Here is a 176210-nt window from a genome sequence, read left to right as displayed (position 1 = left end):
CGTGCCCGTCGACGAGCTGCTCGACGAGCCCGAAACCAGGGCGCCGTCCTCCAGAATGCGCGCTGACAGCTGCGGCGCCGCCTCCGCACCCGTCGCAACACCCAGCGCCAGAACGGCCGCCGTCGCCAGAAGTAACTTGCGCATCAATTTGGTCCTTCGCTGACAGAAAAGTGCGAGGCGCCACTCGCGGCCGCCCCCGAACCGCTAACCGCAACGACCGTGCCAAACGGTATTGCGCTTCAAAATCAGCATCTTGTGCTATTCTCAGAGCGTTCCGATCCGACTTTGTAAAGAAGGCCGACATGCCCCCTCAGGATCCCGCGCGGCGGGACAGGGCGTCGGCGCGCCCCACCAACTCGGCCTGCGACCCAGCGATCGCCGTCAGCAGCGCGCGACGCTCGGCCGGAGTGGGTGCCGCCGCATCGCCGGCCTTGGGCCGCAGAGCGATGGCCACCACCACGGGTAAGCCGCCCTGACCGCCCAAGCTGTTGAGCGCCTGCGTGGCGCGCGACCGGAGGCCGTCTCCGGCCAAGTGTCCGTCGAGCCAGGCCGCCGCCGCCACGGTCTCGTTGCCCGCTGGTGGCTGGCGCGCGTCCCATGTCGCCGGGCCTGCCTCGATGCGAAAGGCCAGGGCCTCGTCCTCGTTGCCCAGCAGGCGCCGCCGCGCCGCGGCCACTCCGGCCCAGGTGGTGCGGGCGGGGAACACGAGAAGCCGTGCCGAGGCGGTGAGCGCGCCGCAGTCCAGGGCACCGTCCGCCATTGCCGTGCAGCCGGCCGTGGGTTCCAGGCGCGGCGTGGCTGCCAGGGGAGCAACACCCGCGGCATCGTTCAGGCCGGCGGCAAGCGCCGGAGCAGCCCCGGCGAACAGACCCACCAGCACCGCGGCGAGCGCGAGACGCGCCGCCCCGACAGGCTCGCGCAGCGGGGCCGGCCGGGTTCCTGGCTCGGGCGGCATGTCCTCGCGGAAAGGCAGCCCCACCAGGATCAGCAGGATGATCACCACCGAGAAGAAGCCCCAGCCATAGACCACGTGATCCGCCGCGGCCGCCTCGGCCGAACCGAGATGCTGCGCGAGCACCACGATCCCGAGGGCGCGGATCCCGTTGGCCACAACGGGAACGACGAGCGCCGCCAGCAGAACCGCGAAGCGCCGTCCGGGACTGCGGAACAGGGTGAACGCATAGAGCGCCCCGAAGGCGAGGGCGGCGACCAGGAAACGGAGCCCGGCGCAGGCCTCGGCGACCAGGAAGGTTCCCGCCGGGGTCTCGATGATCAGGCTGTCCACATAGTGCGGGATGCCGAGGACCCGGAGCCCGAGTTCCACGAAATGGGCCGTGACGGATTGCAGCAGCGGAACCAGGAACTCCCCGAAGGGAACAAGGAAGATCAGGTAGAGAAGCGGTGCCGCCATGGCGCGGCACAGGCGCCAGCCAAGCAGCGCCAGGGCCATGGCCCAGAACAGGCCGATTGCCGCCAGCTGTCGGCCTTCCATGATCCCCATGCGCTCGGCCAGCAGCCAGGCCACGGCCGGTGGAAGGATCAGAAGCGCCAGAATGGGGGAGGGCATAGGCCCGAGACGCGCCAGGCGGTCCCTGCGCGTCCAGGCGAGCCACACCGCCATCGGCAGAACGAGCCAGCAGTGATTATAGGCGGTGGAGCTTTCCCAGGTGCGGACCGCCGCCAGGATCTCCTCGCGGAACAGGAAGCCGAACAGCGCGAGCGCGGCGACGGACACGGCCAGCGTCGCCCCCCAGCGGGCCTGCCGCGGCGGCGCCTGCACCTGGATGCGGTTTCCCAGGGCGTTCATGCCGCAGCGGCCTCCCGGCCGCCCTCCATCATCGGATCCAGGCGCCGGAGGGTCGCCGACCAGTCATAGGCGCCGAGCACCGCGGCACGGGCGGTGTCACCGAGGCCCGGATGGGCGCCATCCAGCACCTCCGCCACGCAGCGGGCGGTTTCGGCCGGGCCATCGGCCACCAGCAGATCCTGGCCCGGCCGGGCACGCACGCCCTCGAAGGCCTGGGGCGAGGCGACGACGGGGCGTGCCATGGCCATGGCTTCAAGCACCTTGTTCTGAATTCCGCGGGCAATGCGGAGCGGCGCGACCGCGACCGCCGCATGGGCGAGATAGGGACGGACATCCGGCACGCGCCCGGTGACGTGCACGCCCGGCAGCGCCGCCAGGGCCGTGACGGCCGGAGCGGGGCTGGCGCCGACGATGTGGAACTCGGGCGCCGGGCTGCGCTGGCGCAGGATCGGCATGACCTCCCGCGCGAACCAGGTCACGGCCTCCACGTTCGGGCGGTAGTCCATGGTCCCCGTGAAAACCAGGGCCGGGGCGGCGCCGAAGGGCCGCTCCTGAGGGATGGCGGGATCGAAGCGGCGCAGATCCACGCCGTTCTCCAGCCAGTCCGCGCGCGCTGCCGCCTCGGGCGCGAGTTCCACGAAGCGGTCGCGCTCGGCGCGGGAAACAAAGAGGCTGAGGTCGAAGGCGGCCGCCGCGCGGCGCTCGAAGGCCAGTAGCGTGCGCGCCTCCCGCGCCCAGACCGGTCCCATCGGCAGGCCAGCCCCGGCGGCATAGGCGCGCCACTTCTCGGAATCGACATCCACCATGTCCAGGATCTTGCGCGGGGCAGGGCGGGAGGATGCCGGGCCCATGGCATAGGGCGCCATGGCCGAGGAATAAACGAAGACCCCGCCGTAGCGCCCGGCCGCGAGGCCCTCCCGCGCCCAGGCGCTCAGCCCGGGTTCATGGAACCAGCCGAGCGTGAGCGGCAGGCCCGGGCGAAGCGCGGTCACGGCCCGCATGGCCTGGGTCCGGCGCCCCACCCCGCGCCACTCCACCGCCGCGCAGCGGGCGCGCAGCACGCCGAGGTGGTCGAGGTCGGCCGGGTCGTCCACCAGGCAGCCCAGCTCCACGTCCCAGCTTTCTGCCAGGTGATCCAGGATGTGCCAGGCCCGGATCTTCTCGCCTTTCTCGGGCGGGTAGGGGATGCGGTGGCAGAGGAAGAGCAGGCGACGGGACATCGGCGGGCTCATCCCAGCCCGCGCGTGAGCGGCGGACCGAGAATATTGGCCACCGGCAACGGCAGCCGCTTCCAGACGGAGATCATGGTGGCGTAGCGCGGGTTCTTCGGGTTGTTCTCCGGCAACTTGGCGCCGGGGCGCAGGCGGTAGGCATAATGCAGCGGCGTCGGCTCGAAGCCCCAGTTCTTCTTAAAGGAGAAGGCGCCCGTTTCTGACTTGCTGCGCCCGAAGTCGAAGAGCCGTGCCCCGCGCTTGGAACCCGCGCGGCGGATCACCTCCCAGTACATGAAGTCGTTGGCCGCGACGCCGCGGGCCGCCGCGGTGCCGCCGCCGTAATAGGGCAGCACCTCCTCGCGGAAGTGGAAGTTCAGCACGGAGGCGACCGGCTTGCCCTCGTGCAACACGGTGGTCACGTCGTGTTCGCCGGGGAAGGCCTCGGCTAGCGCCTTGAAGTACCGGCGCGGAAACACGGGGCTGCCGAGATTGCGGACGCTCTCGGCATACACGCGGTGCAGCGTGTCGATGTCGCCGTTGGAGATCGATGTCAGGCCGTTCTGGATGCCCTTGCGGACCATCGCGCGCTGCTTGCGCGGAATCGCCTTCATGTCGGCCTCTGCGTCGCCCGTGATGGGCTTGCGGAAGGTCCAGTAGAGCGGCGGCCGCATCCCCCAGCCGCGTTCCGCCGGATCCGGCACCGGAAGGTGCAGGTGGCGGAACTCCAGGCAGGCCGCGCCGGTGGAGCGGTGCAGGTCGATGGCGTGGGCTTCCAGCGCCGCCGCCGCCTCGGGCGTGGCGGCGAGCGGGCCGCCGTAGACGCAGAAGGGGGTGGAGGCGAGCAGGTCCCCGAACAGTGCCGTCTTCATGCGGGCAAGCGGCAGCACGCCCACGATGGCGCCGTCCTGCTCCGCCAGGGCAAAGTGCGTCTTGTGGCGAAAAGCGCGCTCGATCACGCCCTGCCAGGGGGAAAGATGGAAGAAGCTGCCATGGGGATGGGCACGCACGAACGCATCCCAGGCGCCCACTGCCGCTGCATCCAGCGGCCGCACGCGAATTGCCACTGGCTCAGGCCCCCACGGGTTCGGGCAGGCCCGCCAGGCCGAAGACCTCGTCCATGCGGCCCCAGGAGAAGTCACGCAGCAACTGGTTCAGCCGCGCCTCCATCACGCCCAGGCCGACGCGATGGCGGAAGCGTGACAGGCGCCGCGCGCTCGGCACGTCCGGCTGGTCAGGATCGACCTCCCAGGGGTGGAAGTAGAAAACGCCCGGCCTCCCCTCCGCCTTGTTCACCCGGCGCAGCCCGGCACGGAACAGGGGATAAGGCACCAGCCGGAACCAGCCGCCGCCGGAACAGGGCAGGTTGCGGCCCATGGCGCGCACGGTGGTCATCGGAACCTCCGTGACCCCATCCCTGTCCGGACGATGCGGAACACGGGGCGCGTCCGGTGCGCCGTAGAGGTCGTGCCGGATCGGGAAAACCGAGGAGGAATAGGTATAGCCCTCCTCCGCCAGGACGCGGTGCGCCCAGGGGGTGGATACCGGGCCGATCGAGAAGGTGGGCGCGCGGTATCCGACCACCGGCACGCCCGCCACGTCCTCCAGCAGGCGCTTGGCGCGGCGAATATCCTGGCGGAAGCCGTTCTCGCCCAGGCGGTTCACCAGGTCGTGGCCCCAGCCATGGCTCGCCAGTTCATGCCCCGCCGCGGCGATGCGCCGCACCAGCGCGGGCTGCCGCTCCGCCACCCATCCCAGGGTGAAGAAGGTGGCGCGCACCCCGGCACGGTCGAAGGCCGCGAGAATGCGGTCCGTGTTCGCTTCCACCCTTGGGGCGAAGCCGTCCCAGGAGGCGCGTGGAATCACGCCGTCGAAGGCCTGGACCTGGAACCAGTCCTCCACGTCCACGCTCATGGCGTTCTGCACGGGCGTGCTGCCGGGCGGATTGCTCACGCCTTCCCCCGGGGCATGTTGAACAGGTCGGCCAGACGGCCGAGAACGCGGTCGTGGCGCGCGAGCATGCCCTCGACCGAGCCGAGGCGCCGGGCGATCTCCGCCGCGTCGCCATCGCCAAAGCTTTGAACGCCCACCGCACCGCGCGCGCCGGTGCCGAGATCGTCCTCCAGCTCCTGCGCCGTCGATTCCACGAGGCCGCTGGTGAAGGTCCAGGTCTCCTCCAGCGCGCCGGCCAGCAGCACGCGGGAGCACAGGCGGTTGATGCGGCGGGGGATGCCGGCGCTGTGTCGATGCACGCTGTCCAGCGCCTCCGGCTCCCAGTTCGGGCGGCCATCCCAGCCCACCGCGCGCAGGCGGTGCTCCACATAGGCGTGGGTTTCCTCCGGCGAGAGACCCGTCAGGTGGTAGGAGGCCAGGATGCGCTGGCGGAGCTGGTCCAGGTCGGGGCTGGACAGCGTGCGGCGAAGCTGTGGTTGTCCCAGCAGGATGATCTGCAACAGTGGCTGCCCCTGCTCCCCCGTCAGGTTCGAAAGCATGCGCAGCTCCTCCAGCGCGGCGAAGGGAAGCGCCTGCGCCTCGTCCACGATGAGCACGTGACGCTGCGGGCCGGTCTGCAAGGCCGTGCCGACGGCGCGCAGCACGTTGGCCTTGCTGCCCTCCATCGGCGCGCCGAACGCATCGGCGGCGAGCGCGAGCAGGTCATCCGCCGCCACCTGCGTGGTGGCGATCCGCGCCACGGCGAAGCCACTGGGATCGAGCCGCGCGCAGAGCCGCTCGACCAGCGTCGTCTTGCCGGCGCCGACCTCTCCCGTGACCACCACGAAACCCTCGCCCTGCGACAGGCCGAACAGAAGATGGCGCTCCGCCCGGCTGTGGCCCGAACTCGGGAAGAAGAGCCGCGCGTTCGGCGTCATCTGGAAAGGCGCTTCGCGGAACCCGTAGTATTCGTTGTACATCCGTGTCGTCCCTAGAAGTCCTGCCGCAGCGAGACGAGGACGAGATTCTGGATACTGGCGCCGCCGTTGCTGAAGCGGTCGCCACTGTCGCGGCGGCTGATGGCGTACTGCACGCTGCCCGATAGCTGGGGCGTGAAGCGGCGCACGAGCGAGGCGCTGGCCGTCGCGTTGTTCCCCGAACCGAAACCGGACGAGGAGTAGGTGCCGTACTGAACGTAGCCGATCGCCGTCATCTCCTGCGTGAGCTGGTGCGACCAGGCGAGGCTGCCCGACGTCGCCTTCTGCGAGAAAACGGTGCTTTCCGGCGTGCTGGCCACCGGAAGCTGCTCCTCGCGGAACACCGAGAGCGTGACGACATCCCGCGTGAAGCTGCGGCTGATGGCCGCCGCCGCGCGCTTGACCCGCAGCAGCCCGCCCTGCGTCGCGAGGAACGGGTTGCCGGAGAAGCTGGAGCTGTCCGCGCCGGGAGAGAAGACGTTGCCGCGGCTCAGCGGATAGCCCGATTCGTCCAGCGAGGCGGAGGAAAGCAGGTCGTTTCCGCGCCGGGTGCTGGTGGTCAGCCGGTCCTGGTAGGTCGCGACGAGCCGGGTGCGCGGGCCGATCGAGACCTGCGCCTCCAGGGCGGCGGAGTTGTAGCCGTCGCGCCGGCCATAGCGGGCGATCACCAGGCTGTCCTCGTTCGGGCGGAGCCTTGCGCCCACCGACCAGATCGGGCCGCTGATCTCGACCCGCGGCGTGCCCGCATACTTCTGGTTCTCGTAGCCGCCCTCGACGAAGCCCGCGATGTTGCGGGTGATCGCGTAAAGCGCCTGCACCGAGGTCTCGCTGCGGTGCGCACCGTCGAGCACGCCCGTGCCTTCATAGGTGGTACCGCTGGCGCGGCCCTCCAGCGCGACGCGGCCCAGGTTCTCCCCGCTCCGCAACACCCCGAAGAGCTGGTTCGAGTTGTAGCTCTGCGAGGTGAAGAAGCGCTGCTGCGTGCCCGGGACGAAGGCATCGTTGCCGGAGGTGGAGCCGTGCCCATAGGCGTAGCCGACGATGGCCGTCGCCCAGCCGCCGAAGCGCTGCACGTAGTAGGGCGAGGCCTGGACGTTGAAGGTCTGCACGTTGTTGCGGCGGTCAACGACCGTCGTGCCCTCGGGCGTGAAGCCGCCCGTTGCCGTGCGGGTATCCGCCGAGCCGCTCAGCGAAAGATAGAAGGAGCCCGGAAGCAGGGTGGCGAGCGCCGAACCCGCGAAGCGGTGGTCCAGCCGGTCCTGCCCCGACGTGTTCGCGTAATGCGCGAAGGTCGGCAGATAGGCCAGGCTGCCCCGGAGCCGCTCGGTGTCCGCCGCCGCGTAGATGCTGGGCGTGATGGTGGTGATGAATTCATCACGCTTGTTGTTGCGCGTGTTGAACAGGTTGTCGGTGTAGAGCTGCTGCAGGCCGACGCTGGGGCGGACCGTATAGGCCTGCCCGGGCGCGAGACCGAGTCCCGCCGGAGGGCCGAGCGGCGCCCCGAGCCCGCCCGGCTGCACCGGGGATCCGACGAAGAGCCCCGCCTCGTCCGGGGCGAGCCCCGATCCGAGACGCCCGACGGGCGAGGCGCCGAAGAAGGTGTCGGCCGCCCCACGCGGCGAGAAGGGGTCGAAGGTGGTGGGCCGGTCCGGACGGGTCAGATCCGTGACGTCGGGCACCGTGGTCTCGCCGGAGGTCGCCTCACCCGGCCGCTCGGCACCCGTATCGGAAGCCAGCCCCGACCCGGTGGTCTCCTGCGCCGCCGCGGAGCCCGCGAAGGCGCATGCGAGTGCCAGCACCGCCGCCCGCATGGGGGGCGGCGCGCTCGGACGGGGGCGGCTCACTGCGCGTCAGCGCCATAGGCGCCCGCATAGGTTCCGAAGGTGTCGCTTTCCGAGAATCGCGCCTTGTTCAGCACGAGCTGGAGAACAGGGCAGGCTTCCACAAGATCCAGAGCCGCCTCCACCTCGCTGCGCTGGGTGCGCTCCGCCTCCACCACCACCAGCACCTGGCCGGCGACCCCGGCCAGGGTGCCGGCATCGCTGGTGGACAGGGCAGGGGGCGTATCCAGCACGATCACATGACCCGGAAGGGCGGCTGAAACCTGCCGCACGGCGGCAGTCAGCGCGGTGCCCGGCGGCACGCCAGGGCCCTTGGCCGGCGCCGCGCCATAGGGCAGCAGCGATAGGCGCGGCACCGCCGTCGGAACCACCATGTTGCGCGCGTTCCGGCCACCCTCGGCCGCGAGCAGGCGCAGACCGGGGCGATCGGCAAGTCCGAGAAGGTGACTGAGAGAATCCACTTTGCCATCCGCATCCACGAGGACGACGGGATGAGACCCGCCGGCAGCAAGGCTAGCGGCAATGTTCAGCGACAGGAACGTCTTGCCTTCTCCCGGGCGCGCGCTGGTCACCAGCACGACGCGGGATCGCGCATCGGCCGGCGGCGCGGACAGCATGGTGCGCAGCACCTGATGCTGCACCACGCTCACCTCCTCCGAGGCGCGGCTGCGGCCCTTCCCGGGCGTGGCAACGAGGCCCGCCGCAAGCAAGGCATCCAGCGGCACCGTCGTGACCGCCGGCATATCCGGCGCCGGCGCGCGCGCCGCCGGGGCGTCCAGCACGGCGGCACCGGTACCGGCAGCCGCGCTGTCGGAAACAACCGAGGACGCCGGGATGGCCGACGGGCCAGCCGGCTGGGCAGACCGCGCCTCGGCCCGCGCAGCCGGAGGCTCGGCCACAGGAGCGACCGGCGGGATCGCCGGAGCGCCCCGGGCCGGCACGGCCAGGGCATCGAGCCCGCCCATGGCTTCAACCGCGCGGTCGATCAGATGGCTGCGCGACGTGGGAGACTGGGGGGTGCTCATGCGAAGGCCCGGGCAATGAATTCAGGGGCATGGGCGAGAATGGAGGGACCCGCAATCGCCGCGGCGAACGCGACCAGAAGCACCGCGCAGGCAGCGCCGAAGGCCGCCGTGGAAAGCACCCTTGGCGCGAGCCGCGGTTGCTGGGCGGAAATTCGCCCGAGCACCGGCACGTCGAGACGGCGGAGGTCGTGCACCGTGTAGAAGCCGCTGTCGAGCTGGGACAGCAGCAGCGCAAGCACCACCCCGGCACCCAGGCCGGCCACGAGCACGCCGGCCAGCAACAGCGGACGGTTCGGCGAGACCGGCAGGTTCGGAACCGTCGGCGGGTCCACCACCTCGAGCTTCACGCGGTCGGAGCCCGTGCGGGCCGCGTCGGCCAGCGAGATGGACTCCCGGCGGGCCAGCAGTTCCTCGTAGTTGCGGCGCAGGACGTTGTAGTCGCGGTCCAGATTGGTGAACTGCGCCTGCACCTCGGGCTGCTCGCGGGCCTTGGCGTCCAGCCGCTCCAGCTCGGAATTCGCGTCCTGCATCTGGCGCTCGAGCGAGGCGACCTGCGAATCGGCGTCCACCATGCGGATCTGGAGCTGCTCGTGCAGCGGGTTGGCGCGCATCACCGCGCGTCCACCGCCACCACCGCCGCCCGCCCGGGCCGCGGCCAGGGCCTGCTGAGCCGCGCGGACATCGGGGTGCGCGTCGGTCATGCGAAGGCGCATCTCGCGCAGCTCGCGCTCCAGCTCGGCCGCACGGCCGTTGCCACCGCCCTCCGTGCCGGCCGCGATCATGGCCGGCTGGGCGGTAAGCTGCTGGCGCGTCAGCTCACGCCGCGTGCGGGCGTCCTGCAGGTCGCCCTGCACCTGACGGACCCGGGCACGGGCTGATTCCAGGCGAGAAAGGCCGCCGTTCGGGTCCGGAAGAATGTCGACGTTGCGGGACTGGAACTCCGCGCGGCGCCGCTCGGCCTCGCGCAGGCGCACCTCGTAGGAGGCGATCTGCTGCAGCAGGAAGCCCTGTGCGTTCTCGATGCCCTGGCGGTCCGTTCCGGCCGCCAGTTCGATGAAGAGGTTGAGCGCGGCCTGGACCACGTCCTTGGCCATGCGCGGGTCGGTGTCCCGGTATTCCAGGGTGAACAGGTTCCGCGTCTGCGGGGCCAGCCGGATGTCCTTCGCCAGCGCAGCCAGCAGCCCCTCACGGGAGGCAGCGCTGGTGACGCGTTTGTCGAGATCCGTACGGGCGACGATCTGCTCCAGGTTCGGCCGGCTGAGCAGCGTCCGCTGAAGCAATTCGACCTCGCGGCCCGCGGTGCTGTCGATCGCGATGCCGCGCAGCAGCGTGCTCAGCACCGCGTCCGCGTCCGCATAGACGCGGGCCGTGGAGCGGTACTGGTCGGGGATGGCGCCCACCCCCGCCCAGCCGATGGCGAAGATGAGCCAGGACAACGCCAGGGCTTTCCACCGGTGGCGCCAGGCGGCCGCGACGTGCCGCCTGATCTGGGAGGAGATGTTCATGCCCGATGTCCGATCAGAACCAGCCGGTCGGGATGACCAGGGTATCACCCGGGCGCAGAGGAACGTTCTGGGCGACATCGCCCTCGTTCAGCAGGTCGCGCAGGCGGACGGGAATGGTCTGCCGCGGAGCGTTGGGCCGGCCATCGGCAACGCGGATGATGCGCGCGCTGTTCCCGGCCGCGAAACGCGTCAGGCCGCGGGACGCGATCATGGCGTCGAGCACCGTCATGCCCTCGCGGAAGGGCAGGGCCAGGGGCTGGGCCGCCTCGCCGATCACGCGGATCTGGCGGTCGGCCGGCCCCACGAAGGAGCGCACCATCACCGACACCACGGGCTCCCGGATGTACTGCTTCATCCGTCCCTCGATCTCCCGGCTCAGCTGGCTCGGGGTGCGGCCGGCGGCCTGCACGTCCTGGACCAGCGGGAGGGAGAAGCGGCCGTCCGGCCGCACGGGCAGGTCGGCCGCGCTCAGCTCGGGGGCGCGGTAGACGAACACGCTGAGAACGTCTCCCGGGCCGATGACGTAGTCGGGCGCGGCGACCGACGCCTCCTGCACCGGGGCGCTCGAGGGGCCGGAGCAGGCCTGCAGAAGGCCGGCCAGCAGCAGCGCGGCCAGCGCCGCGCGCGGGGCAGGGCGCCTGGTTGGGGATCCCGCCGGGTTTCGGCGGGCGAATCCGGCGCGGCTCGGGTGGAGGCACCTTTGCATCATGTTCAGCGCTCCATCCTTCATTGTGTCGTTCAAGCTCGGCTCCCGGTGTGGCATCGGAACGATCCGCGTTCCCATCGGACCGCAAACGTAACCCATGGGCATGTGACGGCGTCCCTAGACGAAAACGGCCTGGGCCTGAGCATCACATATTAGGGATACTGTTGCAGGAGTGGTTTTAGAAGACTTCGTTTGATTCGGTGAAATATCCTTTTCCCACACCCTCGATCACATTTGTTTGAGTGGCGCCGGGTCCGGCGTTAGCCGCGAAAGGACGTTACACCTTCGAAGAAGTTTGCGGTGGTCAAAATGGTGAATGACAGATTGTTGAGAGGCTTAGCACTTGCTCCAGGGGGCGAGATGCCATCTTTGTGCGCGACATCGAAGCCACTGTTCGCTGCCGTGATCCACGGCACGGCGCCACCGAGGATCGTCCGCTCGGCTCTCAAGAGGGAAAACCTCCTTTGAGCGAAGCGGCATCTATGCGTGGCGATACGCCATGTCGAGTGGGTTTCGAGGGGGAGCGGATCAGGATGACCAGCCTTTTCGGCCATAGCGTTCGATCCGAAGGCTTGGCCCTCTACATGGCCGAGGCAATCGTATGCTTCGCCGTTATTTACGCGTTGTCCGCCTCTATTGGCGGGCCGGGCTCGCCGGATGCTTTCCAGGCGGCCGGGCTTGCGGCAATTCTTGCCTTCTCCACTGGCCTGGCCGCTGCGGCGACGGGCATGCACGACCCGACCGGATGGCGGAAGGCGCGGGGCCTGCTGACGGGCACGCTGCTTACGGCCGTTCTGCTTGCCCCGCTTGCCTGGGTGGCGGTGGAGTTCCTTCGGGTTGATCTTGGTGGCTGGGCAAACAACCCCGCTGTTGCGGTGGTGATGCTTTCGGCTGCCGGCACCGGGGTGGTGCTGACGACGCGGATTCTGTTCCTGGGCGTGGCCAGGACCGGGTTGTTCACCCAGCCGATCGCGGTGCTCGACGGGCCTCGCGCTTCGCTGGTGACGCTTCCCCCCTGCGGGCCCCACCGCCTCGGAAGAGCCGTTTCGCGTTGCGCTCCGGCTTGGGGGCTCGGCCGATCTCACCGCAGCCGGCGCTGAGCAGACGCTGGGCCTGGCCGCGCAGGAGCTGACGGCGCGGGGCATCCGCTGGGTGGTCTCCCCCGAGCCCGAGACCGTTCCCCCGGTTCTTCGGGAGAGCTGGGCGGGATCGGGGATCCGCCTCGTCGGCGAGGTGGAGTTCCTTGAGCGCTTGTCCGGTCGGGTGGATCTGGACGCGCTGGAGCCGAGCTGGCTGGAGACGGCGCGCGGCGCTCACATGACGCGCGGTGAGGCGCTTGTTTCCCGGTCCTTCGATGTGGTCGTCTCGCTCGGGCTGTTGCTGCTCACCCTGCCGCTCACGGCGCTTGCGGCGCTGGCCATCCGGCTCGACAGCCCCGGACCGGTCTTCTACCGGCAGGCGCGGGTCGGGAAGCGCGGCAAGATCATCCACCTGACCAAGCTGCGCAGCATGCGCACGGATGCCGAGGCCGGTGGTGCGCCGCAATGGGCGACGCGGCGGGATCCGCGGGTGACGCGGGTCGGCCGCTTCTTGCGGCTGACGCGCATCGACGAGATCCCGCAGGTGCTGAACGTGCTCAAGGGCGACATGGCGTTCATCGGGCCGCGCCCGGAACGGCCCGCCTTCGTGGAGCAGCTCTCCCAGGTCATTCCGCACTACGCCGACCGCGCGGTGGTCAAGCCGGGGATCACGGGCTGGGCGCAGGTCAACTTCCCCTACGGCGCCTCGGTGGAGGATGCCCGCCAGAAGCTGACCTATGATCTCTATTACGTGCGCCGCCGCAGCCTCTTCCTCGACCTGCTGATCCTGGTGGCAACGGTGCGCGTGATCCTGTTCCAGGAGGGGTCGCGGTGAGGCCCCTGGCCGGGAACACGACAAGGCCATGAGCGGGGTCGGCACGACCCTGCTCGTGTCGTGGCCGCTCCACGCTGCATGTGCCGGGTTCTGCGCCCTTATCGCTGTTCTGGTCGCCGCAACCGGTCGCCGTGGTTTCACGACCTGGCTGATCAGCGGAAGCACCATGGCGCTCGCCGTCTGGTCAGGTGCCGTGGCGCTCTGGCCGCAGGATGCCCCGATGGACGGGCTGCCTGGGTTGCTGGAGCTGGCGCGGGCGCTGTTCTGGTGCGCCTTGCTCCTTCACCTGCAGGAGCGCGAATCGGCGGAGGCCGGACGGTGGCGGCGCCGGTCCTGGCTGATCGGGGCAGCCTTTCTGGCCCTGGTCGCCTGGGCACCTCCCATGTCCGGCGTGGCGTTCGCCCCTTCCGCGAGCGGCGTCCTGGCCAACCCCTCCATCGTGGCACGTCTGGGCCTGGCCGTCCTTGTGGTGTTGCTGGCGGAGAACGTCTACCGCGGTGCCGGCGAGGCTGCCCGCTGGCACGTCAACCTGCCCTGCATCGCCATCGGCGGCCTCGGCGTGTTCGACATGGTTCTGTATGTGGAGGCGATCCTCGCCCGCCGTTTCTCGCCGATTCTGATCGACGCGCGCGCCGCGCTGACCATTCTCGCAGCAGGGCTGCTCCTGGTGACGGCGCTGCGGGACCGCCGCTGGCGGCGCGGCCCGCCGGTCTCGCGCCAGGCGGTGTTCCATGGCGCCACCCTCATCGTCAGCGGCACCTTCCTCTTCGGCGTCGGCGCCGCCGGCGAGATGATGGAGCAGCTGGGCGGCAGCTGGGGCCGCACGGCGCAGGCCAGCGTGGTCGCGGGCGGGGTCATGGCGTTGGTCGTCGCCTTGGCGTCCCGCTCCGCCCGTTCCCGCATCCGGCGGTTTCTGGTTGACCCCTTCTTCCGTGCCCGTTACGATTACAGGCGGGAATGGATGCGCTGCATCACTGCCCTGTCCGGGCCCGATGGCGAGGCGCCGGCCTCTTTGCGCGCCGTGCGCGCGATCGCGGATGCCGTGGATAGCCCGGCGGGCGTCCTGCTGCTCCGCGATGCCCCGGGAGAGGCCCATGCTGGCGGCCTGCGCTGGGCTGGCTCCTGGAATGCCCCCTCGGTCGCTGCGCCGGAGCTGGGGCCGTTGCTGGAGGCACTCGGGGCTGGCGAACGTGTTCTCGTGCTGTCCGGCGCAACGCCGGGCGCGGATGCGCTGCGGGAGGCATATGGCTCGCTCTGGCTCGCGGTGCCTCTGCTGCACCACCGGGACGGCGTGCTCGGCACCGTGCTCCTCGCCCCGCCCCGGGCTGCCTTCCCCCTGGATACCGAGGTCTTCGAACTGCTGCGCGCGCTGGGACGTGAGGTGGCCATGTTTCTGGCCGAGCGGCAGGCCGCGGAACGTCTCGCCGACGGACGGCGCCTGGCCAGCTACGCCGCGCGGTTCGCCTTCGTGGCCCATGACGTGAAAACCGTATCCGGCGGCCTCAAGCTTCTTCTCGGCAATGCCGAGGACAACATCAGCGATCCGGAGTTCCAGCGGGACATGCTGATCACCGTGCGTGCCGCGACCGCGCGCATCGACACCCTCATCGCCCGCCTGCGCGAACCCGCCGACGCGCTGAGCGTGGCCGAGCGTTCCGATCCGGCGGGCAGCGTGCCGGACCTGCCCGACCGGCTTCGCGCCATCGCGCGCAGCCGCGGCCCGCAGGTTGCCGTCGAATGCGACGCGATCGGCTCGGCGGCCATGCGGCCCGACGCGTTCGAAGCCGCGGTCGGGCATCTGCTCGACAACGCGATCGAGGCCTCGCCCCCAGGCGCGGCCGTCCGGCTTCACCTTCACCACCAGGGAGACGCGCTGCTGCTCGATATCGTGGACCAGGGAGCGGGCATGACGGCCGACTTCATCCGGGACGAGCTGTTCCGGCCGCTCCGCACGGCGCGGGCCGATGGCAACGGCATCGGTGCATGGCAGGCGCGTGAGCTTCTCCGCGAGGCCGGCGGCGAGTTGGAGGTGCAGAGCCGCAAGGGCCACGGCACGACCATGCGGCTCCGCCTGCCCCTCGCCACCCGGGCCACGGCCAGGCAGCAGGCGGCCTTCGCATGAGCAAGCCGACGCTGCTGATCGTCGAGGACGATCCCGGCCTTCTCGCCCAGTATCGCTGGGCCTTTCCGGGCTGCCGCGTTGTGCTCGCCTCCGACCGGCGGCAGGCGGAGGTCGTGGCGCGGCGGGAGCACCCTTCCGCCGCCCTGCTCGATCTCGGCCTGCCACCGGACCCGGAGGGCGTGTCCGAAGGGTTCGCGACCCTGGACGCGCTGCGCCGGACCTGTCCGGGCCTGCCGGTCGTGGTGGCCAGCGGGCGGGACGAGCGCGCGAACATGCTGCGTGCCATCGCGGCCGGCGCCTACGACTTCTGCGAGAAGCCGGTGGACCTCGACGTGCTGCGCACGGTGGTGGACCGGGCGCTGCGCCTGCGCGCGCTGGAGGAGGAGAACCGCCAGCTCGCCGCCGCACCGCGGCCCAGCCCAATCTCCGCCATCATCACCGCCGACGACAACATGCTGCGCGTTTGCCGCACGGTGGAGCGACTGGCGGGCGTTTCCGTGCCGGTGCTGCTGCTCGGCGAGAGCGGCACCGGCAAGGAGGCCCTGGCGCGGGCCCTGCACGAGCTCGGCCCGCGCGCCAAGCGCCCCTTCGCCGCGCTGAACTGCGCGGCCATCCCCGAGGCGCTGCTGGAAAGCGAGCTGTTCGGCCACGAGCGCGGCGCCTTCACCGGCGCGGTGCGGCAGGTGACCGGCAAGATCGAGGCGGCGAACGGCGGCACCCTGTTCCTGGACGAGGTGGGCGACCTGCCGATGTCGCTCCAGGCCAAGCTGCTGCGCTTCCTTCAGGACCAGGTGGTGGAGCGCGTGGGCGGCCGCACCCAGCTCCGGGTGGACGTGCGCGTGGTCTCCGCCACCAACCAGCCGCTGGAAACGCTGGCGGCGAACGGCGGCTTCCGTGGCGACCTGCTTTACCGGCTCAACGGCGTCACGGTGCGGATTCCGCCCCTGCGCGAACGGGGTGGCGACGCGCTTCTGCTCGCCCGCTGGTTCTTCGCGCGCCACGCGCAGGAGTTCGACCGCCGCCTGCGCGGCTTCGACGCCTCGGCGGCGGATGCCATCGCCGCCCATGCCTGGCCCGGCAACGTGCGCGAGCTGGAAAACCGCGTGCGCCGCGCCGTGCTGATGTCCGAGGGACCGCAGGTCAGCGCGGCCGACCTCGAGCTGGAGCCTGCGGCGCCCTCCGACCAGCCGCTCGACCTGCGCACCGCCCGCGCCGCGGCGGAACGGGCCGCGATCGCGCGCGCACTGGCGCTGAGCGACGGCGGGGTGGCCGCGGCCGCCCGGCTGCTCGGCATCAGTCGGCCAACGCTTTACGGCCTGCTCGACGAGCACGGGCTGACCGCGCGCCCGGGCGCGCGCGGGGCCGCCCAGGGCGCCGACGGCGCCGGCGAAGCCGCCACGCCAGAATCGGCGGGCATTCACGACAATCCTTCCGGAGACCTTGTATGATCCGCCCGACGGCGTTCCCCCGCCCCCTGGCCTTTGCTCTGCTTGCCGGGATCTCGGCGGCCGCCATCGCCCCGGCCTCGGCCCAGCCGATGGAGAGGGCCCGGGCGGCCCAGGCCCGCGGCGACCTTCGAACGGCGCAGATCGAGATGCGCAACGCGGTGCGGGACGAGCCGCGCTCCGTTGCCGCCCGCATGGCCCTGGTTCAGGCCAGCCTGGACCTCGGCGATGGCACCACGGCCGAGAAGGAAGCCAGGGCAGCGCTGGAGATCGGCGCGGATCCGGCCATGGCGACCGCCGCGATCCTGCGCGCCTACCTCATGCAGGGCCGGCACGCCGATCTTCTGCGAGACTTTCCGCCCCAGCCGGGCAACCCGGCGCTGGGCACGCAGATCGCGTCCGGCCGGGCGCTGGCCCAACTCTCGCTGAACCGGCAGGACGATGCGGCGGCCTCGGTGGCCGAGGCGCTCAGCCTCGGGCCCAACACGTCGGAGGCGCATATCGCGGCGGCCGCCCTCGCGCTGTCCAAGGGTGATCGCCAGGGCGCGGAAGCGGAATCCGACAAGGCGATCGCGATCGACCCCAATTCGGTCGAGGCCCTCCTCCGGAAGGGAACGCTGCAGGTCGCGCGCGGCGCTCAGCGCGAGGGCATCGAGACCATCGGGCGCGTGCTCGCGGTTTCGCCGGGCAACGTGCCGGCCCGTTTGGCGAGGGCCGAGGCGCTGATGCAGCTGGGCGACAATGCGGCCGCGCGGCGCGATGTGGATGCGGCCCTGACCACCCAGCCCGGCAGCGTGGCGGGTGGCTACCTGCGCGCGACCCTGCACGCGCGGGCTTCCGAATGGCAACTCGCGGACGAGAACCTGGTCCGCCTCAGCTCCTTTCTCGGCAACTTCCCCGACGGGTACCTGCTGCTGGCTGTCGTGAAGCGCGGCCTTAACCAGACGGCGCAGGCCGAGGACGCCGCTCGGCGTCACGTGGCGCGGCGGCCGGAGGACCCGCGTGGCGTGAGGCTGCTGGCCGCCATGGAGATGGAGGCCAACAAGCCCGACGCGGCGGCAGGCACGCTGAGCCGCTACGTCGGCCGGCTGGGGCCGCAGGGCACGGCGGATGCGGAGACCTACGACCTTCTCGGCCGCGCCCAGGCCGCGGCCCGGCGCCCGCGCGAGGCCGCCGAGGCCCTGGGCCGGGCCGCGGCGCTGGCGCCGCAGGATACGGGCATCCTGAACCGTCTCGCCGCCGCGCGCCTCGGCGCAGGGGATGCGCGGGGCGCCATCGAGGCGGCGGAGAAATCCCTCGCCCTTCAGCCGGAACAGCCCCCGGTGCGGGAGCTGCTCGCCACCGCCTCCATGCTGCGGGGCGACATGAGCACGGCGACGGCCCAGCTGGAGCGGCTGGGCGAGGCCGGGCGCCACGGCGAGGCGGCGGGGGTGACGGAGGGCACGATCAAGCTGACCAAGCTGGACCTGCCCGGCGCCCGCGCCTCCTTCGAGGGCGTGCTGCGCGACCATCCGAATTCCATTGGCGCGCGGCTCGGCCTTTCGCGCGTCGCCGCCGCCAGCGGCAAGCCGGAGGAAGCGGAGGCGCTGCTGGCCGAGGTGCTGAAGCGCGAGCCGGCGAATGCCGACGCGCTGGCGCGGCTGGGTGCCGCCGCGCAGCCCAACTCTCCCCGCGCTGCGCCGGCCCGCGCCCTGCTGGAGCAGGCGCAGGCGGCCGCGCCGGGCGAGTTGCCACTGGCGCTGATGCTGGCCGAGATCATGGTGCGCTCCGGCGAAGCGCCCAAGGCGGTTGCGCTGCTCGACGCGCCGGCGCTGCGCGCGGGCGCCCGCAGCCGCGGCCCGCTGCTTTCCATGGCACGCACGGAAGCGCTCGCCGCCGCCGGCCGCTGGGACGACGCGCGCGAGGCCGCCCGCACGGCGCTTTCGGAGGACCCCGCCTCGGTCGAGGCACGGATCCGCTTTGCCTCCCTGACACTTCGCGCGGCGGACCAGCGCGGCGCCGAATCGATCATCCAGGAAGGACTGCGCTCCACGCCCGCGGATGCCCGTCTGCAACAGGCCTATGTGGGCCTTGTGAAGCAGGCGCGCGGACTGGATGCCGCCCTGGCGGCCGCGGACAGGCTGGCAAGCCAGCCCGCCTCCCTTCCCGCCGCGGCCGCTCTTCGCGGCGACCTTCTGGCCGGGGAGAACCGCCTGGAGGATGCCGCGCGTGCCTATGGGGCGGCACAGGCCAAGACGCCGCATTCCGTGCTCGTGCAGCGGCAGGCGGCCTCCCTGCGGAACGCCGGGAAGGTCACCGAGGCCGCGGCGGTGCTCCGGACCTGGCTCGCGAAGGAGCCCGGCGATATCGCCGTCATGTCCGCGCTTGCCTCCATCGACATCGTCCAGGGCCGCTACGCCGAGGCGGAGGCTGGCCTTTCGAAGGTGGTGGAACGCGCGCCGAACGATGCCCTGGCGCTGAACAACCTCGCCTGGCTGATCGACCGGCGCGGCGCCACGCCGGCGGCACGGGAGTTTGCCGAACGTGCCTTCGCCCTGTCGCAGAACGTGGACACCGCCGACACGCTCGGCTGGATCCTGACGCGTGCGGGCGACACGGCCACGGGCCTGCCGCTGCTGCGCCAGTCCGTCGCAGCGCGCGAGGCGGCGGGGCGGCCCGATCCCGGGGCGTCCTGGCGCCTGGCCTTCGCACTCCGCCAGGCGGGGCAGCGTGAGGAGGCACTCCGCGTGCTCACGCCCACCCTGGCGACGCCCGCGGCCTTCGACGGCCGCCAGGATGCGGAACGCCTCATGTCCGATCTGAAGGCCGGCCGGTGAGCCGTCGCCTGCCAGCCCCTTGCCCTACGGAGCGCGCCGCCCATGCGTGACGCGGTTTTCCTCGCGACCATGCTGCTGCTGCTGCCGCTCGCGGTGGCACGACCCTTTGTCGGCATTCTGCTGTGGTCCTGGATCTCCTTCATGAACCCCCACCGGCTCGTCTATGGGGCGGCGGGCTCGATGCCCTGGGCGATGATGGTTTTCGCGGCCACCCTGCTCGGTTGCGTGCTGGCTGGGGAGCCGAAGCGTTTTGCCTTCAATGCCGTCACCGGGCTGATCATCGCGCTGATGATCGCCTTCTCCGTCACCACCATGATGGCGCTGGGGTCGCCGGGCGCGGCCTACGCGAAGTGGGAGCACGTGGAGAAGGTGCTGCTCGGCCTGCTGCTCACAGCCTCGCTGCTGACGGAACGGCGGCGGGTGCACGCGCTGGTCTGGGTGATGGTGATCTCGATCGGCTACTACGGCGTGCGCGGGGGCATCTTCTCGATCCTCACGGGCGGGTCCTACCGGGTCTGGGGCCCGGAGCAGACCATGATCAACGACAACAACCACCTGGCCGCCGCGCTGCTGGTGACCCTGCCGCTGATGAACTACCTGCGCCAGCAGTCGCGCAACGCGCCGGTGCGGATCGGCCTTGCCGCGGCCATGTGCCTGACCCTGCTTGCCACCGTCTCCAGCTATTCCCGCGGCGCCCTTCTGGGCCTGGGCGCGGCGACCGCGGTGTTGTGGTGGCGCAGCAGCCGGAAGGTTGTGACGGGCGCCGTGCTGGCGGTCTGCCTGGCCGGTGCGCTCGCCTTTATGCCGGCGCAGTGGACGGAGCGCATGCAGTCCATCGGTTCCTACGACGCGGATGCCTCCGCTTCCGAACGGCTGGTGCTCTGGGGCATTTCGCTGAAGCTGGCACTCGACCGGCCGCTGGTCGGCGCGGGCTTCACGGGGCCCTACACGCGGTCCGTGGTGGATACCGTCGCGCCGGGCGGGCCGGCGCGGGCCGTTCACAGCATCTGGTTCGAGCTGCTCGGCGAGAACGGGTTCCCGACCTTCGCCCTCTGGCTGATGCTGACCCTGGCCGGCGTCTACTACTGCTTCCGCCTCGTCGCGATCTCGCGCAACCGTCCGGAGCTCGCCTGGGCCTATGATTTCGGGCGAATGGCCCAGGTGTCGATCGTGGCATTCCTGGTCAGCGGCACCTTTCTTTCGCTCTCCTACTGGGACTTCTACTGGACGCTGCTGGTGGTGATCGCCGGCGCGCACTCGATCGCCAAGCGCGAGCTGGTGGTCGAGGCCAGCGCCGGCGCGCGGGGGTGGCGCCAGCACGCATTTGCCCGGGCCAACCCGGGCCTGGCTGCGCCACCGGAACCGGAGCCGGGGATGGCCGTGGCGACGGGCAGCGCGGCCGCTCCGCCGCTCGCGCGGCCCCTGGCCAAGCGGCCTGCGGCCGCAGTTTGACCAGCAATGGATATCCGGTGAACGGGATGCGCGACCATGGATGGATTGTACTTTCTGTGCATGCTGATCGGCATCGCCTGGCTCGCGGCCTGGACCGTCAGGCCGGAGCCGCATCGTCGGGACAAGCTGGGCTGGCTCTTCGACATGGCGGGCGAGCCCGATGAGCCAGGATCTGCTGCGGGATCCCGCGCCGCACGGGGGAGCCGTTCCCCGTTCGGCTCCTGGCGGGACCGCGCCGCCAGGACGGCCGCTGCGCCTGCTGACCTTCAGCACGCTCTACCCAAGCGCGGCGCGGCCCAGCCACGGCGTCTTCGTCGAGAACAGGCTGCGGCACCTCGTCGCCGGCGGTGAGGCGGAGGCGACGGTTCTCGCCCCCGTTCCCTGGTTCCCCTCCCGCTCGCCCCGCTTCGGCGACTGGGCGCGCCACGCCGCCGCGCCACGGGCCGAGGAGCGGCACGGACTCGCGGTGCACCACCCGCGCTACGCCGTGATCCCGCGGTTCGGCATGTCGGTGGCGCCCTTCCTCCTCTACCGCGCGGCCGCCAGGGCGCTGTCCCGACTGGTCTCGGAGGGGCTTTCCTTTGACGCGATCGATGCGCACTACCTTTACCCTGACGGCGTGGCGGCGGTCTGGCTTGGCCGGCGCTTCGGAAAGCCGGTGGTGATCACCGCCCGCGGCTCCGACACCAGCCTGCTGCCGCGTCACGCCATTCCGCGCCGACTCATCCAGCAGGTCGCGATCAAGGGCTCCGATGCGCTGATCGCCGTCAGCGCGGGGCTTGCGGAAGGCCTGCACGAGCTGGGCGCTCCGCCGGAGAAGGTGACGGTGCTGCGCAACGGCGTGGACCTGCGCGCCTTCCAGCCGCAGGACCGCGCGGCGGCGCGTGCGGAACTGGGGCTTGGGGAAGGGCGCGTGCTGCTCTCGGTCGGCCTGCTGATCGAGCGCAAGGGCCATCACCACATCATCCCCGCGTTGCGCGACCTGCCCGGCCACACGCTGCTGATCGCGGGGGAGGGACCGGACCGCGCCGCGCTGCTGGCGCTCGCGGCCGAGTGCGGCGTGGCGGAGCGGGTGCGGATGGTGGGGCCGCAGCCGCATGGCCGCCTGCCGACCTTCTACAGCGCGGCGGACGCGCTGGTGCTGGCCTCATCCCGCGAGGGCTGGGCCAATGTGCTGCTGGAATCCATGGCTTGCGGCACACCCGTCGTGGCGAGCCCGGCCTGGGGCAGCCGGGAGGCGGTGTCATCGCCCGCGGCCGGGCTCGTGATCGACACCGTCACGCCGGACGCGATCGCCGAGGGCGTGCGCAGGCTGCTTTCCGCCCCGCCCTCGCGCGAGGCGACGCGCGCCTACGCCGAACGCTTCGGCTGGGACGAGACCACTGCCGGGCAGCTCTCCCTGTTCCGGCGCGTGCTGGCGCGGGGCGTGCCGGGGCGGGCCGGGGCATGAGCGCGCGCCGCATCACCGCCGTTGTTCCTGCCTGGAACCGCGCGGCGCTCCTTCCCGAAACACTCGACCGCATCCTCGGCCAGGAGCGGGCGCCCGACGAGGTCATCGTCGTGGACGATGGCTCCACCGACAGCACCCCGGACCTTCTCGCACGCTACGCCGCGCGCGGGGTGCAGGCCGTCCGGACGGCCAATGCGGGCGACCTCGCGGCGCGCAACGTCGGCCTGCGGGAGGCCAGCGGCACGCTGGTCGCTTTCTGCGACAGCGACGACCTCTGGCACCCCGGCTTCCTGGCCGCGATGGAGGCGCTGTGGGACACGGAACCGGGCCTTCGTGCCGCATACGGCAACTTCCGCATCGTGCGCGAGGGAAGCTGGAGCGAGGCCACGAAGTTCGACGATGCCCCAGCCGGTTTCTGGGAGGGCATGCGCCCCATGCGTGAAGGGGCCATGGTCTTCGACCGCCCGATGGCCGAGCGGCTGGTGCGCTTCCAGCCCTTCTTTCCCTCCGCACTCGTGGTGGACCGGGACTTCCTGCGCGGCGCCGGTGGCTGGGACGAAGGCGTATCCGGCCTCGTCGGGCGCGACTTCGCCACCGCCCTCCGCATCGCCGAGCACGCCCCGCTCGGGATCCTCTGGACCCCGCTGGTGGGCATCCGCAAGCACGGCAGCAACGATTCGGGCGACGTGCTGGCGATGAACCTGGGCGATGCCGAGGTGCTGGACCACGTGCTCCGGACGCGCCCGCCCTTCGCGGCCCATGCCGATGCCTTCCGCGCCAGCGCGGCCGAGCGCCGTCGCGCGGCGCTGGACACCGCCTTCGCCCGTGGGCGCTTCGAGGAGGTGCGCGCCATCGCGCGGCTTATTCCAGCTGGCGCCCTGCCACCCCTGTCGCGTGCCAAGCGCGCGGTCGCCGGGCTGCCGGAGCCGGCGCGTGCGGTGGTCGCGCGCCTCGTGATGGCCGCGGGAACGCTGAAGGGGCGGCTGGCCGCCGCGCGCCGCTAGTCCGGACCGGCGCTCAGCGCCGTCCGGTCCCGGGCGCCGGGGCGGGAGGCATCGGCCCGCCGCTTAGGCCGCGCCCGGTTGATCCAGGCCTCGTGCAGCACGCCACGCCAGAAGTTCAGGTCCCACGCCGCGCGGAAGCGCTCGCGGGCGTTGCCGCGCAGGCGGGCCACCGCCCAGCGGCCGGCGGCCTCGCCCACTTCGCGCAGGATGTGCCGGGGCACGCCGAGGATGGCGACCCGCTCCGGCTCCGGCTCCCAGTAGCCCCGTCCGGCGCGGAAGGCCCGGCCCAGGATCCAGCTGCGCTTCATCTGGAAGGGGCGGATCATGTGCCGCACACGGGCGCGGGCGACGTGCCGGCACCGGGCGCCCTGGGCGGCAAGCTCCTTCGTGAAGGTGGTCTCCGAACCCATCCGATAGGCCATGGTGCCGTCGGGGCCCACCTCCTCATCGAAGCGATGGCCGCCTTCCAGCAGCGCCGAGCGCACCATCATGTTCGGGCCCCAGATCCATTGCGGGTCGCAGGGGCCGTCCTCGCGCTCCACCGTCAGCGAGTAAACAAGCCCGAGGGGCACGAGATCCGTGATCCAGCGAGCGGGCGGACGCGGCCAGCACGGATCGATCCGGCCACCGAAAACACCCGTGTCCGGGAAGTCCGCAGCGGCCTGGCGAAGCTGCAGGAGCCAATCCGGGTCGGGCAGGACGTCGTCATCCGTGAAGACGACGAGGTCGCCCTCCGCCTCCTCGAGCGCCAGATTGAGCGCGGCGTTCTTGCCGGGCCGCGCCTGATGCAGGGCGGTGAGGGGGAGGCGTTGCTGGAAGCCGCGCACCACGGCGGAGGTCCGGTCGGTGCTGCCGTTGTCCACGACCACGAGCTTCCATCCGCCCTCCGGCGGATGGAGGGCGGCGAAGGCGTCCAGCGTTTCCTTCAACCAGCCCGCGCCGTTGCGCGACGCCATGATGACGGTCAGCATGGCACCGCCGGTCGCAGGGAACGGCCCCTGCTCATGCGAGGCCGGGCGTGACCACGGCGTTGCAGTAGCGCCGTGCCGTCTCGTTGCGCCGGCTCGGGTCGCGCGTCATCGCGGCGCGCAGGAAGGTGAGGAGCTGCGGCACCTCGCGCGGATCCATGGACCAAGCGAGCAGCGCACAACGGACGCCGTTGAGCGGCACGCCGTTCGCGAGGCTGTTCACCGCCATGCCCTTGTACTGGCGCACCACGGCCCAGCGCAGCTGCTTGCGATACGGGCGCAGCCGCCGGTCGGAATAGGCGGTTTCCTGGGCCTTGGAGAAGGCGCGGGTCAGGCGCTCCCGCCGGGTCATCATGCTCGCGTGCTGGCGGCGCAGGATGTAGAGCGGCTTCTCGGTGCCCACGATCCGGCGCGCGGCGGCGAGCCGCACCATCAGAAGCCAGTCTTCCCCGTAGAGCAGTGTCTCGTCGAACAGCCCGACCTCCTCCAGCGCCTCCTTTGGCGCGAGAAGGCAGCCAAGGTGCCGCCATCCGGCGATCAGGCCGGGCGCGGCCTGGTCAGGCTCCCAGGCATACCAGTCATCGCGGAGCAGCTGCCCTTCCTCCGAAAGCGGCAGCGGGGAGGCGGTCACGCGCAACTCCCCCGGAAGAAGCTCCTCGAAGGCACCGAGGATGCAATCCCCCGGCCCGGCGGGTGCCGAGAGGCGAACGGCCAGGCTTCCCTCGGGCCAGAGGTCGTCCGCATCGATGAACCCGATCAGCGATCCCCGTGCCGCGCGAATGCCGGCGTTGCGCGTTCCCGCCGGGCCGAGGTTTCGCGGGTTCCGGATGAAGCGGACCCGGGGGTCCGCCGCGATCGCCTCCAGCGCCTCCAGGGTGGCGGGGGCCGTGGTGCCATCATCGACCAGCAGGAGCTCAAGCTCCACCGCCTCCTGCCCCTGCCCCTGCACGGCCTGTGCCCCGCCGGTCTGACTCAGAACGGACGCCGCGGCCGCGCGCAGCATCGATGCGTCGGTGTTGAAGACGGGGCAGATGACACTTACGAGGGGCATACGGCAATCCGGTTCGCTGTGGGGCACCAGGCCTCACCTGTGTGCGTTGCAACAACGCGCGAGCAGGTCAAAAGGCGAAGCTCTTCCTTGCCGCACCGTGGGCGTAAGCACCGGGCCGGCCACGATCCGCCGCGGCCAGGCGCCACCGTCGGTTCACCCGCAGGCCACACCGGAACGGCTTGGCCGCGGCAGGCTTGGAAAGAGCGGATGGGGTCATAGGCCAGGAGGGCGGCCCTGTGTGTCACAGCTGTGTTAACTCGCTGTAATCCGATGCGCCCAGCGCGTGCGGTTTCCGGTCTTCCATCCCGGGAGGAACCCTGGCGCCCAGTCCAAGTTAACGGACTGGGCAATGGTGACAGGCCGATAGCCGGAGGGGAGGGGAGGATGGCAAAGGGCCGCGTGCCGCGCTGGGCGATCTGGACGGGGGTTCCGCTTCTCCTGCTCCTTTTGCTGGTGGTGTTCTGGTCGTGGGATTGGTTCATCCCCCTCGCGGAACGCCGCGCATCGGCCGCTCTCGGGCGTCCCGTGCGGATCGAGCACCTGCATGTCCGCCTGGGCCGCATCACGGAGGTCGCGGCCGAGGGGCTGCGTATCGGAAACCCGGAGGGCTTCCAGGAGGATCCCCCCTTCGCCACGACGGAGCGCGCCTCGCTGAGCCTGGACGTCATGGCTTACTGGCACGACCGCTCCATCGTCATTCCTGCCATCGAGTTGACGCGCCCGGTGGTGGAGGCGATCGCGCGCGAGGACGGACAGACGAACTACGCCTTTGATCTGGGCCAGCCCGCCGGCGACGCGCCACAGCCGGCGGAGGCGAGACCCGGGCCACGCATCGGGTTGCTGCGCATCGTCGAGGGCCGCGCGCATGTGGTCGACCCCCGGCTGAAGGCGGACTTCAACCTCGCCGTCGCCACCCGCGCCGAGGACACGCCTGATCCCCGCATCGTGGTGGATGCCCAAGGGACCTATGCGGGCCAGCCGATCACCGGCACCGCAACGGGCGGCGCCGTGCTGGCGCTGCGGGAAGCGGACCGGCCCTGGCCCGTGGAGATGCAGCTCGAGAACGGGCCGACCCGCGTGAACCTGCGCGGCACCCTGAGCAACCCGCTGGAGCTGCAGGGTGCCGATGTGCGGCTCGATCTGCAGGGACCGGACATGGGGCTGCTCCAGCCCCTCACGGGCGTGCCCATCCCCAAGACGCCGCCTTTCCGGCTCGGCGGGCAGCTCGACTACGTGGATGGCCGCGTACGCTTCCGCGACTTCACCGGGCGGCTCGGCAGCAGCGACCTGTCGGGCACCATCGCCGTGACGACGGCGGGTTCCAAGCCCAGCGTGGAGGCGGAGCTGCATTCGAACCGCGTGGACCTCGCCGATATCGGCGGCTTCATCGGAGAGGAACCGGGCCGCGCCTCCACGCCCGGGCAGACCGCGCAGCAGCGCCGCGAGCAGGCGCGCAACCAGGCGCGCGCGCGCGTGCTGCCGGACGATCCCATCAACTTCCCCAAGCTCGACGCGGCCAACGTCCACATGACCTACCGGGCGGACCGCATCACCGGGCGCAACATGCCGTTCGACACGCTGCGCACCGAGATGGAGCTGAAGGACGGCGCCATCACGCTCCGCCCCGTGGCGCTCGGCGTCGGCACCGGGCAGATCCAGGGCAACATCTCCTTCACGCCCGAGGAGGGCGGCCGCCTGCGGGCGCGGGCGGACATTCAGTTCCAGCGCCTCGACCTGTCGCGGCTGATGCGCGCCACCAATGCCTTCGAGGGGGCTGGCCGGATCAGCGGGCGCGGGCGGATCGAGGGCGCGGGCAAGTCCTTCGCCGATATTCTCGGCCGCGGCACGGGCGAGATCACCCTGGGCATGAGCGGCGGCAACCTTTCGGCGCTGCTGGTCGACCTCTCGGGGCTGAGGCTCGGGAACGCCATCCTCTCCTCGCTTGGCGTGCCCGGGCGGACGGTTGTGCAATGCTTCGTCGGCAACTTCGCCCTTCAGCGCGGCGTGCTCGGCCTCCGCACCGTGATCCTGGATACCGAGGACGTGATCGTGAACGCCACCGGCAGCGTGAACCTCGCCGCGGAGCGCATGGAGGTGCGGCTGCGGAGCGAGTCGAAGCGCTTCACCATCGGGGCCGTGCCGACCTCCATCCTGATCGATGGCAGCTTCCGCGACCCCGATGTGGGGCCCGACATGACGGAACTGGCGGCACGCGGCGGCGTCATCGGCGGGCTTGCCGCGCTGGTCGCCCCGGTGGCGGGCCTGCTGCCCACCATCCAGTTCGGGGTGGGCGAGGACAACCGGTGCGAGTCACTGGTGCGCGGGCGAAGGGGGGGCGAACGGCCGGCGCGGTGACCGGGCGCGAGGCACGGATCAACGCCGCGGGCTGACCCGTGCCCAGATCGCCGGCCCCGCATCCTCCACCGCCGAGACGATCTCCGACCCGCGCCCGGGCAGCGCGGCGAGGAAGTCCCGCCGCACCACAAGCACCGCGTCCACGACCGGCACGGTGACCGATCCGCCCTGCACGAAGCGCCGTCCCTCGGCATTCACGGCGACGCGGGTATCGAGCAGGTTCTCGTAGCTGCCGCTGCGCGCGGTGATCTGCTCGAAGCGGTAGATCGGCTGGCCGTCCGCCAGGCGCATGCCGCGCAGCTCCGGAACGGTGACGCTGACCAGGCGCATGGCCCGCCGCCCGTCGGGCGTGTTGGCCGACATCCGGTTCGCCCCCTGCATGTCGCCGCTGTTCAGCCCGCTGATCCAGAGCATGCAGGTGTCGCGGCTGTCCTTCACGCGGTTCACGGCCACGAGGTTCACCGGGTCGTTCACCCGCTGCACCGCCGCCAGCGCGGGTGCCGCACGGATCAGGGCCCGCCAGGTCTCCGCCGTGCCGCTTCCATCGCCGCCGACGATCAGGCGCGTGCGGCCGTCAAAGGCGCCGGCATTTGTCCAGCCGGAGGCGAGCGGGCAGAGGATATGCGCGTACTCGCCGTAAACCCGCTTGAAGGGATCGAGCCCCGCGACCTGCTGCGGGTGCTCAATGGCGCGCAGTGCCAAAACATCGGCCTGGGAGAAGCCCATCTCGCACTCCCCATCGGCCAGCCGGCGCAGGTTGTCGCCCGAGCCGGCGGTGGTGATCACCTCCAGTTCACCGAGCGCGCCCGCGTGGGCGGCGATCTCCCGCGCGGCGAAGGTGTAGTTGCCGGTGGGGCTGCCCGCGCAGATCCGCGCGCGGGGCCGGGCCGGCGCACGAACCGGCGCGGCGGCGGCTGCGGGAAGGGGGGCGGGAGGGCGCGGTTGGTCGTCGGCCGAGGCATCGGCGACGGGCAGGATGGCCAGGTCCGCGGATGGGAGCGGCGCGGAAGGAGGGCCAGCAACAACCATCGCCTCCTCGCCTCCGGGGGAACGCGGGAGAGGCTCGTCCGGCAGCTCGTCCGGCGGGGCCTGGGCCGGGACCAGGGGCGGCACCCCGGCCGGGATGCCCATATCCTCCGCCAGCGTGATCTCCGGCTCAGGCGCCATGGCCAGGTCAGTGGAAAAGGGGAGTGGCGAGGCGGGCGCGGGTTCTGGCAGCGGCATCAGCCCCGGCAGGGAAAGCGCCTCCGGAAGAAAGGCCGGTGCGGGAGGATCATCCAGCGACGGGAAAGCGGCTCCGCCACCCAGGAACTCCAGCAGTGCGCGCTGCATGGGCCCGGCCGGAGCCGCTTCCGACCCGCGCGGCTCGTGCGGCCATGACACCAGGGTCGGGGCGCCGCCGGGCTCCGGCGCCACGATGCCGGCTGCCGTCGCGGCCGGAGCAAAGCCGGCGACCGGCGCTTCGGCGCGCTCCGGCGGCTGGAAAGGGGAGGGCGAGGCGGCCGCAGGGGATGGGTCCAGCTGCGTGATGCTTCCCAGCATCTGGAACTGCCGCCAGGCGACGGTGGCCGAGGCCGCGAACACCGCGACCGCGGCGGCGCAGGCGAGAAGCAGCACGCGAGGGCGGATCGGAGAGGCTTCGTCTTCCATGGGCTCTTTCCGGGAACGCACGCATTCCTAACCCTCATCACGAGGCCGCGAAAAGAGATTTCGATGATCGGGCGCTAAAAAAAGAAGGCCTCGTCTGGATTTCGGATGGGTGAGCCGCGGGCAGCCGGGGGTCGAGAAGGGTCAGCCGTCCTCCCCGCCGATGATGCCCCGTGCGCGCAGGGAAGAGATGCGCTCCTCCGGATGGCGCAGTCGACCAGCCGCGGGTTGGCCACCATCAGCGCCTCGGCCCCGAGGCCCAGCCGGTCCATCACGCCCGGGCGGAAGTTCTCGATCAGCACGTCCGATGCGCAGGCGAGGCCGCGCAGGATCTCCGCGCCCTCGGGCTGCCTGATGTCCACGACCAGGCTGCGCTTGCCGCGATCGAGGCCCGGGAAGTAATGGCTCTCACCCGCGAGGAAGGGTGCGAAGCCGCGCGTCTCGTCGCCCTTTTCCGGGGGCTCCAGCACGCGCAGCCCCGCCAGTGGATCCTTCCAGGCAGGCCCCGCCTCCGCACCGGCGGCGCGCTGCGGCATCAGGTGGTCCATGCGCGCCATCCTCCGGTCGGGTGTTACTGCGGTGCCAGTCCCAGGCTTCGGACGATCGGGCGATCGCGCCGCATCGGCGCGGCGAGGTCCTCCGGGGGTCCTCCCATCGGGTCGGCGCCGTCATGCACCAGCATCGCCTTGATCGCGGGATCGCCCAGCGCCGTGATGGCGGCGCGGTTCAGCGCCTGCACCACGGCCGCCGGTGTCGCGCGGGGTGCGTACAGGGCGTTCCAGGCCTCCAGCGTCGCGTCCACCCCAGCCTCCTTCAGCGTGGGCATGTTTGACAGCGCCTCGATGCGGTTCGCCGTGGAAACGGCGATGGGCACCACCTGCTCCTGCCGGTTGGGGCCGAGCATGGCGGTGACGGTGTCGATCGAGGCATGCACGTCCCCGCGCAGCATGCCGGTGAGCGCCTGGCCCCTGCCGGTATAGGGAACGGGCAGCAGGTCGGCGCTGCGTCTCTCCCGGATCATCTGCAGCACCGCGCGGGCGGTGGTGCTGGGCAGGCCCACCGCGACCTTCCCGGGCTGCTCGCCCGCCGCCGCGACCAGGTCCGCCACCGAGCGGAACGGCCCGTTGCGCGCCGTGCCCGGCGCCATGCCGAAGCGCAGGATGCCCGCCACCGGCTCGAAATCCCGGACGGGATCGAAGCCGAGGAAGGCGTACATGAACTCGTTTCCGGCATGCGTGCCGTTGGTGCCCCAGAGAAGGGTGTAGCCGTCGGGTTCCGCCCGCGCCGCCGCGGCCGTGGCAGCTTCTGTCCTTCGATCCCGACACCAAGCGCCATGCCCTGGCGAGCGGCCTGGTGGCCCTGGCCCGGGGCATGCTGCGCAAGGATCCGTTCAGCAACCTCGCCCAGCCCGTGCTGGACCGGCTGGCGCGCGAGTACGGCGCGGCGGCGATCGGGGTGGAGGCGACCGGGCTGGACCACATCGTGGCGGTCGCCATCGCGAGGCCGGGGCATGCCCTGCGCCTGAGGTGGATGTGGGAAGCCGCTTTCCCGCACTGATCAGCGCCACGGGCCGCTGCATCGCGGCCTTCGGCGGGCACCCCTCGAAGGAGGTGGAGCGCCGCCTCCACACGCTGCGCCGGGAAGACCCGCCGAGCCTTCCGCAGTGGCGGGCCGACGTGCAGGCCACGAAGGAGAGCGGCTCCGCGGTGGACGACGGCCGCTACATCGCGGGCGTGACGGTGATCGCCGCGCCCGTGATGCCGAGAGGCCGCGTTTCCCACGCGCTGGTCGTGGTGGGCGTCAGCGAACAGCTCCGCCGCATCGGCCTGACAGGGATCGGCACGGCCTTGCGCGGTGAGGCCGCCCGGTTGTCGGAGCGCCTGGAAGAAGGCTGAGGCGGCCTCAGGCCAGCGACACCAGCTCCGCCCCATCCTCCACGAGGTCACCGGGCGCGCAGAGCACGGCCGAGACGATGCCATCCGCAGGGGCGGTGATCCGCATCTGCACCTTCATCGCCTCCAGTACCAGCAGCACCGTACCCCGCGTGACGGCCTGTTCCGGGCGCACCATCACGTCGAGCACCTTGCCCGGCATGGGCGCGAGGATGCGCCCGGCGGCCGCGCCCGCGCCCTCCACCGGCGCGCGCGGGTCCAGGTGGCGCAGCCCATGCGCGGCGCCGTCGATGAACACGGTGATGCGATCGCCACGGCGCAGCGCGCGGGCACGGAGGATGTCCCCGCCCAGGCGCAGCGACACCATGCCGTCCGCCGCCTCGGAGGCGGAAACCTCCATGGGGCCATCCGGCAGGTCCAGCCGGAAGCCGTCGGCACGGAGATGGGCGCGCAGGGTGTGGATGGCCTCGCTATCCTCCAGCACGAAGTCCTGGAAGCCGTCGCCGTTCAGGCGCCAGGCGGTCGGGGCGTTCCAGGGGGAGAAGGGATCGGCCCCGGCCAACGCCACCGGCGGAGACAGGTCCAGCAGGAGCCGCGCGACCGCGGCTGCCAGGGCGGACCGTGGCGCCGGGCCGGGCAACGCCAGCAGGGTGTCCGCGTGGCGGGCGATGAAACCGGTGTCCAGCTCGCCGCGCCGGAAATCCGTGTTGGCGGCGATCGCGCGGAGCAGCGCGAGGTTGGTGGCGGGCCCCGCGACCTCCGTGCCGGCCAGCGCGCGCGAGAGCCGGGCCAGCGCCGCCACGCGGTCCGGCCCGTGGACGATCAGCTTCGCGATCATCGGGTCGTAGTGGATGGTGACCGCATCGCCCTGCCGGATGCCCGTGTCGATCCGCGCGCCGGGCATCTTCTCGGGAAAGCGCAGATGGTCCACGCGCCCGGTGGAGGGCGCGAAATCCCGCGCCGGATCCTCCGCGTAGACCCGCACCTCGATGGCATGGCCGTCGATGCGGAGGGCGTCCTGCGAGAGGGGCAGGGGCTCTCCGGCCGCCACGCGCAACTGCCACTCCACCAGGTCCTGCCCGGTGATCGCCTCCGTCACCGGGTGCTCCACCTGAAGGCGGGTGTTCATCTCCATGAAGGCGAAGGTGTCGCCCTCGGCGATGAACTCGACCGTGCCGGCGCCCACATAGCCGATGGCACGCGCGGCATCGCAGGCAGCGCGGCCCATGGCCTCGCGCCGGGCGGGGTCCATGCCGGGGGCGGGGGCTTCCTCCACCACCTTCTGGTGGCGGCGCTGGATCGAGCAGTCGCGCTCGAACAGGTGCACGGTGTTGCCCTGGCTGTCGGCGAAGACCTGGATCTCGATGTGCCGGGGCCGGGTGAGGTAGCGCTCCAGCAGCACGTGGTCGTCGCCGAAGGCCGAGCGCGCCTCGCCCTTGGCCAGCGCCAGACCTTCCTCCAGCCCTGCCGCGGATTCCACGATCTTCATGCCCTTGCCGCCACCGCCGGCGCTGGCCTTGATCAGCAGGGGGTAGCCGATGCGCTCCGCCGCCGCGCGCAGCGTCGCCGCGGACTGGTCGTCGCCGTGGTAGCCGGGCACGAGCGGCACGCCCGCGCGCTCCATCAGTGCCTTGGCGGCCGATTTCGAGCCCATGGCGCGAATGGCGGAAGCGGGCGGGCCGATGAAGACGATCCCGGCCGCGGCGCAGGCCTCGGCGAATTCCGCGTTCTCCGAAAGGAAGCCGTAGCCGGGATGGATGGCCTCCGCGCCCGAAGCCTTCGCCGCCGCGATGATGGCGTCGATGCGCAGGTAGCTTTCCCGCGCCGGCGCCGGGCCGATCCGGCGGGACTCATCGGCCAGGGCCACGTGCATCGCCTCCGCATCGGCGTCCGAATGCACGGCGACGGTGCGGATGCCCATGCGGCGGGCGGTGCGGATGACGCGGACGGCGATCTCGCCACGGTTGGCGATCAGGATGGTGCTGAACATGCGCGTCACATCCGGAACAGGCCAAAGCCCGGCTTGCGGTCCGACCAGGACTCCACCGGCGCGTTCAGGGAGGCCGAGATGGCCAAGGCCAGCACCGTGCGGGTGTCGGCCGGGTCGATGATCCCGTCGTCCCAGAGCCGCGCCGTGGCGTAGTAGGGATGGCCCTGCGTCTCGTACTGCTCGCGCAGCGGCGCCTTGAAGCGCTCCTCCTCCTCGGCCGGCCAGGTGCCGCCCCTGGCCTCGATGGCGTCGCGGCGCAGCGTGGAAAGAACCGAGGCCGCCTGCTCGCCCCCCATCACGCCGATGCGGGCATTGGGCCACATGAACAGAAAGCGGGGCGAATAGGCGCGGCCGCACATGCCGTAGTTGCCGGCGCCGAAGGAGCCTCCGATCACCACCGTGAACTTCGGCACCGTCGCGGTGGCCACCGCCGTCACCATCTTGGCGCCATCCTTGGCGATGCCGCCGCTCTCGTATTTCCGGCCGACCATGAAGCCCGTGATGTTCTGCAGGAACACCAGCGGAATGCCGCGCTGGCAGCACAGCTCGATGAAGTGCGCTCCCTTCTGCGCGCTTTCCGAAAACAGCACGCCGTTGTTGGCGACGATCCCCACGGGATAGCCGTGCAGCCGCGCGAAGCCCGTCACCAGCGTCGGACCGTAGAGCGGCTTGAACTCGTCGAACTCCGAGGCGTCCACCAGCCGCGCGATCACCTCCCGCACGTCGTAGGGCTCCCGGAGGTCGGCCGGGATCAGCCCGTGGATGCCGGCCGGATCGTGGACCGGCGGGCGGGGCGGCGCGATGTCGAGCGAAGCGGGCTTGCGCGTGTTCAACCCGGCCACGATCCGCCTGGCGATGCCGAGCGCGTGGGCATCGTTCTCGGCCATGTGGTCGGTCACGCCCGAGATACGCGAATGCACCTCCGCGCCGCCGAGGTCCTCGGCCGAGACCACCTCGCCGGTCGCGGCCTTCACGAGCGGTGGGCCGGCGAGGAAAATGGTGCCCTGGTTGCGCACGATGACGCTCTGGTCCGACATGGCCGGCACATAGGCGCCGCCCGCCGTGCAGCTTCCCATCACAACCGCGATCTGCGGGATGCCGCGGGCGGACATGTTCGCCTGGTTGAAGAAGATGCGGCCGAAGTGGTCGCGGTCGGGGAAGACCTCGTCCTGGTTCGGCAGGTTGGCGCCGCCGGAATCCACGAGGTAGATGCAGGGCAGGCGGTTCTGCTCGGCGATCTCCTGCGCGCGCAGGTGCTTCTTCACCGTCAGCGGGAAATAGGTGCCGCCCTTCACCGTTGCGTCGTTCGCCACGACCATGCACTCGCGGCCCGCCACGCGCCCGATGCCGGTGATGAGTCCGGCCGAGGGCACCTCGTCCTTGTAGAAGCCATGCGCGGCGAGCTGCCCGACCTCCAGGAACGGCGAGGCAGGGTCGATCAGCGAGCGCACGCGGTCGCGCGGCAGCAGCTTTCCGCGCGACAGGTGCTTCTCGCGCGCGGCCTCCCCGCCGCCCTGCCGCACGCGGTCGGCCTGCGCGCGAAGATCCTCCACCAGGGCGCGCATCCGCGCCGCGTTCTCCGCGTATTCCGGCGAGCGCGCATCGACCGCCGTGGGAAGGGCCGGCATCAGGCGGTCTCGGCGAAGAGTTCGCGCCCGATCAGCATGCGCCGGATCTCGCTCGTGCCCGCGCCGATCTCATAGAGCTTCGCGTCGCGAAGCAGGCGGCCGGTGGGATAGTCGTTGATGTACCCGTTGCCGCCGAGTGCCTGGATCGCCTCCAGCGCCATCCAGGTGGCCTTCTCCGCGGCGTAAAGGATGGCGCCCGCCGCGTCCTTGCGCGTGGTCTGCCCACGGTCGCAGGCCTTGGCGACGGTGTAGACATAGGACTTGGCCGCCGACATCACCGTGTACATGTCGGCGATCTTGCCCTGCATGAGCTGGAACTCGCCGATCGGCTTGCCGAACTGCCTGCGGTCATGGACATAGGGCAGGACGATATCGAGGCAGCTCTGCATGATGCCCAGTGGCCCGGCCGCCAGCACCGCGCGCTCGTAGTCCAGCCCGCTCATCAGCACGTTCACGCCGCGGCCTTCGCTGCCCAGCACGTTCTCGGCCGGCACCTCGCAATCCTCGAAGACCAGCTCGCAGGTGTTGGAGCCGCGCATGCCCAGCTTGTCGAGCTTCTGCGCGGTGGAGAACCCCTTGAACCCCTTCTCGATCAGGAAGGCGGTGATGCCGCGCGGCCCCGCATCCGGGTCGGTCTTGGCATAAACCACCAGCACGTTCGCATCCGGCCCGTTGGTGATCCAGAACTTGCCGCCGTTGAGGATATAGCGGTCACCCCGCCGCTCCGCCCGCGTGCGCATCCCCACCACGTCCGAACCCGCGCCCGGCTCGCTCATCGCCAGCGCGCCCACATGCTCCCCGGTGATGAGCCGGGGCAGGTAGCGCGCCTTCTGCTCCGCGTTTCCGTTGCGGGCGATCTGGTTCACGCAAAGGTTTGAATGCGCGCCATAGGACAGCCCGACGCTCGCGGAGGCACGGCTCAGCTCCTCCATCGCCACGCAGTGCTCAAGGTAGCCCATGGCGGCGCCACCGTATTCCTCGGGCGCCGTGATGCCGAGCAGGCCGAGATCGCCGAACTTGCGCCAAAGCTCGGCCGGGAACTCGTTGCTCCGGTCGATCTCGGCGGCGCGCGGCGCGATCTCGTCGGCGGCAAAGGCCGCGACCTGGTCGCGAAGCGCGTCGGCCGTCTCGCCGAGATCGTAGTCGAGGCCCCTGAAGCCGCTGCCCAGGCTGTTGCTCATGCCGTTTCCTCTGCCCCGCTCAAGAGGCGGGCTCCGGGCACGGTATGGGTCAGGGCCGCTGCCGGCAAGTCTCCCCGCGCGCGGCCATCAGCAGGCGCTCGGGCGTCGCCGGCAGGTCCAGCCGGTCCACCCCCGCCGCGTCCCGCAGCGCGTTCCACACGGCGGTCGCCAGCATCAGCGGCGGCTCTCCCACGGCTTTGGAGCGGAACACGGTGTCGGCCCGCGCCGGCGCTCCCTCCAGCAGCCGCACGTTCATCACAGGCGGCACGTCGCGCGAGCCCGGGATCTTGTAGGTGGAGGGGCCGAGGGTGCGCAGCCGGCCCTCGCCGTCCCACCACAGCTCCTCGCAGGTCAGGTAGCCCAGGCCCTGCACGAAGGCGCCCTCGATCTGCCCGCGATCCACCGAGGGGTTCAGCGAACGCCCGCAATCCTGCACGAGATCCGCCCGGACCATCCGCTGCTCCCCCGTCAGGAGGTCCAGTTCCACCTCCGCGATGGCGGCGCCATAGGAGAAGTAGAAATAGGGTTCGCCCTTCAGCGCCGCCGGATCCCAGTGAATGCCCGGCGTCCGGTAGAACCCCGTGGAGGAAAGCGAGACGCGCGCCTGCACGCAGCGATGCGCCAGCTCTCCGAAGCCCATGCGGTGGTTGCCGGCAAAAACCTCGTCCTCCTTGAAAAGCACCTCCTCCGGCCGCACGCCCCATTCCGCCGCGGCCAGCTCGGCCATGCGCGTGCGGATGGCCGTGGCCGCGATCTGCGCCGCCCAGCCGTTGAGGTCCGACCCCGTGCTGGCCGCGGTGGGGGCGGTGTTGGGCACCTCCGCCGTGCTGGTCGCGGTGATCCGCACGCGCTCCACCGGCACGCCGAACACGCCGGCCACCACCTGGGCGATCTTGATGAACAGTCCCTGGCCCATCTCCGTGCCGCCATGGTTCAGCCGGATGGAGCCGTCCTCGTACACGTGCACCAGCGCGCCCGCCTGGTTCATGGACATCACGCCGAAGGAGATGCCGAAGGCCAGCACGAAGCTGCCGAGGCCGCGCCTCACCACCCCCTGCCGCGCGTTGAAGGCGTCCACCTCCGCCCGCCGCCGCGCCCAGTCCGCGCCGTCCCGGCACTCCGCCCAGACGCGACGGATCAGGTCGCCCTCCAGCGCCTGGCCATAGGGCGTGACGGCATCGTTCCCGCCGCCGGCCAAGTTGCGCTCGCGCACGGCCTCCTGGGTGGTGCCGAGGTGGCGGGCGATGCGGTGGGTCACATCCTCCATCAGCAGCACGCCCTGAGGCCCGCCGAAGCCGCGGAAGGCGGTGTTGCTCACCGTGTTGGTCTTGCAGGCCACCCCCGTGATCTTCACCGCCGGCACGTCCAGGCAGTTCAGCGCGTGCGTGACCGAGCGGAACACCACCCCGGCCGAAAGGTCCACGCTGTGCCCGCCATCCGCGGCCAGGGTGGCCTCCAGCGCCAGGATGCGGCCGGCCTCGTCGAAGCCTGCCTCCCAGCGGAACAGCATGGGGTGGCGCTTGCCGGTGGCGGCGATGTCCTGCTTGCGCCCCAGCCGCAGCTTCACCGGCCGTCCGGTGCGCCGCGCCGCCATGGCCGCGCAGGCCGCCACCCAGGACGCGTTGCTTTCCTTCCCCCCGAAGCCGCCGCCCAGCCGCCGCACCTGCACCGAGATCCGGTTGTGGTCGCAGCCGAGGATGCGGGCCGAGATGTGCTGCACCTCCGTCGGGTGCTGGGTGGAGGAATGGATGACGAGGTCGCCGTCCTCCCCCGGCACCGCCAGCGCGATCTGCCCCTCCAGGTAGAAGTGCTCCTGCCCGCCCGCGTGGAAGGTGCCGGACAGGCGCCGCGGCGCCCGCTCGATGGCGGCCGGCGCGTCGCCGCGCGTCATCACGGTCGGCGGCATCAGGAAGGCACCCGAATCCAGCGCCTCCGCGACCGAGAGAACGGGCCGCAACGGCTCGATCGCCGGCTTCACCGCCGCCGCGCCCGCCAGGGCGGCGTCGCGCGTCTCGGCCACCACCAAGGCCAGCGGCTGGCCCCAGTATTCGACCAGCCCCTCGGCCAGCATGTGCTCGGGGGCACGCTTGGCCTGAGCGATGTCGTTGCGGCCGGGAATGTCGGAGGGACCGAGCGCCGCCACCACGCCCGGCACCGCCATGGCGGGAGACAGGTCGATCGGCGCGAGCCGGCCATGGGCCACCGGCGAGAGGACGAGGGCGGCGTGCAGCAGGCCCGCCGGCATGGGCAGGTCGTCGGCGAAGCGGGCCTCGCCCGTGGTGTGCTTCAGGGCGCTGTCCTGGCGCAGGGCCGCGCCGGGCCCGGTGTGACGGGGCAGGGCGTCCATCACGCGGCCTCCGCCTGGCGGTGCCAGAGCCGCCGCAGCAGGTTCCCCGCGGCCAGGCGGCGGTATTCCGCACTGGCGCGGAGATCGGTGAGCGGGGCGATGGCGGCCTCCAGCGCGGAGGCGGCCTGCTCCACCGTTTCCCGCGCCCAGGGGCGGCCGGCCAGCGCCGCTTCGGCCGCGGCGCAGCGCTCCGCCCGCGGCCCGGTTCCGCCGAGCGCGATGCGAGCCGTCGAGACGCGCCCCCCCGCAACGGAGATCACCGCCGAAAGCCCCACGGTGGTGATGTCCTGGTCCGGCCGCTTGGAAAGCTTCTCCGCCGCAAACAGCGCACCGGCTGGCGGGCGGGGGATCAGCACGTCCAGGATCACCTCCCCCGGTGCCAGCGCGTTGCTGCGGTACCCCGTGAGGAAGTCCTCCACCAGCATGCCGCGCGTGCCCCCGGGCCCCGCGATGCGGAGCGATGCGCCCAGGGCCAGCAGCGGCGGCAGCGCGTCCCCGATCGGGGAGGACGTGCCGAGATTGCCGCCCAACGTGCCCATGCCGCGGATCTGGCGCGAGCCGAGCCGGCGCAGCAGCGCCGCCAGGGGCGCGTAGGCGTGGTCTGCCTCGCAGGCCGCGAGCAGGCGGCGGTAGCTCGTGGCAGCGCCCACGCGCAGGCCCTCGGCGCTCGCCTCCAGCCCGTTCAGCCCGGGCACGTCGGAGAGGCAGATCACCAGCGGCGGCGCCTCCCGCGCCTCGGAAACGCGCAGGCCGAGGTCGGTGCCGCCCGAAAGCAGCCAGGCGTCGGGGTGGGCGGCGCGCAGCGCCAGCAGCGCCTCCAGCGTCTGCGGGCGGTGGAAAACCTGCCCCGGTGCTTCCAGGCGGGTGCTGGCGAGAACGGGTGCCGCGGGCGGCGCCGCCCCGTCGTCGCGCAACCCGGCGAAAGCCTCCACGATGGGCCGGTAGCCCGTGCAGCGGCAGAGGTTGCCCGCCAGCGCGTCATGCACGTCGCCGCCCTCCCGCGCATGGGCCCAGGCCGTCATGACGATACCCGGCGTGCAGAAGCCGCACTGCGTGGCATCCGCCTCGGCCAGCGCGCGCTGGATGGGGTGGGGCGCGGCGGGGCCGCCCAGCCCCTCCACGGTGCGCACCGCCCGGCCATGCACCTGACCCAGCAGCGCCAGGCAGGCATTCACCGGCACGCGCGCCCCGTCCGCTTCCTCGATCACCACGGTGCAGGCGCCGCAGTCGCCCTCGGCGCAGCCCTCCTTGGTGCCGCACAACCCGGCGGGGCCGCGCAGCCAGTCGAGCAGCGTCATGGTGGGCGAGATCCCCGATGGCAGGATGCGGGGAGAGCCGTTCAAGGTGAAGGCGATGGGTCCGGCGGTCATGGCCGGAAGGTTAGCAAGCCCCGGGCCGCACAACAGCCCGGCGGTGCCTCACGCCACCGGCAGGCGGGCCAGGGCTGCCGTCAGGTCCTCGGGAGCATAGGGCTTGGCCAGAACGGGAATGCCCGCCAGCCGCTGCGGAAGCCCCGCCGCGCCATAGCCGGAGGCCACCACGAAAGGCACTTCGAGACGGATCAGCGCATCGGCGACGGGTTCAGAGGTCTCGCCCGCCAGATTGAGGTCGAGCACCGCAAGGTCGGGGCGGTCCCGCTCCAGCATCGCCAGGGCCTCCGCAACCGTCGCCACCGGGCCGAGCACGACGACGCCCGCATCGGCCAGCGTGTCCTCCACCAGCATGGCGACCAGTGTCTCGTCTTCCACCACCAGGACACGTCGTCCGGTCAGGCTCGCCATGCAGACTGTCTCCGTTGATCCTGGTGCGGCGTGCGATCCGCGCGCAAGGCGCGTCGCACGCGGTTGGGGGTGGCGTCCGGACGCCACCCTGTCAAGACCGGCCGGGTTTCCGCCCTACCGAGTCACGAAAGGTTCAGGGCGGCTCATCGCCGGAGGCTCAGTCGGCGTACTGCCCGGCCGCCTGGATGATCGGGCGCCACTTGGCGATATCCGCCTGCCAGTAGGCCCGGTGGGCCGCCGGCGTCGCGCGCTCCTGACTCACCGGCGTGGTGCCGAGCTCGGCGAAGCGCGCCACCAGCCGCTCCTCCCGCAGCGCCACCTGCAGCGAGCGCGAGAGCCGGTTGACGATGGCGGCATCGGTGCCGCGCGGGGCATAGAGGCCGTGCCACACGGAAACCTCGAAGCCCGGAAGCCCGGCCTCCGCGGCGGTGGGCAGGTCCGGCAGGGCGGCGTTGCGCTCGGAGGTGGTCACGGCATAGGCGCGCACGGCGCCCGAGCGGATCTGCTGGGTGGTGTTGGTGGTCTGGTCGCACATCAGGTCCACCGTGCCGCCGATCAGGTCGGTCATGGCAGGGCCGGTGCCGCGATACGGGATGGTGGTGACCTGCGCCTGCACCGCCGATTGCAGCAGCAAACCGCACAGGTGCGACGCCGCGCCCACGCCGGCATTGGCCAGGTTGATGCTCAGCTTCTGCTCGCGCATCACGCGCACCATGTCCGCGAGGTTCGCGGCCGGGAAGTCCTTCTTGGCGATGATGGTCATCGGCACCTCGGTGACGAGGCCCACCGGCTCGAAGCCGTTCACGGGGTCATAGGCCAGGCGCCGGTACAGCGACGGCGTGGTGCCCATGCCGATGTGGTGCAGCAGCAGCGTATGCCCGTCCGGCCGGGCCTGGGCGACGCGCTGCGCGCCCAGCGTGCCGCCGGCGCCACCCACGTTCTCCACCACCACGGGCTGGCCGAGGTCGCGCGCCATGACCTCCGCCACCAGCCGCGTGACCACGTCCGTCGGGCCGCCGGCCGCGAAGGGCACGATCACCGTGATGGGGCGGTTCGGGTAGGCCGGCTGGGCGGCCGCGATCCCCGGGAGGAGCGCGGGCGCGGCCAGGGCAGCGGCAAGCGCAAGGGCGCGGCGGCGCGTCATCTGGGTCATGGACGTGGCATTCCCTTTATCGTTGCGAGGTCGTGGCGCGCCGGGCGGTCGCAGAAAAGCGGCCGCCCTGTCAAGCACAGGCTGGGCTTCAGCTATCCATCTTGAGGGCGGCGATGAAGGCGCTCTGCGGGATCTCGACCTTGCCGAACTGCCGCATCCGCTTCTTGCCCTCCTTCTGCTTGTCGAGAAGCTTGCGCTTGCGGGAGATGTCGCCGCCGTAGCACTTGGCGGTCACGTCCTTGGACATGGCGCCGATCGTCTCGCGCGCAATGACCCGCCCGCCGATCGCGGCCTGGATGGGGATCTTGAAGAGCTGGCGGGGGATCAGGTCCTTCAGCTTCTCGCAGATGGACCGCCCGCGGCGCTCCGCCTGGGAACGGTGCGCCATGAAGGAGAGCGCATCCACCGGCTCGTTGTTCACGAGGATGCCGATCTTCACGAGGTCGCCCTCCTCGTATCCGTCCATCTGGTAGTCGAAGGAGGCGTAGCCGCGGGAGATCGACTTCAGGCGGTCATAGAAGTCGAACACCACCTCGTTCAGCGGCAGGCGGTAGACGGCCATGGCGCGGCTGCCGACATAGGTCAGCTCCACCTGCTGGCCGCGCCGCTCGCTGCACAGGGTGAGGATGTTGCCCAGGTACTCGTCGGGCACGAAGATCGTGGCCTTGATCCAGGGCTCCTGGATGCTCTCGATCTGCACGACATCGGGCATGTCGGCGGGATTGTGCAGCTCGCGCTCCGTCCCGTTGTTCATGCGCAGCTTGTAGACGACGCTCGGCGCCGTCGCGATCAGGTCCAGGTCGAACTCGCGCGACAGGCGCTCCTGGATGATCTCGAGGTGCAGCAGGCCGAGGAAGCCGCACCGATACCCGAAGCCCAGCGCCGCCGAGCTTTCCGCCTCGAAGTGGAAGGAGGCGTCGTTCAGCCGCAGCTTCGCCAGGCTGTCGCGCAGCTTCTCGAAGTCGTCGGCGTCCACCGGGTAAAGGCCACACCACACCACGGGGATGGAGGGCTTGAAGCCAGGCAGCGCCTCCTCCGCCGGGCGGCGGTCCTCGGTGATGGTGTCGCCCACGTTGGTGTCGGCCACGGTCTTGATGGCGGCGTTGATGTAGCCCATCTCGCCCGGCCCCAGGGACTCGACCTGCTGCATCTTCGGCCGGAACACGCCGACCTGCTCGATGACGTGGGTGGAGCCCGCGGCCATCATGCGGATCTTCTGGCCCTTGCGCAGGCGGCCTTCCTTGACCCGCACCAGGATGACGACGCCGAGATAGGGGTCGTACCAGCTGTCCACCAGCAGCGCCTTGGTCGGCGCCTCCGCGTCGCCCTTGGGCGGGGGCAGGCGGGTGACGATCGCCTCCAGCACGCCCTCGATGTTCAGCCCGGTCTTGGCGGAGATCATCACGGCATCATCCGCCGGCAGGCCGATCACGTCCTCGATCTGCTGCTTCACCCGGTCGGGCTCGGCGGCCGGCAGGTCCACCTTGTTCAGGATCGGGACGATCTCGTGCCCGGCGTCCAGCGCCTGGTACACGTTCGCCAAAGTCTGCGCCTCCACGCCCTGGGAGGCGTCCACCACCAGGAGGCTGCCCTCGCAGGCGGCGAGGCTGCGGGACACCTCATAGGCGAAGTCCACGTGGCCCGGCGTGTCCATCAGGTTCAGGACATAGTCCCGGCCATCCTGCGCACGGTAATCCAGGCGCACGGTCTGCGCCTTGATGGTGATGCCGCGCTCCTTCTCGATGTCCATGTTGTCGAGCACCTGCTCCGTCATCTCGCGGGCGGTGAGGCCCCCGGTGGTCTGGATCAGGCGGTCGGCGAGCGTGGATTTCCCGTGGTCGATATGGGCGATGATCGAGAAGTTGCGGATACGGTCGAGGGGCGTGTCGGTCATGCGGTTCCGGGCCGTGGGCGGGCAGGTCCCGGCCATTCTGGGGGCGTCTCAGCCCATCAAATAGGGCAGGGCGGCCCCGGGGCCAAGCACGATGGCAGCCGGCCCCTCAGCTCCCCTCGTCGGGGATGTTGAGGATATGCCCGCAGGCCTTGCAGTGCACCGCGTCCGGCTCGTGCCGCTGCAGCCCGCATTGGGGGCAAGGGAAGCGGACCTTGGTGGCCCGGAACAGGGACTGGGCCAGCCGGAGGAACAAAGTCACTCCGCAAAACATGATGACGACGCTGAGCAGCCGCCCCGTGCGGCCGGGCAGGGTGATGTCCCCGAAGCCCGTGGTCGTCAGGGCCGTGATGGTGAAGTAAAGGGCGTCGGCATAGTCGCCGATCTGCGGGTTGCTCCGGTACTGGGTTTCATAGACCAGGCCGGTCATGATGAAGATGAAGACCAGGAGGTCGGTCGCCGCCACGACCGAGTCTTCGTTCTGCTTGAAGGTCGGCAGGTCGCGCCGCAGCCGGTTCAGCAGCCTCGGCGAGCGGAGCAGCCGCAGGACGCGCAGCGCCCTGAGGAAGCCGGCGGCCGCGCCAAGCGAGGGGATCAGGAAGCAGACGATCGCCACCGCGTCTGCGATCGTCGCCGGGTGGGCCAGCTCCCGCCAGGGTCGTGGGCTGGCGCGCAGGCGCAGGCCGAATTCGGCCAGCAGCACCAGGCCCAGCAGCGTGTCCGCCACCTCCACCGCCGTGGTCCGCTCGATGAAGGAGGTGGCGATGATGAAGACGAGCGTGACCGCGTCGAGGGCGAGGAGCCCGTAGCGGTAGCGAACGGCGCGCGGGGTGTCGCGGAAATACAGCTCGCGGGCCAGCTGGCGGTCCGCCGGCAGGCCGGTCGCCGCACGCCCCCGGAGGCCGCCCGCGGGAACCTTCACCGGCGCCCGAGCATGTGGAATTCCACGTTCGGCCGCAGGTCCGTCGCATTGGCCAGGCGGTTGGACATGGAGAAGAAGGCGGCGATGGCCCCGATGTCCCAGGCCTCGTCCTCGGTGAAGCCGGCCTCGGCCAGGGCGGCGTGGTCCGCTTCCCCCACCAGGTGGGACTGGGTGCCGACCTTCAGCGCATAGTCCAGCATGGCCCGGTGCCGGGGCGGCAGCCCGGCCTTGCGGTAGTTGGTGGCCACGAGGTCGGCGATCAGCGGGTCCTTGGCCCGGACGCGCAGGATCGCGCCATGCGCCACCACGCAGTACTGGCAGGAATGGGCGGCGGACACCGCCACCACGATCATCTCCCGCTCCGCCGCCGTCAGGCCCTCGCGCTTCTCCATGAGGGCGTCGTGATAGGCCAGAAAGGCGCGGAACTCCTCGGGCCGCCGGGCCAGCAGCAGGAAGACGTTGGGCACGAAGCCCGCCTTCTCCTGCACGGCCAGGATGCGCTCGCAGATGTCCTCGGGCAGCGAACCCAGCTCGGGCACGGGGTAGCGGAAGGGGCGGGGGGCGTCTTGCGCCATGGCTCGGGTCCTCCTGGGCGCCGCGTGGGGCGCCCGGGAAGCCTTAGCACGGCCGCGGTCAGCCCCGCAGGGTGGCCCCGGTCGCCTTGGTCACGGCCGCGACCACCTTGGCGATCACGCCCTCGATCTCCGCATCGGTCAGCGTCCGGTCCCGCGGCTGGAGCACGGCCTCCATGGCGAGCGAGACCTTGCCCTCCGGCAGCCGGTCCCCGGCATAGCGGTCGAAGAGGGACACCTCGGCGACCAGGTGCCGGTCGGCGCCCCGCGCGGCGCGCAGCAGGTTCTCCGCCGGCACCGAGGCGTCCACCAGGAAGGCGAGGTCGCGGCGCACCGGCTGGAAGGCCGGCAGGTCCGGCGCCGCCTTCTTGCGGCGCTTCGGCTCGGGGACCGAATCGAGCAGCACCTCGAAGGCAATCGCCGGCCCGTCGATGCCCAGCGCGGAGAGAACGCGCGGGTGCAGCTCCCCGAAGCGCGCGAGCGGCAGCTTCGGCCCGCTGCGCAGCACGCCGGAGCGGCCGGGGTGGTAATGGGCGGGCGCATCGGTGGTGACGCTCAGCGCGGCCGGCGCCACGCCGAGGGCGAGCAGCACCGCCAGCGCGTCCCCCTTTGCGTCCAGCGCGTCCATGGCCCGGGAGGGATCGAGCGGGTGGCGCGCCGTGCGGCCGAGCCGCAGGCCCGCCGCCGTGGCGAGCTGCCCCTCCGGCGCAGGGGAGACGTAGGAGGCGCCGATCTCGAAGAGGGAAACGTCCGGAATGCCCCGCGCCGCGTTCCGCCCCGCCGCGAGAAGAAGACTCGCCACGGGGGTCGGCCGCATCTGGTCGAGGTCGGCCGCGATGGGGTTCTCCACCCGCAGCGATTCCGGCACCTCCCCGAACAGGGCGGCGGTGGCGCGCGCGGTGAAGCCGTAGGTCACGGCCTCCGCGAGCCCACGCGAGGCCAGCACGCGCCGGGCCAGCGCCGCGCGCGACTGGCGCGGCGTGAGCGCGGGGAGGGGCAGGGGGCTGTCCACCGGCAGGGAAACGGCGGGAATGGCGTCCAGCCCTTCCAGCCGCAGCACTTCCTCCAGCAGGTCGCACTCGGCCTCGATCTCGTCCGCGCCCTCGGCGGCGGCGGCGGCGCGGGCCGGCTCCAGCCCCGGCTCCTGCGCCAGCTCCGAGCCGCCCGCGCGATAGGCCGAGCGGGAGGAGGCCACGTCGTTCCGCCAGGAGGGAACGGCGACGGTGACGCTGCGGTCCGGCTGCCAGTCCCGGACGGCGAAGCCCAGCGCCTCCAGCGACTGGATCGCGCGCAGGGCGCCGATGGAGGACCCGCCGAGCCCCCCGATCCGCTCGAAGCGCAGCGTCGCCTCGCGCTCCCAGGCGGGCTCGGCGCCCGCCTCGGTGATGCCGCTCGCCTCGCCGCCGCAGAGGTCGATGACCATGCGCGTCGCCGCCTCCAGCATCGCGCGCTGGGCGGCGGGGTCGAGGCCGCGCTCGTTGCGGGCGCGGGCATCGCTGTGCACCTGGTGGCGCCGCCCGGTGAGGGCGATCCGCACGGGATCGAAGAGCGCGCACTCGATGAAGACCTCGCGCGTGGTCTCGTCGCAGCCCGTGGATTCGCCGCCGACGATGGCCGCGAGGCTTTCCACCCCGGCCTCGTCGGCGATCACGATGTCCTCGGGCGTCGGGCGATAGGTCTTGCCGTTCAGCGCCAGGTACTCGTCGCCCTCGCGCCCCAGCCGCATGGTCAGCGTCCGGCCCCGCACCTTCGCCACGTCGAAGACGTGCAGCGGGCGGCCGAGGTCGAAGGTGAAGAAGTTGGTGACGTCCACCAGCGCGTTGATCGGCCTGAGCCCGATCGCCGTGAGCCGGTCCTGCATCCACTGCGGGGAGGGGCCGTTCGTCACGCCCCGGACCGCGCGGCCCAGCACCTGGATGCAGGCGCGGGGATCGTCGATCACCCATTCCAGCGGCGTGGGGTAGGCGGGCGCGACCTGCTCGGGGTTCCAGGGCCTGAGCGTGCCGATCCCGGCCGCCGCCAGGTCGCGCGCGACGCCGCGCACCGCCAGCGCGTCGCCACGGTTGGGCGTCACGCTGATCTCGATCACGGGATCGCCCATCTTCGCCCACTCGGCGTAGGAGGCGCCCACGGGCGCGTCCTCCGGCAGGTCCACGATGCCGCTGTGGTCATCCCCCAGCCCCATCTCGCGGGAGGAGAGCAGCATGGCCTCGCTCTTCACGCCGCGGATCTCGCCGGCCTTCAGCGTGATGCCCGTGCCCGGCACGAAGGCGCCGGGAAGGGCGGCGACCGCCTTCATCCCCGTGCGCGCGTTCGGCGCGCCGCAGACCACGGAGCGGATGGTGCCGTCGCCGATGTCCACCTTCAGCGCGCGCAGCCGGTCGGCGTTCGGGTGCTGCACCGCCTCAACCACATAGGCGATGCGGAAGGGGGCGAGCGCCGCCGCGCGGTCCTCCACGCCCTCGACCTCGAGCCCGATGGTGTTGAGCGTTGCCAGGATGCGTTCCAGCGGCGCGTCGGTGTCGAGGTGGTCGCGCAGCCAGGAGAGGGTGAACTTCATGTCTCAGGCCGCCCCTCTCAGGATGCGTCGTGCAGGGTGAAGGGGGAGAGCGGGCTGGCCGCGTAGTGGCGCAGCCAGCGGAGATCGGCCTCGTAAAAGGGCCGGAGGTCGGGGATGCCGTGCTTGAGCATGGTGATCCGCTCGATCCCCATGCCGAAGGCGAAGCCCTGCCACACCCGCGGGTCGATGCCGGCATTGGCGAGCACCTTCGGATGGACCATGCCGGAGCCGAGGATTTCCAGCCAGTCGCCGCCCTGGCCGAGCTCCCCGGTCTTGCGGCTCCAGCCGATATCCACCTCCATCGAGGGCTCGGTGAAGGGGAAGTAGCTGGCGCGGAAGCGCACGGGCAGGTCGGCGATGCCGAAGAAGGCCCGCAGGAAATCGACCAGCGTGCCCTTCAGGTGCCCCATGTGGATGTCGCGGCCGATCACCAGCCCCTCCACCTGATGGAACATGGGCGAATGCGTCGCGTCGTGGTCCGCCCGCCAGGTGCGGCCGGGCACGATCACGCGGATCGGCGGCTCCTGCGAAAGCATGGTGCGGATCTGCACGGGGCTCGTGTGGGTGCGCAGCACCGGGCGCCGGCCGCCCTCGGGTGCCGTGAGATAGAAGGTGTCGTGGTCCTGCCGCGCCGGGTGGTGCTCGGGAATGTTGAGGGCGGAGAAGTTGTGCCAGTCGCCCTCGATGTCCGGCCCTTCCGCCACCGCGAAGCCCATGGCGCCGAAGAGGGCGATCAGCTCCTCCATGGTGCGGGAGATCGGGTGGATGCTGCCCGCCTCAGGGCTCGTGGGCGCGGCGAGGCGCGGCGGCAGGGACACGTCGAGGCGCTCCGCCGCGAGCCGCGCGTCCAGCGCGAAGGCCTCCAGCGTCACGCGGCGGTGCTCGAGCGCGCGCTCGATCTCGCCCTTCAGGACGTTCACCTCGGCGCCGCGTGCCCGGCGCTCATCCGGGGGCAGGGCGCCCAGGCCCTTGAGCAACGCCGTCACCTGCCCGCTCTTGCCCAGCGCGGCCACGCGCACGGCGTCGAGCGCCCGCAGGTCCTCCGCACCGGCCATCGCGGCCTCGATGTCGGCGCGCAGCATGTCGAGGTCGTCAGCCATTCCCGAACCTGATCCTTGTCTCGGCACGGATCGGCCGCGCCGGCGGGGGCCCCATATGCCAAGGGCCGCGCCGCCGGGGAATATCCCGGCCGGAGCGGCCCCGGCGTTCGTCGGAAGGCCCCGTGGGGCCCTCGCTTCCCTTACTCGGCGGCCTGAGCCTGAGCCGGCAGGGCGGCCTTGGCCTTCTCCACCAGAGAGGCGAAGGACGCGGGATCGTCATAGGCGATGGCGGCCATCACCTTGCGGTCCAGCTCGATCCCCGCGCCCTTCAGGCCGGCGATGAAGCGGGAATAAACGATCCCGTTCTCGCGGCAGGCGGCGTTGATGCGCTGGATCCAGAGCCCACGGAACTCGCGCTTTTTGTTGCGGCGGTCGCGGTAGGCATACTGCAGCGCCTTCTCGACGCGCTCGAGCGCGGGGCGGAAGGCGGTGGAGGACCGGCCGACATAGCCCTTGGCGAGCTTGAGGACCTTCTTGTGACGGGCGTGGGCGGTTACGCCGCGCTTAACACGAGCCATTCTTCGATCTCCTCTCGCTTACCGCGGCAGGCCGTAGGGCAGCCAGGTCATGACGGTCTTCGCGTCCTGGTCGCGCAGCACCTGGTTGCCGCGGTTCTGGCGCTTCACCTTCTGCGAGCGGGCGGAGAGGTTGTGGCGCTTCTTGCCCGGGCCGGCGAGAACCTTGCCGGTGGCCGTGATCTTGAAGCGCTTCTTGGCCGAAGACGTCGTCTTCATCTTGGGCATTTGGTCCTCCTCATGGTCGGGGGATGGACGGCCCCACCTTGCGCCGTCCCCTTGCGGGAACAGGCCGCACCATGCGGCGGGGGCCGGATCCACGGCCGGGCAGCCCAGAGAAAGCCCGGGGCGCGTGGAGCGGCGCGTATAGGGGAAGGGCTGGCCAGGGGCAAGGGCCACGGCGCCGGGCGCCTCCGGGTTGTTCCGGTCCTGGCGCCGTGGCGCGGCCCGCGCGATGATGGGCGGCGATGATCGCCATCCTCTCCGACATCCATGCCAACCGCGAGGCCCTCTCGGCCTGCCTCAACCACGCCGACACCGCCGGCGCGACGCGCTTTGTCTTCCTGGGCGACATCGTCGGCTACGGCGCCGACCCCGCCTGGTGCCTCCGCACGGTGATGGACCGCATCGCCCACGGCGCCGTCGCCATCCTGGGCAACCACGACCAGGCGGTGTTCCAGCGCGGCGCGCGCATGAACGGCCGGGCCGGTGCCGCCATGGAGTGGACCCGCAGCCAGCTCAGCCCGGATGCCGGTGAGTTCCTGAAGACGCTGCCCCTGGAATACGCCGACGAGGACCGCCTCTTCGTCCATGCCGATGCCTCCTCTCCCGGTGAATGGCGCTACGTCACCGGCCCCCTGGAAGCGCGCCGCAGCTTCGAGGGCACGCCCGCGCGCGTGACCATCTGCGGGCACGTCCACGTCCCCCGCCTCTTCGGCCTCACCGCGGCCGAGAAGTGCTCGGCCTTCATCCCGACCCCCGGCATGCCCGTGCCCCTCTCCCGGCCGCGCCGGTGGCTGGCGGTCGTCGGCGCCGTCGGCCAGCCGCGGGACGGCAACCCCGCCGCCGGTTACGCGCTGCTGGACCCGGAGACCACGGAGATGCGCTGGATGCGCGTGCCCTACGACGTGGAGGCCGCGGCCGCGAAGATCCGCCGCGCCGGGCTGCCCGAAAGCCTCGCCACGCGCCTTTTCACGGGAAGCTGAGCCCCGGTGCCCCTCCGCCGCCCCCGTTCCGGCGACACCGTCGACGGCTTCGCCCTGGGCCGCGCCCTGCACGAGGGCGGGATGTCCTCCATCTTCGAGGTGACCCACCCCGAGCATCCCTTTCCCCTCCTGATGAAGCTCCCCCACCTCGAGGGAGGGGACGCCGCGCAGATCGTTTCCTTCGAGATGGAGCAGATGATCCTGCCCCGCCTCACCGGCCCGCACGTCCCGCGCTTCGTCGCGGCGGCCGGCTTCGACGTGCAGCCCTACCTCGCGATGGAGCGCATTCCCGGCCCCTCGCTCCTTCTCCGCCTGCGCGAACTGCCGCTGCCCGTGCAGGAGGTGGCGACGATCGGGGCGAAGGTCGCCGTGGCGCTCGCCGCGCTGCACCGCCAGCGCGTTTCCCACCTGGACGTGAAGCCCGCGAACATCCTGTTCCGCCCCACGCCGGACGGTCTGCGTGGCGACGCCGTGCTGGTGGATTTCGGCCTGTCCCACCACGGCCGCCTGCCGGACCTGATCGAGGAGGAGTTCCGCATTCCCTACGGCACGGCGCCCTACATGGCGCCCGAGCAGGCGCTCGGCCAGCGCAGCGAGCCGCGCAGCGATCTCTTCGCGCTGGGCGTGCTGCTCTACCAGTTCACCACGGGCCAGTTGCCCTTCGGCGACCCGCAGCACCTCAGCGCGGTGCGCAAGCGCCTGTGGCGCGACCCCGTGCCGCCCCGCCGCCTCCGCCCGGACTGCCCGCCCTGGCTGCAGGAGGTGATCCTCCGCTGCCTGGAGGTGGACCCGGCCCGACGCCAGCCCAGCGCCGCCCAACTCGCCTTCGACCTCCGCAACCCCGAGGCCGTGCGGCTGACGCCCCGCGCGGAGAAGCGGCGGCGCGACGGGTGGCTGAAGGTCCTGGAGCGCCGCGTCAACACCGACCGCTCGCCGCGCCAGGGCCGCGCCGCCGCCACGGCCCATGCCGCGCCGATCGTGGCGGTGGCGGTGGACCTCCGCGAGCAGACCCTCCCGCTGGCGGAAGCGCTCCGCGCCAGCGTCGGCAACGTGCTGCACACCCTGCCGGGTGCCCGGGTCGCTTGCCTGAACGTCCTGCTCGACCGCTACGTCGCCGGGGACTCCCCGCATGACCAGAAGGGGCGTTCCACCCGCGTCCAGCGCCTGGTGGAGCTCCGGCACTGGGCCGAGCCGCTGGGAATCGAGGAAGGGCGCATCACCTTCCACATCCTGGAGGGTTCCAGCGCGGCAGCCCCCCTGCTGGAATACGCCGAGGCGAACGGGGTGGACCACATCGTGATGGGCGCGCGGGCGAACTCGATGCTGCGGACCGTGCTCGGCTCCGTTTCCGGCGAGGTGGCGGCCCGGGCGCCGTGCAGCGTGACCGTGGTGCGCGCGCGCGAGGTGGCCCCGTGATGCGTGGCATGAGGAAGACGGCATGACGCAGGACGCCGTGACGGGCCTGACCCGATGGGACGGGCGCTACCTGGGCCTGGCCGCGCATATCCGGCAATGGTCCAAGGACCCGCGCGGCCGGGTGGGCGCGGTGATGGTCGCGCCCGAGCTGAACCGCATCGTCGCCACCGGCTTCAACGGCTTCCCCTCCCGCGTGGAGGACGACGTGGACCGGCTCTCGGACAAGCCCACCAAGCTCGAGATGATGGTCCATGCCGAGCAGTCCGCTCTTCTGTTCGCGGGGCGGGAGGCGCGGGGCTGCACGCTCTACGTCGTGGGCAAGCCGGTCTGCAACCACTGCGCCGTGCTCTCCATCCAGGCGGGCATCCGCCGCGTGGTGGCGGCCGCGCCGCGCAACGGCACCCGCTCCGAATGGGACCGCCGCGGGCACATCTCCGCGCGCCTCTTCGTCGAGGCCGGGCTGCGCTTCGACGCCGTTCCGGGCGACGTCCTGGCGGAGCTGATGCCGGGCGAGGCAGGCGCCGCGGCGACGCTGGACCCGACGCCGACCCCGGCGGGCTAGCGGCCCCGCTTCCGGCGGGGCCCGCGCGCGCCTATATCGGCACCGCGATGATCATTCCCTTCCGCAAGATGCACGGCCTCGGCAACGATTTCGTCGTGCTGGACGCCCGTGGCGCCGCCCTGCCCATCAGCCCCGCCCGCGCCGCCGCCATCGCGGACCGCCGCACCGGGATCGGCTGCGACCAGTTCATCGTGATGGAGCCGGGCGGTGCGGGCGCCGACCTCTTCATGCGCATCCGCAACCCCGACGGCAGCGAGGCCGGGGCCTGCGGCAACGCCACCCGCTGCGTCGCCTCCCTGGCCATGGACGAGAGCGGGCTGGACGGCGCGACCGTCCGCACCGTCGCGGGCGACCTTCCCTCGGAGCGCCTGCCCGATGGTACCGTTCGCGTGGACATGGGTGCCCCCGCGCTCGGCTGGCAGGCCGTGCCGCTCGCGCGCGAGGCGGACACGCTGCACCTGCCCCTGGCCGCCGCGGGCGTTTCCGACCCGGCCGCCTGCTCCATGGGCAACCCCCACGCCACCTTCTTCGTGCCCGACCTCGCCGCGCTGGACATCGCGCGGATCGGCCCGCTGCTGGAGCACGATCCGCTGTTCCCCGATCGGGCCAATATCGGCTTCGTCCAGGTCCTGGCGCCCGACCATCTCCGGCTGGTGGTCTGGGAACGCGGGGCGGGGCTGACGCTCGCCTGCGGTTCCGGTGCCTGCGCGGCGCTGGTGAACGCGGCCCGCCGCGGCCTCTCGGCGCGCGAGGCCACCGTGTCGCTGCCCGGCGGCGACCTGCGCATCGCCTGGCGGGATGACGGCCATGTGCTGATGGCCGGCGCCGTCGCCACGGCGTTCACGGGCATGGTCGACCTGGACGCCTTCCCGGCGTGAGGAACCCGGCCAAGGAGGAGACCGCATGGCGCTGAAGGATCTTTGGGGCCGGTTCGTCAACCTGGTCACCGAACCGGAGCGGCCCCCGCCTGCCGTGGAGCCGGACGCGCCGGCCATCCCGCCTCCGGCGGAGGAGCCGCCGGAGCCCGTCCGGGAACCCGACCCGCCGGACCAGGTGCCCGAGCCCGACCCGTCCGTGGGCGACCCGCCGGCCTCGCCCCCGCCCATCCAGGCCGCGCTGCCCGGCCATGTCCTTCCCCCGGTGCCGGGCACGCCGGGCTTCACCCCGCCCGGCCCCGCGCCGCTGCCGGCCGAGGAGGGCGACTTTCCGCGCGCTCCGCGGCCTGCCATGCCCGGGATCCCCGAGGAACCCGAGATCGGGGTGCCCGCGGTGGAGGAGGAGGCCGACGACCTCGCCTCTCCCGCCGACCTGCCGGATGAGGCCGCGGCTCCCTCGGGCGGCTTCTTCGCGCGCCTCAAGGCCGGCCTGTCCCGCTCCACCGCGCGCCTCACCGAGAACCTGACGGGCCTTTTCCGCAAGCGCCGTCTGGACGATGCCGCGCTGGAGGAGCTGGAGGAAACCCTCATCTCCGCCGATCTCGGCCTGCCCGCCGCCCAGCGCATCGTGGCCGGCTTCCGCCGGACCCGCTTCGGCAAGGAGGTGGGCGAGGACGAGGTGAAGGCCGCCCTGGCCGAGGAGATCGCTGCCATCCTGGCGCCCGTCGCCGAGCCCTTCCGGCCCGACTGGAACAGGCGCCCCTATGTTGTCCTGGTGGTCGGCGTGAACGGCACGGGCAAGACCACCACCATCGCCAAGCTGGCCCAGAACTTCCGCGCGGACGGCCGCCGCGTGATGATGGCCGCGGGCGACACCTTCCGTGCCGCGGCCGTGGAGCAGCTCCAGATCTGGGGCGAACGGACCGGCAGCACCGTCGTCGCGCCCGCGAAGGAAGGCGCCGATGCCGCCGGCCTGGCCCATGACTCCCTGCAGCGCGCGCGCGCCGAGGGGGCGGACATCCTGCTGATCGACACCGCCGGGCGCCTGCACAACAAGGCCGGGCTGATGGAGGAGCTGCGCAAGATCGTCCGCGTGCTGCGCAAGCTGGACGCGGAGGTGCCCCATGCCGTGCTGCTGGTGCTGGATGCCACCACGGGCCAGAATGCCGTGCAGCAGTGCAAGGTGTTCCGCGAGATGGTGGATGTGACGGGGCTGGTGGTGACCAAGCTCGACGGATCGGCGAAGGGTGGCGTGGTGGTGGCTCTGGCCGAGGAATTCGGCCTGCCCGTCCATGCCGTGGGCGTGGGCGAAACCGCCGCCGACCTCCGCCCCTTCGAGGCGCGCGACTACGCCCGCTCCCTGGTGGGCCTGTCCTGATGCCCGAGGTGCGCTGGGAGCGCCTGACCGCGCCCGAGATCAACGAATGGGCCGCGCGCGACGCCGTGGTCATGCTGCCCGTCGCCGCGCTGGAGCAGCACGGCCCGCACCTGCCGGTCTGGACCGACAGCCTGATCGGCCACGCCGCCTGCATCCGCGCCGCCGAGCTGGTGGCGGAGGACGCGCCGACCCTGGTGCTGCCGCCGATGTGGCAGGGCATCAGCGAGCACCACCTGCCCTTCGGCGGGACCATCAGCCTCGACTTCCGCACCATGCAGGCGGTGATCGCCTGCGTGGCGCGGTCCATCCGGGCCTGCGGCTTCCGCAAGCTGTTCCTGTCCAACTCGCATGGCGGCAACATCGAGCCCCTGCAGGTGATCGCGCGCGAGCTGGGCGCGGAGATGGGCATGCCCGTGGTCGCCGCCACCGTGCACCAGGCGGCCGCCGCGGCCATCGCGGGCATCCTCGAAACGCAGTCCGCCACGCAGCATGCCTGCGAGGCCGAAACCAGCCTCTGGCTCGCCCTCGATCCCGACCAGGTGCGGCGGGACAAGGTGGAGGGGGCGCTCTCCAACGGCGGCCCCTCCGTCGGCGGCAGCGCCTTCCAGCGCTTCTGGTCCTTCGCCGAGCGCGCCCCGGGCACGGGCGTGCGCGGCGATCCGCGCGCCGCGACGGCCGAGAAGGGCGAGCGCATCCTGGACGCCATCGCCGAGGCCCTGGCGCGCGGCCTGCGCGACCCCGCGCTCTGGGCGACGCCGGACGATGTCTGGACCCCCGGGCGCGCGCAGCGGCCCGCCGCTCAGTAGGAGAAGGGGATCTCCAGCCGCGCACCGGCGGCGGGATCGCGGTAGAGGCGGTCCTGGCGCTCGGTGTAGCTGCTGTTGCCCCCGGACTGGCGGCGGCTGTCCGGCAGGCTGCGCGGCTCGATCAGGTCCGGCCGCAGGCGGGTCACCTGCCGCTCAGCCGGGGGCCGCGGCCCCTCGATCGAGCGGTTCGGCATGGGCGCGATCTCCGCCTGCGGAACGGGCGGAGGCGCGGGTGGCGGTGCCTCGGCCACGGGCGGGGCGGGCTGGCGGCGAACCGCGCGGCGGCGGGGCGGGCGCCGGCGTGCCGGCTGGGTGCCGGCAGACGGCATGGCCCGCGCCGGTGCCTCCCCAGCCTGCGCCAGAAGGAGGGGGGACGCCTCGGCGGGGGCGGCGCCGAACAGGAAGGCGGACAGGGCGAGGCCGACGATCATCCGGCACCTCCGACCATGGCGGCCCCGGGCAGCGGGCGTGTTCCGCGCGCGTCCTCGGCCGGGTTGAACACTGGAGGCCCGGGATGCCCGGCGCCCTCATGCCAAGACTGCAACGCCCAGCGAACGGTGGGGAAGGCGATTTCCGCCCAGGGAATCTCGTTCCAGGAAAAAACCTGCACATCGAGGCTTTCCGGTCCCGGTGAGAAGCCCGGCTCCGCCAGATGGGCGCGGAACATGACCTGCACCTGCCCCAGGCGGGCGATGGAGTAGATGGCGAGCACGCCTTCCAGCGCAATGCGCGCCTGAGCTTCCTCCCACGCCTCGCGCCGGGCGCCTTCCTCCACCGTCTCGTGCATCTCGAGATAGCCGGCCGGCAGGGTCCAGAAGCCCGAGCGCGGCTCGATCGCGCGGCGGCAAAGCAGCACGCCACCATCGACGGCGACCACGGAGCCTACCACGACCTTGGGGTTCTCATAGGCAACGAAGCCGCAGTCGCGGCAGGTCAGGCGCTCGCGATCGTCGCCATCATGCCTGATCTTCTCGAACTGTCCGGCCATGCGGGGAAACATGACGTCCGCCCCCGGGTGCCACAACCCCTTTCCATCCGATCGAACAGGCCGGGACGGCCGTTCAGACGCGGAGGTCGAGCAGCGAGCCGCGCGGCAGCGGGGTGGTGGGCTTGGGCGGCACTGCCTCGAGCAGTCGCTGGGCGGGCGCCGCCTGCGCGGCACCTTCGGTGCTGCGGGCCGCATTCGCGCGCACCGGGCGGACATCCCCGACTCCAGCGGCTCGCGACACGTCCTGCGTGAAGGCGGCCAGGGAATTGGTGCTGATCATGCGAAGGATCGTGCCCGAAAGGCGTAAATCCCGGGTTAAGCGGCGCGGGGGCAACGAAGCACGGGGGGCGATGCGCATGCCGCAGTTTCGCCTGGCCCCCCGTTAACACTCCAGCAACTTCCGGCTGTATTCCGCCCGCCGTTCAGTCCACCCGCACGGGCGGCAGCCTCTGCCGCTCCAGAAATTCGAGGCGGGCGAGAAGGTCGTCTTCCCGGCAGATCGTCAGGGCGCGCAACCCCGTGCCCACCGGTGCCTCCAGCTCCAGTTCGAGCCGGCGCGCCCCTTCCGCCAGCACCACGGGAAGGGCGGTGGCGAAGTCGCCTTCCGGCGGGCTGGCGAGGGTTCCGCTCCCCCCCGCCGCCGAGTCCACCCGCAGCGCGAAGGCGACCGGCGTGCCTCCGCTGCCGCGCAACTCCAGCTGCAAGCGCATGGGTCCGGAGACGCCCGGCGGCAGCGGCAGGCGCAGGCGCGCGACCGGCCTCGCCATGGGGGTGCCCCAATCCTCCGGCATGCCCCAGCCCGCCCCGTCACGGATGACTTCGGACAAGGCCATGGTCATGTCCGGCCGCGTCGAATCGGTCCGGCGGAAGGGGATGCGGAGGCCGGGCGGCAGCGCGATCCGCTCACCCGGCGGCGGCACCGCGGCGGTGGCGAACTCCTCCAGCCGCTCCACGACCTCGGCCAGCAGGTCGTCCCAGCTGCGGGGCGCACCCAGCACCGACACGGCGCGCTCGGCCTCCGCGAGGGCACCGGGCTCGAACAGCAGCCGCTCCACCGCAGCCGCCATGCTGTGGTCGCTCTGCGGCTCCACGAAGACCGCGGCGCCCGCCCCCGATTCCACCAGGGCCGAATGGCGCGGCACCACCGGCACCTTGCCCCAGGCCACGCTCTCCGTGACGGGAAGCCCCCAGCCCTCGTGGTGCGAGTTGTAGAGCGTGAACAGGCAGTCCCTGTACAACGCGGCCAGCGCGCCGTCGGAGATGCCGTGCAGCAGCACCACCTGGCGCGACAGCTCCGGGCTTCCCGCCAGCAGGTTCATCGCGGCCTCCGCGTGCCAGCCGGCGGCGCCGACGCAGACCAGCCGCGGAATGCGCGCCGCGCCGTGCCGCCGCAACAGGGCGAGCCAGGCGCGGAACACCGTCAGGTGGTCCTTGCGGCTCTCGATCGTCGCCACGAACAGAACATAGGGCTCCGGCGGCCTCGGTGCGCGCGTTCCCTCCAGCGCGGCCGGATCGGGCTGCATGGAACCGCGCGGGTCGGCGTCCAGCCGCACCACCGCCATGGGCAGGTTCAGCCCGGGCAGCAGTTCATCGAGGAACCTCCGCCCGTCGGCACGCGTCGCCTCCGAGTTGCACAGGATGCCATGGGCGTGCACCCCCATGGCCGCGAACCAACGGGCATAGTCCTGAACCAGCACCCGGACGCAGTGCTCGGGCATGACCAGCGGCACGCAGTCGTGCAGGAACGGGACATAGCGCACCCCGCGCGCCCGCTGCGCCGCGCGCAGGGCGCGGACATAGCCGGGGATGCCCCAGGAATTGCCGAGGTTCACGAGCATCTCGCCCTCGGTGAAGGCGTGGGGCGCGACGCCGGGGGCCGTGACCGGCACGGCGTCGCGGGCGGCGATCCAGTCGGGATCGGCCTGATCCGCGCCGGCGGCCGCCACGTCCAGCAGGCGCGAAAGGTCCTCGGCCGGCACCGCGCGCCAGCCGCCACGGCCCTGCTCGAAGGCAAGGAAGCGCGGATCCTCCCCGCCGCGCCGCGGGGCACCGGATCGCAGGGCGGCCGAGAGGGCACTGGCCTGAACGCGCTGGATGCCCGTCAGGGTCCGGCGACCCTGGAAATGGATCAGGAGGTCGCTGACGTCGAAGGCGATCGCACCGAGCGGCGGCCCGGGCATCGCGGCCGGGGCCGCCGGCGCGCTGGCCGCCTCGGCCAGCGGCGCCGGTGGCATTTCCCCGGCAGGGGGATCGTCGCCCGGATGGTCCGCGGCCGCCGTTTCCGCGCCGGGGCCGGGCGGTTCCGGTGGGCCGGCCCCGCCGGCGCTCATCTGGTCCAGCGCGTGCCGCGCCTCCTCGCCGGCCGGCGCGCCGGGCCCTGCCGCAAGCGCCAGCCCATAGGCCCGCCGCGCCTCCTCGGGCCGCCCGAGCAGCCGCAGCGCGTGGCCGCGGTGCAGCTCGGCCGAGGGCTCCCCCGGTGCCGCCGCGACGGCCGCCGTATAGGCCGCGAGCGCCGCGCCCGTCCGGCGCGCGGCCCGCAGCGCATGACCCTGAAGAAGAAGGTCCTCCCAACCGGAGGGCGAGAGGGCGGCCGCCTCGCCGTAGAGCCGGGCCGCCTCCTCGGGCATGCCCCCCCGCCACGCCCGGGCGGCCTCCTCCCTCAAGGAGCCGGGGGAGGGGGTCGTGTCATGCCGGTCGTCCATCCCGGCAATGGGTAGCGGGCGCGCGGCGCATCCGGAAGGGGTTCCGCAACCCTGTCCCCTCAGGGATCGAGGCGGCGGCCGCTGTCGGCGTCGAACACGTGCAGCTGCGCGGGCGGCAGGCGCACGGGAAGCCGGTCGCCCGTGAAGGCGCCGGGCATGCGGGCCGTGACCGCCATGCCGCCGGGCGCGCGCCCATGCACAACCGTCTCCGAACCGAGGGGCTCGATCAGCTCCACCGACAGCTGGATGGAACCGGGGCCGTCGCCGGGCTCCACATGCTCCGGCCGCAGCCCGAGGGTGATCGGCATGCCCGCCGTCCCCTTGCGAGGACCATCCGCGAAGGGGATCAGCGTGCCGTCCGCGAGGCGGGCGGACCCGTTGCCCTGGTCGAGCGAGGCCGGGATGAAGTTCATGGAGGGGCTGCCGATGAAGCCCGCCACATAGATGTCGGCGGGGCGGGAGAAGATCTCCATCGGTGGTGCCACCTGCGCCGGCCGGCCCGCGTTCATCACCACCAGCCGGTCGCCCAGCGTCATCGCCTCCACCTGGTCATGCGTCACGAACAGCGACGTGACGCCCAGGCGGCGCTGCAGGCGGCGGATCTCGGCGCGCATCTGCACCCGCAGCTTGGCGTCGAGGTTGGAGAGCGGCTCGTCGAACAGGAACAGCGCGGGCTCGCGCACGATCGCCCGGCCCATCGCCACGCGCTGGCGCTGCCCGCCCGAAAGCTGCTTCGGCTTTCTCTCCAGCAACGGCCCGATCCCCAGGATCTCGGCCGCGGCGGCCACCCTGCGCTGGATCTCCGCCTTGGCCATGCCGCGGATCTTCAGGCCATAGGCCATGTTCCCGAACACCGTCATGTGCGGGTAGAGCGCATAGTTCTGGAACACCATGGCGATGTCGCGGTCGGCCGGCTCCAGCCCCGTCACGTCGCGCCCGTTGATGACCACCTGTCCGGAGGTCGGCGTCTCCAGCCCCGCCACGATGCGCAGCAGGGTGGACTTGCCGCAGCCGGAGGCGCCGACGATCACGACCAGCTCGCCGTCGGCCACCTCCAGGTCGATGCCATGCAGCACGGATGTGGCGGCAAAGGACTTCTTGACGTCGCGGAGGGACAGGGTGGCCATCGGGTTATTTCTCGGTCTCGGTCAGGCCGCGCACGAACCAGCGCTGCATCAGCGCCACCACGAGCACGGGGGGCAGCAGGGCCAGCACGGCGGTCGCCATGATGGTGTTCCATTCGTTCTGCGAGTCGCCGCGCCCGATCATCTTGGAAAGGCCCACCACGATCGTCTCCATGGAGCGGTCGTTGATGATCAGCAGCGGCCAGAGATACTGGTTCCAGCCGTAGATGAAGAGGATGACGAAGAGCGCCGCGATGTTGGTCAGCGACAACGGAAGCACGACATCCTTCAGGAAGCGCAGCGGCCCGGCGCCGTCGATCTTGGCGGCCTCCACGAACTCGTCGGGAATGGTGAGAAAGAACTGGCGGAACAGCAGCGTCGCCGTGGCCGAGGCAATCAGGGGGATCACCAGCCCCGGCCAGGTGTTGCCGAGGTTGAGGTCCACGATCACCTGGAAGGTCGGGATGATCCGCACCTCCACCGGCAGCATCAGCGTGATGAAGATCGCCCAGAAGGCCAGCACCCGCCCGGGGAAGGCGAAGAACACCACGGCGTAGGCGGACAGGATGGAGATGGCGATCTTTCCGATCGCGATGGCCACCGCCATGATCAGGCTGTTGCGCAGCATGACCGAGGCAGGTGTCGTGTGGGTGCGCCCGCCGCCCTCGTTCCAGGCGGTGGCGTAGTTCTCGGCGGCGTGGATGCCGGGCAGGAGCGGCACGTCGCCCCGCCCGATGGTGTTGGCATCATGCGTGGAGCCGACCAGGGTCATCCAGATCGGGAAGGCGACGATCAGCACGCCCAGCAGCAGCGCCCCATGGGCGATAAGGCGCGAGACGACCCGCCGCCGCCGCGTCGCGCGCAGCAGCGCGTCGTTGCGGATCGGCTCGGCCAGCGGCGCCGCCGGGGGGATCGCCGGGGCAGGGGCGGCGGTGCCCTCCATCAGTAGTGCACCTTCTTCTCGACGGCGCGGAACTGCACCGCCGTCAGCGCGATCACCAGAACCATCAGGATGACGCTCTGCGCCGAGGACAGGCCGAGGTTCAGGTTCTGCACCCCGTCCACATAGACCTTGTAGATCAGCGTCTCCGTCGCCTGCCCCGGCCCGCCGCTGGTGAGGGCGTGGATGATGCCGAAGGTCTCGAAGAAGGCGTAGGTCAGGTTCACCACCAGCAGGAAGAAGGTGGTGGGCGAGAGCAGGGGGAAGATGATCGACCAGAAGCGGCGGGTAGGCCGGGCCCCGTCGATCGCGGCCGCCTCCAGCACGCTGGCCGGTATGGATTGCAGGCCGGCCAGGAAGAAGATGAAGTTGTAGGCGACCTGCTTCCAGGCCGCCGCGATCACGATCAGGATCATCGCGTCACGCCCGTTCAGCCGGTAGTCCCAGCCGATGCCGACAGCGTTCAGCCATCGCCCGATCAGCCCCACCTGCGGCTGGAACAGGAACAGCCACAGCACCGCCGCCACCGCTGGCGCCACCGCATAGGGCCAGATCAGCAGGCTCCGGTAGATCGTCACCCCCCGCAGCGACTTGTCGGCCTGCACCGCCAGGAAAAGCGCGAGGCCCAGTGCGAGGCCGGCCACGCAGCCGGAGAAGACCAGGCTGTTCAGGGCGGCGTTCAGCCAGTTGGGGTCGGACAGCACATCCTGGAAATTTTCCAGCCCCACGAATTCGGAGGAAAGCCCGAAGGCATCCTCGCGCAGCAGGGACTGGTAGATCGCCCGCCCCGCCGGCCAGAAGAAGAACATGACCGTGATGGCAAGCTGCGGCGCCAGCAGGGCCAGGGGAAGCAGCCTGCCCTGGAAGATCACCTTTCTCTGCATCGCGCCCTTTCTCGCGCCATCCGGCGCGGGCTTGTCGGCTGTCGCGGCCGGTGGAGGTGGCCGATGGGGCGGCCAGCCGGAAAGCTCGGACGAGCCCTTCCCGCATCGCGTGTTCCCTCCCCGTCGCGCCTGGACGGGGGCTAGATGACCCGCATTGCGCGCAGACTACAATCACGTGAGGCAATTGTGGAAGGGCGGTCACCCCGATGTGGAGGGACGGGCATCAATCTCTCCTTCACTCTTCGGCGGCACTCTGTTGCGATGGACCCCGCGGCGCCCCCCGTTCTGCTCGGCATCGGCCTCCGTAAGGCCCCCGGGCTGCTGGCGGTGCGGGTCGGACGGGTGACAGGCCTGCTGGCGGGGCAGGGCGGTGCGGGCCGGCTGCCGCCTTCCGCGCTGCGCCTTCCCGAGCCCCTGCCGTTCGGCGGCCCTGCGGATCTGCGGGCCTGGCTCGTCGCGCGGGAAGCCAGGCTGGCCGCGGCCCTCCGGGCCATCGCGGGGTGCCGGGAGGTGGCTCTGGCGATGGAGGAGGACGCCCCGCGCCACGCCGACTGGCTCCGCGCCGGGGACCGGGGCCTCGCCTGCGGCGGCCTCGCCGGGCTCGCCCGCGCGGCCCGCCGCCACTTCATCGGGCAGCGCGTCGAAGCCATCCTGGCGAGCGAGGCCCGGGCCGCCGTGCTGCCGGAACCCGGGGCATCCCGGCCCTGCTGGTCCGTCGCCGTTCCGGCCGGCGCGGTGCGGAAACTCCGCGCCGCGCTCGAGATGGAAGCGCAGCGGCTCCGCGGCACCGGCCTGGCCCTGCACCTGAACCCGCCGGGGGAGAGCACGGTCCTGGCGCGGGCCATCTTCCAGGATGCCTAGCGGCGCTCCCTTGCCGAGGCACCGCCGATCACGCTTCATGCGCCGGTGCGAAGCAGCGAACCGAATGGGGTGTCAGCGCCCGGACACGGCCGCCGCCGGGTGGTGGGCGCGCTCGGCGCCGCGCAGACCCTGGCCTGGGCCTGCTCCTACTACCTGCCAGCGATCGTGGCGGCGCCCATGGCCGATGACTTCGGCCTGCCTCCCAGCGCCATCTTCGGGGCATTCTCCGCCTCCCTCCTGCTGACCGCGCTGCTCGGCCCCTGGGTGGGGCGGGTGATCGACCACAACGGGGGGCGGGGGGTGCTGGCCTGCTCCAACCTGGCCCTCGCGGCCGGCCTCGCGGTGCTCGCCGTCTCGCCGGCCGGCTGGCCGCTGGTGCTCTTCCTCGGCTGGGGGCTGATGGGGCTCGGCATGGCGCTCGGCCTCTACGATGCGGCCTTCGCCACGCTCGCGGGCCTGTATGGAAAGGACGCGCGCGGGCCGATCTCCGGGGTGGCCATGATGGCGGGCTTCGCCAGCACCATCGGCTGGCCGCTGACCGCGTGGCTGAGCGCGGAATTCGGCTGGCGCGGCGCCTGCCTGATCTGGGCGCTGCTTCAGCTCGGCCTGGCGCTGCCGCTGCACCTCCTGCTTGTGCCCGCCTCGCCCCCGCCGGCACCGGTTTCGCCGAGCACGGAGGAACCCGAGGGCGCCGCCGGCTGGGGCCAGCTCGCCCTTCTCGCCCTGGCCCTGACCGGCTCTGGCTTCAACATCGCCGCCATGGCGGCGCACCTGCCGGGGCTGCTCGGCCGGAGCGGCGCCTCGCCGGAAGCGGCCCTGGCGGCCGCGAGCCTTGTGGGGCCGATGCAGGTGCTCGCCCGCGTTCTGGATGTTTCCCTGCTGCGCCGGCTGCACCCGCTGGCCACCGCGCGGCTGGCCACGGCCGGGCACCCCCTCGCGGCGCTGGCGCTGGCGGCGGGGCTGGGCCCGGCGGCCTTTGCGCTGGTGCACGGCGCGGGCAATGGGCTGCTCACCATCGTGCGCGGCACCCTGCCGCTCGCGCTGTTCGGGGCGCGGGGCTATGGGGCGCGGCAGGGGATCATCCTGGCCCCGATGCGCCTCATCCAGGCCCTGGCGCCGCTCGCCTTCGGCCTGGCGCTGGAGCGCATGGGGCTGGGCGCCCTCTGGATCTTCGGTGGGGTCGGGCTCATCTCGCTGGCCGCGCTGATGGCGCTTCGGCGCCCGGCCTAGCGGCGGGCCACCCCTTGGCAGGGGCGCGCGGATGGGCTTCCTGCCACCACCAACCCAAACCACGAGGGACCGCCATGCCCGAGGCCTTCATCTGCGACGCCGCCCGCACCGCGATCGGGCGCTATGCCGGCGGCCTGTCCGCCGTGCGCCCCGACGACCTCGGCGCCGTGCCGCTCAAGGCTTTGATGGCGCGCAACGAGGGCGTGGACTGGGCCGCGCTGGACGACATCGTCTATGGCTGCGCCAACCAGGCCGGCGAGGACAACCGCAACGTCGCCCGCATGGCGCTGCTTCTGGCGGGGCTGCCGGACACGATCGGCGGCAGCACGGTCAACCGGCTCTGCGGCTCGGGCATGGATGCGGTCGGCATCGCCGCCCGCGCCATCAAGGCCGGCGAGGCCTCCTTCATGATCGCGGGCGGGGTGGAGAGCATGACCCGCGCGCCCTTCGTGCAGGGCAAGAGCGCCGAGGCCTTCGGCCGCCAAGCGGAGATCTACGACACCACCATCGGCTGGCGCTTCGTGAACCCGCTGATGAAGAAGGCGCACGGCGTGGATTCGATGCCCGAGACGGCCGAGAACGTGGCGCAGGACTTCCAGGTCGGCCGCGCCGACCAGGACGCCTTCGCGCTGCGCAGCCAGCAGCGCGCCGGCGCCGCCCAGAAGGCCGGCCGCTTCGCGGAGGAGATCGTTCCCGTCACCATCCCGCGCCGCAAGGGCGACCCGGTGGTCTTCGCCGCCGACGAGCACCTGCGGCCCGACACCACCGCGGAGGCCCTGGCGAAGCTGCCGGCGCCCTTCCGCAAGGAGGGTGGCTCCGTGACCGCCGGCAATGCCTCCGGCGTGAACGACGGCGCCTGCTCCATCATCCTCGCGGACGAGGCGATGGCGCGCCGGCAGGGGCTGACGCCACGTGCCCGTGTGGTGGCCAGCGCCACCGCCGGCGTGCCGCCCCGCATCATGGGCTTCGGCCCCGCGCCGGCCACCCGCAAGGTGCTGGAGAAGGCGGGCCTGAAGCTGTCCGACATGGACGTGATCGAGCTGAACGAGGCCTTCGCCGCCCAGGCCCTGGCCGTGACGCGCGATCTCGGCCTGCCGGATGACGCGGAGCACGTGAACCCGAACGGCGGCGCGATCGCCCTCGGTCATCCCCTGGGCATGAGCGGCGCGCGCCTGGTGCAGACGGCCGTGCACGAGCTGCACCGGCGCGGCGGGCGCTATGCGCTCTGCACCATGTGCATCGGCGTGGGCCAGGGAATCGCGATGGTGATCGAGCGGGTCTGAACCGGCCCGGTTCTGCGGAAGCCCGCGGCGCCGGCGGTCACCGCGGCGCGGTGCTTCGCGGCAGGGGGGAGCCGGGTGCGCCGGGCTCCGCCGGACCGTCCCTGCCCGCGGAGGCGGATGCCGGCGGGACCGGCTCCAGGTCCCGACGCAGCATCGCCCCCATGATGCCGGGCAGCCCGGGGCGGGCAGGGACGACCGGCCATGGACGGCCTGTGCGGGAAGGGGGCGTGGCTCGGCGGCAGGCGCCGGGGTCGCTGGGGGCAGTGCCGGCACGCGCCCCCCGGGAACCGCTTCCACGGGCCCCGCCGATAGCCGGATCCCCTCGATTTCCCCCCGCGCCATCGCCACCGGCGCGCAGGCCGATCACAAGGCTTCCCCGTCCTCCGAGCCGCGCGGAAGCAGGCAGGGAGAGCACGGCCGTCCCGTCAGGGGTTCCCGCCAGCCGGTCCAGGCCGCCCCCGGCGCGGGCCGGTCCAGGGCATCCGCGCCGAAGGGGCTTTCCTCCGGCGGGCGGATCCAGGCCGCCACGGCCGCGTCCTCACCACCGGCGGCTTCCAGCGTGATCCGCATCCGGTTGATCCTGGCCAGGTGGATCTGTGCCAGCAGCACGGCCGCACGCTGCCCGGCTGGCGCGCGCAGCAGAAGGCGGGGCGCCTCGTCGCTGACCGCCACCGGGTCGAGCCGGCCGGCCAGCACCCGCGCCACCGTCCGGGCCGCCTGCGGCAGGAACAGGTCCGTGCCGGGCGCGAGCCAGGGGAGGCCGACTTCCTCTGGCGTCCAGAAGGACGGATTGACCATGGCTCCACCGGGCGGCGCGGCCCAGGCGCGCAGGGCGGGCCCCACCAGGCCTCCGCCTGCGCCGGGCCGTGTTTCGCGCGAAAGCGGTGGCAGCCCCGGCCCCTCCGGCACGATTTCCAGCAGCCCGGTCTCGGCGAGCGGGCCGGGCAGGTCCAAGGCAAGCCACCCCGGCGCCAGGGCAGGGGCGGGAACCACCCAGGCGCCCAGCACCGCCGGCCGGCGGCGGAAAGCAGGCGCAGGCGCAGCACGCCCTCGTCCGTCCCGGCACCGGTCACGTGCAAACGGATGGCGGCGAGGCCGGGCAAGGCGATGGGGAGCGGATGGCACCCGCCGCCCGCCAGCGCCTCGGCCAGCAGCGCGAGAAGGCCCGGCAGGGCTTCCCGGCGCCTGTCCCCGAGAAGATGGCCCGACCACCAGCGAGACAGTCCGGCGACCACGGCGCCGCCCACGCCCGGCACGGCACGGCCATGTGGCGGCCCGCCATTGCCGCCGCGTCCCACGAGCTGGCCAGGCGCCATGCCTCCAGCCTCGCCACGGCCGGGCAGCCGGGATCGAGGCAGGCCGTCATGGCTCCGGCCATGTCCCGGGGATTGCCCGGCATCACGAGCAAGGCGAAGAGGCCGGCGCCCTCGCCGAGCGCCTGGAGCGCCCGCGTGCCGGCGGCCACGGACACGTGGAGGAAGACGGCCTCCAGGAAGCGATTCGGCAGGTTCCCGAGCCACGACGGCAGGATCAGCAGGTCCGACCCCGCCAAGGCCGCCACTCTGCCTGGGCCCGGTGGCGGCAGGCGGAGCGGATGGTCGCCGGGCGCGGCGGCAAGGATCGTCGCCGCCAGCACGCCCGTGCCCCCGCAGGCGATCACCCCCCCCCCCGCTGCGCCGGGCGAATTCCAGGGCCAGGCCCGGCAGGCGGTCCGCCCCGCCCGCGGTGTCCAGCCCGTCCTCGAACAGGGCGACCGGCACGTCCGGGCCCACCCCGATCGCGGCGCGCAGCGCGGCCCATGCCGCTGCCCTGTTGCCGAAGTGGGACGATCCGCGCCGTTCAGGATCACGCTGACCCGTCCGGCGGGAAGGCCGAACAGGCGCTCCGCCCGCCTGGCCGTGGCCCCGGAACCGGCGGACCATTCCGCCCGCATGGCGCGCGCAGCGTCCAGGACCCCGGGCTCCAGCCCCACCGGCGGTTCCGCTTCAGCCAGCGCGGCCTGCACCATGACCAGTGCGGGAATGCGCGCCTCGGACAGGGCCTGCATGGCGCCCGCGCCGTGCCGGAGCAGCGGCGGAGACAGCGGCAGCAGCACCGCATCGGGCGCCGCGGCCGAGAAGGCTGCCCGCGCGGCCAATGCCTCCGCCCGCCTTTCCGCGTCACCCTGGCCGGGGCGGGGATAGCCTGGCCAACGCGGGGCGCCGGTTCTCGCCAGGCCGCGAAGAAACAGGCTTCAGCGGCGCCACGGCGGTTTCGAGACCCGACCGCCGGGCCGCATCGGCCGAGCGAAGGGCGTGCCGACGGGCTTCGTCCTCGCTTTGATCGGGCAGCAGAACCAGAAGGCGACGCGCCCGCATGGTTCAGGTCCCCACCCCGCCCTATCTTATGTGATTGGACCGTCTCGACCCTATGGGCGAAGGCGTCCAGCCCCCGTGCCGCGCGTTGCTGCCCGGGCACACGGATCTTCGGGGATGAGGCATGGGACGGTACTTGGTCACCGGCGGCGCGGGTTACGTGGGAAGCCATATCGCGCTGGCGCTGCTGGACCGGGGCGACGAGGTGGTGGTGCTGGATGACCTGCGCCAGGGCCACCGCGCCGCCGTGCAGCCCGGAGCGGAGCTGGTGGTGGCCGATCTCGCCGATCGTCACCGCGTGCAGGAGGTGCTCGCCGGTGGGCGCTTCGACGGGGTGCTGCACTTCGCCGCGCTTTCCCTGGTCGGGGAAAGCATGAGGGAACCGCTGCGCTACATCGCCGAGAATGTCGGGAACACCCTGTGGCTGGCCGACGCCGCCGTGCGGGCCGGTGTGAAGCGCTTCGTGCTTTCCTCCACGGCAGCCCTGTTCGGCGTGCCCACCCGTATCCCGATCGACGAGGAGGAAACGCTCGCGCCTGTTTCCGCCTATGGCGAGTCGAAGCTGATGGCCGAGCGCGGGCTGGATTGGGCGGACCGCATCCATGGGCTCCGCTCCGCTTCCCTCCGCTACTTCAACGCGGCCGGTGCGGATCCGGGCGGGCGCCTCGGGGAGGACCATGATCCCGAGACCCACCTGATTCCCAACGCGATCAACGCAGCCCTCGCCCTCGGGCCGCCGCTCACGGTCTTCGGCACGGATTACGACACCCCGGATGGCACCGCGATCCGCGACTATGTCCATGTCGCCGACCTCGCCGACGCGCATCTGCGGGTGCTGGACCGGCTGAGCGAGCGCGGCTCCTGCCGCTACAATGTCGGCAGCGGCACGGGGGCCTCGGTCCTGGAGGTGATCGCGGCCGTGGAGCGCGCGACCGGCCGGCCCGTTCCCCACGTCCTGGGCCCGCGGCGCGCTGGGGATCCGCCGGTGCTGGTGGCCTCCAACGCCATGCTGCGCAAGGAAACGGGCTGGGTGCCCCGGCTGGGGGCGCTTGACGACATCGTCGGCACCGCCGCCGCCTGGCGCATGAAGCACCCGCGCGGCTTCCGCGACCTGGTCGGCGTGGCGGCATAAGGCCGCCTCGCAGCCCCGTCTGAACGCGCACAGCTTTCCGGCGCGGCTGGCAGACGCTCGATCCCCGGGCGGGGGCCGGCCGCTGGTGCAGCCCGGCGCGCGGGTGCGGCGCCCGAGGGCCGTGTTCCCAAGCATCCCGGAAGTGCATAGCCTCGCGCAATGAGCTTCCGGCACGCTGCGCCTTCGAACCCGGCCCGGCCCCTACGCGCCCGTCGTGCCGTCGCCGCCACGCTGTGCTGCGCTATCGCCCTTGGCCCAACAGGCCCGGGCACGGCGCTGGCCCAGGCCGTGCAGGCCTGCCCGGCACTCCCCGCACGCGAAGCGATGCCGCGCGAAGCCCGCCCGGAATACATGGATGAAGCATACTGGAGGGCACGGGTCGTAGAGCTGAGTCGGATCGCGGGGCGCGACATGTCCTACGCGGACATGATCTTCTTCGGGGACTCGATCGTCCACGGCTGGCACCTGCCGGTCTGGGAACAGTATTACGGCCGGCGCGGAGGCGTGAACTTCGGGGTGGGCGGCGACTTCGTCCAGGGCCTCCTCTGGCGTCTGAGGCAGGGCGGGCAGTGGCCGGACTCGCTGCGGCCGAAGCTCGCCGTCATCATGATCGGCACCAACAACTCAACCTACGCCGCCCCGCCGGCGGACACCGCGCTCGGTATCGCCGAAATCGTGCGCCTGATCCGCCAGCGCGCTCCGGCCACCCGTATCCTCCTGGTGGGCATATTGCCGCGCGGCCTCGACGCTTCGGATCCCGGCCGGCGCCTGAACCAGCGGGTGAACGAGTTGATCATGCGATGTGCCGACAACCGGTGGGTGTTCTACACCGATGTCGGCCCGGCCCTTCTCGACCGTCAGGGGCATCTTTCCCCCCGGATCGCGGCCGACGGGGTGCATCCGACGGCCGAGGGCTACAGCCGGCTGGCGGCCGCCCTCGAACCGGTGCTCGGCGGCTTGCTGGCCCGCTAGCTGCCAGCGCCGGTGCCGGCGGGCGGCCCACCCCACCAGGCACCCTCATCACGTCTGAGTTAACCGTTGCCTGATCGCGAGATTGTGTTAATTTTCGTCGGCTCGTGCCACTCCGGAGACCGGCAGGTGTCAGCTTCGACCCGTGCGGCACGGCCAGCACGCCCCAACGCCTTCAAACACGCGGCGGCGCGGGTGCGAACGGCCAGCGGTCACTGGCCCTCCCGGTCGCCCGATGGACGATCGTGCCCCGGTCTCCACAGCCCGTGCCGCACGCCCTTGTCCCGGTCCAACGCTGCCGGGCGCTCCGGCGCCTGTTGATCATGTGACTGCGCTCGATGACGGAGACCCCTCGATGAGCTTGACCCGTGCTTCGCGGAGCGTCCTTGCCTCCCGCCGAAGCCTTCTCGGAGCCGCTGTGGGCGGATTCGCCGCGACCACGGCGGGCGCCCAGACCGTTGGCGCGGCGGTCGTCGGCAAGGACGGCTGGCTGTTCCCGCTCTGGGACAAGGTCGGGCCCCTGAACACGCCGGAGGTCCGGCAGACGACGCAGATCATGGGTCAGGCAATCGGCATCCTCCGCTCCGCCGGGATCGCGACCACGGTCGCGCTGATCCCTTCCAAGTCGCGGACCTACCGCCAGTTCCTCCCCGACGGCATGCGCGTCGCCCCGGATACGGACCGGCGCTACGCCGCCGCCATCGCGGACTACCGGGCAGCGGGTGCGATCACGCCGGATATCGACACGCCTTTCCGCACGCGGGCCAGCGGTCCTGACCCGATCTTCTTCAAGTCGGACACGCATTGGATGCCGGTCGGGGCCGAGATCGCGGCGACCGAAACCGCGAAGGCCGTTGCTCAGGCCAATGTGCTGCCGCCCAGCAACCGCCCGGGCCTGCAGCTTGGCCAGCCCGTGGCCAAGACCCAGCCGCGCGGCGACCTCGTGCGCAACCTCCCCGAAGCGCAGCGCGCCTCCTATGCGCCGGAACGCTACCAGATCAGGGAGCAGGTCGCCGGCTCCTCCGCGCTGCTCGCCGACGACGCGGCGGACGTGGCGATGGTCGGGAACAGCTACTCCCAGCCGCTCTACGGCTTTTCCTCCCTGCTCTCGAACCAGCTGAACCGGCCGGTTTCTTTATTCTGGAAACCGAACAACTTCGGTCCCTACAACATCCTGCTCAGCTATCTCACGAGCGAGGGCTTCAAGCAGCAGAAGCCGAAGATGATCGTCTGGGTTCAGCTGGAGTGGGATATCCCGGCGCTTCCGACCGGCAGCGGCTGGGGGCAGAACGCGATGCCCGCCGAAAAATTCCTGGGCGACGTCCGGCGCGCGGTGGGAGCTTGAGAGGCTTGGCCGCCGCACAGCTGCTGGCCGCAGCCCTCGGCTTGGCCGTGCTCCCGGCACAGGCCCAGAACACGACGGGTCAGGCATCCGTCTATGATCCCCAGCCGCCTGCGGACTCCGCCTATGTGCGCTTCGTCAATGGGCTGGGAGAGGACGTGGCGCTCCGCCCCGCCTTCCTTCCGGCACGGCGTCTCGGCACCCGGACGGAGGAGCGGGTCACCGCCTATGCCGTTGCCGAGCGGGTGGCGGGCCGCGACCTGGTGGTGGAAGCGGCGGGACAGGGCGGAACGGCGCGCATTGTCCTCCGGGCCGCCGCGGGCAGCTTCAACACCGTGCTGATCCACCGAACGGCGGATGGCGCCATCACCGGCACGTCCGTCACTGATCAGGCGGACTTCAACCGGGCCCGCTCACGCCTCGGCTTCTACAATCTCGCGAAGGGCTGCGAGGCCGCGGCGCTGCAACTGATGCCGGCAGGGCCCGTGGTGTTCGACCAGGTTGCCTTCGGCACCGCAAAGAGCCGCAGCGTGAATCCCGTGACCGCGGAACTGAAAGCCAGCTGCGGCGAGACCGGCGCAGCCCCCGGCTTCGCGCTCGAGGGAACCGAAGCCGGCGGCATGTACAGCATCTGGATCATGCGGCCGGACGGGCAGGCGCTCACCGCCTTCGTCACGCGGGACACCACGGCCCCCTGGCGCCGCTGACCCGCCGGGAAACGGCGCGCCCGTGTTGGCCCTGGCCAGCCCGGCGCGCCCGCCGGGCCCGGTGAACCCGCGCCGGCACGCGGCATGTTTCCGGCCCGCCGCTCGGAGGTGACCGTGCTGACGCGGGCGCTCCCCGGAAGCACGGCGGAACCGCTTCCGGAGCCGTGAGGAAGGTCCGCGTGCCAGGGCCGGACGTGCCGCCCGCTTCCCCCGGCGGCGTTCAAGCTTCAGCGGCGGAGGCTGTCGCCAGCCGGATCGACGGCGGTGAGTTGTTCGGCACGGAGCCGGGCAGCCGTTTCCAGCGCACGGCGCGCGCGAAGCTGGTCGCCCTTCGCCCGTGCGATGCGCGCTTCCACGAGGGACATCTGCAACTCCTCCGCCCGCCGTGTCCGGCCTTCGGCAAGGAGTTCTTCGGCGCGCCGGTAGGCACCCCGCGCCACGGCCGCTTCCGCCGCAACGGAACGCGCGGCCACGTTGTCCGGCTCACGTCGGAGAACCGCCTCTGCGATCTGCGACGCCTCGTCGGCACGGCCGGAGTTCGCGTGGATGCGGGCAAGCGACAGCTGAACCTGGGCGTCCTCCGGGGCGCGGCTCAGCGCTGGTGACAGGCGGGCGAGGGCCGCCTGCCGGTCCCCGGTCTCGGCCAGCCGGTCGGCAGCGGCAACGGCGGAGTTGTTGCGCACGGTGCTGGCGAGTCGCCGCGCCTCCGCGCCCAGGCGCGGGTCACCCTCCGCCCTTGCCGCGAGCGCTTCCGCATCGTTGACGCGCCCGGCCTCCAGAAGCGCGCTGGCGAGCAGCACGCGGGCGGCGGGCGGGGCCGTCAGCATGCTGGCCTCGGCAGCACGCGCGGCGGCATCGACGTTGCCGGGTTGCCGGAGCCGCCCGAAAGCCCGGATCACCGCCGCCTGCGTCTGCCCGCTCGGGTCGGGCTCGGCCGCAAGGGCGAGCATTCCCCGCGCCGCCTCCGAGCGCGCATCGCCGCGCGCCGCGCGCTCCAGGCCGCGCAGCTGCAGCAGCACCTCGTTCTGCCTGAGAATGCGCCGTGCCTCTTCCGGGCGGTCGGGCGGAGCGATGGACCCCAGCCAGCGCAGGCTGTCGGCCATGCGGCCGTCGGCGTTGGCGAGCAGGCCCGCGGCGAAGAGCGAATCGGCCGTGTTGCGCGCAGCGAGCGATGCCTCGATCCGGCGCCCCTCCTCCTGCTGCCCACGGTTCTTGAGCAGCCGCGCCAGGTCGAAGGATGCCCAGACGTTGCCGGGGTCCGCCGCCACGGCGCCGCGAAGAAGGGCGATCCTCGCATCAGCATCGCCGGTCTGCGCCTCGTCGCGAAGCGCCGCGGACCGCATCCGCAGGGAGTCGGCCGAAGGACGGAAGCCGGTGTCCAGAGCGAAGCGGTCGGCTTCGGCGAAGCGGCGCTGTCGCTGGAGCGCCTCGAAGAGCCCGCCTTGCGCCTCGCGGAAGCGGGGATCGACGGCAAGGGCGGCGCGAAACCGTGCCTCGGCGGCCGGAAAGTCGCGCCCACGCAGGGCGAGGATGCCAAGAACGGTTTCGCCCTGCACCTTCTCGGCCCCCGCGCCGCCGGCGGCCTGCCTCGCATAGCCAGCGGCATGGTCGAGTTTGCCGCGGTTCAGCGCCTGCCAGGCCAGAACCGAACGCGGCACGGGCGCCGCCGGGCCGCGTCCGCCCGCGCCCGCGCGCGCCGGCGCGACGTGACCAGACAGGTCGCCGAGCCGTTCCTCGAACTCCTGCTTCCGGTCGGGGGAAAGCTCGATCGCGCGCGCCAGCAGCGTCCTGGCTTCCGGCAGCCGGTTCTGGATCTTGCGGATCACCGCGAGGCCCGAAACGGCCTCCGCATCGGCGGGATCGCCGGCGAGCGCCGAGTTGAACCCGTTCTCGGCAGCCGTGATCTGGCGCTCGGAAAGGGACTGCCACGCCGTGATGCGGTCGATCACCCAACTCGGAACAACCGCTGCGCGCGCCTCGGCGAGCTTGGCGTCGATTTCCGGATCGGTCCGGTTGGACGCGAGATAGCTCTCGATCCCGGCAACGGTGTCGCTGTCCGTACCCTGCCAGAGCAGCGCCTGCCGCCAGGCCGCCCGCGCGGCGGCCCCGATGCCCGGCGCATCGGCCAGCTGCTTCAGCCGCTGAATGCCGTCGCTCCGGTACAGCTCGTTGTAGGTCAGCATCTGCGCGTGGGCGAACTGCAGCGGCCGGTTCTCGGGCGCGTTCGCAAGGAGCCGCTCCAGCCCCTGGCGAGCCGCCTCGAAGCCTTCCTCCGAGGTGCCGGCCAGCGTCTGGTAATACTCCGCGGCGAAGATCGTCGGCACTTCGCCGTTGGGGAACAGTTCGTTGTAGCGTTGCATGGCCGCCGGGCGCTGGCCTGCCTGGGCCAGGCGCCGCGCCTCACGGAGCACGTTCTGATCCACCGTGACCGCGCGCAGCGCGAGGCTCGCCCTCAGAGCCGCCGGGCTGTTCGGAGCGATCTGGATGACGCGGCCGACATAGGCCTCTGCGATTGCCCGGTCGCCGTTCTGCGCGGCCACCTCGGTCGCCGCCGCGAGAACGTCGGGATTGCCGGGCTCGACCTGCAGAAGCCGGTCGAGCGCCTGCTGCGCCAGTTCGGGCCGGCCCTGTGCCGTCCAGTAGTTCGCCTGGTCCATCAGGATGGCCACGCCCCGGTTCGGTCTCGGGCCCGATCCGGTCTCGGCGTGATGCAAGGGCTGGCCGGGAAGGGGCTGCCCTTGGGCCTGCGCCGGCATGCCGCTCAGTGCGGCGACCAGCACGATCGCCGCTGCGGGGATGGCCGGCGCAGCGCGCGGAAAGGGGCCTGGCCTCACCGGGTTTTCCGCCGCCAGATCGCTCTTCCCCTTCAGCCCGGCCTGTAACCTGTGAGCCCACATTCCCGAACCCCCTGAGCGGCGAACAATCCCACCCGCTTGTTGCAGCACAGTTAAAGGCCGGACCGGCCGGACCTCGGCGGCGGCCGGCTGGACAGGCATCGGGCGTGCCTCGGCTGAAGCCAGGACGGCGCCCCGGAGGTGATCCGTTGTCACCGGCGCGCCTCCCACTGGCGGAGGAATTCCTGCTCCGCCGGGGTCAGCGGCTGGGCCACCACCCGTTCCGGAATTTCCCAGATGACGAGCTTCGGCGGGGCCTGCCGGAAGGTTTCCCCGCTGAAATAGGTCGCGGCGCTGCCGGCGAAGCCGCCGCCGGCGGTTGCCGCATTCACCACCGCGCTGCGCATCGCCGCTTGCAGCGCGCCATGGAAGTTCGCGTTGACGGAATAGGATGACCCGACCAGTGCCACCTCGGGCGACGGCGCCTCGTCCAGCAGCCCGCCGCCGTCCGAGGCGTCCTCCGCCTTTTCCGTGCGCTCGGCGTGCTGCCGGTCGGGACGGGGGCGCAGCGCATCCGGCACGCGGTCGAGGCTGGTGATCCGCAGCAGGTCGCCGGGCCCGTCCGTCTCCTGCGGGGCCGCGGCGGTCCGCCAATCCTCCCCGCGGGCGAGGGGAATCGCTTCGGTCGCCGCGGCGATGGCCTCGGCCGCGGCCCGGGCGCCCTCCTGGTTCCAATGCGTGTCGGTGCGCCAGTAGGCCCCGCCACGGGCCTCCACCGCCAGGAGGGCTGGCAGAAGGACCACGGGTTCCACCCCTTGCCCGCGCAGCGCGGCCACGAAGGCGTCGTGGCGGGCTTCCGCCTGGGCCGAGCGTGGCGCGCCGCAGAGCTTCGCCGCCTCCACCCGCGCCTTGTCAGGCACGATCGCGACCGCGAGGGCGATGTTGCGCGCGCCGAGTGCGTCGCGCAGGCGGCGCACGCCTTCCGCCCTCGCGCCCATCGCCAGATCGGCCTCGGGCCAGGGTCGAAGCTCCTCGGCGAGGAACAGCGTTTCCGCGCAGCCCACGCGAACGGCAGGTCCGCCCGAATGGAAAAGATTGTACCGGAACACTCCGCCGGCGGCGCGCAGCAAGGGGTCCGCCGGAAGCTCGTGCGCCATGACGTGGTTCACCGCCCCCGTCATCCTGCCGGACAGGAAGGCCTCGAGGTTCAGGGCCGGGCGCAGGCGTTGCTGGCCTTGCGGGCTGGCGATGGCCGCCACGCCCTGCCAGGCGCCGAGCGCCAGCAGCGCCGCCGCGGCGGCGCCCTGCAGCACGGCGGCCCGGTGTGCGTTCTTCCAGGGCGCGTCGCTCATGCCGTCCTCAGAACTGGAAGTAGAGAAAGGGGACGGCCGCGCGGCTGTAGAGCAGCACCACGCCGAGCAGGAAGCCGCAAAGGGGCGCCACCATCCAGGCGGCGCGCCAGGTCCCGCCCACCAAGCCGCCTCCCATCGCCTCGGGCGGCCGCAGGAAGGGCAGGCGGGAGCCGAGCAGGGGCAGGTAGACGATCACAACGGCGATCAGCATGGTCCACCACTGGTCGGGCGTGACCTGCCATGCCAGCGCGTCGCTCAGGGCCACGCCGTTCAGCCCGAGCATGCCGCCATACATCGTGCCGGCATTGCCGATGTCGTGGGCACGGAACACCACCCAGCCGACAATGGCGGCCAGCATGGTCAGCGCATTGCCCAGCGCGAAGCCCATGGGCCGCGCGCCCGCGCCCTGCCAGAGCCGGTGCGCCGCGAGCAGCCCGCCATGCCAGGCACCCCAGGCGATGAAGGTCCAGTTGGCTCCGTGCCAGAGGCCGCCGATCGCCATGGTCAGGAACAGGTTCAGATAGGTGCGGAAGGCGCCGCGCCGGTTCCCGCCGAGCGAGATGTAGAGGTAGTCACGCAGGAAGCGCGACAGCGTCATGTGCCAGCGCTGCCAGAAGGCCTGGATGGAGCCGGCGAGATAGGGATGGTTGAAGTTCTCGGGGAAGTGGAACCCGATCATCAGCGCGAGCCCGATCGCCATGGCGGAATAGCCGGCGAAGTCGAAGTAAAGCTGGAGCGTGTAGGCAATGGCGCCGGTCCAGGAATCCGCCAGCGTGGGCGCGGGCAGGGCAAAGGCGGCGTCGGCCACTAGCGCCACGGTGTCCGCCAGGCACACCTTCATCGCGAAGCCGATCATGAAGCGCCGCGCCCCCAGCCCGAACTGCGCCAGGCTGTGGGGGCGGGAGACCAGCTCGTCCTTGATCTCGGCGTAGCGGACGATGGGGCCGGCGATGAGCTGGCTGAAGATGGCCTTGTAGGTGGCGTAGTCCACCAGCCTCCTGGTCACCGGAACCGTGCCGCGCCAGATATCCGTCAGGTAGGAGACGGACTGCAGCACGTAAAAGGACAGGCCGATCGGCAGGACGATCTCGACCCAGGCAACGGGCGCAAGGCCCATGGAAGCCCGGATGTCGTTGAAGGCGCCCACCCCGAAATTCGCGTACTTGAAGTAGGCGAGCACGCCGAGGTTCCCGGCGAGGCCCAGCACCAGCAGCCATGTGCCGAGGCGTGTCCTCGGACCGGCTTGGTCCATGAACTTCACCGTGTAGAAGGTGAACACCGTGCAGAAGACCAGCAGCGCCAGGAAATCCACCCGCCACCAGGCGTAGAAGGCCCAGGACAGGACAAGGATCGGCCAGTTCCGGTACTGGAACGGGGTCACGAAGTAAGCGGCGAAGAAGACGGGCAGAAAGAGGCAGAGGAACTCGAAGGACGCGAAAATCATCGGGCGGCACGGCCTCCTGCGGGCCCGCCGGGACGTTGCGAAAGCGCCATCGTGATCCCCCTCGGCCAGCCCATCCCGCCGGAAGGGCATCCGGACCCTCCGACCGGATGGCCGCACCGGATTAGGTCACGCCATCGTGTTCACGCAATGGTGATGTTCGACGTTCGTTGCGCGGACGGCGAGAAATCTCAGGGTGTTGCCGCTGCGACAGGGTCCGCCGGGTCGCGAAGCAGGCCCGTTCCGCCATCCGAAAGGCCGAGGTCGGTCGGATGGGGACCGGGGTTGCAGGCGAGCGAAATGCCGGTGACCCCCCGGAACACCCGGTAGGGCGGGCTCCAGTCCATGACGCGGTCCGCCGCGGCGCGGAGGCGCGCGAAGGCGGCGGCGGTCTCGGCAGGCGGTGTTTCCGCCAGCAGCCCGGCGAGCGGCAGGGGAAGCACCGAAGCCGCGACGCCGCCCTCCGCCACGGCCATGCCGCCGCCGCAACTGATCAGCGCGTTCGCCGCGGCGGCCATGTCGTGCCCGTCGCGGCCGATCACCAGAAGGTTGTGGTTGTCGTGGCTGATGGTGGTCGCGATCGCGCCGCGCGGCTCGCCCCAGCCATTGGCGAGGCAGACCACGGGCAACGGGCACCGCCGTCCGTGCCGGTGCAGGACGGCGATCAGCGCGTGCCCCTCCGGCACCGCGGCGACACCCCCTGACACATCCACCTCGGCCTCCGCCCAGTGGACCACCCGCGCCCCGCCCACCACCGGCAGGCGCACCCGGCCGTCGCTCACCCCGCGCGGCCGCAGCGCGAAGGCCTCGGGCGCCTGCGGCGGAACCCGGACGGTGTTGCGCAGGCCCTCCGTGCCGGCGGGGCGCGGCGGCGGCGTGAGCATCGCCCCGTCGCGCGCCACCAGCCGGCCACCGGCATAGACCCGCTCCACCACCATGCCCGGCAGGTCCGACAGCACGGCGATCTCGGCGAGCCGTCCGGGGCCGAGCAGGCCGATATCGTCGCGCTTCAGCCGCAGGGCCGCGTTGAGGGTGGCCATCCGGATGGCATGAACCGGGGGCAGCCCGTGGCCCACCAGCCGTGCCAGGGTGTCGCGCAGCCCGCCCGTCGCCATCAGCTCGTCGGGGAAGATGTCGTCGGTGCAGGCGACCAGCGTGGGCGGCAGGCCCGGCAGCGCGTTGATGGCGGCCACCATCCCGGGCAGCACGGCGTCATGGCTACCCCGCAGTTCCACCGTCAGCCCGGCACGGAGCTTCTGGAGAAAGTCTTCGGGCCCCATGATCTCGTGGTCCGAGGTGACACCCGCGGCGGCATAGGCCTGGAGCGCGGCGCCGGTCAGGTCGCGCGCGTGGCCGTTGACGTTCTTCCCCGAGGCCATGCCGGCGGCGACGATCCCCTCCATGCGCGGGCTGCCCGAGAGCACGCCGGCCATGTCCATCACCTCGGCCACGCCGGACACCTCCGGCCAGGACAGCATTTCCGCCATCTCCGCCGGCCCGATCTCCGCCCCTGCCAGCTCCAGCCCGGGCGCGGAGGGCACGCAGGAGGGCGCGGCCACCAGCACCCGCAGGTCCAGCCCGCGGGACTGTTCCACCGCCCAGCGCACGCCCGGCACGCCCAGCACGTTCGCCAGCTCGTGCGGGTCCCAGACCGCCGTGGTGGTGCCATGGGACACCACCACGGACGCGTAGTCGGCGGGTGCCATGAAGGAGGATTCAAAGTGCAGATGGCTGTCCACGAAGCCCGGCGTCACGAAGCGGCCGGACAGGTCGTGCGTCTCCACCGCATCGGTTCGCGCGCCCGGGGGGTGGACCGACGCGATGAGCCCGCCGGTGATGCCGATATCGGCCGGGCGAAGCTCTCCCAGCGCCGTGTCCACGACAGTGCCGCCGGTCAGCAGGAGGTCGAAGGGCGCGTCGCCCCGGGCGGCGGCGACGGCGGCGCGGCGGACCTGGGCGGTGATCACGGCGCGTGGCCCGCGGACTGGGCCAGCGTCATCTCGTCGCTCCGTGCCTCGTAAAGAAGGCCACGCCGCATCGCCCATGTATTGACCTGAAAATACAGTGGGATAATGGCCATTTCCTCGTGTATCGCTCGATGTGTCGCCTCCCGCGTCAGCCGGGCCCGGTCCCCGTCATCCATGGTCTGCCGTGCCTTTTGGATCAGCGCGTCGATCGCGGAGTTGCTGAACCGGCCGCGGTTGGCGGTTCCTAGGCCCAGCGAGGTGTTCCAGCTATGCACCTGCGTTTCCAGCATTCCCAGAACCTCCGGGTTCGGCGAGAACCCCGCGAGGTTCACGCTGTACTTCAGCTGCGCCGCCTCGCTCAGCCACGTCCCGCGGGGCTTCGTCTCCACCGTCGCGGTGATGCCGAGGCGGGTCCACATCTGCGCGAGCGCCTGCACCACCTGCTCGTCGTTCACGAAGCGGTCATTGGGGCCGTTCACCTGTAGGGCGAAACCCTGGGCCAGCCCGGCTTCGGCCAGCAGGCGCCGGGCGGCCTCGAGGTCCAGCCGTTCGGCGCCCAGCTCCGGCGAGGTGCCGAAGTAGCCGGGCGGGCCGAGGTCGCCCGCCGGGAGGGCCTGGCCCCGCAGCACGCGCTCCGCCAGCGCCTGCCGGTTGATCGCGAGCGACAGCGCCCGGCGGACCCGGGCGTCGCGCAAGGGATTGGGGATCGGCGACCCGTCCCGGCCACGGACAAAAGGGCTCTGCTCCCGATCGCTGTCCAGCGTCAGGAAGATCAGCCGGTTGGAAGGGCTCTCGCTGGTCGCGAAGCGGGCATCGGCCTTGAAGCGCTCGAACTGCTCGGGCGGGACGATCTCGATCAGGTCCACGTCCCCCGCCGCCAGCGCCGCCACGCGGGAGGCGGCGGCCGCGATCGGGCGGAACTCCACCCTGGCAAAGGCGGGGGCGACACCGTGGAAGCCGGGGTTGCGCTCCGCGACATAGGGGCTGCCGGGCTGCCAGGAGACGTGGCGGAAGGGCCCGGTGCCGATCATCGCGCGCCCCGCATTGTAGTCGGCCGTGGTCGCGCCCTCGCCGTGCTTGCGGGAGACCACCATCACGAGCGCGAGGTTGTTCGCCAGCAGCGGGGTTGGGACCCGCGTTCGGATCCGCACCACTCCTTGCCCGGCATCCTCCACCGCCGTGACCACGCGCGTGGCGTAGCCGAAGGAGGAGGGCGAGTTCGGCACGCTGCCGGCCCGCTGTATGGAGAAGGCCACGTCCTCCGCCAGCACGGGCGCCCCGTCGTGAAAGCGCGCGCGGGGGTCGATGGTGAATTCCCAGGTCAGGTCGTCCACCACGCGCCAGGCACTGGCGATCGATGGCCGCAGCACCTGCCGCGCGTCCTGCTGCACCAGCGGCTCGAACACATGGCGGGCGAAGGCGATGTTGGTGATCAGGCTGGCGTAGTGGGGGTCCAGGCTGGTGGGCCCGGATTCGACACCGATGCGCAGCGTATCCTGCGCCCGGGCCACGCCCGGCAGGACCAGGGCGGCGGCGAGAAGGGCGACGCGCAGGCGCATGGGGCCTCCATCCGTGACGTTTGTTTCATGCCCGGGGCAACGGGTGGCCGGGCCGCGGGCAAGCTGGCATGGTCGCGCCACCCCCCGCAAACGGAGCAGAAGCGCCGCCCATGCCGATGGCCCAGGAGCTGGGACCGCTCGCCGGTTCCGTCACGGCGCGGCGGCGTGACCGCCGCCGGCGCTCCCCGGGGGGCGAGCGGGCGCCAGTCACCGCCCGGGTCCCCTGGGCATGAACGCGTCGGCACCGGCGCAGCGGCGCGCCGCCATCATCGACTGCGATCCCGGCACCGACGACGCGCTGGCGCTCTGGCTGGCCCTCGCCTCGCCGGAGATCGATCTGCGTCTCGTCACCGTCGTCGGCGGCAATGCCGGGCTCGGGCGGACGTTGCGCAACGCCTCCGCCGTGGTCGGGCTGGCGGGTGCCGTGGTGCCGGTGGTGCCCGGCGCCGACCGCCCGCTGCGCGGCCGCTTCGCCGGGGAGCGCGCGGTGCACGGCGACGACGGCCTGGGCGGCGTGATGTTGCCGGACGGGCCGCCGCCGGTGCGGGCGCTGGCGGCGGACGCGATCCGCGCGATGCTCCGCGCCTCCGCCCCGGCCGCCACCACGCTGGTCGGAATCGGGCCCGTGACCAACCTGGCCCTGGCCCTGGCCACCGAGCCGGACCTCGCAGGGCGGGTGCGGGAGATCGTGCTGATGGGCGGCGCCTGGGGGGAGGGGAACTGGACGCCCTCGGCGGAGTTCAACGCGGCCAGCGACCCGGAGGCGCTGGACATCCTGCTCAACCTCGGCGTGCCCGCGACGCTGGTCACGCTGGAGCTCACGATGCAGGCGCTGGTGACGCCCGCGAGGGTGGCGGCGATGCGGCGGCTCGGCGGCGGCGCCTGCCTGCGCGCGGCCTGCGACATCCTCTCGGCCGTTCCTCCGTCCCGGCGGCTGGGCGGGGAGGGGCACCCGCTGCACGATCCCTGCGCCATCGCCTGGCTGGTGGCGCCCGACCTGTTCCACGCGGAGAAGGCGGCCGTGCAGGTCGATTGCGCCCCGGGCCCCGCGCGGGGCCGGACCCATCTGGACCGCTGGGGCCGCACGGGAGAGCCCGCACGCGTGACCCTGCCCTGGACGCTGGACGCGGACGGCTTCTTCGCCTTGCTCGGCGAACGCCTGGCCCGCCTGCCCTGATCGCGCCGGCGGGCGTGCCTGGAAGCGCCCCGGTGCCCGTGCTAGCGCCACGCCCGCCCTGAGGAGGATCACAATGACCGAGATCATCGCCCATCGCGGCGGCGCCATCCTCTGGCCGGAGAACAGCCTGGCCGCCTTCCGCAACGCCATCGCGGCGGGGGCGGATGCGGTGGAATGCGATGTCCACCATTCCGCCGACGGCGAGGTCATGGTGATGCACGACCCCACGCTGGAGCGCACCACCAACGGCCGGGGCGCGCTGGGCGAGCGCACGGCCGCGGAGCTGGCGAAGCTCCGCCTGATCGGTGCGGGGGGGGAGGCGGTGCCGCGCCTGGAAGACCTGCTCTCCCTCGTGGCGACGGGGCGCGGCGGCATCCAGATCGAGGTGAAGGCGGACTGGCGCGGCCGGCTGGACACCCCGCTTCTCGGGCACGTGCTGGCGGCGCTGGACCGGCACGGGCTGCGCCCGCGCACGGAGGTCATCGTCTTCGAGGCGGAGGTCGCCGCAGCCGCGGTGGCGGCCGGGGGCCTGCGCAGCGTCGCCTGGCTCTTCAGCCCCGCCATGATCCGCCACATCGGCCTGGACGGCATCCTCGCGGTGCTCCGCCGCACCGGCGCCGGCATGGTGGAGACGCATGAGAGCGCGATGGACGCCGAACTCCTCAGCGCCTTCCGCGGGGCGGGGCTGCGGGTCGGCGCCTGGGGCGCGAACCACGCTCCCGCCCTCCGGCGCATGCTCGACCTTGGCCTGGACGCCGTGGCGACAGACGACCCGGTGCTCGCGATCTCGTTGCGGGATCGCTAGGAGGCAGCCCCCACTACCCCCTTGCCGCCGCCGCGCCCGCCCCTCATGCTTGCCTTAACGATAAGTCATGAGGGAGCGTACGGGTGGGCGATGGCGTGCCGATCCTGCAGGCGGAATCCGTGTCCCTGCGCTTTGGCGGCATCAGGGCGCTGACCGACGTTTCGTTTTCGGTGAAACGCGGCGAGATCTTCTCCATCATCGGCCCGAACGGCGCGGGCAAGACCTCCATGGTGAACTGCGTCTCCGGCCGCTACCGCCCGACCGAGGGGCGGATCCTGTTCGACGGCGCGGACGTGACGCGGCTCCGCCCCAACAAGCGCGCGGCGCTCGGCCTGGGCCGCACCTTCCAGAACCTGGCGCTGTTCGGGCACATGAGCGTGCTCGACAACATAATGGTCGGCCGCCACCACCTTCTGAAGTCCGGCTTCCTCTCGGGCATGGCCTACTGGTTCGGCGGCGCCCAGCGCGAGGAGCTGGCGCACCGGCGCGAGGTGGAGGAGATCATCGACTTCCTCCAGATCCAGCATATCCGCAAGGCGCAGGCCGGCACCCTTTCCTATGGCTTGAGGAAGCGCGTGGAACTCGCGCGCGCCGTCGCGCTGCGCCCCAAGCTGATCCTGCTCGACGAGCCCATGGCCGGCATGAACCTCGAGGAAAAGGAGGACATGGCCCGCACCATCCTCGACCTCAACGAGGAATGGGGCATGACCATCCTGATGATCGAGCACGACATGGGCGTGGTCATGGACATCTCGAACCGCGTCATGGTGCTCGACTTCGGCCGCAAGCTGACCGAGGGCGCGCCCGCCGAGGTGATGGCCCATCCGGAGGTGCGCCGCGCCTATCTCGGCGAGGCCGAGGCGGCGCCGGCGGAGGCGATCCCGGCGTGAGCGGGGCGGAGGATTGCTTCCCGCGCCTTCTGCGGCGCAACGCCCGCGCGCACGGGCACGAGGTCGCCCTGCGCGAGAAGGACCTGGGCATCTGGCGCTCCTTCACCTGGGGCGAGTACGAGGCGCGGACGCGCGCGATTGCCCTCGGGTTGCACGAGCTCGGCGTCGGGGCGGCGGACGTGGTCGCCCTGATCGGCGACAACCGCCCGGACTGGGTGATGGGCGAGGTCGCCGCCCACGCGCTCGGCGCCCGCTCGCTCGGCCTCTACCGCGACGGGCTGGAGGAGGAGGTCGCCTATCTCCTCTCCTTCGCCGGCGCCACCGTCGCCATCGCCGAGGACGAGGAGCAGGTGGACAAGCTGCTCAACGTCGCCGACGAGGTGCCGACGCTGCGCCACGTCGTCTATTCCGACCCCCGCGGCATGCGGAAGTACTCGGACCCGCGCCTGCTTTCCATGGCCGATCTCGTCGCGCGCGGGGAGGCCGCCCATGCCGCCGATCCTGGGGCCTGGGACCGGATGGTGGATGCGGTGGACGCCGACCGCGTGGCCGTGCTCTGCACGACCTCCGGCACCACCGCCCGGCCCAAGCTCGCCATGCTGAGCGGCCGCGCACTGGTGCGCCATGCCGAAACCTACCTGACCGCCGATCCCAAGGGCCCCGCGGACGAGTACGTCTCCGTCCTGCCACTGCCCTGGATCATGGAGCAGATGTACGTCTTCGGCTTCGGCCTCGTCGCGCGCATGCGCGTCTCCTTCGTGGAGGAGCCCGAAACGATGATGGCGGACTTCCGCGAGATCGGCCCCAGCTTCGTGCTTTTCGCCCCCCGCGTGTGGGAAACGCTGGCCGCGGACGTGCGGGCGCGGGTGATGGACGCCTCGCCGCTGAAGCGCCGGGCCTTCGACTGGGGCATGAAGCTCGGCCTGGCCGCACAGGCGAAGGGCCGGCGCTCCAGGCTCGCGGACCTGCTGCTGTTCCGCGCCCTGCGCGACCGCATGGGCTTCACCCGCCTGACCTCGGCGGCCACCGGCGGCGCGGCGCTGGGCCCCGACACATTCCGCTTCTTCCAGGCCATGGGCGTGCCGCTGCGCCAGCTCTACGGCCAGACGGAAAGCCTCGGCGCCTACACCATCCACCGCCCGGGCGAGGTGGATTTCGACACGGTCGGCACGGCCTTCGAGGGCGTCGAGCTTCGCGTGCACGAGCCGGACGCGAACGGCGTCGGCGAGATCCTGACGCGCCACGGGAACATGTTCCAGGGCTACCACGGGGTGGAGGGCATCCCGGACATGCGGGACGGCTGGCTGCACACGGGCGATGCCGGCTACTTCGACAAGGCCGGCCACCTCGTGGTGATCGACCGCATCAAGGACATCGCGACCACCGCGCAGGGCGACCGCTTCTCCCCCCAGTTCATCGAGAACAAGCTGAAGTTCAGCCCCTATGTCGCCGAGGCCGTGGTGCTGGGCGACGGGCGGCCGCACCTGGCCGCCCTTCTCTGCATCCGCTTCCCCATCGTCTCCAAATGGGCGGAGCGCAACCGCATCTCCTTCACCACCTACACCGACCTGTCGTCCCGCCCCCAGGTGCTGAAGCTGCTGCGGGCCGAGGTGGAGAAGGTGAACGCCACCCTCCCGCCCGCGCAGCGCATCCGCGACTTCGTCCTCCTCTACAAGGAACTGGACGCCGACGACGACGAGCTGACCCGCACGCGCAAGGTCCGCCGCGGCGTGATCAATCAGAAATACGGCACCATCATCGACGCCATCTACGCCGGAGAGGAGAGCATCCCGGTGGACACGACCATCACCTTCCAGGACGGCACCAAGCAGCGCATCCGCACCGTGCTGGCCGTCGCCTCCAGCCAGCGCGCGCGGGAGACGGCCTGACCATGGACGGGACGCTCCTCTTCCAGCTTGCCCTCAACGGGCTGATCGTAGGCGCGCTCTACGGCGTGGTCGCGATGTCCTTCGTGCTGATCTACAAGGCCAGCCAGGTTGTGAACTTCGCGCAGGGCGAGTTCCTGCTCGTCGGCGCCTGGATGTGCTGGTGGTTCCTGACGGAGTGGCAACTGCCCTTCGTCATCGGCTTCCTCTTCACCCTGGTCTTCATGACCCTGTTCGGGATCATCCTCCAGGTGGTGGTGCTGCGCCCGCTGATCGGAGAGCCCGTGATCAGCGTGATCATGGCCACCATCGGCATGGGTATCTTCTTCCAGGCGCTGATGAAGTGGATCTTCGGCGTCTTCGCCAAGCCATTCCCGCCCGTCTTCACCGCGGAGCGCGTGTCGGTGCTCGGGCTGGAGGTGCAGACAGCCTATCTGCTCTCGCTGGGCATCTCGCTGGCCATCATGGCGGGGTTCGGCTGGTTCTTCCGCTATTCCCGCCACGGGCTGGCCATGCGCGCCACCGCCTTCGACCAGCAGGTGGCGCAGTCCCTCGGCATCTCCGTCCCCCGGGTCTTCGCCATGTCCTGGGCGATCTCGGCGGTGGTATCGGCGGTCGCCGGTGTCACCGTCGGCATGGTGAACGGCGTCTCCTCCGCGCTGTCCTTCTACGGGATCAAGGTGTTTCCCGCGGTGATCCTCGGGGGGCTCGATTCCATCCTCGGCGCGGTGCTCGGCGGGCTCATCGTCGGCGTGCTGGAAAACCTCGCGCAATACGTGGACAGCCAGTGGCTCAACTGGGGCAACATGTACCAGGTGGCGCCCTTCTACGCGCTGCTGCTCATCCTGCTGATCAAGCCCTACGGCCTGTTCGGCACCAAGAACATCGAGCGGATCTGACGGCATGACGGTCATGACGCCGGCCGGCGACTTCCGCACCAGCTACCGCGCGGACACCACGATCTTCCCCACGCTCGGCAGCCGCGCGGCTCTGTGGGCAGGCCTCGCGGTGCTCTGCTTCGCGCCACTGGTGCTGGATCGCTACTTCCTCAGCCTGCTGATCAACGTGGGCACGCTCGGCATCGCGGCGCTCGGCCTGAACATCCTCGTCGGCTTCACCGGGCAGATCAGCATCGGCCACGCCGCCTTCTTCGGCTTCGGCGCCTTCTCCTCCGCCTGGCTGCACGACACCTTCGGCCTCCCCGTGCTGCTCTGCATCCCCATCGCGGGCGTGATGACGGCGCTGATTGGCCTCGTTTTCGGCGCCCCGGCCGCCCGGCTGAAGGGCCTCTACCTCGCCATCGCGACGTTGGCCGCCCAGTTCATCCTGGAGGATTTCTTCGCCCGCGCCCGCTGGTTCACCGGCGGCGTCGCGGGGCGGCTGACGGAAAGCCCGGCCATCGGCGGCTTCGCGCTCGATCGGGAGGAGACCTACTTCTACCTGGTCCTCGCCTTCGTCATCGTGATGTTCGTCGCCGCCGCCAACCTGATGCGCACGCGGGACGGGCGGGCGCTTGTCGCCGTGCGGGACCACTACCTTTCCGCGGAGATCATGGGCATCAACCTCGCCTATTACCGCACCCTCTCCTTCGGCATCGCCAGCTTCTACGCGGGCATCGGCGGCGCGCTCTACGCGCACCACCTGCAATTCGTCAGCGTCGAGGCCTTCAACATCCTCTTCTCCATCCAGTTCCTGGGCATGGTGATCATCGGGGGACTGGGCTCCATCATGGGCAGCCTGATGGGCGCCGCCTTCATGGTGGCCCTGCCGGAGGTGGTGCAGTCCGCCGCCGACGCCGTCGCGGGCGGTGCGATCGACCGGGCGCTGAAGATCGGCGGCAACATCTCCTTCCTGCGCGAGATGGCGATCGGCGCCGCCATCATCCTCTTCCTCATCTTCGAGCCGGACGGGCTGGCGCGGCGATGGAAGCTGATCAAGGCCTACTGGAAGCTCTACCCTTACTCCCACTGACAACGAGCCGCGGAACCGCGGCCACAGGAGACGACGTCATGAAGGCAGCACTCGCCGTCGCGGCAACACTGGCCCTGGCCACCCCGGCCCTGGCCCAGCAGCGCATCCCCGTCGGCCACCTGATGGACAATTCGGGCGCCACCTCCGATGTCGGCGTGCCCTATGGGCAGGGCGTCGCGGACACGCTCGCCTGGGTGAACCAGACGCGCCAGGGGGTCGCGGGGCGGCAGCTCAACGTGCTTGGCTTCGACTATGGCTACCAGGCGCCGCGCGCCGTCAGCCAGTACCAGTCCTGGACTGGGCGCGAGCGCGTCGTCGCCATCCAGGGCTGGGGCACGGCGGACACGGAGGCGCTCGTCCGCTTCGTCAACCGAGACCGCATCCCCTTCATCTCCGGCTCCTACTCCGCGGCGCTCACCGACGCCGGCGGCAAGTCCGGGCGCGCCGGCGTCGAGGCCTCGCCCTACAACTTCTTCTTCGGCCCATCCTACTCGGATGCGCTGCGCGGCATGCTCCGTTGGGCCGCCGACGACTGGAAGGCCAAGGGTGGCCAGGGCCGTCCGAAATACGTCCACATGGGCGGCAACCACCCCTATCCGAACTCGCCGAAGGAAGCGGGCGAGGCGATGGCGCGCGACCTCGGCTTCGAGGTGCTGCCGGCCATCCAGTTCGCGCTCACGCCCGGCGACTACACCTCGCAATGCCTCACCCTGAAGCAGCAGGGCGCGAACTACGCCTATCTCGGCAACACCGCGGGCTCCAACATCTCCGTGCTGCGCGCCTGCCAGACAGCGGGCGTGCAGGTCCAGTTCATGGGCAATGTCTGGGGCATGGACGAGAACGCCATGAAGGCCGCCGGCGCCGCCGCCAACGGCGTGGTCTTTCCCGTCCGCACCCAGGTCGTCACCGGCCAGGATGCGCCGGGCATGGAGACCATCCGGGCCATCAGCCGCATCTCCGATCCCGCCGGCACCGCCTACCGCCCCGTCCACTACCTTGCCGGCGCCTGCGCCGCGATGCTGATGGTGGAGGCCATGGACACCGCCGCCGCCAATGGCGGCCAGATCACCGGCGAGCGCATCCAGCGCGGCTTCTACGAGCGCACGAACTGGGTGCCCAAGGGATTCGAGGGCGTCTGCACCCCCTCCACCTTCACCAACGAGGACCATCGCGGCACCATGCGGGTGGCGATCTACCGCGCGGTCGTCGGTGGCGACACCTCCCAGGGCAGCGTCGCGGATCTGATCCGCGCCGGCACCATGCGCCTCGAGCCCGTGACCACGGTCGAGCTCGAGCGCAAGCGCGAACTGCTGGGCTGGTGATGCTCGACGCCTCGCAGCACCCGATGCCCACGGCGGCGGCGCAGCCCGCGCCGCCGCTGCTGGAGGTTTCCAACATCGAGGTCGTCTACAGCGACGTCATCCTGGTGCTGCGCGGCCTTTCCCTCGCCGTCCCGCAGGGGCGGATCGTGGCGCTCCTCGGCGCCAACGGCGCGGGCAAGTCCACCACGCTCAAGGCCATCAGCGGCCTCCTCAAGACCGAGGAAGGAGAGGTCACCCGCGGCGAGGTGCGCTTCGGCGGCGTGCGGATCGACGGCATCGATCCGCACGAGATCGTCCGCCGCGGCATCTTCCAGGTCATGGAGGGCCGCCGCATCGTGGCCGACATGACCTGCCTCGAGAACCTCCGCCTCGGCGCCTACACGCGGCGCGACAACGAGGTGAAGCGCGACATCGACATGGTCTACGGCTTCTTCCCGCGCCTGAAGGAGCGCACCGGCCTCGCCGGCTATCTCTCGGGGGGCGAGCAGCAGATGCTCGCCATCGGCCGCGCGCTCATGGCCCGCCCGAAGCTCATCCTCATGGACGAGCCCTCGATGGGCCTCTCGCCGCTTCTGGTGAAGGAGGTCTTCGGCATCATTCGCCGGATCAACCAGGAGCTGGGCGTGACCATCCTTCTGGTGGAGCAGAACGCCCGCATGGCGCTCTCCGTCGCCGATTACGGCTACGTCATGGAGCAGGGCAAGGTGGTGCTGGACGGAACCGCGGCGTCGCTGGCGGAGAACGAGGACGTGAAGGAGTTCTACCTCGGCGGGCACGGCGCCGAGCGGAAGTCCTTCCGCAACCTCAAATCCTACAAGCGCCGGAAGCGCTGGCTGTGAGCGCCCCTCTCGATACGCTGGAAACCCGCGCGCCGGAGGAGCGCGAGGCGGCCCTGATGGCGCGGCTTCCCGGCTTCCTCGGGCGTGCCGCAGCGGGTTCCGCCCATGCCGCGCGCGTGCTGGCCGGCGCCGCGCCGGCCGCGATCCGCTCCCGCGCGGCCCTCGCGCAGCTGCCGCTGACGCGCAAGTCCGACCTCATCGCCGCCCAGGCCGATGCGCCGCCCTTCGCGGGGCTGAACGGCGTGCCCGTGGCCTCGCTCGCCCGCATCTTCGTCTCGCCCGGGCCGATCCACGAGCCGCAGGGACAGGGCGTGGACACCTTCCGCTTCGCCCGCGCGCTGCACGCGACCGGCCTTCGCGCCGGCGACATCATGCAGAACTGCTTTGCCTACCACTTCACCCCCGCCGGCTTCATGCTGGAGGGAGGCGCCCGCGCGCTGGGCTGCCCGGTGATCCCCGCCGGCACCGGCAACACCGAGGCCCAGGCCCGCGCCATGGCGCATCTGCGCCCGCGGGCCTATGCCGGCACGCCGGACTTCCTGAGGACCATCCTCGAGCGCGCCGACGAACTCGGCCTCGACGTGTCCTCTCTCCGCCTCGGCCACGTCTCGGGCGGCCCCTTCCTGCCGGCGCTGCGCCGCTTCTATGGGGATCGCGGCCTCACCGTGCTGCAATCCTACGCCACCGCCGAATGCGGCGTGATCGCCTACGAGAGCGAGGCGCGCGAGGGGCTGATCCTAGACGAGGAGGTGATCGTCGAGATCGTCCGCCCCGGCACGGGCGACCCGGTGGCCCCCGGCGAAGTCGGCGAGGTCGTCGTCACCGTCTTCGACGACGCCTATCCCCTGATCCGCTTCGCCACCGGCGACCTCTCCGCCTTTTTGCCGGGCACGAGCCCCTGCGGCCGCACCAACGCGCGCATTCGCGGCTGGATGGGCCGCGCCGACCAGGCGGCCAAGGTCCGGGGCCTTTTCGTGCGGCCGGAGATGGTCGCGGAGATCGCGCGCCAGTGCCCGGTTCCCGGCCGCATGCGCCTCGTTCTCTCCGAGGAGGAGGGACGCGACCGGATGGAGCTGCGCGCCGAGGCACCGGAGGACGACGCCCTGCACCGGCGCCTGTCGGATGCCCTTCAGGCCGTCACGCGCCTGCGGGGGGAGGTGGCCCTGGTTCCACCGGGCAGCCTGCCGAACGATGGCCGCGTGGTGGACGACACCCGCCCGCTCCCGGACTGAGCGCTTACCCGGCTGCCGGCTTGCGCAACCGGTAGCCCAGCGCCTCCGCCATGTGCCCGCGCGTCACGGCGGGCGTGCCCTCCAGGTCGGCGATGCTGCGCGCCACGCGCAGGGCGCGGATCAGCCCGCGGTTGGAAAGGCCCAGCCGCTCCGCCGCGCCCTCGGCGAAGGCGAGGGCCGCGTCCTCGAAGCCCTCGCGGATGGCCTCGACCGGCGCCTCGGAGTTGGTCGTGAAGCCCATGCCCTCGTAGCGCCGCCGCTGCGCCGCCCGTGCCGCGTCCACGCGGGCGGCCACGGTCACGCTCGTCTCGCCCGCCGGGGCCCGCGCCAGTTCCCGCGGCGCGATCGGCTGCACCTCGATGGTGAGGTCGATCCGGTCCAGCAGCGGGCCGGAAAGCTTGCCCTGGTAGGTTTCGCCGCAGCGCGGCGCCTGCCCGCATTCCCGCCCGGCATGGCCGAGATAGCCGCAGCGGCAGGGATTCATCGCCGCGACCAGCTGCACCCGCGCGGGATAGGACACATGCGCCGCGGCCCGGCTGACCGTGACCCGCCCGCTCTCCAGCGGCTGGCGCAGCGCTTCCAGCGCGGGGCGCGGGAATTCGGGCAGCTCGTCCAGGAACAGCACGCCGCGATGCGCGAGGCTCACCTCGCCCGGCCGCGCGCGTGGCCCGCCGCCGGTCAGCGCGGCCTGGGAGGCGGAGTGGTGCGGGTCCCGGAAGGGCGGGCGGGCGCTGATCCGCCCGGCCTCCAACCCGCCCGCGACCGACCGCACCAGACTCACCTCCAGCGCCTCCGCCGGCGTGAGGTCGGGAAGCAGTCCGGGCAGCCGCGCCGCCAGCATGGATTTGCCCGAGCCAGGCGGCCCGATCATGAGCAGGTTGTGAGACCCAGCCGCCGCGATCTCGATGGCGCGCTTGGCGCTTTCCTGCCCGCGCACCTCCGACAGGCAGGCCCCGCGCGCCTCGCGCGGCATGGGGGCAGGTGGGGGCGCTGGCGAGAGAGCCTGCCGGCCCTGGAAATGCGCGATCAGGCTCCGCAGGTCCGGCGCGGCCAGCGCTTCCGTCGCCCCCGCCCAGCTCGCCTCCGCGCCCTGCGAGGCCGGGCAGACGAGCCCGAGTTCCCGCTCCGAGCAGGCGAGGGCCGCCGGCAAAACCCCGGCCACCGGCCCGATCGTCCCGTCGAGCGCCAACTCCCCCATGGCGGCGAAATGCGCGACCTCGTCCACCGGGATCACCCCCATGGCCGCCAGCAGGCCGAGCGCGATCGGAAGGTCGAAATGGCTGCCCTCCTTCACGAGGTCGGCCGGCGCCAGGTTCACCAGGATGCGCTTGGGCGGCAGGGAAAGGCCGAGCACCGACAGCACGGCACGCACCCGCTCCCGGCTCTCGCCCACCGCCTTGTTGGGCAGGCCGACCACGGTGAAGGCGGGCAGTCCGGCGGCCACCTGCACCTGCACCTCGACGGGAACCGCCTCGACCCCGTGGAAGGAGAAGGTGGTGACGCGCGCGAGGCTCAACCCCAGGTCCCAAGGAAGCGCGCCAGCAGGCCGCCGATCACCTCCGTGTTGTAGCCGCCCTCCTGGATGATGGCGGCGGGCAGGCGCATTCCGGCGATGGCCGCGCCCGCCCGGGCGAAGCCGTCCTCCGTCACGCGCAGCGCCGCCAGGGGCTCGTGCTCGGAGGCATCGAAGCCCAGCGACACCACGAGCGCCTCGGCCCCGAAGGCCTGCACGCGGGCGATCCCGGCGGCGACGGCGTCCAGCCAGGGGCCGTCGCCCGTGCCCATGGGCTGGGGCAGGTTCAGGTTGAACCCGGCGCCGTCGCCCGCGCCCGTCTCGGAGGCATGACCGACGAACCAGGGGTAGTAGCCGTCGGGATCGGCATGCACCGAGACGGTCAGCACATCCGGGCGGGACCAGAAGATGCCCTGCGTGCCATTGCCGTGATGGCTGTCGATGTCCAGCACGGCCACGCGCGCCGCCCCGGCGTCCCGCAGGGCCTGCGCGGCCAGCGCCGCGTTGTTGATGTAGCAATGCCCGCCCGCGCGCGCCGCGTAGGCGTGATGCCCCGGCGGCCGGCAGAGCGCATAGGCCGTTCCGCCCCGCGCGGCGACCTCGGACGCGGCCAGGGCGCAGCCCGCCGCGGCGGCCGCGGCCTCATGCGTGCGCGGGCCGACCGGGCAGGCCGTGTCCGCCGTGTACCACCCGGCCCGCCCCACGGCCCTGGTTGATGGCCGGGCGCCTTGCGCCAGCATCTCCGGGGAAGGATGGATGTTCGCCACCACCTCCGCCCCGGCGCCCGGCATGGCCGCCCATTCGGCGGGCGCGTCGCGCAGCCAGTCCAGGTAGTCCGGCGCATGGACGCGTTCCAGCGCCGCGCGGCCGGGCAGGGGCGGAACCTCCGCCGCGATGCCGAGCGTCCGCAGCCCGTCCCGCAGGGCCGCCGCCCGCGCGGGCACCTCGAAGTTCGGGCGCAGCACGCCGCGCATGAGAAAGAAGGCCGGCGCATGCGCCGATTCCAGCGGATGGTCGAAGGCTTGCATGGCCCGGGACCCTATGGGCGCACCGGAAGCTTGTCCACGCGCCTCGACACCGTGCGCGAAGCGCGTAGCCTGCCGCCCCGCCACACTGCCAGGACCATTCATGCCCGATCTCGACCCCGGTGCCCGAAGCGCCATTCTGGACGCCGTCAAGGCTCTGGAAGGGGAGGCGGTGGACCGCCTCGCCGCCCTGGTCCGCTGCGACTCCACGCTCGGGCGGGAGGCCGGCGCGCTGGACCTCATGGCCGCGAACTTTGAATCCCTCGGCCTCGCCGCCCGCCGCATCCCGACCGTGCCGGAGGCGCTGCGCGACCACCCGGGCTTCTCACCCCCGCTGATCTCCTATGACGGTCGGGACAACGTGGCGGCCATCCACACCCCGCGCGAGGTGCGCGGCCGAAGCCTGGCGCTGCAGGGCCACGTGGACGTGGTGCCCGAGGGCGCGGCCGACCTCTGGATCACCCCGCCCTTCGAGCCCTCCGTGCGCGATGGCCGTATGTACGGCCGCGGCGCCGGGGACATGAAGGCGGGGATCGTCTCCTACCTCACGGCCTTCCAGGCCCTGCGCCTCGCAGGCCTGCAGCCCGCCGCCCCCGTGCAGATGCAGGCCGTGATCGAGGAGGAGTGCACCGGCAACGGCGCGCTGGCCACCATGCTGGCCATGCCCCGCACCGACGCGGTGGTGATCCCCGAGCCAGGCCCCTCCATGGCCGCCATGTACTCGGCGGAGGTGGGCGTGGTCTGGGCCTGGGTCACCGTCACCGGCCGCCCGACGCATGTGCGCGACATGCACGCGGGCATCAACGCCATCGAGGCCGCCATGGGCATCGCGCGCCGCTTCAAGGACTACGAGAACGAGCGCAACCGCGCCGAGAACGTCCACGCCGCCTTCCGGGGCGTGAACCACCCGGTGAACGTCAACCTCGGGACCATCGAGGGCGGCGAGTGGAACAGCAGCGTGCCCACCCGCGCCCGCATCGGGCTCCGCGTCGGCGTCATGCTCGGCTACAGCGCGGCCCAGACCAAGGCGGACATCGAGCGCATCGTGGCCGAGGCCGCCGCCGACCCGGCGCTGCGCGGCACCAAGGTCGCGCTCGAGTTCAAGGGCTTCATGGCCGATGCCTGCGCCTTTGACATGGAAAGCGAGATCTGCCGCCTCGCCCGCCGCTCCTACGCCGAGGTGACGGGCAGCGAGCTGCGCGACTACCCCGCCACCGGCCTGACCGATGGCCGCTTCTTCACCCTCTACCAGAACACGCCCGTCGCCTGCTTCGGCCCGGACGCGCAGGAGATCCACGGCATCGACGAGAGCGTGTCCCTCGCCTCCATGCACGGCATCACCCGCAGCATCGCGCTGCTGATGGCCGAGTGGTGCGGGGTGGAGCGCGCGGCATGACCAACATCCCCTTCTCCGGCGCGCGCCTCTGGGACTCGCTGATGGAGATGGCGCGGATCGGTGCCACGCCGAAGGGCGGCTGCAACCGCCAGACGCTGACCGAACTGGACGGGCAGGGAAGGGCGCTCCTGGCGCGCTGGGGCAGGGAGGCCGGCCTGACCCTCACCACCGACCGGCTGGGCAACATGGCGCTGCGCCGCCCCGGCCGCGATCCCGCCCGCCGGCCCGTCGCCATCGGCAGCCATCTCGACACGCAGCCCACGGGCGGCAAGTTCGACGGCGTGCTCGGCGTGCTCGCGGGGCTCGAGGTGATGCGCGCCCTGCACGAGGCGGGGGCCGAGACGGAGGCGCCGCTGCTTCTGATCAACTGGACCAACGAGGAGGGCGCCCGCTTCTCGCCGCCCATGATGGGCAGCGGCGCCGCCATGGGCGCCTTCTCCGAGGCCGAGGTGCTCGACATGCGCGACCCCGACGGCATCCGCTTCGGCGACGCGCTTTCCGCCATCGGTTGGGCGGGCGATGCCGAGCCCGCCGCGCTGCGGAACCTCGAAGCCTATTTCGAGCTGCACATCGAGCAGGGCCCGGTCCTGGAGCGGGAGGGCCTGGATGTCGGCGTCGTCACCCACGCACTCGCCCAACAGTGGTTCGACGTGACCGTCACCGGCGAGGAATCCCATGCCGGCGGCGCCATGTCCCACCGGCGGGACGCGCTGGTGGCCGCGGCCAGCCTCGTGCAGGCCGTGGAGCGCATCGCGCGGGAGGCGGGCGGCGATGGCCGGGGCACGGTCGGGCGCATCGCGGTCGAGCCCTCCAGCCGCAACGTCGTCCCCTCCCGCGCCACGTTCAGCGTCGATTTCCGCAACGGCGACGAGGCCACGCTGGACCGCATGGCGGCCGCCCTGCGCGAGAGCGCCGGGGCCGTCGCGGCGGAGCGCGGCGTGGGCGTGGAGGTCACCCCCTTCTGGGCCTTCCCGCAGACGCCCTTCGACCCCGCCCTCGCCCAGCGCCTGCGCGACGCCGCTGCGGCGCGGGACATCCCCTTCCGCGACATGCCCACCGGCATCGGCCACGACGCCGTCTATGTTGCCCGCGAGGTGCCCAGCGTCATGATCTTCACGCCCTGCCTCGGCGGCATCAGCCACAACGAGGCCGAAAGCATCACCCCTGCCCAGGCCGAGGCCGGAATGCTCGTGCTGGCCGATGCCGTGATCGCCACGGCCGGTCTGGCGGGGGCCGCCTGATGCGCATCGCCATCGGCGGCTTCCTTCACGAGAGCCACTCCTTCGCCCCGGTTCCCACGGGCTGGCAGGACTTCGCCGAGCCCGGCGGCTGGCCCGTCCCCATGCGCCCGGCCACCCTGCTGGACGGGCTGCGCGCAACCGGCGTCCCGGCCGCCGGCGCCATCGCCGCGGCCGAGCGCAGCGGATTGCAGGTCGCCCCCCTCTCCTGGGCCTTCGCGAACCCCGCAGGCCCCGTGACCGCGGAGGCCTTCGAGCGCGTGGCCGCCTGGATCGTCGCCGACCTGTCGGACGCCATGGCGGCAGGCCCGCTCGACGGCATCTACCTCGACCTGCACGGCGCCATGGTCGCCGATGCCTTCCCGGACGCCGAGGGCGAGCTGCTCCGCCGCGTGCGCGCGGTGGCCGGGCCGGACATGCCGGTGGTGTGCAGCCTGGATCCGCACTGCAACCTGACGGCGGAAATGGTCGAGCGCTCCGACGCCGTCTCGCCCTTCCGCACCTATCCGCACGTGGACATGAAGCAGGCCGGCGCCCGCGCGCTGCGACTGCTGGTGGAGCGCGCCCGCCGCGGGCGGCCCTTCGCCCGTGCCTTCCGCCAGGTGGACTTCCTGCTGCCCATCACCAGCCAGTGCACGCTGGTGCCCCCGATGAGCGAGGTTTTCGCCGAGCGGGAGCGGATCGCCACCCGCCACGGCGTGTCGGAACTCGCCTTCTGCTTCGGCTTTCCTTATGCGGACTTCCCGGGCTGCGGCATGGCCGTCGCCGCCTATGCCGCCGACCAGGCCGCGGCCGACGCCGCTGCCGACGAGTTCCTGGCCCTTCTGCACCGGCGCGAGCGCGACTTCGCCGGGGAGATCCTGCCCGCCGACCGCGCGGTGGCCGAGGCGATGAAGGGCTCGGCCTCCCGCCCCGTGGTGCTCGCCGACACGCAGGACAATCCCGGCGGCGGGGGGCATGGCGACACAACCGGCCTGCTCGCCGAGCTGGTGCGGCAGAAAGCCATCAAGGCCGTGCTCGGTTCCATCAACGACGCCGAAAGCGCGCAGGCCTGCCACAAGGCGGGAGAAGGAGCGACGCTCTCGCTGAAGCTCGGCGGCAAGAGCGACGGCACCCCGCTCGACGCCACCGCGCGGGTGCTGCGCCTGTCCAACGGCCGCTTCACCTGCACGGGCGCGATGGCCGGCGGCAACCCCGCCGATCTCGGACCCTCGGCGCTGATCAGCATCGGCGGCGTGCGCGTGATCGTCACCAGCCGCAAGATGCAGGCCTACGACCTCGCGCTGTTCCGCCACCTCGGCGTGGAGCCGGCGGAGGAAAAGATCGTGGCCGTGAAGTCCAGCGTGCATTTCCGCGCCGATTTCGGCCCGATCGCCGAGCGCGTGCTGGTGGTGGCCGCTCCCGGCCCGGTGGTCGCGGACCCGGCCACGCTGCCCTTCCGCAACCTTCGCCCGGGGTTGCGCCTTCGCCCCGGAGCGAACGCCACGACGGGATAGACACGATGTTCAGCCACGTGATGGTCGGCGCCCGCGACGTGGAGGCGATGGCGCGCTTCTACGACGCCGTGCTGCTCCCGCTCGGCCTGGAGCGAGGGCCGGATTCGGTGGCCGGCCCGAGGGGCGTCTGCTGGCGCGCGCCCGGACAGCGCCACCCCACCTTCGACGTGCAGGAGCCCTTCGACGGCAACCCGCCCTCGCCGGGAAATGGCTGCATGGTCGCCTTCATGGCGCCGGACCGCGCGGCGGTGGACGCCGCACACGCCGCCGCACTGGCCCATGGCGGCTCGGACGCGGGCGCTCCGGCGCTTCGCGCCCGCTACGCCCCCGATTATTACGGCGCCTATATGCACGATCCCGAGGGCAACAAGCTCCACGTCGTCCATCGCGGCCCATGACCCCCCGCGTTTCGCGCATGGCCGCGCTCCCGCCCGGCTTTCCCGTGCTGCGTGACGCCGCGCTGGGGGAGGGCTGGAAAATGCTCCGCGTGCTGGAGGAGGACATGGCCAGCGGCGCGATGCGCTTCGCCGCGCCGGGCGAGGGGCTTTTCGTGGCCTGGCGCGGCGGGGCCCTGGCCGGGATCGCCGGGCTGACGGTCGATCCCTACGCCGAGACCGACACCGTGGCACGGGTCCGGCGCCTCTATGTCGCGCCGCCGCAGCGTCATCATGGCGTGGGGCGCGCGCTGCTCGAGGCCATGGCCGCCTCGGCGGCGGAGGGTGGCTTCCGAGCGGTGCGCGTGCGCGCGCCGGCCGCGGCCGGGCGCTTCTACGAAGCCTGCGGCTTCCTGCCGGCCCTGCTCCGTTCCGCCACCCATATGCGGCCGCTCTGAGAGCAGTAGGCGGTCAGAGGCGGGTGGCGGTGTCCTCGAGCCGGCGCGCGGCCTCCCGGGCGGCCTGCACGTCGAGCGCCGTTGCCGTAACCGCGCGGTCCCAGCCATGCACGCTGGCCTGCAGCTTCGCGGTGCTGTCGCGCAGAACGTAGAGGTTCTCGCGGAGGTCGTTCAGCGCGGCGCGCTGCTCGTTCTGCGCGGCGGCGAGCAGCCGGAGGGCGGCCTGGAGACGCTCCTGCGGACTGCGCGAAAGGGTGAGAATATCGGCCATGCTCTTGCTCCCCGGCGAATTACGAAAGCCTTAACGTTTCGCCGGGAACAAGACACTTCTAATTATCGTTAACGTGTTTCAATTTTTTGCACATGAACGGCAGCGGGCCGCGGGGTTTCCCCCGCGGCTCTTTCGATCGCCGGAGCCGGAGGGTTCTACTTGCCCTCCAGCCGGGCCACCGCCTGTCCGGCGGAGGACTGCGCGGAAACCGCGCCCGGCACCACCTGCGCCACGGCGGCCGGCACGGCCGCCACCAGCGCCATCGAGACCGCGGCCAGGTAGGGAACGGACTGCACCAGCAGGATCACGGTCCAAAGGATCGCCTCCCAGGTGCCGCCGCGATGCGCCAGCGTGATGCCGGCGGCGGCGAGCCACAGAAGAAGCATGATCATGCCCTCCTGGCGGGCCGTCATCAGGCCCTGGAGCAGCGCGGGCGCGTTCTCCATCTTCGGGGTGCGGGCGAAGTGGGCCCGCCGCTTGAAAAAGCCCTGCCACACCGCCTTGCCGATGGTGTGCGTCAGCGCCAGCCCGCCCAGCGCCGCCCCCAGCCGGTCCCACGGACCGCAGGCGACGCGGGCGCGGTACAGGGTCCAGATCTGTGCCAGCTTGAACGTGAACAGGCCGAGGCTCGGGATCATGAAGAGGGTGATCGGGAACTCGTCCGACAGGCCGACCGAGACCAGCGCCGTCCGGAGCCCTTCGGTCGCAAGGTCCAGCCCGAAGAAGTCGATCGTGGGATAAAGCCGCGTCAGCGGGATCAGCACCAGCCCCACCGACCAAAGCAGCCCGCCCAGCACGAAGGCCAGCCCCAGCGCGTCGCCCAGCCACGGCATCCAGCCCATCACGAAATGGAAGCGCTGTCCCTGCGTCAGGCTGCGGTTGAGGGGGTTGAGCAGAGCCCGCCAGTGGCCCTTCACGATCTGCACGGCGCCGAAGGCCCAGCGGTGACGCTGCTTGCGATAGGCCGAGAAGTCGTCGGGCATGACGCCACGGCCCATGGAGTCCGGGCAGTACACGGCTTCCCAGCCCTGGCGCATCAGCCTGAGGCCGAGCTCGCTGTCCTCGCAGATGCACCACTCCGCCCAGGCCTTGCCGCCCACGGCCGCGTCCTCGAGCGCGGACTTGCGGATCAGCGTCATGGTGCCGTGCTGGATGATGGCGTTTCGCTCGTTGCGCGTGACCATGCCGGCCCGGAAGAAGCCCGCGTATTCCCAGAACATCAGCCGCTTGAACAACCCGCCCTGGCTGTCCCGGTAGTCCTGTGGGGATTGCGTGAAGCCGACCTCGGCGCGGCGGAAGAAGGGCACCATGCGGCGCAGCCAGTCCGGCCGCACCGTGTAGTCGCTGTCCAGCACGCCGATCACGGCGGCGTCCGGCGCGGTCTCGCGCAGCGCGAAGTTCAGCGCGCCCGCCTTGAAGCCGGGCCAGCGGCCCAGGTGGAAGAAGCGGAACCGCTCGCCCAGCCGCGCGCAGTGCTCGGCCACCGGCTCCCACAGCGCGGGGTCGGTGGTGTTGTTGTCGATCACCAGCACCTCGAACTCCGGGTAGTCGAGCGCGGCGAGGGCATCGAGCGTTTCCCGGACCATCTGCGGCGGCTCGTTGCAGATGGGCAGGTGGATGGAGACCTTGGGCAGCGGCGTGCCGTCGGCGGCAGGAACCGCCGGCCACTGGCGCTTGCTCACGCGCCCCCAGACCGTCTCGGCCAGCTCGAAGCCGTCGGAGAGCAGGATGGCCAGCAGCAGCACCTGCCCGGCCACCAGCACGCTCCAGACCACGCCGGCGGTGGTGGACATGTAGGTTTCGCTCATGGCCAGCACCACGCCGGTGCCCAGCGCCACGAAGCCCTGGGACAGCACGGCCAGCATCAGCTTGCCCTGCCAGCGGATGTCGGGCCGGCGCGAAAGAAAGAAGAAGGCGGCGAGGAAGGCGGCGAAGCTCGCGCCCATGGCCCAGCCCAGCCAGCGCGGCGTTTCCTGCACGGGCCCGGTCAGCGGCCACTTCTGGGCGCGGTCCAGGTCGTACATGCCCCAGTGCCCGGCCGCGCGCCCCTCGAAGGAGACCTTCCACGGCTGGTCGAAGGCTTCCATGACGAAGTATTCGAGGCCGCGCTGCTCGGCGATGTTGAAGAAGCTCCGCATGAACAGCGCCTGGTTCACGCGGCTGGCGCGGGCCGCGCCCTGCGCCACGCCATCGGAGGGCCAGCCGACCTCGCCGATCACCACGCGCTTGCCGGGGAAGCGCGCCTGCACGGCGTCGTACTTCTCCATGATGAAGCGCAGCGCGTCGTCCACCGGCAGGCCCTCCCAGTAAGGCAGCAGGTGGATGGTGATGTAGTCCACGGCGTCGCCGATCTCGGGATGGTCCATCCAGACGTGCCAGGGCTCGGCCGTGGAGACGGGCTGGCGCACCTGGCGGCGGACCTGCTCGATGTAGCCGACCATCTGCGCGGGCGTCACGTCGCCGCGCAGCACGGCCTCGTTGCCGACCAGCACGCGCTCGACGTTGCGGCTCTCGCGCGCGACCTGCACGAGGCGGCGAAGCTCCGCCGCATTGCGGTCCAGGCGCCGGTCCAGCCAGGAGCCGAGCGTCACCTTCAGGTCGAGGCCGGTGGACCAGGCGATCTCGGGAATGCGCTCCATGCCCCCATGGGCGGCATAGGTGCGGATGTGCCGGGTGAGCGGCGCGACGCGCCGGATATCGCCCTCGATCTGTTCCGGGGTCGGCCAGTTGGTGCCTTCGGCACTCTGCCCGCGCTGGTAGGGCGCGAAGGCGAGGCCGTTCACCTGGCCACGGAAGTCGGGCATGGCCACCGGCCGGTTCAGCGTCCACCACGCGCCGAGATGGCCAAAGGCCACCAGCGCCAGCACCAACAGCGTCGCGCGGTGCCGGGAAAGCCAGCCGACGCGCGGAGGGGGGACGCTGGAGAGCGGCTGGGGGTTGCGGGGCAGGCGCGGGACAACGAGCGCGTTCATCGCGTGCAGGGCTCCGGCGCAACGCCCCCGGTCCATCGCCCGGCCGATCCGGACTGGCATGAAGAGGGAGGCATCTGCGCTCTCCTGCATTGACGGTGGAGGCTGAGGCGCGCGTCCGGCCCAATCAGGGCAATATTGCGGCGCAGCGGAGTAGCGTTGCACGCTGCAAAACATAGGCGGGGGGCAACTCGCCACCCCGCATCGGTGCTATGCCGGCAAGCCCGTAAGACCCCCACCATTCCGCCACAGGCGAAGGAATCCATCCCCCACCATGTCGGCGCTTCTCGAAATCGGCATCATCATCCTGCTGGTGCTGCTGAACGGCGTCTTCTCCATGAGCGAGCTGGCGATCGTATCCGCGCGCCGCGCCCGCCTCACGGCGCTGGAGCGAACGGGATCCCCGGGCGCCACGGTCGCCATGGAGCTGGCCGACGACCCCCAGCGGTTCCTGCCCACGGTGCAGGTCGGCATCACCCTGATCGGCGTGGTCGCCGGCACCTTCGGCGGTGCGCGGCTCTCGGCCACCCTCGGTCCGGTGCTTGACCGCATCCCCGGCGTCGCCCCCTACGGCACCGAGGCGGCGCTGGTGGTGGTGGTGATGCTGATCACCTACCTCTCCCTCATCCTCGGGGAGCTGGTGCCCAAGCAGCTCGCGCTGCGCCACCCCGAGCGCATCGCGGCACTGGTCGCCCGGCCCATGTCCAAGCTGTCCCGCGTCTCGGCGCCGGTGGTCTGGGTGCTGTCCTCCTCGTCGAACCTCGTTCTGCGCCTGCTGGGTGCCAACCACGCGATCGAGCAGTCCGTGACCGAAGAGGAGGTCAAGGCGGTGGTGGCCGAGGGCGCCCAGGCCGGTGCCCTCGAGACCGAGGAGCGCCACATGATCGAGCGCGTCCTGCGCCTGGCCGACAAGCCGATCCGTGCTCTCATGACGCCGCGCCCCGAGATCGTCTGGCTGGACCGCGGCGCGACGCCCGACGAAGTGTCGGAGAAGCTGAAGGGCGAGACGGTGAACCGCTTCATCGTGGCGGACGGTCGGGTGGACAACGTCGTGGGCGTGGTGGCCGCCAAGGACCTGCTGGACCAAGTGCTTTCGGGCCAGCCGCTTTCCGTGGCCTCCGCGCTCCGCCGCCCCATGGTGCTGCCGGATAACCTTTCCGCGCTCGACGCGCTGGAGCGCATCCGCCAGGACCCGCTGGGCCTCGCCCTGGTCATGGACGAGTACGGCTCCTTCGAGGGCGTGGTGACCGCCTCCGACCTGCTGGAGGCCATCGTCGGCGAGCTGGGCCAGCCGGCCAACCTGCCCTCCGCCGGCCCCGCGGTGGAGCGGCACGACGGGAGCCTCCTGCTGGACGGCATGATGCCCAGCGACGAGCTGCGCGCACGCCTGGACCTTCCGGTGCTGCCCCAGCCCGGCACCTACCACACCGTGGCCGGGCTGATGCTGGCCCTGCTGCGCCGGGTGCCGAAGGAGGGCGACCGGATCGTCTTCGCTGGCTGGCGGTTCGAGATCGTGGACATGGACGGGCGCCGCGTGGACAAGATTCTGGTCGCCAAGGACGACGCCATTTCCGCCTGAGGCGGCCTTAAGCCATGATGCGCGCCTCGCCGGAGACGCGCACCGAGGCCCCTGTTTCCTCGGGGATGGTGGCGTGGAGGCGCGACGGCATGCCCATGGCGTCCCCCTGGTGGATGGTGATCCCGCCCCCGTGCGGCCAGCCGGTGTCGCGCAGGTGGCCGCCGAGCGCGGCGGCGGCCGCGCCGGTCGCCGGATCCTCCGCCACGCCGCCCGCCGCGAAGGCGTTGCGGGCGTGAAAGAGGCTCGGGCCCGCCGCGTGCAGCAGCGCCACGGTGACCAGCCCGGCCCTTCCCATCATGGCGGCACCGGCCGCGAGGTCGTAGCGCATGCCGTCCAGCGCCGCCCGCTCGCGAAAGGCCAGCAGGAGGTGCCGCGCCCCCGCCTCGGCGACGGCGGGCGGGATGCGCGGGTCCAGCGCGCCGGGGGGCAGGCCGAACAGGGCGAGGGCCTCCGCGACCAGCGCGGCCGGTGCCGGCGCGCTGCGGGTCGGGGGGGATTGCAGCGCCGCCCGCAGGCCGTTCTCCCGCCAGCCCTCCACCGTGATCCCGCCCTGGTTCAGGCGCAGCCCGAAGCGCCCGTCCCCGAGGGCCAGGGCCAGCGCGGCGCCGAGCGCGATGGTGGCATGGCCGCAGAAGGGCACCTCGATCGCCGGCGCGAAGTAGCGCACGCGCCACTCCCCGTCCTCCGGCGCCGCGAAGGCGGTTTCCGAGTAGCCGACCTCCGCGGCCACCGCCTGCATCGTCGCGGGGTCGGGCAGGCGCTCGCCGATCACGACGCCGGCGGGGTTGCCCCCCGCGCCGCCGCTCGAGAAGGCCGCGATCCGCTGGATCCTCACGCGGCCAGGGCCCTCAGGCGCGCCCGGTGGGCCTGCATCGCGGCCAGGGCCAGCCCGCCGCAGATCCCCAGGTGCTCCACCGCGACGTGCATGTGCGGCACCGCCTCCGCCGGCGGCATGGACCAGAAGGCATGCACCAGCGGGATGGTCAGCAGGGTGAACACCGCCAGAGCCCCGGCCCCCAGCCAGGCATGGGGCCCGTGGATGACCAGCGCCGAGCCCAGAAGCTGGGTGATGATGGTGGCGACCGCGAAGCCGGGCGGGGGATGCAGGCCGAACATGGCCATCTCCGCCTGCGCGCCGCCAAAATCGATCAGCTTCGCCAGCCCGCTGGCCCAGAAGGGCAGGGTGAGCAGGACCCGCATGGCGACGCCGAAGGCACGGCTGTCGAGGATGGCGGCGATCGGCCGTGGCGTTGCGTGCATCCTGTGCCCTTCCCCCTGGCCGCGACCCCCGCGCCGTGTCCCCGAGCATGCTTCGCCCGGCGCCGTTTCGCCAGCGCCTCGATTCCGGCGGTGGTTCAGGCGCCGCCGGCGGCCGCCGTCTTGATGATCGGCGCCACGAACTGGGGCTCGGTGTCCCAGGGGAACAGGATCCAGGTGTCCTGGCTGACCTCGGTGATGAAGCTGTCCACCAGGGGCCGCCCGGCGGGCTTGGCGTAGATCGTGGCGAAATGGGCCCGCGGCAGGATGGCGCGCACCACCTTGGCCGTGGTGCCGGTGTCCACGAGGTCGTCCAGCACCAGCCAGCCCGTGCCGTCCCCCGCGGCCGCCGGGGGCTTCACCACGCGCGGCTGGCCCATCTCCTCCTCGTCGTAGGTGACGACGGAGACGCTCTCGATCAGGCGGCAGTCCAGCTCCCGCGCGACGATGGCGGCCGGGATCAGCCCGCCGCGGGTGATGGCGACGATGCCGTTGAAGCCGCCCTCCACCGGCCCCTTGCCCACCAGGCGCCAGGCGAGCGCCTTGGCATCGCGGTGGAGCTGGTCCCAGGTCACGGTGTAGTAGCGGGGCATTCTCGCAATCTTTCAGCAGCGGCTTGGCAGAAGGAGCTTGGCAGGAACCGCCCGGCGGGCAAGCCGGGGGCGGAAAGCCCGGGTCAGAACATCCGGGCGCCGTTGGGAACCGGCTGGTCGGGGCGCAGCAGCACCACCGCGCCGGCCTCGTCGGGCGCGCCGAGCACCAGCACCTCGCTCATGAAGCCGGCGATCCGGCGCGGCGCGAAGTTCACCACGGCCATCACCTGCCGCCCGATCAGCGTTTCCGGCGCGTAGTGCACCGTGACCTGGGCCGAGGAGCGCCGGATGCCGATGCCCTCGCCGAAATCCACCCAGAGCTGGATGGAGGGCTTGCGCGCCTCCGGGAAGGGCTTGGCATCCACCACCGTGCCGGCGCGGATGTCGATGCGGTCGAACTCGTCGAGGGCGGCGGGCGTCTCCATTCGCCGCGCATAGCGGAGGGCCCCGCTTCCTGGAAGGGGCGGGCTGGAAGAGGGGGCGCCGATCCGCTCTAAGCTGGATGGGCGCCGCCCCTGCGGGCCCGGCCGGCGCGCCCGCGGATGGCCCGCGCCACGGAGCGCATACGGACCGCATGCCCGAAGCCCCTCGCGACCGCCTGCGCGCGCTGCCGAAGTCCATCGCCACCGTCTGCCTGTCAGGCAGCCTGCCGGACAAGCTGGAGGCCGCGGCCTCCGCCGGGTTTCAGGGGGTGGAGATCTTCGAGCAGGACCTGCTGACCCATGACGGCCCGCCCGAGGGCATCCGCGAGATGGCGGCGGACCTCAACCTCGCCATCACCATCTTCCAGCCCTTCCGCGACTTCGAGGCGATGCCCGAGCCGCAGCGCCGCCGCAACATGGACCGGGCCGAGCGCAAGTTCGACGTGATGCAGGCGCTGGGCACCGATCTCGTGCTGGTTTGCAGCAACACCCAGCCCTCGGCCCTGGACGACCCGGAGCGGGCCGCCGCCGACCTGCGCGAGATGGCGGAGCGCGCCGCCGCCCGCGGCCTCCGGGTCGGCTACGAGGCCCTCGCCTGGGGGCGCCACGTGAACCGCTGGCGCCAGGCCTGGGACATCGTGCAGCGCGCCGATCACCCCGCGCTGGGCTTGATCCTGGACAGCTTCCACACCCTTTCCCTCGGCGACACGCTGGACGGGCTGTCGGCCGAGGTCCCGGGCGAGCGCATCGCCTTCGTGCAGCTCGCCGACGCCCCGCGCCTGACCATGGACGTGCTCGGCTGGTCACGGCATTTCCGGAACTTCCCGGGGCAGGGGGAGCTGGACGTGCCCGCCTTCACGCGCGAGGTCCTGGCGGCCGGCTATCGCGGCCCCCTCTCGCTGGAGGTGTTCAACGACGAGTTCCGCGCGGCCCCGGCCCGCCGCATCGCGCGCGACGGGCACCGCTCCCTGATCTGGCTGGATTCGGTGATTGCCGCCCCCTCCGTTCCCGCCGCGCCGCTGCCGCCCCCGCCCGCCCTTGGCGGCGTGGAGTTCCTGGAATTCGCGGTGGACGAGGCCCGGGGGCGCGATCTCGCGACCTTTGTTGCCACCCTGGGCTTCCGCCTGGCCGGGCGGCACCGTTCCAAGGCGGTGGAGCTCTGGCGCCAGGGCGGCGTGAACCTCGTGCTGAACGCCGAGCCCGACAGCGCCGCCGCCGGACATTTCGAGCTGCACGGCGCCTCCGTCTGCGCGACCGCCCTGCGCGTGGACAACGCCGCCCGCGCCCTGTCCCGCGCCGAGGCCCTGCTCTGCTCCATCTGGCGCGAGCGCGTGGGGGAGGGGGAGCGCGCCATCCCCGCCGTGCGCGCGCCCGACGGCACGCTGATCTACCTCGTGGAGCCCGGCGCCCGCTCCATATGGGAAAGCGACTTCCACCTCCTGGTGCCGGAGGAACCGGCCGCCCCGGGAGCCCTGGCGCAGGTGGACCACGTGGCCCATGCCCTGACCGGCGGCCAGATGGACGGCTTCGTCCTGTTCCACCGCTCGGTCTTCGGCCTGGAGCCCGGCGCGCCGCTCGACCTGCCGGACCCCCAGGGCCTGGTGCGCAGCCGCGCCATGGCCGACCCCGCCGGGCGGGTGCGAATGCCGCTGAACGTCTCGGAAAGCCGCCAGACGGCGACGGGCCGCTTCGTCTCGGCCATGGCCGGGGCGGGGGTGCACCACGTCGCCTTCTCCACGCCCGACGTGGCGGCCTTCGCGGCCGGGCGCACGGCGCCGATGCTGGAGATCCCCGCCAACTACTACGAGGACCTCGGCGCCCGCTTCGGCCTGGAGGACGAGGCGCTGGCCGCGCTGGAGCGGGGCCACCTCCTCTATGACGGCGACGGCCAGGGCGGCGCCTTCCTTCATGCCTTCACCGTTTCCTTCGAGGATCGCTTCTTCTTCGAGGTGCTGGAGCGGCGCGGCGGCTATGACGGCTACGGCGCCGCCAATGCCGGGGTGCGCATGGCCGCCCAGGCCCGCGCCCGGCCCTGGATGCCCGGCTGAGCCAAGGGGAGCCGGGGGCTTGCGGTGGCGGGCCACCCTGCGCAGGCTCCCCCGATGACCGCCGCCCCGCTGCCCAGCACCCCCAGCTTCCGCCTCGACGGCCAGCGCGCCCTGGTGACCGGCGCCTCCGGCGGCATCGGCCGGGCCGCCGCCGTGGCCCTGGCCGAAGCCGGGGCCGAGGTGGTGCTGGCCGCCCGCCGGATCGAGGCGCTGCGGGAGGCCGCCGAGGCGCTTTCCGCCGTGGGCCACAAGGCCCACGCGCTTGCCCTGGACGTGACAAACCGCGATGCCGTGCGGGCGGCCGTGGAGGCCGAAGGGCCATTCCGCATCCTGGTGAACAACGCCGGCACCAACATCCGCGAGCCCTTCACGGAGGTGTCGGACGAGTCCTTTGACGCCCTGGTCGACCTCAACACGCGCGCCGCCTTCGCCGTGGGCCAGGCGGTGGCGCGCGGCATGGTGGCGGCCGGGCAGGGGGGCGCCATCGTCAACGTTTCCTCGGTGAACGGGCACATCGCCGGGATGAACCGCAGCGTCTACACCGGCACCAAGCATGCGCTGGAAGGCTTCACCAAGGCCTGGGCGGTGGAACTGGCCCAGCACGGCATCCGGGTGAACGCGATCTGCCCGGGCTTCGTGGAAACGCCGCTCACCGAGGGTATCCTCTCGGATACAGCCTTTCGCGCACGGGAATCCCGGCGTATCCCCCTCGGGCGCATCCTGACCGTCGAGGACGTGATGGGCGCGATCATCTTTCTCGCCTCCCCGGCCGCGGCCGGCATCACGGGGGCGAGCCTGCTAATCGACGGGGGGCTTTGTTCCATCTGATGCGCGACCTTCACCTTCCCGGGCGCAGCCCGGCCATGGCCCTCAACGCGATGGCGGCGACTTCCATGCCCGTCGCCACCCTCGCGGCCCTCGACACCATGCGGGCGGGCGGCAACGCGATCGACGCCGCGATCGCCGCCTGCGCCGTGCTGGGCGTGGTGGAGCCGCAATCCACGGGGATCGGCGGCGACTGCTTCTGCCTCTACGCCCCGGCCTCGGGCGGGGTGATCGCCATCAACGGCTCCGGCCGTGCGCCGGCGGGGGCCACGCCCGAGCGGCTGCGGGCCGATGGCCTGACCGCCATGGTCAACACTTCCGCCCACTCGGTCACCGTGCCCGGCGCCGTGTCCGCCTGGGAGGCGCTGAACAAGGCTCACGGCAAGCTCGGCCTCGACCAGATCCTCCAGCCCGCGATCGGCTATGCCGAGCAGGGCTTCGCCGTCTCCTCCCGCGTTTCGGCGGACTGGGAGGACAGCGTGGGCAAGCTTTCGAAGAACCCGGCCTCCGCCCGCCGCTTCCTCAAGGACGGGCAGGCCTTCGCCTTCGGCGACCGCTTCGTGCAGCCCGAGCTCGGCAAGACGCTGCGCGCCATCGGCCGCGACGGCGCCCGCGCCTTCTACACCGGCCCCATCGCGGCCGACATGGTGAAGACCCTTCGCGAGGCCGGCGGCAGCCACACGGAGGAGGACTTCGCCGAGGGGCAGAACGCCGCCAACTTCGTGGACCCGATTTCCCGCAAGTGGCAGGGCATGGAGGTCTTCCAGTGCCCGCCCAACGGCTCGGGCCTCCTGGTGCTCATGCTGCTGGGCATCCTCGAGGGCTTCCCCGACCCCGGTGGCCCGCTGACCGCGACGCGCATCCACCGCCACCTGGAAGCGGCGCGCCTGGTCTACCGCGACCGCGACGCCTTCCTCGCCGATCCCTCCCAGGTCGAGGTGCCGCTCGCGAAGCTGCTGTCGGACGGCTACCTCGACAAGCTCCGCGGCATGATCAGCGACGACAAGGCGATGGTGGACCTGCCGCCCGCCGGCGACGTGGACTGGCAGAAGCACAAGGACACCGTCTACCTCACCGTGGTGGACAAGGACGGCAACGCCTGCTCCTTCATCAACTCCCTGTTCGAGGGCTTCGGCTCGGGCATCCTGGCCGAGGGCTCTGGCGTCATGCTCCAGAACCGTGGCTTCGGCTTCCGCCTCCAGGAAGGCCACCCGAACTGCATCGCGCCCCGCAAGCGCCCGATGCACACGATCATCCCGGGCATGGTGATGAAGAACGGCCAGGCCATCATGCCCTACGGCGTGATGGGCGGGCACTTCCAGCCGATGGGGCAGAGCTGGTTCCTCGCGAACCACTTCCAGTTCGGCATGGACGTGCAGGAGGCGCTGGACCTGACCCGCGTCTTCCCGAGCGTCGGTGCCAGCCACCGCGACGTGGAGATCGAGACCGGCCTGCCCGAGGGGCTGAAGGCGGAGCTCGCGGCGCTGGGGCACCAGCCCAAGCTCATCAAGAAGCCGCATGGCGGCGGGCAGGCGATCCTGATCGACCGGGAGCGCGGCGTGCTGATCGGCGGCTCCGACCCGCGCAAGGACGGCTGCGCGATGGGCTACTGACGCCCGAACGGGCCGCGCCCCGGCGCGGCCCGCCCCTGCCTGATGACCTGCCGACGGGATGTGCCGATGACCGAGCCCTGCGACCTTTCCGCCCTTGAAGCCCGCAGGCTGATCGGGACCAGGCAGCTTTCCCCCGTGGAGCTGCTCGACTCCTGCCTCGCCCGCATCGCCCTGGTGAACCCGGCCATCAACGCCGTGGTCGCCATGGACGAGCCGCGCGCCCGCGCCGATGCCCGGGCGGCCGAGGCGGCGGTGATGCGGGGCGATACGCTCGGCCTGCTGCATGGCCTGCCCATCGGCATCAAGGACCTGGAGGAAACGGAAGGGCTGGTCACCACCTTCGGCAGCCCCCTGTTCAAGGACCACGTGCCGAAGGCCGATCTCCGCTCGGTCGCGCGCATCCGCGCCGCGGGCGCCATCATCACGGCCAAGACCAACACGCCCGAATTCGGCGCCGGCGCCAACACGCGCAACGCCGTCTATGGCGCGACGGGCAACCCGCACGACCCCAAGCGCTCCGCGGCCGGCTCCTCGGGTGGATCAGGCGCGGCGCTGGCGGCGGGCATGTTCGCGATCTGCTCGGGCTCCGACACGGGCGGCTCTCTCCGCAACCCCGCGGCCTTCAACGGCATCGTCGGCTTCCGCCCCAGCCCGGGCCTGGTTTCCAGCGAGCGCCGCCTGCTGGGCTGGCAGAACCTGCCGGTGCTCGGCCCCATGGCCCGCAACGTGCCCGACGCCGCCCTGCTGCTGGCGGCCATGGCCGGCGACGACGCGCGCGACCCGCTCTCCTACACGCTGCCCGGCCACCCCGTGCGCGGCGCGGCCGAGATGTGGACGCCGCTGCGCCCCCTCGACCTTTCCGCGCTGCGCGTGGCCGCCACCGAGGATTTCGGCCTCGCCCTGGTCGAGAACACCGTGCGCGAGGCCTTCCGCGCCCGCGTCGCGGCGCTCGCCCCGCTCTTCGCGCGCATGGAAGCGGCGACCCCCGACTGCACCGGCGCGGACGAGGCCTTCGAGGTTCTGCGCGCGCTCAACTTCGTCGCCGCCCACGCGAAGAAGGTGGCGGAAACGCCGGACATGGTCGGCCCCAACGTGCGGGCGAACGTGGCGGAAGGGCTGGGCTACTCGGCCGCCGACGTCGCCCATGCCGGCATTCTCCAGACCCAGCTCTACCAGCGCTGGCAGGACTTCTTCGAGGCGGGCACCGACCTGATCGTCACCCCCGCCATCACCATCTCGCCGCGGCCGTGGTCCGAGCTGTTCCCCGCGGAGATCGACGGGCAGAAGACCCGCACCTACTTCCACTGGCTGGCCATGGCCTACATCGTGACGCTGACCGGCCACCCCGCCATCTCGATCCCGCTGGGCCGGGATGCCAAGGGCATGCCCTTCGGCCTGCAGATCGTGGGGCCGAGGGGCGGCGACGCCCTGGTGCTGCGGGCCGCCGCCGCGATCGAGGCGGCCGTCGCGGGCGACACCACCATGGCGCGCCCGGTGCCGGACATCGCGGCGCTGGCGAAGGCGCCGCCGATCTCCGCCATGCCGGGCTTCCTGGGCTTCGACTGAGCCGCGCGGCCGCCTACCAGCGGCGGTAACCGTAGCCGTAGCGCGGGTAGTAGCCGTAGCCGTAACCGTAATAGGGCCGGGGGTAGTAGGGCGCCGGCGCGTAATAGGTCGGGCCGGACGCGATGGCCGCCCCGGCCGCCGCGCCAACGCCGGCGCCCACCAGCGCCGCCCCCGCCACGTTCGGCTCGCCATAAGGGGCATAGTAGCAGCCGCCCAGCGACAGCCCCGCCACCGCCAGCAACGCGAACCGCGCCTTCATCACCAACCCCTCCCGTTTCCGTAGCCTTGCGCATAGGGCCGCCCATAGCCGCGCCCAAGGCCACCATAGGAACCGTAACCACGCCGGTCGGGTTGCCGGGCGTGGTGCCCGTTGTCGCTCGCCGAAGCCGCGAGCAACCCGGCTGCCAGCCCGACGCCCGCGCCCAGCGCCAGCGTGCTGCCCCAGTCCGTGGAGCCGTCGGGGTTCTGGCAGCCCGCCGTGGCCAGGGCGGCGCCGAGGGCGAGGGCGGGAAGAAAGCGGACCTTCATCTGATGGGACCTCCGATGGTCCCTAACATGGGCCGCGCGCGTGGCACCCTCGCGGCATCGCCGCGGCAGGGCGCGGCGGCACGATGGTCTTTTCGTGGCGCCCGCCCCGGCGCCCGGACTCAGCCCCGAGGGCCGGAAAAGGCGTTGAAGGTCTGGAGGGTGTAGGTGTCCTTCACCCCCGCCACGCCCTGCACACGCTCCACCACGAACAAGCCGATATCCTGCTCGGGCTCCAGGTAGAACTTGCCGAGAAGGTCGTACTGCCCGCTGGTCGAGTGCATCTCCGACAGCTCGGGAATGCTGTCCGCCATTTCCCGCGCCACGCGGTAGGCGGCCCCCATCTCGCACTTGATCATCACGAAGATCGCCTTCATGCGCGCACAACTCCGGTTTCGCCGCCAGGATGCCCCCGCGCGCGCCCTGTTCCAAGCAGCACGGCCGAGGCACGGAACCTGCATCGCGGTTCCCGCCGTCAGGCACGCACATGTCCCGACTGCGGAAGACCGTGGCGCGCATCCCCGGCGGGGTGCGGCCGGTCCGGCGGGGGAAAGCCGCCGCAAGTCCGCATCGCCATCGCCGCCCGCACCCCCACGCGGCATTCCCGTGCCCCCGGCCCTCCCGCCCGGGGCGCCGCAGGAGTGTCCCGTCATGCCCCACCCAACCCGCCGCTCCCTGCTGGCCGCATCGCTCGCCGGCCCCATGGTGCTGGGCGCCGCCGCGACGCGCGCCCAGCCCGCCACTCCCATCCGCTTCATCCTGGACTGGAAGGCGCAGGGCCCCCACGCCTGGTACTACATCGCCCAGAGCCGCGGCTTCTTCCGCGAGGCGGGGCTGGAGGTGACGATCGACCAGGGCGAAGGCTCGGCGGCGGCCGTCACCCGCGTCATGTCCGGCGCCTACGATGCCGGCTTCGGCGACATCAACGCGGTGATCCAGAACGCCGCCCAGCGCCCCGGCGAGCAGCCGGTCATGGTCTACCTCGTCTACAACCGTGCCCCCTACGCCATCATCGCCCGCGCCGACGGCCCGGTGCGGACGCTCAAGGACCTGGAGGGGCGGCAGCTCGGCGCGCCCGCGGGTTCGGCCACCGCCCGCATGTTCCCGGCGCTCGCCGCGCGGAACGGCGTCGATCCCGCCCGCGTGCAGATCGCGGCCATCGCGCCGAACCTGGTGGAGCAGATGCTGGTGCAGGGGCAGGTGGATGCGATCGCCCAGTTCTCGGGCACCAGCTACATGAACTTCGTCGGCATGGGCCGGAACCCCGAGCGGGACTTCCGCTGGTTCTTCTACAGCGACATGGGCCTCGACCAGTATTCCAACGGCGTCATGGTCAGCCAGGCCCTGCTGCGGAACAGGCCGGAGGCGGTGCGCGGCCTGGTGTCCGCCATCAACCGCGCGATCCTTGAGGTCGCCGCCGACCCGGATGCCGGGGTCGCCGAGTTGAAGCGGGTGGAGCCGCTGACGGAGCCCGCCATCGAGCGCCAGCGCATGCTCTACATGCTGCGTGCCCAGATGGTGACGCCCGAGACCCAGGCGCTTGGCCTCGGCGACCTCGACGACAAGCGCCTGGAGGGCGCCATCGGCACGGTTGTGCAGACCTATGCCCTGCCGCGCAGCCCCGGCGTCCGGGAGGTCTTCCGGCGCGACTTCCTGCCCCCGCGCGAGGCGCGGGTGCTGGCGGTGGCGGGCTGAACGCGCCATGCCCGGGATGAACGAGCACGAGCGCATGATGGCCATGGCCATCGAGCAGGCGCGCCACGGCGCCTCCCTCGGCGAGCAGCCCTTCGGCGCCCTGGTGGCGCGGGAGGGGGAGGTGGTGGCCAAGACCTGGAGCAGGAAGGTCGGCCTCTGCGACGCCACCGCCCATTCCGAGACTCTGGCGGTGGGCATGGCCTGCCGCGCCCTCGGCCGGCGAGAGCTGCCCGACTGCACCTTCTACGCCACCTGCGAGCCCTGCCCGATGTGCCTGGGCGCCATCCTGAACGGCGGCTTCACGCGGCTGGTGATGGGGGCGCGCAACGCGGACGTGAAGCGCTTGGCCAGAAAGGCCTTCAACTTCAACGGTTACACCGTCGAAAGCTTCGCCGCCACCGTGGGATGGGACCTCGAGGTGATCGAGGGCGTGCTGACCGAGGAATGCGTCTCCCTCTACACCTCGTCGGCGGTGGAGCTGACGCGCTAGTGGCCCGGCGGGGGCGTTGGCGGCGTCCCGCTCCGGACGTAGTCTCCGCCCCCTTCGGCCCGCAGCGGGCCCCAGCGTGGGAAAACGACCGATGGACGATGGCGCGGCGGCACGGCAGGGAATCACACAAGCGAGGACGGGCGGGCAGCTCCTGGCCGATGCGCTGGTGGCCCAGGGCGTGACCCACGCCTTCTCGGTGCCGGGCGAGTCCTTCCTCGACCTGCTGGACGGCCTCTACGAGGTGCGCGAGCGCGTGGAACTGGTCACCTGCCGCTTCGAGGCCGGAGCCGTCCACATGGCCGAGGCCCATGGCAAGCTCACCGGCCGCCCGGGCGTCGCCATCGTCACCCGCGGCCCCGGCGCCTGCCACGCGAGCATCGGCGTGCACGTGGCCATGCAGGACAGCACGCCGCTGGTGCTGATCGTCGGCCAGATCCCCTTCAGCGAGACCGACCGAGACACCTTCCAGGAGGTGGACTACCGCCGGATGTTCTCCCCGCTGGCCAAGTGGGTGACGCAGATCGACGACGCCGCCCGCATCCCCGAGCTGATGGCCCGCGCCTTCGACGTGGCGCGCAGCGGCCGCCCCGGCCCCGTGGTGGTCGCCATCTCCGAGGAAATGCAGAAGGCGGTGGTGGAGGTGCCGGATGTCGGCCCCGCGCCGACCCTGCCGGCCTCGCCCGCGCCCGGCGCCATCCCCCGCCTGCTCTCCCTGCTGGACGGCGCGGAGCGGCCCGTGGTTGTGCTCGGCGGCACCGGCTGGTCGGCCGAGGGCAAGGCGGCCGTGCGCGACTTCTGCCTCGCTCATGACCTGCCCGTGGCCGTCGGCTTCCGCCGCCTCGGGCTGTTCGACGGCACCTCGCCCAACTTCGCCGGCGACCTCGGCGTGGGCTCCGATCCCGGCCTCGTCGCGCGCGTGAAGGAGTCCGACCTCGTCATCGCCATCGGCAGCCGCCTCGGGGAGGCGACCAGCCAGGGCTACACCTTGTTTCCCGCGGGGCAGACCAGCCCGATCGTGCAGGTCCACCCCGATCCCGCCGAGATCGGCCGCGTCTTCCGCCCGCTGCTCGGCATCACCGCCGACCTCAACGCCTTCGCCCTCGCGCTGCGGGACGCCGCGCCGGGCAAGCCGCGCCCCTGGGGCGAGTGGACCAGGAAGCTCCGCGCCGGGCGCGAGGCGAGCGTCGCCGCGCCCGACTACGAGGGGCCGCTGAACCTGGCCCGCGCGCTCCAGGCGCTGGAGGCCGAGCTTCCGCCGGACACCATCTTCACCACCGACGCCGGCAACTTCGCCACCTGGCCGCAGCGCTTCATGACGCTCCGGGAGGACCAGGAGTTCCTCGGCCCGACCAACGGCGCCATGGGCTATTCCGTGCCGGCGGCCCTCGGCGCCGCCATCACCTATCGCGGCCGCTGCGTGCTGGGCTTCGTGGGCGACGGCGGCTTCCTGATGACGGGGCAGGAGATCGCGACGGCCTTCCAGTCGGGCGTCGCCCCCATCATCATGGTCGTGAACAACGGCCAGTACGGCACCATCCGCATGTACCAGGAGCGCCACTATCCCGGCCGCGTCTCCGGCACGCAGCTCACCAATCCCGACTTCGCGAAGTTCATCGAGGCCTTCGGCGGGCACGGCGAGGTCGTCACCGCCACCGACGAGCTGGTCCCCGCCTTCCGCCGCGCGCGGGAAAGCGGGAAGCCCGCCGTGATCGAGGTGCGGATGAGCCCGGAGCAGATCACCAACCGCCAGACGGTGGCCCAGATCCGGGCCGCCGCCGCGAAGCACTAGGACCGGCGCACGTTCCAGAAGGTGGCGAAGCCGTCCAGCACGCCCGTGATGCCCGTGCGCCAGGCGGTGGGCTGGAGATACTGGCCGAGGGGATAGTAGGGCACCTCCCGCATCCCCTCGGCCTGGATGTCCCGGCAGATCGCCTTCTGCGCGGCCTCGTCGGGCGCCTCGAACCAGGCCGCCCGCAACGCCTCGATCCGCGGGATGGTGGCCCAGCCGGCATAGCCGGCCTCCCCCGCCCCGCGCAGCGCGATGTGGACGGCGGGGTTCAGCCAGTCCATGCCCGCCCAGTTCGTGATGAAGGCGCTCCACCCGCCATCCGCCACCGGCCCGCGGCGGTTGCGCCGCTGGAGCATGGCGTTGAACTCCACCGAATAAACCTCGACGTTCATGCCGGCCTGCTTGAGCGAATCCGCGGCCACCGCCCCCATCACGGATGAGCCCGAGGAGGTGGAGGGGATCATCAGCAGCACGGGCTCGCCGCGATACCCCGCATCGCGCAGCGCGGCGCGCACCCTGCCCATGTCGCGCGCGCCGTTCAGCGGCGCGAGGCCCTCCGCGCTCGCCATCGGCGTGCCGTTGCAGAAGAAGCCGAGCGGCAGGGTGTAGAGGCTGGTTTCCCCCGCGCCCACCAGCGCCTGCATGGTGGCCTCCTGGTCGATCGCGCCCCAGAGCGCGCGCCGGATGGCCGGGTTGTTGAAGGGTGCCTGCAGGTGGTTCACCTGCATCATCCCCACGAAGCCCGTGGGGTCTTTCACCTCCACCCTGATGTTGCGGTTCCGCCGCATCAGCGGGAGCTGGTCGTGATAGGCGTATTCCTGCCAGTCCGCCTCGCCGGCGATCAGTGCCGAGGTGGCGGTGGAGGGATCGGGCATCACGCGCCATTCCACCCGGTCGAAATGCACGACCTTCGGACCGGAGGTCCAGGTCAGGGCACCGTCGCGCCGCGGCACGTAGCCCTCGAACTTCGTGTAAACGCTCAGCGATCCCGGCACGCGCTCATCGGCCTTGAACCGGAAGGGGCCGCTGCCGACCAGCTCCGTCACCTGCCGGAAGGGATCGGTGTTGGCCAGCCGCTCCGGCATCATGGCGCAGACGGGAACCGAGGCCTTTCCCAGCGCGAAGGGCAGGAGGGGGAAGGGCCGCTTCAGCCGGAAGCGGATGGTGCGGTCGTCGGGGGCGGAAAGCTCGTCCGTCGCCTCCATGAGCAGGCCGCCGAAGGGGTCGCGCCTGGCCCAGCGCCGGATGCTGGCGACGCAGTCCCGCGCCAGCACGCGCTCCCCGTCATGGAAGCGCAGGCCCTCGCGGAGCGTCAGGTTCCACAGCCTGCCGTCGGCCTCCACGCTATGGCCGTCCACCATCTGCGGCGTCGCCCGGAAGCCGGCATCCATGCCGTAGAGCGTGTCGAACACCATGTAGCCGTGGTTGCGCGTGGCATAGGCGGTGGTGGTGACGGGATCCAGCGTCACCACGTCCTGCTGCGGGGTGAAGCGCAGCGTGGTGCTGGCCTGTGCCCGCGCGACGAAGGGCAGGACCAGGCCCGCGGCAGCGGTTTTCATCAGGCTGCGACGCTGCATCGGCAATCTCCTTCTCGGATCGGCCGGTGACGCGATGTTTCCCGCCCGAAGATCACCACGCCCCGTCCGGGAAGGCCAGCGCGGATCAGCCCCCCGCGCGCGCCAGGATGCGCACGGCCCGCATGCGAACGGGCGCGTCGATCATCATCCCGTCCACCTTCTCCGCGCCGTCGCCGCCGGTGGCGAGCACGCGCCGCGCCCAGGTCACCTCGTCCTCCCCGGGGGCGAAGCCGCGCAGCGCCGGCGCCACCTGGCGCGGATGGATCAGCAGCTTGCCGCCAAAGCCGAGCCCGGCCGCGTGCCGGGCATCGTCCTCCACCAGCGCATCGTCCCCGATCGTGGCCGTGACGCCATCCAGCGGCGCCGGCAGCCCGGCCAGTCGCGAGGCCAAAACGAGCTCCAGCCGCGCCATCAGCAGGGCATCACGCGTATGGGCGCAGCCGAGGTCGGCGGCGAAATCCATGGAGCCGAAGGCGAGGCACCCCGCGGCCCGTGCCAGCTCCCGCGCCGCCGCCAGGCCGCGGGCGGATTCGATCAGTGCCACGGCCAGGCCGTCCTCGGGCAGCAACGCGCGGATCGTCGCCATTCCCGCCGGATCCTCCGCCTTGGGCAGGACGATGCCGCCGACGCCCGCGCCGGACAGGGCCGCGAGATCCTCCGCGTGCCAGGGCGTGCCGCTGGCGTTCACGCGCACGAGGACGCGGATGCCCGGCAGGCAGGCGCCGGCGGCGGCGCGGCGGGCCGCCTCCTTTTCCTCCGGCGGAACCGCGTCCTCCAGGTCGATGATCACCGCGTCCGCGCCGGAGGCAGCGGCCTTCGCGAAGCGATCCGGCCGATGGCCGGGGACGAAAAGCGGGGCGACGGGGGCGCCGTTCATGTTGCGAACTCCTGCCGGATCCGATTCGTGTGCTCGCCCAGCGCGGGCACGGGGCCGAGCGCCCGCGGGCCGTCGTCGAACAGCGCCGCCGGCGCGGCCGCCTCCACGGGCCCGCCCGGCGTGTCCAGTGCCACCCGGCGGAGCGCCGGGTGGTGGGCGAAGGCCGCGAGGTCGTTGACGAAGCCGAAGGCGGTGCGCGCCGCGCGCAGGCTGGCCGCCGCTTCATCCCGCGACAGGGCCGCGAAGGCCTGGGCGACATGCGCGTCCACCATGGGGCGGTTCGCCACGCGCTCGACGTTGCTGCGGAAGCCCTCGCGCTGCGGCAGGTCCGGCTGGCCCAGGAAGTGCCCGCAGAACTCCGCCCATTCGCGCTCGTTCTGGATGGAGATCAGCACCTGCGACCCGTCCGCCGTCGCGAAGGCGCCGTAGGGGCAGATGGAGGGATGGGCGAGCCCAACCCGGGCCGGCGCCCGCCCGGTGCCCTCGAAGTAGAGCAGCGGCACGTTCATCCAGTCCGCCATGCCGTCGAAGAGGGAGACGGCGATGCCCTTGCCACGGCCGGTGATGCCGCGCTCGATCAGCGCCTCCAGCACGGCGGCATGGGCGTTCATGCCGCAGGCGATGTCGCAGACGGACACGCCGACGCGCCCCGGCCCCTCGGGGCGCCCGGTGACGGAGCACAGCCCGCTCTCGGCCTGCACGAGAAGGTCGTAGGCCTTCATGTCCGCATAGTCGCCGCTCTCGCCATAGCCTGATATGTCAACCGTGATCAGACGGTCATGCGCCGCGCGCAGCTCGGCGCTGCCGAAGCCGGCGCGCGCCGCCGCGCCGGGCGCGAGGTTCTGGATGAACACATCCGCCCGCGCCACCATGCGCCGGAGCAGGGCGAGGTCGTCGGCCGCCTTGATGTCGAGGACCACGCTTTCCTTGCCGCGGTTCAGCCACACGAAATAGGAGGACAGGCCCTTCGCGGCCGCGTCGTATCCCCTGGCGAAGTCGCCCTCGGCGCGCTCGATCTTGATCACCCGCGCGCCGGCATCGGCCAGGCGCCCCGCGCAATAGGGCGCGGCCACCGCCTGCTCCATGGAAACAACCAGCAGCCCCGCCAGCGGCTTCGATCCGGCCATGGTCCCGCCCTCCGTCAGAAGCTGCGCGGCATGCCCAGGATGTGCTCGGCGACGTAGCTCAGGATCAGGTTCGTGCTGATCGGCGCCACCTGGTAGAGGCGCGTTTCCCGGAACTTCCGCTCCACGTCGTATTCATGCGCGAAGCCGTAACCGCCATGGAACTGCAGGCAGGCATTCGCCGCCTCCCAGGAGGCCTTGGCCGCCAGGTACTTGGCCATGTTCGCCTGCGCGCCGCAGGGCTGGTTCGCGTCGAACAGCCGGCAGGCCTCGAAGCGCATGAGGTTCGCGGCCTCGATCTCGATGTAGCTCTCGGCGATCGGGAACTGCACGCCCTGGTTCTGGCCGATGGGGCGGCCGAAGACCACGCGCTCCTTCACGTAGGGCACGACCTTGTCGATGAACCAGTAGCCGTCGCCGATGCATTCCGCCGCGATCAGCGTGCGCTCGGCGTTGAGGCCATCGAGGATGTAGCGGAAGCCACGGCCTTCCTCGCCGATCAGGTTCTCGGCGGGAATCTCCAGGTTGTCGAAGAAGATCTCGTTGGTCTCGTGGTTCACCATGTTGTCGATGGGCCGGACGGTCATGCCGTTGCCGATGGCGTCGCGCAGGTCCACGAGGAAGATCGACATCCCCTCGGACTTCTTCTTCACCTCCGCGAGCGGCGTGGTGCGCGCGAGCAGGATCATCAGCTCGGAATGCTGGACGCGCGAGATCCAGACCTTCTGCCCGTTCACCACGTAGCGGTCGCCCTGGCGGACGGCCGTGGTGCGGAGCTTGGTGGTGTCGGTGCCCGTGGTCGGCTCGGTCACGCCCATGGATTGCAGGCGCAGCTCGCCCGTGGCGATGCGCGGCAGATAGCGGCGCTTCTGCTCCTCCGAGCCGTGCCGGAGCAGGGTGCCCATGTTGTACATCTGCCCGTGGCAGGCGCCCGAGTTCCCGCCCGAGCGGTTGATCTCCTCCATGATGATGGAGGCTTCCGTCAGCCCGAGGCCGGAGCCGCCGTATTCCTCGGGGATCAGGGCCGCGAGCCAGCCGGCCTTGGTCAGGGCATCGACGAAGGCCTCGGGATAGCCGCGCTCGGCGTCGATCTTGCGGTGGTACTCGGCGGGGAAATCGGCGCAGAGGGCGCGGACGGCCTCGCGAAGCTCTCCGTACTCGTCCGTCGCTGCCTGCATGGCCGTTCCTCCCGTTTCCGCACCGGCCTCAACGGCCGGTGCGGCGAAAGGTCATGCCGCCTCGCGCGGCCGCCGGGAAGGGGGCTCAGCCGCCCAGCGGCAGGCGCTCGGCCAGAAGGAAGGGCTCGCCCGGGGCGGCCTGCGTGAAGAGGCAGATGTCCGAGACCCGGCGCGGGCGGGCGGCGGCCTCGCCCAGGAAGGCCAGGGCGGCGGGGCGCAGCACCGCGTCCTGCTCGGGCGTGAGGCGCCGCGTCAGGGTCACGTGGAAGCGCCATTCGGCGAACACGTGGGGGTAGCCCCAGAGCCGCAGGTTCTCCTGCTCGGCCGGGGAAAGGCGCTCGGGGCGGCGGCGGATGATCTCGGCCATGTCGGGCGCCCGGCGGTGCCCGTCCATCCCGGAGACGCAGGCATCCGCCAGGGCGTGCAGGGCGGGGCAGGGGGCGGCCTCGCGCAGGGCCAGGAAGCCGCCCAGGGAGGCCAGCTCCAGCGGCGGAAGGTCGAAGGGGGCGATGCGGGCCGCCAGCGATGCCGCATCGGCCCGCATGGCGGCGTAGCTGCGGGTCATGTGGAAGGGAGGCTTGAGCGTGGCGTGGAGCCCGTAGCGGCGGGGGTCCTCCGTCAGCGCCTGCAGGTCCAGGTCCGCCGCGGGCGGCTGGGGCAGCCGCGCTCCCGTTTCGGCATCACGCCCCAGCCAGCGGCTGCCCAGGGCGTGCAGGGGGTCATCCAGCGCCGGGGCCCAGTAGAGCGCCACGCGGGCGAGGGTGCCGACCCCCATCATGCGATTCGCGCCCCGCCGCGCCACACGGCCTGCACCACCGGCGTGCCGCCGAACTCCCGCAGCCGCACCAGGTCCGCGCGCAACCCTGCCGCGATCCGCCCGCGGTCATCGAGTCCGAGGGCGCGGGCCGGGTTGGATGTCACCGTTGCCACCGCGGCGGACAGGTCCATGCCGGTGGCGTCCGCCAGCCTCCAGGCGGCCTCGATCATGGCGGGCGGCACGTAGTCGGAGGCAATGATGTCCACCAGGCCTTCCCGCGCGAGGTCGGCGGCGGAGACGTTGCCGGAATGGCTGCCCCCCCGCACCAGATTGGGCGCCCCGGCGATGATGGCCATGCCGTGGGCGCGGGCGGCGCGGGCGGCGGCGGGGTTCACGGGGAACTCGCTGATGCCGATGCCGTCCGCGGCGTTGCGGGCCACCACCTCGGCATCCCAGTCGTCATGCGTGGCCAGGGGCACGTTCCGCCCCTCGAACAGGGAAAGCAGGGCGCGGCGGTTGGGCTCGGCCCATTCGGCGCGCTGCGCCGTCAGCTCCGCGATCCGCCGGTCCACCGCCGCGGGGCTCGCGCCGCCCTTCACGCGCATGGCCCGGTAGCGGTCGGGATCGGCGTACTGGCCGACGCCGGGGGTGTGGTCCATCAGGCTGACCATGCGGAGCATGGGATGGTCGTGGTAGTCTGCGAGCATGGGCAGCATGTCCGTCGCGGGCAGCTCGCAGCGCAGGTGCAGCCGGTGATCGGACTTCAGGGCCCCCGCCTCGGTCAGGGCCTGCAGGTCGCGCGCGCCATCGCGCGCGGTCTGCAGGCGGCTCTCGTCGAAGCCGAGGTCGCCCAGGCAGAGGGCGTCCAGCACCGTGGTCACGCCCGCGACGGCCACCTGCGAATCATGCGCCAGGAAGGCCGAGGCCGAGGGCCAGCGGGCCATGCTGCGGGGCAGGACCTGGCGTTCCAGGTTGTCGGTGTGCACGTCCACCACGCCGGGGATCAGGTGGTCGCCGCCGAGGTCTTCCGCGCCGGGCGCGGCGCTGCGGCCGGGCGAGACCTCCGCGATCAGGCCGCCGTGCAGCAGGACAGTGCCAAGGAGAACGCCGTCCGGCAGCACAAGCCGGGCGTTGGTCAGAATGGTCTCGTCGGTCATGCGTCCCCTTCTGCCCGAGCCGCGCGGCAGGGCAACCCCATCCCGGCGCTTGTCACCGGGCTTTCATCACGCTTGCCGAAGCGGCATTCCCGGAAAGGGACCGGGAAACGAAAAAGGGGACGCACCCTGCGGCGCGTCCCCCTTCAAGTGGCTCCCCGAGTTGGACTCGAACCAACGACCTAGCGATTAACAGTCGCGTGCTCTACCAGCTGAGCTATCGGGGATCAGGCCCGCGATCGGTTGCGGGGCGCGCCGGATACCGCGCCTCCGCCGATCCCGCAAGGGGGGTCGTGGGAGGCGGTGGAGGCCCGAGCGGGAATCGAACCCACATTCACGGATTTGCAGTCCGTTGCATCACCATTCTGCCATCGGGCCGGCACGCCCGGCCGATATCGCCTTCCCGGGGCGGCGGGTCAACCCGGCCCGGCGCGCGTCCGGCGAGGAGGCTGCCGCGGCGCGTCCTTCCAAGCGGGGGCGGCCCCGCCTATAAACCGCCCAGTTCAATGAAGATGGGGCAGCGGGCGGCATGGATTACGCCGAGGCGCGCAGGCGCATGGTCGACGGGCAGGTGAAGCCCAACCGGGTGACGGACCCGCGGATCCTGCTGGCGATGCTGGAGGTCCCGCGGGAGCTCTTCGTGCCGCCGGCGCTCCGCGTCCGGGCCCTCGCGGACGAGGACCTGGCGCTCGGCCGGGGGCGCGTCCTGCTCCAGCCCATGACGATCGGGCGCATGATCCAGCTCGCCGCGCCCCGCCCGGGCGAGCGGGTGCTGGTGTTGTCCGCCGGCACCGGCTACGGCGCGGCGCTGCTGGCCCATATGGGTGTGCAGGTGATCGCGCTGGAGGACGACGCGGTGCTGGCCGACCTGGGCGGCGCGGCCATCGCGGCCTCCAACCTTCCCCCGGGCGCCCTGCGCCGGGAGACCGGGCTGCCGCCGGCGGGCTTCCCGGCGGGAGCTCCCTTTGACCTCATCCTGGTGGAGGGCGCGGTGCCGGCCGTGCCGCCCGCCCTGGTGCAGCAGCTCGCCGAGGGCGGGCGCCTGGTCGCGATCCGCCAGCCGCCGGGCGAGGTGGGGGCCGCCATCCTGGGCCGCCGCGTCGGCGCTGCCTTCAGCGTGGTGGAGGCCTTCGACGTGCAGGGCACCCTGCTGCCCGCTTTCACCCCCAGGGCCGGATTCGTTCTGGCCTGAGGAAGCGGCCGGGCAGGGTCGCTTGCCGCCCCTTGCCCGCCATGAACCATTCGGAAATGCGCTGCCGCAAGTGTGGCCTGCAATCCTGGCCGTGATGCGGCAGCGCGGGCTAGCATGACCGGAACCACGACCATCCAGCCCGCCGCGCCCCGTCCAGGGGCCGCGGCGCGGTTGAACAGGGATAGCAGCCGATGACCCCCAGTCACCTTCCGCGCCCCGGAGCCGGGAAGACCTCCCTTCGTGCCGCGCTGCGCACCGCCGGGTTGCTCTCTGGCACGGCGTTCTGCCTGGCGGCTACTTTCGTCGCTCCGGCCACCGCCCAGACGTTGCAGGAAGCCCTCGCCCAGACCTACGCCAACAACCCCACCCTCGCGACCGCCCGCGCCCAGCTCCGCGTGGTGGACGAGAACGTGCCGCAGGCCCTGGCGGGCTGGCGTCCGAGCGTCAGCATCACGGGCAGCGCGGGCTATGCCGTGGCCAATGCCCGCCAGCGCGCCAACCTGGCCAATGGCCAGCGCATCGGCGTCACCAGCGACCAGGAGCGCGGCATCGGCAGCGTCGCCGCCACCGTCAGCCAGCCGCTTTATCGCGGCGGGCGCACCGTGGCCACGACCCGCCGTGCCGAAAACCAGGTCCTCGCGCAGCGCGCCCGCCTGCTGGCGACGGAGCAGCAGGTGCTGCAGGACACCGTCACCGCCTATGTGAACGTGATCCGCTTCCAGGAGGAGGTGCGCCTCAACCTGAACAACGCCCAGGTGCTGCAGCGCCAGCTGGACGCCACCAACGAGCGCTTCCGCGTGGGCGAGATCACCCGCACCGACGTGGCGCAGGCGGAGTCGCGCCTGGCCGGCGCGCGGGCGTCCCGCGCCGATGCGGAAGGGCAGCTCCAGAACTCCCGCGCCACCTTCCTGCGCACCATCGGCGTGGCGCCGACGCGCCTGACCGCGCCGCAGCCGCTGACCCCGGCCGCGCGCAACAACCAGGACGCCGCCCAGGTGGCCGCGCTGAACAACCCTGCCGTCGTGGCCGCGCTGTTCGACGAGGCGGCGGGGCGCGACGCCATCGACATCCAGCTCTCGACGCTGCTGCCGCAGGCGAGCCTGCAGGCCCAGGCCTTTCGCAACGACAACCAGACCGTGGCCGGAACGCGCGGGATCGGCGAAAGCGTGACAGCCACCCTGACCGTCCCGATCTACCAGGGCGGGGCCGAGTATTCGGCGGTGCGCCAGGCGCGCCAGGATGCCAGCCGCCTGCGCCAGGTGGTGGACGACCAGCGCCGCGCGGCGTCGGCCCAGGCCTCCACGGCCTGGGAGACCCTGGGCAGCGCGCGCGCCACCGTGGAAAGCGTGCGCGCCCAGATCCGCGCCGCCGAGATCGCGCTGGACGGCGTGCAGCGCGAGGCCGTGGTCGGCAGCCGCACCACGCTCGACGTGCTGAACGCCGAGCAGGAGCTGCTCAACGCCCGCGTCTCGCTGGTCCGCGCTCTGGCCAACGTGGTGACGGCCAGCCATTCGCTGGCCCAGGCCGTCGGGCGGCTGACGGCGCGGGACCTTGCGCTGCCCGTCGCGCTCTACGACCAGGAAGCCTATTACCGGGCCGTGCGTGACCGCTGGGCGGGGCTGGGCGACTATTCCGTGCCCCAGGCCGTGCGCCAGTAGCACGCGTTCCGATCTCATTCGCCCCAGAAGGGAGCCCCGCATGTCCGGCGCCGCCACCGCCCCCGGTCAGGACCCGTCGATGGAGGACATCCTCGCTTCCATCCGCAAGATCCTGAACGAGGAGGAGGCCGCCGCGCCGCCTCCCGAGCCGGCGGTGGCCGCCGCGCCCGACGCGATGCCCGCGCCTGTTCTTTCCGTGAGCCTGCAAGACGCGGCCGCCGAGCCGCTTGACCTGACGGAGGAGATGCTGGTCCTGCCCCCGAGCGAGACGCCCCGCGCGGCCGAGCCCATGCCGCGCGAGCCGGCCGGCATCATGGTGGCCGGCGGCCAGTCCGCCCCGGCTGCACCCACCCTGCCTCCGTCCTCCGCCCCGCCGCCGGTCCATCCGGCGCCGGCGGCCGCGGTGGCGGGCAGCCCCGTGCAAACCGGCCGGGAGCCGGCGGCGCCGGTGGCGCAGCCCGAGCCGCCAGCTCCGGTGCCGCAGGCGGCCGAGGGCATCCTGGCCCCTGCCACCGCGGCGGCGGCCTCGGCCATCCTGGGCCAGCTCGCCCGCGCGGTGGCCGCGGAGCGCAGCGCCCCCGTCCACCGCGGCGGGCCCTCCATCGAGGACGTGGTGCGCGAGGAAGTGCGCCCCATGCTGAAGGACTGGCTGGACACGCACCTGCCGGGGCTGGTGGAGCGTCTCGTGCGGGCCGAGATCGAGCGGGTGATCAGCAGGTCGCTCGGCTAGGAGCACCTCCGCCGCGGGGCAGGGGGCACGCGCACGGGCCTTGACGGCGGCCCGCGCGCCGCGCCAAGCCTCCGGCCATGCTCGACAAGACCCTCTCGCCCGCCGGCTACGAGCCGCGCCTCTACGAAGGCTGGGAAGGCTCCGGCGCCTTCGCGGCCGAGCCGGCCTCCGCCGCCAGGCCCTTCACCATCATGATCCCGCCGCCCAACGTCACGGGCAGCCTGCATGTGGGCCACGCGCTGGACGTCACCATCCAGGACACGCTGGTGCGCTTCCGGCGGATGCAGGGGCGGGACGCCCTCTGGCAGCCCGGCACCGACCACGCGGGCATCGCGACGCAAATGGTGGTGGAGCGCCTCCTGGCCGCCGAGGGGCTGGACCGCCGCCAGATGGGGCGCGAGGCCTTCCTTGAGCGCGTGTGGAAGTGGAAGAACGAGAGCGGCGGCGCGATCACGCGCCAGCTGCGGCGCATGGGCGCGAGCCTCGACTGGTCGCGCGAGCGCTTCACCATGGACGAGGGGCTTTCCGTCGCGGTGCGGGAGGTCTTCGTGACGCTGCACCGCCAGGGCCTGATCTACCGGGACCGCCGGCTGGTGAACTGGGACGTGAAGTTCCAGACCGCGATCTCCGACCTTGAGGTCGAGAGCCGGGAGGTGAAGGGCAGCCTCTGGCACCTGCGCTACCCCGTGGAGGGCGAGCCCGGACGCTTCCTGGTGGTGGCGACGACCCGCCCGGAAACCATGCTGGGCGACACCGCGGTGGCCGTGAATCCCGATGACGGGCGCTTCCGGGACCTGGTTGGCAAGTTCCTGGTGCTGCCGATCATCGGGCGGCGCATTCCCGTGGTGGCCGATGCCTATTCGGACCCGGAGAAGGGCTCGGGCGCGGTGAAGATCACCCCCGCGCACGACTTCAACGATTTCGAGGTGGCGCGACGCCATGGGCTGCCCGCGCCGACGGTGCTGGACCCCGAGGGGCGGGTGACGCTCGGCGAAATCGAGGCGGACCTGCGGGCGGTGCCGGGCGTGGCCGACCCGGGCACGGCCCGGTTGCTCGCCGGCCAGGACCGCTTCGAGGCACGCCGCGCCATCATCGCGGAGCTGGAGCGGCTGGAGCTGATCGAGGCGATCGAGGCCCACACCCACGCGGTGCCGCATGGCGACCGCTCGGGCGTGCCGATCGAGCCGCGGCTGACCTGGCAGTGGTACGCCGACGCCGCGACGCTGGCCAAGCCCGCCATCGAGGCGGTGGAGAGCGGCCGCACGCAGTTCGTGCCGAAGCAGTGGGAGAACACCTTCTTCGCCTGGATGCGTGACATCCAGCCCTGGTGCGTGTCGCGCCAGCTCTGGTGGGGCCACCAGATCCCCGCCTGGTACGGGCCGGACGGGCATGTCTTCGTGGAGCGCACGGAGGAGGAGGCCCTGGCGGCCGCCCGCGCGCATTACGGCAGCGACCAGCCGCTGAACCGCGATCCGGACGTGCTGGACACCTGGTTCTCCTCCGGGCTCTGGCCCTTCTCCACCCTGGGCTGGCCGGAGAAGACGCCGGAGCTGGCCCGCTACTATCCGGGCGACGTGCTGGTGACGGGCTTCGACATCATCTTCTTCTGGGTGGCCCGGATGATGATGCTGGGCATCCACTTCATGGGTGACGTGCCCTTCAAGGTGGTGAACATCCACGGCCTGGTGCGCGACGAGCGCGGCCAGAAGATGTCCAAGTCCAAGGGCAACGTCATGGACCCGCTGGAGCTGGCGGATGCCTATGGGGCGGATGCCCTGCGCTTCACCCTGGCCTCCTTCGCGGGGCCTGGGCGGGACGTGCGGCTGGGGCGGCAGAAGGTGGAGAGCAACCGGGCCTTCGTCACCAAGCTGTGGAACGCCGCCCGGTTCTGCGAGATGAACGGCATCGCGCCCGATGCTTCCTACGATCCCGCGGAGGCGGCCACGCCGCTCGCCCGCTGGATCATCGACGCGGCGAACGCGGCGGTGGCGGAGGCGACGGCGGCGCTGGAGGCCTATCGCCTCGACGACTACGCCGCGGCGCTCTACCGCTTCACCTGGGGCAGCTTCTGCGACTGGTTCCTGGAGCTGGCCAAGCCCGCCCTGATGGGGCCGGACGGCGCGGAGAAGGAGGCGGCGAAGGGGGCTGCGCAGCATGTTCTGGGCGTGATCCTGCGGCTCGCCCATCCCGTGATGCCCTTCGTGACCGAGGAGCTGTGGGACCGCTTCGGCTACGGCCCCGAGGGCAGCCTGATCCGCACGCCCTGGCCTGAGGCCGTGGCCGTTCCCGGCGCCGCCGAGGCGCGGGCGGAGCTGGACTGGCTGGTTTCCTTTATCACGGAGGTCCGCGTGGTGCGGGCCGAGGTGAACGTGCCGCCATCCGTCACCGTGCCGCTGCTGGTGCAGGGCGCGACCGCGGAGACGCTGGCCCGCGCCGCGCGCTGGATCGACCCGATCCGTCGCCTCGCGCGCGCCACGGAGGTGCGCGTGCTGGAGGGCGCCGCGCCCGAGGGCGTGGCGCAGGCCGTGGTGGGGGAGGCAACGGTGATGCTGCCCCTGGCCGGCGTGGTGGACCTGGCGGCCGAGCGCGCGCGCCTGGCCAAGGACCACGCCAAGGCGGAGGCGGAGGCCCGCAAGATCGCGCAGAAGCTGGCCAACCCCGATTTCACCACCCGCGCCAGGGAGGAGGTGGTGGAGGAAACGCGCGAGCGCCTCCGCACCGCCGAGGCCGAGGCGGCGCGGCTGGCTGCGGCGATCTCGCGAATCGCGGCCTGAGCGCCAGGGCGTAAGGAACAGGGAGTGAGGAACAGGCCGTGAGGTTCTTCGACTTCGTCGCGCTCACCGTGCTGGCGGTGGTGCCGATCCTCTGGTGCCGCTCCCGCCTGCCGCAGATCGACCGTGACCCGCCGATCAGCGAGCAGGCGGCGGTGCGGCTCGGCGCGCTGTTCAGCGCCGTGCTCTGCGCCATCTACATCATGCGCTACGTGGTCTACCGCTGACGGTGCCGGAGGCCGGCAGCCGCTGCGCCCGCCCGGGGGTGATGCCGTGATCGTCTTCCTCGACTTCGAGGCGAGCAGCCTCGGCAAGCGCGGCTTTCCGATCGAGGTCGGCTGGGTGATGGAGGACGGGACGGGGGAGGGGCACCTGATCCGTCCCGCCCCCGGCTGGGAGGAATGGGACGCATCGGCCGAACGCATCCACGGTATCTCCCTCGAACGGCTGGAGCGCGAGGGCGAGGCGCATGACGGCGTCGCGCGGCGGATGGTGGAGGTGCTGTCCGGCCACGCGCTCCATGCCTCCGCGCCTTCCTGGGATGGGCAATGGCTGAGCCGCCTTCTCCGGGCCGCCGGCCTGCCGCGACACGCGCTGCGCCTGCGGGATACGGACGACGCGCAGGCGGAGGTCGCCCTGTCCGAGCTGGAGCGCGCGGGCGTGCCGGGCGGGGCGCGCGAGGCGCTGGCCAAGGCCGTGCTCGAGACTGTCCGGGGCGAGGAGGAGGCGAAGGGGCCGCCGGCCCACCGGGCGCTGGACGACGCGCGGCGCGAGCTTCGCCTCTGGCAGGAGGTCCGGCGCAGGGCGGCCGAGGCGGCGCGGGGTGGTGGATGACCGCCTGAAGCAAGGCGCGGCGCCCGGCCCGGCCGGGGCCGCGTTGATCGGGGCGGTTTGTTGCGCGATATACGGCCCCACAAGAAGGAAATGCCGATGCCGGACAACACCTGGGACAAGTCGCGCCTCCCCAGCCGCCACGTGACGGTCGGCCCGGAGCGGGCGCCCCACCGCTCCTACTACTACGCGATGGGCCTGACCGAGGAGGAGATCGCCCAGCCGCTGGTGGGCGTCGCCACCTGCTGGAACGAGGCCGCGCCCTGCAACATCGCGCTGTCCCGGCAGGCGCAGAGCGTGAAGGTCGGCGTGAAGCACGCCCTCGGCACGCCCCGCGAGTTCACGACCATCACGGTCACCGACGGCATCGCCATGGGCCACCAGGGCATGAAGTCCTCGCTGGCGTCCCGCGACGCGATCGCGGACACGGTGGAGCTGACCATGCGCGGCCATTGCTACGACGCGATGGTGGGGCTGGCCGGCTGCGACAAGTCGCTGCCGGGCATGATGATGGCGATGCTGCGGCTGAACGTGCCGAGCGTGTTCATGTATGGCGGCTCCATCCTTCCGGGCAAGTTCCAGGGCCGGGACGTGACGGTGGTGGACGTGTTCGAGGCGGTGGGACAGCACGCGGCCGGCAACATGTCGGACGAGGACCTGCACGCCCTCGAATGCGTCGCCTGCCCGAGCGCGGGTGCCTGCGGCGGCCAGTTCACGGCGAACACCATGGCGACGGTGTCCGAGGCGATCGGCCTCGCGCTGCCCGGCTCCGCCGGCGCACCCGCGCCCTACGAGGACCGCGACAAGTGGGCGGTCGAGTCCGGCAAGGCCGTGATGGAGCTGCTGCGCAAGAACATCCGCCCGCGCGACATCGTCACCAGGGAAAGCCTCTACAACGCGGCGCTGATCGTCGGCGCGACCGGCGGCTCCACGAATGCCGCCCTGCACCTGCCGGCCATGGCGCACGAGGCGGGAATCCCCTTCACGCTGCACGACGTGGCGGAGATCATGCGCAAGGCGCCCTATATCGGCGACCTCAAGCCCGGCGGCCGCTACGTGGCCTATGACGTCTACAAGGTCGGCGGGATCCCCGTGATCGTGAAGGCGCTGCTCGATGCCGGGCTGCTGCACGGCGACTGCCTGACCGTCACCGGCAAGTCGCTGGCCGAAAACCACCGGGAGGTGATCTTCCCGCGCGACCAGGACGTGATCCGCCCGGTTTCCGACCCGATCTCGCCCACCGGCGGCGTGGTGGGGCTGAAGGGCAACCTCGCTCCGGACGGTGCCATCGTGAAGGTGGCGGGCATGAAGGAGCTTCGCTTCGAGGGCACGGCGCTGTGCTTCGACTGCGAGGAGGACGCCTTCGCCGCCGTGGACGCCCGCGCCTACAAGCCCGGCGACGTGATCGTCATCCGCTACGAGGGGCCCAAGGGTGGTCCCGGCATGCGGGAGATGCTGTCCACCACCGCCGCCCTCTACGGGCAGGGGATGGGCGGCGAGGTCGCGCTGATCACCGATGGCCGGTTCTCCGGCGCCACCCGCGGCTTCTGCATCGGGCATGTCGGGCCCGAGGCGGCCGTCGGCGGCCCCATCGCCCTGCTGAAGGATGGCGACCGCATCATCATCGACGCGGACAAGGGCACCATCGACGTGGACCTGCCCGAGGCGGAGCTGGCAGCGCGCCGCGCCGCCTGGTCGCCGCGCGGGACGGATTACAATGCGGGGGCGCTCTGGAAATACGCCCAGCTCGTCGGCCCCGCGCATCTGGGCGCGGTGACGCATCCGGGCGGGGCGGCGGAGACGCACGTCTACGCCGACATCTGAGGGAAGAGGGACAGCCATGATCCGCGCGCGGGATGCGGCGGATCATGGCCGTGCCACGTTACCTCCGATGAACCAGACCCTGCCGCTCGCATTGACCATGGGCGATCCCGCCGGCATCGGCGGGGAGCTGACACTCGCGGCCTGGGCGCGGCTGCGCGCGGAGGGACCGGCTTTCGTCGCGCTGGACGATCCCCGGCGGCTGGCGGCGCTGGCCGCCGGGCTGGGATGGGACGTGCCGGTGGCCGAGGTCGCCGGGCCCGAGGAAGCGGCGGCCATCTTCCCCGGGCGGCTGCCGGTGATGACGGTGCGCCTGCCCGTGCCGGTGTCGCCGGGCAAGCCGGATCCCGCGAATGCGCCGGCCGTGCTCGGATCCATTGAGCGCGCGGTGGCGCTCGCGCGCGAAGGGCGGGTGGGCGGGGTCGTCACCAACCCCATCAGCAAGGCGACGCTTTACCGCACCGGCTTCGCCTTTCCGGGGCACACCGAGTTCCTGGGCGCGCTCACCGGCACCGCCGAGCCGCCGGTGATGCTGCTCGCCTCCCCGATGCTGCGGGTGGTGCCGGTGACCATCCATGTCTCGCTGCGCCGGGCGCTGGACACGCTGACCACGGCGGAGATCATCCGCACCGGACTGGCGCTGGACCGGGGCCTGCGGGAGGGTTTCGGCATCGCGGCGCCCCGGATCGCGGTGGCGGGGCTGAACCCCCATGCCGGGGAGGAGGGCGCCATGGGCGACGAGGAGCCGCGCCTGGTGGTGCCGGCCATCGAGGCCCTGCGTGCCCGCGGCGTGGACGCCTTCGGGCCCCTGCCGCCCGACACCATGTTCACCGCCCGCGCCCGCACCACCTATGACGCCGCCCTCTGCCTCTACCACGACCAGGCGCTGATCCCGATCAAGACGCTGGACATGGATGGCGGGGTGAACGTGACGCTCGGGCTGCCGATCGTGCGGACCTCGCCCGACCACGGCACCGCCTTCGGCATCGCCGGCCAGGGCGTTGCCGATCCGTCCAGCCTGATCGCCGCCCTCCGCCTCGCGGCCGAGATGGCCGTGCGGCGCAACCCGGAGCCTGCCGCATGACCCCGATCCGGCTCGGCGTGAACGTCGATCACGTCGCCACCCTCCGCAATGCCCGGGGAGGCGCGCATCCGGACCCCCTGGCCGCGGCCCGGCTGGCGCTCGCGCATGGCGCCGACAGCATCACGATCCATCTGCGCGAGGACCGCCGCCACATCCGCGACGCCGATTGCCGGGCGATGCGGGATGCGCTGTCCGCGCCGATCAACCTGGAAATGGCCGCCACCGCGGAGATGCAGGCCATCGCGCTGGGGCTGCGCCCTCATGCCTGCTGCATCGTCCCCGAGCGCCGCGCCGAGGTGACCACCGAGGGCGGGCTGGACGCTGCCGGGGGCGCGGAGGCGCTCGCGCCCATCGTGGCCGCGCTGGGCGGCGCGGGCATCCGCGTGTCCCTTTTCCTTGATCCCGATCCGGCCCAGGTGGAAGCGGCCGCCCGGCTCGGGGCGCGCGCGGTGGAGCTTCACACGGGCCGCTTCTGCGACACCCCGCCTGGTGCCGCGCGGGACCGGGAGCTGGCGCGGCTGAGGGAGGCCGCCCGGCAGGTCGCGTCGCTGGGGCTGGAATGCCATGCCGGGCATGGCCTGGACTTCGTGACAGCCCCCATCCTGGCCGCGATCCCGGAGGTGGCGGAGCTGAACATCGGTCACTTCCTGATGGGCCAGGCGCTGTTCGAGGGCCTGCCCGCCGTTGTGTCGCGCATGCGGCAGGTGATGCTGGCGGCGCGGGCGTGATCGGCCTTCCCGCCGCCATCGCCGCGAACGGCTATGTTTCCCTGGCGGGAGGCGAGGCGCGTACCGCCTTCGACATCACGGGCAAGGCCCTGGCCGGGGCGGAATGGGACCGCTTCGCCGCGAGCTGGGACGACCTCCGTCCCGATGCCTTCATGGCCGATGGCGGACGCTACCGCCTGCGGCGCCACGCGACCTTCGCCGCGGAAGCAGGCGGCGCCATCACCCGCGCGGCGCACCGGCCGCATTTCCAGGCCGTGGCGCACAACCCCCTGAACGGCGGCGTCGAGCGCTGGTTCGAGCCGGTGGAGCCCGCCGTGGGGGAGGGGCTGGCCCTGTCCGCCCTGCTGGCCGGGGCGCGGTCGGTGTTCGACCAGCTTTCCCCCGAAACGGCCTGGCACATCGAGGCGCACCAGTTCCGCATCGAGGCCCGCCCGGAGGAGGCAGGACAGCCCACCCCCGAGGGCATGCACCGCGACGGCGTGGATTACGTCCTGGTCATGCTGGTGGGGCGGGACAACGTGGAGGGCGGCGTGACCGGCATCGAGATCGACGGGCGGGAGGAGGCGAGCTTCACCCTCTCGAACGCCGCCGATGCCGTGCTGCTGGACGACCGCCGGGTGAAGCATGGGGTTACGCCCATCCGCCCCATCGACCCCGCGCGCCCCGGCCACCGGGACGTGCTGGTGCTGACCTTCGCAGCCCGCCCGGCCTAGTCCCGGATATCGAAGAGAACCGGCGCGTGGTCGGAGGGGGTTTCCTCCGAGCGCGCGACCACGTCCACCGTCGCGCCCTCCAGGCGCTCCGCGAGGTCGGCGCTCAGCAGGGCGTGGTCGATGCGCAGGCCTCGGTTCGACTCGAAGGCGGGACCGTAGTCCCAGTAGGTCCAGGGCGCGTCGGCCGGGTGCAGGGCGCGCATGGCCTCGGTCATGCCCAGGTGGGTGATGGCGCGGAAGGCGGCACGGGTTTCCGGGCGGACCAGGGCGTCGGTGGGGGGCAGGGCACCTGGGGACATGTCCTCGTCCGTGGGGCAGACGTTGAAGTCGCCGAGCACCGCATAAGGGGTGAAGCCGTCCAGCCGGGCGGCCACGCGGGCGCGCAGGTGCTCCATCCAGCGCAGCTTGTAGGCATAGCCTTCCGCGCCGCCGGAATTGCCGTTGGGCAGGTAGATGCCGGCCAGGTGGGCACCGGCGGCCCGCACCTCCACGAAGCGGGCATGGGTGTCGTCCTCCATGCCGGGCAGGGCTTCGTCCACCACCTCGAAGGGGATGCGCGACACCACGGCGACGCCGTTCCGCCCGCCGGTCTGGCCGACGGCGTGGCAGCGGTAGCCGAGGTCGGCCACCTCCATGGCCGGGAACTCCTCCGTCCGGCACTTCAGCTCCTGAAGGAAGACGATATCGGGCGCGTGGCGCTCCAGCAGGCGCCGGAGATGCGGCATCCGCTTGCGCGCGGAGTTCACGTTGAAGGTGCAGAGGCGCATGGGGGTCAGCCGACCGAGAAGGACACCCCGCAGCCGCAGCCCGAGACCGCCACGGGGTTCCGGACCTTGAAGTGGGCGCCGATCAGTTCCTCCGCCCAGTCGAGCTGGGCGCCCTGGAGCAGGTCGAGGGAGACGGGATCCACGAAGACGCGGCCCTCCACCACGAAGTCGTCGGGCTCGGGCGCGTCGGCCAGGTCGAACTTGTACTGGAAGCCGGAGCAGCCGCCGGCCTCCACCGCCAGGCGGAGCCCGGCTTCCGGGCGGCCCTGCGTGGCCGCGATCTCCGCCACCTGCGCCAGGGCGGAGGGCGTCGCGGAGAAGGGGGCGGGGAGGGGGCTGCCATCGGGCATGGGGAAACCTCGGGCTGGTTCGGGTGCGGCCGGCGGTGCGGGCCGCGGTTGCCCCCAAGATAGTGCGGCGCCCCCGCTTCTCCAAAGGGCAGCAGCCTTGCCGCTGCGGCGGGCCGGGTGCTACGGCCCGCCCACGCCATGGATGATCCCTCCGCCCCCGCCGACGCCCGAGGCCCGGCCGCTGAAAGCCCGGTGCGCGCCATGGCGCGCGCCCAGCACGGGCTGGCGCCCTGGGCGGTGCAGCCGGAGGCTTCCCGCGGGCGGCTTTACCCCGAGGATGCCGGCAGCGGGCGGTCCCCCTATCAGCGGGACCGGGACCGGATCATCCATTCCACCGCTTTCCGCCGCCTCCAGTACAAGACCCAGGTCTTCGTCTTCCACGAGGGCGATGCCTTCCGCACGCGGCTGACCCACTCGATCGAGGTGGCGCAGATCGCCCGTTCCATCGCCCGCCAGCTCCGGCTCGACGAGGACCTGGCGGAGGCGCTGGCGCTGGCGCACGACCTCGGCCACCCGCCCTTCGGACATGCCGGGGAGGAGGCGCTGAACGGCGTGATGCGGAGCTGGGGCGGCTATGACCACAACGCCCAGTCGCTGAAGGCGGTGACGCTGCTGGAGCACCGGTACGCCGGCTTCGACGGGCTGAACCTGACCTGGGAGACGCTGGAGGGCCTGGCCAAGCACAACGGGCCGCTGCGCCGCCCGCCGCCCTACATCGCCGAGTATTCCGCGGTCCATGACCTGGAGCTGCACTGCCACGCCAGCGCCGAGGCCCAGGCCGCCGCCATCGCCGACGACATCGCCTACAACAACCACGACCTGGATGACGGCCTGCGCGCCGGGCTCTTCACGCTGGAGGAGGCCTGCGCCCTGCCGCTGGTGGCGGCCGCGCGGGACCTGGCGATGCGCAGCATCCCGCCCGACGCACCGGCCGAGCGCGTTTCGGCCGAGATCATCCGCCGCGTGATCAACCTGATGATCAACGACGTGGTGGACGAGGCGCGCCGCCGCATCGCGCTGCTGAACCCACGCGACGTCACGGACATCCGCGCGGCCCCCCAGCCCGTCGTTTTCTTCTCCGAGCGCATGCGGGCGCTGAACCAGGAAACGCGCACCTTCCTGTTCGACCGCATGTACCGCCACTGGCGCGTGAACCGCACGGCGCTGAAGTCCAAGCGCGCGCTACAGGTGATGTTCTCCCTTCTGCACGGGCAGCCCGACATGCTGCCCCCGGCCTGGGCGAAGCGGGCGGGCGAGGCGGGTTCGCCCGACGCCGCCCGCACCGTCTGCGACTGGTTGGCGGGCATGACCGACAAGTTCGCCCTCGAAGAGCACCGTCGCCTGACGGACCCCAACATTCCCGGCTGATTGCACCCCATGACCTCCGACATCTTCCGCACGATCCGCGACGCGGTCGTGTTCGAACTCCGCGCGCTGCTGCCCGACCTGCCGGAGGAGCTTCTCGCCCGCGTGCTGGTGGAGCCGCCGCGCGACGCCTCGCACGGGGACATGGCGACCAACGCCGCGCTGGTCGTGGCCAAGGCCGCGCGCCAGGCGCCGCAGAAGGTGGCGCAGGGCCTGTCGGAGCGGCTGCTGGCGCATCCCGGCATCGCCGCCGCCGCGCCGGCGGGCCCCGGTTTCGTGAACCTGCGCCTCGAGGAGGGAATGCTCCGCGACCAGCTTCCCGTCATGCTCCGCGCCGGCATCGCCTATGGCGACGGCGGCACGGGCGGCGGGCGCAAGGTGGACGTGGAATATGTCTCGGCCAATCCGACGGGGCCGATGCATGTGGGCCATTGCCGCGGCGCGGTGGTGGGGGATGCCCTGGCCAACCTGCTGCTCAAGGCCGGCTGGGCGGTGACAAAGGAATACTACATCAACGATGCCGGGGCGCAGGTGCAGGCGCTCGCCTGGGCAGCCTACTGGCGTTATCTCCAGGCGCTGGGCACCGCGCTGTCCGAGGAGGAGTTCGCCCAGTCCATCCCGGGCGGGCTGCAGTACCGCGGCGAATACCTGGTGCCGGTGGGCGAGGCGCTGCGCGCGCGGTTCGGCGACAGCCTGGCGCCGGGCGCCACCCCGGCCGATCCCTCGCTCTGGCTCGACACGGTGCGCGCCTTCACCGTGGACGCCATGATGGCGGAGATCCGCTCGGACCTCGCGGCGCTCGGGGTCACGCACGACGTCTTCATCAGCGAGGCGGCGCTGGTGGCGAGCGGGGCGGCCGACGCGGCCATCGCGGACCTCGCCGCCCGCGGGCTGGTTTATGAGGGCGTGCTGGCACCGCCCAAGGGCAAGCTGCCGGACGACTGGGAGGCGCGCGAGCAGACGCTGTTCCGCTCCACCGAGTTCGGCGACGACGTGGACCGCCCGCTGCGCAAGAGCGACGGCACCAACACCTATTTCGCCAACGACATCGGCAACCACGCCGACAAGATCCGCCGCGGCTTCGACGAGCTGGTGCAGGTCTGGGGCGCGGACCACGGCGGCTACGTGCCGCGCATGAAGGCGGCGGTGGCGGCCCTCACGGCGGATCGCCCGGTGCCGCTGGACGTGGTGCTGTGCCAAATCGTGAAGGTGGTGAAGGGCGGGCAGCCCGTGCGCATGTCCAAGCGCGCCGGCACCTACGTGACCCTGGCCGACCTGATCGAGGAGGTCGGGCGCGACGCCGTGCGCTTCACCATGCTGACGCGCAAGTCCGACGCCCAGATGGAGTTCGACCTGGACGCCGTGGTGCAGCAGTCGCGCGACAATCCGGTGTTCTACGTGCAGTACGCCCATGCCCGCTGCCGGAGCGTCCTGCGGCAGGCCGGGGAGCCGGACGCGGAGTCGCTTGCCTCCGCCCCGCTCGAGTCCCTCGCCGATCCCGCTGAAATGGCGCTGATCCGCCGGCTGACGGCCTGGCCGCGCACCGTGGAAGCGGCGGCGCTGGCGCGGGAACCACACCGGATCGCGTTCTTTCTCCATGACTTGGCCGCCGACTTTCATCTACTCTGGAACCGGGGGCGCGAGGATGCCACGCTGCGATTCATCCGGGATGGGGAACCGGATGCGACGCGGGCGCGGCTTGCACTTGTGGCGGCGACGGCCGCGGTGATTCGCTCGGGCCTCGCGGTGATGGGGGTGACACCCGTCGAGGAGATGCGGTGAGCGATTTGACGGTTCCAAGCTATCGGGTCCGCCCGCAGCGGGTGGGCTTCCAGATTCCCTGGCGCGTGGTGGCCATCGCGGGCGCCGTGCTCGGCGCGGGCGCCGTGGGGGGCGCGGTTGTCTGGGGCGTCTCGCGCGCCGTGAACAGCACGGTGCCGACCATCGAGGCCGACACCCGCCCGATCCGGGTGAAGCCCAGCGATCCCGGCGGCATGCGGGTCGCGAATCAGGACGAGCGGATCTTCGAGAGCCAGCGGCGGGGCCAGGGCGGCGGCGCCGTGCAGCCGCGGCTTTCGCCGGAGCCGGAGCGGCCGGATGTTGCCGCGCTCCGCCAGGCGGCCGCCCGCCAGCCGCCAGCGCCTCCCGTTTCCAGCGCGCCGGCCGCGGCCGGCCCCGCCGCGCCGGTGGCCGAGCCCGTCCGCCCGCCGTTGCTCAACCCGAGCCTCGGCCCGCAGGCGGCCGCGCGCATCGCCGATCCCTCCGCCGCCGCGCTGGCCCCGCAGCCGCCGGCCGCCATACTGGCGCCGGAGCCGGTTCCGGCCCAGCCCGCCGCGCCATCCGCGCCGCCGGGGGCGCCGGCCGCCGCGACGCCGCAGGGCGAGCAGGTTCCTGCCATCACGCCGCCGCCCTTGCCGGCCAATGCCGCGGCGCTCCGCACCGGCCGCACCGTGGTCCAGCTCGGCGCTGTCGCCAGCGAGGAAGCGGCGCGCGCGGAATGGGCGCGCCTGCAGGGCCGCCTGCCGGAGCTTGCCGGGCGCCAGCCGCAGATCACCCGGGTGGACCGGGGCGACCTGCCGCCGCTCTGGCGCATCCGCGCCACCAACATGCCGGATGTCGCGGTCGCCCGCGCCCTCTGTGCCACCGCCAAGACCAGGAACATCCCCTGCGCCGTGATCGGCGGATGAGCGTGCGCGCCGCCATCACCGGCCTTTCCGGCCTCGCCCTGACGGCCGGCGAGGCGGCGGTGCTCCGCGCCACGCCGCCCGCGGGCATCATCCTGTTCCGCCGCAACGTGGAGAGCCCCGCGCAGCTGCGCGCCCTGACCTCGGCCATCCGTGAGGAACTGGGGGAGGACGCCCCGATCCTGGTGGACCAGGAGGGCGGGCGCGTGGCGCGGCTCCGGCCGCCGGAATGGCCGCTCTTTCCGCCCGCCTGCGTCTTCGAGGGGGGCAGCGAGGCCGCCGCCGCTGCCAATGCCGCGCTGCTGGGCGCCCAATGCACCGCGACAGGGCTGGACGTGGTCTGCGCCCCGGTGCTGGACCTGCGGCTGCCCGGCGCGCACGACGTGATCGGCGACCGCGCCTTCTCCGCCGATCCGGCGGAGGTCGCGCGGCTTGGCCAGGCCTGGATCGAGGGGCTGATGGCCGCCGGCTGCATTCCCGTGATCAAGCACATCCCCGGGCACGGTCGCGCCACGGCCGACAGCCATCTTTCCCTGCCCAGGGTGGAGGCCGATGCCGCGACCCTGGCCGCGGACATCGCGCCCTTCGCGGCGGTTTGCGCACGGGACGCCGGGCGGCACCTCTGGGCCATGACCGCGCACATCACCTATGCCGCGCTGGACCCGGACCGGCCCGCGACCCTTTCCCCCCACCTTATCCGCCGCACGATCCGCGGCGAGATCGGCTTCGACGGCGTGCTGGTTTCGGACGACCTGACCATGGGCGCGCTGGCCGGGCTTTCGAACAGCCTGGCCGCCGATTCGCTGGCGGCGGGCTGCGACCTCGTGCTGCACTGCAACGGGGTGCTGGAGGATACCGCGGCCTTGCTGCGGGAATGTCCGGCGCTGGGGGATGCCGCCGCCCGCCGCATGGCCACGGCCCGCGCCCTGGTCCAGGCCAGCCGCCCGGCAGCCGTCGCGGCCCGCGCGGCGAGCCCGGTGGCCCTTGCCCCCCACGCGCTGACCGACGCCTGACGCCGCGATGGACTGGCTTCCCGATTTCGCGGCCGCGGCGCTCGCGGCCATCTTCGCGATCACCCTGCACGAGGCCGCCCACGGCTATGCGGCCCGCGCGCTGGGCGACGACACGGCGGCGCGGATGGGCCGCCTTTCGCTGAACCCGCTGCGCCATGTCGATCCCGTGGGCACGCTGATGGTGCCGGGGCTTCTGCTGATCTCCCAGCTTCTGGTTTCGGGCCGGGTGGACGTGATGTTCGGCTGGGCCAAGCCCGTGCCGGTGGACATCATGCGCCTGCGCAACCCGCGTTTCGGCATGGTGCTGGTGGCCGCCGCCGGGCCGGCCATCAACATCTGCCTCGCCGTGCTGGCCGCCGTGCTGCTGCACCCGCTGCAGGGGCCGGGGCGGGACAACCTGCTGGACTGGCTCGAATCCTTCCTGGTCCTTTCCCTGATCGGCAACCTCGTGCTGGCGGCCTTCAACCTCCTGCCGATCCCGCCGCTGGATGGCGGCCGGATCGTCGGCGGGCTGCTGCCGCCCGCCATCGGCATTCCTTTCCTGCGGCTGGAGCGGGTGGGGCTGTTCATCGTGCTGGGCCTGCTGTTCCTGCTTCCCATGGCGCTTCCGGGCACTGACCCGCTCCGCTGGCTGGTGCGGGCCGTGGTGCTGCCCACCGCGCAGGTCATCCTGAACCTCACCGGCCATGGGGCATGAGCGAGCCCGGCCCCGCCCTGCACCTGACGCTGGAGGGGTTCGAGGGGCCGCTGGACCTGCTGCTGGACCTCGCGCGGGCGCAGAAGGTGGACATCGCCCGCATCTCCATCCTTTCGCTGGTGGACCAGTACATCGCGGTGATCGAGGGCGCGCGCCGGGTGCGGCTGGAGATCGCGGCGGACTGGCTGGTGATGGCGGCCTGGCTCGCCTGGCTGAAGTCCCGCCTCCTGCTTCCGGACGACCCCGAGGCGGAGGAGGATGCCGAGGCGCTGGCCGAAGCCCTGGCGGACCGGCTGCGGGAGCTGGAGCGCATGCGCGAGGCCGCCGCCTGGCTGGCGGCGCGACCCTTCCTCGGGCGGGACGTGATGGCGCGGGGGCGGCCGGAAACGCTGGTTCTGGAGGACCGCTCGGCGCTGGCGGCCGACCTGCCGGGCCTGCTGCGCGCCTATACGGATGTGCTTCGCCGGGCCGCGGCCCGCAGGCCCTACCGCCCCCGCCCGCGCCGGGTCTGGACCGTGCAGGACGCGCTGGAACGCCTGCGCAGCCTGGTCGGCACCGTGCCCGGCTGGGCGGAGCTCTCGGGCTTTCTGCCGGAATCCGAGATGGACCCGGTCGAGCGCCGCGCCGCCCTGGCCAGCACCCTCGTCGCGGGGCTGGAGATGGCCAAGATCGGGGCGGCGGAGCTGCACCAGGATGCCCCCTTCAGCCCGATCCTGCTGCGCCCTCCGCGCGGCACCGGGATGGCCAAGGACCGCGAAGCCGATGCCGCCTGATCCCGACATGCCCGACGGGGAGAGGCCCGGCCCCGGGATCACCGGCGAACCCTCCGCAGCGGAGCCCCTGCCGGCCCCGGCCGGGGGGGACGCGGGTTTGGACGCCGAGTCGCCTGCGGAGGGCGGCGCCGCGCCCCTGCCGCCATCTTCCGAAGCCCTGCGCATCGCGGAGGCCCTGGTCTTCGCCTCCGCCACCCCCGTCACCGCCGCCCGGCTCCAGCCCCTGCTGCCCGCCGGGCAGGGGGCCGTGGAGACGCTTTCCGCGCTGGCCGGGGCCTATGAGGGACGGGGGGTGAACCTCGTCCCGGTTGCCGGCGGCTATGCCTTCCGCACCGCCCCCGACCTCGCGCCCACGCTCACCCGGGTGGTGGAGGTGCCGCGCCGCCTGCCGCGCGTGGCCATGGAGGCGCTGGCCATCATCGCCTGGCACCAGCCCGTCACCCGTGCGGAAATCGAGGAGATCCGGGGCACGGCGCTCTCCCAGGCGACGCTTGAAACCCTTCTGGAGAACGGGCTGGTGGCACCGCGCGGCCGGAAGGAGGCACCGGGGCGCCCCACCCTCTGGGCCACCACCCCACGCTTCCTGGAGCAGTTCGGCCTTTCGGGCCTGCGCGACCTGCCGCGCCGCGAGGAGCTTCTGCCCGAGCCGGGCCTTCCCCTCGCGGCGCCCGCGGCGGGCAGCGCGTAGCCGCGGCTTCCATCGCGCGCCGCCCCGCACCATCTTCGGTGCGCCCCATTTGTCGTGCGGGCGAGTTCTGCTAACGGAAGCGGCCCCGCGAGGGACCGGTGCGCGCCGCAGGCGCGGGCCGGCCGCCCGGCACGGGTGATCGGAGAAACATGTTCGACCTCGCCTGGTCCGAGATCGCGTTGATCGCCGTCGTTGCGGTGGTGGTGATCGGCCCCAAGGACCTTCCGGACGCCGTCCGCGGCGTCGCCCGCGGTATCCAGAAGCTGCGCCGCATGGCCGGCGAGTTCCAGGGACACCTGGACGAGGTGGTGCGCGAGGCGAAGCTGGAGGACGTGCGCGACCAGATCCGCGACATCCGCAACTTCGACCTGAAGTCCACCATCGAGAAGGCCGTGGACGAGGACGGGACGCTGACGCGCACCATGCGCGAGGACCCCTTCCGTGCGCCCCCGCCGCCCACCTCCGACGCGGCGCCCGCCGCCGGCACCGAGGCCGCGCTGCCTGACGGCGCCCCGCCGGGTGACGCGACCACCCCGGCCGGGGAGGTGGAGGTGGCCTCCGTGCCCGAGCCGGTGCCGCCCGCCGCGGAGGCGCCCGCCTGGCGGCCGGACCCCGTGCCGGTGGCGACCGCCGAGGCCGTGCCGCCCCCCGCCGCCCCACCCGTGACCACGCCGGCGGCTGAAGCCCCGGCGCGGCCCGCGCCCCACACAGCCTGACGAAGAAGCCCCAGCACCAGTGTCCCGCGACCCCGACGACACGATCGACGACAAGCCCATGCCGTTGATCGACCACCTGCTGGAGCTGCGCACGCGCCTCCTGTGGTCGATCGGCGCCTTCGGGATCGCCTTCGCGCTCTGCTACTACTTCTCGACGGCCATCTACGGCTTCCTCGCGCGCCCGCTGGCCGAGATCCTGATGCAGCAGGGCGGCGGCGAGCGGCGGATGATCTTCACCGCGCTGTATGAAGCCTTCTTCACCTACCTGAAGGTGGCCTTCTTCGGAGCGGTGTTCTTCTCCTTCCCGATGTGGGCGACCCAGCTCTGGCTGTTCATCGCGCCCGGGCTCTACAAGTCCGAGAAGAAGGTGATCACGCCGTTTCTGGTGGCCTCCCCCGTGCTGTTCGTGATGGGGGCGGCGCTGGCCTATTATTTCATCTTCCCGCTCGCCTGGAAGTTCTTCATCTCCTTCGAGACGCCGACCGGCGGCGGCGGGCTGCCCGTGCAGCTCGAGGCCAAGGTGTCGGAATACCTCTCGCTCGTCATGCACATGATCCTGGCCTTCGGCGTCGCCTTCCAGATGCCCGTGGCGATCACGCTGATGGCGCGCGTGGGCATCGTGAGCGTGGAGCAGCTCCGGCGCGGCCGGCGCTACGCGATCGTCGGGATGTTCGTGGCGGCCGCGATCCTCACGCCCCCCGACATCATCAGCCAGGTCGGGCTCGCGGTGCCGCTGCTCGCGCTCTACGAGCTGTCCATCCTGGCCGCCGTCTGGATGACGCCGAAACCCAAACCCCCGACGACCTGAGGCCAGCTCATGCACGACATCCGGGCCGTTCGCGCCGATCCGGCCGCGTTCGACGCCGCGCTGGCGCGCCGGGGCCTTCCCCCGGTCTCGGCCGAGCTCCTGGCGCTGGACAGCACCCGCCGCGCCGCCCAGACCACGGCGCAGGAGGCCCAGGCCCGCCGCAACGCCCTGGCGCGGGAGATCGGCCAGGGCAAGAAGGCCGGCGCCGACACCGCGGCGCTGGAAGGCGAGGCGACGGCGCTGCGCGCCCGGATGGAGAGCCTGGACGCCGAGGCCGCCTCCGCCGAGGCGGCGCAGACCCGCATCCTCGAAGCCCTGCCCAACCTGCTGGACCAGGATGTGCCGGAGGGCCGGGACGAGGCGGCCAATGTGGTTCTCCGGCAGCATGGCGACATCCCGAACCTGCCCTTCGCCCCCAGGCAGCATTTCGAGCTGGGCGAGGCGCTGGGGGGCATGGACTTCGCCACCGCCGTGAAGCTGTCCGGCAGCCGCTTCACCGTGCTGCGCGGCCCGCTCGCGCGGCTGGAGCGCGCGATCGGCCAATGGATGCTGAACCTCCAGGTGGACGAGCACGGCTACACCGAGACGGCCGTGCCGCTGCTGGTGAACGACGCTTCCATGCACGGCACCGGCCAGTTGCCGAAATTCGCCGAGGACCTGTTCCAGACCACCGACCACCGCTGGCTGATCCCGACCGCCGAGGTGCCGCTGACCAACACGGTCCGGGGCGAGATCGTGCCGGAGGCAGCACTTCCCATCCGCCTGGCCGCCCTGTCGCCCTGCTTCCGCTCCGAGGCCGGCTCGGCCGGGCGGGACACGCGGGGCATGATCCGGCAGCACCAGTTCTCCAAGGTGGAGATGGTTTCGATCACCGCGCCCGACCAATCGGCCGAGGAGCACGAGCGGATGACCGGCTGTGCCGAGCGGGTGTTGACCGAGCTCGGGCTGACTTGGCGGCGGGTCCTGCTCTGTGCCGGGGATACCGGCTTTGGCGCCTCCAAGACCTATGACCTGGAGGTGTGGCTGCCGGGGCAGGGGGCCTGGCGGGAGATTTCCTCCTGTTCCAACTGCCGGGACTTCCAGGCACGGCGCATGAACGCCCGCATGAAGCCGCGGGAGGGAAAGGGGAACCAGTTCCTTCACACCCTCAACGGCTCGGGCGTGGCGGTGGGGCGGGCGCTGGTGGCGGTGCTGGAGACGCACCAGCGGGAGGACGGCTCGATCGCGATTCCGACGGTTCTCAGGCCGTTCATGGGTGGGCTGGAGGCGATCCCGGCGGCCTCGTGAAGCGCACCCATTGCGCCCGGGGCGATGCGCCCATAGGTTCGCGCGGTCTCACGGGGTGTGGCGCAGCCTGGTAGCGCGCCTGTTTTGGGTACAGGAGGCCGTGGGTTCGAATCCCGCCGCCCCGAATTTGAGACCTTTCGCCGGAGTTCCGCTGATGAGTGATCCCCGATGAGCATCGCCCGAATCCACTCGCCCGCCCGCAACGCCATGCAGTCCGGCCAGGGACGCACCGACGAGTGGATCTTCGAATGGGCCCCGTCCGAGCCCAAGCGGATCGACCCGCTGACGGGCTGGTACGGCTCGGGCGACACCAACCGGCAGGTGCAGCTGCGCTTCGACACGCTGGAGCAGGCCGAGGCCTACGCGAAGTCCAAGGGCATTCCCTACGAGGTGGAGCGCCGCCGCCAGGTGCCGGCGCTGCGGCCCAAGTCCTATGCCGACAACTTCCGCACGGACCGCCTGGTGAACTGGACCCACTGAGGCGGCCCTGCTTTCGCACCCTTAGCTCAACTGGATAGAGCAACCGGCTTCTACCCGGTTGGTTGGGGGTTCAAGTCCCTCAGGGTGCGCCAGTTTCCCCGGCCTCAGCGACCAGCCGGGGCCCGCAGCCAGGTGGAGGTGACGTGGGCGCAGGGTTTCTCCTCGCCCTCCGCGCGCATCCAGACCTCGGCGTAGAGGCTGGTTCGGCCCTGGCGGACGATGCGGACCTCCGCCACCACGCCGCGGTTTCCGGCCGGGCGCAGGAACGCGACCTGGAGCTGGGCCGTGCGCGTGTCGTCCGCGCCGCCGGTGGCCACCAGCAGCGGAACCCAGATGGCCACGTCGGCCAGCGTCATCAGCGCGGGGCCCGAGGCGGTGCCGCCCGGGCGCAGGGACAGCGCGGATGGCGGCAGCCGGACCTCGGCGGAGGTGGCGTCCGCCCGCAGCACCTCGATCCCGAGCGCGCCCGCCAGCGGCACCCCTTCCCGAACCCGCGCCGTCAGTTCCGCAAGCAGCACGCCCTGTCCTCCCCTGGTCCGCCGGTTTCGGCGGGGATAGAACCATCGCGCCGCAAGGAAGGGGAGCCGCCCGCATGAAGACCCGCGCCGCCGTCGCCTGGGAGGCCAACAAGCCGCTGACGGTCGAGACCGTGGACCTGGAGGGCCCCAAGCCCGGCGAGGTGCTGGTGGAGATCATGGCGACGGGCGTCTGCCACACCGACGCCTACACGCTTTCGGGCCTGGACAGCGAAGGCAAGTTCCCCTGCATCCTCGGGCACGAGGGCGCGGGCGTCGTGCGCGAGGTCGGCGCGGGCGTGACCGCGGTGAAGCCCGGCGACCACGTGATCCCGCTCTACACGCCCGAATGCCGGCAGTGCAAAACCTGCCTCTCCCAGCGCAGCAACCTCTGCACGGCCATCCGCTCCACCCAGGGGCAGGGGATCATGCCGGATGGGACGAGCCGCTTCTCCTGCGAGAACCCCAACAAGCCCCTCTGGCACTACATGGGCTGCTCCACCTTCTCGAACTTCACGGTGCTGCCCGAGATCGCGGTGGCCAAGGTCCGGGAGGACGCGCCCTTCGACAAGATCTGCTACATCGGCTGCGGCGTGACCACCGGCCTCGGCGCCGTGGTCTACACGGCCAAGGTCTGGGCGGGCGCCAACGTGGTGGTCTTCGGCCTGGGCGGCATCGGGCTGAACGTGATCCAGGGCGCGCGCATGGTGGGCGCCGACCGGATCATCGGCGTCGACCTGAACCCGGGCAAGGTCGAGATGGCCCGGAAGTTCGGCATGACCCATTTCGTGAATCCGGACGAGGTCGGGCGCGACAAGGTGGTGCAGGCAATCCAGGACCTGACCGACGGCGGGGCGGACTTCTCCTTCGAATGCGTGGGCAGCACGGCCACGATGCGCCAGGCGCTGGAATGCACCCATCGCGGCTGGGGAACCTCCATCATCATCGGCGTGGCGCCGAGCGGGCAGGAGATCTCCACCCGTCCCTTCCAGCTCGTCACCGGGCGCAACTGGCGGGGCTCGGCCTTCGGCGGCGCGCGCGGGCGCACCGACGTGCCGAAGATCGTGGACTGGTACATGGACGGGAAGATCGACATCGACAGCCTGATCACCCACACCATGCCGCTCGACGAGATCAACCACGCCTTCGACCTGATGCACGAGGGCAAGTCGATCCGCTCCGTCGTGACCTTCTGATCAGCCGCCGGGGATCATCCCCGGTGGCAGGGCGGCCGCGTGGTCGAAGACGGCGCCGGCGGTGGTGATCCAGACCGCCTCCCGCCGGGCCGCCACATGGGCGAGCGCCCGGCGCAGGGCCCGCATGCGGTAGGGCTGGCCGATGATGTAGGGGTGCAGCGCGATCCCCATCACCTGCGCCACCCCGTCCCGCACCTGGCGCAGCCGTTCCTCGAAATCCTCGACGATCATCTCGGCGAACTGCGCCGCGCCGTCCTTGCGGGCGATGATGGCAGGGATGTCGTTCACCTCCTGGGGGTAGGGGATGGCCATCAGCGGGCCGTGCCGGGTCGCATGCCAGACGGGCTGGTCGTCGCTGCACCAGTTCAGGGTGTAGCGGTAGCCGGCCTCGGCCAGCAGGTCCGGCGTGGCCCGGCTTTCCGCGATCCAGGGCGAAAGCCAGCCGCGCGGCGGGGTGCCCTCCTGGCGGGCGATGGCGGCGGAGGATTCGGCGATCAGGCGACGCTCCTCCGCCTCGGGCAGGGTGGACTGGCGCTCGGAGTTGGTGCGGCCGTGGCCGGCGACCTCGTCGCCGCGGGCGCGGTGCGCGGCCATGAGTTCGGGCGCGTGGTCGTACATCGCCGAGTTCGCCAGCACGGTCGCGGGCAGGGACAGCTCGTCCAGCGTCTCGAGCAGCCGCCAGGCGCCCACGCGGTTGCCGTAGTCGCGCCAGGCATGGTTCAGCACGTCCGGCTGCGGCCCGCCCCCGCTGTTGGCCCCGGGCGCCAGCTCCGCCCCCAATCCTTCCCCGAAGGCGAAGTGCTCGAGGTTGACGCCGAGATAGACCGCCAGCCGCGCCCCGCCCGGCCAGTTCCATCGCGGGCGGCCCCGCCAGGGGTGGTAGCCGTGGCGGCCGTGGGTGGGGAGCATGGGGAACCTCGAAACGGAACGGGACTCGGCGCGGCCCGGATGGGGGCGGGACAGCTATGCCGCATTCCGCCGCGCGCGGGATTGTCCTAGAACCGGGCGATCATGTCCCGACGTGCTGGCCGAGATCCCGCCCGTGCCCTCCTTTCCGCCGCCGCGCGGGAAGGGCGCGCGGCCCTGTTGGTGCCGATCCTGCTCGGCCTGGCCGCCGCGGCGGCCGGGATCGCGCAGGCCTGGCTTGTGGCCGGGCTTCTCACGGCCCTGCTCGGCTACGGCCCGGCCGCGGGCGGCGCGCTGGTGGGCGCGGCCGCGCTCGCCCTGCTGCAGGTGGCGCTGGTCGTCGCGCAGGAGACGGCGTCCGCCCGAGCCGGGGAGGCGGCGCGCTCCACCCTCCGCCGCCGCCTCTTCTCCCGCCTGCTGGCCGAAACCCCTTCGAGCCGCCCGGCGGGCGAGGGTGCGGCGCTGGCGGTGGACCGCGTGGAGGCGATGGACGGCTACTTCGCCCGCTGGATCCCCGCGGCCGCCCTCGCGGTGGTGGCGCCGCTCATGGTCGCCTTCGCGGCCGGCGCGGCGGATGCGCTCAGTGGCATGATCCTGATCGCGGCCGGGCTGCTGGTGCCCGTTGGCATGGCCCTGTCCGGCATCGGCGCGGCGGTGGCCAGCCGCCGGCAGTTCGACGCCCTTCAGCGCCTCTCGGGCCGCTTCCTGGACCGGATGCGCGGCCTGCCCACCCTGGTTCTGTTCCGGCGGCAGGAGGATGAGGCGCGGGCGCTGGACGTGGCGGCGCAGGAGCTGCGGGTGCGCACCATGCGGGTTCTGCGCCTTGCCTTCCTGTCCACCGGCGTGCTGGAGCTGATCGCCGCGGCGGTGCTAGGCTGTCTGGCCTGGCGCCACGGCATCCTGGCCGCCGAGGGGCACCCCGCGCCCGAGGCGGCGCTGTTCTGCCTGCTGCTGGTGCCCGCCTTCTTCGCCCCTTTGCGCGCCTTCTCCACCGCCTATCACGAGCGTGTCTCGGCCCAGGGCGCCGCGGCGGCGCTTTCACCCATCCTGGACGCCCCCGTGCCCGCCGGCCTGCTGTTGGAGGAGGTGCCGCCCAGCGTCACGCTGGTGGTGGAGCACCTGTCCCACCAGCCCGACCCGGCGCGCCCGCTGGCGGTCGAGGACGTCTCCTTCCGCGTCACGCCGGGTGAGGCGCTGGTGCTTTCCGGCCCCAGCGGTTCCGGCAAGTCCACGATCCTGAAGCTGCTCGCCGGCTTCTCGCGCCCGGATGCCGGGCGGATCGCGCTGAACGGCCGCGACGCCCTGGCCCTGGCGCCGGCCGAGCTGCGGCGGCTGGTGGCCTACCTGCCCCAGCGCCCGGTGCTTCTCCGCGCCTCCATTCGCGAGAACATCCGGCTCGCACGGCCGGATGCCGAGGACGCCGCCGTCGAGGCCGCCGCCCGCGCCGCCCAGGTCAGCGCCTTCACGGCCGAGCTGCCGGACGGGCTGGACACGGTGGTGGGGGAGGGCGGGCACGGGCTCTCGGGTGGGCAGCGCCTTCGCGTGGCGCTCGCCCGGGCCTTCCTGCGGGACGCGCCGCTGGTTCTGCTGGACGAGCCCACCGCGCATCTGGACCCCGCGACGGAAGCCCAGGTGATCGAGAGCCTCCGCCGGCTCTGCACGGGGCGGACCGCCGTGATCGCCAGCCACTCCGCGGCGCTGCGCGCCCGCTTCCCCAAGGTGCTGGAGATGAGCGAGGGGCGGGTGGTCGCCCAGCGCCGGGCGGTGGCGACGTGACCGCCGCGCGCGACCTGCTGCGGATCCTCGGCCTGTGGCGCCCGCGGGGGCTGTGGCTGTTCTTCGGCGCGGCCACGGCCTGCGCCTCGGCGCTGGCGGGGGTGGCGTTGCTGGCGCTGGCGGGCGGCGGCGTGGCGCAGGGGCTGGCCACCGGCACGCTGGCGGCCGGGGCGGGGTTGCTCGTGTTCCTCCGCCCGCTGATCTTTCTCCGTCCCTTCCTGCGCTGGGCCGAGCGCATGACGACCCATGCCGCCACCTTCCGCGCCCTGGCGGATACCCGCACCTGGTTCTTCCGCCGCCTGTCGCAGCGCCTTTCCGCGGGCCCCGGCATGACCCGCTCGGGCGACCTGCTGGGCCGGCTGGTCACGGATGTGGAGGCGCTGGACGGGCTCTATCTCCGCGCTCTCGTGCCCATGGCGGCGGCCGCCGCCGTGGTGCTGGCCGTGGCGGTGATCCTGGGCGGGCTTTCGCCGGTGCTGACCGCCATCGTGGCCCTGCCGCTGGCGCTGGCGCTGCTGCTGCCGCTTGCGATCGCCCCCTTCGCCGCCCGCGCGGCCTCGCGCACCGCCGCTGCCACCGGCGCGCTGCGGGCCGAGGCGGTGGAGCCCCTGACGGCCATGGAGGACATCCTGGCGGCCAATGCCGAAGGCCGCGCCATGGACCGGGTGCAGGCCGCGGCCGAGGGGATGGACCGGGAGCGCCGCCGGCTGACCCGGGCCGGCTCCCTCGGCGGCGCGGCCGGCACGGTGCTGACCCAGGGCGCGCTGCTCGGCGCCCTGGCCTGGGGCGTGTCCGGCGGGGGCGCGGCGGCCTCGGTGGTGGTTGCCCTGTTCCTGGTGCTGGCGGCGGCGGACGCGCTGGGCGCCCTGCCGCGCGCGGGTGCCGCCCTTGCCCTGGCCGCCGCCGGGGCGCGGCGCCTGCTCGAGGCCGCGGACCATCCGGTTCCCGTGCCCGACCCGCCTGCCTCGGCCGTGCCGGTGGGGCACGCGCTGTCGGTGCGCGGCGTGGCCTTTGCGTGGGACGACGAGCGCGGCCCGGTGTTCGAGGACCTTTCGCTCGAGGTGCCCGAGGGGGCGCGGATCGCGCTTCTCGGGCCTTCCGGCATCGGGAAGTCCACGCTGGCCGCCCTGTTGCTCAAGCTCGCGGCACCGTCGGCCGGGCGCATCACCCTGGGCGGCGCGGATTACGACACGCTGTCGGCCGATGTCGTGCGCGCCCATATCGCCTGCCTGACCCAGGACGCGACGCTGTTCGACGACAGCATCGCCGCGAACCTCCGCCTCGCGGCCCCGGGGGCGCCCGATGCGGCCCTTTGGGACGCGCTGGAGCGCGCCCGCATCGCCGACCTCGTCCGCGCCCTGCCGGAAGGGCTGGACACCCGCTGCGGGGAGGCCGGCGCGCGCTTCTCCGGCGGGCAGGCCCGGCGTATCGCGCTGGCGCGGACGCTGCTCTCTCCGGCCTCGGTCATCATCCTCGACGAGCCCACGGCCGGACTGGACGCTGCGACCGAGCGCAGCTTTCTCGAAACGCTCGACACGGCGCTGGGCGGGCGCAGTGCCATCCTGATCACCCACCGCCTGACAGGGGTGGAGCGGCCGACGCGCATCCTCCGCCTGGCGGGCGGGCGGGCGCTGCCGGCCATGTCCTGAAGTTCATGCCCTGAGCTTCCTTGTTCCGCGGCCGTGCCCTGTCGGGCGCGGCCCTGCTGCCCCATCTGCACCGGACCCCATGCACCCGACCGAACATCACGCCGCTCCCGCCGTGGCCCGGCGCCCAACGCCTGCGGGGCGCGGCGCATGAGCGCCGACCCGCGCGAGGTGCTGCACGACGTCTTCGGCTTCCCGGATTTCCGAGGCCGCCAGGCCGAGATCGTGGAGCACGTCACGGGCGGCGGCTCCGGCCTCGTGCTGATGCCGACGGGCGGCGGCAAGTCCCTCTGCTACCAGGTGCCGGCGCTGTGCCGGCCGGGCCTCGGCGTGGTGGTCTCGCCGCTGATCGCGCTGATGGAGGATCAGGTGGCGGCGCTGCGCCAGCAGGGCGTCGCCGCCGCCGCGCTGCATTCGGGGCTGGACGAGGAGGAGCGCGGGCGGGTTTCGCGCGACCTCGCGAACGGCAAGCTGAAGCTTCTCTACGTCTCGCCCGAGCGCCTGGCGCTGGAGGGCACGGCGGAACGTCTCGCGCGGCGCGACCTCGCGCTGTTCGCGGTGGACGAGGCGCACTGCATCTCCGCCTGGGGCCACAACTTCCGCCCCGAATACCGCGCGCTGACCATGCTGGCCGAGCGCTTCCCCGACGTTCCCCGCGTGGCGCTGACGGCGACGGCCGATGCCCGCACCGTGGACGACATCCGCGAGCGCCTCTCGCTGACGGACGCGCCGGTGTTCCGGGGCTCCTTCGACCGCCCGAACATCCGGATCGAGGTCGCGGCGCGCGACAACCCCACGGCCCAGATCGCCGCCTTCATGGAGGAGGCCGACGATGGCCGGGGCGCGGGGATCATCTATTGCCCGAGCCGCGCGGAAACCGAGCGCACGGCCACCCGCCTGAAGCGCGACGGCTTCGACGCCCTGCACTACCACGCGGGCATGGAGCCCGCCGACCGGCGCGCGGCGGAGCGCCGCTTCTCCTCCGGCGACCCCGTGGTGATGGCGGCCACCATCGCCTTCGGCATGGGCATCGACCGGCCGGACGTGCGCTGGGTGGCGCACCTTTCCCTGCCCGGTGGCCCCGAGGCCTGGTACCAGGAGATCGGCCGCGCCGGGCGCGACGGTGCCCCGGCCCGCGCCCTGCTGCTCTACGGCGCCGAGGACATCGCGGTGGCACGGCGCCGCATCGCCGAGAGCCCGGCCGCCGAGACGCAGCAGCGCCTGGACCACGAGAGGCTGGATCGCCTCGTCGCCATCGTGGAAAGCGCGACCTGCCGCCGCCGCCTGCTGCTGCGCTGCTTCGGCGACGACCTGGAACAGGATTGCGGCAACTGCGACGCCTGCCTGCGCCCGCCCCGGCTGGTGGACGCGACGGAGGCGGCGCGCAAGCTGCTCTCGGCCGTGCACCGCACCGGCGGGCGCTTCGGCCTGGGCCATGTGGTGGACGTGCTCCGGGGCAACCGGACGGAAAAGGTCGGCTCCTTCGGCCACGACAGCCTTTCGGTCTTCGGCATCGGGCAAGACGTGGCCGAAGGGGCGTGGAAGAACATCGCGCGTCACCTGCTGGCCCGGGGCGCGCTGGAGATGGCCGCGGACAGCAAGTTCCCGATCTACCAGGCAACCGAGGCGGCGCGCCCGATCCTGAAGGGTGCGCAACCCGTGCTGCTGCAGGAATCCGCCCTGCGCGAGGCCGCCCGTGCCCCGCGGCGTCAGCGGCAGGGGCGGGACGGTCCGCGCCCGGCCTTCAGCGGTGCCCCGGCGGAGGCCGGTTCCTTCGAGGCGCTGCGGTCCTGGAGGAAGGAGGAGGCGACGCGCCAGTCCGTGCCCGCCTATGTCATCTTCCCCGATCGCACGCTGGAGGAGATCGCGGCCCGCCGCCCGGGCAACATCGACGCGCTGGCCTCCGTCCACGGTGTCGGCGCCTCGAAGCTGGAGCGCTATGGGCAGGCGGTGCTGCGGGTGCTGCGGGATTCGGGCTGAGGGCATGCCGGCCTTGAATGGAGCGAGGCGGGCGGGGAGCAGACCGGGGCGAGTGCCGGAGTGACGGGGAATGTGTTGCGAATGACTTGCAGAAACTTTCTCAACTGCTAGAACCCTGCCGGCCCGGACCCATCCCGGGCAGGGAGCGGCACTGCATGTATGTTTGCATCTGCAACGGCCTGAGCGACACCCGGATCCAGGCGGCCATCGCGGATGGCGCCTGCCGGACGCACGACGTCTATGCCGCCTGCAACTGCCGGGCGCAGTGCGGCTGCTGCACCGCCACCATCCTCGGGATGATCCGGTCCCCCGAAGCCGGGGCGGAGAGCCCGGCGGCCAACTGAGGGCTTGCCGCGGCCGGAAGACCGAATTGACCAGGCAGCGGCGAGGCGCCATCACCGCCGTCCGATAACGGAGGCAGAGGCATGGCGGGCGACCCCAAGGTCATCGAGTACCTGAACATCCAGCTCACCAACGAGCTGACGGCGATCAACCAGTATTTCCTGCATGCCCGCATCCTCGGCCACTGGGGCGTCACGCGGCTGGGCAAGCACGAGTACGAGGAATCGATCGAGGAGATGCGCCACGCGGACTGGCTCATCAAGCGCATCCTCTTTCTCGACGGCTTGCCCAACGTCCAGCGCCTGAACCAGGTGCTGATCGGGCAGACGGTGAAGGAGGTGCTGGAGTGCGACTCCCGCCTCGAGCAGAAGGCGATCGGGGATCTCAAGGACGGGATCGCCCATTGCGAGGCCGTGCGCGATTACGTCTCGCGCGACCTGCTGCTCAAGATCCTGGCGGACGAGGAGAAGCACGAGGACTTCCTCCACGCCCAGTTCACCCTGATCGAGCGGATCGGCGAGGAGCGCTACACCCTCCTCAACTCCGATCCGGCGCCCGATCAGGACCACTGAGGCCGCCCGCGCGGCGCCGCTCCCGGCGCCGCGCGACGCGCACCGCCTCAGGCCGCGACCAGCCGGCCCCCTTCGAGCCGCAGGGCGCGGTCGTGGAAGGCCGCCACCGCCGGGCGGTGCGCGATGGAGACGATGGCCGTGCCAGGCAGCCGCTCCCGCAGCAATTCGTGGAGCCGGGTTTCCGCCGCCGTATCCAGGCTGGCCGTCGCTTCGTCCAGGAAGAGCCAGGCCGGGCGCTGCAACAGGGCGCGCGCGAAGGCCAGGCGCTGCTGCTCCCCGCCCGAGAGCACGCGCTGCCAGTCCTCCGACGCATCGAGGCGCGGGATCAGCTTCTCCAGGCCGACATCCACCAGGGCGGCGTGCAGCGCTGCCTGGTCGAAGGTGTCCTCGGCCAGCGGATAGGCGAGGTTGCGCCTGAGGGAGCCCAGCGGCAGGTAGGGCCGCTGCGGCAGGAACAGCGCGGCCCGTCCGGCCGGCACCGCGACCCGTCCGCGGGCAAAGGGCCAGATGCCGGCCAGGGCGCGGAAGAGCGTGGACTTGCCGCTGCCCGAGGCGCCCGTGACCAGCACCGCCTCGCCCGGCGCGACCGAGAGCGCGGCGCCGTCCAGCAGGCGGCGGCCATCCGGCAGCCAGATGTCGAGCCCCGCGGCCTCCAGTCCCTCACGCGGTTCGGCCACCACGGAGGCCCCTTCGCCGGCATGCGCTTCGGCGGCGGCGATGGCCCGGTCGAAGCCGCTCAACCGCTGCACGGTGGCCCGCCAGGAGGCGACCTCGGGATAGTTGTTCACCAGCCACGACAGGGATTCCTGCACGGAGCCGAAGGCGGTGGAGGTCTGGATCAGGGCGCCGAGCGGGATGCGGCCGGCGAAGTAGTTCGGTGCCACCACGATGAAGGGGAAGATCGTGGCGACCTGGCCAAAGCCGGCGGTGAAGAAGGTGATCTGCTTGGTGGCGCGCATGATGCCCACCCAGTTCGCGATCACCGCGCCGAAGCGCCATTCCAGCCCGGCGCGCTCCTCCTCCTCTCCGCGGTGGAGGGCGATGCCCTCGACGTTGTCGCGCACGCGGACCAGCGCGTAGCGGAAGTCGGCCTCCACCTTCTCCTGCAGGAAGTTCAGCCCGATCAGCTTGCGCCCGATCAGGTGCGTCACCCAGGTGCCGAGCGCCGAATAGGCCAGGGCCACCCAGACCAGGTAGCCCGGGATGTTCACCCCGAAGACCGTGACATCTCCGGACAGGCCCCAGAGCACGAAGACGAAGGACACCAGCGTCACCACCGCGCGCATCAGCCCGAGGCCCAGCGTCAGCGTGTTGTCCACGAAGAACTTGGTGTCGTCGGAAATCCGCTGGTCCGGGTTGTCCGTGTTGCCGTCACTGGCCACCGCCATGCGGTAATAGGCGCGGTGGTCCAGCCAGCGGCGGGTCAGGCTGCCCGCCAGGAAGCGGCGCCAGCGGATCTGCAGGGCCTGCTTGAGGTAGAGCGCATAAACCGCCACCACGATGTAGAGGGCGGCGATCAGGGTGAAGCCGGGAAGGAAACCGGTGTCCTCGGTCGTGCCGCCGAGCAGCAGCAGGTCGATGAAGGTCTGCCAGTTCTTGGTCTCGAGCGCGTTGTAGAAGCCGCGCTGCCAGTAGGTGAGGATGACGTTCATCGCGACCAGCACGAGGTTCAGCACCACCACCACCGCCAGCAGCCCGCGTGCCGCCCAGCGCCCTTCGCCGGTCCAGAAGGGGCGTGACAGCGCCCATGCGTCACGGATGGCGGAAAGGGAGTTTCGCATGCGGGGTGGTCCGGTTCGATGACTGGGGGAGTGTCCCTCCCTGGCCATCGCGGTCAATCCGGCCCCGCGTAACGCCCGGTGACGCGGCCGGACTCAGCCGGCCGGGGAGGGCGCGCGCAGCCGGATAACGCCGCGCAGGTCATCGAGGTCGGCCGGTCGGCCCTTGCGCAGGACCTCCACCCGGCCATCCCGGGCCAGGGCGACGGCGGCTTGGCGCACGGGCCCCATGAGCGGTTGCCAGCCCTCCGGCCGGAGGGCGCGGGCGACTTCACTCGGGCAGATGCTCTTGCCGGCATCGCGCGCGGAAACCTGGCGGAGGATCTCGTCCTGGATGATCTGGCGATCGGGCTGGGCTGTCATGGGGGCGGGTTAGGGCGGATGGCTTGGCCATGCCAGGACATTCCGCCGGCGACGCATGAAAAAAGGGGCGGGACCTCGCGGCCCCGCCCCCCTTCGTTCTCCGTGAGGAGAGGTCGGCCTGCTCAGCGCAGGACGATCTCCACGCGGCGGTTCTGCGGCTCGCGCACGCCGTCGGCGGTCGGAACCAGCGGACGGCTCTCGCCGAAGGCCTGCACCGAGATCTGCGAACGGCTGACGCCACGCTGCGCGAGCTCGGAGGCGACAGCCTCCGCGCGGCGCTGCGACAGGCGCTGGTTGTACTGCGGGGTGCCCGAGCGGTCGGCGTGGCCGGCCACCTCGATGCGGGTCGTGCCCGTGGTGTTCACGGCCTGGGCGGCCTCGGCGATGATCTGGCGGGCGCGGTCCGTCAGGTCGGCGCGGTCGAAGTCGAAGAACACCAGGTAGGTGCGGGCAGGGGCGGGGGCGGCGGCGGGTGCCGGGGCAACCATCGGCGCCGGGGCGACCGGGCGCGGCTGGTTGAAGGCGTAGCGCAGACCGATCAGGGCGGAGTGGTTGTAGTTCTCGGACTTCGTGCCGCCGCGCGAGGTGGAGAAGCCGCCGCCGCTGCTGGTCGTGTCGATGGAGTGCTCGAGCGTGCCGAGGAAGCGGTACTCGGCGGTCAGCGACAGGCCGGTGACGCCGAACTGGGTCAGCGGCACGGCGAGACCAGCGATGCCCTGGTAGGCAAAGCGGCCGTCGGTGTCGCTGCTGCGGACCTGGGAACCGGCGACGTTCACGCGCACGTCGTCGAAGTCGCGCCAGATGTAGCCGACGCCGCCGCCGATGTAGGGCTGAACGTAGGTCGGCACGCCGAAGCGGGTGAAGTCCAGGTCATAGAGGACGTTGGCCATCACGCCGTAGCTGCGCGAGGTGCCGTCGGCCTGGCTGGTGGTGGTGCCGCGGAAGCCGCGGATCTTGTCCACCTCGTTGTGGCGGTAGCTGCCCTCGACCTCGGCACGGAGGCCGTTGCCGAAGCCCCAGCCGAGGCTGCCGAGCCCGACGAAGCCGGTGTTGAAGGCGACCTCGCCACGGGTGCTGACGCCAGAGCGGGCCAGGCTGTCGGCGAGCGGGCCGGTCGCGCCGAGGCGAGCATCCTGCAGCCAGTTCGCACCGATCCCGCCACCGATGTAGAGCCCGGTCACGGGCTGAGCCTGGGCCGCGAGGGGAAGTCCCAGCATGGTTGCGGCCAGGAGTGCCTTGCGAAGCGACATGGAAAAATCCTTGGAAACGGTGGGAAGCTCTGCGGGTACTAGGTGCGTCCCGCTGGCTATTCCAACATTCACCTAGGTTGCAGGTTCCACATCGCTGTTTGTAGGCATCCCTCCTGTGTCCTTTGGGCAACAGATCGATCACGGAGCTGTGAGAAGACGCCGAAATAACAAGGGGGGCGGGACCTTGCGGTCCTGTCCCCCTTGTGCTCCGCGAGGAGAGGCCGGCCTGCTCAGCGCAGGACGATCTCCACGCGGCGGTTCTGCGGCTCGCGCACGCCGTCGGCGGTCGGAACCAGCGGACGGCTCTCGCCGAAGGCCTGCACCGAGATGGCGCCACGGGCCACGCCACGGCGCGTGAGCTCGGCGGCAACCGCCTCGGCGCGGCGCTGCGACAGGCGCTGGTTGTACTGCGGGGTGCCCGAGCGGTCGGCGTGGCCGGCCACCTCGATGCGGGTGGTGCCCGTGGTGCTGGACGCCTGCGCGGCCTCGGCGATGATCTGGCGGGCGCGGTCCGTCAGGTCGGCGCGGTCGAAGTCGAAGAACACCAGGTAGGTGCGGGCGGGCGCCGGGGCGGCGGCCGGAGCCGGGGCAACGGCCACGGCGGCGACGGGGCGCGGCTGGTTGAGGGCGTAGCGCAGACCGATCAGGGCGGAGTGGTTGAAGTTCTCCAGGCCCTGGCTGGTCCGCGTCACGGCATTGGTGATCGTCTGCCGCTGAGCCGACTGGAAGGTCGGCTCGGTCGTCCCGAAGAACCGGTACTCGGCGGTCAGGCTCAGTCCGGTGGCGCCGAGCGGGAACGAAGCGCCGGCGATGCCCTGGAAGGCGAACACGTCGTCATCACCGGTGCCGGTGATCACCTGGGAGCGGACCGGACGGAAGTCGGTGCGGACGTCGTCCTGCGTCACATGCGACCAGCCGATGCCGGCTCCGATGTAGGGGGTGAAGATCGGCTGCGCCCAGCCGAAGCGGCGGAGGTCCATGTCGTAGAGGACGTTGGCCATGGCGCCGGCCTGCCAGATGTTGCCGCTGTTGCCGCGGCTCGCCAGCCCGGCCACCGTCGCGCCGTGCACGTCGTTCTCCCGGTAGAACCCTTCGACCTCAGCGCGGATGCCATTGCCGAAGCCCCAGCCGATCGAGCCGACCACCGCGTAGCCGTTCTGCCAGTTCACCTCGGCCTTGTCCGAGATGCCGGCCGCGCGGGCGGCGGCGCCAGCGTTGCCCTGCAGCGTCCGCTCGGTGCCCTGGAGATAGTTCAGGCCGCCGCCTGCGGCGATGTACAGACCGGTGACGGGCTGTGCCACGGCAATGAATGGCGCGGAAGCAACAGCGGAAGCGAGAAGTGCTGTGCGAAAGCGGATCATGCGTAGAAGGTTCCTTTGCGGCCGGCTCGCCCGCCCGAGAGTTCGTATCGAGAGCGTCGAAGGATAGGTTCAGGGCAGCGATTCGACAATTCATTCCATGTTCGGATTGGATCTATGTGCTACTGATCCGGCCTATGTGGCATGTTTGACCCGCCACGGTTGTGTTGGCTGGGCCGCAGGGAAAATGCGGGCGGAGACGTACCGGCGCGATCGGAGCGGTCCCCGTGCCGTGCTGGATGAAGCCTGGCATCCTTGCCGATGCGGCGGACGGGGGAGGTGGGGCCCCTCCCTCAGCCAGGTTGAAGAGCCGCATCCAGAACCCGGACGCTGTGCAGCGCCTCGCGCCCGGTGAGCTCGTGAATTTGGTGGCGGCAGGAGGTCCCGTCCGCGACGATCAGATCCTCCGTGGGAGCTGCGCGCACCGCCGGCGCGAGCGACAACTCGCCCATGGCCCTGGAAACCTCCACCCGCCGCGCGTCGTAGCCGAAGGCGCCGGCCATGCCGCAGCAGGAGGAGGTGATGGGCTTCACCTCCAGGCCGGGAACGGCGCGCAGAGACTTCACGGCATCGGGGAAGGCGCCGAAGGATTTCTGGTGGCAGTGGCCGTGGATATGCGCGGCCGAGGCGAGCGGCTTCAGCGGCAGGTCCGCCTTCTCGCGCATCAGGAACTCGGACAGGAGCATCGCCCGGTCCGCCAGCCGGTCCGCGGCCGCCCCGGGAAGCAGCGACTTGAATTCATCCCGGAGCGTCAGCAGGCACGAGGGCTCCAGCCCGACGACCGCCGCGTCGGAGCCGGACAGCGCCGCCATGGTGCGCCGCGCCTCGGCCCGTGCCTCGTCCACCATGCCCGCGGCCAGATAGGTGCGGCCGCAGCAGAGCGGGCGCGCGCCCTCGGCCGCCCGCGCTGAGATGGCGCGGAAGCCGGCAGCGCGCAGCACGCGCCGCGCGGCGTGCAGGTTCTCCGGCTCGAAGTAGCGGTTGAAGGTGTCCGCGAACAGGATGACATCGCCCCGCGGCGCCGGGGCGTCCTCCGCGATGTCGCGGAAGGGCTGCCCGGAGAAGCGTGGCAGGGCACGGTCGCGGGAGAAGCCCAGCGCGCGCTCCCCGACCGCCCGCGCGCCCGGCACCCATTCCCGGGCGTTCGCCAGCAGCGGGAAACGCGAGGCCATGGGCGCCCAGCGCGGCAGCGTCGCGATCAGCCGGTCCTTTGCCGAAACGCCGTGGCGCTTCGCCCGCGCGTGCTGCGCCTCGATCTTCATCTTGGCCATGTCCACGCCCGTCGGGCACTCGCGCCGGCATGCCTTGCACGAGACGCAGAGCGACATCGCCTCGGCCACCTCGTCCGAGGCCAGCGCGTCAGGGCCGAGCTGCCCGGTCAACGCGAGCCGCAGCGTGTTGGCGCGGCCTCGTGTCAGGTCGCGCTCGTTGCGCGTGGCGCGGAAGCTCGGGCACATCACGCCCGCGTCGAACTTCCGGCAGGTGCCGTTGTTGTTGCACATCTCGACGGCGCCCAGCAGCCCGCCTTGCGGCCCAGGCCAGGCCGACCAGTCGAGCACCGGCGCCACCGCCGGATCGGCCGCGTAGCCGGGCGGGTAGCGGAACAGGGAGCGGTCATCCATCCGCATCGGCCGCACGACACGCCCGGGGTTCATCATGCCCTCCGGGTCGAAGGCGTCCTTCACCGTCTCGAAGGCGCGCACGATGCGCGGGCCGAACATTTCCCCATGGAACTCCGAGCGCACGATGCCGTCGCCGTGCTCGCCGGAATGGCTGCCCTTGTACTCGCGCACCAGCGCGAAGCATTCCTCCGCGATCTCGCGCATCCGGCGCACGTCCTCGCCGTCCTTCATGTTCAGCACGGGGCGGACGTGCAGGCAGCCGACGCTGGCATGGGCGTACCAAGTGCCCTTCGTGCCGTGGCGCTCGAAGACCTCGTTCAGGCGCTCGGTGTAGTCGGCGAGATCGTCGAGCTGCACCGCCGTGTCCTCGATGAAGGAGACCGGCTTTCCGTCGCCCTTCATGGACATCATGATGTTGAGCCCGGCCTCGCGCACCTCCGCGACGGCGGCCTGGAAGCCGGGATCGACGCAGCGCACGACCTGCCCGGGCAGGCCGAGGTCGCCCATCATCTCGTCCAGCCGGTCCAGCTCGCGCTCCAGCGCCGCGTCCTCGTGGCCGTGGAACTCCACGATCAGCAGCGAGTCCGGCTCGCCGATCACGATGCGGTCGATCGTGTCGCGGTAGATGGCGATGGAGCGGCCGAGGTCGATCATGGTGCGGTCCACCAGCTCAACCGCCTCGGGGTTCAGCGTCACGAGGTGCTTCGACGCCTCCATCGCCCGCCGGAAGGTGGGGAACTGGCAGATGCCGAGCGCCTTGCGCGGCTTGATCGGCCAGAGCCTGAGGTCGATGCCCGCGGAGAAGGCGAGGGTGCCCTCGCTGCCCACTAGGATGCGCGCGAGGTTGCCGCGGCCGTTCGCCCGGGCCTCGGGCGTCAGCGCCTCGAGGTTGTAGCCGCCGACGCGGCGCAGCACCTTGGGGAAACGCGCCGCGATCTCGGAGGCCTCGGAGGCGCCGAGCGCGCGCAGGCGGTTCACCAGCTCCGCCGCGTATTTCGGCACGCCATCGCCGAGGTCGTCCGGCAGCTCCCCGAAGGCGAAGCGGTCGCCACTGGGCAGGATCGCGTCGATCGACAGCACGTTGTCGGCCATCAGCCCGTAGCGGATGGACTTCGAACCGCAGGAGTTGTTCGCCGCCATCCCGCCGATCGTGCAGCGCGCCCAGGTGGAGGGATCGACGGGAAAGAACAGGCCGTCCTTCTTCAGCGCATCGTTCAGCGCACCCAGGGCGATGCCCGGCTGCACCGTGGCCCGCATTCCCGCCTTGTCCACGGACACCACGTTCCGCAGGTGGCGCGTGCAGTCCAGCACGAGCGCCCGGTTCACCGTCTGCCCGCACTGGCTGGTGCCGCCGCCGCGCGGCAGGACGGGCACGCCCTCCTCCCGGCAGATGGCCATGGCGGCGGCCACGTCCTCCACCGTGCGCGGCACCAGCACGCCGACGGGCTCCACCTGGTAGATGCTGGCATCGGTCGCATAGCGCCCGCGGTCGCCGGCGCCGAACAGCACCTCGCCCTCCGTCTCGCGCTTCAGGCGTGCGGCAAGGCGGCTGTCGCCGGGCGCGACGCGGGACCGGGTGATGGCGTTCATTCGGGCGTCTCCTGGTGGGAGCAACCTAGCGGAGGGGGTGCCGCCCGTCGCATCCATAATGCTCATCAATGGAAGTGGCCGTACTCATTGGCGGCGCGCGATCACCGCGACGGGCCCCCCGCCATCCGGGCCCTGATGCTCCGCGCCGCCGGAGACGAAGAGGTCGGTGCGCCCGACCGCCGCCGCGACGACACCCCCGACCAGCGCCCGCGCGTGGCGGGTGGCGTTGATGTCGCTGTCATCCCACATGATATGGCGCCGCCCGCGGATCGTGCCATGGGAGGACGGCTCCGCCTTCACCAGCAGGGCCACCAGCCGTCCGGCCTCCTCCGGCCCGAGTTGCCCGCCATCCGTGGACAGGCCGGCGCCGCGCAGGGCCTTCTGCACCGCGGGCAGGTCGATCGCGTCCCGCATCACGGCATGGGCGATGCACAGGTCCCCCGCCCATTCCGGGCTGGTGCCGAAGACGATCACCTCGTTCCGCTCCAGCTCCACGCCGGCCGAGGCGCTGGCGCGGCCGGACCAGAGTGAAAGGTCGTGCCCGATGACGCCATCCGAGAGGGCGGCGCGCGGCACTTCCTCGAGCGCCAGGGCGACGCCAAGGGCGGAAGCGCCCCTGGAAAGGCCCATGGACTCGTAAGTGTCCGCCGTGGCGACGGCTTTCCCGCGGGAGACGGCCTCGCCGATCCGGGCGGTGGTCAGGAGAGGGCACTTCACCTGGACGAAATGCACCTGCCCCGGCGAGGAAAGCCCTGCCTGCCGCATGGCCTCGCGCACGGCCCGGGCGGTGGCCTCCACCTGGGCCATCCGCCCGATCTCCTCCGGGTGGAAGGCCTCGGTGAAGGCGGTGCCGATCGCCAACGCGCCCGTCGCCGGCTCCTGCGTGTTCTCCACCGTGAGCACGAGGAGATGCGGCGAGAGCCCGCCCTCCGTGCCGCCGGACATCACCATGGCGACCTGCGCGAGCACCCCGGCGCGGGAAAGCCCGAGGCGCGGCGCCAGGGCGGTGCCGAGTTCGGCCACGGCGAAGGCGCGGGTGAAGTCGTTCACGCAGCCGTTCCCCTCGGTTTTGCCGAGGATCGCCACGATCTCCGGTGGAGACAGCCTTCCCTGGTCGATAAGGGCTTCGAGGCCCGAGACGTCGCCCGGATGGGCGGTGGGGATCAGGTGCAGTGCGGCGCGACGTGTCATGGGGCGCAGGCTGGCCGCAAGCGCCGCGGGGGAAAAGGCCCCCGCATCCATAATCCTCATCAATCGAAGGTGGCGAACTCATTGGCAGCGCGCGGGGCAGGGGGCTAGACCGGACGAAGAGCGGAGGACGCCCATGGCTTATTTCACCACACGGCCCGAGAACGGCCGGCATTTCCTGCAGATCCCCGGGCCGACCAACGTGCCGGACCGCGTGCTGCGCGCCCTCGACAACCCCACGATGGACCATCGCGGCCCGGATTTCGGCATCCTGGGCAAGCGCGTGCTGGAGAAGGTGAAGCCGGTCTTCGGTACCACCGGGCCCGTGGTGATCTTTCCGTCCTCGGGCACGGGAGCCTGGGAGGCGGCGCTGGTGAACACGCTTTCCCCCGGCGACACCGTGCTGATGTGCGAGACCGGCTGGTTCGCGCACCTGTGGCGTGAGATGGCCGAGCGCCTGGCGCTGAAGCCGCGCCTGCTGGAAACCGACTGGCGGCGGGCGGCCGACGTGCCGGCGATCGAGGCGGCGCTGCGGGCCGACAAGGCGCACGAGATCAAGGCGGTCTGCGTGGTGCACAACGAGACCAGCACCGGCTGCACCTCCCGCGTGGACGAGGTGCGGCGCGCGATGGATGCGGCCGGACACCCCGCGCTGCTGCTGGTGGACACCATCTCCTCGCTGGGGTCGGTGGAATACAAGCACGACGAATGGGGCGTGGACGTGACGGTGTCGGGCAGCCAGAAGGGGCTGATGCTGCCGCCTGGGCTTTCCTTCAACGCGGTGTCGGAGAAGGCGATCGAGGCGAGCGGGACGGCCAAGCTGCCGCGCGCCTTCTGGGACTGGAAGCCGATGCTGGCGGCAAACGCCACCGGCTATTTTCCCTATACTCCCGCGACCAACATGCTCTACGCGCTCGACACCGCGATGGACATGCTGGACGAGGAAGGGCTGCCCAACGTCTTCGCGCGGCATGAGCGCCACGCGGAGGCCACGCGGCGCGCGGTGCGGGCCTGGGGGCTGGAGGTGCAGTGCGCCGAGCCCCGTCATTTCTCGCCGGTGCTGACGGCAGTGCGCGTGCCGGAGGGCCATTCGGCGAACGCCCTGCGCGCCGCCATCCTGGAGCGCTTCGACATGTCGCTGGGCAATGGCCTCGGGCGGCTGAACGACCGGGTGTTCCGCATCGGGCACCTGGGCGCCTTCAACGACCTGTCGCTGCTGGGCACGCTGGGCGGGGTGGAGATGGGCCTGCGCGTGGCCGGGGTGCCGCACGACGACGCCGGGGTGAAGGCGGCGATGGACTACCTGTCGGGGAACGCCTGAGCGGCACCGCCCTGCGCCACGCGATCGTCACCGGGCGGCGCCTTGCCGCCGCCCGAGCGGCGCCGGACAGTCCGGTCCCATCCACGGGGGAGCCCGGCGCATGACCATCGAGGCCTGGACCTGGCCGACGCCCAACGGCCACAAGCTGCACATTGCGCTGGAAGAGATGGAACTGCCCTACAAGGTGGTTCCCGTGAACATCGGTGCGGGCGAGCAGTTCAACCCGGACTTCCTGGCGATCAACCCGAACCACCGCATCCCCGCCATCGTGGACCCGGACGGGCCGGGCCGCGCGCCGCTGCGGCTGTTCGAATCCGGCGCGATCCTGATCTACCTGGCGGAGAAGAGCGGCAGGCTCATCCCCCAGGACCCGGCGGGACGCGCCGCCTGCCTGCAATGGCTCATGTTCCAGATGGGCGGCGTGGGGCCCATGTTCGGGCAGTTCGGCCATTTCACGAGCTACGCGGCCGAAAAGATCCCGTATGCCATCGAGCGCTACGGCAAGGAGGTGCGCCGCCTGCACGGCGTGCTGGAGACGCGCCTGTCCGAAGCCGCCTTTCTGGCGGGCGAGGACTACTCGATCGCCGACATCGCGACCTTTCCCTGGATCCGCCTGCCCGAGCGCCGCGGCATCGACCTCGTGGAATTCCCCGCCGTCCGCCGCTGGCACGACGCCATCGCCGCGCGCCCCGCGGTGCAGCGCGGGCTGGCCGTGCTGTCCGACCGGCAGCGCCAGGGCCCGATGTCGGACAAGGAGCGCGAGAACCTGTTCGGCGCGATGCAGTTCGCAAGGCGATGACGGAGAATGGTCCGGTGAACGCCACAAGGGCCGCGATCGATCATGTCGTGATCGGGGCCGCGACGCTGGAGGAAGGTGCCGCCTTCGTGGAGGCGCTGCTCGGCGTCGCGCCCGGGGCGGGCGGTGCCCATCCCGGCGCGGGCACGCACAATCGCCTGCTCGGGCTGGGGCAGGGCTGCTACCTGGAGGTGATCGCGCCCGATCCGGCCCAGCCCGAGCCGGCGCTTCCCCGCCTGTTCGGCCTGGATGATCCGGCGGTGCGCCGCAGCCTCCGGAAGGAGCCGGGGCTGATTGCCTGGGTCGCGCGGACGAGCGGGCTCGACGCCGTTCTGACCCGCCTCGGGCAGGATCGGGCGGGCGCGATGCGCGCGATGTCGCGGGGAAGCCTTTCCTGGAAGCTCGCCGACCCGCCGGCCGCCGCGGGCTTCGGCGGCCTGCTGCCGGGGCTGATCGAGTGGGGGCAGCCCGGACCACCCGGCGAGATCCCCGGCCATGGCTGCGCGCTTCTGGCCATGGAGGCCGAGCACCCGGAACCGGCGGCCCTTGCCGCGGCGCTGGAGGAGCGGGGGGTGCGGGAGGTGCTCGGCCTTGGTCCGGGCCCCCGGCCCGTCCTCTCGCTGCGGATGCGGCGGGCGGATGGCGGGGAAGCGGTTCTTCGCTCGCCGTGAGGCCAGCCGGAGGCCGGGCGGAACGCAGGAGGAAGGAGCGATGCCCGCGCGATACATCTTGCCCGGCTTCGTTCGTCTTGGCCGTGGAGCGCCTTGCGCAATCCGTTGCACGAGAACAGGCTGTGCACGTGCCGCGCAGCCCTGTTGAGATTCGTTCAAACAGCCATGCCATTCACCGTTTCTGGAAAACGCGGGAACAACGGGTTGTGCGCCTTACCCCCGGCGCCCTCCTGAGTTCCGCCGACCTGCCGGATGGCGGGGCCGGCCGGGCATGACGGCGCGCGTCCTGGTGGTGGACGACATCGCCGCCAACCTGAAGCTCCTCGAGGCTCGCCTGAATGCCGAGTACTACGAGGTGGCGCTGGCGAATTCCGGACCGGACGCGCTGCGGGCCGCCAATGCCTGGGCACCCGACGTCATCCTGCTGGACGTGATGATGCCGGGCATGGACGGCTACGAGGTCTGCCGGCACCTCAAGGCCTCTCCGCTGACGGCCCATATTCCCGTGGTGATGATCACGGCGCTGGTGGAGCAGGCCGAGCGCGTGCGCGGGCTGGAGGCCGGCGCGGACGATTTCCTTTCCAAGCCGGTGGACCACGCGACGCTGTTCGCCCGCCTGCGCGCCCTGCTGCGCACCAAGCAGGTGCTCGACGCCTTCCGGCTGCGCGCCGAAACGGCCAAGGACCTCGGCTTCGAGCCGATGCCCGACCCGTCGCGCAGCGTCGCCGGCGCGCATGCCCTGCTGGCCACGGAGGACGATGCCGAGGCCATGAGCCTGTCGGGCATCCTCGCCCAGGACGGCGTGGTGGTGACCCGCGCGGCGGATGTGAACACCGCCTGGGACCGCCTCCTGCACGAGGAGTTCGACCTGGCCGTGCTCAGCCTCTGGCTCGACGAGGGCGAGGGCCTGCGCCTGGCCTCGCGGATGCGGGCGCAGACCTCCATGCGGGAGGTGCCGGTGCTTCTGGTGGCCGATGTGGACCAGCGCAACCAAGTGCTGCGCGGCTTCGATCTCGGCGCCAACGACCACGTGCTGCGGCCGGTGGATGCCAATGAGCTTCGTGCCCGGGCCCGCAACCAGATCCGGCGCAAGCGCTACCAGGAACGCCTTCGCGGCGACCTGCAGCGCAGCCTGGAAATGGCCGTCACGGACAGCCTGACCGGGCTGCGCAACCGCCGCTACGTCACCCGCCACCTCGAGGGCCTGCTGCGCGCCGGTGGCGCCACCCTGCTGCTGATCGACGTGGACCGCTTCAAGGCGGTGAACGACACGCATGGCCACGGCGTGGGCGATGCCGTTCTGAAGGAGGTGGCGGAGCGCCTGCGGCTGCATCTCCGCGCGGTGGACGTGGTGGCGCGCTTCGGTGGCGAGGAGTTCGTGGTCGCCATGGCGCCGCAGCCGGCCGACGATGCCGGCATGGTGGCGGAACGCCTGCGGATGGCGATCTGCGAGACCCCGGTGCGGGTCGGCCAGCGCACGCTGGACATCAGCATCAGCATCGGCGTCGCGGTGGCGATGCCGGACTGCACCGTGGATACCCTGGCGAGCGCCGCCGACCTCGCGCTTTACCGCGCCAAGGCGAAGGGCCGGAACAGGGTGGAAATCGCCGACGAGGCCGACTGGGGCATCGGCAGGGCCTGAGCGGCTGGCAGGCGCGCCGGGAGGGCGGCGGGCCTGGCCGCTTCCCGCCCCCGGCCGGAGCCTTGGCGGCTCAGCGCGCCGCTTCGATCCCGAGGCCGCCGACGGAGGTGTTGATGAAGCGGAGGTGGGAGCTCGGCGCGGGCGCCTCCGCCACTTCCTCCAGGCCGCCGGGGCCGCGCACCATGATCGGGCCGCGCGGCACGGAGGGTCCCTCGGGCCGGTTGAAGATAAAGCCGTAGGTCGGATAGGTGCGGCCCAGCACCTCGGCGTCGTGGCCGACCTGGACGCGAACGGCCGTCCAGTCGTTCGCGTCGGAGACATCCACCACGGTGACGTTGCGCATCACGGTGCCCTTGCGGATGCCGGGGCCTTCCCAGTTCGCGTGCTGCACCGTGATCTCGCGGGCGGAGACCTGCCGCTCCACCACGGCGACGTGGCCCAGGCGCATCCCGCCGGAAGCGCGGAACACGAGCACGGAGCCGGGCTCCGGGCGGTGGCCGCGCTGGTAGAGGCCGGCGGCATTGTGCCACCAGGTGCCGCCATTGCCGACCACCTCCACGCCGGAAACCATCCGCGCGTAAGGAACGCAGGAAATCCCTCCGCGAACGGCATAGGAGGCCGCGTAGGACCGTGCCGCATCCGGGGAGGTCATGGGTGCCCCGGCATCGCGCGGCTCACCCCGGTGAGACCTGGCTTTGGTGCCGGAGGAGCGAACCGTGCGGCCCGGCTGGGCCTCACTGGCGGCAGCGGGCGCTGCGGCGGAAAGCTGGCCGGAGGCGGACATATGCTTGGCGCCGCCCTGGTTGGGAGAGGCAGTGGCCTTGGAGCTGAGTTCCGGCGCAAGCATCAGCCCGCAAACCGTGAAAAGAGCCGCGGCAGTTTTTGCCTGCATGAAATCCCCCAAAATCCAACCCTTCGCCCCCACCGGTCATGTGCCGGCCACGCCTTGAGCAGCGCTGTCACGGAGGTGTTACTGGGGTGCCGGAAACTGGGGCAACACGCGATCCCGTTGCAGGCCGCAATACGGCGTGATTTGTCAGTGTTGCCAGTCGAATGGCCAAAACTTCGGGACCAAGTTCCTAGTCTGCGGGGCACTTCGCCTGCCGTGACACAGTGTTGCCGCAGGAAGGACACAGCCGGCCGCGCAACAACCGGGAGTTGAAGGCAGCGCGTGCCTTCGTGCCGCAAGGCTATGAAACGGCTTGATTTGGGACGCGGCGGCGGCGCCTCGGCCGAGCTGATGCCCGGAGGTATGGAGGCCGCGCCGGCTCAAGGCCGGCACGGCTGGAGTGCGCGCGGAGGCGTTTAGCCTCTGAAGAACAGCGAAGGCGCTGCCCCGGGGAACAGCGAAGGCGCTGCCCGGGGAACAGCGACGGCGCTGCCCGGGGGACAGCGAAGGCGCTGCCCGGGGGACAGCGAAGGCGCTGCCCCGGAGGACAGCGAAGGCGCTGCCCCGGGTTGGTCAGCGGCAGGCGCTGACCATGATCTCAACGAGGTGCCGCGGATCTGCCATGTTGGCTTCCACGCAGGCGCGCACGGGGGCGCCGCCCTGGGGCAGCCAGGCGGACCAGAGCTTGTTCATCGCGTCGCGGTCACGGATGTCCTTCAGCCAGACCTGGGCCTGCAGGAGGCGCGTCTTGTCCGTGCCGTGCTCCTCCAGCGCCGCGTCGATCTTGGCCAGGACCTGCTGGGTCTGGCCGGAAACATCCAGGGAGAGGTCGTCGGCGGTGATGCCGGCGAGATAGACGAAGCCGTGGTACTCGACCGAGGTCGAGAGAACCGGGCCGACGCCCTTGCGAAGGATCGCGCTCATTTCGTGGAAACTCCGAGGCCGGAATGGCGCGGGGCTTCTAGGGCGCCGGATGGGGGGCGGCAAGGCACCACCCCACCCCGGGGCTGGCTCATGGTCCCGTCGGCCCCCTTGCCGGACCTTCCGGTCATCCCTTCGCGTCAGGGCACCAGCACGGGGCCGCCGCTCGCGGCCGCATGGATCATGGTCTCGAAGACGCTGACGCCGTGCACCGCCTCCTCGAGCGGCAGAGGATAGGCGGGGCCGCCCAGGACGGCGGCCGCGAAGGCCTCGAGCTCGGCGCGCTCGATGTCGGCCTTCTCGAAGCGGCGCTCCCAGCCCTCGCCCTCTCGCGGGTGGAAGACCAGTGTCTCCGGATCGCGCTGCTCAAGGCGGCCCTGGCTCCCGAACAGCCCCACCCGCCAGACCCGCGGCGCCGAGGCAAGGGTGGCGAAGAGTCCGGTGGGACCGCCGCGGAAGCGGCAGAGCATGGCGGTGGTGTCGTCCAGGCCGTTGGTGAGCACCTGGGCCTGGCTGATCACGGAGAGCCGCTCGACCGGGCCGGCCAGGTTGATCAGCATGTCGATCATGTGGATGCCCATGGCCCCCATGCCGCCGAGCGGGCTTTCATGGGGGTCGGCGCGCCACATGCCGGGCTTCCAGCTGTCGGCGCCGGCGCCGCTGATCTGCCCCTCCACATGCATCAGCGTGCCGAGCGCGCCCTCGGCCAGCATGCGCTTCATCTCGGCGACGGCCGGCAGGAAGCGGCGGTTATGCCCGAGCGCGAGCACCACCCCCGCCTCGCGGCAGGCCGTCACGGCGGCCTCGGCGCTCATCTTCGAGAGGGTGAAGGGCTTCTCCACGAAAACATGCTTTCCGGCGGCCGCGGCGGCGATCACCTGCTCGGCGTGCTGTTGGTGGGGGGTCGCGAGCACCACCGCCTTTACCCGCGGGTCGGCCAGCACCGCCTGGAAGTCCGGCAGCAGGTCCAGCCCCTTTTCCCCGGCCCATTCGCGGGCCTTCTCCGGCGTGCGGGTCGCGCCCGCGACGAAGCGGATGCCGCTTCCGTTGCGCCCCTGCACGCTGTTCACCAGGGTCTGCCCCCAGCGCCCCATCCCAACCAGCGCAGCGTCCAGCATCACGGCTTCTCCTCCTTCGATCCCTCGAGCTGCTGCGCAATCACGCCCATGCGGGTGAGGCCCCAGGCGAAGATGGCGGCGGCGCCCGCCGCCGCGGCCAGCGTGGGAATGCGCAAGCCGAAGACCTCCCCCGCCGTGCCCAGCGCGATCGCGCCCATGGCCGGGCAGGCGCGCGTCACCAATGCCCAGAGCGACATGATCCGGCCGCGCATGGCGGGCGAGGCGGCTGTCTGCGCCAGCACCTGCACAGAAATGCCGTGCGCCGAGGCCGCGGCCCCGATCAGCGCGGCGCAGGCCATGGCGACAAAGAAGGAGCTGGTGGCAACGAAGCCCGCCGTCGCGATGGCCTGGGCCAGCACCGCCAGCACCGCGATCCGCGTGGTGCCGGCCAGCCGCCCCCTGGAGGCCACCGCCAGGCCTGAGAACAGGGCGCCCACCGCGAAGCAGGCGGTGAGCGCCGCGAGCGATTCCGCCCCGCGCCCGAACAGCCTCTCCACGAAGGGCGGCAGGATTTCCTGCACGCCGCGCAGCAGCACGGACGTTCCGGCCGAGAAGGCGATGATGGGCCCGAGGCCGGGATGGCGGGCGACGTAGCGGAAGCCTTCCAGCGTTTCCGCGAGAAGGGAGCCCGTGGCGGGGTGCCCGCGCCGCTGCGCCGCGTCCACGCGGAGCCAGCGCAGGGAAAGGCTGGCGAAGCTGTGCCCGAGCACGTTGCAGAGAATGGCGGGGGCCACGCCCCAGATCGCGATCACGGGCCCCGCCAGCCCGGGCCCGATGAACCGCGCGACGTTGAACAGCAGGCTGTTGGCCGCCACCGCCGCCGGAAGGTCCTCCCGCGCGACGAGGGCCGGGATCAGCGTCTGGCGCGCGGGCTGGGAGAAGGAGGCGGCCGTGCCGCTCACCATCTCCAGCGCGAAGAGCAGGCCGATGGAGATATGGCCGGTGCCGGTGAGCGTGGCGACCGCCAGGGCTTCGACGGCCACGACCCCTTGCGAGATCATGGTCAGCCGCACCCGGTCCACCCTGTCCGCGATGGCGCCCGCGAAGGGGCTGGCCAGCACGGCGGGGGCGAGGTCGGCAAAGGCGATCAGCCCGACCCAGGCCGCGCTGTGCGAGAGTTCCCAGGCAAGCCAGGCGACTCCGATCCGGTGCATCCAGAGACCGGTCCAGGCGCCCAGGCTCGCCCCGAAGAAGATGCGGGCGTTGCGGCTGGCCAGCGCACGGCTGAGCGGCCCCGCCACGATCCGGGCGAAGGGGGAGGGCAAGGGCGCCTCAGCGCCCCGAGAGGCCCCCGCCGGGCGCCGGGCGCGGCTGGTCGGCGCTGCGCACGCATTCCGCCGCCATGCGGTCGCGGTCGTAGACCTGGGCGATCTGGTCCGTGATCACCTGCGGGCCGAGATAGGAGGTGGTGCCGACGCGGGCGTTGTACTCGTCCTGGCGCATGGTCTGGCCACGGTCGCGGTAGTTCACCACCCGCTCCGCCTGGCTGCGGCAGGCGGCGCTGACCGCCGCGCGGTCGCCCTGGGCGGGGCTGCCGCCGGGCAGCGGCGCGGCGCAGCCGGCGGCCAGCAGCACCGGGAGGAGCGCGAAGGGCAGGGGTTTCATGGGGGCGTCGCTCCGGTGGTCTCGATCGGCGGCAGGCTGGGCCGCGCGAGGCGGTTCCGAAGTCCCTCTTCATCGAAGCGGGCCGCGCCGTCCAGGGGGTGGCTGGCGGCCGCGCGCAGAAGGTCGGGGTGCAGCACCGTGCCCTCCCGCCCGATGTCGAACAGGCCGCGCAGCCAGGAGGCCCGCCCCATGACCTCCAGCAGGGCCAGCAGGCGCAGCAGGGTCGCCATGCCCTGCGCGTGGTCCAGCCCGATCCGGCGGTCCAGCGCCTCCGCCCAGCAGCAGGCGTCGCGGTCCTCCAGGAGAAGGTCGAGCGAGGGTTCGCCGGCGAAGCGGAAGGCGCGGGGTGGGCCGTGGAGGGCGGCGGCGGCGGCGTCGCGCGCCGCGTCCCAGGCCGAAAGCAGCGCGCGGGGCGCAACGGGCGGCGTGGCCTGGGGCGAAAAGGGGATGGCGTAGGCGGTCGGCATGATGAAAGTGGAAGTGGTGCCGATCGCGCCGAAGGTCAGGTCTTGACCGGCTCAGAGATCCTTCAGTGTGTCCTGCGTGTCGAAGTCCCTGAGCACGCCGTCATCGGCCATCTCCACGTTGAACAGGCGATCCCCGTGCCGGCCGGTCAGGTGGCGCGCGCCCACATCGCCGGAAATGGAAAGGATCTCCGCGAAGAACTCCCGCCCCCAGAGAACCGGGTTGCCCTGCTTGCCCCGGAAGGTCGGCTGGATGATGGCGCGCCCTTCATCGGGGTCGAAGGCGGCGAGGAGGCGGTCGAGCATGGCCGGGGAGACCAGGGGCATGTCGCCCAGCAGCACCAGCGCTCCCTCCACATCATCCGGCAGGGCGGCGATGCCGGCCTTCAGGGACGCCGAAAGGCCCTCGGCATAGTCGCCGGCATGCGTCATCAGCACGGGGCGGCCGGCCAGCGCCTCCTCCACCCGTTCGCGCTCGTGCCCGGTGACCACCATCACGGGGCGGGCGCGGCTCGCAAGCGCGTTCTCCACCACGCGGGCGATCATGGCGCGGCCCGCACGGTCGGGCACCATCAGCTTGTTCAGCGGCGCCATGCGCCGGGACCGGCCCGCGGCCAGCACCAGGGCGGCGACGCGGCGGGGGCGGCGGGGCGCGAGGGTTGCGGGCTGGCCCGGTGCCTCGCCGCGGGGCAGGGGCCGGGTCTCGATCTCCTTCAGCAGGCCGCCGACGCCCATGCGCATCACGGCGCGGGGCGTCACGGGCAGGCCGGCGAAGAGGCGTTCCAGCACCCAGTCGAAGCCGTTCACCTTGGGGCTTCGCGCGCAGCCCGGCAGCACCATGGCCGGCACCTCGCCGACGCGCCCAAGGCAGAGAAGGTTGCCGGGGTCCACGGGCATGCCGAAGTGCTCGATCACCCCGCCCGCGCGGATGATGGCGGCCGGTGCCACGTCGCGCCGGTCCACCACCGCGGAGGCGCCGAGCACCAGCAGCATCTCCGCGCCGCCCTTGCGCAGCCGCGCCAGGGCCTCGGCGATGGGCGCGGTCTCGTGGGCGCAGCGCTCGGCGGGCAGCAGGCTTCCGGCCAGCGCCTCCACGCGGATGCGCGTGGCCTCGATGCCGCTCTCGATCACCTTGTCCTTCATGCCCGGCAGCTCGCTTGCCACGAGGCCGACCTTCAGCGGGCGGAAGGGATGCAGCGTCAGGGCGGGGGCGCCGCGCAGCATGGCCTCGGCCACCTGGAGCGCGCCGGCGGGAACGGCGAAGGGGATGACCTTGAGCGTCGCCAGCATGTCCCTGGGCTGCACCACCGCATGGTCGGGCAAGGTGGCGAGCGTCAGGCTCTCGTCCAGGGCGTTCAGGCGGTCCACCAGCGCGGCGTCCACGCGCAACAGGCCATGCGTCTCGGCCAGCAGGTTCACCCGGCCGGTGGCGGCGCGGGTGCGGGCCACCAGCGGGCGGAGCATGGCTTCGGCCATGCGGTCGGCGGCCTCGTTCTCCGGCACGTCCCCGGGCTCCAGCCGGGCCGCAATCACCTCCCCGTGGCGGGCGGCGCGCAGGGCCTCAATGGCCTCCGCATCCAGCACGGTGCCCTTCTTGAGCACGCGGCCGGGCAGGCGGAGCGTGTGCGCCAGGATGGCGCCGCGCGCCTCGTCGAGGGGGGTGGGGCCGAAGATCACAGGGGCTTGCCCCGGCGTGCCGCGACCACCTGGGCGATGATGGAGAGCGCGATCTCGGGCGCCGTGACGGCCCCGATGTCGAGGCCGACCGGCGCGCGGATGCGGGCGATGGCTTCCGCGGCGTGACCGGCCTCCGTCAGCCGCTCCACCCGCTTGGCATGGGTCCGGCGGCTGCCGAGGGCGCCGATGTAGAAAGCCTCCGACTTCAGGGCGACGTCCAGCGCGGGGTCGTCCAGCTTGGGGTCGTGGGTCAGGGTCACGATGGCCGTCCGGGCATCGGGGCGCAGCGCGAGCAGCGCGTCGTCCGGCCATTCGTCGATCAGGGTGACCTCGCCCGCGAAGCGCTCCTCGGTGGCGAAGGCGCGGCGGGGGTCCACCACCGTGACGGCCAGCCCGACGGAGGCGGCCATGGGCACCAGTGCCTGGGCGACATGGACGGCCCCCACCACGATCAGGCGCGGCGGCGGGGCCTGGGGCTGGATGAACCAGGTCTCGCCCTCGGAGGTCACCGGCCCGGCGCGGTCGTCCCGCAGCGCGGCCCCGGCGGCCTCGGCCAGGGCGGGAGGAAGGGCCTCGTCCGGGTGCAGGCGCTGCGCGCCGTCCGGCAGGCGGGTCAACAACGCGACCGGGCGGCGCGCGGCGCGCGCGGCCTGGAGGGTTTCCAGGGTTTCCGGCGTCACGCCAGGGGTTCCACAAAGACCTTCAGCTTGCCGCCGCAGGCCAGGCCCACCTCCCAGGCGCGCTCGTCGGTGATGCCGAAGTCCAGGAGCTGGGGCGTGCCGCTCTCCATCACCTGCTTGGCCACATCGGCCACCGCGCCCTCGATGCAGCCGCCCGAAACGGAGCCGGCCAGGCGCCCGGTGCCGGTGACGGCCAGGCGCGAGCCGGCGGGGCGGGGGGAGGAGCCCCAGGTCTCCACAACGGTGGCCAGCGCCACGCGCTCACCCTCGGCGCGCCAGGCGCGGGCGGTCTCCAGGATGTCCTCGCTGCCGCTCATGCCGATTTCCCTTGGTTGCGCGCGGGCGCCGAGAGGGTGGCGACCAGGGCGCGCAGGCTGTTCAGGTTATGCACTTGGCGATGCTCGTGCACATGCGGGAGGAGGGCGCGTATGCCGGCGGCGCGGGGCTGGAACCCGGCATAGCGCAGGAGCGGGTTCAGCCAGATCAGGCGGCGGCAGGAGTGGGAGAGGCGTTCGGCGGCCTCCGCCAGCCCCTCCGCGCCGCCGCGGTCCAGGCCATCGGTGATCAGCAGCACCACCGCCCCCTG

The 176210-nt window shown here is 72.0% G+C and carries 155 protein-coding genes, 4 tRNA genes and 1 pseudogene (1 of these 160 running past the window's edge); 79 read left to right on the top strand and 81 right to left on the bottom strand.

Going from position 1 to position 176210, the window contains the following annotated elements; genetic code table 11:
* Positions 1–310: 310 nt before the first annotated feature.
* The 9 genes from xrtA to ACFFIC_RS01565 are packed head-to-tail and all read right to left on the bottom strand — an operon-like array spanning position 311 to position 11040.
* Entirely contained in the window at positions 311–1807 is a 1497-nt protein-coding gene (gene xrtA / locus ACFFIC_RS01605; RefSeq protein WP_377048265.1) for an exosortase A, read from the bottom strand.
* Positions 1804–3027 carry a TIGR03087 family PEP-CTERM/XrtA system glycosyltransferase gene (locus ACFFIC_RS01600; protein WP_377048264.1) on the bottom strand — a complete coding sequence of 408 codons (1224 nt, stop codon included), beginning with the start codon at positions 3025–3027 and terminating at the stop codon, positions 1804–1806. Before ACFFIC_RS01600 ends, xrtA begins: the two co-directional genes overlap by 4 nt.
* Positions 3028–3035: 8 nt before the next feature.
* Positions 3036–4049 (bottom strand): FemAB family XrtA/PEP-CTERM system-associated protein, encoded by a 1014-nt coding sequence (locus ACFFIC_RS01595; RefSeq protein ID WP_377048263.1) that lies wholly within the window; start codon positions 4047–4049, stop codon positions 3036–3038.
* 40 nt (positions 4050–4089) lie between these two features.
* On the bottom strand, positions 4090–4971 hold the full coding sequence (locus tag ACFFIC_RS01590) for an XrtA system polysaccharide deacetylase (RefSeq protein ID WP_377048262.1): 882 nt from the start codon (positions 4969–4971) through the stop codon (positions 4090–4092).
* Complete coding sequence (locus tag ACFFIC_RS01585) at positions 4968–5930, bottom strand: AAA family ATPase (protein WP_377048261.1); 963 nt, start codon at positions 5928–5930, stop codon at positions 4968–4970. Before ACFFIC_RS01585 ends, ACFFIC_RS01590 begins: the two co-directional genes overlap by 4 nt.
* Before the next feature lie 11 nt (positions 5931–5941).
* Positions 5942–7771 (bottom strand): TIGR03016 family PEP-CTERM system-associated outer membrane protein, encoded by a 1830-nt coding sequence (locus tag ACFFIC_RS01580; RefSeq protein ID WP_377048260.1) that lies wholly within the window; start codon positions 7769–7771, stop codon positions 5942–5944.
* A complete protein-coding gene (locus tag ACFFIC_RS01575) occupies positions 7768–8793 on the bottom strand; it encodes a P-loop NTPase (protein ID WP_377048259.1) in 1026 nt (341 codons plus the stop codon). The genes ACFFIC_RS01580 and ACFFIC_RS01575 overlap by 4 nt, the downstream gene beginning before the upstream one ends.
* Entirely contained in the window at positions 8790–10298 is a 1509-nt protein-coding gene (locus tag ACFFIC_RS01570) for an XrtA system polysaccharide chain length determinant (RefSeq protein WP_377048258.1), read from the bottom strand. The genes ACFFIC_RS01575 and ACFFIC_RS01570 overlap by 4 nt, the downstream gene beginning before the upstream one ends.
* Before the next feature lie 13 nt (positions 10299–10311).
* A complete protein-coding gene (locus tag ACFFIC_RS01565) occupies positions 10312–11040 on the bottom strand; it encodes an XrtA/PEP-CTERM system exopolysaccharide export protein (RefSeq protein ID WP_377048257.1) in 729 nt (242 codons plus the stop codon).
* Between the two features lie 497 nt (positions 11041–11537).
* Here ACFFIC_RS01565 and ACFFIC_RS01560 point away from each other — a divergent pair, with 497 nt between their 5' ends.
* From ACFFIC_RS01560 to ACFFIC_RS01525, 8 genes are all read left to right on the top strand, one after another.
* On the top strand, positions 11538–12104 hold the full coding sequence (locus ACFFIC_RS01560; protein WP_377048256.1) for a hypothetical protein: 567 nt from the start codon (positions 11538–11540) through the stop codon (positions 12102–12104).
* Positions 12105–12156: 52 nt separating this feature from the next.
* On the top strand, positions 12157–12918 hold the full coding sequence (locus ACFFIC_RS01555; RefSeq protein WP_377048255.1) for an exopolysaccharide biosynthesis polyprenyl glycosylphosphotransferase: 762 nt from the start codon (positions 12157–12159) through the stop codon (positions 12916–12918).
* Between the two features lie 28 nt (positions 12919–12946).
* Positions 12947–15040: an XrtA/PEP-CTERM system histidine kinase PrsK gene (gene prsK / locus ACFFIC_RS01550; protein WP_377048254.1), complete on the top strand. Its 2094-nt coding sequence runs from the start codon at positions 12947–12949 to the stop codon at positions 15038–15040.
* Complete coding sequence (prsR, locus tag ACFFIC_RS01545) at positions 15037–16488, top strand: PEP-CTERM-box response regulator transcription factor (RefSeq protein ID WP_377048253.1); 1452 nt, start codon at positions 15037–15039, stop codon at positions 16486–16488. Before prsK ends, prsR begins: the two co-directional genes overlap by 4 nt.
* The gene (prsT, locus tag ACFFIC_RS01540; protein ID WP_377048252.1) at positions 16485–19301 is read left to right on the top strand and encodes an XrtA/PEP-CTERM system TPR-repeat protein PrsT; all 2817 of its coding nucleotides are present in this window, start codon (positions 16485–16487) and stop codon (positions 19299–19301) included. The genes prsR and prsT overlap by 4 nt, the downstream gene beginning before the upstream one ends.
* A 42-nt stretch (positions 19302–19343) precedes the next feature.
* Positions 19344–20753 carry a putative O-glycosylation ligase, exosortase A system-associated gene (locus ACFFIC_RS01535; RefSeq protein ID WP_377048251.1) on the top strand — a complete coding sequence of 470 codons (1410 nt, stop codon included), beginning with the start codon at positions 19344–19346 and terminating at the stop codon, positions 20751–20753.
* A 160-nt stretch (positions 20754–20913) separates the two neighbouring features.
* Positions 20914–22203, top strand: coding sequence for a glycosyltransferase family 4 protein (locus ACFFIC_RS01530; RefSeq protein ID WP_377048250.1), 1290 nt, complete (start codon positions 20914–20916; stop codon positions 22201–22203).
* Positions 22200–23207 (top strand): glycosyltransferase family 2 protein, encoded by a 1008-nt coding sequence (locus ACFFIC_RS01525; protein ID WP_377048249.1) that lies wholly within the window; start codon positions 22200–22202, stop codon positions 23205–23207. Before ACFFIC_RS01530 ends, ACFFIC_RS01525 begins: the two co-directional genes overlap by 4 nt.
* On the opposite strand, the gene ACFFIC_RS01520 is transcribed toward ACFFIC_RS01525, so the two are convergent.
* Both ACFFIC_RS01520 and ACFFIC_RS01515 read right to left on the bottom strand, forming a co-directional pair.
* Positions 23204–24178, bottom strand: coding sequence for a glycosyltransferase (locus ACFFIC_RS01520; protein WP_377048248.1), 975 nt, complete (start codon positions 24176–24178; stop codon positions 23204–23206). The genes ACFFIC_RS01525 and ACFFIC_RS01520 overlap by 4 nt on opposite strands.
* 31 nt (positions 24179–24209) lie before the next feature.
* Positions 24210–25226 carry a glycosyltransferase family 2 protein gene (locus ACFFIC_RS01515; RefSeq protein WP_377048247.1) on the bottom strand — a complete coding sequence of 339 codons (1017 nt, stop codon included), beginning with the start codon at positions 25224–25226 and terminating at the stop codon, positions 24210–24212.
* A 384-nt stretch (positions 25227–25610) separates the two neighbouring features.
* Between ACFFIC_RS01515 and ACFFIC_RS01510 the strand changes: the two genes are divergently transcribed.
* Complete coding sequence (locus tag ACFFIC_RS01510; protein WP_377048246.1) at positions 25611–27581, top strand: AsmA family protein; 1971 nt, start codon at positions 25611–25613, stop codon at positions 27579–27581.
* Between the two features lie 18 nt (positions 27582–27599).
* Here ACFFIC_RS01510 and ACFFIC_RS01505 read toward each other — a convergent pair whose 3' ends face one another.
* The 3 genes and pseudogenes from ACFFIC_RS01505 to ACFFIC_RS01495 all read right to left on the bottom strand — a co-directional run.
* Complete coding sequence (locus tag ACFFIC_RS01505; RefSeq protein ID WP_377048245.1) at positions 27600–29231, bottom strand: TAXI family TRAP transporter solute-binding subunit; 1632 nt, start codon at positions 29229–29231, stop codon at positions 27600–27602.
* 74 nt (positions 29232–29305) lie between these two features.
* Positions 29306–29776 (bottom strand): CoA transferase, encoded by a 471-nt coding sequence (locus ACFFIC_RS01500; RefSeq protein ID WP_377048244.1) that lies wholly within the window; start codon positions 29774–29776, stop codon positions 29306–29308.
* Positions 29777–29799: 23 nt separating this feature from the next.
* A pseudogene (locus ACFFIC_RS01495) lies at positions 29800–30513 on the bottom strand (Bug family tripartite tricarboxylate transporter substrate binding protein); the annotation flags it as partial.
* Positions 30514–30581: 68 nt separating this feature from the next.
* On the opposite strand from ACFFIC_RS01495, the gene ACFFIC_RS01490 reads away from it, so the two are divergent.
* Positions 30582–30785, top strand: a complete 204-nt coding sequence (locus tag ACFFIC_RS01490) for a hypothetical protein (RefSeq protein WP_377048243.1) — start codon at positions 30582–30584, stop codon at positions 30783–30785.
* Entirely contained in the window at positions 30761–31123 is a 363-nt protein-coding gene (locus ACFFIC_RS01485; protein ID WP_377048242.1) for an IclR family transcriptional regulator domain-containing protein, read from the top strand. The genes ACFFIC_RS01490 and ACFFIC_RS01485 overlap by 25 nt, the downstream gene beginning before the upstream one ends.
* 7 nt (positions 31124–31130) lie before the next feature.
* On the opposite strand, the gene ACFFIC_RS01480 is transcribed toward ACFFIC_RS01485, so the two are convergent.
* The 14 genes from ACFFIC_RS01480 to rpmI form a co-directional block, all read right to left on the bottom strand.
* Positions 31131–33110 carry an acetyl/propionyl/methylcrotonyl-CoA carboxylase subunit alpha gene (locus tag ACFFIC_RS01480; protein WP_377048241.1) on the bottom strand — a complete coding sequence of 660 codons (1980 nt, stop codon included), beginning with the start codon at positions 33108–33110 and terminating at the stop codon, positions 31131–31133.
* A gap of 5 nt (positions 33111–33115) precedes the next feature.
* Positions 33116–34738: a carboxyl transferase domain-containing protein gene (locus ACFFIC_RS01475; RefSeq protein WP_377048240.1), complete on the bottom strand. Its 1623-nt coding sequence runs from the start codon at positions 34736–34738 to the stop codon at positions 33116–33118.
* On the bottom strand, positions 34738–35919 hold the full coding sequence (locus ACFFIC_RS01470; RefSeq protein WP_377048239.1) for an isovaleryl-CoA dehydrogenase: 1182 nt from the start codon (positions 35917–35919) through the stop codon (positions 34738–34740). The genes ACFFIC_RS01475 and ACFFIC_RS01470 overlap by 1 nt, the downstream gene beginning before the upstream one ends.
* A 49-nt stretch (positions 35920–35968) precedes the next feature.
* Entirely contained in the window at positions 35969–38266 is a 2298-nt protein-coding gene (gene xdhB / locus ACFFIC_RS01465; protein WP_377048238.1) for a xanthine dehydrogenase molybdopterin binding subunit, read from the bottom strand.
* Complete coding sequence (locus ACFFIC_RS01460) at positions 38266–39636, bottom strand: xanthine dehydrogenase small subunit (protein WP_377048237.1); 1371 nt, start codon at positions 39634–39636, stop codon at positions 38266–38268. Before ACFFIC_RS01460 ends, xdhB begins: the two co-directional genes overlap by 1 nt.
* A gap of 48 nt (positions 39637–39684) precedes the next feature.
* Positions 39685–40047 (bottom strand): response regulator, encoded by a 363-nt coding sequence (locus ACFFIC_RS01455; RefSeq protein WP_377048236.1) that lies wholly within the window; start codon positions 40045–40047, stop codon positions 39685–39687.
* 157 nt (positions 40048–40204) lie between these two features.
* Positions 40205–41200, bottom strand: coding sequence for a tripartite tricarboxylate transporter substrate binding protein BugD (locus ACFFIC_RS01450; RefSeq protein ID WP_377048235.1), 996 nt, complete (start codon positions 41198–41200; stop codon positions 40205–40207).
* 88 nt (positions 41201–41288) lie between these two features.
* Entirely contained in the window at positions 41289–43094 is a 1806-nt protein-coding gene (gene lepA / locus ACFFIC_RS01445; RefSeq protein WP_377048233.1) for a translation elongation factor 4, read from the bottom strand.
* 106 nt (positions 43095–43200) lie between these two features.
* A complete protein-coding gene (locus tag ACFFIC_RS01440; RefSeq protein ID WP_377048232.1) occupies positions 43201–44013 on the bottom strand; it encodes a potassium channel family protein in 813 nt (270 codons plus the stop codon).
* Entirely contained in the window at positions 44010–44588 is a 579-nt protein-coding gene (locus ACFFIC_RS01435; RefSeq protein WP_377048231.1) for a peroxidase-related enzyme, read from the bottom strand. Before ACFFIC_RS01435 ends, ACFFIC_RS01440 begins: the two co-directional genes overlap by 4 nt.
* 58 nt (positions 44589–44646) lie before the next feature.
* Positions 44647–47145 (bottom strand): phenylalanine--tRNA ligase subunit beta, encoded by a 2499-nt coding sequence (locus ACFFIC_RS01430; RefSeq protein WP_377048230.1) that lies wholly within the window; start codon positions 47143–47145, stop codon positions 44647–44649.
* A 17-nt stretch (positions 47146–47162) separates the two neighbouring features.
* Complete coding sequence (pheS, locus tag ACFFIC_RS01425) at positions 47163–48245, bottom strand: phenylalanine--tRNA ligase subunit alpha (RefSeq protein ID WP_377048229.1); 1083 nt, start codon at positions 48243–48245, stop codon at positions 47163–47165.
* A 140-nt stretch (positions 48246–48385) separates the two neighbouring features.
* The gene (gene rplT, locus ACFFIC_RS01420; protein WP_377048228.1) at positions 48386–48763 is read right to left on the bottom strand and encodes a 50S ribosomal protein L20; all 378 of its coding nucleotides are present in this window, start codon (positions 48761–48763) and stop codon (positions 48386–48388) included.
* 18 nt (positions 48764–48781) lie between these two features.
* The gene (gene rpmI / locus ACFFIC_RS01415) at positions 48782–48988 is read right to left on the bottom strand and encodes a 50S ribosomal protein L35 (RefSeq protein WP_043836759.1); all 207 of its coding nucleotides are present in this window, start codon (positions 48986–48988) and stop codon (positions 48782–48784) included.
* Between the two features lie 239 nt (positions 48989–49227).
* Between rpmI and ACFFIC_RS01410 the strand changes: the two genes are divergently transcribed.
* The 6 genes from ACFFIC_RS01410 to ACFFIC_RS01385 all read left to right on the top strand — a co-directional run bounded on the left by ACFFIC_RS01410 (position 49228) and on the right by ACFFIC_RS01385 (position 55002).
* Entirely contained in the window at positions 49228–49965 is a 738-nt protein-coding gene (locus tag ACFFIC_RS01410) for a metallophosphoesterase family protein (protein ID WP_377048227.1), read from the top strand.
* 6 nt (positions 49966–49971) lie between these two features.
* Positions 49972–51381: a protein kinase domain-containing protein gene (locus tag ACFFIC_RS01405; RefSeq protein ID WP_377048226.1), complete on the top strand. Its 1410-nt coding sequence runs from the start codon at positions 49972–49974 to the stop codon at positions 51379–51381.
* 22 nt (positions 51382–51403) lie between these two features.
* Positions 51404–51943 carry a deaminase gene (locus ACFFIC_RS01400; RefSeq protein ID WP_377048225.1) on the top strand — a complete coding sequence of 180 codons (540 nt, stop codon included), beginning with the start codon at positions 51404–51406 and terminating at the stop codon, positions 51941–51943.
* Between the two features lie 47 nt (positions 51944–51990).
* Positions 51991–52821 carry a diaminopimelate epimerase gene (dapF, locus tag ACFFIC_RS01395; RefSeq protein ID WP_377048224.1) on the top strand — a complete coding sequence of 277 codons (831 nt, stop codon included), beginning with the start codon at positions 51991–51993 and terminating at the stop codon, positions 52819–52821.
* A 349-nt stretch (positions 52822–53170) separates the two neighbouring features.
* Positions 53171–54196 carry a signal recognition particle-docking protein FtsY gene (gene ftsY / locus ACFFIC_RS01390; RefSeq protein WP_377048278.1) on the top strand — a complete coding sequence of 342 codons (1026 nt, stop codon included), beginning with the start codon at positions 53171–53173 and terminating at the stop codon, positions 54194–54196.
* Entirely contained in the window at positions 54196–55002 is an 807-nt protein-coding gene (locus ACFFIC_RS01385) for a creatininase family protein (protein ID WP_377048223.1), read from the top strand. Before ftsY ends, ACFFIC_RS01385 begins: the two co-directional genes overlap by 1 nt.
* On the opposite strand, the gene ACFFIC_RS01380 is transcribed toward ACFFIC_RS01385, so the two are convergent.
* From ACFFIC_RS01380 to ugpA, 7 genes are all read right to left on the bottom strand, one after another.
* Complete coding sequence (locus ACFFIC_RS01380; protein WP_377048222.1) at positions 54996–55433, bottom strand: hypothetical protein; 438 nt, start codon at positions 55431–55433, stop codon at positions 54996–54998. The two genes, ACFFIC_RS01385 and ACFFIC_RS01380, sit on opposite strands and share 7 nt — an antisense overlap.
* Entirely contained in the window at positions 55430–56002 is a 573-nt protein-coding gene (locus ACFFIC_RS01375; RefSeq protein WP_377048221.1) for an NUDIX domain-containing protein, read from the bottom strand. Before ACFFIC_RS01375 ends, ACFFIC_RS01380 begins: the two co-directional genes overlap by 4 nt.
* Before the next feature lie 61 nt (positions 56003–56063).
* The gene (locus ACFFIC_RS01370) at positions 56064–56270 is read right to left on the bottom strand and encodes a hypothetical protein (protein WP_377048220.1); all 207 of its coding nucleotides are present in this window, start codon (positions 56268–56270) and stop codon (positions 56064–56066) included.
* A 142-nt stretch (positions 56271–56412) separates the two neighbouring features.
* Positions 56413–58617, bottom strand: a complete 2205-nt coding sequence (locus ACFFIC_RS01365) for a glycosyltransferase (RefSeq protein ID WP_377048219.1) — start codon at positions 58615–58617, stop codon at positions 56413–56415.
* A gap of 134 nt (positions 58618–58751) precedes the next feature.
* Positions 58752–59819: a sn-glycerol-3-phosphate ABC transporter ATP-binding protein UgpC gene (gene ugpC, locus ACFFIC_RS01360; RefSeq protein ID WP_377048218.1), complete on the bottom strand. Its 1068-nt coding sequence runs from the start codon at positions 59817–59819 to the stop codon at positions 58752–58754.
* A gap of 4 nt (positions 59820–59823) precedes the next feature.
* Entirely contained in the window at positions 59824–60759 is a 936-nt protein-coding gene (gene ugpE, locus ACFFIC_RS01355) for a sn-glycerol-3-phosphate ABC transporter permease UgpE (RefSeq protein ID WP_377048217.1), read from the bottom strand.
* Entirely contained in the window at positions 60759–61640 is an 882-nt protein-coding gene (gene ugpA / locus ACFFIC_RS01350) for a sn-glycerol-3-phosphate ABC transporter permease UgpA (protein WP_377048216.1), read from the bottom strand. The genes ugpE and ugpA overlap by 1 nt, the downstream gene beginning before the upstream one ends.
* Before the next feature lie 261 nt (positions 61641–61901).
* Between ugpA and ACFFIC_RS01345 the strand changes: the two genes are divergently transcribed.
* From ACFFIC_RS01345 to pcaF, 3 genes are all read left to right on the top strand, one after another.
* The gene (locus ACFFIC_RS01345) at positions 61902–62501 is read left to right on the top strand and encodes a hypothetical protein (RefSeq protein ID WP_377048215.1); all 600 of its coding nucleotides are present in this window, start codon (positions 61902–61904) and stop codon (positions 62499–62501) included.
* Positions 62502–62570: 69 nt separating this feature from the next.
* Positions 62571–63731, top strand: a complete 1161-nt coding sequence (locus ACFFIC_RS01340) for an MFS transporter (protein ID WP_377048214.1) — start codon at positions 62571–62573, stop codon at positions 63729–63731.
* A gap of 74 nt (positions 63732–63805) precedes the next feature.
* Positions 63806–65014, top strand: coding sequence for a 3-oxoadipyl-CoA thiolase (pcaF, locus tag ACFFIC_RS01335; RefSeq protein ID WP_377048213.1), 1209 nt, complete (start codon positions 63806–63808; stop codon positions 65012–65014).
* Positions 65015–65377: 363 nt separating this feature from the next.
* Here pcaF and ACFFIC_RS01330 read toward each other — a convergent pair whose 3' ends face one another.
* Positions 65378–66022, bottom strand: coding sequence for a DUF6212 domain-containing protein (locus ACFFIC_RS01330; RefSeq protein WP_377048212.1), 645 nt, complete (start codon positions 66020–66022; stop codon positions 65378–65380).
* A 61-nt stretch (positions 66023–66083) separates the two neighbouring features.
* A complete protein-coding gene (locus tag ACFFIC_RS01325; RefSeq protein WP_377048211.1) occupies positions 66084–67151 on the bottom strand; it encodes a glycosyltransferase family protein in 1068 nt (355 codons plus the stop codon).
* A 341-nt stretch (positions 67152–67492) separates the two neighbouring features.
* Here ACFFIC_RS01325 and galE point away from each other — a divergent pair, with 341 nt between their 5' ends.
* From galE to ACFFIC_RS01305, 4 genes are all read left to right on the top strand, one after another.
* Positions 67493–68500 (top strand): UDP-glucose 4-epimerase GalE, encoded by a 1008-nt coding sequence (gene galE / locus ACFFIC_RS01320; RefSeq protein WP_377048210.1) that lies wholly within the window; start codon positions 67493–67495, stop codon positions 68498–68500.
* A gap of 324 nt (positions 68501–68824) precedes the next feature.
* Positions 68825–69472 (top strand): GDSL-type esterase/lipase family protein, encoded by a 648-nt coding sequence (locus tag ACFFIC_RS01315; protein ID WP_377048209.1) that lies wholly within the window; start codon positions 68825–68827, stop codon positions 69470–69472.
* A 415-nt stretch (positions 69473–69887) separates the two neighbouring features.
* A complete protein-coding gene (locus tag ACFFIC_RS01310) occupies positions 69888–70814 on the top strand; it encodes an alginate O-acetyltransferase AlgX-related protein (RefSeq protein ID WP_377048207.1) in 927 nt (308 codons plus the stop codon).
* 5 nt (positions 70815–70819) lie between these two features.
* Positions 70820–71518 carry a hypothetical protein gene (locus ACFFIC_RS01305; RefSeq protein WP_377048206.1) on the top strand — a complete coding sequence of 233 codons (699 nt, stop codon included), beginning with the start codon at positions 70820–70822 and terminating at the stop codon, positions 71516–71518.
* A gap of 227 nt (positions 71519–71745) precedes the next feature.
* Here ACFFIC_RS01305 and ACFFIC_RS01300 read toward each other — a convergent pair whose 3' ends face one another.
* From ACFFIC_RS01300 to ACFFIC_RS01280, 5 genes are all read right to left on the bottom strand, one after another.
* Complete coding sequence (locus ACFFIC_RS01300; RefSeq protein ID WP_377048205.1) at positions 71746–74352, bottom strand: tetratricopeptide repeat protein; 2607 nt, start codon at positions 74350–74352, stop codon at positions 71746–71748.
* Positions 74353–74564: 212 nt separating this feature from the next.
* A complete protein-coding gene (locus ACFFIC_RS01295) occupies positions 74565–75704 on the bottom strand; it encodes an alginate O-acetyltransferase AlgX-related protein (protein WP_377048204.1) in 1140 nt (379 codons plus the stop codon).
* A 7-nt stretch (positions 75705–75711) separates the two neighbouring features.
* Positions 75712–77148, bottom strand: a complete 1437-nt coding sequence (locus ACFFIC_RS01290; protein WP_377048203.1) for an MBOAT family O-acyltransferase — start codon at positions 77146–77148, stop codon at positions 75712–75714.
* A gap of 188 nt (positions 77149–77336) precedes the next feature.
* Positions 77337–79112: an adenine deaminase gene (locus ACFFIC_RS01285; RefSeq protein WP_377048202.1), complete on the bottom strand. Its 1776-nt coding sequence runs from the start codon at positions 79110–79112 to the stop codon at positions 77337–77339.
* Entirely contained in the window at positions 79109–80671 is a 1563-nt protein-coding gene (locus tag ACFFIC_RS01280; RefSeq protein WP_377048200.1) for an ABC transporter substrate-binding protein, read from the bottom strand. The genes ACFFIC_RS01285 and ACFFIC_RS01280 overlap by 4 nt, the downstream gene beginning before the upstream one ends.
* A 229-nt stretch (positions 80672–80900) precedes the next feature.
* Between ACFFIC_RS01280 and ACFFIC_RS01275 the strand changes: the two genes are divergently transcribed.
* The 9 genes from ACFFIC_RS01275 (at position 80901) to ACFFIC_RS01235 (ending at position 90793) form a co-directional block, all read left to right on the top strand.
* Positions 80901–81848: a nucleoside hydrolase gene (locus ACFFIC_RS01275; RefSeq protein ID WP_377048199.1), complete on the top strand. Its 948-nt coding sequence runs from the start codon at positions 80901–80903 to the stop codon at positions 81846–81848.
* A 73-nt stretch (positions 81849–81921) separates the two neighbouring features.
* Positions 81922–82653, top strand: a complete 732-nt coding sequence (locus ACFFIC_RS01270) for a glycerophosphodiester phosphodiesterase (protein WP_377048198.1) — start codon at positions 81922–81924, stop codon at positions 82651–82653.
* 83 nt (positions 82654–82736) lie between these two features.
* On the top strand, positions 82737–83543 hold the full coding sequence (locus tag ACFFIC_RS01265) for an ABC transporter ATP-binding protein (protein ID WP_377048197.1): 807 nt from the start codon (positions 82737–82739) through the stop codon (positions 83541–83543).
* Positions 83540–85432 (top strand): long-chain fatty acid--CoA ligase, encoded by a 1893-nt coding sequence (locus ACFFIC_RS01260; protein ID WP_377048196.1) that lies wholly within the window; start codon positions 83540–83542, stop codon positions 85430–85432. Before ACFFIC_RS01265 ends, ACFFIC_RS01260 begins: the two co-directional genes overlap by 4 nt.
* A gap of 2 nt (positions 85433–85434) precedes the next feature.
* The gene (locus ACFFIC_RS01255) at positions 85435–86328 is read left to right on the top strand and encodes a branched-chain amino acid ABC transporter permease (RefSeq protein ID WP_377048195.1); all 894 of its coding nucleotides are present in this window, start codon (positions 85435–85437) and stop codon (positions 86326–86328) included.
* A gap of 4 nt (positions 86329–86332) precedes the next feature.
* Positions 86333–87400 carry a branched-chain amino acid ABC transporter permease gene (locus ACFFIC_RS01250; RefSeq protein WP_377048194.1) on the top strand — a complete coding sequence of 356 codons (1068 nt, stop codon included), beginning with the start codon at positions 86333–86335 and terminating at the stop codon, positions 87398–87400.
* Between the two features lie 38 nt (positions 87401–87438).
* On the top strand, positions 87439–88722 hold the full coding sequence (locus tag ACFFIC_RS01245) for an ABC transporter substrate-binding protein (RefSeq protein WP_377048193.1): 1284 nt from the start codon (positions 87439–87441) through the stop codon (positions 88720–88722).
* Entirely contained in the window at positions 88722–89561 is an 840-nt protein-coding gene (locus ACFFIC_RS01240) for an ABC transporter ATP-binding protein (RefSeq protein ID WP_377048192.1), read from the top strand. Before ACFFIC_RS01245 ends, ACFFIC_RS01240 begins: the two co-directional genes overlap by 1 nt.
* Positions 89558–90793: a phenylacetate--CoA ligase family protein gene (locus ACFFIC_RS01235; protein ID WP_377048191.1), complete on the top strand. Its 1236-nt coding sequence runs from the start codon at positions 89558–89560 to the stop codon at positions 90791–90793. Before ACFFIC_RS01240 ends, ACFFIC_RS01235 begins: the two co-directional genes overlap by 4 nt.
* A gap of 4 nt (positions 90794–90797) precedes the next feature.
* On the opposite strand, the gene ACFFIC_RS01230 is transcribed toward ACFFIC_RS01235, so the two are convergent.
* Both ACFFIC_RS01230 and ACFFIC_RS01225 read right to left on the bottom strand, forming a co-directional pair.
* Positions 90798–92309, bottom strand: coding sequence for a YifB family Mg chelatase-like AAA ATPase (locus ACFFIC_RS01230; RefSeq protein ID WP_377048190.1), 1512 nt, complete (start codon positions 92307–92309; stop codon positions 90798–90800).
* Positions 92306–93334 (bottom strand): histone deacetylase family protein, encoded by a 1029-nt coding sequence (locus ACFFIC_RS01225; protein ID WP_377048189.1) that lies wholly within the window; start codon positions 93332–93334, stop codon positions 92306–92308. The genes ACFFIC_RS01230 and ACFFIC_RS01225 overlap by 4 nt, the downstream gene beginning before the upstream one ends.
* Positions 93335–93434: 100 nt before the next feature.
* Between ACFFIC_RS01225 and ACFFIC_RS01220 the strand changes: the two genes are divergently transcribed.
* From ACFFIC_RS01220 to ACFFIC_RS01200, 5 genes are read left to right on the top strand one after another with little or no spacing between them, the layout of a single operon-like run.
* Positions 93435–94727 (top strand): ArgE/DapE family deacylase, encoded by a 1293-nt coding sequence (locus ACFFIC_RS01220; protein WP_377048188.1) that lies wholly within the window; start codon positions 93435–93437, stop codon positions 94725–94727.
* Entirely contained in the window at positions 94724–95968 is a 1245-nt protein-coding gene (locus ACFFIC_RS01215) for a Zn-dependent hydrolase (protein WP_377048187.1), read from the top strand. The genes ACFFIC_RS01220 and ACFFIC_RS01215 overlap by 4 nt, the downstream gene beginning before the upstream one ends.
* Positions 95968–97461 (top strand): M81 family metallopeptidase, encoded by a 1494-nt coding sequence (locus ACFFIC_RS01210; RefSeq protein ID WP_377048186.1) that lies wholly within the window; start codon positions 95968–95970, stop codon positions 97459–97461. Before ACFFIC_RS01215 ends, ACFFIC_RS01210 begins: the two co-directional genes overlap by 1 nt.
* A gap of 5 nt (positions 97462–97466) precedes the next feature.
* Positions 97467–97859: a VOC family protein gene (locus ACFFIC_RS01205; RefSeq protein ID WP_377048185.1), complete on the top strand. Its 393-nt coding sequence runs from the start codon at positions 97467–97469 to the stop codon at positions 97857–97859.
* Complete coding sequence (locus ACFFIC_RS01200) at positions 97856–98293, top strand: GNAT family N-acetyltransferase (protein WP_377048184.1); 438 nt, start codon at positions 97856–97858, stop codon at positions 98291–98293. Before ACFFIC_RS01205 ends, ACFFIC_RS01200 begins: the two co-directional genes overlap by 4 nt.
* A 13-nt stretch (positions 98294–98306) precedes the next feature.
* On the opposite strand, the gene ACFFIC_RS01195 is transcribed toward ACFFIC_RS01200, so the two are convergent.
* Positions 98307–98564 (bottom strand): hypothetical protein, encoded by a 258-nt coding sequence (locus ACFFIC_RS01195; RefSeq protein ID WP_377048182.1) that lies wholly within the window; start codon positions 98562–98564, stop codon positions 98307–98309.
* Positions 98565–98719: 155 nt separating this feature from the next.
* Positions 98720–101536, bottom strand: coding sequence for a glycosyltransferase (locus ACFFIC_RS01190; protein ID WP_377048181.1), 2817 nt, complete (start codon positions 101534–101536; stop codon positions 98720–98722).
* A gap of 271 nt (positions 101537–101807) precedes the next feature.
* Here ACFFIC_RS01190 and ACFFIC_RS01185 point away from each other — a divergent pair, with 271 nt between their 5' ends.
* Positions 101808–103112, top strand: coding sequence for a hemolysin family protein (locus ACFFIC_RS01185; protein WP_377048180.1), 1305 nt, complete (start codon positions 101808–101810; stop codon positions 103110–103112).
* 7 nt (positions 103113–103119) lie between these two features.
* Here the strand turns inward: ACFFIC_RS01185 and ACFFIC_RS01180 are convergent, their stop codons facing one another.
* The 4 genes from ACFFIC_RS01180 to ACFFIC_RS01165 form a co-directional block, all read right to left on the bottom strand.
* A complete protein-coding gene (locus ACFFIC_RS01180) occupies positions 103120–103947 on the bottom strand; it encodes a PhzF family phenazine biosynthesis protein (RefSeq protein WP_377048179.1) in 828 nt (275 codons plus the stop codon).
* On the bottom strand, positions 103944–104372 hold the full coding sequence (locus ACFFIC_RS01175; RefSeq protein ID WP_377048177.1) for a DoxX family protein: 429 nt from the start codon (positions 104370–104372) through the stop codon (positions 103944–103946). Before ACFFIC_RS01175 ends, ACFFIC_RS01180 begins: the two co-directional genes overlap by 4 nt.
* 95 nt (positions 104373–104467) lie before the next feature.
* Entirely contained in the window at positions 104468–104962 is a 495-nt protein-coding gene (gene gpt, locus ACFFIC_RS01170; RefSeq protein WP_377048176.1) for a xanthine phosphoribosyltransferase, read from the bottom strand.
* Between the two features lie 83 nt (positions 104963–105045).
* Positions 105046–105387 (bottom strand): tRNA-binding protein, encoded by a 342-nt coding sequence (locus ACFFIC_RS01165; protein WP_377048175.1) that lies wholly within the window; start codon positions 105385–105387, stop codon positions 105046–105048.
* A 149-nt stretch (positions 105388–105536) separates the two neighbouring features.
* On the opposite strand from ACFFIC_RS01165, the gene ACFFIC_RS01160 reads away from it, so the two are divergent.
* The 4 genes from ACFFIC_RS01160 (at position 105537) to ACFFIC_RS01145 (ending at position 111436) form a co-directional block, all read left to right on the top strand.
* The gene (locus tag ACFFIC_RS01160; RefSeq protein WP_377048174.1) at positions 105537–107432 is read left to right on the top strand and encodes a bifunctional sugar phosphate isomerase/epimerase/4-hydroxyphenylpyruvate dioxygenase family protein; all 1896 of its coding nucleotides are present in this window, start codon (positions 105537–105539) and stop codon (positions 107430–107432) included.
* 54 nt (positions 107433–107486) lie between these two features.
* On the top strand, positions 107487–108260 hold the full coding sequence (locus ACFFIC_RS01155) for an SDR family NAD(P)-dependent oxidoreductase (RefSeq protein WP_377048172.1): 774 nt from the start codon (positions 107487–107489) through the stop codon (positions 108258–108260).
* On the top strand, positions 108260–109870 hold the full coding sequence (locus ACFFIC_RS01150) for a gamma-glutamyltransferase family protein (RefSeq protein WP_377048171.1): 1611 nt from the start codon (positions 108260–108262) through the stop codon (positions 109868–109870). The genes ACFFIC_RS01155 and ACFFIC_RS01150 overlap by 1 nt, the downstream gene beginning before the upstream one ends.
* A 66-nt stretch (positions 109871–109936) precedes the next feature.
* Complete coding sequence (locus ACFFIC_RS01145; RefSeq protein ID WP_377048170.1) at positions 109937–111436, top strand: amidase; 1500 nt, start codon at positions 109937–109939, stop codon at positions 111434–111436.
* Between the two features lie 13 nt (positions 111437–111449).
* Here the strand turns inward: ACFFIC_RS01145 and ACFFIC_RS01140 are convergent, their stop codons facing one another.
* The 3 genes from ACFFIC_RS01140 to ACFFIC_RS01130 form a co-directional block, all read right to left on the bottom strand.
* On the bottom strand, positions 111450–111695 hold the full coding sequence (locus ACFFIC_RS01140) for a hypothetical protein (RefSeq protein WP_377048169.1): 246 nt from the start codon (positions 111693–111695) through the stop codon (positions 111450–111452).
* Positions 111695–111964 (bottom strand): hypothetical protein, encoded by a 270-nt coding sequence (locus tag ACFFIC_RS01135; RefSeq protein ID WP_377048168.1) that lies wholly within the window; start codon positions 111962–111964, stop codon positions 111695–111697. The genes ACFFIC_RS01140 and ACFFIC_RS01135 overlap by 1 nt, the downstream gene beginning before the upstream one ends.
* A gap of 119 nt (positions 111965–112083) precedes the next feature.
* Positions 112084–112338, bottom strand: coding sequence for an Lrp/AsnC ligand binding domain-containing protein (locus tag ACFFIC_RS01130; protein ID WP_377048167.1), 255 nt, complete (start codon positions 112336–112338; stop codon positions 112084–112086).
* 274 nt (positions 112339–112612) lie between these two features.
* On the opposite strand from ACFFIC_RS01130, the gene ACFFIC_RS01125 reads away from it, so the two are divergent.
* The 3 genes from ACFFIC_RS01125 to ACFFIC_RS01115 all read left to right on the top strand — a co-directional run bounded on the left by ACFFIC_RS01125 (position 112613) and on the right by ACFFIC_RS01115 (position 115935).
* Entirely contained in the window at positions 112613–113656 is a 1044-nt protein-coding gene (locus ACFFIC_RS01125) for an ABC transporter substrate-binding protein (protein WP_377048166.1), read from the top strand.
* Between the two features lie 7 nt (positions 113657–113663).
* Positions 113664–114146 (top strand): nucleoside deaminase, encoded by a 483-nt coding sequence (locus ACFFIC_RS01120; protein WP_377048165.1) that lies wholly within the window; start codon positions 113664–113666, stop codon positions 114144–114146.
* A gap of 91 nt (positions 114147–114237) precedes the next feature.
* Complete coding sequence (locus ACFFIC_RS01115; RefSeq protein WP_377048164.1) at positions 114238–115935, top strand: thiamine pyrophosphate-dependent enzyme; 1698 nt, start codon at positions 114238–114240, stop codon at positions 115933–115935.
* Here the strand turns inward: ACFFIC_RS01115 and ACFFIC_RS01110 are convergent.
* The 8 genes from ACFFIC_RS01110 to ACFFIC_RS01075 all read right to left on the bottom strand — a co-directional run bounded on the left by ACFFIC_RS01110 (position 115932) and on the right by ACFFIC_RS01075 (position 122980).
* Positions 115932–117512, bottom strand: a complete 1581-nt coding sequence (locus ACFFIC_RS01110; protein ID WP_377048163.1) for an ABC transporter substrate-binding protein — start codon at positions 117510–117512, stop codon at positions 115932–115934. The genes ACFFIC_RS01115 and ACFFIC_RS01110 overlap by 4 nt on opposite strands.
* An 85-nt stretch (positions 117513–117597) precedes the next feature.
* Entirely contained in the window at positions 117598–118389 is a 792-nt protein-coding gene (locus tag ACFFIC_RS01105; RefSeq protein WP_377048162.1) for an HpcH/HpaI aldolase/citrate lyase family protein, read from the bottom strand.
* Positions 118386–119516, bottom strand: coding sequence for a CaiB/BaiF CoA transferase family protein (locus tag ACFFIC_RS01100; protein WP_377048161.1), 1131 nt, complete (start codon positions 119514–119516; stop codon positions 118386–118388). The genes ACFFIC_RS01105 and ACFFIC_RS01100 overlap by 4 nt, the downstream gene beginning before the upstream one ends.
* A 14-nt stretch (positions 119517–119530) precedes the next feature.
* Entirely contained in the window at positions 119531–120691 is a 1161-nt protein-coding gene (locus ACFFIC_RS01095) for an acyl-CoA dehydrogenase family protein (RefSeq protein WP_377048160.1), read from the bottom strand.
* 85 nt (positions 120692–120776) lie between these two features.
* Positions 120777–121469, bottom strand: coding sequence for a DUF1045 domain-containing protein (locus ACFFIC_RS01090; RefSeq protein ID WP_377048159.1), 693 nt, complete (start codon positions 121467–121469; stop codon positions 120777–120779).
* Positions 121466–122605, bottom strand: a complete 1140-nt coding sequence (locus ACFFIC_RS01085; protein WP_377048158.1) for an alpha-D-ribose 1-methylphosphonate 5-triphosphate diphosphatase — start codon at positions 122603–122605, stop codon at positions 121466–121468. The genes ACFFIC_RS01090 and ACFFIC_RS01085 overlap by 4 nt, the downstream gene beginning before the upstream one ends.
* Positions 122606–122753: 148 nt before the next feature.
* Positions 122754–122829 (bottom strand) — tRNA-Asn (locus ACFFIC_RS01080).
* Positions 122830–122906: 77 nt separating this feature from the next.
* Positions 122907–122980 (bottom strand) — tRNA-Cys (locus ACFFIC_RS01075).
* A gap of 151 nt (positions 122981–123131) precedes the next feature.
* Here ACFFIC_RS01075 and ACFFIC_RS01070 point away from each other — a divergent pair.
* The 10 genes from ACFFIC_RS01070 to ACFFIC_RS01025 all read left to right on the top strand — a co-directional run bounded on the left by ACFFIC_RS01070 (position 123132) and on the right by ACFFIC_RS01025 (position 134130).
* Positions 123132–123794: a protein-L-isoaspartate O-methyltransferase family protein gene (locus ACFFIC_RS01070; RefSeq protein ID WP_377048157.1), complete on the top strand. Its 663-nt coding sequence runs from the start codon at positions 123132–123134 to the stop codon at positions 123792–123794.
* Positions 123795–123985: 191 nt separating this feature from the next.
* Positions 123986–125452, top strand: a complete 1467-nt coding sequence (locus ACFFIC_RS01065) for a TolC family outer membrane protein (protein WP_377048156.1) — start codon at positions 123986–123988, stop codon at positions 125450–125452.
* Between the two features lie 40 nt (positions 125453–125492).
* Complete coding sequence (locus ACFFIC_RS01060) at positions 125493–126182, top strand: DUF2497 domain-containing protein (protein WP_377048155.1); 690 nt, start codon at positions 125493–125495, stop codon at positions 126180–126182.
* A gap of 77 nt (positions 126183–126259) precedes the next feature.
* Positions 126260–128956 carry a valine--tRNA ligase gene (locus tag ACFFIC_RS01055; protein WP_377048154.1) on the top strand — a complete coding sequence of 899 codons (2697 nt, stop codon included), beginning with the start codon at positions 126260–126262 and terminating at the stop codon, positions 128954–128956.
* 38 nt (positions 128957–128994) lie between these two features.
* Positions 128995–129180 carry a hypothetical protein gene (locus ACFFIC_RS01050; RefSeq protein WP_377048153.1) on the top strand — a complete coding sequence of 62 codons (186 nt, stop codon included), beginning with the start codon at positions 128995–128997 and terminating at the stop codon, positions 129178–129180.
* A 46-nt stretch (positions 129181–129226) separates the two neighbouring features.
* Entirely contained in the window at positions 129227–129787 is a 561-nt protein-coding gene (locus ACFFIC_RS01045) for a 3'-5' exonuclease (protein ID WP_377048152.1), read from the top strand.
* A 96-nt stretch (positions 129788–129883) separates the two neighbouring features.
* Entirely contained in the window at positions 129884–131608 is a 1725-nt protein-coding gene (gene ilvD, locus ACFFIC_RS01040; protein ID WP_377048151.1) for a dihydroxy-acid dehydratase, read from the top strand.
* 67 nt (positions 131609–131675) lie between these two features.
* The gene (pdxA, locus tag ACFFIC_RS01035; RefSeq protein WP_377048277.1) at positions 131676–132689 is read left to right on the top strand and encodes a 4-hydroxythreonine-4-phosphate dehydrogenase PdxA; all 1014 of its coding nucleotides are present in this window, start codon (positions 131676–131678) and stop codon (positions 132687–132689) included.
* Positions 132686–133417, top strand: coding sequence for a pyridoxine 5'-phosphate synthase (locus ACFFIC_RS01030; protein WP_377048150.1), 732 nt, complete (start codon positions 132686–132688; stop codon positions 133415–133417). The genes pdxA and ACFFIC_RS01030 overlap by 4 nt, the downstream gene beginning before the upstream one ends.
* Entirely contained in the window at positions 133414–134130 is a 717-nt protein-coding gene (locus ACFFIC_RS01025) for a 2OG-Fe dioxygenase family protein (protein ID WP_377048149.1), read from the top strand. The genes ACFFIC_RS01030 and ACFFIC_RS01025 overlap by 4 nt, the downstream gene beginning before the upstream one ends.
* Here the strand turns inward: ACFFIC_RS01025 and ACFFIC_RS01020 are convergent.
* A complete protein-coding gene (locus ACFFIC_RS01020) occupies positions 134127–134897 on the bottom strand; it encodes an exodeoxyribonuclease III (protein ID WP_377048148.1) in 771 nt (256 codons plus the stop codon). The two genes, ACFFIC_RS01025 and ACFFIC_RS01020, sit on opposite strands and share 4 nt — an antisense overlap.
* 5 nt (positions 134898–134902) lie before the next feature.
* Entirely contained in the window at positions 134903–135247 is a 345-nt protein-coding gene (locus ACFFIC_RS01015) for a HesB/IscA family protein (RefSeq protein ID WP_377048147.1), read from the bottom strand.
* Between the two features lie 201 nt (positions 135248–135448).
* Between ACFFIC_RS01015 and ACFFIC_RS01010 the strand changes: the two genes are divergently transcribed.
* From ACFFIC_RS01010 to ACFFIC_RS00950, 13 genes are all read left to right on the top strand, one after another.
* Positions 135449–136615, top strand: coding sequence for a deoxyguanosinetriphosphate triphosphohydrolase (locus tag ACFFIC_RS01010; protein ID WP_377048276.1), 1167 nt, complete (start codon positions 135449–135451; stop codon positions 136613–136615).
* Positions 136616–136624: 9 nt separating this feature from the next.
* Positions 136625–138394, top strand: a complete 1770-nt coding sequence (argS, locus tag ACFFIC_RS01005) for an arginine--tRNA ligase (protein ID WP_377048146.1) — start codon at positions 136625–136627, stop codon at positions 138392–138394.
* Positions 138391–139299 carry an SPOR domain-containing protein gene (locus tag ACFFIC_RS01000; protein WP_377048145.1) on the top strand — a complete coding sequence of 303 codons (909 nt, stop codon included), beginning with the start codon at positions 138391–138393 and terminating at the stop codon, positions 139297–139299. Before argS ends, ACFFIC_RS01000 begins: the two co-directional genes overlap by 4 nt.
* On the top strand, positions 139296–140309 hold the full coding sequence (gene nagZ / locus ACFFIC_RS00995; protein ID WP_377048144.1) for a beta-N-acetylhexosaminidase: 1014 nt from the start codon (positions 139296–139298) through the stop codon (positions 140307–140309). Before ACFFIC_RS01000 ends, nagZ begins: the two co-directional genes overlap by 4 nt.
* Positions 140310–140316: 7 nt before the next feature.
* The gene (locus ACFFIC_RS00990; RefSeq protein ID WP_377048143.1) at positions 140317–141006 is read left to right on the top strand and encodes a site-2 protease family protein; all 690 of its coding nucleotides are present in this window, start codon (positions 140317–140319) and stop codon (positions 141004–141006) included.
* Entirely contained in the window at positions 141003–141779 is a 777-nt protein-coding gene (locus ACFFIC_RS00985) for a segregation and condensation protein A (RefSeq protein WP_377048142.1), read from the top strand. Before ACFFIC_RS00990 ends, ACFFIC_RS00985 begins: the two co-directional genes overlap by 4 nt.
* Entirely contained in the window at positions 141769–142467 is a 699-nt protein-coding gene (gene scpB / locus ACFFIC_RS00980; protein ID WP_377048141.1) for an SMC-Scp complex subunit ScpB, read from the top strand. Before ACFFIC_RS00985 ends, scpB begins: the two co-directional genes overlap by 11 nt.
* 149 nt (positions 142468–142616) lie before the next feature.
* A complete protein-coding gene (gene tatB, locus ACFFIC_RS00975; protein ID WP_377048140.1) occupies positions 142617–143183 on the top strand; it encodes a Sec-independent protein translocase protein TatB in 567 nt (188 codons plus the stop codon).
* A gap of 19 nt (positions 143184–143202) precedes the next feature.
* Complete coding sequence (gene tatC, locus ACFFIC_RS00970; RefSeq protein WP_377048139.1) at positions 143203–143991, top strand: twin-arginine translocase subunit TatC; 789 nt, start codon at positions 143203–143205, stop codon at positions 143989–143991.
* A 9-nt stretch (positions 143992–144000) separates the two neighbouring features.
* On the top strand, positions 144001–145278 hold the full coding sequence (gene serS / locus ACFFIC_RS00965; protein ID WP_377048137.1) for a serine--tRNA ligase: 1278 nt from the start codon (positions 144001–144003) through the stop codon (positions 145276–145278).
* Positions 145279–145329: 51 nt separating this feature from the next.
* Positions 145330–145403 (top strand) — tRNA-Pro (locus ACFFIC_RS00960).
* Between the two features lie 43 nt (positions 145404–145446).
* Positions 145447–145758: an ETC complex I subunit gene (locus ACFFIC_RS00955; protein ID WP_377048136.1), complete on the top strand. Its 312-nt coding sequence runs from the start codon at positions 145447–145449 to the stop codon at positions 145756–145758.
* A gap of 15 nt (positions 145759–145773) precedes the next feature.
* A tRNA-Arg gene (locus tag ACFFIC_RS00950) sits at positions 145774–145850 on the top strand.
* Between the two features lie 12 nt (positions 145851–145862).
* Here ACFFIC_RS00950 and ACFFIC_RS00945 read toward each other — a convergent pair.
* Complete coding sequence (locus ACFFIC_RS00945) at positions 145863–146276, bottom strand: PaaI family thioesterase (protein ID WP_377048135.1); 414 nt, start codon at positions 146274–146276, stop codon at positions 145863–145865.
* A 74-nt stretch (positions 146277–146350) separates the two neighbouring features.
* Between ACFFIC_RS00945 and ACFFIC_RS00940 the strand changes: the two genes are divergently transcribed.
* Positions 146351–147469 carry an S-(hydroxymethyl)glutathione dehydrogenase/class III alcohol dehydrogenase gene (locus ACFFIC_RS00940; protein ID WP_377048134.1) on the top strand — a complete coding sequence of 373 codons (1119 nt, stop codon included), beginning with the start codon at positions 146351–146353 and terminating at the stop codon, positions 147467–147469.
* Here ACFFIC_RS00940 and ACFFIC_RS00935 read toward each other — a convergent pair whose 3' ends face one another.
* Positions 147470–148378, bottom strand: coding sequence for a polysaccharide deacetylase family protein (locus ACFFIC_RS00935; protein ID WP_377048133.1), 909 nt, complete (start codon positions 148376–148378; stop codon positions 147470–147472).
* A 102-nt stretch (positions 148379–148480) separates the two neighbouring features.
* Between ACFFIC_RS00935 and cydD the strand changes: the two genes are divergently transcribed.
* The 5 genes from cydD to bfr all read left to right on the top strand — a co-directional run bounded on the left by cydD (position 148481) and on the right by bfr (position 154691).
* Positions 148481–150151 carry a thiol reductant ABC exporter subunit CydD gene (gene cydD, locus ACFFIC_RS00930; protein WP_377048132.1) on the top strand — a complete coding sequence of 557 codons (1671 nt, stop codon included), beginning with the start codon at positions 148481–148483 and terminating at the stop codon, positions 150149–150151.
* Positions 150148–151800 (top strand): thiol reductant ABC exporter subunit CydC, encoded by a 1653-nt coding sequence (cydC, locus tag ACFFIC_RS00925; RefSeq protein ID WP_377048131.1) that lies wholly within the window; start codon positions 150148–150150, stop codon positions 151798–151800. Before cydD ends, cydC begins: the two co-directional genes overlap by 4 nt.
* Before the next feature lie 147 nt (positions 151801–151947).
* On the top strand, positions 151948–153777 hold the full coding sequence (gene recQ / locus ACFFIC_RS00920; RefSeq protein WP_377048130.1) for a DNA helicase RecQ: 1830 nt from the start codon (positions 151948–151950) through the stop codon (positions 153775–153777).
* A gap of 155 nt (positions 153778–153932) precedes the next feature.
* Positions 153933–154121 carry a (2Fe-2S)-binding protein gene (locus ACFFIC_RS00915; RefSeq protein ID WP_377048129.1) on the top strand — a complete coding sequence of 63 codons (189 nt, stop codon included), beginning with the start codon at positions 153933–153935 and terminating at the stop codon, positions 154119–154121.
* 81 nt (positions 154122–154202) lie between these two features.
* On the top strand, positions 154203–154691 hold the full coding sequence (gene bfr, locus ACFFIC_RS00910; RefSeq protein WP_377048128.1) for a bacterioferritin: 489 nt from the start codon (positions 154203–154205) through the stop codon (positions 154689–154691).
* A 47-nt stretch (positions 154692–154738) separates the two neighbouring features.
* Here bfr and ACFFIC_RS00905 read toward each other — a convergent pair whose 3' ends face one another.
* The 6 genes from ACFFIC_RS00905 to atzD all read right to left on the bottom strand — a co-directional run bounded on the left by ACFFIC_RS00905 (position 154739) and on the right by atzD (position 163843).
* A complete protein-coding gene (locus tag ACFFIC_RS00905; protein WP_377048127.1) occupies positions 154739–156472 on the bottom strand; it encodes an ABC transporter ATP-binding protein/permease in 1734 nt (577 codons plus the stop codon).
* A 93-nt stretch (positions 156473–156565) separates the two neighbouring features.
* Positions 156566–156832: a DUF3253 domain-containing protein gene (locus tag ACFFIC_RS00900; protein ID WP_377048126.1), complete on the bottom strand. Its 267-nt coding sequence runs from the start codon at positions 156830–156832 to the stop codon at positions 156566–156568.
* A 122-nt stretch (positions 156833–156954) separates the two neighbouring features.
* On the bottom strand, positions 156955–158082 hold the full coding sequence (locus tag ACFFIC_RS00895; protein ID WP_377048125.1) for an OmpA family protein: 1128 nt from the start codon (positions 158080–158082) through the stop codon (positions 156955–156957).
* A 230-nt stretch (positions 158083–158312) separates the two neighbouring features.
* Positions 158313–159443 (bottom strand): OmpA family protein, encoded by a 1131-nt coding sequence (locus ACFFIC_RS00890; RefSeq protein WP_377048124.1) that lies wholly within the window; start codon positions 159441–159443, stop codon positions 158313–158315.
* Positions 159444–159733: 290 nt separating this feature from the next.
* Entirely contained in the window at positions 159734–162652 is a 2919-nt protein-coding gene (locus ACFFIC_RS00885) for an FAD-binding and (Fe-S)-binding domain-containing protein (protein ID WP_377048122.1), read from the bottom strand.
* A gap of 84 nt (positions 162653–162736) precedes the next feature.
* Positions 162737–163843, bottom strand: a complete 1107-nt coding sequence (gene atzD / locus ACFFIC_RS00880; protein ID WP_377048121.1) for a cyanuric acid amidohydrolase — start codon at positions 163841–163843, stop codon at positions 162737–162739.
* 133 nt (positions 163844–163976) lie between these two features.
* Between atzD and ACFFIC_RS00875 the strand changes: the two genes are divergently transcribed.
* From ACFFIC_RS00875 to ACFFIC_RS00860, 4 genes are all read left to right on the top strand, one after another.
* Positions 163977–165161, top strand: a complete 1185-nt coding sequence (locus ACFFIC_RS00875) for a pyridoxal-phosphate-dependent aminotransferase family protein (protein ID WP_377048120.1) — start codon at positions 163977–163979, stop codon at positions 165159–165161.
* Positions 165162–165261: 100 nt separating this feature from the next.
* The gene (locus ACFFIC_RS00870; protein ID WP_377048119.1) at positions 165262–165960 is read left to right on the top strand and encodes a glutathione binding-like protein; all 699 of its coding nucleotides are present in this window, start codon (positions 165262–165264) and stop codon (positions 165958–165960) included.
* Between the two features lie 14 nt (positions 165961–165974).
* A complete protein-coding gene (locus ACFFIC_RS00865; RefSeq protein ID WP_377048118.1) occupies positions 165975–166628 on the top strand; it encodes a VOC family protein in 654 nt (217 codons plus the stop codon).
* Positions 166629–166899: 271 nt separating this feature from the next.
* Positions 166900–168270 (top strand): PleD family two-component system response regulator, encoded by a 1371-nt coding sequence (locus ACFFIC_RS00860; RefSeq protein ID WP_377048117.1) that lies wholly within the window; start codon positions 166900–166902, stop codon positions 168268–168270.
* A gap of 70 nt (positions 168271–168340) precedes the next feature.
* Here the strand turns inward: ACFFIC_RS00860 and ACFFIC_RS00855 are convergent, their stop codons facing one another.
* From ACFFIC_RS00855 to ACFFIC_RS00810, 10 genes are all read right to left on the bottom strand, one after another.
* Positions 168341–168922: a CHAP domain-containing protein gene (locus tag ACFFIC_RS00855; protein ID WP_377048115.1), complete on the bottom strand. Its 582-nt coding sequence runs from the start codon at positions 168920–168922 to the stop codon at positions 168341–168343.
* 810 nt (positions 168923–169732) lie between these two features.
* A complete protein-coding gene (locus ACFFIC_RS00850; protein ID WP_377048114.1) occupies positions 169733–170083 on the bottom strand; it encodes a RidA family protein in 351 nt (116 codons plus the stop codon).
* A gap of 137 nt (positions 170084–170220) precedes the next feature.
* The gene (locus ACFFIC_RS00845; RefSeq protein WP_377048275.1) at positions 170221–171198 is read right to left on the bottom strand and encodes a Gfo/Idh/MocA family protein; all 978 of its coding nucleotides are present in this window, start codon (positions 171196–171198) and stop codon (positions 170221–170223) included.
* Entirely contained in the window at positions 171198–172463 is a 1266-nt protein-coding gene (locus ACFFIC_RS00840; protein WP_377048113.1) for an MFS transporter, read from the bottom strand. Before ACFFIC_RS00840 ends, ACFFIC_RS00845 begins: the two co-directional genes overlap by 1 nt.
* Positions 172464–172470: 7 nt before the next feature.
* The gene (locus ACFFIC_RS00835) at positions 172471–172803 is read right to left on the bottom strand and encodes a hypothetical protein (protein WP_377048111.1); all 333 of its coding nucleotides are present in this window, start codon (positions 172801–172803) and stop codon (positions 172471–172473) included.
* Positions 172800–173270 carry a hypothetical protein gene (locus tag ACFFIC_RS00830; RefSeq protein ID WP_377048110.1) on the bottom strand — a complete coding sequence of 157 codons (471 nt, stop codon included), beginning with the start codon at positions 173268–173270 and terminating at the stop codon, positions 172800–172802. The genes ACFFIC_RS00835 and ACFFIC_RS00830 overlap by 4 nt, the downstream gene beginning before the upstream one ends.
* 51 nt (positions 173271–173321) lie before the next feature.
* A complete protein-coding gene (locus tag ACFFIC_RS00825; RefSeq protein ID WP_377048109.1) occupies positions 173322–174944 on the bottom strand; it encodes an NTP transferase domain-containing protein in 1623 nt (540 codons plus the stop codon).
* Entirely contained in the window at positions 174941–175624 is a 684-nt protein-coding gene (locus ACFFIC_RS00820) for an XdhC family protein (protein WP_377048107.1), read from the bottom strand. The genes ACFFIC_RS00825 and ACFFIC_RS00820 overlap by 4 nt, the downstream gene beginning before the upstream one ends.
* Positions 175621–175941 carry an XdhC family protein gene (locus ACFFIC_RS00815; protein WP_377048106.1) on the bottom strand — a complete coding sequence of 107 codons (321 nt, stop codon included), beginning with the start codon at positions 175939–175941 and terminating at the stop codon, positions 175621–175623. The genes ACFFIC_RS00820 and ACFFIC_RS00815 overlap by 4 nt, the downstream gene beginning before the upstream one ends.
* Positions 175938–176210: the 3' portion of a vWA domain-containing protein gene (locus ACFFIC_RS00810; RefSeq protein WP_377048105.1), read on the bottom strand. 885 nt of this gene lie beyond the right edge of the window; 273 of the gene's 1158 nt are visible here — the last part of the coding sequence; its start codon lies beyond the right edge, outside the window; the stop codon is at positions 175938–175940. The genes ACFFIC_RS00815 and ACFFIC_RS00810 overlap by 4 nt, the downstream gene beginning before the upstream one ends.

This window comes from Muricoccus vinaceus (assembly GCF_042433125.1).
GTDB classification, from domain to species: Bacteria; Pseudomonadota; Alphaproteobacteria; order Acetobacterales; family Acetobacteraceae; genus Roseomonas; species Roseomonas vinacea.
The sequence above is the reverse complement of the archived record's forward strand: the minus strand, read 5'-3'. Positions and strand labels throughout refer to the sequence as shown.

Coding starts and splice junctions, on each gene's coding strand:
- galE (WP_377048210.1), top strand. CDS start 67,493: ATGGGACGGTACTTGGTCACCGGCGGCGCGGGTTACGTGGGAAGCCAT.
- ACFFIC_RS01255 (WP_377048195.1), top strand. CDS start 85,435: ATGGACGGGACGCTCCTCTTCCAGCTTGCCCTCAACGGGCTGATCGTA.
- ACFFIC_RS01410 (WP_377048227.1), top strand. CDS start 49,228: ATGATCGCCATCCTCTCCGACATCCATGCCAACCGCGAGGCCCTCTCG.
- ACFFIC_RS01460 (WP_377048237.1), bottom strand. CDS start 39,636: ATGACCGCCGGACCCATCGCCTTCACCTTGAACGGCTCTCCCCGCATC.
- ACFFIC_RS01430 (WP_377048230.1), bottom strand. CDS start 47,145: ATGAAGTTCACCCTCTCCTGGCTGCGCGACCACCTCGACACCGACGCG.
- ACFFIC_RS01250 (WP_377048194.1), top strand. CDS start 86,333: ATGACGGTCATGACGCCGGCCGGCGACTTCCGCACCAGCTACCGCGCG.
- ACFFIC_RS01315 (WP_377048209.1), top strand. CDS start 68,825: ATGCCGCGCGAAGCCCGCCCGGAATACATGGATGAAGCATACTGGAGG.
- ACFFIC_RS00885 (WP_377048122.1), bottom strand. CDS start 162,652: ATGAACGCCATCACCCGGTCCCGCGTCGCGCCCGGCGACAGCCGCCTT.
- ACFFIC_RS01575 (WP_377048259.1), bottom strand. CDS start 8,793: ATGAGCACCCCCCAGTCTCCCACGTCGCGCAGCCATCTGATCGACCGC.
- ACFFIC_RS01195 (WP_377048182.1), bottom strand. CDS start 98,564: ATGGCCGATATTCTCACCCTTTCGCGCAGTCCGCAGGAGCGTCTCCAG.
- ACFFIC_RS01240 (WP_377048192.1), top strand. CDS start 88,722: ATGCTCGACGCCTCGCAGCACCCGATGCCCACGGCGGCGGCGCAGCCC.
- tatB (WP_377048140.1), top strand. CDS start 142,617: ATGTTCGACCTCGCCTGGTCCGAGATCGCGTTGATCGCCGTCGTTGCG.
- ACFFIC_RS01205 (WP_377048185.1), top strand. CDS start 97,467: ATGTTCAGCCACGTGATGGTCGGCGCCCGCGACGTGGAGGCGATGGCG.
- ACFFIC_RS01380 (WP_377048222.1), bottom strand. CDS start 55,433: ATGATCGTCGGCCTCGCCCTGTCCGCCTTCCTGTTCGGCGCCGCCCCC.
- ugpC (WP_377048218.1), bottom strand. CDS start 59,819: ATGGCCACCCTGTCCCTCCGCGACGTCAAGAAGTCCTTTGCCGCCACA.
- ACFFIC_RS01105 (WP_377048162.1), bottom strand. CDS start 118,389: ATGAACGGCGCCCCCGTCGCCCCGCTTTTCGTCCCCGGCCATCGGCCG.
- atzD (WP_377048121.1), bottom strand. CDS start 163,843: ATGACACGTCGCGCCGCACTGCACCTGATCCCCACCGCCCATCCGGGC.
- nagZ (WP_377048144.1), top strand. CDS start 139,296: ATGAGCGTGCGCGCCGCCATCACCGGCCTTTCCGGCCTCGCCCTGACG.
- ACFFIC_RS00900 (WP_377048126.1), bottom strand. CDS start 156,832: ATGACAGCCCAGCCCGATCGCCAGATCATCCAGGACGAGATCCTCCGC.
- ACFFIC_RS00940 (WP_377048134.1), top strand. CDS start 146,351: ATGAAGACCCGCGCCGCCGTCGCCTGGGAGGCCAACAAGCCGCTGACG.
- ACFFIC_RS01225 (WP_377048189.1), bottom strand. CDS start 93,334: ATGCAAGCCTTCGACCATCCGCTGGAATCGGCGCATGCGCCGGCCTTC.
- lepA (WP_377048233.1), bottom strand. CDS start 43,094: ATGACCGACACGCCCCTCGACCGTATCCGCAACTTCTCGATCATCGCC.
- ACFFIC_RS01275 (WP_377048199.1), top strand. CDS start 80,901: ATGAACGCGTCGGCACCGGCGCAGCGGCGCGCCGCCATCATCGACTGC.
- ACFFIC_RS01145 (WP_377048170.1), top strand. CDS start 109,937: ATGACCGAGCCCTGCGACCTTTCCGCCCTTGAAGCCCGCAGGCTGATC.
- ACFFIC_RS01500 (WP_377048244.1), bottom strand. CDS start 29,776: ATGGACCACCTGATGCCGCAGCGCGCCGCCGGTGCGGAGGCGGGGCCT.
- ACFFIC_RS01530 (WP_377048250.1), top strand. CDS start 20,914: ATGAGCCAGGATCTGCTGCGGGATCCCGCGCCGCACGGGGGAGCCGTT.
- ACFFIC_RS01130 (WP_377048167.1), bottom strand. CDS start 112,338: ATGAAGGCGATCTTCGTGATGATCAAGTGCGAGATGGGGGCCGCCTAC.
- pheS (WP_377048229.1), bottom strand. CDS start 48,245: ATGGCTGACGACCTCGACATGCTGCGCGCCGACATCGAGGCCGCGATG.
- recQ (WP_377048130.1), top strand. CDS start 151,948: ATGAGCGCCGACCCGCGCGAGGTGCTGCACGACGTCTTCGGCTTCCCG.
- prsT (WP_377048252.1), top strand. CDS start 16,485: ATGATCCGCCCGACGGCGTTCCCCCGCCCCCTGGCCTTTGCTCTGCTT.
- ACFFIC_RS01290 (WP_377048203.1), bottom strand. CDS start 77,148: ATGATTTTCGCGTCCTTCGAGTTCCTCTGCCTCTTTCTGCCCGTCTTC.
- ACFFIC_RS01110 (WP_377048163.1), bottom strand. CDS start 117,512: ATGCAGCGTCGCAGCCTGATGAAAACCGCTGCCGCGGGCCTGGTCCTG.
- xrtA (WP_377048265.1), bottom strand. CDS start 1,807: ATGAACGCCCTGGGAAACCGCATCCAGGTGCAGGCGCCGCCGCGGCAG.
- ACFFIC_RS01100 (WP_377048161.1), bottom strand. CDS start 119,516: ATGGCCGGATCGAAGCCGCTGGCGGGGCTGCTGGTTGTTTCCATGGAG.
- ACFFIC_RS01065 (WP_377048156.1), top strand. CDS start 123,986: ATGACCCCCAGTCACCTTCCGCGCCCCGGAGCCGGGAAGACCTCCCTT.
- ACFFIC_RS00845 (WP_377048275.1), bottom strand. CDS start 171,198: ATGCTGGACGCTGCGCTGGTTGGGATGGGGCGCTGGGGGCAGACCCTG.
- ACFFIC_RS01450 (WP_377048235.1), bottom strand. CDS start 41,200: ATGACCCAGATGACGCGCCGCCGCGCCCTTGCGCTTGCCGCTGCCCTG.
- ACFFIC_RS01365 (WP_377048219.1), bottom strand. CDS start 58,617: ATGCCCGAGGAGGCGGCCCGGCTCTACGGCGAGGCGGCCGCCCTCTCG.
- ACFFIC_RS00955 (WP_377048136.1), top strand. CDS start 145,447: ATGAGCATCGCCCGAATCCACTCGCCCGCCCGCAACGCCATGCAGTCC.
- scpB (WP_377048141.1), top strand. CDS start 141,769: ATGCCGCCTGATCCCGACATGCCCGACGGGGAGAGGCCCGGCCCCGGG.
- ACFFIC_RS01215 (WP_377048187.1), top strand. CDS start 94,724: ATGACCAACATCCCCTTCTCCGGCGCGCGCCTCTGGGACTCGCTGATG.
- ACFFIC_RS01435 (WP_377048231.1), bottom strand. CDS start 44,588: ATGGCGCAAGACGCCCCCCGCCCCTTCCGCTACCCCGTGCCCGAGCTG.
- ACFFIC_RS01115 (WP_377048164.1), top strand. CDS start 114,238: ATGGACGATGGCGCGGCGGCACGGCAGGGAATCACACAAGCGAGGACG.
- ACFFIC_RS01600 (WP_377048264.1), bottom strand. CDS start 3,027: ATGTCCCGTCGCCTGCTCTTCCTCTGCCACCGCATCCCCTACCCGCCC.
- ACFFIC_RS00915 (WP_377048129.1), top strand. CDS start 153,933: ATGTATGTTTGCATCTGCAACGGCCTGAGCGACACCCGGATCCAGGCG.
- ACFFIC_RS01120 (WP_377048165.1), top strand. CDS start 113,664: ATGCCCGGGATGAACGAGCACGAGCGCATGATGGCCATGGCCATCGAG.
- ACFFIC_RS01385 (WP_377048223.1), top strand. CDS start 54,196: ATGCCCGAGGTGCGCTGGGAGCGCCTGACCGCGCCCGAGATCAACGAA.
- ACFFIC_RS00875 (WP_377048120.1), top strand. CDS start 163,977: ATGGCTTATTTCACCACACGGCCCGAGAACGGCCGGCATTTCCTGCAG.
- ACFFIC_RS01200 (WP_377048184.1), top strand. CDS start 97,856: ATGACCCCCCGCGTTTCGCGCATGGCCGCGCTCCCGCCCGGCTTTCCC.
- ACFFIC_RS01510 (WP_377048246.1), top strand. CDS start 25,611: ATGGCAAAGGGCCGCGTGCCGCGCTGGGCGATCTGGACGGGGGTTCCG.
- ACFFIC_RS01020 (WP_377048148.1), bottom strand. CDS start 134,897: ATGCGCCTCTGCACCTTCAACGTGAACTCCGCGCGCAAGCGGATGCCG.
- ACFFIC_RS01135 (WP_377048168.1), bottom strand. CDS start 111,964: ATGAAGGTCCGCTTTCTTCCCGCCCTCGCCCTCGGCGCCGCCCTGGCC.
- ACFFIC_RS01455 (WP_377048236.1), bottom strand. CDS start 40,047: ATGGCGAGCCTGACCGGACGACGTGTCCTGGTGGTGGAAGACGAGACA.
- ACFFIC_RS01585 (WP_377048261.1), bottom strand. CDS start 5,930: ATGTACAACGAATACTACGGGTTCCGCGAAGCGCCTTTCCAGATGACG.
- ACFFIC_RS00990 (WP_377048143.1), top strand. CDS start 140,317: ATGGACTGGCTTCCCGATTTCGCGGCCGCGGCGCTCGCGGCCATCTTC.
- ACFFIC_RS01010 (WP_377048276.1), top strand. CDS start 135,449: ATGGCGCGCGCCCAGCACGGGCTGGCGCCCTGGGCGGTGCAGCCGGAG.
- ACFFIC_RS00860 (WP_377048117.1), top strand. CDS start 166,900: ATGACGGCGCGCGTCCTGGTGGTGGACGACATCGCCGCCAACCTGAAG.
- ACFFIC_RS01525 (WP_377048249.1), top strand. CDS start 22,200: ATGAGCGCGCGCCGCATCACCGCCGTTGTTCCTGCCTGGAACCGCGCG.
- ACFFIC_RS00890 (WP_377048124.1), bottom strand. CDS start 159,443: ATGATCCGCTTTCGCACAGCACTTCTCGCTTCCGCTGTTGCTTCCGCG.
- ACFFIC_RS01480 (WP_377048241.1), bottom strand. CDS start 33,110: ATGTTCAGCACCATCCTGATCGCCAACCGTGGCGAGATCGCCGTCCGC.
- gpt (WP_377048176.1), bottom strand. CDS start 104,962: ATGCCCCGCTACTACACCGTGACCTGGGACCAGCTCCACCGCGATGCC.
- ACFFIC_RS01155 (WP_377048172.1), top strand. CDS start 107,487: ATGACCGCCGCCCCGCTGCCCAGCACCCCCAGCTTCCGCCTCGACGGC.
- ACFFIC_RS01295 (WP_377048204.1), bottom strand. CDS start 75,704: ATGAGCGACGCGCCCTGGAAGAACGCACACCGGGCCGCCGTGCTGCAG.
- ACFFIC_RS00855 (WP_377048115.1), bottom strand. CDS start 168,922: ATGACCTCCCCGGATGCGGCACGGTCCTACGCGGCCTCCTATGCCGTT.
- ACFFIC_RS01015 (WP_377048147.1), bottom strand. CDS start 135,247: ATGCCCGATGGCAGCCCCCTCCCCGCCCCCTTCTCCGCGACGCCCTCC.
- ACFFIC_RS00985 (WP_377048142.1), top strand. CDS start 141,003: ATGAGCGAGCCCGGCCCCGCCCTGCACCTGACGCTGGAGGGGTTCGAG.
- pcaF (WP_377048213.1), top strand. CDS start 63,806: ATGCCCGAGGCCTTCATCTGCGACGCCGCCCGCACCGCGATCGGGCGC.
- ACFFIC_RS01070 (WP_377048157.1), top strand. CDS start 123,132: ATGGATTACGCCGAGGCGCGCAGGCGCATGGTCGACGGGCAGGTGAAG.
- ugpA (WP_377048216.1), bottom strand. CDS start 61,640: ATGCAGAGAAAGGTGATCTTCCAGGGCAGGCTGCTTCCCCTGGCCCTG.
- rplT (WP_377048228.1), bottom strand. CDS start 48,763: ATGGCTCGTGTTAAGCGCGGCGTAACCGCCCACGCCCGTCACAAGAAG.
- ACFFIC_RS00835 (WP_377048111.1), bottom strand. CDS start 172,803: ATGAAACCCCTGCCCTTCGCGCTCCTCCCGGTGCTGCTGGCCGCCGGC.
- ACFFIC_RS01175 (WP_377048177.1), bottom strand. CDS start 104,372: ATGCACGCAACGCCACGGCCGATCGCCGCCATCCTCGACAGCCGTGCC.
- ACFFIC_RS01150 (WP_377048171.1), top strand. CDS start 108,260: ATGCGCGACCTTCACCTTCCCGGGCGCAGCCCGGCCATGGCCCTCAAC.
- ACFFIC_RS01345 (WP_377048215.1), top strand. CDS start 61,902: ATGGACCCCGCGGCGCCCCCCGTTCTGCTCGGCATCGGCCTCCGTAAG.
- ACFFIC_RS01400 (WP_377048225.1), top strand. CDS start 51,404: ATGACGCAGGACGCCGTGACGGGCCTGACCCGATGGGACGGGCGCTAC.
- dapF (WP_377048224.1), top strand. CDS start 51,991: ATGATCATTCCCTTCCGCAAGATGCACGGCCTCGGCAACGATTTCGTC.
- ACFFIC_RS01370 (WP_377048220.1), bottom strand. CDS start 56,270: ATGATCAGCACCAATTCCCTGGCCGCCTTCACGCAGGACGTGTCGCGA.
- serS (WP_377048137.1), top strand. CDS start 144,001: ATGCACGACATCCGGGCCGTTCGCGCCGATCCGGCCGCGTTCGACGCC.
- ACFFIC_RS00895 (WP_377048125.1), bottom strand. CDS start 158,082: ATGTCGCTTCGCAAGGCACTCCTGGCCGCAACCATGCTGGGACTTCCC.
- ACFFIC_RS01520 (WP_377048248.1), bottom strand. CDS start 24,178: ATGCTGACCGTCATCATGGCGTCGCGCAACGGCGCGGGCTGGTTGAAG.
- pdxA (WP_377048277.1), top strand. CDS start 131,676: ATGAACCAGACCCTGCCGCTCGCATTGACCATGGGCGATCCCGCCGGC.
- ACFFIC_RS01560 (WP_377048256.1), top strand. CDS start 11,538: ATGACCAGCCTTTTCGGCCATAGCGTTCGATCCGAAGGCTTGGCCCTC.
- ACFFIC_RS01220 (WP_377048188.1), top strand. CDS start 93,435: ATGCCCGATCTCGACCCCGGTGCCCGAAGCGCCATTCTGGACGCCGTC.
- ftsY (WP_377048278.1), top strand. CDS start 53,171: ATGCCCGGGATCCCCGAGGAACCCGAGATCGGGGTGCCCGCGGTGGAG.
- rpmI (WP_043836759.1), bottom strand. CDS start 48,988: ATGCCCAAGATGAAGACGACGTCTTCGGCCAAGAAGCGCTTCAAGATC.
- ACFFIC_RS01030 (WP_377048150.1), top strand. CDS start 132,686: ATGACCCCGATCCGGCTCGGCGTGAACGTCGATCACGTCGCCACCCTC.
- ACFFIC_RS01140 (WP_377048169.1), bottom strand. CDS start 111,695: ATGAAGGCGCGGTTCGCGTTGCTGGCGGTGGCGGGGCTGTCGCTGGGC.
- ACFFIC_RS01535 (WP_377048251.1), top strand. CDS start 19,344: ATGCGTGACGCGGTTTTCCTCGCGACCATGCTGCTGCTGCTGCCGCTC.
- ACFFIC_RS01055 (WP_377048154.1), top strand. CDS start 126,260: ATGCTCGACAAGACCCTCTCGCCCGCCGGCTACGAGCCGCGCCTCTAC.
- ACFFIC_RS01570 (WP_377048258.1), bottom strand. CDS start 10,298: ATGAACATCTCCTCCCAGATCAGGCGGCACGTCGCGGCCGCCTGGCGC.
- ACFFIC_RS00850 (WP_377048114.1), bottom strand. CDS start 170,083: ATGAGCGCGATCCTTCGCAAGGGCGTCGGCCCGGTTCTCTCGACCTCG.
- ACFFIC_RS01125 (WP_377048166.1), top strand. CDS start 112,613: ATGCCCCACCCAACCCGCCGCTCCCTGCTGGCCGCATCGCTCGCCGGC.
- ACFFIC_RS01475 (WP_377048240.1), bottom strand. CDS start 34,738: ATGCCGGCCCTTCCCACGGCGGTCGATGCGCGCTCGCCGGAATACGCG.
- ACFFIC_RS01185 (WP_377048180.1), top strand. CDS start 101,808: ATGTCGGCGCTTCTCGAAATCGGCATCATCATCCTGCTGGTGCTGCTG.
- ACFFIC_RS00815 (WP_377048106.1), bottom strand. CDS start 175,941: ATGAGCGGCAGCGAGGACATCCTGGAGACCGCCCGCGCCTGGCGCGCC.
- prsR (WP_377048253.1), top strand. CDS start 15,037: ATGAGCAAGCCGACGCTGCTGATCGTCGAGGACGATCCCGGCCTTCTC.
- ACFFIC_RS01095 (WP_377048160.1), bottom strand. CDS start 120,691: ATGCAGGCAGCGACGGACGAGTACGGAGAGCTTCGCGAGGCCGTCCGC.
- ACFFIC_RS01505 (WP_377048245.1), bottom strand. CDS start 29,231: ATGGAAGACGAAGCCTCTCCGATCCGCCCTCGCGTGCTGCTTCTCGCC.
- ACFFIC_RS01090 (WP_377048159.1), bottom strand. CDS start 121,469: ATGATGGGGGTCGGCACCCTCGCCCGCGTGGCGCTCTACTGGGCCCCG.
- ACFFIC_RS01515 (WP_377048247.1), bottom strand. CDS start 25,226: ATGCCCCTCGTAAGTGTCATCTGCCCCGTCTTCAACACCGACGCATCG.
- ACFFIC_RS01375 (WP_377048221.1), bottom strand. CDS start 56,002: ATGTTTCCCCGCATGGCCGGACAGTTCGAGAAGATCAGGCATGATGGC.
- ACFFIC_RS00905 (WP_377048127.1), bottom strand. CDS start 156,472: ATGCGAAACTCCCTTTCCGCCATCCGTGACGCATGGGCGCTGTCACGC.
- ACFFIC_RS01060 (WP_377048155.1), top strand. CDS start 125,493: ATGTCCGGCGCCGCCACCGCCCCCGGTCAGGACCCGTCGATGGAGGAC.
- ACFFIC_RS00870 (WP_377048119.1), top strand. CDS start 165,262: ATGACCATCGAGGCCTGGACCTGGCCGACGCCCAACGGCCACAAGCTG.
- ACFFIC_RS01470 (WP_377048239.1), bottom strand. CDS start 35,919: ATGAGCAACAGCCTGGGCAGCGGCTTCAGGGGCCTCGACTACGATCTC.
- argS (WP_377048146.1), top strand. CDS start 136,625: ATGACCTCCGACATCTTCCGCACGATCCGCGACGCGGTCGTGTTCGAA.
- prsK (WP_377048254.1), top strand. CDS start 12,947: ATGAGCGGGGTCGGCACGACCCTGCTCGTGTCGTGGCCGCTCCACGCT.
- ACFFIC_RS01245 (WP_377048193.1), top strand. CDS start 87,439: ATGAAGGCAGCACTCGCCGTCGCGGCAACACTGGCCCTGGCCACCCCG.
- ACFFIC_RS01270 (WP_377048198.1), top strand. CDS start 81,922: ATGACCGAGATCATCGCCCATCGCGGCGGCGCCATCCTCTGGCCGGAG.
- ACFFIC_RS01085 (WP_377048158.1), bottom strand. CDS start 122,605: ATGACCGACGAGACCATTCTGACCAACGCCCGGCTTGTGCTGCCGGAC.
- ilvD (WP_377048151.1), top strand. CDS start 129,884: ATGCCGGACAACACCTGGGACAAGTCGCGCCTCCCCAGCCGCCACGTG.
- ACFFIC_RS01280 (WP_377048200.1), bottom strand. CDS start 80,671: ATGCGCCTGCGCGTCGCCCTTCTCGCCGCCGCCCTGGTCCTGCCGGGC.
- ACFFIC_RS00830 (WP_377048110.1), bottom strand. CDS start 173,270: ATGCCGACCGCCTACGCCATCCCCTTTTCGCCCCAGGCCACGCCGCCC.
- ugpE (WP_377048217.1), bottom strand. CDS start 60,759: ATGGAGGGCACCGCCGCCCCTGCCCCGGCGATCCCCCCGGCGGCGCCG.
- cydD (WP_377048132.1), top strand. CDS start 148,481: ATGTCCCGACGTGCTGGCCGAGATCCCGCCCGTGCCCTCCTTTCCGCC.
- ACFFIC_RS01160 (WP_377048174.1), top strand. CDS start 105,537: ATGCCCGAAGCCCCTCGCGACCGCCTGCGCGCGCTGCCGAAGTCCATC.
- ACFFIC_RS01165 (WP_377048175.1), bottom strand. CDS start 105,387: ATGGAGACGCCCGCCGCCCTCGACGAGTTCGACCGCATCGACATCCGC.
- ACFFIC_RS01210 (WP_377048186.1), top strand. CDS start 95,968: ATGCGCATCGCCATCGGCGGCTTCCTTCACGAGAGCCACTCCTTCGCC.
- bfr (WP_377048128.1), top strand. CDS start 154,203: ATGGCGGGCGACCCCAAGGTCATCGAGTACCTGAACATCCAGCTCACC.
- ACFFIC_RS01190 (WP_377048181.1), bottom strand. CDS start 101,536: ATGAACGCGCTCGTTGTCCCGCGCCTGCCCCGCAACCCCCAGCCGCTC.
- xdhB (WP_377048238.1), bottom strand. CDS start 38,266: ATGGACGCCCTGCCCCGTCACACCGGGCCCGGCGCGGCCCTGCGCCAG.
- ACFFIC_RS00935 (WP_377048133.1), bottom strand. CDS start 148,378: ATGCTCCCCACCCACGGCCGCCACGGCTACCACCCCTGGCGGGGCCGC.